This is a genomic window from Viridibacillus sp. KH_047 (assembly GCF_057838945.1).
The window spans coordinates 4,037,004-4,249,373 of sequence record NZ_CM174479.1; the positions used below are offsets into that span (position 1 = coordinate 4,037,004).

The 212,370-nt window shown below is 36.8% G+C and carries 211 protein-coding genes, 6 rRNA genes, 3 pseudogenes, 1 riboswitch and 2 other annotated features (1 of these 223 cut by a window edge); of the genes and pseudogenes, 38 read left to right on the top strand and 182 right to left on the bottom strand.

What is annotated here, in order from left to right; translation table 11 throughout:
* On the bottom strand, window positions 1–1,002 hold the start of the coding sequence (locus AC3IS5_RS19735) for a Na+/H+ antiporter subunit A (RefSeq protein WP_489425914.1). 1,404 nt of this gene lie to the left of the window's left edge; the window shows 1,002 of its 2,406 coding nt (coding positions 1–1,002); its start codon is at window positions 1,000–1,002; the stop codon falls past the left edge of the window.
* Window positions 1,003–1,782: 780 nt separating this feature from the next.
* Here AC3IS5_RS19735 and AC3IS5_RS19740 point away from each other — a divergent pair.
* Window positions 1,783–2,457, top strand: a complete 675-nt coding sequence (locus AC3IS5_RS19740) for a histidine kinase (RefSeq protein ID WP_489425915.1) — start codon at window positions 1,783–1,785, stop codon at window positions 2,455–2,457.
* A 63-nt stretch (window positions 2,458–2,520) separates the two neighbouring features.
* Here the strand turns inward: AC3IS5_RS19740 and AC3IS5_RS19745 are convergent, their stop codons facing one another.
* On the bottom strand, window positions 2,521–3,732 hold the full coding sequence (locus AC3IS5_RS19745) for an MFS transporter (RefSeq protein WP_489425916.1): 1,212 nt from the start codon (window positions 3,730–3,732) through the stop codon (window positions 2,521–2,523).
* A 148-nt stretch (window positions 3,733–3,880) separates the two neighbouring features.
* Here AC3IS5_RS19745 and AC3IS5_RS19750 point away from each other — a divergent pair, with 148 nt between their 5' ends.
* Entirely contained in the window at window positions 3,881–4,588 is a 708-nt protein-coding gene (locus AC3IS5_RS19750; protein WP_489425917.1) for a YetF domain-containing protein, read from the top strand.
* Between the two features lie 520 nt (window positions 4,589–5,108).
* Here the strand turns inward: AC3IS5_RS19750 and AC3IS5_RS19755 are convergent.
* Together AC3IS5_RS19755 and AC3IS5_RS19760 are read right to left on the bottom strand one after the other, a co-directional pair.
* A complete protein-coding gene (locus AC3IS5_RS19755; protein WP_489425918.1) occupies window positions 5,109–5,528 on the bottom strand; it encodes a protein-tyrosine phosphatase family protein in 420 nt (139 codons plus the stop codon).
* A gap of 2 nt (window positions 5,529–5,530) precedes the next feature.
* Complete coding sequence (locus AC3IS5_RS19760; protein WP_489425919.1) at window positions 5,531–6,487, bottom strand: carbohydrate kinase family protein; 957 nt, start codon at window positions 6,485–6,487, stop codon at window positions 5,531–5,533.
* Window positions 6,488–6,693: 206 nt separating this feature from the next.
* Between AC3IS5_RS19760 and AC3IS5_RS19765 the strand changes: the two genes are divergently transcribed.
* The 3 genes from AC3IS5_RS19765 to AC3IS5_RS19775 all read left to right on the top strand — a co-directional run bounded on the left by AC3IS5_RS19765 (window position 6,694) and on the right by AC3IS5_RS19775 (window position 9,233).
* Window positions 6,694–7,257, top strand: a complete 564-nt coding sequence (locus AC3IS5_RS19765) for a GNAT family N-acetyltransferase (RefSeq protein WP_489427946.1) — start codon at window positions 6,694–6,696, stop codon at window positions 7,255–7,257.
* A gap of 246 nt (window positions 7,258–7,503) precedes the next feature.
* Window positions 7,504–8,394, top strand: a complete 891-nt coding sequence (locus tag AC3IS5_RS19770) for an EamA family transporter (RefSeq protein WP_489425920.1) — start codon at window positions 7,504–7,506, stop codon at window positions 8,392–8,394.
* 80 nt (window positions 8,395–8,474) lie between these two features.
* Window positions 8,475–9,233 (top strand): FixH family protein, encoded by a 759-nt coding sequence (locus AC3IS5_RS19775; protein ID WP_489425921.1) that lies wholly within the window; start codon window positions 8,475–8,477, stop codon window positions 9,231–9,233.
* Window positions 9,234–9,298: 65 nt separating this feature from the next.
* Here AC3IS5_RS19775 and AC3IS5_RS19780 read toward each other — a convergent pair whose 3' ends face one another.
* Window positions 9,299–10,438: a sensor histidine kinase gene (locus AC3IS5_RS19780; protein ID WP_489425922.1), complete on the bottom strand. Its 1,140-nt coding sequence runs from the start codon at window positions 10,436–10,438 to the stop codon at window positions 9,299–9,301.
* 404 nt (window positions 10,439–10,842) lie between these two features.
* Between AC3IS5_RS19780 and AC3IS5_RS19785 the strand changes: the two genes are divergently transcribed.
* The 3 genes and pseudogenes from AC3IS5_RS19785 (at window position 10,843) to AC3IS5_RS19795 (ending at window position 12,915) form a co-directional block, all read left to right on the top strand.
* Window positions 10,843–11,151 carry an ArsR/SmtB family transcription factor gene (locus tag AC3IS5_RS19785; RefSeq protein WP_193738036.1) on the top strand — a complete coding sequence of 103 codons (309 nt, stop codon included), beginning with the start codon at window positions 10,843–10,845 and terminating at the stop codon, window positions 11,149–11,151.
* Between the two features lie 11 nt (window positions 11,152–11,162).
* The gene (locus AC3IS5_RS19790) at window positions 11,163–12,098 is read left to right on the top strand and encodes a cation diffusion facilitator family transporter (protein WP_489425923.1); all 936 of its coding nucleotides are present in this window, start codon (window positions 11,163–11,165) and stop codon (window positions 12,096–12,098) included.
* Between the two features lie 187 nt (window positions 12,099–12,285).
* A pseudogene (locus AC3IS5_RS19795) lies at window positions 12,286–12,915 on the top strand (nitrite reductase).
* 359 nt (window positions 12,916–13,274) lie between these two features.
* Here AC3IS5_RS19795 and AC3IS5_RS19800 read toward each other — a convergent pair.
* The 4 genes from AC3IS5_RS19800 to AC3IS5_RS19815 form a co-directional block, all read right to left on the bottom strand.
* Window positions 13,275–14,066, bottom strand: a complete 792-nt coding sequence (locus tag AC3IS5_RS19800) for a DUF8832 domain-containing protein (protein WP_489425924.1) — start codon at window positions 14,064–14,066, stop codon at window positions 13,275–13,277.
* Window positions 14,067–14,080: 14 nt separating this feature from the next.
* Window positions 14,081–16,501, bottom strand: coding sequence for a heavy metal translocating P-type ATPase (locus tag AC3IS5_RS19805; protein ID WP_489425925.1), 2,421 nt, complete (start codon window positions 16,499–16,501; stop codon window positions 14,081–14,083).
* Between the two features lie 101 nt (window positions 16,502–16,602).
* Window positions 16,603–16,809: a copper chaperone CopZ gene (copZ, locus tag AC3IS5_RS19810; RefSeq protein WP_489425926.1), complete on the bottom strand. Its 207-nt coding sequence runs from the start codon at window positions 16,807–16,809 to the stop codon at window positions 16,603–16,605.
* A gap of 435 nt (window positions 16,810–17,244) precedes the next feature.
* Window positions 17,245–17,550 (bottom strand): metal-sensing transcriptional repressor, encoded by a 306-nt coding sequence (locus AC3IS5_RS19815; protein ID WP_489425927.1) that lies wholly within the window; start codon window positions 17,548–17,550, stop codon window positions 17,245–17,247.
* 252 nt (window positions 17,551–17,802) lie between these two features.
* Here AC3IS5_RS19815 and pcp point away from each other — a divergent pair, with 252 nt between their 5' ends.
* Window positions 17,803–18,417: a pyroglutamyl-peptidase I gene (gene pcp / locus AC3IS5_RS19820; RefSeq protein WP_489425928.1), complete on the top strand. Its 615-nt coding sequence runs from the start codon at window positions 17,803–17,805 to the stop codon at window positions 18,415–18,417.
* A gap of 207 nt (window positions 18,418–18,624) precedes the next feature.
* On the opposite strand, the gene AC3IS5_RS19825 is transcribed toward pcp, so the two are convergent.
* The 9 genes from AC3IS5_RS19825 to AC3IS5_RS19865 all read right to left on the bottom strand — a co-directional run bounded on the left by AC3IS5_RS19825 (window position 18,625) and on the right by AC3IS5_RS19865 (window position 27,990).
* Window positions 18,625–19,263: a FusB/FusC family EF-G-binding protein gene (locus tag AC3IS5_RS19825; RefSeq protein ID WP_489425929.1), complete on the bottom strand. Its 639-nt coding sequence runs from the start codon at window positions 19,261–19,263 to the stop codon at window positions 18,625–18,627.
* A gap of 120 nt (window positions 19,264–19,383) precedes the next feature.
* Window positions 19,384–19,647 (bottom strand): CD3324 family protein, encoded by a 264-nt coding sequence (locus AC3IS5_RS19830; RefSeq protein WP_489425930.1) that lies wholly within the window; start codon window positions 19,645–19,647, stop codon window positions 19,384–19,386.
* Window positions 19,648–20,189: 542 nt separating this feature from the next.
* Entirely contained in the window at window positions 20,190–20,588 is a 399-nt protein-coding gene (locus AC3IS5_RS19835; protein WP_489425931.1) for a hypothetical protein, read from the bottom strand.
* Window positions 20,589–20,869: 281 nt separating this feature from the next.
* A complete protein-coding gene (locus AC3IS5_RS19840) occupies window positions 20,870–21,970 on the bottom strand; it encodes a DUF1648 domain-containing protein (RefSeq protein WP_489425932.1) in 1,101 nt (366 codons plus the stop codon).
* A gap of 15 nt (window positions 21,971–21,985) precedes the next feature.
* Window positions 21,986–22,363, bottom strand: coding sequence for a GntR family transcriptional regulator (locus AC3IS5_RS19845; protein WP_053418565.1), 378 nt, complete (start codon window positions 22,361–22,363; stop codon window positions 21,986–21,988).
* Between the two features lie 51 nt (window positions 22,364–22,414).
* Entirely contained in the window at window positions 22,415–22,990 is a 576-nt protein-coding gene (locus tag AC3IS5_RS19850) for a dienelactone hydrolase family protein (RefSeq protein ID WP_489425933.1), read from the bottom strand.
* A 154-nt stretch (window positions 22,991–23,144) separates the two neighbouring features.
* Window positions 23,145–23,260, bottom strand: a 5S ribosomal RNA gene (rrf, locus tag AC3IS5_RS19855).
* A gap of 63 nt (window positions 23,261–23,323) precedes the next feature.
* A 23S ribosomal RNA gene (locus AC3IS5_RS19860) occupies window positions 23,324–26,253 on the bottom strand.
* A 184-nt stretch (window positions 26,254–26,437) separates the two neighbouring features.
* Window positions 26,438–27,990: ribosomal RNA gene (locus AC3IS5_RS19865) — 16S ribosomal RNA — on the bottom strand.
* Together the 16S, 23S and 5S rRNA genes form the textbook arrangement of a ribosomal RNA operon.
* 2,310 nt (window positions 27,991–30,300) lie before the next feature.
* Between AC3IS5_RS19865 and AC3IS5_RS19870 the strand changes: the two are divergent.
* Both AC3IS5_RS19870 and AC3IS5_RS19875 read left to right on the top strand, forming a co-directional pair.
* A pseudogene (locus tag AC3IS5_RS19870) lies at window positions 30,301–30,444 on the top strand (IS1595 family transposase); the annotation flags it as partial.
* Window positions 30,445–30,451: 7 nt separating this feature from the next.
* Window positions 30,452–30,862: a DUF4304 domain-containing protein gene (locus tag AC3IS5_RS19875; protein WP_489425934.1), complete on the top strand. Its 411-nt coding sequence runs from the start codon at window positions 30,452–30,454 to the stop codon at window positions 30,860–30,862.
* 102 nt (window positions 30,863–30,964) lie between these two features.
* Here the strand turns inward: AC3IS5_RS19875 and rrf (AC3IS5_RS19880) are convergent.
* From rrf (AC3IS5_RS19880) to AC3IS5_RS19890, 3 genes are all read right to left on the bottom strand, one after another.
* Window positions 30,965–31,080: ribosomal RNA gene (rrf, locus tag AC3IS5_RS19880) — 5S ribosomal RNA — on the bottom strand.
* A 63-nt stretch (window positions 31,081–31,143) separates the two neighbouring features.
* A 23S ribosomal RNA gene (locus AC3IS5_RS19885) occupies window positions 31,144–34,073 on the bottom strand.
* Between the two features lie 184 nt (window positions 34,074–34,257).
* Window positions 34,258–35,810 (bottom strand): 16S ribosomal RNA (locus AC3IS5_RS19890).
* Window positions 35,811–36,074: 264 nt separating this feature from the next.
* Here AC3IS5_RS19890 and AC3IS5_RS19895 point away from each other — a divergent pair.
* Window positions 36,075–36,728 (top strand): hypothetical protein, encoded by a 654-nt coding sequence (locus AC3IS5_RS19895; RefSeq protein WP_489425935.1) that lies wholly within the window; start codon window positions 36,075–36,077, stop codon window positions 36,726–36,728.
* 147 nt (window positions 36,729–36,875) lie between these two features.
* Here the strand turns inward: AC3IS5_RS19895 and AC3IS5_RS19900 are convergent, their stop codons facing one another.
* Window positions 36,876–37,556: a KinB-signaling pathway activation protein gene (locus AC3IS5_RS19900; RefSeq protein WP_489425936.1), complete on the bottom strand. Its 681-nt coding sequence runs from the start codon at window positions 37,554–37,556 to the stop codon at window positions 36,876–36,878.
* A 150-nt stretch (window positions 37,557–37,706) separates the two neighbouring features.
* Here AC3IS5_RS19900 and gerD point away from each other — a divergent pair, with 150 nt between their 5' ends.
* Window positions 37,707–38,312, top strand: coding sequence for a spore germination lipoprotein GerD (gene gerD, locus AC3IS5_RS19905; RefSeq protein ID WP_489425937.1), 606 nt, complete (start codon window positions 37,707–37,709; stop codon window positions 38,310–38,312).
* A 58-nt stretch (window positions 38,313–38,370) separates the two neighbouring features.
* On the opposite strand, the gene AC3IS5_RS19910 is transcribed toward gerD, so the two are convergent.
* From AC3IS5_RS19910 to AC3IS5_RS20240, 67 genes are all read right to left on the bottom strand, one after another.
* Window positions 38,371–39,429, bottom strand: a complete 1,059-nt coding sequence (locus tag AC3IS5_RS19910) for an Mrp/NBP35 family ATP-binding protein (protein WP_053418559.1) — start codon at window positions 39,427–39,429, stop codon at window positions 38,371–38,373.
* Between the two features lie 79 nt (window positions 39,430–39,508).
* Complete coding sequence (locus AC3IS5_RS19915; RefSeq protein ID WP_390395078.1) at window positions 39,509–40,222, bottom strand: N-acetylmuramoyl-L-alanine amidase; 714 nt, start codon at window positions 40,220–40,222, stop codon at window positions 39,509–39,511.
* 158 nt (window positions 40,223–40,380) lie between these two features.
* The gene (gene rpsI, locus AC3IS5_RS19920) at window positions 40,381–40,773 is read right to left on the bottom strand and encodes a 30S ribosomal protein S9 (protein WP_038179136.1); all 393 of its coding nucleotides are present in this window, start codon (window positions 40,771–40,773) and stop codon (window positions 40,381–40,383) included.
* Window positions 40,774–40,794: 21 nt separating this feature from the next.
* A complete protein-coding gene (gene rplM / locus AC3IS5_RS19925; protein WP_053418557.1) occupies window positions 40,795–41,232 on the bottom strand; it encodes a 50S ribosomal protein L13 in 438 nt (145 codons plus the stop codon).
* Window positions 41,233–41,404: 172 nt separating this feature from the next.
* A complete protein-coding gene (truA, locus tag AC3IS5_RS19930; RefSeq protein ID WP_489425938.1) occupies window positions 41,405–42,154 on the bottom strand; it encodes a tRNA pseudouridine(38-40) synthase TruA in 750 nt (249 codons plus the stop codon).
* A 22-nt stretch (window positions 42,155–42,176) separates the two neighbouring features.
* Window positions 42,177–42,974, bottom strand: coding sequence for an energy-coupling factor transporter transmembrane component T family protein (locus AC3IS5_RS19935; RefSeq protein WP_489425939.1), 798 nt, complete (start codon window positions 42,972–42,974; stop codon window positions 42,177–42,179).
* Complete coding sequence (locus AC3IS5_RS19940) at window positions 42,971–43,843, bottom strand: energy-coupling factor ABC transporter ATP-binding protein (protein ID WP_489425940.1); 873 nt, start codon at window positions 43,841–43,843, stop codon at window positions 42,971–42,973. The genes AC3IS5_RS19935 and AC3IS5_RS19940 overlap by 4 nt, the downstream gene beginning before the upstream one ends.
* On the bottom strand, window positions 43,819–44,664 hold the full coding sequence (locus AC3IS5_RS19945; protein WP_489425941.1) for an energy-coupling factor ABC transporter ATP-binding protein: 846 nt from the start codon (window positions 44,662–44,664) through the stop codon (window positions 43,819–43,821). The genes AC3IS5_RS19940 and AC3IS5_RS19945 overlap by 25 nt, the downstream gene beginning before the upstream one ends.
* Window positions 44,665–45,084: 420 nt before the next feature.
* On the bottom strand, window positions 45,085–45,465 hold the full coding sequence (rplQ, locus tag AC3IS5_RS19950; RefSeq protein WP_038179125.1) for a 50S ribosomal protein L17: 381 nt from the start codon (window positions 45,463–45,465) through the stop codon (window positions 45,085–45,087).
* A gap of 54 nt (window positions 45,466–45,519) precedes the next feature.
* A complete protein-coding gene (locus AC3IS5_RS19955) occupies window positions 45,520–46,464 on the bottom strand; it encodes a DNA-directed RNA polymerase subunit alpha (protein WP_038179123.1) in 945 nt (314 codons plus the stop codon).
* A 140-nt stretch (window positions 46,465–46,604) separates the two neighbouring features.
* Window positions 46,605–46,994 carry a 30S ribosomal protein S11 gene (gene rpsK, locus AC3IS5_RS19960; protein WP_053418552.1) on the bottom strand — a complete coding sequence of 130 codons (390 nt, stop codon included), beginning with the start codon at window positions 46,992–46,994 and terminating at the stop codon, window positions 46,605–46,607.
* 25 nt (window positions 46,995–47,019) lie between these two features.
* Window positions 47,020–47,385, bottom strand: a complete 366-nt coding sequence (gene rpsM, locus AC3IS5_RS19965) for a 30S ribosomal protein S13 (RefSeq protein WP_038179120.1) — start codon at window positions 47,383–47,385, stop codon at window positions 47,020–47,022.
* A 23-nt stretch (window positions 47,386–47,408) separates the two neighbouring features.
* Window positions 47,409–47,522, bottom strand: a complete 114-nt coding sequence (gene rpmJ / locus AC3IS5_RS19970) for a 50S ribosomal protein L36 (protein WP_000868344.1) — start codon at window positions 47,520–47,522, stop codon at window positions 47,409–47,411.
* A 37-nt stretch (window positions 47,523–47,559) separates the two neighbouring features.
* On the bottom strand, window positions 47,560–47,778 hold the full coding sequence (gene infA / locus AC3IS5_RS19975) for a translation initiation factor IF-1 (protein WP_038179110.1): 219 nt from the start codon (window positions 47,776–47,778) through the stop codon (window positions 47,560–47,562).
* Window positions 47,779–48,235: 457 nt separating this feature from the next.
* The gene (locus tag AC3IS5_RS19980) at window positions 48,236–48,889 is read right to left on the bottom strand and encodes an adenylate kinase (protein WP_489425942.1); all 654 of its coding nucleotides are present in this window, start codon (window positions 48,887–48,889) and stop codon (window positions 48,236–48,238) included.
* A 66-nt stretch (window positions 48,890–48,955) separates the two neighbouring features.
* Window positions 48,956–50,242, bottom strand: coding sequence for a preprotein translocase subunit SecY (secY, locus tag AC3IS5_RS19985; protein ID WP_489425943.1), 1,287 nt, complete (start codon window positions 50,240–50,242; stop codon window positions 48,956–48,958).
* Window positions 50,242–50,682 (bottom strand): 50S ribosomal protein L15, encoded by a 441-nt coding sequence (gene rplO, locus AC3IS5_RS19990; RefSeq protein ID WP_489425944.1) that lies wholly within the window; start codon window positions 50,680–50,682, stop codon window positions 50,242–50,244. The genes secY and rplO overlap by 1 nt, the downstream gene beginning before the upstream one ends.
* Before the next feature lie 34 nt (window positions 50,683–50,716).
* Complete coding sequence (rpmD, locus tag AC3IS5_RS19995; protein WP_038179101.1) at window positions 50,717–50,899, bottom strand: 50S ribosomal protein L30; 183 nt, start codon at window positions 50,897–50,899, stop codon at window positions 50,717–50,719.
* Between the two features lie 13 nt (window positions 50,900–50,912).
* Complete coding sequence (gene rpsE / locus AC3IS5_RS20000) at window positions 50,913–51,413, bottom strand: 30S ribosomal protein S5 (RefSeq protein WP_038179099.1); 501 nt, start codon at window positions 51,411–51,413, stop codon at window positions 50,913–50,915.
* Window positions 51,414–51,434: 21 nt separating this feature from the next.
* A complete protein-coding gene (gene rplR / locus AC3IS5_RS20005) occupies window positions 51,435–51,794 on the bottom strand; it encodes a 50S ribosomal protein L18 (protein ID WP_038179097.1) in 360 nt (119 codons plus the stop codon).
* A 33-nt stretch (window positions 51,795–51,827) separates the two neighbouring features.
* Window positions 51,828–52,367, bottom strand: a complete 540-nt coding sequence (rplF, locus tag AC3IS5_RS20010) for a 50S ribosomal protein L6 (RefSeq protein ID WP_489425945.1) — start codon at window positions 52,365–52,367, stop codon at window positions 51,828–51,830.
* 31 nt (window positions 52,368–52,398) lie between these two features.
* Window positions 52,399–52,797, bottom strand: coding sequence for a 30S ribosomal protein S8 (rpsH, locus tag AC3IS5_RS20015; protein WP_038179093.1), 399 nt, complete (start codon window positions 52,795–52,797; stop codon window positions 52,399–52,401).
* Between the two features lie 29 nt (window positions 52,798–52,826).
* Window positions 52,827–53,012 carry a 30S ribosomal protein S14 gene (gene rpsN / locus AC3IS5_RS20020; protein WP_008406949.1) on the bottom strand — a complete coding sequence of 62 codons (186 nt, stop codon included), beginning with the start codon at window positions 53,010–53,012 and terminating at the stop codon, window positions 52,827–52,829.
* 21 nt (window positions 53,013–53,033) lie between these two features.
* Window positions 53,034–53,573 carry a 50S ribosomal protein L5 gene (gene rplE, locus AC3IS5_RS20025; protein WP_193738011.1) on the bottom strand — a complete coding sequence of 180 codons (540 nt, stop codon included), beginning with the start codon at window positions 53,571–53,573 and terminating at the stop codon, window positions 53,034–53,036.
* A 26-nt stretch (window positions 53,574–53,599) separates the two neighbouring features.
* Entirely contained in the window at window positions 53,600–53,911 is a 312-nt protein-coding gene (gene rplX, locus AC3IS5_RS20030; protein ID WP_038179088.1) for a 50S ribosomal protein L24, read from the bottom strand.
* Window positions 53,912–53,947: 36 nt separating this feature from the next.
* A complete protein-coding gene (rplN, locus tag AC3IS5_RS20035) occupies window positions 53,948–54,316 on the bottom strand; it encodes a 50S ribosomal protein L14 (RefSeq protein ID WP_489425946.1) in 369 nt (122 codons plus the stop codon).
* 42 nt (window positions 54,317–54,358) lie between these two features.
* A complete protein-coding gene (gene rpsQ / locus AC3IS5_RS20040; RefSeq protein ID WP_038179084.1) occupies window positions 54,359–54,622 on the bottom strand; it encodes a 30S ribosomal protein S17 in 264 nt (87 codons plus the stop codon).
* Between the two features lie 17 nt (window positions 54,623–54,639).
* Entirely contained in the window at window positions 54,640–54,840 is a 201-nt protein-coding gene (gene rpmC / locus AC3IS5_RS20045; RefSeq protein ID WP_038179082.1) for a 50S ribosomal protein L29, read from the bottom strand.
* On the bottom strand, window positions 54,830–55,264 hold the full coding sequence (rplP, locus tag AC3IS5_RS20050; RefSeq protein ID WP_038179080.1) for a 50S ribosomal protein L16: 435 nt from the start codon (window positions 55,262–55,264) through the stop codon (window positions 54,830–54,832). Before rplP ends, rpmC begins: the two co-directional genes overlap by 11 nt.
* Window position 55,265: 1 nt before the next feature.
* Window positions 55,266–55,922, bottom strand: a complete 657-nt coding sequence (gene rpsC, locus AC3IS5_RS20055) for a 30S ribosomal protein S3 (protein WP_038179079.1) — start codon at window positions 55,920–55,922, stop codon at window positions 55,266–55,268.
* A gap of 3 nt (window positions 55,923–55,925) precedes the next feature.
* On the bottom strand, window positions 55,926–56,270 hold the full coding sequence (gene rplV / locus AC3IS5_RS20060) for a 50S ribosomal protein L22 (RefSeq protein WP_038179077.1): 345 nt from the start codon (window positions 56,268–56,270) through the stop codon (window positions 55,926–55,928).
* A gap of 21 nt (window positions 56,271–56,291) precedes the next feature.
* Complete coding sequence (gene rpsS / locus AC3IS5_RS20065) at window positions 56,292–56,573, bottom strand: 30S ribosomal protein S19 (RefSeq protein ID WP_038179075.1); 282 nt, start codon at window positions 56,571–56,573, stop codon at window positions 56,292–56,294.
* Window positions 56,574–56,633: 60 nt separating this feature from the next.
* Window positions 56,634–57,464, bottom strand: a complete 831-nt coding sequence (gene rplB / locus AC3IS5_RS20070; protein ID WP_489425947.1) for a 50S ribosomal protein L2 — start codon at window positions 57,462–57,464, stop codon at window positions 56,634–56,636.
* A 41-nt stretch (window positions 57,465–57,505) separates the two neighbouring features.
* Window positions 57,506–57,787: a 50S ribosomal protein L23 gene (gene rplW / locus AC3IS5_RS20075; RefSeq protein ID WP_038179071.1), complete on the bottom strand. Its 282-nt coding sequence runs from the start codon at window positions 57,785–57,787 to the stop codon at window positions 57,506–57,508.
* Window positions 57,787–58,410, bottom strand: coding sequence for a 50S ribosomal protein L4 (rplD, locus tag AC3IS5_RS20080; protein ID WP_038179069.1), 624 nt, complete (start codon window positions 58,408–58,410; stop codon window positions 57,787–57,789). The genes rplW and rplD overlap by 1 nt, the downstream gene beginning before the upstream one ends.
* A gap of 26 nt (window positions 58,411–58,436) precedes the next feature.
* Window positions 58,437–59,066: a 50S ribosomal protein L3 gene (gene rplC, locus AC3IS5_RS20085; protein ID WP_489425948.1), complete on the bottom strand. Its 630-nt coding sequence runs from the start codon at window positions 59,064–59,066 to the stop codon at window positions 58,437–58,439.
* Between the two features lie 47 nt (window positions 59,067–59,113).
* Complete coding sequence (gene rpsJ, locus AC3IS5_RS20090; protein ID WP_004233624.1) at window positions 59,114–59,422, bottom strand: 30S ribosomal protein S10; 309 nt, start codon at window positions 59,420–59,422, stop codon at window positions 59,114–59,116.
* A gap of 315 nt (window positions 59,423–59,737) precedes the next feature.
* Window positions 59,738–61,054 (bottom strand): Na+/H+ antiporter family protein, encoded by a 1,317-nt coding sequence (locus AC3IS5_RS20095; RefSeq protein WP_489425949.1) that lies wholly within the window; start codon window positions 61,052–61,054, stop codon window positions 59,738–59,740.
* A gap of 125 nt (window positions 61,055–61,179) precedes the next feature.
* Window positions 61,180–63,168: an FtsX-like permease family protein gene (locus AC3IS5_RS20100; protein ID WP_489425950.1), complete on the bottom strand. Its 1,989-nt coding sequence runs from the start codon at window positions 63,166–63,168 to the stop codon at window positions 61,180–61,182.
* Window positions 63,158–63,919, bottom strand: coding sequence for an ABC transporter ATP-binding protein (locus tag AC3IS5_RS20105; protein WP_489425951.1), 762 nt, complete (start codon window positions 63,917–63,919; stop codon window positions 63,158–63,160). Before AC3IS5_RS20105 ends, AC3IS5_RS20100 begins: the two co-directional genes overlap by 11 nt.
* A gap of 99 nt (window positions 63,920–64,018) precedes the next feature.
* Entirely contained in the window at window positions 64,019–65,011 is a 993-nt protein-coding gene (locus tag AC3IS5_RS20110) for a sensor histidine kinase (RefSeq protein WP_489425952.1), read from the bottom strand.
* A gap of 38 nt (window positions 65,012–65,049) precedes the next feature.
* Window positions 65,050–65,733, bottom strand: a complete 684-nt coding sequence (locus AC3IS5_RS20115; protein WP_390395082.1) for a response regulator transcription factor — start codon at window positions 65,731–65,733, stop codon at window positions 65,050–65,052.
* Window positions 65,734–65,878: 145 nt separating this feature from the next.
* Window positions 65,879–67,066: an elongation factor Tu gene (gene tuf, locus AC3IS5_RS20120; RefSeq protein ID WP_038179057.1), complete on the bottom strand. Its 1,188-nt coding sequence runs from the start codon at window positions 67,064–67,066 to the stop codon at window positions 65,879–65,881.
* A gap of 136 nt (window positions 67,067–67,202) precedes the next feature.
* Window positions 67,203–69,281, bottom strand: coding sequence for an elongation factor G (fusA, locus tag AC3IS5_RS20125; RefSeq protein WP_489425953.1), 2,079 nt, complete (start codon window positions 69,279–69,281; stop codon window positions 67,203–67,205).
* A 42-nt stretch (window positions 69,282–69,323) separates the two neighbouring features.
* Window positions 69,324–69,794, bottom strand: a complete 471-nt coding sequence (gene rpsG, locus AC3IS5_RS20130) for a 30S ribosomal protein S7 (protein WP_038179053.1) — start codon at window positions 69,792–69,794, stop codon at window positions 69,324–69,326.
* A gap of 35 nt (window positions 69,795–69,829) precedes the next feature.
* Window positions 69,830–70,249, bottom strand: coding sequence for a 30S ribosomal protein S12 (rpsL, locus tag AC3IS5_RS20135; RefSeq protein ID WP_053418537.1), 420 nt, complete (start codon window positions 70,247–70,249; stop codon window positions 69,830–69,832).
* Between the two features lie 100 nt (window positions 70,250–70,349).
* Window positions 70,350–70,598: a ribosomal L7Ae/L30e/S12e/Gadd45 family protein gene (locus AC3IS5_RS20140; protein WP_340708220.1), complete on the bottom strand. Its 249-nt coding sequence runs from the start codon at window positions 70,596–70,598 to the stop codon at window positions 70,350–70,352.
* A 132-nt stretch (window positions 70,599–70,730) separates the two neighbouring features.
* Window positions 70,731–74,330: a DNA-directed RNA polymerase subunit beta' gene (rpoC, locus tag AC3IS5_RS20145; RefSeq protein ID WP_489425954.1), complete on the bottom strand. Its 3,600-nt coding sequence runs from the start codon at window positions 74,328–74,330 to the stop codon at window positions 70,731–70,733.
* A gap of 129 nt (window positions 74,331–74,459) precedes the next feature.
* Window positions 74,460–78,023, bottom strand: coding sequence for a DNA-directed RNA polymerase subunit beta (rpoB, locus tag AC3IS5_RS20150; protein ID WP_489425955.1), 3,564 nt, complete (start codon window positions 78,021–78,023; stop codon window positions 74,460–74,462).
* Between the two features lie 241 nt (window positions 78,024–78,264).
* Entirely contained in the window at window positions 78,265–78,864 is a 600-nt protein-coding gene (locus AC3IS5_RS20155; RefSeq protein WP_489425956.1) for a class I SAM-dependent methyltransferase, read from the bottom strand.
* Between the two features lie 77 nt (window positions 78,865–78,941).
* Complete coding sequence (gene rplL, locus AC3IS5_RS20160; RefSeq protein ID WP_053418532.1) at window positions 78,942–79,301, bottom strand: 50S ribosomal protein L7/L12; 360 nt, start codon at window positions 79,299–79,301, stop codon at window positions 78,942–78,944.
* Between the two features lie 74 nt (window positions 79,302–79,375).
* The gene (rplJ, locus tag AC3IS5_RS20165) at window positions 79,376–79,876 is read right to left on the bottom strand and encodes a 50S ribosomal protein L10 (protein ID WP_489425957.1); all 501 of its coding nucleotides are present in this window, start codon (window positions 79,874–79,876) and stop codon (window positions 79,376–79,378) included.
* A gap of 32 nt (window positions 79,877–79,908) precedes the next feature.
* Window positions 79,909–80,053: a sequence feature (ribosomal protein L10 leader region), on the bottom strand.
* A gap of 47 nt (window positions 80,054–80,100) precedes the next feature.
* On the bottom strand, window positions 80,101–80,802 hold the full coding sequence (gene rplA, locus AC3IS5_RS20170) for a 50S ribosomal protein L1 (RefSeq protein ID WP_053418531.1): 702 nt from the start codon (window positions 80,800–80,802) through the stop codon (window positions 80,101–80,103).
* A gap of 130 nt (window positions 80,803–80,932) precedes the next feature.
* Window positions 80,933–81,358 (bottom strand): 50S ribosomal protein L11, encoded by a 426-nt coding sequence (gene rplK / locus AC3IS5_RS20175; protein WP_053418530.1) that lies wholly within the window; start codon window positions 81,356–81,358, stop codon window positions 80,933–80,935.
* Between the two features lie 176 nt (window positions 81,359–81,534).
* Entirely contained in the window at window positions 81,535–82,068 is a 534-nt protein-coding gene (nusG, locus tag AC3IS5_RS20180) for a transcription termination/antitermination protein NusG (RefSeq protein WP_053418529.1), read from the bottom strand.
* A 103-nt stretch (window positions 82,069–82,171) separates the two neighbouring features.
* Complete coding sequence (gene secE, locus AC3IS5_RS20185) at window positions 82,172–82,357, bottom strand: preprotein translocase subunit SecE (protein WP_427734172.1); 186 nt, start codon at window positions 82,355–82,357, stop codon at window positions 82,172–82,174.
* A 44-nt stretch (window positions 82,358–82,401) separates the two neighbouring features.
* Window positions 82,402–82,641, bottom strand: a complete 240-nt coding sequence (rpmG, locus tag AC3IS5_RS20190; RefSeq protein WP_489425958.1) for a 50S ribosomal protein L33 — start codon at window positions 82,639–82,641, stop codon at window positions 82,402–82,404.
* The gene (gene sigH / locus AC3IS5_RS20195) at window positions 82,638–83,282 is read right to left on the bottom strand and encodes an RNA polymerase sporulation sigma factor SigH (RefSeq protein WP_427734174.1); all 645 of its coding nucleotides are present in this window, start codon (window positions 83,280–83,282) and stop codon (window positions 82,638–82,640) included. Before sigH ends, rpmG begins: the two co-directional genes overlap by 4 nt.
* A gap of 62 nt (window positions 83,283–83,344) precedes the next feature.
* Window positions 83,345–83,863, bottom strand: coding sequence for an NYN domain-containing protein (locus AC3IS5_RS20200; protein ID WP_489425959.1), 519 nt, complete (start codon window positions 83,861–83,863; stop codon window positions 83,345–83,347).
* Window positions 83,864–83,873: 10 nt separating this feature from the next.
* Window positions 83,874–84,623 (bottom strand): 23S rRNA (guanosine(2251)-2'-O)-methyltransferase RlmB, encoded by a 750-nt coding sequence (gene rlmB / locus AC3IS5_RS20205; protein WP_038179021.1) that lies wholly within the window; start codon window positions 84,621–84,623, stop codon window positions 83,874–83,876.
* Complete coding sequence (locus tag AC3IS5_RS20210) at window positions 84,601–85,041, bottom strand: Mini-ribonuclease 3 (protein WP_489425960.1); 441 nt, start codon at window positions 85,039–85,041, stop codon at window positions 84,601–84,603. Before AC3IS5_RS20210 ends, rlmB begins: the two co-directional genes overlap by 23 nt.
* A 5-nt stretch (window positions 85,042–85,046) precedes the next feature.
* A complete protein-coding gene (gene cysS, locus AC3IS5_RS20215) occupies window positions 85,047–86,447 on the bottom strand; it encodes a cysteine--tRNA ligase (RefSeq protein ID WP_489425961.1) in 1,401 nt (466 codons plus the stop codon).
* A gap of 6 nt (window positions 86,448–86,453) precedes the next feature.
* Window positions 86,454–87,101: a serine O-acetyltransferase gene (cysE, locus tag AC3IS5_RS20220; RefSeq protein ID WP_489425962.1), complete on the bottom strand. Its 648-nt coding sequence runs from the start codon at window positions 87,099–87,101 to the stop codon at window positions 86,454–86,456.
* Between the two features lie 51 nt (window positions 87,102–87,152).
* Window positions 87,153–87,374: a binding site (T-box leader), on the bottom strand.
* Between the two features lie 49 nt (window positions 87,375–87,423).
* Window positions 87,424–88,884, bottom strand: a complete 1,461-nt coding sequence (gene gltX / locus AC3IS5_RS20225) for a glutamate--tRNA ligase (protein ID WP_489425963.1) — start codon at window positions 88,882–88,884, stop codon at window positions 87,424–87,426.
* Window positions 88,885–88,960: 76 nt separating this feature from the next.
* Window positions 88,961–89,437 carry a 2-C-methyl-D-erythritol 2,4-cyclodiphosphate synthase gene (gene ispF / locus AC3IS5_RS20230; protein ID WP_489425964.1) on the bottom strand — a complete coding sequence of 159 codons (477 nt, stop codon included), beginning with the start codon at window positions 89,435–89,437 and terminating at the stop codon, window positions 88,961–88,963.
* A gap of 2 nt (window positions 89,438–89,439) precedes the next feature.
* Entirely contained in the window at window positions 89,440–90,129 is a 690-nt protein-coding gene (gene ispD / locus AC3IS5_RS20235) for a 2-C-methyl-D-erythritol 4-phosphate cytidylyltransferase (protein ID WP_489425965.1), read from the bottom strand.
* A 63-nt stretch (window positions 90,130–90,192) separates the two neighbouring features.
* The gene (locus AC3IS5_RS20240) at window positions 90,193–91,290 is read right to left on the bottom strand and encodes a PIN/TRAM domain-containing protein (protein WP_489425966.1); all 1,098 of its coding nucleotides are present in this window, start codon (window positions 91,288–91,290) and stop codon (window positions 90,193–90,195) included.
* A 310-nt stretch (window positions 91,291–91,600) separates the two neighbouring features.
* On the opposite strand from AC3IS5_RS20240, the gene AC3IS5_RS20245 reads away from it, so the two are divergent.
* Window positions 91,601–92,263, top strand: coding sequence for an acetate uptake transporter (locus AC3IS5_RS20245; RefSeq protein WP_489425967.1), 663 nt, complete (start codon window positions 91,601–91,603; stop codon window positions 92,261–92,263).
* 41 nt (window positions 92,264–92,304) lie between these two features.
* Here the strand turns inward: AC3IS5_RS20245 and radA are convergent, their stop codons facing one another.
* The 6 genes from radA to AC3IS5_RS20275 form a co-directional block, all read right to left on the bottom strand.
* On the bottom strand, window positions 92,305–93,681 hold the full coding sequence (gene radA / locus AC3IS5_RS20250) for a DNA repair protein RadA (RefSeq protein ID WP_489425968.1): 1,377 nt from the start codon (window positions 93,679–93,681) through the stop codon (window positions 92,305–92,307).
* 137 nt (window positions 93,682–93,818) lie between these two features.
* Window positions 93,819–96,257 (bottom strand): ATP-dependent Clp protease ATP-binding subunit, encoded by a 2,439-nt coding sequence (locus AC3IS5_RS20255; protein WP_227751961.1) that lies wholly within the window; start codon window positions 96,255–96,257, stop codon window positions 93,819–93,821.
* Complete coding sequence (gene mcsB, locus AC3IS5_RS20260; protein ID WP_489425969.1) at window positions 96,247–97,368, bottom strand: protein-arginine kinase McsB; 1,122 nt, start codon at window positions 97,366–97,368, stop codon at window positions 96,247–96,249. Before mcsB ends, AC3IS5_RS20255 begins: the two co-directional genes overlap by 11 nt.
* A complete protein-coding gene (locus AC3IS5_RS20265) occupies window positions 97,358–97,921 on the bottom strand; it encodes a nucleotide excision repair protein (protein ID WP_193737991.1) in 564 nt (187 codons plus the stop codon). The genes mcsB and AC3IS5_RS20265 overlap by 11 nt, the downstream gene beginning before the upstream one ends.
* Window positions 97,922–97,936: 15 nt before the next feature.
* Window positions 97,937–98,407 carry a CtsR family transcriptional regulator gene (locus tag AC3IS5_RS20270; RefSeq protein WP_489425970.1) on the bottom strand — a complete coding sequence of 157 codons (471 nt, stop codon included), beginning with the start codon at window positions 98,405–98,407 and terminating at the stop codon, window positions 97,937–97,939.
* Between the two features lie 345 nt (window positions 98,408–98,752).
* Window positions 98,753–99,058 (bottom strand): magnetosome magnetite crystal formation protein family, encoded by a 306-nt coding sequence (locus AC3IS5_RS20275; protein WP_489425971.1) that lies wholly within the window; start codon window positions 99,056–99,058, stop codon window positions 98,753–98,755.
* Between the two features lie 150 nt (window positions 99,059–99,208).
* Here AC3IS5_RS20275 and AC3IS5_RS20280 point away from each other — a divergent pair, with 150 nt between their 5' ends.
* Window positions 99,209–99,478: a hypothetical protein gene (locus AC3IS5_RS20280; RefSeq protein ID WP_489425972.1), complete on the top strand. Its 270-nt coding sequence runs from the start codon at window positions 99,209–99,211 to the stop codon at window positions 99,476–99,478.
* Window positions 99,479–99,620: 142 nt separating this feature from the next.
* Complete coding sequence (corA, locus tag AC3IS5_RS20285; RefSeq protein ID WP_489425973.1) at window positions 99,621–100,583, top strand: magnesium/cobalt transporter CorA; 963 nt, start codon at window positions 99,621–99,623, stop codon at window positions 100,581–100,583.
* Between the two features lie 40 nt (window positions 100,584–100,623).
* On the opposite strand, the gene AC3IS5_RS20290 is transcribed toward corA, so the two are convergent.
* On the bottom strand, window positions 100,624–100,827 hold the full coding sequence (locus tag AC3IS5_RS20290; protein WP_489425974.1) for a hypothetical protein: 204 nt from the start codon (window positions 100,825–100,827) through the stop codon (window positions 100,624–100,626).
* A 323-nt stretch (window positions 100,828–101,150) separates the two neighbouring features.
* Between AC3IS5_RS20290 and AC3IS5_RS20295 the strand changes: the two genes are divergently transcribed.
* Window positions 101,151–102,461: a protoglobin domain-containing protein gene (locus tag AC3IS5_RS20295; protein WP_489425975.1), complete on the top strand. Its 1,311-nt coding sequence runs from the start codon at window positions 101,151–101,153 to the stop codon at window positions 102,459–102,461.
* 168 nt (window positions 102,462–102,629) lie between these two features.
* Here the strand turns inward: AC3IS5_RS20295 and AC3IS5_RS20300 are convergent, their stop codons facing one another.
* From AC3IS5_RS20300 to AC3IS5_RS20325, 6 genes are all read right to left on the bottom strand, one after another.
* Window positions 102,630–103,628 (bottom strand): DUF2705 family protein, encoded by a 999-nt coding sequence (locus tag AC3IS5_RS20300; protein ID WP_489425976.1) that lies wholly within the window; start codon window positions 103,626–103,628, stop codon window positions 102,630–102,632.
* Window positions 103,606–104,529 (bottom strand): ABC transporter ATP-binding protein, encoded by a 924-nt coding sequence (locus AC3IS5_RS20305; RefSeq protein ID WP_489425977.1) that lies wholly within the window; start codon window positions 104,527–104,529, stop codon window positions 103,606–103,608. The genes AC3IS5_RS20300 and AC3IS5_RS20305 overlap by 23 nt, the downstream gene beginning before the upstream one ends.
* On the bottom strand, window positions 104,519–105,229 hold the full coding sequence (locus AC3IS5_RS20310; RefSeq protein WP_489425978.1) for an ABC transporter ATP-binding protein: 711 nt from the start codon (window positions 105,227–105,229) through the stop codon (window positions 104,519–104,521). The genes AC3IS5_RS20305 and AC3IS5_RS20310 overlap by 11 nt, the downstream gene beginning before the upstream one ends.
* 2 nt (window positions 105,230–105,231) lie before the next feature.
* Complete coding sequence (locus tag AC3IS5_RS20315) at window positions 105,232–105,597, bottom strand: GntR family transcriptional regulator (RefSeq protein WP_489425979.1); 366 nt, start codon at window positions 105,595–105,597, stop codon at window positions 105,232–105,234.
* On the bottom strand, window positions 105,594–106,373 hold the full coding sequence (locus AC3IS5_RS20320) for a hypothetical protein (protein WP_489425980.1): 780 nt from the start codon (window positions 106,371–106,373) through the stop codon (window positions 105,594–105,596). Before AC3IS5_RS20320 ends, AC3IS5_RS20315 begins: the two co-directional genes overlap by 4 nt.
* Window positions 106,374–106,519: 146 nt before the next feature.
* A complete protein-coding gene (locus AC3IS5_RS20325; RefSeq protein ID WP_489425981.1) occupies window positions 106,520–107,467 on the bottom strand; it encodes a hypothetical protein in 948 nt (315 codons plus the stop codon).
* Window positions 107,468–107,572: 105 nt separating this feature from the next.
* On the opposite strand from AC3IS5_RS20325, the gene AC3IS5_RS20330 reads away from it, so the two are divergent.
* Entirely contained in the window at window positions 107,573–108,184 is a 612-nt protein-coding gene (locus AC3IS5_RS20330; RefSeq protein WP_489425982.1) for a histidine phosphatase family protein, read from the top strand.
* Between the two features lie 48 nt (window positions 108,185–108,232).
* Here the strand turns inward: AC3IS5_RS20330 and AC3IS5_RS20335 are convergent, their stop codons facing one another.
* The 3 genes from AC3IS5_RS20335 to AC3IS5_RS20345 all read right to left on the bottom strand — a co-directional run bounded on the left by AC3IS5_RS20335 (window position 108,233) and on the right by AC3IS5_RS20345 (window position 111,433).
* Window positions 108,233–108,709: an acyl-CoA thioesterase gene (locus AC3IS5_RS20335; protein WP_489425983.1), complete on the bottom strand. Its 477-nt coding sequence runs from the start codon at window positions 108,707–108,709 to the stop codon at window positions 108,233–108,235.
* 237 nt (window positions 108,710–108,946) lie between these two features.
* On the bottom strand, window positions 108,947–110,374 hold the full coding sequence (locus tag AC3IS5_RS20340; RefSeq protein ID WP_489425984.1) for an aldehyde dehydrogenase family protein: 1,428 nt from the start codon (window positions 110,372–110,374) through the stop codon (window positions 108,947–108,949).
* A 75-nt stretch (window positions 110,375–110,449) separates the two neighbouring features.
* Complete coding sequence (locus AC3IS5_RS20345) at window positions 110,450–111,433, bottom strand: DUF4003 family protein (protein ID WP_489425985.1); 984 nt, start codon at window positions 111,431–111,433, stop codon at window positions 110,450–110,452.
* Between the two features lie 92 nt (window positions 111,434–111,525).
* On the opposite strand from AC3IS5_RS20345, the gene AC3IS5_RS20350 reads away from it, so the two are divergent.
* Entirely contained in the window at window positions 111,526–112,350 is an 825-nt protein-coding gene (locus tag AC3IS5_RS20350) for an AAC(3) family N-acetyltransferase (protein ID WP_489425986.1), read from the top strand.
* A 48-nt stretch (window positions 112,351–112,398) separates the two neighbouring features.
* On the opposite strand, the gene AC3IS5_RS20355 is transcribed toward AC3IS5_RS20350, so the two are convergent.
* The gene (locus tag AC3IS5_RS20355) at window positions 112,399–112,761 is read right to left on the bottom strand and encodes a DUF779 domain-containing protein (protein ID WP_390395045.1); all 363 of its coding nucleotides are present in this window, start codon (window positions 112,759–112,761) and stop codon (window positions 112,399–112,401) included.
* A gap of 18 nt (window positions 112,762–112,779) precedes the next feature.
* Window positions 112,780–114,300, bottom strand: a complete 1,521-nt coding sequence (adh, locus tag AC3IS5_RS20360; RefSeq protein ID WP_489425987.1) for an aldehyde dehydrogenase — start codon at window positions 114,298–114,300, stop codon at window positions 112,780–112,782.
* A gap of 214 nt (window positions 114,301–114,514) precedes the next feature.
* Between adh and rluF the strand changes: the two genes are divergently transcribed.
* Both rluF and AC3IS5_RS20370 read left to right on the top strand, forming a co-directional pair.
* Window positions 114,515–115,219 carry a 23S rRNA pseudouridine(2604) synthase RluF gene (rluF, locus tag AC3IS5_RS20365; RefSeq protein ID WP_489425988.1) on the top strand — a complete coding sequence of 235 codons (705 nt, stop codon included), beginning with the start codon at window positions 114,515–114,517 and terminating at the stop codon, window positions 115,217–115,219.
* Between the two features lie 37 nt (window positions 115,220–115,256).
* Window positions 115,257–115,976, top strand: coding sequence for a DUF6904 family protein (locus AC3IS5_RS20370; RefSeq protein ID WP_489425989.1), 720 nt, complete (start codon window positions 115,257–115,259; stop codon window positions 115,974–115,976).
* 129 nt (window positions 115,977–116,105) lie between these two features.
* Here the strand turns inward: AC3IS5_RS20370 and AC3IS5_RS20375 are convergent, their stop codons facing one another.
* The 7 genes from AC3IS5_RS20375 to AC3IS5_RS20405 all read right to left on the bottom strand — a co-directional run bounded on the left by AC3IS5_RS20375 (window position 116,106) and on the right by AC3IS5_RS20405 (window position 123,946).
* Entirely contained in the window at window positions 116,106–116,588 is a 483-nt protein-coding gene (locus AC3IS5_RS20375; RefSeq protein ID WP_489425990.1) for a hypothetical protein, read from the bottom strand.
* Window positions 116,589–116,786: 198 nt separating this feature from the next.
* Window positions 116,787–117,494, bottom strand: coding sequence for an ABC transporter ATP-binding protein (locus tag AC3IS5_RS20380; protein WP_368539312.1), 708 nt, complete (start codon window positions 117,492–117,494; stop codon window positions 116,787–116,789).
* Window position 117,495: 1 nt separating this feature from the next.
* Window positions 117,496–118,275 (bottom strand): ABC transporter ATP-binding protein, encoded by a 780-nt coding sequence (locus tag AC3IS5_RS20385; RefSeq protein ID WP_489425991.1) that lies wholly within the window; start codon window positions 118,273–118,275, stop codon window positions 117,496–117,498.
* The gene (locus AC3IS5_RS20390) at window positions 118,265–119,215 is read right to left on the bottom strand and encodes a branched-chain amino acid ABC transporter permease (protein ID WP_427734208.1); all 951 of its coding nucleotides are present in this window, start codon (window positions 119,213–119,215) and stop codon (window positions 118,265–118,267) included. The genes AC3IS5_RS20385 and AC3IS5_RS20390 overlap by 11 nt, the downstream gene beginning before the upstream one ends.
* 13 nt (window positions 119,216–119,228) lie before the next feature.
* On the bottom strand, window positions 119,229–120,104 hold the full coding sequence (locus tag AC3IS5_RS20395; protein WP_038178956.1) for a branched-chain amino acid ABC transporter permease: 876 nt from the start codon (window positions 120,102–120,104) through the stop codon (window positions 119,229–119,231).
* A gap of 85 nt (window positions 120,105–120,189) precedes the next feature.
* Window positions 120,190–121,401: an ABC transporter substrate-binding protein gene (locus AC3IS5_RS20400; RefSeq protein ID WP_489425992.1), complete on the bottom strand. Its 1,212-nt coding sequence runs from the start codon at window positions 121,399–121,401 to the stop codon at window positions 120,190–120,192.
* Between the two features lie 331 nt (window positions 121,402–121,732).
* Entirely contained in the window at window positions 121,733–123,946 is a 2,214-nt protein-coding gene (locus AC3IS5_RS20405) for an MMPL family transporter (RefSeq protein WP_489425993.1), read from the bottom strand.
* Window positions 123,947–124,064: 118 nt separating this feature from the next.
* On the opposite strand from AC3IS5_RS20405, the gene AC3IS5_RS20410 reads away from it, so the two are divergent.
* Window positions 124,065–124,685, top strand: a complete 621-nt coding sequence (locus AC3IS5_RS20410) for a TetR/AcrR family transcriptional regulator (RefSeq protein ID WP_489425994.1) — start codon at window positions 124,065–124,067, stop codon at window positions 124,683–124,685.
* Between the two features lie 6 nt (window positions 124,686–124,691).
* On the opposite strand, the gene AC3IS5_RS20415 is transcribed toward AC3IS5_RS20410, so the two are convergent.
* The 8 genes from AC3IS5_RS20415 to AC3IS5_RS20450 form a co-directional block, all read right to left on the bottom strand.
* Window positions 124,692–125,144 (bottom strand): hypothetical protein, encoded by a 453-nt coding sequence (locus tag AC3IS5_RS20415; RefSeq protein ID WP_489425995.1) that lies wholly within the window; start codon window positions 125,142–125,144, stop codon window positions 124,692–124,694.
* Window positions 125,145–125,310: 166 nt separating this feature from the next.
* Window positions 125,311–125,745 carry a MarR family winged helix-turn-helix transcriptional regulator gene (locus tag AC3IS5_RS20420; protein WP_489425996.1) on the bottom strand — a complete coding sequence of 145 codons (435 nt, stop codon included), beginning with the start codon at window positions 125,743–125,745 and terminating at the stop codon, window positions 125,311–125,313.
* A 27-nt stretch (window positions 125,746–125,772) separates the two neighbouring features.
* A complete protein-coding gene (locus AC3IS5_RS20425; protein ID WP_489425997.1) occupies window positions 125,773–126,528 on the bottom strand; it encodes an SDR family NAD(P)-dependent oxidoreductase in 756 nt (251 codons plus the stop codon).
* Window positions 126,529–126,667: 139 nt separating this feature from the next.
* Window positions 126,668–127,273: a class I SAM-dependent methyltransferase gene (locus AC3IS5_RS20430; protein WP_489425998.1), complete on the bottom strand. Its 606-nt coding sequence runs from the start codon at window positions 127,271–127,273 to the stop codon at window positions 126,668–126,670.
* A 752-nt stretch (window positions 127,274–128,025) separates the two neighbouring features.
* A complete protein-coding gene (locus AC3IS5_RS20435) occupies window positions 128,026–129,303 on the bottom strand; it encodes a cation:dicarboxylate symporter family transporter (RefSeq protein WP_489425999.1) in 1,278 nt (425 codons plus the stop codon).
* A gap of 154 nt (window positions 129,304–129,457) precedes the next feature.
* Window positions 129,458–130,354, bottom strand: a complete 897-nt coding sequence (locus AC3IS5_RS20440; protein WP_489427947.1) for a response regulator — start codon at window positions 130,352–130,354, stop codon at window positions 129,458–129,460.
* Between the two features lie 2 nt (window positions 130,355–130,356).
* Window positions 130,357–131,625: an ATP-binding protein gene (locus AC3IS5_RS20445; protein ID WP_489426000.1), complete on the bottom strand. Its 1,269-nt coding sequence runs from the start codon at window positions 131,623–131,625 to the stop codon at window positions 130,357–130,359.
* A gap of 528 nt (window positions 131,626–132,153) precedes the next feature.
* Window positions 132,154–133,206: an NAD(P)/FAD-dependent oxidoreductase gene (locus AC3IS5_RS20450; RefSeq protein ID WP_489426001.1), complete on the bottom strand. Its 1,053-nt coding sequence runs from the start codon at window positions 133,204–133,206 to the stop codon at window positions 132,154–132,156.
* Between the two features lie 268 nt (window positions 133,207–133,474).
* Here AC3IS5_RS20450 and AC3IS5_RS20455 point away from each other — a divergent pair.
* Window positions 133,475–133,816, top strand: a pseudogene (locus AC3IS5_RS20455) (iron chelate uptake ABC transporter family permease subunit); the annotation flags it as partial.
* 240 nt (window positions 133,817–134,056) lie between these two features.
* On the opposite strand, the gene AC3IS5_RS20460 reads toward AC3IS5_RS20455, so the two are convergent.
* Complete coding sequence (locus tag AC3IS5_RS20460; protein WP_489426002.1) at window positions 134,057–135,058, bottom strand: YeiH family protein; 1,002 nt, start codon at window positions 135,056–135,058, stop codon at window positions 134,057–134,059.
* Between the two features lie 111 nt (window positions 135,059–135,169).
* Here AC3IS5_RS20460 and AC3IS5_RS20465 point away from each other — a divergent pair, with 111 nt between their 5' ends.
* Window positions 135,170–136,060, top strand: coding sequence for a LysR family transcriptional regulator (locus AC3IS5_RS20465; protein WP_489426003.1), 891 nt, complete (start codon window positions 135,170–135,172; stop codon window positions 136,058–136,060).
* Between the two features lie 58 nt (window positions 136,061–136,118).
* Here the strand turns inward: AC3IS5_RS20465 and AC3IS5_RS20470 are convergent, their stop codons facing one another.
* The 5 genes from AC3IS5_RS20470 to AC3IS5_RS20490 all read right to left on the bottom strand — a co-directional run bounded on the left by AC3IS5_RS20470 (window position 136,119) and on the right by AC3IS5_RS20490 (window position 140,947).
* Window positions 136,119–136,856: an amino acid ABC transporter ATP-binding protein gene (locus AC3IS5_RS20470; protein ID WP_489426004.1), complete on the bottom strand. Its 738-nt coding sequence runs from the start codon at window positions 136,854–136,856 to the stop codon at window positions 136,119–136,121.
* Between the two features lie 23 nt (window positions 136,857–136,879).
* Window positions 136,880–137,623 (bottom strand): amino acid ABC transporter permease, encoded by a 744-nt coding sequence (locus tag AC3IS5_RS20475; protein ID WP_489426005.1) that lies wholly within the window; start codon window positions 137,621–137,623, stop codon window positions 136,880–136,882.
* Between the two features lie 63 nt (window positions 137,624–137,686).
* Window positions 137,687–138,541: a transporter substrate-binding domain-containing protein gene (locus tag AC3IS5_RS20480; RefSeq protein ID WP_489426006.1), complete on the bottom strand. Its 855-nt coding sequence runs from the start codon at window positions 138,539–138,541 to the stop codon at window positions 137,687–137,689.
* A gap of 134 nt (window positions 138,542–138,675) precedes the next feature.
* Window positions 138,676–138,857: riboswitch (Lysine riboswitch) on the bottom strand.
* Window positions 138,858–138,971: 114 nt separating this feature from the next.
* Window positions 138,972–140,420 (bottom strand): hypothetical protein, encoded by a 1,449-nt coding sequence (locus AC3IS5_RS20485; protein ID WP_489426007.1) that lies wholly within the window; start codon window positions 140,418–140,420, stop codon window positions 138,972–138,974.
* 335 nt (window positions 140,421–140,755) lie between these two features.
* The gene (locus AC3IS5_RS20490) at window positions 140,756–140,947 is read right to left on the bottom strand and encodes a hypothetical protein (RefSeq protein ID WP_038178903.1); all 192 of its coding nucleotides are present in this window, start codon (window positions 140,945–140,947) and stop codon (window positions 140,756–140,758) included.
* 523 nt (window positions 140,948–141,470) lie between these two features.
* Between AC3IS5_RS20490 and guaC the strand changes: the two genes are divergently transcribed.
* The gene (gene guaC / locus AC3IS5_RS20495) at window positions 141,471–142,454 is read left to right on the top strand and encodes a GMP reductase (RefSeq protein ID WP_053418465.1); all 984 of its coding nucleotides are present in this window, start codon (window positions 141,471–141,473) and stop codon (window positions 142,452–142,454) included.
* Between the two features lie 57 nt (window positions 142,455–142,511).
* On the opposite strand, the gene AC3IS5_RS20500 is transcribed toward guaC, so the two are convergent.
* The gene (locus tag AC3IS5_RS20500) at window positions 142,512–143,402 is read right to left on the bottom strand and encodes a LysR family transcriptional regulator (protein WP_489426008.1); all 891 of its coding nucleotides are present in this window, start codon (window positions 143,400–143,402) and stop codon (window positions 142,512–142,514) included.
* 126 nt (window positions 143,403–143,528) lie between these two features.
* Here AC3IS5_RS20500 and AC3IS5_RS20505 point away from each other — a divergent pair, with 126 nt between their 5' ends.
* A complete protein-coding gene (locus AC3IS5_RS20505) occupies window positions 143,529–144,719 on the top strand; it encodes a coenzyme F420-0:L-glutamate ligase (RefSeq protein ID WP_489426009.1) in 1,191 nt (396 codons plus the stop codon).
* A gap of 101 nt (window positions 144,720–144,820) precedes the next feature.
* On the opposite strand, the gene AC3IS5_RS20510 is transcribed toward AC3IS5_RS20505, so the two are convergent.
* The 5 genes from AC3IS5_RS20510 to AC3IS5_RS20530 form a co-directional block, all read right to left on the bottom strand.
* On the bottom strand, window positions 144,821–145,324 hold the full coding sequence (locus tag AC3IS5_RS20510) for a methylated-DNA--[protein]-cysteine S-methyltransferase (protein ID WP_489426010.1): 504 nt from the start codon (window positions 145,322–145,324) through the stop codon (window positions 144,821–144,823).
* Window positions 145,317–146,225: a DNA-3-methyladenine glycosylase family protein gene (locus AC3IS5_RS20515; RefSeq protein ID WP_489426011.1), complete on the bottom strand. Its 909-nt coding sequence runs from the start codon at window positions 146,223–146,225 to the stop codon at window positions 145,317–145,319. The genes AC3IS5_RS20510 and AC3IS5_RS20515 overlap by 8 nt, the downstream gene beginning before the upstream one ends.
* A 12-nt stretch (window positions 146,226–146,237) precedes the next feature.
* Window positions 146,238–146,765, bottom strand: a complete 528-nt coding sequence (locus AC3IS5_RS20520; protein ID WP_489427948.1) for a bifunctional transcriptional activator/DNA repair enzyme AdaA — start codon at window positions 146,763–146,765, stop codon at window positions 146,238–146,240.
* 54 nt (window positions 146,766–146,819) lie between these two features.
* Window positions 146,820–147,590 carry an isocitrate lyase/PEP mutase family protein gene (locus AC3IS5_RS20525; protein ID WP_489426012.1) on the bottom strand — a complete coding sequence of 257 codons (771 nt, stop codon included), beginning with the start codon at window positions 147,588–147,590 and terminating at the stop codon, window positions 146,820–146,822.
* Between the two features lie 215 nt (window positions 147,591–147,805).
* Window positions 147,806–148,687 carry a phosphotransferase gene (locus tag AC3IS5_RS20530; RefSeq protein WP_489426013.1) on the bottom strand — a complete coding sequence of 294 codons (882 nt, stop codon included), beginning with the start codon at window positions 148,685–148,687 and terminating at the stop codon, window positions 147,806–147,808.
* Between the two features lie 349 nt (window positions 148,688–149,036).
* Here AC3IS5_RS20530 and AC3IS5_RS20535 point away from each other — a divergent pair, with 349 nt between their 5' ends.
* Window positions 149,037–149,486, top strand: coding sequence for a MarR family winged helix-turn-helix transcriptional regulator (locus tag AC3IS5_RS20535; RefSeq protein WP_489426014.1), 450 nt, complete (start codon window positions 149,037–149,039; stop codon window positions 149,484–149,486).
* A complete protein-coding gene (locus AC3IS5_RS20540; protein WP_489426015.1) occupies window positions 149,483–151,117 on the top strand; it encodes an MDR family MFS transporter in 1,635 nt (544 codons plus the stop codon). Before AC3IS5_RS20535 ends, AC3IS5_RS20540 begins: the two co-directional genes overlap by 4 nt.
* A 471-nt stretch (window positions 151,118–151,588) precedes the next feature.
* On the opposite strand, the gene AC3IS5_RS20545 is transcribed toward AC3IS5_RS20540, so the two are convergent.
* From AC3IS5_RS20545 to AC3IS5_RS20575, 7 genes are all read right to left on the bottom strand, one after another.
* The gene (locus tag AC3IS5_RS20545; RefSeq protein WP_489426016.1) at window positions 151,589–152,668 is read right to left on the bottom strand and encodes a sensor histidine kinase; all 1,080 of its coding nucleotides are present in this window, start codon (window positions 152,666–152,668) and stop codon (window positions 151,589–151,591) included.
* Window positions 152,665–153,342, bottom strand: a complete 678-nt coding sequence (locus AC3IS5_RS20550; protein ID WP_053418579.1) for a response regulator transcription factor — start codon at window positions 153,340–153,342, stop codon at window positions 152,665–152,667. The genes AC3IS5_RS20545 and AC3IS5_RS20550 overlap by 4 nt, the downstream gene beginning before the upstream one ends.
* A gap of 20 nt (window positions 153,343–153,362) precedes the next feature.
* Window positions 153,363–155,111, bottom strand: coding sequence for an ABC transporter ATP-binding protein (locus AC3IS5_RS20555; RefSeq protein WP_489426017.1), 1,749 nt, complete (start codon window positions 155,109–155,111; stop codon window positions 153,363–153,365).
* A 406-nt stretch (window positions 155,112–155,517) separates the two neighbouring features.
* Window positions 155,518–156,018, bottom strand: a complete 501-nt coding sequence (locus AC3IS5_RS20560) for a HugZ family pyridoxamine 5'-phosphate oxidase (RefSeq protein WP_489426018.1) — start codon at window positions 156,016–156,018, stop codon at window positions 155,518–155,520.
* Window positions 156,019–156,032: 14 nt separating this feature from the next.
* Window positions 156,033–156,824: an ABC transporter ATP-binding protein gene (locus AC3IS5_RS20565; RefSeq protein WP_489426019.1), complete on the bottom strand. Its 792-nt coding sequence runs from the start codon at window positions 156,822–156,824 to the stop codon at window positions 156,033–156,035.
* Between the two features lies 1 nt (window position 156,825).
* Window positions 156,826–157,812 carry a FecCD family ABC transporter permease gene (locus AC3IS5_RS20570; RefSeq protein WP_489426020.1) on the bottom strand — a complete coding sequence of 329 codons (987 nt, stop codon included), beginning with the start codon at window positions 157,810–157,812 and terminating at the stop codon, window positions 156,826–156,828.
* Between the two features lie 27 nt (window positions 157,813–157,839).
* Window positions 157,840–158,829, bottom strand: coding sequence for an ABC transporter substrate-binding protein (locus AC3IS5_RS20575; RefSeq protein WP_489426021.1), 990 nt, complete (start codon window positions 158,827–158,829; stop codon window positions 157,840–157,842).
* A gap of 419 nt (window positions 158,830–159,248) precedes the next feature.
* On the opposite strand from AC3IS5_RS20575, the gene AC3IS5_RS20580 reads away from it, so the two are divergent.
* Window positions 159,249–159,563 carry a DUF2628 domain-containing protein gene (locus AC3IS5_RS20580; protein WP_489426022.1) on the top strand — a complete coding sequence of 105 codons (315 nt, stop codon included), beginning with the start codon at window positions 159,249–159,251 and terminating at the stop codon, window positions 159,561–159,563.
* An 838-nt stretch (window positions 159,564–160,401) separates the two neighbouring features.
* Here AC3IS5_RS20580 and AC3IS5_RS20585 read toward each other — a convergent pair.
* Window positions 160,402–161,850 (bottom strand): DEAD/DEAH box helicase, encoded by a 1,449-nt coding sequence (locus AC3IS5_RS20585; protein ID WP_489426023.1) that lies wholly within the window; start codon window positions 161,848–161,850, stop codon window positions 160,402–160,404.
* A gap of 250 nt (window positions 161,851–162,100) precedes the next feature.
* On the opposite strand from AC3IS5_RS20585, the gene psiE reads away from it, so the two are divergent.
* A complete protein-coding gene (psiE, locus tag AC3IS5_RS20590; RefSeq protein ID WP_489426024.1) occupies window positions 162,101–162,556 on the top strand; it encodes a phosphate-starvation-inducible protein PsiE in 456 nt (151 codons plus the stop codon).
* 627 nt (window positions 162,557–163,183) lie between these two features.
* The gene (locus AC3IS5_RS20595; RefSeq protein WP_489427949.1) at window positions 163,184–164,515 is read left to right on the top strand and encodes an arsenic transporter; all 1,332 of its coding nucleotides are present in this window, start codon (window positions 163,184–163,186) and stop codon (window positions 164,513–164,515) included.
* A 798-nt stretch (window positions 164,516–165,313) separates the two neighbouring features.
* Here AC3IS5_RS20595 and AC3IS5_RS20600 read toward each other — a convergent pair.
* The 3 genes from AC3IS5_RS20600 to AC3IS5_RS20610 all read right to left on the bottom strand — a co-directional run bounded on the left by AC3IS5_RS20600 (window position 165,314) and on the right by AC3IS5_RS20610 (window position 167,004).
* Entirely contained in the window at window positions 165,314–165,823 is a 510-nt protein-coding gene (locus AC3IS5_RS20600; protein WP_489426025.1) for a QueT transporter family protein, read from the bottom strand.
* Window positions 165,824–165,975: 152 nt separating this feature from the next.
* Window positions 165,976–166,731 (bottom strand): 3-oxoacyl-ACP reductase, encoded by a 756-nt coding sequence (locus AC3IS5_RS20605; RefSeq protein WP_489426026.1) that lies wholly within the window; start codon window positions 166,729–166,731, stop codon window positions 165,976–165,978.
* 51 nt (window positions 166,732–166,782) lie between these two features.
* The gene (locus tag AC3IS5_RS20610) at window positions 166,783–167,004 is read right to left on the bottom strand and encodes a DUF2829 domain-containing protein (RefSeq protein WP_489426027.1); all 222 of its coding nucleotides are present in this window, start codon (window positions 167,002–167,004) and stop codon (window positions 166,783–166,785) included.
* A 308-nt stretch (window positions 167,005–167,312) separates the two neighbouring features.
* Here AC3IS5_RS20610 and AC3IS5_RS20615 point away from each other — a divergent pair, with 308 nt between their 5' ends.
* From AC3IS5_RS20615 to AC3IS5_RS20625, 3 genes are all read left to right on the top strand, one after another.
* On the top strand, window positions 167,313–167,471 hold the full coding sequence (locus AC3IS5_RS20615; RefSeq protein ID WP_489426028.1) for a YfhD family protein: 159 nt from the start codon (window positions 167,313–167,315) through the stop codon (window positions 167,469–167,471).
* Between the two features lie 365 nt (window positions 167,472–167,836).
* Complete coding sequence (locus AC3IS5_RS20620) at window positions 167,837–168,769, top strand: L-lactate dehydrogenase (protein WP_489426029.1); 933 nt, start codon at window positions 167,837–167,839, stop codon at window positions 168,767–168,769.
* A gap of 43 nt (window positions 168,770–168,812) precedes the next feature.
* A complete protein-coding gene (locus AC3IS5_RS20625; protein ID WP_489426030.1) occupies window positions 168,813–170,387 on the top strand; it encodes an L-lactate permease in 1,575 nt (524 codons plus the stop codon).
* A 151-nt stretch (window positions 170,388–170,538) separates the two neighbouring features.
* Here the strand turns inward: AC3IS5_RS20625 and AC3IS5_RS20630 are convergent.
* Window positions 170,539–171,893, bottom strand: a protein-coding gene (locus AC3IS5_RS20630; protein ID WP_489426031.1) for an IS3 family transposase whose coding sequence is annotated in 2 segments (ribosomal slippage) — window positions 170,539–171,440 and window positions 171,440–171,893 — 1,356 coding nt in all. Because the reading frame shifts where the segments join, the coding sequence is not laid out codon by codon here.
* Between the two features lie 87 nt (window positions 171,894–171,980).
* Window positions 171,981–173,288: a sensor histidine kinase gene (locus AC3IS5_RS20635; RefSeq protein ID WP_489426032.1), complete on the bottom strand. Its 1,308-nt coding sequence runs from the start codon at window positions 173,286–173,288 to the stop codon at window positions 171,981–171,983.
* Window positions 173,289–173,950: 662 nt separating this feature from the next.
* Here AC3IS5_RS20635 and AC3IS5_RS20640 point away from each other — a divergent pair.
* On the top strand, window positions 173,951–174,484 hold the full coding sequence (locus tag AC3IS5_RS20640) for an ECF transporter S component (protein ID WP_489426033.1): 534 nt from the start codon (window positions 173,951–173,953) through the stop codon (window positions 174,482–174,484).
* Window positions 174,485–174,675: 191 nt separating this feature from the next.
* Here AC3IS5_RS20640 and AC3IS5_RS20645 read toward each other — a convergent pair whose 3' ends face one another.
* The 11 genes from AC3IS5_RS20645 to AC3IS5_RS20695 form a co-directional block, all read right to left on the bottom strand.
* A complete protein-coding gene (locus AC3IS5_RS20645) occupies window positions 174,676–176,178 on the bottom strand; it encodes a malate:quinone oxidoreductase (RefSeq protein ID WP_489426034.1) in 1,503 nt (500 codons plus the stop codon).
* A gap of 516 nt (window positions 176,179–176,694) precedes the next feature.
* On the bottom strand, window positions 176,695–177,168 hold the full coding sequence (locus tag AC3IS5_RS20650; RefSeq protein WP_489426035.1) for a GyrI-like domain-containing protein: 474 nt from the start codon (window positions 177,166–177,168) through the stop codon (window positions 176,695–176,697).
* Window positions 177,169–177,678: 510 nt separating this feature from the next.
* Window positions 177,679–178,158, bottom strand: coding sequence for a 23S rRNA (pseudouridine(1915)-N(3))-methyltransferase RlmH (gene rlmH / locus AC3IS5_RS20655; protein WP_489426036.1), 480 nt, complete (start codon window positions 178,156–178,158; stop codon window positions 177,679–177,681).
* A 90-nt stretch (window positions 178,159–178,248) separates the two neighbouring features.
* Window positions 178,249–178,413 (bottom strand): CxxH/CxxC protein, encoded by a 165-nt coding sequence (locus AC3IS5_RS20660; protein ID WP_489426037.1) that lies wholly within the window; start codon window positions 178,411–178,413, stop codon window positions 178,249–178,251.
* Window positions 178,414–178,580: 167 nt separating this feature from the next.
* Window positions 178,581–179,789 (bottom strand): S1C family serine protease, encoded by a 1,209-nt coding sequence (locus tag AC3IS5_RS20665; RefSeq protein WP_489426038.1) that lies wholly within the window; start codon window positions 179,787–179,789, stop codon window positions 178,581–178,583.
* Between the two features lie 177 nt (window positions 179,790–179,966).
* The gene (locus AC3IS5_RS20670; RefSeq protein ID WP_489426039.1) at window positions 179,967–180,755 is read right to left on the bottom strand and encodes an MBL fold metallo-hydrolase; all 789 of its coding nucleotides are present in this window, start codon (window positions 180,753–180,755) and stop codon (window positions 179,967–179,969) included.
* Between the two features lie 12 nt (window positions 180,756–180,767).
* Entirely contained in the window at window positions 180,768–181,604 is an 837-nt protein-coding gene (locus AC3IS5_RS20675) for a two-component system regulatory protein YycI (RefSeq protein WP_489426040.1), read from the bottom strand.
* The gene (locus AC3IS5_RS20680; protein ID WP_489426041.1) at window positions 181,591–182,955 is read right to left on the bottom strand and encodes a YycH family regulatory protein; all 1,365 of its coding nucleotides are present in this window, start codon (window positions 182,953–182,955) and stop codon (window positions 181,591–181,593) included. The genes AC3IS5_RS20675 and AC3IS5_RS20680 overlap by 14 nt, the downstream gene beginning before the upstream one ends.
* Complete coding sequence (walK, locus tag AC3IS5_RS20685) at window positions 182,946–184,769, bottom strand: cell wall metabolism sensor histidine kinase WalK (protein ID WP_489426042.1); 1,824 nt, start codon at window positions 184,767–184,769, stop codon at window positions 182,946–182,948. Before walK ends, AC3IS5_RS20680 begins: the two co-directional genes overlap by 10 nt.
* 5 nt (window positions 184,770–184,774) lie before the next feature.
* On the bottom strand, window positions 184,775–185,485 hold the full coding sequence (gene yycF, locus AC3IS5_RS20690) for a response regulator YycF (protein WP_193737909.1): 711 nt from the start codon (window positions 185,483–185,485) through the stop codon (window positions 184,775–184,777).
* 227 nt (window positions 185,486–185,712) lie between these two features.
* Window positions 185,713–187,179, bottom strand: a complete 1,467-nt coding sequence (locus tag AC3IS5_RS20695; protein WP_489426043.1) for a peptidoglycan DD-metalloendopeptidase family protein — start codon at window positions 187,177–187,179, stop codon at window positions 185,713–185,715.
* A 389-nt stretch (window positions 187,180–187,568) separates the two neighbouring features.
* Between AC3IS5_RS20695 and AC3IS5_RS20700 the strand changes: the two genes are divergently transcribed.
* Window positions 187,569–188,465, top strand: coding sequence for a YitT family protein (locus tag AC3IS5_RS20700; protein ID WP_489426044.1), 897 nt, complete (start codon window positions 187,569–187,571; stop codon window positions 188,463–188,465).
* A 42-nt stretch (window positions 188,466–188,507) separates the two neighbouring features.
* Here AC3IS5_RS20700 and AC3IS5_RS20705 read toward each other — a convergent pair whose 3' ends face one another.
* The 10 genes from AC3IS5_RS20705 to rpsF form a co-directional block, all read right to left on the bottom strand.
* Window positions 188,508–189,068 carry a hypothetical protein gene (locus tag AC3IS5_RS20705; RefSeq protein ID WP_193737907.1) on the bottom strand — a complete coding sequence of 187 codons (561 nt, stop codon included), beginning with the start codon at window positions 189,066–189,068 and terminating at the stop codon, window positions 188,508–188,510.
* Window positions 189,065–189,925, bottom strand: a complete 861-nt coding sequence (locus AC3IS5_RS20710; RefSeq protein ID WP_489426045.1) for a hypothetical protein — start codon at window positions 189,923–189,925, stop codon at window positions 189,065–189,067. The genes AC3IS5_RS20705 and AC3IS5_RS20710 overlap by 4 nt, the downstream gene beginning before the upstream one ends.
* A 103-nt stretch (window positions 189,926–190,028) precedes the next feature.
* The gene (locus AC3IS5_RS20715) at window positions 190,029–191,318 is read right to left on the bottom strand and encodes an adenylosuccinate synthase (RefSeq protein WP_489426047.1); all 1,290 of its coding nucleotides are present in this window, start codon (window positions 191,316–191,318) and stop codon (window positions 190,029–190,031) included.
* Between the two features lie 146 nt (window positions 191,319–191,464).
* Window positions 191,465–192,823: a replicative DNA helicase gene (gene dnaB / locus AC3IS5_RS20720; RefSeq protein ID WP_038178807.1), complete on the bottom strand. Its 1,359-nt coding sequence runs from the start codon at window positions 192,821–192,823 to the stop codon at window positions 191,465–191,467.
* A 12-nt stretch (window positions 192,824–192,835) separates the two neighbouring features.
* Window positions 192,836–193,285 (bottom strand): 50S ribosomal protein L9, encoded by a 450-nt coding sequence (gene rplI / locus AC3IS5_RS20725; RefSeq protein WP_489426049.1) that lies wholly within the window; start codon window positions 193,283–193,285, stop codon window positions 192,836–192,838.
* Window positions 193,282–195,258, bottom strand: coding sequence for a DHH family phosphoesterase (locus AC3IS5_RS20730; protein WP_489426050.1), 1,977 nt, complete (start codon window positions 195,256–195,258; stop codon window positions 193,282–193,284). The genes rplI and AC3IS5_RS20730 overlap by 4 nt, the downstream gene beginning before the upstream one ends.
* Before the next feature lie 13 nt (window positions 195,259–195,271).
* Window positions 195,272–196,213: a YybS family protein gene (locus AC3IS5_RS20735; RefSeq protein ID WP_489426051.1), complete on the bottom strand. Its 942-nt coding sequence runs from the start codon at window positions 196,211–196,213 to the stop codon at window positions 195,272–195,274.
* Between the two features lie 228 nt (window positions 196,214–196,441).
* Complete coding sequence (rpsR, locus tag AC3IS5_RS20740) at window positions 196,442–196,678, bottom strand: 30S ribosomal protein S18 (RefSeq protein ID WP_038178800.1); 237 nt, start codon at window positions 196,676–196,678, stop codon at window positions 196,442–196,444.
* A 55-nt stretch (window positions 196,679–196,733) separates the two neighbouring features.
* On the bottom strand, window positions 196,734–197,282 hold the full coding sequence (ssb, locus tag AC3IS5_RS20745) for a single-stranded DNA-binding protein (protein WP_489426052.1): 549 nt from the start codon (window positions 197,280–197,282) through the stop codon (window positions 196,734–196,736).
* Between the two features lie 42 nt (window positions 197,283–197,324).
* Window positions 197,325–197,615 (bottom strand): 30S ribosomal protein S6, encoded by a 291-nt coding sequence (rpsF, locus tag AC3IS5_RS20750; RefSeq protein WP_193737901.1) that lies wholly within the window; start codon window positions 197,613–197,615, stop codon window positions 197,325–197,327.
* 169 nt (window positions 197,616–197,784) lie between these two features.
* Here rpsF and AC3IS5_RS20755 point away from each other — a divergent pair, with 169 nt between their 5' ends.
* Entirely contained in the window at window positions 197,785–198,336 is a 552-nt protein-coding gene (locus AC3IS5_RS20755; protein ID WP_489426053.1) for a DUF3267 domain-containing protein, read from the top strand.
* Window positions 198,337–198,386: 50 nt separating this feature from the next.
* On the opposite strand, the gene ychF is transcribed toward AC3IS5_RS20755, so the two are convergent.
* From ychF to AC3IS5_RS20770, 3 genes are all read right to left on the bottom strand, one after another.
* Window positions 198,387–199,487 carry a redox-regulated ATPase YchF gene (gene ychF, locus AC3IS5_RS20760; RefSeq protein ID WP_489426054.1) on the bottom strand — a complete coding sequence of 367 codons (1,101 nt, stop codon included), beginning with the start codon at window positions 199,485–199,487 and terminating at the stop codon, window positions 198,387–198,389.
* Window positions 199,488–199,569: 82 nt separating this feature from the next.
* Complete coding sequence (locus AC3IS5_RS20765; protein ID WP_053418424.1) at window positions 199,570–199,785, bottom strand: DUF951 domain-containing protein; 216 nt, start codon at window positions 199,783–199,785, stop codon at window positions 199,570–199,572.
* Between the two features lie 2 nt (window positions 199,786–199,787).
* Entirely contained in the window at window positions 199,788–200,651 is an 864-nt protein-coding gene (locus AC3IS5_RS20770; protein WP_489427950.1) for a mechanosensitive ion channel family protein, read from the bottom strand.
* A gap of 101 nt (window positions 200,652–200,752) precedes the next feature.
* On the opposite strand from AC3IS5_RS20770, the gene yyaC reads away from it, so the two are divergent.
* Window positions 200,753–201,361: a spore protease YyaC gene (gene yyaC, locus AC3IS5_RS20775; RefSeq protein ID WP_489426055.1), complete on the top strand. Its 609-nt coding sequence runs from the start codon at window positions 200,753–200,755 to the stop codon at window positions 201,359–201,361.
* Here the strand turns inward: yyaC and AC3IS5_RS20780 are convergent.
* From AC3IS5_RS20780 to rpmH, 11 genes are all read right to left on the bottom strand, one after another.
* On the bottom strand, window positions 201,305–202,009 hold the full coding sequence (locus AC3IS5_RS20780) for a DUF554 domain-containing protein (protein ID WP_489426056.1): 705 nt from the start codon (window positions 202,007–202,009) through the stop codon (window positions 201,305–201,307). The genes yyaC and AC3IS5_RS20780 overlap by 57 nt on opposite strands.
* A gap of 11 nt (window positions 202,010–202,020) precedes the next feature.
* Window positions 202,021–202,860 (bottom strand): ParB/RepB/Spo0J family partition protein, encoded by an 840-nt coding sequence (locus tag AC3IS5_RS20785; RefSeq protein WP_193737897.1) that lies wholly within the window; start codon window positions 202,858–202,860, stop codon window positions 202,021–202,023.
* On the bottom strand, window positions 202,853–203,614 hold the full coding sequence (locus AC3IS5_RS20790) for a ParA family protein (protein ID WP_489426057.1): 762 nt from the start codon (window positions 203,612–203,614) through the stop codon (window positions 202,853–202,855). The genes AC3IS5_RS20785 and AC3IS5_RS20790 overlap by 8 nt, the downstream gene beginning before the upstream one ends.
* A 172-nt stretch (window positions 203,615–203,786) precedes the next feature.
* Entirely contained in the window at window positions 203,787–204,647 is an 861-nt protein-coding gene (gene noc, locus AC3IS5_RS20795; protein ID WP_053418420.1) for a nucleoid occlusion protein, read from the bottom strand.
* Window positions 204,648–204,841: 194 nt separating this feature from the next.
* A complete protein-coding gene (gene rsmG / locus AC3IS5_RS20800; protein ID WP_489426058.1) occupies window positions 204,842–205,558 on the bottom strand; it encodes a 16S rRNA (guanine(527)-N(7))-methyltransferase RsmG in 717 nt (238 codons plus the stop codon).
* A 42-nt stretch (window positions 205,559–205,600) separates the two neighbouring features.
* Window positions 205,601–207,499 (bottom strand): tRNA uridine-5-carboxymethylaminomethyl(34) synthesis enzyme MnmG, encoded by a 1,899-nt coding sequence (gene mnmG, locus AC3IS5_RS20805; protein WP_489426059.1) that lies wholly within the window; start codon window positions 207,497–207,499, stop codon window positions 205,601–205,603.
* A gap of 28 nt (window positions 207,500–207,527) precedes the next feature.
* Window positions 207,528–208,913: a tRNA uridine-5-carboxymethylaminomethyl(34) synthesis GTPase MnmE gene (gene mnmE, locus AC3IS5_RS20810; RefSeq protein WP_489426060.1), complete on the bottom strand. Its 1,386-nt coding sequence runs from the start codon at window positions 208,911–208,913 to the stop codon at window positions 207,528–207,530.
* A gap of 544 nt (window positions 208,914–209,457) precedes the next feature.
* Window positions 209,458–210,279 carry an RNA-binding cell elongation regulator Jag/EloR gene (jag, locus tag AC3IS5_RS20815; RefSeq protein ID WP_489426061.1) on the bottom strand — a complete coding sequence of 274 codons (822 nt, stop codon included), beginning with the start codon at window positions 210,277–210,279 and terminating at the stop codon, window positions 209,458–209,460.
* Window positions 210,276–211,043 carry a membrane protein insertase YidC gene (gene yidC, locus AC3IS5_RS20820; RefSeq protein WP_489426062.1) on the bottom strand — a complete coding sequence of 256 codons (768 nt, stop codon included), beginning with the start codon at window positions 211,041–211,043 and terminating at the stop codon, window positions 210,276–210,278. The genes jag and yidC overlap by 4 nt, the downstream gene beginning before the upstream one ends.
* Window positions 211,044–211,102: 59 nt before the next feature.
* Window positions 211,103–211,456: a ribonuclease P protein component gene (gene rnpA / locus AC3IS5_RS20825; protein ID WP_038178762.1), complete on the bottom strand. Its 354-nt coding sequence runs from the start codon at window positions 211,454–211,456 to the stop codon at window positions 211,103–211,105.
* 222 nt (window positions 211,457–211,678) lie between these two features.
* Window positions 211,679–211,813, bottom strand: coding sequence for a 50S ribosomal protein L34 (rpmH, locus tag AC3IS5_RS20830; RefSeq protein WP_036200974.1), 135 nt, complete (start codon window positions 211,811–211,813; stop codon window positions 211,679–211,681).
* Between the last annotated feature and the right edge of the window lie 557 nt (window positions 211,814–212,370).

A 212,370-nucleotide genomic window follows, 5' to 3' on the forward strand; every position in this document is an offset into this window, starting at 1 on the left:
TGTATAAATAATAGTAGAGTCTGAATAACCCAGCTTAAAGGCGACTGAACCCATACCAAACAAACTCATAATAAGTCCTAATTGACTGACTGTTGAAAATGCTAGTAATGCTTTCAAATCCGTTTGTTTCACCGCATTAAACGAACCCCAGAACATCGTCACAAGCCCAGCAACAGTCACAAGCCAAAACCAAATTGCATCTCCACCGAAAATAGGCGTTAACCGTGCTACTAAGTATATTCCAGCCTTCACCATCGTAGCTGAATGTAGATATGCACTAACGGGCGTTGGTGCTTCCATCGCATCTGGCAACCATATATGGAATGGGAACTGTGCAGACTTTGTAAATGCTCCAAACAATATTAATATCATTGCAGGAATAAACAGCTGATGATCCGTGAATTGACTTACATTACGTATGATTTCATGCACACTATATGAACCGGTCATCATATGCAACATAATAAAACCAACAAGCATCGAAACGCCGCCAGTAACCGTAATGAGCATCGCTTTTTGCGCACCAGCACGCGAAGCTTTACGATGATGCCAAAACGCAATTAGCAGGAATGAAGAAACACTTGTAAGCTCCCAAAAAGCGTACAACACCATCAAATTATCGGAAAATACGACGCCAAGCATAGCGCCCATAAAAAGGAGTAAATAGCAGTAAAAGTGTTGAAGGGATTCTTTAGCAGATAAATAGAAAATGGAATATAAAATAACTAAGCTACCTACACCAGTGATAAGAAGTCCAAAAATCATACTTAGACCATCTAAATATGTTGTAAAGTTTATATCTAAAGAAGGAATCCAGTTATACGTATGAGAATAAGTATGACCTTCCGCCACAAATGGGACTAATCGAACTAGCATTATAAAAATAATGACAGGTACAGCTAATACAAGCCAGCCTATATGTAGTTTTGTAAAACGCTTATATAGTATTGGAATAAGTATTGCCATCAAAAACGGTATTACAATTGCCAAATTTATTGTCAAAAGTCCAAACCTCCTTGTTGCAGTATTCTGAAATGATGTGAATTTAAATTTGAAATGGTTAACCGATGGCAAAAATACATACCATCATATCAAGAGGCCAGACTAGGGCTCTTATAGTGCTTTATTAATGAATTAATGCAGAATTAGAGGTAAAACAATACGTGGTATTACATCTATTTAATATCTATCAACGCAGATTATGGTGATAATATATTTAAAAGGATATAACGAGATTACCTGTAAATTATACAATATTTTCTCGGTCATTTCACTTTTATGCTACTCGAATCATAATAATAGACAACCTTAACACAATAAATAGTCATAAAATTGTTAATTTTTCTTCGTCAAATTAAAACAAAGTTGAATTTTAAATATTAATAAATCTGTATACTCACTTATCCAAGCGGTGGATCTTGTTTTATATTTTGCTAAACAAAAATCTTTACATATATGAGCACTTGACTATAAATGTGTGTACCATCATAATAAGTAGCCATACGGATACATACTAGGTATTCGTGATTTTTTTTGATGAAAAAGAGTCAACTCTAAAAGTGCTAAATAACCTAGTATTACTATATGAGTAAAGATACGTAGGATAAGTAATAAGACGATTATATTAAATATGCTGTTAAACAAAGATTTTCTGTATAAACTATTTGTGAAATCATTGCACTGACACAGTCTGGCATATATATACTTGCTTCAACTGATCATATAAAATTTAGACGCTTTCATATAAAGGAACAAAATACTAAACACGAGGTGTAAACTGCCGTGAAACATTTAAGAGGACGTATGGACGAGAGTATTTTAGTATGTGCATACTACGGAGCAAACGGAGAAAGATTGATTCGCAGAGGGCATAAAATGGCTAAGATGCTAGATTGTCCACTCTATATTCTAACGGTTGATCCGCAACCATTCGATAACTTCGATGCTGAGAAGGTTGAATATCTTAACAATTGGCAACAACTTTCAGAAGAGCTAGAGGTAGAGGAATTTATCATTCGCGACAACGAAAAAAAGCCAATACAAAATGTTATTGCAGAGGTTGCACACCAATACAACATTACACAAGTCGTTATCGGACAAACAGCACAAAGTCGCTGGGAAGAAATTACGAAAGGTTCGTTTATGAACTTGCTTCTTAAAACAATCTCATTTGTCGATCTACATGTTGTTTCTGTTGAACGTCACGTCCGTGATGAAGAAGATGCGATGTTCGAAAAAGGTGTTCGAGCATATTTACTAGAGCACGGTAACGATTTTAAGGTAAGTTTTACATGCTCAAAAAACATTTATTACGAGGGTATTTTCTTCAAAGAAATCGGTACTGATTTTGACAATGGTATCTTCAAATTTATGCATGATAACAAAATGCATGAAGTACATATTTCTGAAAATCATGTAACAGATTCAACCAAAATCCCAAGTAAATCTCGCCAATAATAAAAGCTGTCTAAATGGTTATTTAAATGACCCATTAGACAGCTTTTTCACTTTTAAATACCTTTAATTTTTTAAATTCCATTTACGATCTGTCGGTAATGCAAAAGCAACTAAAGCAAGTATTGGCAATACGGATATAACCACCATTGTTTTAAAAATCCCATAATGGTCCATCATAATACCAATAACTACTGCTCCGATCGCTCCCATTCCAAAAGCTAATCCAACCGTTAATCCTGCCATAGTGCCAATTTTACTTGGTACTAATTCTTGTGCGTAAACTACTGTCACAGAGAAACTTAGCATAATGAAAAATCCTATTAAAATAAGTAGCACAATAACACCCCACAATGGAACATAAGGCAATATTAAGGCAAGTGGCATCGGAACAAGCACCGATAATAAGATGATATTTTTACGCCCTAACTTGTCTGCCATCGGTCCCCCAAAGAATGTCCCAACTGCTCCTATTGCTAGGAATACAAAAATAATTAGCTGTCCTTTTTGTATTGTTAAACCATACTTATCCATCAAATGAAAGATATAAAAGCTTGTTATATTCGTCACATAAAAAGAACGAACAAATATAACCATCATTAATAAGCCAAGTGCTATTCCTATTTGCTTTTTCGTCATTTGTGGTAAAGAAGAAATAATCACTTTCTTCTTTTTAGATAAACGCTCTTCCTCTAACTGTTTTTTATACCATGCTGAAATTTTTGATAAAACTATAATACCTATAGCGGCAACAATTAGAAACCACGCTGCTCCTTTTTGACCAAATGGTACTAAAATAAAACCACTAATTAAAGGTGCTAGCGCTTGTCCTGAATTACCGCCAACTTGATATATAGACTGGGACAATCCACGTTTTGAACCTGCAGCCATAAAGGAAACACGTGAGCCTTCTGGGTGGAAAATAGCAGAACCAAATCCTAAAAATATTACTGAAACTAAGATCATCCAGTAATCTGCGGCAAAGGCTAAACCTGCCATACCAATAAATGAGCTAGTCATACCAAGTGGTAATGCATATGGTTTTTGCTTTTTATCGCTAAAATAACCAACAACCGGCTGTAAGACCGAAGCTACCATATTTAATGCGAATGCTATAAAACCAAGTTGAGTAAATGTTAAACCTCGCTCACTTTCTAATACAGGGAACATAGCTGGGATAACGGCTTGTAAAGTATCGTTGAATAAATGACAAAGCCCTATTGCAAACATTATCGGATACACTGGATTTCCTAATGAGTGCGTTTTATTTACTGTCATCTTCTTTCATTACACTTCCTTCTGTTTACGAAATAACCAATTTACTTATTATAACAATAATTACGCAAATGTTTTCATATTTATTGGGAATATCTATTGTTTTTAAAGGAAAGCTAACAGATATGAAGTGAAAAGGAGTTTGATTTACATGGACCATTTTTTTGAGATTAACTTTTGGGAAATGATGCTGAGAACAACCATATCATTTATAGTATTGCTCATATTGGCACGCTGGCTTGGGAAAAAGCAGCTAAGTCAGTTAACGTTTTTCCATTACATTACAGGCATTACAATTGGTTCGACAGCGGCAGAAATTGCTTCTCAAGAAGAAACACCTTTTATAGATGGCTTGATTTCTCTAGTATGGTGGACCGCTTTGACAATACTTATGAGTGTCCTCGCAATTAAGTTTCCAAAGGTAAGAGTAATTATCGATGATACACCTACAGTTATCATTAAACATGGCGAACTATCTGTACAAGCATTAAAATCCGCGAGGTTGCATATGGATGATGTCATGATGATGATGCGTGAACAATCCGTCTTCTCAATTCAGGATGTAGAATATGCTGTTTTAGAAACAAATGGACAACTGAGCATTTTGAAAAAAACACCTCAACAGAGTGCCACAAAACAAGATGTAAAAGCAGACGTCTCAACTCCTCCTCATATACCTATGGAAGTTATCGCTGATGGAAAAATTGTCTGGAGTACAATGGAGGAGCTAAATTTAACTGAAGATTGGTTAATACGTAAGCTTCGTAAAAAGGATATTGAAGATGTAAAAGATGTATTTTACGCCCAGGTCCAACCAAATGGCTCATTGTATATTACCGTGAGGGATAAGGATATTTAAAACCTTCTACATTGGTTGTTCTCCATTCTCCTAGTAGGAAGTTAATTTGAATTCTTTTAGTAATATTTCCAGAAATAAACCGATTCCTAGTGATTTTCAATATTATGTTAACAATTTTCAAAAAGAAGCGCTTTAATTCGACAGGCGCTTTTAATTACATATTTCATCTCTCCCATAGCAATAATGCTATAAGAGTATTTCAATTAATAATACCTTTATTTTAATTGGTCGTTCGATGTTGTAAATTAGCAAATACAATAGAAATTCCCTGGGAAATATACTTTTATTCCCTTTGATTAGAAATCACTGATTTGTTGTAATATATAAAATTAATCAATGGAAAATTTAAAATCACACTCTGATTCTTCGAGGTAATTTATTTTAACCAGAGCTAATAGTTACTTTGCAAAAAATTATTTATACATTGAAACTCTACCATTTTGGATGAATTCACTCAAAATAAAACGCCATTGAGATAAACTAAAAAATCCTTAATGCAAATGCACTAAGGATTTTTAAATCATTTGTTATATAGAGTTTGCAAAGCTTTTCTCATCGGCTCGCGGACATTTACCTTTTCGCGAATAGCCTTTGCTTTTTGTTCTGCTTCTTCGACAGTGGATGCTTGCCCTAGTTCAATTAGCGTACCGACTGCTATGGTACCTGCTCGACCACTACCGCCTCCACAATGGAAAAACACCTTTTTCCCATCACGATATGCTGATACTACTTTATCGACCGCATGCAAAATAGAGGCTTCAACCTGCTCCGCTTCATCTGCAATTGGGGCATGTACTCTATTATAAGTAACTTTTTCTGGTTCTTTCACACGTAAATCGATGACAACATCAATTTTTTCATTCGTAACAGCTTCTACTGCATCTGCTGCTCCTCCGAAGAAAATACGATCATCTAATAAAGCCTGATATTTTTTCTCCACTATTAAACACCTTCTTTAATAAGTGATTTTATCTCCTCGAAACGTGGCATTGCTGTAATCGCACCTGCTTTTGTTGCAGCCATTGCGCCTAATTGATTGGCAAAGAATACACAATTATAAGCATCTTCCATAGTTTTTGGTATACCATATAAATGTGCGTGTCGTAAAATACCTGCCATAAAGGCATCGCCAGCACCAGTTGAATCCACACATGTAATTGGGATTGACGGTACATGTTTCACTTCACCATTCAATACGACATACGTGCCTTGCGCACCAACCGTAATCATTATAAAAGGAATATTGTATTTTGCTAACGCTACAATCCCCTCTTCTAGTGTTGTGGTTTCTGTTAAGAAGAGCAGTTCTTCATCAGCCAACTTTAACATATCCACACTTTGTAAAAATGTATTTATAGTATCATAACAAACTTTTTGGCTTTCCCAACGTAAAGGACGAATATTGGCATCCATCGCAAGTAATGCATTATGTTTTTTAGCCAATGTTACTGCTGCACGAGTTGTTTCAAGTGCAGTCGGATGGAACATAGTATTTGAACAGATGTTAAATATAGAAGCACGTTTAAATGCTTCTTCTTGTAAATGCTCAGGCTCTACTTGTAAATCAGGTGTTTCATCAATATAATTCGTAAAAATGCGATCATTTCCTTCAGTTAGATGGACATGTACACCACTTACACGTTTTTCAGGGACAATTTTAGCATAATCCATGTTTACGCCCTCTTTGTCTAGCTCATTACGGACGAATTCAGATGTTTCATCATCCCCTGTTATAGTGATTAATGCAGAAGGCGCACCGATACGACTAATTCCTGCAGCTACATTTACAGTAGCACCACCTAAAAACTTAGTAAACGACGTGTTAGTCATATCATTGGCTATAAAATCTACAAACGCATCTCCATATACGAGAACGAATTCTTTTTTTGAGTCTAACATTCACAAACTCCTCCACAAAATATCTTACTTCTAGCGTACCATGAAATCACTCATTGAAAAAGTTTCTTTCCTTATTTTTCGACATTTTTCGTCAAATTAAGGAGAACCTCCCTTTCAACCTTTAATTCGTCATAGGCACAAACACTTATAATCGGAAATCACAGTCTCTCTTTGCTATACTTAATCTTGAAGGAGTTTGATAAAAAATTATGATTACTGTAAGAAATGCTGAACTAGCTGATGGCAAATTTGTTGTACCACTTATTATTGAAGCAATAGGAGACATCGCAAGTCGTATGACAGGTGAAACAGAACCTACAGCTATCGAAAGCGAATTAATTAAGTTATTTGAGCGTACAGATAACCGTCACTCATATCTCAATACATATGTTGCAGAACATAATGGTCAAGTAGTCGGTACTCTAGTAATTTATTCAGGTGATGAAGCACCGCAAATGGATGCCAACTTAGAAACATGGCTAAAAGAAAAAGGTGCAGAAACACCAAAAGTAGATAAAGAAGCTCATGAAGATGAATATTACGTCGACACAATTTGCATCAATACTGACTTCCGTGGTAAAGGAATCGGAACAATTCTTCTAGAATTCTCCGAACAACTAGCACGAGAAAAAGGTTATAAAAAAATATCATTAAATGTAGAGACTCAAAAAGAAAAAGCACGCCAACTATACGAACGTATGGGATACGTCATCACAGAACCATGGACAATCATAGACGAACCATTCCATCATATGGTTAAGTCACTTTAATGCTGAGGGTGCTCTTCCATCGAACAACAACCAAAAACTTCTATCCATTTTTGGTAAACAGCTTTATATAACAAATTTTATAATCCCTATAATTAATATAAAACATGAGTTTCATCAAAAGATGCTCATGTTTTTTTATGTAGAATGTAATACTACTTAGTAAACTTCCCTCTTCACAAATTCAAAAAAAATGTTATACTATCCTCTTGGTTGATTCTAATCTGGCCAATAATAGGAGTTGTTTATATGAATAAAAATTTATTTTACTCGCTATTAGTTGTACTTGCGGCTAGTAGTTACGGAATATTGTCCACTATTGTAAAGGTAGCTATGCAACACGGATTTGATTCAGCTGAGGCAATTACTAGCCAATATATTGTTGGATTTTCGCTAGCCTTGCTACTCTTTATAATTACACAACGTAAGTTACCTAGACTATCTAAAAAAAGTCTGATTATATTACTTTTAGCCGGGATTTTCACAGGTACGACAGGGATTGTTTACGGAAAATCTTTAGATTATTTACCTGCTTCTTTAGCGGTTGTTATGTTATTCCAGTTCACTTGGATTGGCATGCTGATCGATTGTTTATTACACCGTCGCCTACCAAAGCGTGAGGAAGTCATTTCTCTAATTTTCTTATTCGCTGGAACAATTTTGGCAGCTGGAATTTTAGATGTCGATTTAAGCGGTATTGCTTGGCAAGGTTGGGTATTTGGTTTTGCTGCTGCAGTTAGCTTCTCTATTTTCATCCAAATCAATTCAAGACCAACTGAAGAAGTTTCAACAATTGCACGGATGATGATTATGTCATTCTTTGCACTTGTTTTAGTATCTATTTTCTTATCACCTGAAATTGTTTGGAATGGACAATTATTTGGTGCTGGACTTTGGAAATTCGGCTTACTACTTGGGCTATTTGGTATAATTTTACCGATTTTATTATTCACAATCGCTGTCCCTAAAGTCGGTGGTGGTATGGCTTCTATTCTAAGTGCCATGGAACTACCTGTAGCAATTACCGTTTCGGTTGTTGTGCTACATGAATCTTTAACTTGGATACAAATTGTAGGGATTATTCTAGTATTAATCGGTATGACTTTACCTACTCTATTGACAAGAAACAAAGCAAATTAGACCAAACTTCACACTTATTTTGCAAACTCTCTCTTCTTATTTGATACAATCAATCGTATTGAATAGAAGGGAGCTTTTTTATGCGCAAAATTGCACTAACAGCATTAGCATTAATTTCAAGTGTTGCACTTGTGGCTTGTAATGATAATGAAGGAGAAAATACAGATAAAGCCGAAAAACAGGAGGTCAAGGCTGCTGTTCTTAAAGCCGATGTTACTATCCCTAAAACCGCTGAAGTCGGAGAAAAAGTTGAATTCCAAGTAAAAGTAACAGAAGATGGAAAAGTAATAACAAATGCTTCAGAAGTAACGTTTGAAGTGGCAAATGCTGCTACCCATTCAGATAAAATGTTAGAAACTAAAGTAAACAAAGATAATGTCTATGTAGCTGAAATGACAGTTAAAGAAGCTGGTAATTATGAAATTACAGCGCACGTAACAAATGGAGAGGGTCATGAAATGGTTGATGCAGATATGAAAGTTGCAGGAGAAGTCGCAAAAACTAAAGACAATGATCACGATTCAGAAGAAGCACATGAACATGCACATGGAGATACTACTGCTACATTCTCTCAAACAACTGCTAAAAAAGGTGAGAACACTAATTTTAGTGTCACTATTGAGCATGATGGTAAAGCACTGACAGATGCAAGAGTTCGTTTCCAAATTGTTAATAATGATACTGAAGAAGCTGGATGGTTAACACTAAAAGAAAAAGCAGACGGTACTTACGAAGTTAAAAATACTTTCAATGATGCAGGTACTTATAAAGTGACTCTTCATGTAGAAAAAGACAAAGAGCTTCATTTCCACGAAGAAAAAACATTTACAGTGAAATAAATAACAGAGCAAAGGCCCTTAAAGTTAATACCTTTAGGGGCCTTTGTATATTCAATAATATAATTTTAACTATGCTTTGAATTTCCCTTTTGGTACATGATCACATTTGGCAAAGTAACCTTTACCAGCGTACCATTTTGTTCAGAAATCTCTAGGTCACCATTTACAAACTCGACTCTTTCCTTCATACCATTTAAACCGTTACTCGATGGTTTCCTATTCATATTAGAAATACCTATACCATTATCTAATACAGTCAATTGGATGACGTCGGATTTTTGTATAATGGTAATTTTACATTCAGTCGCTTTGCTATGTCTTACAACGTTATTGACAGCCTCTTTCAAACACATACTTAATGTATTACCAGTAATTGCAGGAATATGATCGAATTCCGAATTACCTTCAATAATCATTTTAATATCTGCTGCTGTTAAAATTTTTTCTACATGTAGTAGTTCATCCTGTAATTTCACAGCCTTCATATTCGACACCATTTCCCGCACTTCTTTTAATGCAATGCTAGCTGTTTGACGAATATCGCGAAGCTCTTCTATTGCAGCATCTTGATCTTTTTTTACTAAACGAATAGCTAAATCACTCTTCAAACCAACCATTGAAAGCTTTTGCCCTAGAGTATCGTGTAAATCTCTAGCAATTCGTTGACGTTCTTCATAAACGCTTAGTTCTGAAATACGCTCATTGGCAGTTGCTAATTGTCCTTGTAATTTATCACGTTTGTTCGTGCTGTATATATAAAATGGGCCTAAAATTACACCAAATACAACGATAACGATAAAAGGAATCTCTTTAATAAATAGCTCGGTCTCGATAAAGAAACCACCTATAATTGAACCAACAGTCATAGCAATATGAAGCCCATACATAATATAAAACCCAACAGTATGGCGAATTCGCCCGATAAAGAAAGCAGTGAAGAAAGCAAAATAAATGTAACCAAAAAGAACTGTCATCACTGCATTAATGACCATCTCTAAGGAAATGCACACATATACTAAACCACTATTAGTACTATAAGAAAAGCGAAAACAAATGATATATACAATCAAAATAGCGACTGCAATAGATACAATTAATGTTGATGCTGTACGAAAAACGAAGTAAAGAGGGACGAAACAGAAAAGAATCCAAGTCGAAATACTAAGCAATGGATTTTTCGGAAAAATACTATACCAATTCGACATTCTGTCAATTCACCACTCTTTCTAAACTTTTATTATAACAAAATTTCCTTAAATCCAAACCGATAGCCATTTTGATTCTAGAAATCATAAAATATCACCTGATCAACCGCTAGCATGCTAAAGAAATAAACTCTTCAAAATAGCTAATTAAACATTAATTATTATATGACTTTTTTTGTGGAAAGGGCTTGAGCTTCATTGTGGAGAGAACATATTTACTTTGATATTTAGTTAAATATCTTCTGAATTTATAATATTGATGAATGATGGATTATTTTATTTAGACGCATTAAATTCATAAATTAATGCAAAATAATGAACACGTAGTTTACAAATCACATATACTATTGTAATATCAACACATGAACAGATGTTCATATGATAATGTTAGGGGGGGCAATTAATTGGAGCAAAGTGAACATCACTTTTTAAATGAATCGACGGTTGAAGATGTTGCAAGAACTTTCAAAGCACTAGCAGATCCTACAAGAGTGAAAATTTTATATTTACTATCCCAGGAAGAATGTTCAGTTGGACATATTGCAGATGTTCTGAATATGACTCAATCTGCTGTATCCCATCAACTATCCTTTCTGAAAAACTTACGTTTAGTGAAATCACGTCGTCAGGGTAAATCATTATTTTATAGCTATGATGACGAGCATGTTATTGAAGTACTCAAACAAGTAATTGACCACTCATTACATGATTAGGAGGAATTTATATGCATCATCACGGACACGATCACAGTCATGATCACGGGCATCACCACCACGGGCATGATCATGGTAGAGAGGGCAACAAAAAAGGGCTCATTATGGCCCTTACCATTACAGCAGGAATAATGATTTTAGAGTTTTTTGGAGGCTTAATTACAAATAGTTTAGCTTTACTCGCAGATTCTGGGCATATGTTAAGTGATACTGCTTCTTTAATTCTAAGCTTAGTGGCGATAGGATTTGCTGCTAAAGCCGCTTCTCCAAAGAGAACATTTGGTTACCACCGATTTGAGATTTTAGCAGCTTTTTTTAATGGCATCACTTTATTCTTAATTGCAGGTTTCATCATCTATGAAGCTTATGGAAGATTCTTTGAACCTCCAACTGTTGCTAGTGGTTCTATGATGTTAATCGCTCTAGTTGGATTATTAGCAAACCTCATTAGCGCATGGTCTTTAATGAGTAAAGGTGACGTAAAAGATAATGTCAATCTTCGAAGTGCTTATCTTCATGTTCTTGGGGATGCATTAGGTTCTGTAGGAGCTATTGTTGCTGGTCTTATCATGTATTTCTTCGACTGGTACATTGCAGATCCTATCATTAGCGTTGTTGTTGCATTATTAATCCTAAAAGGGGCATGGGGAATTATTAAGCATACCGTTCATATTTTAATGGAAGGAACACCTGCCGCAATTGATCAAAAAGAAGTTAAAAAAGCGTTAGAGAGTATAAATGGTGTTATTAATGTACACGATCTTCATATATGGACAATTACATCTGGATTAAATTCTTTAAGTTCTCATTTACTAATTAAAGATGAAGAGAATGAACAAGTGATTCTTCAAAAAGCCATTCATATAATCGAAAAAGAATTCCATATTGGACATACTACAATTCAAGTTGAAAAATCAATGCTTCAACACGAAAATATGAAAGTCTAGAAATGTAGAAGGTATTAAGAAATCGTTCAAAATGAATAAATTCTATTCTGTTTCCTAAGGGAAAATAATTTCGTGAACAATTATCCGCGGAATTATTTTATTTAAACTTATTATACCCTCCCGCGGTATGGTATTATATAAATGCATAATCCATATGATAAAAGATTAGAAGGTTGTGAAAATAGATATGACTCAAAACGACAACACTGTGAAATTAGCTGTTAACGGTGGGATTTCATATGGTGCTAAACTAAATGCCAAGCAGTTGGCTGTCATTGCTCAGTACATGAATGACGGGGATGAACTGGAATTGACAACTTTCCAGCAGCTTTACATCGATGTACTTGAAAGTAATGTGGAACTCGTAAAAGAGAAATTTCAAGAAGTTGGCCTGTCCTGCTACCCTGTAGGAAATTACGTCAAAAGCCTAAGAACTTGTAATTTCTGCAAAGGGTCAGAACAAGAAGGTATGCCAGTTGCCATTGAACTAAATAAACGTATTGCAGGAAAACCCGTTCCCTTTACGCTTCGCCCAGCCTATACAGGTTGCCCCATCGGCTGCGGTGAACCTTTAGTCAATGATATCGGCGTCATGAAAATCAAAAGTGGCTATGACTTATATATAGGAGGAAAAGCAAAAGGTTTTGATGCCCAAACAGGTACTTTACTAATGGAGTAACTTACTCCTGCACAACTGTATGAGGTTATAGAGAAAATCGTTGATATTTATGCTGAGAATGGTAAAAAGCGTGAACCGCTATTTAAATTCATTAAACGTTTTGGATTAGATAATCTTAAAGCGCAACTTGTTCATTAAATATAGGAAACTTAAAATTCGAGAGTAATATATAAGTAATACTGTAATTTCACTTGCCCACGCTTCATTTCACACTAAATGAAGCGCGGGCATTTTTTCTATTTAAGCTCTCTCAACTATATAGAAATTCTATACTCATTTTGCTTGATCCAATGATTTATGTTCTTTACTCTTCCTCCCTCAGAATCTTAAATATCTTTGAATATGAAAAGATTACCCTTTATATTTGGATGTAAAAAAGAACCTGCTTACTTTTGCAGCAGGTTCTCGATTTTTAGTTATTAATCATTTACATAAACATCAAAAGGGGTTTCTCATCAGTCGTTTTTCCGACTTAGAGATCCCCCCTTTTCAAACTCTTATTTTACTTCAATTACAAATGGATAAGCATTTACTTGTTCACCAAACTTAAATTCAGCCCACATTTTATATACACCTGGCTTAGTAAATTCTGTTTTAAAAACTGGTTGATTATCCGATACAGGATGTACATGAATAAAGTTCTCTGCGTTTTCATCTAAAATGACAACATGACCTAAAGCACCTAAATATGGTTCAGGTTTGGCACCTTTTAAATCGAAATCTAAAGTGATTTCCTTATTCAAATCAAATTCTGTAGTCTTAAGTTCCACTGATTGATTGTTAATCGTTTTTGTAAAGTTTTTATCTACAACAAGATGATTCCCGTTGTTCTTTTGATGTGTTTCACCAACGTGAAATTCAATTGGTTGCACTGAATACGGGAGCCCTTTTGGTTTGATATCTACGAATGCTTTATAAGAATAATCAGCTAAGTCAAACTTGTTTTGATAGATTCCTTTATTCGCTTCCTCGGGGTGAAAATGATGATATTCTTCTAAGTCTGAACTAACAACGATTAAATGCATTAGCTTCTCATGGGAAACTTCTAATTCTGGTGCATTATTGTTTTTGTCTTTTAATTCTACTGTTGTGATTCCATTAGCGTAAGCTACTTTAGGGATAACTTCACTCATGTCGCTTTCCTTATGATCTGTATGTTCATTTTCACTATTTTGATCTTCTGTTACTTCTGTTTTTGGATTCATATTGGCATATACACTGTAACCTATTATGATAATTCCTAAGTAGACAATTGCGGAAATAGCCCAAGTTGCCGTACTACGTTTCATCTATATTGCCTCCTCTAAGCTTTTAGCTTAATACGTTGTAGTCTTAAAGCATTTAGAACAACAGAAACAGAACTAAACGCCATTGCTGCTCCAGCTAACCACGGAGCTAGTAAACCGACTGCGGCTATTGGTACACCTAAGCTGTTATATGCAAGTGCCCAGAAAAGGTTTTGTTTAATATTCAAAATGGTCTTTTTACTCATGAAAATTGCGTCGGCAATACTGTTTAAATCGCCTCGAATTAGCGTAATATCTGCCGCTTCCATTGCTACATCCGTACCTGTACCAATTGCCATCCCAATATTAGCTGTCGCTAATGCTGGAGCATCATTGATACCATCGCCTACCATCGCAACAATTTTCCCAGCAGCTTGAAGTTTTTTTACTTCTTCTGCTTTTCCTTCTGGTAAAACTTCTGCAATGACATGCTTAATACCTACTTGAGCCGCAATTGTTTTGGCTGTTTGAGTGTTATCTCCTGTAATCATTACTACGTCTAACCCTAATTTGTGTAAGCGAGCAATAGCATCTTTTGATGTTTCTTTAATTGTATCGGCTACAGCTACTAGACCCGCATATTGACCATCGATAGCAACTAACATAGCAGTTTTACCTTGCTTCTCTAAATTCTCCATTTGTACTAATACATCTTGCACTTGAATGTTGTGTTTCGCCATTAGTTTACGTGTCCCAATCAATAATTGCTTACCATCCACTTTTGACTGAATACCGTAACCAGGGACTGCTTCAAATATTTCCGAAGAACCAAGTTCAATACCTTTTTCTTTAATCCCTAAAACAATTGCTTCTGCAAGTGGGTGTTCAGAGTTTTTCTCCGCTGTACCAACAAGCTTAAGGAAGTTTTCCTCATCTACACCTTTTGCTAACAAAACATCTGTTAATGATGGTTTACCGTTTGTAACAGTTCCTGTTTTATCAAGGATAATCGTATCTAAACGGTGTGTTGTTTCAAGATGTTCTCCACCCTTAAACAATATCCCAAATTCTGCTGCACGACCGGAACCAGCCATGATTGAAGTAGGTGTCGCTAAGCCAAGTGCACATGGGCAAGCAATAACTAATACTGCGATGAATTTTTCAAGCGCTTCTGCAAAATCTCCTGGACTCACCATGAAATACCAAACTAGGAACGTAATTATAGCTATACCTACTACAATCGGAACAAATATACCTGAAATCACATCAGCTAAACGTTGAATAGGTGCTTTTGAGCCTTGTGCCTCTTCAACTACTTTGATAATTTGCGCTAAAGCTGTATCTTTACCAACGTTGGTTGCTTTAATTTTCAAGAACCCATTTTTGTTAATCGTTGAACCAATAACTGTATCGCCCACTGTTTTATCTACAGGAATACTTTCTCCTGTTAACATAGCTTCATCAAGTGCTGATTGACCTTCCACAATATCACCGTCAACAGGTACTTTCTCACCCGGTTTAATGTAGACAATATCACCTTTTAATACTTCTTCAATAGGAATGATCATCTCTTTGCCATCACGGAAAACAGTTGCGTTTTTCGCTTGTAACCCCATTAATTTCTTAATAGCTTCAGATGAACGTCCTTTTGCTTTGGCTTCAAATAGCTTTCCTAAAATAATTAATGTTATTAGAACCGCACTTGTTTCATAATATAGTTCCACCATACGAGCATTTGAGCCAATTGACTTGATACTTAAATACAAACTATAGAAATAAGCAGCTGATGTCCCTAATGCCACAAGCACATCCATGTTTGCACTCTTATTTCTTAATGCCTTATAAGCACCAATATAAAATTGTTTACCAACTATAAATTGAACGGGTGTTGCTAGGGCGAATTGGACCCAAGGATTCATCAACATATCCGGCAACCAGATGAAATTTGTAAATTCGAAATGACTTACCATTGCCCATAACAAAGGAATGGACAAAATAAGCGAGAAAATAAATTTCCCTTGTTGTTTTTGAATCTCTTTTTGGCGATGGTCGATATGGTCACTTGTTTTTTCTTGTTTTTCTTCAAGGGAGTAACCCAGTTTCTTTATCGCCTCTTGCATTTCGGGGATATTCACTTGTTCTGGGTTATATTCCACATGAACAGATTCTAATGCAAAGTTAACCGTTGCTAGTTCAACTCCGTCAAATTTGTTTAAGCGTTTTTCAACTCTATTTGCGCAGGCTGAACATGTCATACCAGTGACATCAAAATCAACTTTTTCAATTACTACGTCATATCCTAACGCTTTAACTTTCTCCTTAAATTTTGTAGAGTCTGTTTTATCTGAATCATAGACAATTTGTGTTTTTTCGAGTGCAAAATTTACATTCGCCTCTTCAACACCTTCCATTTTGGACAAACCTTTTTCAATCCTATTTGCACAGGCTGAACATGTCATACCTGTTATTTGTAGAGTCGCTTTCTTTTGACTCATCATTTCTCACTCCTTACTTCACTGCAATCATAAATGCTTTGGTTTTAAAAGAAATCGTGCTGAGCCCAGCACGATTTCTTATTGGCACTTTTTCTTTACGTAGATTACTCTACATCATAGCCTTGCTCTTCAATTTCATCATTAATTTCCTTTAAGCTGATTACATTTGGATCTAATGTTATTTCTACTTTTGCTGTATCAAGATGTACTTTTACAGATTCAACTCCGTTTAACTTACCTACATTTCCTTCAATTGAATTAACGCAATGTCCACAAGACATTCCTTGTACGTTTAAAGTTACTTGTTGCATAAATAATTCCTCCTAATGTGTTTTCATATTCTTTATAAATGTACTATACCCACGTAGGGTAAAATAAAACCTTTGTTTATCTAACTATGCTACAAACTGTTCACCTTGTTTGTACCACCTTACTTATACCCTTTATGCTGTACTAATGGCTACATAAAAACTAGCTTTAATCCTACTGAATTAATTAAAGTGTTCTAAAGCGCGGTTCACTTTAAGTTTTTCTTATAATCATTTTTCTTCATCTATATTGAAAACTCGGCATTTCCGGCTAAATTTCTTAATTACTATAAGCCTCCATAACTCGGCCAGTTCTTTTATCTCTCCTTCCAAAACTTATATGAAGTTTAATTACTTCTCACAAACAATTTACCATACCCCCGTTAGGTATGTCAACGGCGAGTTTAAAAGCCAGCATAAATAGCTGACTATCACTCATTAGGATTTTGCAAATTGCTTAAAAACGTCCATTAACTCTTTAATCGCTTCTTCTCCTTCTCCATTCTTAATCGCATCCGATACGCAATGGCTCGTATGTTTTTCTAATAAATTCATATTCACTTTCTTCAAGGCTGCATTGATAGCGGATACTTGAATTAAGATGTCTACGCAGTAACGATCGTTTTCAACCATATTTTGAATACCGCGAACTTGTCCTTCAATTCGTTTTAATCGATTTAAAATATCATCTTTTTCCTTAGTTGATCGATGTGTGATTTTTACTTCTTCTATTGGGTTTGACATATTGTCACCTTCTTTTCTTACAAGGGTATTATTAATGATGAGTTTAACTTGATTGTACCATAATTATTTTCTTGCCTCTTGTTTTACAAAGATGGAGGAAATATACTTAATTCTATCTACTATTAAATATATTCTGAATATTACACCCTGCTTAACAGAGCATTTATAGAGATTTTACTTATATTTATTAAAGAAAACTGTTTGAATCTGCATAAATCTAGACAAATAAAAATTCAAGAAAGAGGTACATCTATGAAGAAAATACTCTTAACAGGTTTCGAACCTTTTTTACATTACAATGTGAATCCAACTATGAAAGTAGTAAATCAATTTAACAATGAGATAATCAATGACTTTGAAATCCATTCAGAAATATTAGTAGTTGATTTCAATCAATCCGCTACACAATTTAAAAAGTTAATTGAAGAAGTACAACCAGATATCATCATTTCACTTGGTTTAGCAGGTGGACGATTTAAAATTACACCTGAAAGAATTGCGATCAATACAAAAGATGGCGAACCTGATAATTCAGGTTATACCCCAATTGATGAAACAATCTATCCAGATGGAAATGACGCTTATTTTACTAATCTACCTATTCGCCAAATGGTAAATCAACTCTTAGAAAAAGGATATCCAGCGGAAATTTCCAACTCAGCAGGGACTTATCTATGTAATAACATCATGTATGAAGGTTTACAATATGCGCTTTCTAAGGATAGCAATATTCTTTCTGGATTTATCCATATTCCAGCTTCACATGAACTAGCTATTCAGCATGGCAAAATCCCAAGCTGGTCATTAGACGATTTAACAGAAAGTATTCGTATCTGTATCGAGGTAGCTACCGCTTCAAATAACTGATTGTTAGATTAGTTTTCTTTCAAACTCGCATAGACTTTTCAGAAATCATCACTTTCCTGGAATGTTCAGTTATTCTGAAAAAGAATTTGTATGATTTTCAGGATTAATAACTTCTTTTAAAAATAAATCTACACTTACTTATATCATCTTAAGTATATAAATAAAAAAGCAAATCATCTAAATTAGATGGTTTGCTTTAGCTAAAATTTAGTCATTAATCGTTGCAATGAAATCAGTTAGCCTTGTAAAATCTGTTAAATTTTCATTACATACCGCGCTATCTACGCAAATATAGTTTCCTCTTTTTACATAGGTGCCTACCGCTTTACCCTTTTTAGAGCTCATGAACATTCCAACTGATTGATGCTGGTTACAAATAGCACAAAATCCCTTTTTACTAGATTGGCTAAAGACGCCTCGGATACTTTTAATGTTGTTACCATTTCTATATACAATATATTTACGGTTAGTTCCTGAATCGAACCAACTTAAATAAGAAATTTCAGTCCAATCTATATTTTTCAAATCTGGGACTTTCAATTTTTTATCCTTTGGGAAGAGCTTTTTAAGTTCTTTTTCAGTTAGCTTCTCAAATGGAGTAACGTAAACTTTTATATTTTCAATAAATTTTTCAAGCTGATCCTTCGTTTGTATAGTTACGATTTGCTTCACTATGCTACTGCTATCTTCATCTAATCCAATGAGTTTCTCATTAATACTCTCCATAACTAGCGCCTGTAACGCCTGAAGGACATGCCCATCATTAGTGTTCGCATAGGCATTCGCTATTTTCTTAGCCTGCTTCTTGACGAACTGGTATTGCTCTACATTCATAAAGGGTTCCATTCGTATCACTTCCTTTGTATTCAACTTACTACAAATATTTCAGGTATACAATTGGGGATTATTTTTATAATTAAACTCTACATAAAAATAGCTGCTAGTTGTCATAGCAGCCATTACGACTTATTTTGTATAAATGATTTTTTTTATTGTTTCTACAGATAAATTATATTCCTCAGCTAAGTTTGTTAAAGATGATCCACTTCGGTATGCATCTCGTATCTGTACATTTCGTATAGAGAGCCGTTTACGCTCACCAGTATGAACTCCCCATTTGACCCTGTTTTTTTCTGGCTTGGGGATATAGAGTAAATCTCCTTGTACATACTGTTGAAGTTCAGCTAATAGTTTTTTCGGAATAATATCCTGTGCATTCACATATCTCATTGGAACTCGCTCCTCCACTATCATAATTGAAGTTTAGAGCAAAGCATTTCAATGAATAATATGACATGCAACGGCGATGATACTTTAATCACCCCATGCAAAGAATCGCCAAATTATTATTAAAAGGCTTTGCATGAGTTCTTGTAGTAGTTGGTAAATATTTTTCATATCCCACCCTAATCACATCCTTTTATAAATTGGACGATACGATAGATCAATATTGATTCACACAATATTTTACACCGTTAAGGGACAGTTTTGCAATTTCTTGTTTGTTTGATTTGACTGCTGACTGTTTACTTCACCTGTGAAATTCTCTATTAAAGAGATGATAAAATGTTTAATTAACTTGAGATAAAACTATTTCCCGGGAAATAATTTATGAAACTTAGGGCCTTAATACATACCATTATATGATTTTAATTATGTTATGTACCTTATATTAAATCGTATCGTAACATCTTTACTTATATAGGAGTATAAAAACGAAAAAAGCATCTTCAGCTTAACTTTCTGAGGATGCTTTTCGCATATATATTACTTCATTTTTTATCCTTAGTATCGATCATGAATGTTGTAATGATGAATAAGCCAAAGCTTACTAATAAAATTGTTCCGCCTACGATATAAAAGACTAATGCGAATGTTTCGTTCACGTTAAATGGTTTTAGTGCGTTTAACCACATACCGAGCGTTAAACCAATAGAGCCAATAATTGCAGTCCATCCATGAGCCATTACTAATTTAGCAGATTTCACTTTATACACGCGATAGAACATACCCCAAGAGAATACTGATAACCAACCTACTAATAAAATATGAACATGAATTGGACGGAATTGATAACTACCAGAACCCGCCATATGCGAACCTAATCCAGCTCCAATCAAACCAAAAATTGCTGCTATACGAATTAAGCGTAAACTCCATTTTGCCTCCATAATGTCATTCCCCCATAGAATTTTTTATTACTATGGTAGTAATATTACTTTGTCAATATGAACACCACATGAACAAATCGTTACAAATGAGGTATATGATTTTAAAAGTGGTGCTTTTATTCAATACGCATTACCCTAATATCGTCTTTAGACAGCTTTATAACCTGTTTGATAATGTTGGCCTAGTTTTTTTATTCGGGCTGTTTCAGCTCTATAAAAGCGTTTAAATAGATGTGTGTTTAACTCATCGTTATAGTTAAGTTAATCTACTCTTCTTCAATCTATGCAAATATAGAAATTAAAACAATTAATATAATTGGACCGAAAATACAAGTAATGGCAGTAGGCCGAGCCATATTTATCGTCCAACCAACACCAAATCGCTTCTCTACAAAGACCGATGGATCATTACGATTAAAATATATAAGACCACCTATCCAGTACTGGTCCTCGTCTACATCTGTAACACCAGAAGCCGAATAATTAGTCTTTTTATCTTCTCCTAAACTACTCAACTTCACTGCAAAAGCAATTACTCCAGTAATTGTGATAAAAATGAAACTAATGAACATGATAAGCATCACACTCTCACTTACTAGATCGCTATGAATTATTGTCAATTGTAAGAAACTAAAAAGAATTGTTATTAACATGGTCATTAAAAACATTAACCAACTCGAATACTTTCTCATCGCCAGTTGCTGTCGAATGGATTGCTGCGTTCTAGTCGCACTAATTTTAATGCCCGAACGACGTGTTAACTCAATAATACCTGCAAACATAATCTGCATCACTAATAAAATGAGTGGTAATGCAATTACTGAAAATCTATTTTTATCTGTAAAGGCATCCGGCTGACCGTTAGGCCCCCAATGCGTTGCAATTTTTTCAGGAAGTAGTGGATATTGCAGATAAGTGTAAATAATTAAGCCGCCTACTACAAAGATTGGTAGTAAAAAATAGAATATCGGCAACATTTCATCACGTGCCCGTACGGACCAGTCTGTTACCTTTACTTGTTTCAGGTCTGCTCCCCATTCCTCCACTTTTTTCAACTTCGTAATTTTATTATGCAATATAAAATACATTACCATACTTATACCGATCAATATAAATTGTAGGGTTATTCCCACAATAATGGTTAACTCATCATTCACGTTACTATTTAATTCCCACAAAACATAACCCGCCACTATAATGATCAGAGTACCTAAAAGTGTTAAAGTATATATCTTTTTAGATGCTTTCACAATAGGGTGATGGACTTGCTGATCTGGTACGGTTACACCAAAAACAATCGTCTCTTTAATCCAATATGGTACAAATGCTTGTAGTAAACCAATCGAAGCGAACATAACTAATGAAAAAATATATCCATCCATTTCCTATAGGCCCCTTTATGACAAGTTTTTTATTAGTTTTTGCACAAGTTGTTGTAAATCTTGTGCCCCTAATCCAACGACCAGCCCTTCTGCAACCACAGGTCGTAGCATTCTCTCAACTTGTTGTATTTGCGCATTTGTCACACCTAAATCATTTGGCCCTGTAACAACTGCACCAGACTTTGGGATAATGCGTATCATACCCTTCTTCTCTAATTCATGATAACTCTTATTAACCGTATGCATATTTACACCTAAATCAGCTGCCAATGCTCTAACCGATGGTAAGGACTCTCCAGACTTCAACTGTCCACTGGCAATACCTTCAATAATTTGCTGCGTTAGTTGCGTATATATTGGCACATCTGATTGTGGTTCAATTTGCAGAAACATACGTATCACTCCATTCTGTTCTACATTTATTATAACAAACAGTAGTAATACCTACAATTTAATCAATGTAAAAATTTCATTTGTCGATTTATCAGCCGTTAACTTATCAAAATTTTTATCAAAAGGGTTCATATAGCCATGACTTTTATTCACTAGGCGAGTATAAACTTGATTTTTTTGTTGTAATTGCTCAAGAATTATTTGAGGGTTGAAAGATTTTTCTTTTTCAGCAAAATAAACGACAGTAGGAACTTTAGGGCTAATATGTAAGTATTGGCGAATACGCGATCCATAAAAAGCGAAAACAGCTGATACTGACTTTTCACTACATAACCATGCCAACGTTGCACCAATACTGAATCCAACAATATAAATATCCTCATAAAGTTGTTTTTGTTCATTTATAATTTGCTCAACTATTAACTGAGCCTTTTCAAACCCTACTTCTATCATAAAGTATGTATATGCTTCCGCTTCTTCTGAATAACGAAAAGGTTTTCTATCAAGTAAATTAGGAACTATTACATCAAAGCCTGTATCATTAAAAATAGCTTTATAATACTCCATATGATTGTTAACCCCATAAATTTCATGGAGTAAAATAACTAATGGTTTTTTTATTGTCATAATAATTCACCAGTCTTTTTGAATATATTATATCAAAAATCACATCTAAACTAAAATATGGAAATTACTAATCTTATGCCTATACGACCGCTTAGAGACCTTATTTTTAGCAATAAAAAAAGCACAACTGATTAAATCAGCTGTGCTTTAATGTGCCTAGCAACGTCCTACTCTCACAGGGGGAAACCCCCAACTACCATCGGCGCTAAAGAGCTTAACTTCCGTGTTCGGCATGGGAACGGGTGTGACCTCTTTGCCATCGTCACTAGACTATATTAGAGAACTTGTTCTCTCAAAACTGGATAAATTACATTGAAGTTTGTTAAGTAAAATTTGGTTAAGTCCTCGATCTATTAGTATTCGTCAGCTCCGTATGTCGCCACACTTCCACCTCGAACCTATCTACCTCATCGTCTTTGAGGGATCTTACTTACTTGCGTAATGGGAAATCTCATCTTGAGGGGGGCTTCATGCTTAGATGCTTTCAGCACTTATCCCGTCCACACATAGCTACCCAGCGATGCCCTTGGCAGAACAACTGGTACACCAGCGGTGTGTCCATCCCGGTCCTCTCGTACTAAGGACAGCTCCTCTCAAATTTCCTACGCCCACGACGGATAGGGACCGAACTGTCTCACGACGTTCTGAACCCAGCTCGCGTACCGCTTTAATGGGCGAACAGCCCAACCCTTGGGACCGACTACAGCCCCAGGATGCGATGAGCCGACATCGAGGTGCCAAACCTCCCCGTCGATGTGGACTCTTGGGGGAGATAAGCCTGTTATCCCCGGGGTAGCTTTTATCCGTTGAGCGATGGCCCTTCCATGCGGAACCACCGGATCACTAAGCCCGTCTTTCGACCCTGCTCGACTTGTAGGTCTCGCAGTCAAGCTCCCTTATGCCTTTACACTCTACGAATGATTTCCAACCATTCTGAGGGAACCTTTGGGCGCCTCCGTTACTCTTTAGGAGGCGACCGCCCCAGTCAAACTGCCCGCCTGACACTGTCTCCTACCCCGCTAAGGGGCATGGGTTAGAAGTTCAATACATCTAGGGTAGTATCCCACCAACGCCTCCTCCGAAGCTGGCGCTCCGGAATCTCTGGCTCCTACCTATCCTGTACAAGATGTATCAAAATTCAATATCAGGCTACAGTAAAGCTCCACGGGGTCTTTCCGTCCTGTCGCGGGTAACCTGCATCTTCACAGGTACTATAATTTCACCGAGTCTCTCGTTGAGACAGTGCCCAGATCGTTACGCCTTTCGTGCGGGTCGGAACTTACCCGACAAGGAATTTCGCTACCTTAGGACCGTTATAGTTACGGCCGCCGTTTACTGGGGCTTCAATTCGCACCTTCGCTTGCGCTAAGCACTCCTCTTAACCTTCCAGCACCGGGCAGGCGTCAGCCCCTATACGTCACCTTACGGTTTTGCAGAGACCTGTGTTTTTGCTAAACAGTCGCCTGGGCCTATTCACTGCGGCTCTCTCGGGCTTTCACCCTACTAGAGCACCCCTTCTCCCGAAGTTACGGGGTCATTTTGCCGAGTTCCTTAACGAGAGTTCTCTCGCACACCTTAGGATTCTCTCCTCGACTACCTGTGTCGGTTTGCGGTACGGGCACCTTTTACCTCGCTAGAGGCTTTTCTTGGCAGTGTGAAATCAGGAACTCCGGACATACGTCCTCGTCATCACAGCTCAACGTTATAGAAATGGGATTTGCCTCATTTCACGCCTCACTGCTTGAACATGCATAACCAACAGCATGCTTACCCTATCCTACTGCGTCCCCCCATTGCTCAAATGGTAAATAGGTGGTACAGGAATATCAACCTGTTGTCCATCGCCTACGCCTATCGGCCTCGGCTTAGGTCCCGACTAACCCTGAGCGGACGAGCCTTCCTCAGGAAACCTTAGTCATTCGGTGGACGGGATTCTCACCCGTCTTTCGCTACTCATACCGGCATTCTCACTTCTAAGCGCTCCACCAGTCCTTCCGGTCTGACTTCACAGCACTTAGAACGCTCTCCTACCACGGACATCTAAGATGTCCATCCACAGCTTCGGTGAATTGTTTAGCCCCGATACATTTTCGGCGCAGCGTCACTCGACCAGTGAGCTATTACGCACTCTTTAAATGATGGCTGCTTCTGAGCCAACATCCTGGTTGTCTAAGCAACGTCACATCCTTTTCCACTTAACAATTACTTTGGGACCTTAGCTGGTGGTCTGGGCTGTTTCCCTTTTGACTACGGATCTTATCACTCGCAGTCTGACTCCCGTGCATAAATCACTGGCATTCGGAGTTTGTCTGAATTCGGTAATCCGGGATGGACCCCTAGTTCAAACAGTGCTCTACCTCCAGGATTCTCTATCACGAGGCTAGCCCTAAAGCTATTTCGGAGAGAACCAGCTATCTCCAGGTTCGATTGGAATTTCTCCGCTACCCACACCTCATCCCCGCACTTTTCAACGTACGTGGGTTCGGGCCTCCAGTAAGTGTTACCTTACCTTCACCCTGGACATGGGTAGATCACCTGGTTTCGGGTCTACAACCACATACTCATTCGCCCTATTCAGACTCGCTTTCGCTACGGCTCCGTCTTCTAAAACTTAACCTCGCATGTAATCGTAACTCGCCGGTTCATTCTACAAAAGGCACGCTATCACCCATTAACGGGCTCTAACTACTTGTAGGCACATGGTTTCAGGATCTATTTCACTCCCCTTCCGGGGTGCTTTTCACCTTTCCCTCACGGTACTGGTTCACTATCGGTCACTAGGTAGTATTTAGCCTTGGGAGATGGTCCTCCCAGATTCCGACGGAATTTCACGTGTTCCGCCGTACTCAGGATACACTCAAGAGAGAATGAACTTTCAACTACAGGGCTGTTACCTGCTCTGGCGGGCCTTTCCAGACCGCTTCATTTAACTCATTCCTTTGTAACTCCATATAGAGTGTCCTACAACCCCAAGAGGCAAGCCTCTTGGTTTGGGCTATTCCCGTTTCGCTCGCCGCTACTCAGGGAATCGATTTTTCTTTCTCTTCCTCCAGGTACTTAGATGTTTCAGTTCCCTGGGTCTGCCATCAAGACGCTATGTATTCACGTCAAGATACTGCTCCATTACGAACAGTGGGTTCCCCCATTCGGAAATCTCCGGATCAAAGCTCACTTACAGCTCCCCGAAGCATATCGGTGTTAGTGCCGTCCTTCTTCGGCTCCTAGTGCCAAGGCATCCGCCATGCGCCCTTAATAACTTAACCTAAAAGTTAGTTATTAAGCCTAAAAAACTTAATAATAAAAAATGTGTTACTTAATTTGCTTCAATGTCGTTTTATCCAGTTTTCAAAGAACAAGGTTTTGAAGATCATTTTACAATGAGCCTTCAAAACTGAACGCAAGACGTTAATCGACAGATCCAAGATCTGTTTCCGTAATTATCCTTAGAAAGGAGGTGATCCAGCCGCACCTTCCGATACGGCTACCTTGTTACGACTTCACCCCAATCATCTATCCCACCTTCGGCGGCTGGCTCCATAAAGGTTACCTCACCGACTTCGGGTGTTACAAACTCTCGTGGTGTGACGGGCGGTGTGTACAAGGCCCGGGAACGTATTCACCGTGGCATGCTGATCCACGATTACTAGCGATTCCGGCTTCATGTAGGCGAGTTGCAGCCTACAATCCGAACTGAGAACGATTTTATGAGATTAGCATACCCTCGCGAGTTAGCGACTCTTTGTATCGTCCATTGTAGCACGTGTGTAGCCCAGGTCATAAGGGGCATGATGATTTGACGTCATCCCCACCTTCCTCCGGTTTGTCACCGGCAGTCACCTTAGAGTGCCCAACTTAATGATGGCAACTAAGATCAAGGGTTGCGCTCGTTGCGGGACTTAACCCAACATCTCACGACACGAGCTGACGACAACCATGCACCACCTGTCACCAATGTCCCCGAAGGGAAAACTCTATCTCTAGAGCGGTCATTGGGATGTCAAGACCTGGTAAGGTTCTTCGCGTTGCTTCGAATTAAACCACATGCTCCACCGCTTGTGCGGGCCCCCGTCAATTCCTTTGAGTTTCAACCTTGCGGCCGTACTCCCCAGGCGGAGTGCTTAATGCGTTAGCTGCAGCACTAAGGGGCGGAAACCCCCTAACACTTAGCACTCATCGTTTACGGCGTGGACTACCAGGGTATCTAATCCTGTTTGCTCCCCACGCTTTCGCGCCTCAGTGTCAGTTACAGACCAGAAAGTCGCCTTCGCCACTGGTGTTCCTCCAAATCTCTACGCATTTCACCGCTACACTTGGAATTCCACTTTCCTCTTCTGCACTCAAGTCTCCCAGTTTCCAATGACCCTCCACGGTTGAGCCGTGGGCTTTCACATCAGACTTAAGAAACCACCTGCGCGCGCTTTACGCCCAATAAATCCGGACAACGCTTGCCACCTACGTATTACCGCGGCTGCTGGCACGTAGTTAGCCGTGGCTTTCTAATAAGGTACCGTCAAGGTACGTTCAGTTACTAACGTACTTGTTCTTCCCTTACAACAGAGTTTTACGATCCGAAAACCTTCATCACTCACGCGGCGTTGCTCCATCAGACTTTCGTCCATTGTGGAAGATTCCCTACTGCTGCCTCCCGTAGGAGTTTGGGCCGTGTCTCAGTCCCAATGTGGCCGATCACCCTCTCAGGTCGGCTATGCATCGTTGCCTTGGTAGGCCGTTACCCCACCAACTAGCTAATGCACCGCGGGCCCATCTAGTAGTGACAGCCGAAACCGCCTTTCAGCATTTTGCCATGTGACAAAATGGATTATTCGGTATTAGCCCCGGTTTCCCGGAGTTATCCCAATCTACTAGGTAGGTTGCCCACGTGTTACTCACCCGTCCGCCGCTAAATCAGAAGAAGCAAGCTTCTTCATCATTCGCTCGACTTGCATGTATTAGGCACGCCGCCAGCGTTCGTCCTGAGCCAGGATCAAACTCTCCATAAAAGTAGTTTGAAAGCTCATTAGCTTTGCTAGCGTATCATCCGAAGATGATATCTATTTTTTGTTTTGATCCACCAACAGAGTTGATGTTCAAAAACATTTATTGATTAACGTCTTGCATGTTCAGTTTTCAAGGTTCATTTTGTCGTGCTGTTTTGACGACTTTTAAATCTTAACATTTATATCTTCAACTGTCAACAACTTTTTTGAAAAAGTTTTAATCGAAAGTAAAGTTATTAAGTTTTGCTCAGTACGTCTTAGCGACAATTAATATAATACAACACATTAGATATAACTGTCAACACTTTATCACAAAAAAATATAAGGGAGATTTTTTTGTTTATAAAAACTGTTCGTAAAGAGGCGTACCTATGCAGTTAGAGCAACATTCTAGGTATTTATCTAGGGATGAACCCCTTATTGTATAAGGCTTAATCTTAATCCTATTACTTTATATTAATTTCTTTGTGCGTATAAGAGTGTATCGAATAGTATTAAAGAAAAATATTAAAGAGACTATAATACTTTATACATTCGATCATTCTTATTTAAAAGAGATTTTCATGAAATCACTTTTATCTTATTTTGAAAATGAACCCATTTTATTTAGAGGCACCAGAAAAAATTAAAGAACAATTACCCCTGTTCTATCAAATGCTTTTATTATTATCCGACCTGGAACAAATGAATTTAGATCATTTGTTAGACATCGTAGAAATAAGTAAGCTTTATTTCCTATACTCAGAAAGAATGAACCTAACATAGATGAAGAAAATCTTTCAACCGTGAAGGTACTTCTTTATTCTATAACATTAGCTCCTACACCCTTATTAAAAGAGGCTGTCAGAAATCTTCTCATTCAAAGATTATTGCTTAAGGACGTATGGTTAAATCTCGTTAGATGAAGCATTAGATAACAAATTGCACCGATGAGCGGCAGACATTTAAGACCTAGGTAACTAAATAAGCATTAGAACATGAACGTTCCAAATCAGATAATAACAACACAAAACATACTCCCTTATCTCACTCGTCTTAAAAGTTGAATGGACAGTTGCAATGGAGTACTAAATATCTCAATCATTATTTGAGTTGATTTAAATTGTTTTATGCTATAAAACAAAGGAAAGCAAAATAATAATTGTCTAATTTCAGTAAATAGTAACCTAAGATAAGCCCAATTTATCGGTTATAACCTAGAGTAGCGTTGTCTTGTATTAAAAATCAAAGAATTCAGAGTCGATTATGTAGGTATGGGGTTATTGCTCTAATTGATAAAAACAGAACCACTTATTAAATACATATAAAAAGAGTTCATTCGCTCTTATACATTTGAAATAGAAACTACCCACCTCTCATTACTTTAGAGAACTATATGAATATAAACAAAACTGAGTATATAAAGCTTGATAATTTTTATGTTGATAAGAGCAGACTAGTGTATTTTGACTTCAAAAAGTAAAAAAACCTCTATAACTACATTCGATTTCCCTAAAATCAAACTTTGGACAAAATTTTTTCTTTGAGTACTAATATCACTTTATTTGATATACAGCCCTTGAACAGACTATAAAATATGAGTCCATATCTCGAGGCAGTAGTTCATAAAGCGTCGTATCTCATATCTACTATTAATTAGGGACGATCTACTTCTATTGTAGATTGGGTGCCCGTTGTCATCATATACAAAAAGAATGACATGCCCACAGTCGAAAAAATGTAAAAGAATTCGTTAAGTCTTCTATAAAAGGGAAAGTAAAGTAATGACTTGGTATTTAAAGAGATATACTTATATGTTTCTAGGGCTTATGAATTTATAGAATACTTTTGTACGTGGTTTGATCAATCTAAAGAAAATGTCCCTGCTTTACTAAGGAAGCACTTTATGCATTTTAAAAAGATGCCGATATTCCCGAATTGACGAAAGTTACAAAAACATCTAAAAACCAGAAATTCGAAGTTTTAATTTCTTCAATATCCATATTCAATTGTTTTTTCAAAAGGCATCAATAACCGTAGGAGCATGCTTTAACGAAATACGTTCGCCTTTAAAAGCTACGCCCAATTCCGATTGAAAATTGTAATATCCAATGCATACAAAGTGTGTGATAAATTACCGATATGTTTTAATGAATTACTGAACGCTTTACTCAACCCACCATCTATCGAATGTATGTTCTTGTATCGATTATACTAAGATTTCAAATATCAACATTTAGCTTTAACAGAGCTTATTGTTAAATTTCACTTTAATGGTTCAAAGTTAAATGTTCAGATGATTAAAAATAGCAATAATAGATGTTGTTTCTAAGGAGAGCTTACAAAACCTATGCAAAGGAAAAGGGAATTGAGCATTACAGAATCAAATCAAACGATGACAAGCACGTTATTAAAGATTTGTATCACTTCCATAATGTAAATGGTCTTCACTCTCGTTTGGATAGATCGAAGGGAGTTTTACAATGTGAATGACAGAAAAATGATGGATATGGCTTTAAAGAATATCGTAATACCAACATTGAGAGAACAAGGATTCAAGGGTTCATTCCCGCATTTTAGAAGAGGCAACGAAAACAATATAGATTTGATTACGTTTCAATTCAACAAATGGGGAGGTTCATTTGTTGTTGAATTAGCATCTTGCCCGAAAGATGGAACAACATTGTCGTGGGGTGAGAAAATCCCACCTAATAAAGTTAATGCTCATCATATAAATGAGCGTTTTAGGTTAGGAGCAAAGTCTTTAGAAGAGGATGGGATATGGTTTAATTATGAAAAAGCCAATTCCGAAGAAGACTATTCCAAAGTTGCTGTAAGTGTACTAAATCAACTTAAAACATCTGATACATATTGTATTTCTTCTCTTTTAAGATAGTTTTTATTTTAGGAAGTTCCTTAGAAACAGGAACTTCCTCATTTTCCATCAATTTATCAACAAAAAAAAACACAACTGATTAAATCAGCTGTGCTTTAATGTGCCTAGCAACGTCCTACTCTCACAGGGGGAAACCCCCAACTACCATCGGCGCTAAAGAGCTTAACTTCCGTGTTCGGCATGGGAACGGGTGTGACCTCTTTGCCATCGTCACTAGACTATATTAGAGAACTTGTTCTCTCAAAACTGGATAAATTACATTGAAGTTTGTTAAGTAAAATTTGGTTAAGTCCTCGATCTATTAGTATTCGTCAGCTCCGTATGTCGCCACACTTCCACCTCGAACCTATCTACCTCATCGTCTTTGAGGGATCTTACTTACTTGCGTAATGGGAAATCTCATCTTGAGGGGGGCTTCATGCTTAGATGCTTTCAGCACTTATCCCGTCCACACATAGCTACCCAGCGATGCCCTTGGCAGAACAACTGGTACACCAGCGGTGTGTCCATCCCGGTCCTCTCGTACTAAGGACAGCTCCTCTCAAATTTCCTACGCCCACGACGGATAGGGACCGAACTGTCTCACGACGTTCTGAACCCAGCTCGCGTACCGCTTTAATGGGCGAACAGCCCAACCCTTGGGACCGACTACAGCCCCAGGATGCGATGAGCCGACATCGAGGTGCCAAACCTCCCCGTCGATGTGGACTCTTGGGGGAGATAAGCCTGTTATCCCCGGGGTAGCTTTTATCCGTTGAGCGATGGCCCTTCCATGCGGAACCACCGGATCACTAAGCCCGTCTTTCGACCCTGCTCGACTTGTAGGTCTCGCAGTCAAGCTCCCTTATGCCTTTACACTCTACGAATGATTTCCAACCATTCTGAGGGAACCTTTGGGCGCCTCCGTTACTCTTTAGGAGGCGACCGCCCCAGTCAAACTGCCCGCCTGACACTGTCTCCTACCCCGCTAAGGGGCATGGGTTAGAAGTTCAATACATCTAGGGTAGTATCCCACCAACGCCTCCTCCGAAGCTGGCGCTCCGGAATCTCTGGCTCCTACCTATCCTGTACAAGATGTATCAAAATTCAATATCAGGCTACAGTAAAGCTCCACGGGGTCTTTCCGTCCTGTCGCGGGTAACCTGCATCTTCACAGGTACTATAATTTCACCGAGTCTCTCGTTGAGACAGTGCCCAGATCGTTACGCCTTTCGTGCGGGTCGGAACTTACCCGACAAGGAATTTCGCTACCTTAGGACCGTTATAGTTACGGCCGCCGTTTACTGGGGCTTCAATTCGCACCTTCGCTTGCGCTAAGCACTCCTCTTAACCTTCCAGCACCGGGCAGGCGTCAGCCCCTATACGTCACCTTACGGTTTTGCAGAGACCTGTGTTTTTGCTAAACAGTCGCCTGGGCCTATTCACTGCGGCTCTCTCGGGCTTTCACCCTACTAGAGCACCCCTTCTCCCGAAGTTACGGGGTCATTTTGCCGAGTTCCTTAACGAGAGTTCTCTCGCACACCTTAGGATTCTCTCCTCGACTACCTGTGTCGGTTTGCGGTACGGGCACCTTTTACCTCGCTAGAGGCTTTTCTTGGCAGTGTGAAATCAGGAACTCCGGACATACGTCCTCGTCATCACAGCTCAACGTTATAGAAATGGGATTTGCCTCATTTCACGCCTCACTGCTTGAACATGCATAACCAACAGCATGCTTACCCTATCCTACTGCGTCCCCCCATTGCTCAAATGGTAAATAGGTGGTACAGGAATATCAACCTGTTGTCCATCGCCTACGCCTATCGGCCTCGGCTTAGGTCCCGACTAACCCTGAGCGGACGAGCCTTCCTCAGGAAACCTTAGTCATTCGGTGGACGGGATTCTCACCCGTCTTTCGCTACTCATACCGGCATTCTCACTTCTAAGCGCTCCACCAGTCCTTCCGGTCTGACTTCACAGCACTTAGAACGCTCTCCTACCACGGACATCTAAGATGTCCATCCACAGCTTCGGTGAATTGTTTAGCCCCGATACATTTTCGGCGCAGCGTCACTCGACCAGTGAGCTATTACGCACTCTTTAAATGATGGCTGCTTCTGAGCCAACATCCTGGTTGTCTAAGCAACGTCACATCCTTTTCCACTTAACAATTACTTTGGGACCTTAGCTGGTGGTCTGGGCTGTTTCCCTTTTGACTACGGATCTTATCACTCGCAGTCTGACTCCCGTGCATAAATCACTGGCATTCGGAGTTTGTCTGAATTCGGTAATCCGGGATGGACCCCTAGTTCAAACAGTGCTCTACCTCCAGGATTCTCTATCACGAGGCTAGCCCTAAAGCTATTTCGGAGAGAACCAGCTATCTCCAGGTTCGATTGGAATTTCTCCGCTACCCACACCTCATCCCCGCACTTTTCAACGTACGTGGGTTCGGGCCTCCAGTAAGTGTTACCTTACCTTCACCCTGGACATGGGTAGATCACCTGGTTTCGGGTCTACAACCACATACTCATTCGCCCTATTCAGACTCGCTTTCGCTACGGCTCCGTCTTCTAAAACTTAACCTCGCATGTAATCGTAACTCGCCGGTTCATTCTACAAAAGGCACGCTATCACCCATTAACGGGCTCTAACTACTTGTAGGCACATGGTTTCAGGATCTATTTCACTCCCCTTCCGGGGTGCTTTTCACCTTTCCCTCACGGTACTGGTTCACTATCGGTCACTAGGTAGTATTTAGCCTTGGGAGATGGTCCTCCCAGATTCCGACGGAATTTCACGTGTTCCGCCGTACTCAGGATACACTCAAGAGAGAATGAACTTTCAACTACAGGGCTGTTACCTGCTCTGGCGGGCCTTTCCAGACCGCTTCATTTAACTCATTCCTTTGTAACTCCATATAGAGTGTCCTACAACCCCAAGAGGCAAGCCTCTTGGTTTGGGCTATTCCCGTTTCGCTCGCCGCTACTCAGGGAATCGATTTTTCTTTCTCTTCCTCCAGGTACTTAGATGTTTCAGTTCCCTGGGTCTGCCATCAAGACGCTATGTATTCACGTCAAGATACTGCTCCATTACGAACAGTGGGTTCCCCCATTCGGAAATCTCCGGATCAAAGCTCACTTACAGCTCCCCGAAGCATATCGGTGTTAGTGCCGTCCTTCTTCGGCTCCTAGTGCCAAGGCATCCGCCATGCGCCCTTAATAACTTAACCTAAAAGTTAGTTATTAAGCCTAAAAAACTTAATAATAAAAAATGTGTTACTTAATTTGCTTCAATGTCGTTTTATCCAGTTTTCAAAGAACAAGGTTTTGAAGATCATTTTACAATGAGCCTTCAAAACTGAACGCAAGACGTTAATCGACAGATCCAAGATCTGTTTCCGTAATTATCCTTAGAAAGGAGGTGATCCAGCCGCACCTTCCGATACGGCTACCTTGTTACGACTTCACCCCAATCATCTATCCCACCTTCGGCGGCTGGCTCCATAAAGGTTACCTCACCGACTTCGGGTGTTACAAACTCTCGTGGTGTGACGGGCGGTGTGTACAAGGCCCGGGAACGTATTCACCGTGGCATGCTGATCCACGATTACTAGCGATTCCGGCTTCATGTAGGCGAGTTGCAGCCTACAATCCGAACTGAGAACGATTTTATGAGATTAGCATACCCTCGCGAGTTAGCGACTCTTTGTATCGTCCATTGTAGCACGTGTGTAGCCCAGGTCATAAGGGGCATGATGATTTGACGTCATCCCCACCTTCCTCCGGTTTGTCACCGGCAGTCACCTTAGAGTGCCCAACTTAATGATGGCAACTAAGATCAAGGGTTGCGCTCGTTGCGGGACTTAACCCAACATCTCACGACACGAGCTGACGACAACCATGCACCACCTGTCACCAATGTCCCCGAAGGGAAAACTCTATCTCTAGAGCGGTCATTGGGATGTCAAGACCTGGTAAGGTTCTTCGCGTTGCTTCGAATTAAACCACATGCTCCACCGCTTGTGCGGGCCCCCGTCAATTCCTTTGAGTTTCAACCTTGCGGCCGTACTCCCCAGGCGGAGTGCTTAATGCGTTAGCTGCAGCACTAAGGGGCGGAAACCCCCTAACACTTAGCACTCATCGTTTACGGCGTGGACTACCAGGGTATCTAATCCTGTTTGCTCCCCACGCTTTCGCGCCTCAGTGTCAGTTACAGACCAGAAAGTCGCCTTCGCCACTGGTGTTCCTCCAAATCTCTACGCATTTCACCGCTACACTTGGAATTCCACTTTCCTCTTCTGCACTCAAGTCTCCCAGTTTCCAATGACCCTCCACGGTTGAGCCGTGGGCTTTCACATCAGACTTAAGAAACCACCTGCGCGCGCTTTACGCCCAATAAATCCGGACAACGCTTGCCACCTACGTATTACCGCGGCTGCTGGCACGTAGTTAGCCGTGGCTTTCTAATAAGGTACCGTCAAGGTACGTTCAGTTACTAACGTACTTGTTCTTCCCTTACAACAGAGTTTTACGATCCGAAAACCTTCATCACTCACGCGGCGTTGCTCCATCAGACTTTCGTCCATTGTGGAAGATTCCCTACTGCTGCCTCCCGTAGGAGTTTGGGCCGTGTCTCAGTCCCAATGTGGCCGATCACCCTCTCAGGTCGGCTATGCATCGTTGCCTTGGTAGGCCGTTACCCCACCAACTAGCTAATGCACCGCGGGCCCATCTAGTAGTGACAGCCGAAACCGCCTTTCAGCATTTTGCCATGTGACAAAATGGATTATTCGGTATTAGCCCCGGTTTCCCGGAGTTATCCCAATCTACTAGGTAGGTTGCCCACGTGTTACTCACCCGTCCGCCGCTAAATCAGAAGAAGCAAGCTTCTTCATCATTCGCTCGACTTGCATGTATTAGGCACGCCGCCAGCGTTCGTCCTGAGCCAGGATCAAACTCTCCATAAAAGTAGTTTGAAAGCTCATTAGCTTTGCTAGCGTATCATCCGAAGATGATATCTATTTTTTTGTTTTGATCCACCAACAGAGTTGATGTTCAAAAACATTTATTGATTAACGTCTTGCATGTTCAGTTTTCAAGGTTCATTATGTCGTTTTGTTTTGACGACTTACATATCTTATCATCCTTTTTGCATTATTGTCAACACATTATCATAAAAAAGTAATAGGGGATTTTTTTAGTGTTAATAAAAAATGAGCGGGAGCGTTGATATGATGCGGAAAACTATCATTTTTAGTAGTTTTATTTTGGTTGTTTTTTTATTATTTATACCTACGAAAGAGAAACTTTTAGAAGTTTTTAATGTAACAGATAGTCCAGAGGTTATCGCAAAAGGTACTTATGGTCAAACGTTAACAATTGATGTTTCATTCGGGGATCAGGAACTGGAGCAATGGGTAAAGGCTTTGTCTCCCCCTTATCCTCTATTACTATTAGATAAGGATTGGATTAATCGTTCCCCTGCGATTTTACAATTAATTAAAGAGAAAAGGATTCCTACTGGATTATTAGGAAAAGAGAGCACATATTATGAAAATAACCTACTGGCCTTGGAGGAAGAAATCGCTATTTATGAAAAGCATTTTGGCGTAAAGCCATTATGGTTTAGAACAAAGGACCAACTATTCCCTAGTGATATGCGTCAACATTTATGGCAAGAACAAATTAATATGCTCGGATCTTCTAAAGTATGGACGAACGATAAACTACCTATACTTGTAAAAGGAGATATTATTACTGCTCCTATGCATCAAAAGGAACGTATAAGTTTTAAAAAAATTGATGAATTGCGCGCTAAATATGAATTCTCTACTTTAGAAAAGACGATCTTTGGCTACGAAATAAAGGATAAGAAGTTCCCTTAAGCGAGTTTTTACTCCGAAGAGAGATAACACTTTCTATTATCCACTAATATAAAGTATGTTATATGCGTCTCATGATTATGAGTTGAATATTAATGTTTTTCTACAAAAAAAGTGATGTCCATCTATATAAGGACATCACTTTACTTATTACTTTACTTTAGATGCTTCGGCTAATCGGCGTGCTTTACGACGTTCTTCCAATTTTAATCGATCTTCATCTGATTTTGCATTATACTTCGGCAGAATTAGTAATTGGAAAGCATTAACCGCTAAAAGAGGGAATAGTAATAACGTTACGTATTCATCTCCACCGTCAGTACGTACCCATAACGCGATTAACCATTCTAGAGTGGTTACAACAATCATGAAAAATAAGGCTGGAACGAGAACATGTTTCTTTGTTAGCCTTGTCTTTTGAATAGCTGTTGCAATTGATCCTGCCAATAAGACAAGCAATAAAACTATATACAATAACCAATCTTGAGCAGTATGAGCATATGGTTTGAAGCGGAACAATACTAAATCAACTAAAGTAACAACTATAATTAGCATTTGTACCCAATTCCATAATGTTAAAGAACGGAAAATGTTTACTCCAATTTGATGTACAGTTAAATATGCAAAGAATCCCATTTGTGCAATAACACTCATTGTAAAACCTAAAATAATAAACCAAATAATTCCTGAAAAGAACTCTGCCCATTCTCCATTTGAAAAATGCACAGCATAAAAATCGTTCCATCTAATGAATAAACTAAAAACTCCTGTAATGGAACCACCGATCAACATTGCATTTAAGAAAAATTTAAACCAATTTCGTATCGTCACGACTAAAAGTCCTCCGTTTATAAAAACAATTTCTTGTTTCATTCTAACAACGAATCCGCAAAAAATCTATTTCTCCTGCAAATCAATACATATTACTTCGTTAATTGTGAACAATAATTGAAAGCAATATGAAGAAAGTGAGGGATTAGAATGGCCAAAAGGATCGTCTTTTCATTTTGCTTCATCGTTTTCTTGGCAGGTTGTTCTGCAAGCACACAAAGTACTCAGTCTTATGATGAAGTAAAGAAGATAATGCTCGATGCACTGCAATCTGAAGATGGCAAAAAAGCAATACGACAGCTTCTAGAAGATAACAGCTTTCGGGATTTAGTTATATTGGAAAATGAAGAGGTAAAAAAAGCAATTGAGGAAACATTGCTATCGAAAAAAGCTGAAGAATATTGGAAGAAACAGTTTGAAGATCCAAAATTCCGTGAAACATTTGCTAAAAGTATGAAGAAGGAACAAGAAGGCGTTATGAAGGACTTAATTAAAGACGCTTCATTCCAAAAAGATCTTGAACAATTTTTTGGTCAGCCCGATATGCAAAAACAGCTTGAGAAGATTTTGAAATCAGCCAATTCAAAAGAAAATTTGGAAAAAATTATTGCAGAAACAATTGAAAGCCCACTTCTACAAGAAAAATGGCTAAAACTTATTCAATCTGCTGGTGAATCAGCTGGTGGTGGAGAGAAATCTAAGGGCGGTAAAAGTGGCAATGAATCCAGTGGAGATAAAAAGAAACAAGAGGGATAATATTCGGCATACAAAAGAAGAAGCGGGTGCCTTTAAAAGGTGCCCGCTTCTTTTTTGATTATTTTTCTAACTTTCCAATTACGTTACGTGCGATATCAAGATAAATTTGGCCTGTAGAGTGATTTTTCGCATAAACAGATGGTGCGAAATCAACGTCATTCCAGTCAGGTTGACCTAATGGAATCTGACCAAGTAATTCTGTACGAAGCTCTTCAGCCAATTTCGGGCCGCCGCCTTCACCGAAGACAAATTCACGTTCGCCTGACACTTTCGATTGGAACCAAGACATATTCTCAATAACACCAAGGATGTTATGATTTGTTTTAATCGCCATTGCTCCTGCACGAGCTGCTACGAATGCAGCAGTTGGATGAGGTGTTGTCACAACGATTTCATTTGATTCAGGTAGCATTTGGTGAATATCGAGTGCAATATCTCCTGTACCTGGAGGTAAGTCCAAAAGTAAGTAGTCAAGCTCGCCCCATTCTACATCACGGAAGAATTGGTCCAACACTTTTCCAAGCATTGGTCCACGCCATACTACCGGAGCGTTATCTTCAACAAAGAAGCCCATAGAAATCATTTTCACACCTAAACGATCAACCGGAATAATACGATTTTCTTCTACCACTGGCATTGTTTGTACACCCATCATATCAGGCACACTGAAGCCATAGATATCAGCATCAATTAGGCCAACTTTTTTACCAAGACGCGCAAGCGCTACAGCAAGGTTAACTGATACTGTTGATTTACCTACACCGCCTTTACCTGAAGCAATTGAAATGAATTTTACATTATTAAGTGGAGATAATACATCTTGTGCTTCTGCTCTTGTAGCTGTACCACGGAATTGCTCTAAAGTCTCTTGCGGAAGCTCTTCAAAACGAATACCTACCGTTTCCACTCCAGCGTTTTTAAGTGCATCTACAACTTGCATTTGTAATTGCATTTGCTCTGGAGTGCCAGTTTTAGCAATTGCCACTTTCACACTTACATGGTTTTTTTCTTCTTTTATTGAGACATTCGTAATACCGTTTGTTTCTGCTAATGTTTTATGTAAAAAAGGATCTTTTAGTTCTCCGACTAATTCACGGACTTGTTGCTCATTAATCACAATAGACACTCCTCTAGTAAATATCTTTTTTCGAATTTTAGTATATCATAAAGGGTATGAATTAGGTTTACGAGTTGCATTATTCAATATTAATCTCAAAATATTGCTCAATCCCCTGGACAATTGCATCTGCCATTTGATCTTGGTATTTCGGTGAAGTAAGTAATTTCTGTTCTTCTGGATTACTGATAAAGCCTGTCTCTATTAGTGCAGAAGGCATCGTAGCTTTTTTCAATAAATACACTTGCTTTATAGACAGTGCTTCTCTTTTAGTATTCTTCAAATTCTCTCGTATAGAAGACTGAATTTCTTTTGCCAAAAACTCACCGCCAGGATGTCCATTTGCATGGTAGAATACCTGAGCACCTCTCCACTTTGTTTCTGGAATTGCGTTGGCATGAATAGTTATAAAGAGATCTGGTTTTTGTTTAGCTACAAGTCGTTCTCTCAAGAAAATATCTTCTTTTTTACGTTCTCGTAATGTATTGTAAGTTTGATCAGAGGCATGTTCAGCAATAACATCACCACTTTTAGTACGTGTCATAAATACAGTCGCACCTTTTTTCTTCAGCCTCTTCTCTACCTTTTGTGCAATGGCAAGAGTGATATCTCTTTCAATAATATCCCCTTTAGACGCACCGCCATCTATCCCACCATGTCCAGCATCTACTACTATTTTCACTCCGCCTAGTGTTTCTGCAATGAAAAATCCACGATCTGATGCTTTTACTCCATATACAACAAATAGTATACAGCAAAGTAAAATTGTCCCTAAAATAAGCCACCGCTTCAAATAACGACACCGCCCTTTTGCATTAATATATGCCCTATGCTTGGACGATATGTCGTAATGATAAGCTAATATAAAATCATTTATATAATACCTAGTATTTTAGAACAAAAAAACCGCCCCATAAAAATGGGACGGTTTGAATTCGCATAAACGAATGATTAACGTTTTGAGAATTGAGGTGCACGACGAGCGCCGCGAAGACCTGGCTTCTTACGTTCTTTCATACGTGGGTCACGAGTAAGTAGACCTGCTGATTTAAGTGCTGGACGGAAATCAGGATCAACTGTTAGTAATGCACGTGCAATACCGTGACGGATTGCGCCAGCTTGACCTGTGTATCCACCACCATTCACGTTAACGTGAATGTCGTAGCTTCCAACTGTTTCAGTTGCTACTAATGGTTGTTTAATAATTTCGCGTAAAGCTGCGAATGGGACGTAGTTTTCAACGTCGCGATTGTTAATAACGATATTTCCTTCGCCTGGTACTAAACGTACGCGAGCTACAGAACTTTTACGACGACCTGTGCCGATATATTGAACTTGTGCCAAGGGTATTTCCTCCTCTAATGATTATCCGCGAAGCTCATATGCTTCTGGTTTTTGTGCTGCGTGTGGGTGTTCTGCTCCAGCGTATACGTGAAGTTTAGTGAACATTTGACGACCTAAAGAGTTTTTAGGAAGCATCCCTTTGATAGCTAATTCTAGCATTTGTTTTGGATATTTTTCTTTCATTTCACCTGCAGTACGAGTTTTTAAACCACCTGCAAATTGAGTGTGACGGTAATAAATTTTATCTTGTAATTTGTTACCTGTTAATTCGATTTTACCAGCGTTGATAAGGATTACGTGATCCCCAGTGTCAACGTTTGGTGTGAAAATTGCTTTATGTTTACCGCGTAAGATAGCAGCTACTTCAGAAGCTAAACGACCAAGAGTTTTGCCTTCTGCATCAACTACTAACCATTTACGCTCTACTTCGTGACCTTTAGCCATGAATGTTGTACGCATGTTAGTATCCTCCTACTAATTGTTTCTATTTTCTGTTCCAATTGTTTTCTTTATCCACAACACTATAAGATTCGGGGCTTATCGAGTGGGGTAATGAAAATACCATATGTCATAATATAACGAATAACAACTTTTGTCAAGTGCTTAACCAAAAACACCTGGAGATGTTGCTTCAGTCGTTATAGAACACAGATTCTAAGTACAATCCGTGTGGTGGCGCGGTTTTACCGGCATTTCCTCGATTCATTGAAGCAATAATTGAGGCTAGTTCATCAGCTTGGCGTTTACCAATTCCGACTTCCCATAAAGTACCTGCAATAATTCGCACCATATTATACAAAAAGCCGTTTCCTTCAATTGTCATATGCAATTCTTCACCATGCCATTCAAAGTCTAACTTTGCAACAGTACGCACTTTATCTTTCACACTTGTATTGGCTGCACAAAAGCATGAAAAATCATGTGTCCCTAGAATATACTGTGCTGCTTCTTGCATAGCCATAACATTTGGCTTCACACCATTGGTAGGTGTCGCATAAAAACGTCTAAAAGGGCTCTGTACGGCTTCACACGACCAGATATAGCGATATCGCTTTCCATGGACGCTAAACCTCGCGTGAAAGTCATCAGACACCTCTTCTATTTGAACAATTCGGATGTCTCTCGGTAATTGGACGTTTAATGCTTGTGCATAACGATCAAGAGGAATGGACAGTGTCGTATCAAAATGGATTACTTGGCCGGTTGCATGCACCTTAGCATCTGTTCTCCCACTTGCTGTCACCTGGACAATCTCATTTTTATGCATGACGGTAAGTACTTTCTGAAGCTCTTCTTGCACTGTACGCTTCTCAGGTTGCACTTGGTAACCTGAGAAATTCGTTCCATCATATGTGATTGTAGCTTTCATTCTTCTTTTCATCGTTATGCAATCTCCTCATTCATTAACTACGAAGGGTTATTAATAATGCTGTCATGGCTAAAAGTAACAGGATCGCTAATGTATCCTTACTATCCCACTTCAGCTGGCGGTAGCGTGTACGTCCTTCTCCGCCACGATAACCACGCACTTCCATTGCTGTTGCCAAATCCTCTGCACGCTTAAATGCGCTAACGAAGAGTGGTACTAGCAATGGTACAACGGCTTTAACACGTTCTTTTATTGGTCCTGTACTAAGATCCGACCCCCGCGCCATTTGTGCCTTCATAATCTTATCCGTCTCATCCATTAGTGTAGGGATGAAGCGAAGTGATATTGACATCATTAGTGCTAACTCATGAACAGGTAATTTTAATTTTTTGAATGGATTCAACAGAACTTCTAATCCATCTGTAATTGAAATCGGTGAAGTTGTTAGCGTCAAAATGGATGTCATAAATACTAATACTAAAAATCTAATAGAAATGAAAATACCTTGCTTCAAACCCTCTTCATATATACTGATGAACTTCCAATGATAAAGCAGTTCACCTTCCTTCGTAAAGAAAATATGAAGTAAGAATGTAAATGCCATTAATATAATAACCGGCTTCAAGCCATTTATTAAAAAGTATAATTTAATACGCGAAACAAAAATAACAAGTAATGTAAACACAAACAGCGCTGCATACGTCACAGGATTGTTCGCTAAAAATACGATAATGATAAATGCGAATACAAATAATAGTTTCGAGCGAGGATCTAATTTATGCACGAAGGAATCCCCTGGCATAAAGCGGCCAAAAATCATTTTCTCCATCATTGACCCGCACGCTCCTCTCGAACAGCTTCCGCAATTGCTGACGCGAGCTCTTCTTCCGTTAGACAAAGCGTTGGTAACTTGCGACCGACCTTCTCTTCAAATTCTCTCTGGAAACGTACAATACGTGGGGGCTCTAATCGATACTTCGCCAATTGCTCAGCATTACCAAAGATTTCTTCTGGATTTCCTGTTAGTACACATTTACCTTCATGCATAATTGCAATTCGGTCTGCATAACGTGCCGCATCTTCCATACTATGTGTCACAAGGATTGTCGTTAAATTTCTTTCCTTGTGAAGCTGTAGGAATAAATCCATAATTTCTTTACGGCCTCGAGGATCAAGTCCTGCTGTTGGCTCATCAAGGACAATTACTTCTGGTTCCATAGCGAGTACCCCTGCAATAGCAACTCGTCGCATTTGACCACCCGATAAATCAAATGGTGATTTATCAAGTACCGTAAGAGGTAAACCTACGAGCTCTATTAAGTGCTGCGCACGTTTTGTCGCTTCGTCTTCAGAGATACCAAAGTTCATGGGACCAAAAATAATATCTTTTAAAACCGTTTCTTCAAATAACTGGTGTTCGGGAAATTGAAATACAATCCCTACTTTTTGACGAACCGGTTTTAAATCCTTCGCCTTTTTACCAGCTGTAATAGTCTTGTCCCCTATTTGTATAGTACCTCCAGTAGGTTTTAAAAGGGCATTTAGATGCTGTAATATAGTAGACTTCCCTGAACCCGTATGACCAATAATTGCTTGATAGCTACCTGAAGGAATAGCCAATTCAACATCAAATAACGCTCTCTTTTCAAAAGGCGTTCCTTGTGCATAAGCATAACTTACTTTTTGAAGTTGGATGTCCATAAGTCATTCACCAGCTCTTCTTCTGTCATGTGCTCACCTAGAAGCTTAACACCATTTTGTTTTAAAAGCTTTGTTAGCTTCATAGCAAATGGTAGATCTAATCCAAGCTCTACTAATTGGTCGCCTAAAGCGAAAATTTCAGATGGTGTTCCTTCAGCAAATTTCTTGCCACCATTCATAAATAACATACGATCAGCTAAAATAGCTTCTTCTAAATCATGCGTAATTGATAGGACCGTTAAACCTGTCTCTTCACGTAATGCTTGTACAGTAGCAAGTACTTCAGCACGACCTTGAGGATCAAGCATTGATGTCGCTTCATCCAAAATCAGTAATCTCGGTTTTAGTGCAAGTGCACCTGCAATGGCCACACGTTGCTTTTGACCACCTGATAGATGCTGTGGCTCATGGTTTAAAAACTGATCCATCTTTACCTGTCTCAGTGCTTCATGTACACGTTTAACCATTTCTTCATATGGTATACCGTTGTTTTCAAGTGCGAACGCAACATCATCCTGTACAGTCGCTCCAACAAACTGATTATCAGGATTTTGGAATACCATACCCATTTGAGATCTTATATCCCAAAGATTTTCTTCCGTTAATGACTGATTCAAAACCTTAATTGTTCCTTCTTGTGGGAACAATAAGCCGTTCATAAGGCGCGCGATTGTAGATTTGCCAGATCCGTTATGGCCAACAATCGCAATCCATTCGCCTTCATGTACAGAAAATGACACGTCTTCAACCGCGTTCTTAATATCCGGTTCATCCGGAGAATATGAAAATGTTATGTGATCCAGTGATAAGATTTCATCCATATGCTCAAACTCCTCTCGCTCAACTTCGCTCTGCTGTTCTCTCTAACTTACACTGTTTTATGTATGAATACTAGCTGAAAAGATTCTACATTAGAAAAATACGACTTTTGCTTATAACGGCGAAAGTCGATTCTCTTCATTACTAATATTTAGTGGACATGAGCAAGGGCTCTTCCAAATTAAATAAAAAAGCGCGCACCCCATTCAGAGAAATGCGCTTTGTTTCGTATCTCCGTTCTTAAAGTTGCTCAGACTTTAAGAGTGAATGAGGTGCGTAGAGCTAAACGAGACGGCACTTAAGTCCGCTCATCATAACACTCTGCTTTTAAATTTGTCGTATAAATCAAAATTCTAATTTTTAAAAAAAGAGGGTGCAGTTCAAATAGCTATGAACCAAACACCCTCCTCCGCATCGTATGATTAAACTAGTTCAATCACAACTACAGGCGCACCGTCACCGCGGCGAGGTCCCATTTTCATAATGCGTGTATAACCGCCTTGGCGTTCAGCGTAGCGTGGTGCTACATCATCGAACAATTTTTGCAAAGCGTAAACTGTTGATTCATTGCCTTCAGCGTCAGTTGTAGTAGCTAATTCACGACGAATAAATGTAGCTGCTTGACGACGAGCATGCAAGTCTCCGCGTTTGCCTAAAGTAATCATTTTCTCAACAACCGAACGTAATTCTTTAGCACGAGTTTCTGTTGTTTCAATGCGCTCGTTGATGATTAAATCAGTAGCTAAATCGCGTAACATCGCTTTACGTTGAGAACTTGTACGTCCAAGTTTTCTGTAACCCATGGATGTTTCCCTCCTTTGTTCAATAACTGATCAGTCTTTTATATAAAAGTTCGCTTAGTCTTCTTCGCGTAACCCTAAACCAAGCTCTTCTAACTTCGCTTTTACTTCTTCTAATGATTTACGTCCTAGGTTACGAACTTTCATCATGTCGTCCTCAGACTTGTTAGCAAGTTCAAGGACAGTGTTGATACCTGCTCGTTTTAAACAGTTGTAAGAACGCACAGAAAGATCAAGCTCTTCGATAGTCATCTCTAAGACTTTTTCTTTTTGGTCTTCTTCTTTTTCAACCATGATTTCAGCAGTTTGTGCCTCGTCTGTTAAACCAACGAAGATATTTAAGTGCTCGGTTAATATTTTTGCTCCGAGCGAAATCGCCTCTTTAGGACCGATGCTACCATCTGTCCATACATCTAGAGAAAGTTTATCGAAATCAGACGATTGTCCAACACGAGTATTTTCTACTTGGAAGTTGACGCGTGAAACTGGAGTGTAAATAGAGTCGATCGGGATCACGCCAATTGGAAGATCCTCGCGTTTGTTTTGATCAGCAGGAGTGTAACCACGTCCACGTTGCGCATACATACGCATACGAAGATGACCATTTTTAGCAATAGTTGCAATATATAGATCTGGGTTTAACACTTCAACGTCACTGTCATGCGTAATATCCGCAGCAGTTACTACTCCGTCACCTTTGAAATCTATTTCGATGACTTTTTCTTCATCAGAATAGATTTTTAGAGCTAGCTTTTTAATGTTCAAAATAATTGATGCAACATCTTCTACAACGCCCTCAATAGTAGAGAATTCGTGTAGTACGCCGTCAATTTGGATTGAAGTAACAGCAGCTCCTGGTAAAGAAGACAGAAGGATACGACGTAAAGAATTTCCCAAAGTGTTTCCATATCCACGTTCAAGTGGTTCTACAACAAACTTGCCGTATTTGGCATCATCGCTGATCTCAACGGTTTCAATCTTTGGTTTTTCAATTTCGATCATTCAAATTTACCCTCCTTCAAAACATCGAATGTATGATTTTTATTTCCTACATAAAATCGAATGTCTAATCAATCATGTGTCTGCACAATTCAGTTTGTACAAGAAATGAGATTCTCAATCAATAGATTGAGATTCATCAATTATACACGACGACGTTTTGGTGGGCGACAACCGTTATGTGGAACTGGAGTTACATCTTTAATTGCTGTAACGTCTAAACCTGCAGCTTGAAGCGCACGAATAGCAGCTTCACGACCTGCACCAGGACCCTTAACAGTTACTTCTAAAGTTTTTAAACCATGCTCGATTGATGTTTTAGCAGCAGTTTCAGCAGCCATTTGTGCAGCAAAAGGAGTTGATTTACGAGAACCACGGAATCCTAAAGCACCTGCACTTGACCAAGAAACAGCGTTACCTTGCATGTCAGTGATGGTTACAATTGTATTATTAAATGTAGAACGGATGTGAGCAATACCAGATTCGATATTCTTTTTCACACGACGTTTACGAGATTGTTGTTTACGTGCCATGTTAAGAAGAAACCTCCTTTACCGATTATTTTTTCTTGTTCGCTACAGTTTTACGAGGACCTTTACGCGTACGCGCATTGTTCTTCGTATTTTGACCGCGAACAGGTAAACCGCGACGGTGACGGATACCACGGAAAGATCCGATTTCCATCAAACGTTTGATGTTTAAAGAGATCTCACGACGAAGATCACCTTCTAGTTTGTATGTGTCTAATTGTTCACGGATTTTGTTAAGTTCGTCTTCAGTAAGATCGCGAACTCGAGTACTTTCAGAAACACCTGCTCCAGCAAGAACTTGCTTAGCAGTAGTGTTACCTACTCCGTAAATGTAAGTTAATGAAATTACAACGCGTTTGTCGCGAGGAATGTCAACACCAGCAATACGTGCCATATACGTTGTGCACCTCCTTCAAATTAACCTTGTTTTTGTTTGTGTTTAGGATTTTCACAGATTACCATTACTTTACCGCGTCGGCGAATAACTTTACATTTTTCGCAGATCGGTTTCACAGATGGTCTCACTTTCATCTAACCTAACCTCCTTAGTGGTCCGGAGTGCAAAAGATTATTTAAAACGGTATGTGATACGACCGCGAGTTAAGTCATATGGAGATAACTCAATAGTTACTTTATCTCCAGGCAAGATGCGAATAAAGTGCATACGAATTTTGCCTGATACATGAGCAAGAACTGTATGACCATTTTCTAATTCTACCTTAAACATCGCGTTTGGCAAAGTCTCAACAACTGTGCCTTCGATTTCAATTACATCGTCTTTCGCCATCGACCCTGTCTCCCTTCTATATGCAATTCAGGTTCCCATCTTCAAATCAAACGGAATTTGCTTCAAGTTTTTTTCTTTCATGAAAGAAACGACTCGTCTCAACATATGTTTGGATTGTATGAGAGATGTTCGAAAGACGCTCATCAGGTTTCGCTTCTTACAACCCATGGATTTGACTTTCCGTTTGAACCTTGTTTCCCTCATGTCAACATGACCATCCGGAATTGCCTTGGATAAGATCCTTCCATACCCGTTTACACAGATGCTTCCACGAAACCCATTATACCCTTTCAGAACTAGGATTGCATCAAGGACAAAGGGTATCCCGTATACCGATACATCTAATTCATCAGTGCATAGACCGGGCACAATATGCTTTTGCAGCTCTCGAAAATACATTTCCGTTGCTACCGCATACTCCCCGCGGAGGCAGTTATCTGCACCCGGGATTCGGGTATTAGTTGCGGCTGCCCTGTAATAGAGCATCTACGTCAGCAAAAACATCTGAGATATCTTGCTGTCCGTTGATATTTGTTAACACGTTTTTAGCTTGATAAAAATCAAGTAAAGGTTGTGTTTGTTTGATATTTACTTCCAGGCGATTAGAAACCGTTTCTGGATTATCGTCAGCTCTTTGATAAAGTTCTCCTCCGTCTTTATCACAAATGCCTTCCTCTTTAGAAGGATTAAACAATAAGTGATAAGCAGAGCCACATACTTTACAGATACGACGACCTGTTAAACGTTTAATCAACTCTTCTTGTTCTACTTGAATATTTACTACATATTCTATTCTCTTACCAAGATCAGATAAAATATTATCTAACGCATCAGCTTGTTCAATAGTACGTGGAAAACCATCTAGTAGGAAGCCTTGATCACAATCAGGTTGGCTTAAGCGTTCGCGAACGATTCCAATCGTCACTTCATCAGGTACAAGAGCACCTTTATCAATAAACGATTTCGCTAAAAGACCTAATTCCGTACTACCTTTAATAGCTGCACGGAACATATCGCCTGTAGAAATATGAGGGATTGCGTACTTCTCAACAATTTTATCTGCTTGAGTGCCTTTACCAGCACCAGGCAAACCCATCAAAACGATATTCATACGGAGAGAGCCCCCTCAAGTTATTGTGAAGGTTTAAGGAACGAAAATCGTCCCTAAAAACCAACATTATTTCATGAAACCTTTGTAGTGGCGTTTCACAAGTTGTGATTCTAATTGTTTCATCGTTTCCAGTGCAACACCGACAACGATTAGTAGACTAGTACCGCCAATTTGAGCCGATGCTGGAAGCTTCGCAACATTAATGAAAATGATTGGAAGAATCGCAACAAGCGACAAGAAGATCGCACCTACAAACGTTAAGCGATATAAAACAGTTGTTAGATAATCTTGAGTGCTTTTACCTGGACGAATGCCCGGAATATAGGCACCTTGCTTTTTCAAATTATCCGCAACTTTTTCAGGATTCACTTGAACGAACGCATAGAAATATGCAAACGCTACAATTAACGCTACATAAATGATCATCCCAACTGGTTGAGAATAATCAAACGTTCTTTCAATGAACTGAGTTGCTTTATTATCTCCAAAGAAAGTCGCAATTGTTCTAGGCGTTACGATAAACGCAACAGCAAAGATAACTGGGATAACCCCAGCAGCATTTACTTTCAATGGTAAATGAGATTGTTGTGCACCTCTTTGAGCACCAGCACGTTTTGCATATTGAATAGGAATTTTACGCAACGCTTGTTGAACGTAAATAACACCTACAACAATTACAAGAGCGGCCAATACAATAAGAGCCATTACGATAATACGGATGAACAATTGCTCTCCCGCATTTTCGAATTGTGAAGCATAAATTTGATTCACAGTGTTTGGCAATGCAGCTACGATACCTGCGAAGATGATAATGGAAATACCATTTCCTACACCTTTTTCAGTAATTTGCTCACCTAACCAAAGTAAAAATGCAGTACCAGCAGTTAACACAATCGCAATTGTTAAGTACGTCATAACACCCTCATCTTTAATCAATGAACCGCCGTACATACGGTTAAAACCGTAAGACATTGCGATTGATTGAATAAATGCAAGGATAATTGCGAAGTAACGTGTAAATTGAGCGATTTTACGTCGACCAACTTCACCTTGTTTTGACCACTCGGTGAACTTTTGGACAACATCCATTTGCAATAGCTGAACTATGATTGAAGCCGTAATGTAAGGCATTATACCCATAGCAAAAATCGAGAAGTTTGACAAAGCTCCCCCACCAAATGTATTTAAGAAACCAACTAAACTATATTGATCAGTGGCTTTTAATACATTGGCGTCGACGTTTGGTACCGGTATAAACGTTCCAAGACGGAATACGACCAACATCAAAAGAGTGAAAATGATTTTATTTCTAATATCTCTCACGCGCATAAAGTTAGAGATTGTTTGAAACATTAAATCACCTCGATTTGTCCGCCGGCATTCTCGATTGCTTCTTTAGCAGAAGCTGAGAATTTATGAGCTTTAACAGTAAGCTTTTTCTCAACAGTTCCATTACCTAGAACTTTGATTCCAGCTTTCTCGTTGCTCACAACACCAGTTTCAATTAATAAAGCTGGTGTTACTTCTGTGCCGTCTTCAAAACGATTTAAAGCGTCAAGGTTTACGATAGCGTATTCTTTACGATTAATGTTCGTAAATCCACGTTTAGGTAAACGACGGAACAATGGGTTTTGACCGCCTTCAAATCCTGGACGAACGCCGCCGCCAGAACGAGAATTTTGACCTTTATGCCCTCTACCAGAAGTTTTACCGTTACCAGAACCGATACCACGACCTACGCGGTTACGTTCTTTACGTGAACCTAAAGCAGGTTCTAACTCATGAAGTTTCATATGGGTGGCACCTCCTTGTTATTGATTTTTCGAATTAAATCTCTGTAACAGTAACTAAGTGTGCTACTTTAGTGATCGCACCGCGAACAGCCACATTGTCTGGATGTTCAACAGTATGATTTACTTTACGTAAGCCAAGCGCTTCGATTGTTTTACGTTGAGCAGGTTTAGTACCGATTAAACTTTTAGTAAGGGTAATTTGTAGTTTAGTTGACATATTATTTCCCCCCTTAACCTAATAGTTCTTCTACTGATTTACCGCGAAGTTTTGCAACTTCTTCAGCATGTTTAAGTTCAGATAAACCTCTAACAGTAGCGCGAACCATGTTAATTGGCGTATTTGAACCAAGTGATTTTGAAAGAATATCAGTGATACCAGCAAGCTCTAATACAGCACGAACTGGACCACCAGCGATAACTCCAGTACCCGGAGCAGCAGGTTTAATCATGATGTTACCTGCACCGAAGCGACCCATGATTAAGTGTGGTGTTGTACCACCAACACGTGGAACTTCGATCAAGTTTTTCTTCGCATCTTCTACTGCTTTGCGAATTGCATCAGGTACTTCCTGAGCTTTACCTGTACCGAAACCAACATGGCCATTACGGTCTCCAACCACTACTAGTGCAGTGAAGCGGAAACGACGTCCACCTTTAACAACTTTAGCAACGCGGTTGATCGTAACAACGCGTTCTTCAAGTTCTAGTTTGTTTGCGTCAATGCGACTCATGAAATGTGTACCTCCTTCTTATTAAAATTCTAAACCATTTGCACGTGCAGCTTCAGCTAAAGCTTTAACACGTCCATGATATAAGTAACCACCACGGTCAAATACAACAGCTTTGATGTTTTTTTCCGCAGCGCCTTTAGCGATAGTTTCACCGATTTTTGTAGCAGCTTCTAAGTTACCAGCAGTTCCTTCAAACTCTTTATCCATAGTTGAAGCACTTACTAGTGTTAGGCCTTTAGAATCATCGATAATTTGCGCGTAAATGTGTTTGTTTGAACGGAATACGTTTAAACGTGGACATTCAGCAGTACCAGTAATTTTAGAACGCACGCGCGCATGACGTTTTTTACGAACTTGATTCTTATCTTGTTTCGTAATCACAGAGGTCACTCCTTTCTAATGCTTTAAGCAGCATTATTTACCTGTTTTACCTTCTTTACGACGAACGAATTCGCCTTCATAACGAATCCCTTTACCTTTATAAGGCTCTGGTGGACGTACTTGACGGATGTTAGAAGCAAGTGCTCCAACACGTTCTTTGTTAATCCCTTTAACGATAACTTTAGTGTTTGAAGGAACTTCTACAGTTACTCCTTCTTCAGGTGTGAACTCAACTGGATGTGAGTAACCTACGTTCAATACAAGTTTAGTTCCTTGTAATTGAGCACGGTAACCTACACCAACTAATTCAAGTGCACGTTCAAATCCTTCAGAAACACCAGTGATCATGTTTGCTAAAAGAGCACGAGTTGTACCATGGTTAGTACGGTGGTCTTTTGACTCAGAAGGACGAGATACTGTAATCACGTTACCTTCTTGTTCAATTTTCATATCTTTGTTAAAAGAGCGAACAAGTTCACCTTTTGGTCCTTTAACAGTTACTGTGTTGTCAGCAGCGACAGTTACAGTTACAGTAGCCGGTACCTCGATTGGTTTTTTACCTACGCGAGACATTTATGTTGCACCTCCATTCTTTTGTTGCTAATTACCAAACGTAAGCTAAGATTTCTCCGCCAACTTGTTTAGCGCGAGCTTCTTTATCAGTTAATAAACCGTTTGAAGTTGAAACTAAAGCGATTCCTAGTCCGTTCAACACTTTAGGTACTTCGTTAGTTTTCGCATAAACGCGTAAACCTGGTTTAGAAATACGTTTTAATCCTGTAATAACACGTTCGTTTTCTTGGCCATATTTTAAGAAGATACGGATGATACCTTGTTTGTCATCTTCTACATACTCAACGTCACGTACAAAACCTTCACGCTTAAGAATTTCAGCGATCTCTTTTTTGATATTAGAAGCCGGAACCTCTAATTTCTCGTGACGGACCATGTTAGCATTACGAATGCGTGTAAGCATATCTGCAATCGGATCTGTCATTGTCATTACATTTACCTCCTTCCCAAATTAGGGGATTACCAGCTGGCTTTTTTCACGCCAGGAATTTGTCCCTTATATGCAAGTTCTCGGAAACAAATACGGCAAAGTTTAAATTTGCGGTATACAGAGTGTGGACGCCCACAGCGTTCACAACGAGTGTATTCTTGCACTTTAAACTTTTGCGTGCGTTGTTGTTTAACGATCATTGATTTTTTAGCCACGTTTTCGCCCTCCTTGTTTTATTACTTTTGGAACGGCATACCGAATTGAGTTAGTAACTCGCGAGCTTCTTCATCAGAGTTCGCAGTAGTTACGATAACGATATCCATACCGCGTACTTTAGAAACTTTATCGTAGTCGATTTCTGGGAAGATTAATTGCTCTTTAATACCAAGAGTATAGTTACCGCGACCGTCAAATGCTTTTTTAGAAACACCACGGAAGTCACGTACACGTGGAAGAGAAACAGCGATTAGTTTATCCAAGAATTCATACATACGCTCACCGCGTAATGTAACTTTCGCACCGATTGGCATTCCTTCACGAAGACGGAAACCTGCGATAGATTTTTTAGCTTTAGTTACAACAGGTTTTTGACCTGCGATTAATGCTAATTCTTCAACAGCTGAGTCAAGTACTTTAGAGTTTTGAACTGCGTCACCAACACCCATGTTAATAACGATCTTGTCAACTTTAGGAACTTGCATAACTGATGTATATTCAAACTTGCTCATAAGAGCAGGTGAAACTTCGTTTACAAATTTTTCTTTTAGGCGGCTCATGTGTTTGTACCTCCCTTCTCTATTACTTATTTATCGATTACTGCACCTGATTTTTTTGCTACACGAACTTTTTTGCCATCTTCGATTTTATAACCTACGCGAGTCGGCTCGCCAGATTTTGGATCGATTAGCATTACGTTCGAAACGTGAATTGCTGCCTCTTGGCTGACAATTCCACCTTGTGGGTTAACTTGGTTAGGTTTCACGTGTTTTTTGACGATGTTTACACCTTCAACTAGTACACGATCATTTTTAGGGAAAGCAGCAAGAATCACACCTGTTTTGCCTTTTTCTTTACCTGAAATAACCTTTACCTTGTCGCCTTTTTTAACATGCATTCTGTCGCACCTCCTTGATTGGCACTTTCATGAAAATTAAAGAACTTCCGGAGCTAAAGATACGATTTTCATGAAACTGTTATCACGTAATTCACGTGCTACAGGACCGAAAATACGAGTTCCGCGTGGTGATTTGTCATCTTTGATGATTACACATGCGTTCTCATCGAATTTGATGTAAGTACCGTCTTTACGACGAACGCCGCTTCTCGTACGAACGATTACAGCTTTAACTACTTCACCCTTCTTGACAACGCCACCTGGTGTTGCTTTCTTGACAGTACATACGATTACATCACCGATGTTCGCAGTCTTACGTCCAGAACCTCCAAGTACTTTGATAGTTAATACTTCTTTCGCACCTGAGTTGTCAGCAACTTTTAAACGGGTTTCTTGTTGGATCACTTAGGTTACCTCCCTTCGGACGTTGTTAGTTCCGAAATTTAATTAGATAATAACCGCTTTTTCTACTACTTCAACCAAACGGAAACGTTTAGTAGCTGATAGCGGACGAGTTTCCATAATGCGGACGATATCTCCAACTTTTGCTTCGTTGTTTTCATCATGCGCCTTGAATTTCTTAGAGTATTTTACACGTTTGCCATAAAGCTTATGCTTTTTGTGAGTTTCAATTAAAACTGAGATAGTTTTATCCATTTTATCTGAAACTACGCGGCCAGTGTAAACTTTGCGTTGATTACGCTCAGTCATGCTGCAAACCTCCTTTATCAGTTATTTGCACTGATTTCTCTTTCACGAATCACAGTTTTCATACGCGCAATTGCTTTGCGTACTTCGCGGATGCGAGCTGTGTTTTCTAATTGACCAGTCGCCAATTGGAAGCGAAGGTTAAAAAGCTCTTCTTTCAGTGATTTTACTTTAGTTTCGATTTCTGCTGTTGTAAGTTCACGGATTTCATTAGCTTTCATTAGATTCACCACCAATTTCTTCACGTTTAACAATCTTACATTTCACAGGAAGCTTATGAGATGCTAAACGAAGTGCTTCACGAGAGATTTCCTCAGAAACGCCTCCGATTTCGAACATAATTTTTCCTGGTTTAACTACTGCTACCCATCCTTCAGGAGCACCTTTACCTGAACCCATACGCACTTCTAGAGGCTTTTTCGTATATGGTTTATGTGGGAAGATTTTAATCCAAACTTTACCGCCACGTTTCATGTAACGAGTCATCGCGATACGTGCAGCTTCGATTTGACGGTTAGTGATCCAGCTAGCTTCAGTTGCTTGTAAACCGAATTCGCCGAATGCAATTTCTTTACCGCCTTTCGCTTCTCCACGCATTTTTCCGCGGTGTACACGACGGTATTTTACGCGTTTTGGCAATAACATATTATTTGCCTCCTTCCTCAGAGTTCTTCTTCACTGGAAGGACTTCACCGCGGTAGATCCATACTTTAACACCTAATTTACCATAAGTAGTGTCAGCTTCTGCATGAGCATAATCAATGTCAGCACGAAGAGTATGAAGCGGAACAGTTCCTTCACTATAATGTTCAGCACGCGCGATATCAGCGCCGCCTAGACGACCAGATACTTGAGTTTTAATCCCTTTAGCGCCTGCACGCATTGTGCGTTGAATAGTTTGTTTTTGTGCACGACGGAATGATACACGGTTTTCTAATTGGCGAGCAATGTTTTCTGCTACCAATTTAGCGTCAAGATCCGCACGTTTGATTTCAACAATATTGATGTGAACGCGTTTACCAGTGATTTTGCCAAGGTTTTTACGAAGTGATTCCACTTCAGTACCGCCCTTACCAATTACCATACCTGGTTTCGCAGTGTGAATTGTAATATTAACACGGTTTGCAGCGCGTTCGATTTCTACTTTAGAAACTGAAGCTTCTTTTAAGCTTGTTTCAATGTATTTACGTACTTTAATGTCTTCATGAAGTAAAGTAGCGTACTCTTTTTCAGCGTACCATCTAGATTCCCAATCACGAATGACACCAACACGTAATCCTATTGGATGTACTTTTTGACCCACGTATTATCCCTCCTTCTTCTCAGATACCACTAGAGTAATGTGGCTTGTACGTTTGTTAATTGCGCTTGCACGTCCTTGTGCGCGTGGACGGAAACGTTTTAACGTTGGACCTTCATCAACGAATACTTCTGAAATAACTAAGTTATTTACATCTAAATCGTAGTTATGTTCAGCATTTGCAACTGCAGATTTTAGTACTTTTTCAACTACAGGAGACGCTGCTCTTGGAGTGTGACGTAAAATTGCAACCGCTTCGCCAATTTGCTTGCCTCGGATTAAATCAACCACTAAGCGGACTTTACGAGGAGCAATGCGAACTGTGCGAGCAATAGCTTTAGCTTCTTGCATCAGGATTTACCTCCCCTCATATTAGCGTACTGATGTTTTCTTATCATCTGCACCATGACCTTTATATGTGCGTGTTGGTGCGAACTCACCTAGTTTATGACCTACCATATCTTCAGTCACGTATACAGGAACATGTTTACGTCCATCATATACAGCGATAGTTAATCCGATAAAGTTCGGGAAGATTGTAGAACGGCGAGACCAAGTCTTGATAACTTGTTTTTTCTCAGAAGCCTCTTGCGCTTCCACTTTTTTCATTAAGTGGTCATCGACAAAAGGTCCCTTTTTCAAGCTGCGACCCATAATGTTGCCTCCCTCCGTGATCCCACTACGGTTCTATCAACGAACCGCAGTCTAATCACTTTATTTTTTACGACGACGAATGATAAGTTTGTCGGATTTGTTTTTCTTGTTACGAGTTTTATAACCAAGAGCTGGTTTACCCCATGGTGTCATTGGTGATTTACGTCCGATTGGAGAACGTCCTTCACCACCACCGTGTGGGTGATCGTTCGGGTTCATTACAGATCCACGTACAGTTGGGCGTTTGCCTAACCAACGAGTACGACCTGCTTTACCGATGTTGATTAATTCGTGTTGTTCGTTACCAACTTGACCGATTGTAGCACGGCAAGTAGCAAGGATCATGCGAACTTCACCAGATTGAAGACGAACTATTACGTATTTACCCTCTTTACCAAGGATTTGAGCTGATGTACCAGCAGAACGTACTAATTGTCCACCTTTACCAGGTTTCATTTCGATGTTATGGATTGTAGTACCCATTGGGATATTTTCAAGTGGTAATGCGTTACCTACTTTAATATCAACATCTGCACCTGATACAATTGTCATTCCTACAACTAGACCTTTAGGTGCTAGGATGTAGCGTTTTTCACCATCTACATAATTAATTAATGCAATGTTTGCAGAACGGTTTGGATCATATTCGATAGTAGCAACGCGTCCTGGAATGCCATCTTTCAAACGTTTGAAATCGATGACACGGTATTGGCGTTTATGGCCACCACCATTATGACGAACAGTGATTTTACCTTGGTTATTACGACCAGCTTTGCGTTTAGTCGGTTCTAACAATGATTTCTCAGGCTTGTTAGTTGTGATTTCAGCAAAGTCAGATGACGTCATGTTACGACGACCATTTGAGGTAGGCTTATACTTTTTAATCGCCATTTGAGTTCCCTCCTTCTTTATTGTTCAATAATGAACGAAAATTACATTTCGAATAATTCGATTTCGTTGCCAGCAACTAATTTAACGATTGCTTTACGGCGTTTGTTTGTGTAACCACCGAATTTACCAACGCGCTTGTATTTACCTTTGTAGTTCATGATGTTTACTTTCTCAACTTTAACACCAAAGATAGATTCAACAGCGTCTTTAACTTCAGTTTTGTTGGCACGAGTGTCAACTTCAAATGTATATTTGTTTTCTGCCATTAGTTCTGAAGAACGCTCAGTAATGACAGGACGTTTTAAAATATCACGTGCTTCCATTAACCAAGCACCTCCTCAACTTTTTCTACAGCAGCTTTAGTGAAAACTACTTTTTCGTGACCTAAAAGATCAAGAACGTTAATACCAGCAGCTGGTACAACAGTAACGCCTTGGATGTTACGAGCAGATAATGCTACGTTTTCATCTAAATTAGCAGTTACGAATAATGCTTTAGATTCGATTGAAAGATCTTTAAGAACTTTTACGAAATCTTTAGTTTTTGGTGCGTCTAGTTTAAGAGCATCTAGTACTAAGAAATTAGTTTCTAATACTTTAGCAGATAGAGCTGATTTAAGAGCTAAACGACGTACTTTTTTCGGTAGTTTGTAGCTATAGCTACGAGGTACTGGACCGAATACTACACCACCGCCACGCCATTGTGGAGAGCGAATAGAACCTTGACGAGCACGTCCTGTTCCTTTTTGCTTCCATGGTTTACGACCACCGCCAGCAACTTCAGAACGGTTTTTTACTTTATGGTTACCTTGACGTAATGAAGCGCGTTGAGCGATTACTGCGTCGAATAACACGTTTTGGTTTGGTTCGATTCCGAAGATTGCATCGTTTAATTCGATTTCACCAACAGAAGAACCCGTTTGACTAAGCAAAGATACTTTTGTCATTCCTGTTTCCTCCTTTCTTCGGTAAGTTAGTTAGCTTTAATAGCAGCTTTTACTGTTACTAATGCTTTACGAGAACCAGGAACATTACCTTTAATAAGTAGTAAGTTGCGTTCAACGTCAACTTTTACAATTTCCAAGTTTTGGATCGTAACAACTCCGCCACCCATTTGACCAGGTAATTTCTTTTGTTTGAATACGCGGTTCGGAGCAACTGGACCCATTGAACCAGGACGACGGTGGTAACGAGAACCGTGGGACATAGGACCACGAGATTGTCCGTGGCGTTTAATAACACCTTGGAAACCTTTACCCTTAGTAACACCTGTTACATCTACTACATCGCCTTCTGCGAAAATTTCAACTTTGACTTCTTGACCAACCTCGTACTCAGCTAAGTTTACATCGCGGATTTCGCGGATGAAGCGCTTAGGAGCAGTGCTTGCTTTAGCTACGTGTCCTTTTTCAGGTTTGTTAGAAAGCTTTTCGCGCTTATCTTCGAAACCGATTTGGATTGCTTCGTAACCGTCTGTATCAACTGTTTTCTTTTGAAGAACTACGTTTGGAGTAGCTTCAACAACAGTTACAGGGATTAAATCACCGTTCTCAGCAAAAACTTGCGTCATACCGATTTTTCTACCTAAGATTCCTTTGGTCATTTGTCACACCTCCTGTGATTATTGTTTTTCTATTTTCATTTTTACCATTAAAGTTTGATTTCAATATCAACGCCAGATGGTAAATCAAGTTTCATTAACGCGTCAACAGTTTGTGGTGTTGGGTTAACGATATCGATCAGACGTTTATGAGTACGCATCTCGAATTGCTCACGAGAATCTTTGTACTTATGCACGGCACGCAGAATTGTGTACACCGATTTTTCAGTTGGAAGTGGAATCGGACCTGATACACTTGCACCTGAACGTTTAGCAGTTTCCACAATTTTCTCAGCAGATTGATCAAGAATTCTATGATCATATGCTTTCAAACGGATACGGATCTTTTGTTTTGCCATTATTTTCCCTCCTTTTCGCCTATTTCCTAGACATTCTCCACGGAAATTTCTCCGTCACACGCGCCATGGCAATGCGGCCGGGTGTGTCGGCAACCTCCCGCTTCATCGCAGTCGAAGACCAACATTTGATATTATACACATAAAAAAAAGAATAAGCAAGTGTTTTTGCTAAACTCTTTTCAATGTTATGTTTATTCTATGTTATCTTCATCTTTTGCTCTTCAGCAGATTCCAAGTATATAAAAAATTTTGCTATATTGCAAACCATATGTAATAAAAAAAGGATGCAATTCAATTCGAATTGCATCCTCACTATTATAAGAAGAATACACAAGCAATCCAGCCAAAGATAATGAGTGGAATATTTATGAAGATAAAAGTCGGAACACATGTATCCCAAATATGATCGTGCTGTCCGTCAACGTTCAATCCAGCTGTTGGTCCTAGAGTTGTATCAGAAGCTGGTGATCCAGCATCTCCAAGAGCACCCGCTGTCCCAATCAAACACATGATTGCTAATGGGCTTAACCCTAATTCTACAGACAAAGGAACAAATAGTGTTGCAATGATCGGAATTGTCGCAAAGGATGAACCAATTCCCATCGTTATGATAAAACCAACGATTAGCATAACAAATACAGCTAAGCTAGTATTTCCTTCGAATATACTCAATGAACTGCTGATTAGGCTATCTATATCTCCTGTTGCATTTATAACAGCAGCAAAGCCATTTGCTGTAATCATAACAAAGCCGATAAATGACATCATGCGCATTCCATCTATTAAAACTTCATCCGCTTCTCTCCATTTCAATGCTCCAGTAACATACATAACGGTAATACCTGCAAATGCACCAACTATCATAGAATCAGTTGCAATCTGTGTATAGAGCGCTGCAATTAATGCAATGATAGTTGAAATAATTACTCTGTTACTAACGCTTAGTTCTATAGAAGAAGTTTCAACTCCTTCTTCTTCGTAGCGTCGAGGTTTACGATAAAAGAATAAAGCGACAACTAAACCAATAAGCATCCCTAACACAGGAATGGCCATTGCTATCGGAACATCATTTACGGATACATCCATACCAGCCTTGGTTACTTGTGTTGCTATTATCTCTTGGAAAATTGAACCGAATCCTGAAGGCACAAAACTATATGTGCCTACTAAACCAACTGCAATAATTGTGGAGATGATACGACGATCTACTTCAAGCATATTTAGGATTTTCAAAATTGGCGGAATCAATAATGGAATAAATGCTATATGAATCGGAATCAAGTTTTGAGAGAATACAGCCATCGCAAAAATTAAAAAGAAGATTAAAGCCTTTACTAATCCTCGTTTATTATTTTCCCCGTTTTTATTTAAAATTTTTAGAATCGATGCAATCATTAGTTCAGGTATTCCTGTTTTTGAAATGGCGATTGCAAAACCACCTAATAATCCATAACTCAAAGCTATTGTTGCTCCTGCTCCTAACCCTTCTGTAAATGTTTCTACCGTTTTAGAAACTCCCATACCACTTGTTAGGCCCCCTGCAAACGCACCTAATACAAGTGAAAGAACAACATTTATACGTAACAAACTTAATATTAACATGACAGCTATTGCTATAATTACTGCATTCATATTTTACACTTCGCTTTCATACTCTAGCTCTCTAGTTCGATAAAGTAATTATAAGTAGATTAATTATTAATGTCAATAAAAAAAACCCACGTAAAGTAATACTCTACGTAGGTTTTCTTCTGTAATTATAAACTTTCATTTACAACTTTGCGGTAATACGTAACGGACAACAATGCAAATACCGAATAAAGTAATGCGTAAATACTCATTGTCAGGATTAATGGTGTTGTTAGCTCTGTACCAAATAGCATCCAGCCTGATTTAACAGCAAAATAACTGTGTAATAACCCGATCAGAAGTGGTACACCAAAGTTAAAGGTTTGTTTCATATATATCCCCCCCATAATCTCTGACTTGGTAAAGCCGATTTTACGAAGAACCGTATAAGACTCTCTTTCATCTTCTGCATCGGACATTTGCTTAAAGTATAAAACACTGCCCGTTGCCAGTAAAAATGCTAGACCGAGGAATGCGGTAATGAAAATGACATTACCCCATAAATCTAACGCACCCTTTCTTTGGCCCTCTTGAGTAGATGCAAAAAATTGTTTTTCTTTCCCCTTTGTATCCTTTGTGGTGAATTTCCCACCATTGGTTGTCTTTATATATATTTCTTGAACTTTCTCCAAATCTTTTTCTTTAAATGTATACCCCTCTTGCTCATACCAGATGGAGTTCTTCTGAATTTTCGCATTTGTCGCTAACTTATTGAAATATCGGTCTGTAACAACGATAGCTGCACTGCCATAAGAAAGTTGACTTGTAATAATTCCTCTTTTTTTAAGTCCGATCATTTTTAGTTTCGATTTACCTTTTGTTGTATGCACAGTCATAGACTTACCAACTTCTAGAGGCATTAATTCTGCAAGCATACCGCTATACCCTACTAGATAGGCTTCTCCCTCTTTTAAACTAGCTTCAGGGTAGATTTTCTTCATATCGCTTAACTTTGTCACGATAGAATCAAGCCGTATATTTTCTTTAATATCATTAGATACTGGATTTTTCATCAAGCTTGAAATATCAATATCTACATTCAACAAAGAAAACTCATATTTTTTAAAGTTTATATTTTCTTTTTGAAGTTGTTCTTCAAACGTTTTACTTTGTTCATTTAATGTAATGACGTCAAAAGGGACTGCTTGCTTTGCACTCGCACCCGCTGAATAGTACGCAATATAAGATAATGACATAATAGCTAAAGCAACCGCAGTCATTACTGTAATAAGTGTTAAAGACTTCGCATTTCCCTTCATACGATGCATAATAGGTGTTAATGCCAATACATCAGTTAATGATAAATATCCTTTCTTCCTTTTACGAATTATATTCATAATTAAAGATACTGAAAAACGGAAAACAAAGAAGGTACCTATAATAGTTGAAGCTAATATTGTAATCATCTTTATTACTAACTGATTAATAGTAGCAGAATCAAAAACAAATAAATGTGTTGATTTATAATATCCAAAGATAATTAATACTAGGCCTACTAGACCTAATAACATTTGAAAGAATCCAAAACGTTTCACACGCGTATCACCTTTTTTACTTGCAGAAAACAAATCAAGTAACGTTGCACGACGAGTCACGAAAATAGTTTGAATAGTTATTACTACTAATAAAATAAAAAAAACAACAAGTGTTTGAAAAAGTGCCTGTGAAGAAAATGCAATTTCTACAAGAGCTTCTTTAGCAATTAGTTTCAATAGAATCATCGCAAATATCCTTGATGTTAAAAAACCAATACTTACCCCTACAGCTGTTGCACCTGTCCACAATAGTATATTTTCAATCGCTAATAGACGTACAACTGTGCTCTTCGACATTCCTATCAATTGATATAAACCGATTTCTTTACTTCTGCGCTTCATAAAAAGATGGTTAGCGTAAATCACAAAAAACGTCACAATGAATACTAACATCACTGAAGCAGCTTTAAATCCTGCTGTACCTGTAGAACTTTCTTTTGTCATTTCTAAAATACTTGGGTTAAATTGCAAAGTCACAAATGAAAAGTACAATGTCACACTAAAAATTAGAGCAAAAAAGTATAAATAATAATGTGTAATATTCTTTTTCATACTTCGGAGTACGAGTTGACTAATCGTCATAACCGTCACCGCCTAAAACACCTTGCGTATTCATTATTTCTTGGAAGAACATTTTACGGGTTTTTTCACCTTTATAAAGTTCTGTATAGAGTTGACCGTCTTTCAGGAATAATACTCGGCTACAAAAACTTGCTGCTACTGGATCATGGGTAACCATCATAATTGTCACCCTTTGCTTCTCATTAATAGTAGCTAAGTTTTCTAGAAGAGCTGTAGCTGATTTTGAATCTAGCGCCCCTGTTGGCTCATCCCCAAATACGATCGATGGATTTGAAATAAGTGCACGTGCTGCAGATGTCCTTTGTTTTTGCCCACCCGATATTTCATTCGGATATTTATTAGCTAATTCACGTATATCTAATAAATCTGTTAGTGTGTTGAAACGACTTTCAGCCTCAGATTTTGATACTTTACTAATAGATAGAGGTAGTAATATATTCTCTTTCACAGTTAATGTATCTAATAAGTTATAGTCTTGAAATATAAAACCTAACTGTTCCCGGCGAAACTTCGATAGTTCTTTCTCTTTCATCTTCCTTAAATCATTTCCACCAATTTCTATGACACCTTCAGTCGCATTGTCAATCGAACATAGAACATTTAACAAAGTCGTCTTTCCAGAACCTGATGGACCCATGATACCAACAAATTCTCCTTCATTAACCTCTATATCAATACCTTTCAAGACTTCTTGAGCAGTTAATTTACGTCCATATACTTTTTTAACTTTACGTGCTTTTAAAATAGCCATTATAATTCCTCCCTCTCGCTTATATATCCATTCTATATAATTTCAAAAAAAGAATCGTTTGATTAACATGACAAACAAAAAGAGTAGGTGACATTTTCGTCATCTACTCATGATTTTAACGAATTCATTTTTCAAAGGAAAACGTAAGGAAAAGACTGTTCCTACATCCTCTTCAGACTGCACAAATATTTGGATACCTAATTTTGATGCTGCATTTTTGGCCAAATATAACCCCATTCCAGTTGAAGCAGTTTGATGCCGACCAATCTTACCCGTAAAAGACTTATTAAAAATGCGTGGCAAGTCAGCTTGGCTAATCCCTATACCCGAGTCTTTAATATATAGATATACATGACCAACTGAATCCTTTGATGAGTAAACCTGTATATCTGAATTATCATTACTATATTTGACTGCATTGGAAAGTAATTGACGAATAATAAAGGATGTCCATTTTTGATCAGTTAGTACTTCAGCATCAAGATTCTCAATATCAAAGCCAATACCCTTCTCAATACACCATGTTTGCAAATTCTTAATCTCTCTCAGTATTGTTTGCCTAATAGATATTATCTCTATCCTGTTGTCATTCTCTATTGAAGAAAGTCTAATATGATGTAATTCCTGATCAAGTAGCAAATGGATTCTTAACCATTCTATTTCAAGGCGCTTCTTTAAAGTAGTGTCCTCCAGTGAGTCAATCATAAGCTTCATCGCAGTTAAAGGCGTCTTCACTTCATGAATCCATCCTATTGCTCTGTCTTGATCTTCCGAAAACTCAACATGTACATTGTTTATTTGTTCCTGTCTTTTTACTTCCACATTTTCAATTACATTAAAAAATACCGTTTCAAAACTCGATAATTTTTCTGAAGGAGCAGGTAGAACATTCTCTATATCTAAATCATTCCCCAGGAAATGCTTCAGTCTACGAATTAATTTGGTCTCTTTTATATATCGCCATATTAAAAAAAGAATAAATAAAACTGTATTAGTTAAATTAAGATAAACTGCCGATACATTGGATAATCCTACGTCTAAAAAAAGAACTAAATTTAACCACAGCTGAACGGCTATAAAAAAAGAATCCACGACCTTCTTTCCTTAAGAAATATTAAAAGCATTACAAGTTAGACCTCCTTAGTAATAGCCATATAACCCAATCCTTTTTTTGTAAGAATAACTTCTTCCAATCCAATTTCTTCAAGCTTCAAGCGTAAACGATTCATATTCACTGATAACGTATTATCATTAACAAAGCGTTCATCATCCCATAGCTTTCTCATTAATTCATCACGAGATACAATCTGATTTAAATGTTCTATTAAAATTCTTAAAATAAACAATTCATTTTTAGTTAATTCCACTAAACAGTCTTCTTTAGTAATAGTACCTCTTGAATAATCAATGGTAGCCCCATTCCATAATGCAGTATGTAGTCTTTCTTGTTTATAATCGTATGTTCTCCGTACAATGGCTTGTACTTTAGCCAATAGTACATCCATATTAAAAGGTTTTTGTATAAAATCATCTGCGCCCATTTGCATAGCCATTACTTGATCCATAGGATGATCTCGTGAAGACAAAAAGATAATCGGCACTTTTGAAATATGACGTATTTCGCGACACCAGTGGAAACCATCAAATGCAGGCAATTGAATATCAATAATAACTAGTTGCGGAGTTTCATTATGAAAACATTCCATCACTTTTTGAAAATCCGCAGGTTTAGTAACTTCCATAGACCACTGACTGAATCGTTCTCGAATAATTTCAAAGATAGCTTGGTCATCTTCGATAATAAAAACTTTCATCATGCATTCACCCTCTCATACTATATTGTACAAGAAATAGAGTAAATAAAAAAAGCTTTCTCCAGTAAAAGGGAAAACTTTAATAATTTTATAAATAAAAAACCATCTCGTCGTCACGAGATGGTTTTAAAAAAAGTAATAGAAATTACTTAGTGATTGAAGCTACAACGCCAGCGCCTACAGTACGTCCACCCTCACGGATAGAGAACTTAGTACCTTCTTCAAGAGCGATAGGAGAGATCAAAGAAACAGTCATTTCGATGTTATCTCCAGGCATAACCATTTCTACGCCTTCAGGAAGATTACAAACACCAGTTACGTCAGTTGTACGGAAGTAGAACTGAGGACGGTAGTTTGAGAAGAATGGAGTATGACGTCCGCCCTCTTCTTTAGAAAGAACATAAACTTCAGCTTTGAAGTCTGTGTGTGGAGTGATTGAACCTGGTTTAGCAAGTACTTGTCCACGTTGGATATCTTCACGAGCTACACCACGAAGAAGAGCACCAATGTTGTCTCCAGCTTCAGCGTAGTCTAATAATTTACGGAACATTTCAACACCAGTTACAGTTGTTTGTTTAGCTTCTTCAGCAATACCAACGATGTCTACAACGTCGCCGACTTTAACTTGACCACGTTCAACACGGCCAGTTGCAACTGTACCACGACCAGTGATAGAGAATACATCCTCTACTGGCATCATGAATGGTTTGTCAGTTTGACGTTCTGGAGTTGGGATATAAGAATCAACAGCGTCCATTAATTCAACGATTTTTTCTTCCCATTCTGCTTCGCCTTCAAGAGCTTTAAGAGCAGAACCTTTAATTACAGGAAGGTCATCGCCTGGGAAATCATATTCAGATAATAGGTCACGAACTTCCATTTCTACTAATTCAAGTAGTTCTTCGTCGTCAACCATATCACATTTGTTCATGAATACTACTAGGTATGGAACACCTACTTGACGAGATAAAAGGATGTGTTCACGAGTTTGTGGCATTGGACCATCAGCAGCAGATACTACTAAGATACCGCCATCCATTTGAGCAGCACCAGTGATCATGTTTTTAACATAATCGGCGTGTCCTGGGCAGTCTACGTGAGCGTAGTGACGAGTATCAGTTTCGTATTCTACGTGAGAAGTATTAATTGTGATACCACGTTCTTTTTCTTCTGGAGCGTTGTCGATATCAGCGTATGACTTAGCTTCTCCACCCATTTTTTTAGATAGAACTGTAGCGATTGCAGCAGTTAAAGTTGTTTTACCATGGTCAACGTGTCCGATTGTACCAATGTTAGCATGCGTTTTAGAACGGTCAAATTTTTCTTTAGCCATTAGAAAATGCCTCCTCAATAATGTTTATAATTTTAGTTTTATAGTCATATATTTCAGAGAATAGGGCCCTATCCTCTTCCATATATAGTATACAAGTTATTTATACTTTAATTAGAGTGAAAATTCAACTTAGAAATTATTCACCTTTATTTTTTTTGATGATTTCAGCAGCAATTGATTTTGGCACTTCTTCATAATGATCAAATGTCATAGAGAATACACCGCGACCTTGTGTACCAGAACGTAAAGTTGTAGCATATCCGAACATTTCAGATAGTGGCACCATTGCACGTACTACTTGAGAGTTACCGCGAGCATCCATACCCTCAACGCGTCCGCGACGAGCAGTAATGTTACCCATGATATCACCAAGATACTCTTCTGGAATTACAACTTCAACTTTCATCATTGGTTCTAAGATAACAGCGTCACATTGTTTCGAAGCTTCTTTAAGAGCCATAGATGCAGCAATTTTGAACGCCATCTCATTCGAGTCAACGTCATGGTAAGAACCGAATACTAATTTCGCTTTAATGTCGATTAGTGGGTATCCAGCAACTACACCGCGGTCAAGAGAGTCACGAAGACCCGCTTCTACTGCAGGAATGTATTCACGAGGTACTACACCACCAACGATAGCGTTTTCGAATTCAAAGCCTTTACCTTCTTCATTTGGAGAGAACTCAATCGTAACGTCTCCGTATTGTCCACGACCACCAGATTGGCGAGTGAATTTACCTTGAACTTTTGCAGAGCTACGGAATGTTTCACGGTAAGATACCATTGGAGCACCTACGTTAGCTTCTACTTTGAATTCACGGCGCATACGGTCAACTAAGATATCAAGGTGAAGCTCACCCATACCAGAGATGATTGTTTGACCAGTTTCAGTGTCAGTGTGAGCACGGAAAGTTGGATCTTCTTCTTGTAGTTTTTGTAAAGCTTGACCCATTTTATCTTGGTCTGCTTTAGATTTTGGTTCTACAGAAAGTGAGATTACTGGCTCAGGGAATTCCATTGATTCAAGAATAACTAGGTTTTTCTCGTCACATAGAGTATCACCAGTAGTAGTATCTTTAAGACCTACTGCTGCTGCGATGTCCCCAGCATACACTTTAGAGATTTCTTCACGAGAGTTAGCGTGCATTTGTAGGATACGACCTACGCGTTCACGTTTACCTTTAGAAGAGTTTTGTACGTATGAACCTGAATCTAATGTTCCAGAGTACACACGGAAGAAAGTTAATTTACCTACGAATGGGTCAGTCATAACTTTGAATGCAAGAGCTGAGAATGGCTCTTCATCAGAAGGATGACGTTCTAATTCCACGTCACCATCAATATCTGTACCTTTGATTGCTGGTACATCTAATGGAGATGGTAAGTAATCGATAACTGCATTTAACATAGGGCGTACGCCTTTGTGTTTGAATGCTGTACCACAGATTACTGGGTAAAATTCTACTGCGATCGTAGCACGACGGATAGCCGCTTTAAGTTCAGCAACAGTAATTTCTTCGCCTTCTAAATATTTTTCCATGATTTCTTCATCAACACTTGCAACAGCATCGATTAATTTTTCACGGTATTCTTCAGCTAGTTCGCGGTGTTCTTCAGGAATTTCTCCTTCAGTTACTGCTGTACCTTTTTCGTCGCCGTAGAAAGTAGCTTTCATTTCAACTAAGTCGATGATTGCAGAGAACTCATCTTCAGCGCCGATTGGTAATTGAACAGGGTGAGCGTTTGCTTGTAGACGCTCATGAAGAGTTCCTACAGAATATAAGAAATCTGCTCCTGTTTTATCCATTTTGTTAATGAATACAATACGTGGAACACCGTATGTTGTAGCTTGACGCCATACAGTTTCAGTTTGAGGCTCAACACCAGATTGAGCATCAAGTACTGTTACAGCACCGTCAAGTACGCGTAAAGAACGTTCTACTTCTACAGTGAAGTCTACGTGTCCAGGAGTATCGATGATATTTACACGGTGGCCTTCCCATTGGGCTGTTGTCGCAGCAGAAGTGATTGTAATACCACGTTCTTGCTCTTGCTCCATCCAGTCCATTTGAGAAGCACCTTCATGAGTTTCACCGATTTTGTGAATCTTACCAGTGTAATAAAGGATACGCTCAGTTGTTGTTGTTTTACCAGCATCAATGTGAGCCATGATCCCAATATTACGAGTATTCTCAAGTGAGAATTCGCGTTTCATAGGAAATTTCTCCTTCCATATTGGGGTTAAGCCGATTTTATATTACCAACGATAGTGAGCAAATGCTTTATTTGCTTCTGCCATTTTATGCATATCTTCACGTTTTTTAACTGACGCACCAGTGTTGTTAGAAGCATCTAGAATTTCATTAGCTAGACGTTCCTCCATAGTTTTTTCGCCACGAAGACGAGAGTAGTTTACTAGGTAACGAAGACCAAGAGTTGTACGACGTTCTGGACGTACTTCTACTGGTACTTGATAGTTAGTACCACCTACACGGCGAGCACGAACTTCAAGAACTGGCATTACATTGTTTAATGCAGCTTCAAATACTTCGATTGGATTATTACCAGAACGTTCTTTAACTAATTCGAACGCACCGTATAAAATCTTTTGAGAAGTACCTCTTTTACCATCTACCATCATTTTATTGATTAAACGAGTTACTAGTTTTGAATTATAAATTGGATCTGGTAACACGTCACGTTTGGAAACAGGACCTTTACGAGGCATGTGTTTTCCTCCTTTCGATTAGAGCTTAATTTTAATTATTTTTTTTCTTTTGGTTTTTTAGCACCATATAGAGAACGAGATTGCATACGGCCAGATACTGCAGCAGTATCAAGCGCACCACGAACGATGTGATAACGTACACCTGGTAAGTCTTTTACACGACCTCCACGGATAAGTACAACACTGTGTTCTTGTAAGTTGTGGCCTTCACCAGGAATATAAGCGTTAACCTCGATTTGGTTTGTTAAACGTACACGAGCGTATTTACGTAACGCTGAGTTAGGTTTTTTAGGTGTCATTGTACCAACACGTGTACATACACCGCGTTTTTGTGGTGAGTTAACATCAGTTAAAGCTTTTTGGAAGCTGTTATAACTTTTGTTTAACGCTGGTGAGTTTGATTTCTTGCTTTTGGATTGGCGAGGCTTACGTAATAATTGGTTAATTGTAGGCATCGGTTTTTCCTCCCTTCATATCTTCAGTTTAAATCCACACATCCAGGTGGTTCATTTTTAGGTAAAAAACAAAGTCTTTGTGTATCATACACAAAAACCATCATTCAGTAATTGCAACAACTGCAGCACCTACTTGAATTCCGCAGGCTCTACCAAGTTCTTTTTTCGAGTCTACAAATACAATGGGAATACCATTTTTTTGTGCTAAGTGCACCGCATGCGTGGTAATTCGATCATCTGCATTTAGAGCAACGAAAATTTCAGTAACATGACCAGTACACATTGCTTTTACTGCTTGCTTAGTACCGATGATTGTTTTTTTAGCCTTTTTGACTTTTTCATAAGACATTTACATATCCTCCGAAATGATAGACAATCAACTATCAACCTAAAATATATTATCACTCAATGTATTTATTGTCAATTAAAATCATAAAAATTCCGAGAAGAAGGGAAAACCACTTCCTCCCGGATCATTTTATTATTCAGCTAAAGCTGGTTCAGCATCTTCAATTTCGCTGTCCTCAATTTTGATTTGGCGATATCGTTGCATACCTGTACCAGCAGGAACAAGTTTACCTAAGATTACATTTTCTTTTAGTCCTAGTAGTTCATCACGCTTACCTTTAATAGCTGCATCTGTTAACACACGAGTTGTTTCTTGGAATGATGCTGCAGATAAGAATGATTCAGTTTCAAGAGATGCTTTAGTGATACCAAGGATAAGAGGACGACAAGTTGCTGGAAGTTTCCCATTTAACAACGCCTCTGCATTGGCTTCAGAGAATTGGTGAATATCAAGTAGCGAACCAGGAAGTACATCTGTTTCACCAGCTTCAATTACACGCACTTTACGAAGCATTTGGCGAACCATTACTTCGATATGTTTGTCTCCAATTTCTACACCTTGCATACGATATACTTTTTGAACTTCTTTCAATAAGTATTCTTGAACTGTTGCTACATCAGTTACTTTAATCAATTCTTTTGGATCGATAGAACCTTCAGTAAGCGTTTGTCCGTGGTGAACTTGATCGTTAACTTGTACTATAATACGACCATTGTACGGAGCCAAATATTTACGAGTTTCTACTGTACCTTGAATTGTAATTTCTTTTTGACCTTCGCGAATCTCGTCAATGTCAACTACAGTACCTGCGATTTCCGTAATAACCGCTTGACCTTTAGGGTTACGCGCTTCGAAAATCTCTTGGATACGTGGAAGACCTTGTGTAATATCGCTACTTGCTACCCCACCTGTATGGAAGGTACGCATTGTTAACTGTGTACCTGGCTCACCAATAGATTGAGCTGCGATAATACCAACTGCTTCGCCGACTTCAACTTTATCACCAGTCGCTAAGTTCATGCCGTAACATTTTTTACATACACCATGTTTAGTGTTACATGTAAATGCTGAGCGGATTGTTACTTCTTCAATTCCTGCTTCAATTACTTTACGAGCTAGCTCTGGTGTTACTAATGCATTTCTCTCAACCATAACTTCATTTGTTTCTGGATGACGAATTGTTTTCTTAACATAACGGCCAAGAATACGTTCTTCAAGAGCTTCGATTACTTCTGTACCCTCTTTTAATGAACCTATTGTTAAACCACGGTCAGTACCACAGTCATCTTCGCGGACAATAACATCTTGTGCTACGTCAACTAGACGGCGAGTAAGGTAACCTGAATCGGCCGTTTTAAGTGCTGTATCGGTAAGACCTTTACGAGCACCATGTGTAGAGATGAAGTATTCCAATACTGTTAAACCTTCACGGAATGAAGACTTGATTGGAAGTTCGATAATACGACCAGCTGGATTGGCCATAAGACCACGCATACCAGCAAGTTGAGTAAAGTTAGATGCGTTACCACGGGCACCAGAGTCACTCATCATGAAGATAGGGTTAAAGCTATCTAATGACTTCATAAGTTTCTCTTGGATTACGTCTTTCGCTGCACTCCAATAAGAGATTACACGATCGTAACGTTCTTCTTCTGTAATTAAACCACGACGGAACTGTTTCAATACTTTATCAACTTTTTCTTGAGCCTCTTCAAGAATCTCTTGTTTGTCAGGTAGTACTAGGATATCTGAGATACCGATTGTAATACCAGCTTTAGTTGCATATTTGAACCCAAGATCTTTAAGACGGTCAAGCATTTTAGAAGTTTCAGTAATGTGGAAGTTAGCAAATACTTCAGCAATAACTTTACCTAAATAGCTCTTCGTAAATGGCTTAACTGGATCAACTTCTGATAAATATTTCTTAATATCTGTATTTGTAGGAACAAAATATTTAGCTGGTGTTTCAACTTGTAAGTTAGTAATTGATGGTTCATTAATGTACGGGAATGATTCCGGTAAAATTTCATTAAATATTACCTTACCAACTGAAGTTAATAACAACTTGCTATTTTGTTCTTCTGTAAATGTTTGGTTATTCAAAGATGAAGCTTTAATAGCGATACGTGTATGCAAGTGGACTTCATTGTTTTCATAAGCAACCATTAATTCCTCAGGACCATAGAATACAGCGCCTTCGCCTCGAGCATCTTTACGTTCAAGAGTTAGGTAGTAGTTACCTAGTACCATATCTTGAGATGGTGTAACAACAGGTTTACCATCTTTAGGGTTCAAGATATTTTGAGCTGCAAGCATTAATAAACGTGCTTCTGCTTGTGCTTCTGCTGATAAAGGAACGTGAACCGCCATTTGGTCACCATCAAAGTCAGCGTTATACGCTGTACATACTAATGGGTGAAGACGGATTGCTTTCCCTTCAACTAAAGTCGGTTCGAAAGCTTGAATACCAAGTCTGTGAAGAGTCGGTGCACGGTTAAGTAATACTGGGTGTTCTTTGATAATGTCTTCTAAAACATCCCATACTTCATAGTGCATACGTTCAATTTTACGTTTTGCCGATTTAATGTTGTGCGCAAGACCGCGTTCAACAAGTTCTTTCATAACGAAAGGCTTAAACAATTCGATTGCCATTTCTTTCGGTAGACCACATTGATACATTTTCAAGCTAGGTCCTACAACGATTACAGAACGACCTGAATAGTCAACACGTTTACCAAGTAAGTTTTGACGGAAACGACCTTGTTTACCTTTTAACATATGAGAAAGGGATTTTAATGGACGGTTACCTGGACCAGTTACTGGACGGCCACGACGACCATTATCGATTAAAGCATCTACTGCTTCTTGAAGCATACGTTTTTCGTTTTGAACGATAATACCAGGTGCTCCAAGATCAAGAAGACGTTTTAAACGGTTGTTACGGTTAATAACTCGACGGTATAAATCATTCAAGTCACTTGTTGCAAAACGCCCACCATCTAATTGCACCATTGGACGAAGCTCTGGCGGAATAACAGGTAGTACGTCTAAAATCATCCAATCTGGACGGTTACCAGAATGACGGAATGATTCAACAACTTCTAAACGTTTAATTGCACGAGTACGGCGTTGACCTTGTGCAGTTTTAAGTTCTTCTTTTAAAGATTCAGTTTCTTTATCAAGATCGATTTCTTGTAAAAGACGTTTAATTGCTTCAGCGCCCATTGCAGCTTGGAATGTAGTGCCGTATTTTTCACGATACGCGCGATATTCTTTTTCTGAAAGCAATTGTTTTTTCTCAAGTGCAGTATCGCCAGGCTCTACTACAACATAAGAAGCGAAGTAGATTACTTCTTCTAATGCACGTGGAGACATATCTAAAATAAGCCCCATACGGCTTGGAATTCCTTTGAAATACCAAATGTGTGAGACTGGAGCAGCTAATTCAATATGACCCATGCGCTCACGACGTACTTTTGCACGTGTTACTTCAACTCCACAACGATCACAAACTACACCTTTATAGCGTACACGTTTGTACTTACCGCAGTGACATTCCCAGTCCTTTGTAGGTCCGAAAATTCGTTCACAGAACAAACCATCTTTTTCTGGTTTGAGTGTACGATAGTTAATAGTTTCTGGTTTTTTTACTTCTCCATAAGACCATGAGCGGATTTTATCAGGTGAAGCTAAACCAATTTTCATATACTCAAAATTATTAACGTCTATCAAGGAGCCTACCTCCCTTTAGTATGAAGTCTTTTCGACTTTATTCTTAGCTCGACGATTGATTTAATGATAATTGGAAAGCTGGACAAGCCCTAATGACCTGCCCGCCATTCAATTATTTGTTATTTATAATTATTCAACAGATCCTACTGGTGCTTCTTCATCAGCGCTCGGTAAGATATTAAGCGCGTCTGCTGGTTGAAGATCTTCATCTTCATCCATGTCACGAAGCTCAATTTCTTCGTCGTCAATTGATAGCATTTTCACATCTAAACCTAAACTTTGAAGTTCTTTAATTAATACTTTAAATGATTCAGGTACGCCTGGTTCTGGAACACTTTCACCTTTAACAATTGCTTCGTATGTTTTCACACGACCTACAACGTCATCGGATTTAACTGTCAAGATTTCTTGAAGAGTATAAGCAGCGCCATAAGCCTCAAGAGCCCAAACTTCCATCTCACCGAAACGTTGTCCACCGAATTGAGCTTTACCACCCAATGGTTGTTGCGTTACTAATGAGTATGGTCCTGTTGAACGTGCATGAAGTTTATCATCAACCATGTGAGCAAGTTTGATCATGTACATGACACCAACAGATACTCGGTTATCAAAAGGTTCACCTGAACGTCCATCATAAAGAATTGTTTTACCATCACGGTTCATACCCGCTTCTTCCATTGTTTCCCAAACATCTTCTTCATTGGCACCATCAAATACTGGTGTTGCCATGTGAACGCCTAAGTAGCGAGCTGCCATACCTAAATGTAGCTCTAATACTTGACCGATGTTCATACGTGATGGTACACCAAGTGGGTTTAACATGATATCAATTGGTGTGCCGTCTGGAAGGAATGGCATGTCTTCTTCTGGAAGAATACGAGAAATTACACCCTTGTTACCGTGACGTCCGGCCATTTTATCCCCTACGCGAATTTTACGTTTTTGAACGATATATGCGCGTACAAGTTGGTTAACGCCTGGAGGTAATTCGTCGCCATCTTCACGATTGAAAACTTTAACATCAAGAACAATACCGCCTGCACCATGAGGAACACGTAGTGATGTATCACGTACTTCACGTGCTTTTTCACCGAAGATTGCATGTAATAAGCGTTCTTCAGCTGTCAATTCAGTTACACCTTTAGGAGTTACTTTACCTACAAGGATATCTCCGTCATGAACTTCAGCACCAATACGGATAATTCCACGTTCGTCAAGATTGCGTAATGCTTCTTCACCAACATTCGGAATATCACGAGTGATTTCTTCAGGTCCTAATTTAGTATCACGAGCTTCTGATTCATATTCTTCAATATGAACAGATGTATATACGTCATCTTTAACAAGACGTTCACTCATGATTACGGCATCTTCATAGTTATAACCGTTCCAAGTCATGAAGCCAACTACAACGTTACGACCAAGTGCTAGCTCGCCACATTCCATTGAAGGACCATCAGCAAGAATATCACGTGGGTTTACGCGGTCGCCAACTTTAACAATTGGACGTTGGTTATAACTTGTACCTTGGTTAGAACGAATGAATTTCTGTAATTTATATTTAGTTAAGTCGCCTTTTACTTCTTTGCCGTCGATTTCTTCAATACGACGAATGTGAATAGAGCGAGCTTCAACATGTTCAACAATACCTGGGTATTTTGCAACTACTGCAGCACCAGAATCACGTGCATCTACGTGTTCCATACCAGTACCAACAAATGGCGCTTCTGGATTTAATAATGGAACAGCTTGACGTTGCATGTTCGCTCCCATTAGAGCACGGTTAGAGTCATCGTTTTCTAAGAAAGGAATACATGCTGTCGCAGCAGAAACAACTTGTTTTGGTGATACGTCCATGTAGTCAACGTTTTCACGTTTGAAGATAGTGTTATCACCACGGAAACGACCTACAACTTCTTCTTTAGCAAATGAACCATCTGGATTTAAGATTGAATTCGCTTGTGCTACTACGTAGTTGTCTTCTTCGTCTGCAGTTAAATAATCGATATGACCAGTAACTCGACTTGTTTCAGGATCAACGCGACGGTAAGGTGTTTCGATGAAGCCAAATTTATTCACTTTCGCGAAACTTGAAAGTGAGTTTATTAAACCAATGTTCGGACCCTCAGGAGTCTCAATTGGACACATACGACCATAGTGTGAGTAATGAACGTCACGTACTTCAAAACCAGCACGTTCACGAGTTAAACCACCAGGTCCTAAAGCTGATAGACGACGTTTGTGCGTTAATTCAGCTAACGGGTTTGTTTGGTCCATGAATTGAGATAATTGAGAACTACCAAAGAATTCCTTGATAGAAGCAATTACAGGACGAATATTGATTAATTGTTGTGGAACAATAGATTGTGTATCGTTAATCGACATACGTTCACGTACAACACGTTCCATACGAGATAAACCGATACGGAATTGATTTTGTAATAATTCACCTACAGAGCGTAAGCGACGATTACCTAAATGATCGATATCATCTGTGTTACCAACACCATACAGTAAGTTAAAGAAGTAAGATACAGATGCAATAACGTCAGCAGGAGTGATATTTTTCACTTCTTCTTCTACGTAAGCATTACTGATTACTTTAATTTCTTTTTGCGCTTCATCATTAGGTGCAAAGATTTTAATTTCTTGAATTAAAACGTCGCCTTCTAAAACGCCTGCAACTTTAGACATTGTTTGGAAGCCAATGCCTTTTTCTAGATGTGGAATTAAGCGATCTAGTACACGACGATCGATTAAAGTTCCAGCTTCAACTAAAATTTCACCTGTTTCAGGATCAACTAGTGTCTCTGCCACTGTTTGATTGAATAGACGATTTTTAATATCAAGCTTTTTGTTCATTTTATAACGACCAACATTAGCTAAATCATAGCGTTTTGGGTCAAAGAAACGTGAGTACAAGAGGTTTTTAGCGCTTTCTACTGTAGGTGGTTCACCTGGGCGTAGACGTTCATAAATTTCCAACAACGCTTTCTCTGTACTTTCAGTGTTATCTTTTTCTAAAGTATTACGTAAATATTCGTTATCACCAATAAGCTCGATGATTTCTTGGTCTGAAGCAAAACCTAAAGCACGTAAAAGTACTGTTACAGGTAATTTACGTGTGCGGTCGATACGAACATAGACAACATCTTTTGCATCTGTTTCGTACTCTAACCATGCTCCACGGTTAGGAATCACTGTTGCGCCGAAGCCTTTTTTACCGTTTTTATCTGTTTTATCGTGATAGTATACACTTGGTGATCTAACTAATTGTGAAACGATAACGCGTTCTGCGCCGTTGATAACGAAAGTGCCAGTTTCAGTCATAAGTGGGAAGTCACCCATAAATACTTCTTGTTCTTTCACTTCGTCTGTTTCTTTGTTGTGTAAACGTACTTTTACACGTAATGGTGCAGCGTAAGTAACATCGCGTTCTTTACATTCATCGACATCATATTTCGGTTCTCCGAGACTATAGTCGACGAATTCAAGTGAAAGATTCCCTGTAAAGTCTTCAATCGGTGAAATATCGCGGAACATTTCACGTAAACCTTCTTCAAGAAACCACTCGTTAGATGCGGTTTGAATCTCAATTAGATTCGGAAGTTCCAGCACCTCATTAATACGCGCAAAGCTTCTACGCTGGCGGTGTTGTCCGTACTGAACTAGTTGACCTGTCAACTCATTCACCCCTCAATAAAGCGATAATAGGTCTTTGCGAAATCATACAAATGGTGTATGATATCGAAAGACAAAAAGAAAACGAGTTCGTTAAAGAGCTCATTTTCGATTAACCAAACATAACTTTGAAAAGTCTACCCATAATGATATAGTTTTTATACAAAAGGACAGACCTATTCAAATTAATATTTTTGCATTTTATTATAATATCACAGCTAATTTGTCAAGTCAATCTATAAACTTTAACAGATTATTTTTTGGCCTTGATAATCCAATAGCCTTTTTTCTTCTCTATGACTGTTACTTCAGTGAACTTCTCTTCTAAATGCGCAATAGTCGATGGTGCACCTTGCTTCTTCTGAATAACTATCCACAACTCACCGTTATCCACAAGTTTTTCAAAAGCTTGATCATAAAAACGGAAGATTGTATCTTTTCCCGCTCGGATCGGAGGATTTGTCATAACGGCAGCGACTTGTTCTTCTTGAACAGCAGAAAGTCCATCACTCTCAAAAATCTGCACATTTTGTACCCCGTTCACCTCAGCGTTTTTCTTCGCTAATGAAACCGCACGTTCGTTAACATCCATCATATGAATGACTCGTTCAGGATAATTTTTTGCAATAGACAAGCCAATTGGGCCATAGCCACAACCCACATCTAAAATACACCCTTCAACATCAGGCAATTCAAAACTATCAATTAACACACGGGAGCCAAAATCTACTTCGCTTTTACTAAAAACCCCTGCATCTGTTTCAAATACAAAAGAAAATCCTCGAAGAGTGAATTTCCATTTACTCGGATTACTTCCGACTTGAGGTTTTTTCGAATAATAATGTTCTGACAAGAAAATGCCCTCCATCACGTAAAATGAAGAAAAAGCTCGTCAGAATTGACGAGCTTTTTTCAAATAGAAAGTAGAAATTATTTAACTTCTACGCTAGCGCCAACTTCTTCAAGTTTAGCTTTGATTTCTTCAGCGTCAGCTGCAGAAACGCCTTCTTTAATAGCTTTAGGAGCGTTATCTACTACTTCTTTAGCTTCTTTTAAGCCAAGACCAGTGATTTCACGTACCACTTTGATTACTTTAATTTTTGATTCGCCTGCAGAAGCAAGAACTACATCAAATTCAGTTTTTTCTTCTACTGCAGCAGCAGCACCACCAGCAGCAGCTACAGGAGCAGCAGCAGTAACACCGAATTCGTCTTCGATTGCTTTTACTAAATCGTTTAATTCAAGAACTGTCATAGCTTTGATAGCTTCTAAGATTTGTTCATTGTTCATTATAATTTCCTCCTATACGGAATATTAGTTTTGTTTTGGCATATTATGCCGAGAAGATTAAGCTACGCTTAAAATTAAGCGCCTTGCTCTTCTTTTTGTTCTGCAACAGCTTTTGTTGCAAGAGCGAAATTGCGTACTGGTGCTTGAAGCACAGATAATAGCATAGAAAGTAGACCTTCGCGTGATGGAAGTTCTGCCAATGCTTTAACATCTTCAGCAGATGCAAATGTACCTTCGATAAGACCAGCTTTAATTTCAAGTTGTTCGTTAGCTTTCGCAAAGTTGTTAATGATTTTAGCAGGAGCAATTACATCTTCAGTTGAGAATGCGATTGCGTTTGGACCTGTAAGGAATTCATTAAGTTCTTCTTGTTCAACTTCTACAGTAGCACGGCGTACTAAAGTATTTTTGTATACTTTAAATTCGACACCAGCTTCGCGTAATTGTTTACGTAGTTCTGTTACTTGAGCAACAGAAAGGCCACGATAGTCAACAACTACTACGGATGCAGCGCTTTTGAACTTGTCAGCGATTTCTTGAACGACAGCTTGTTTAGCTTCAACTGCTTTGTTCATCTTGACACCTCCTATAAGAATGGGTCATTTATACCAACAAAAGAAAAGCCTCCTGTCTATGTAGACAAAGAGGCGGAAAGTCATCATCTTAAATAAGAGTCTGAGTTCCTTTGTCCTCGGTAGGTTAATTAAGCAATTACTTGCCCCTACGGTCTACGGTACAAATGGATGATTCACAACGTTGTACATCATATCAAAATATGATGACGTTTGTCAATCAAAAATTATTTCGCAGCAACTGAAGTAGAAGCATCAACTTTGATTGATGGTCCCATTGTAGTTGTTACGTGTACTGATTTCATGTAAGTACCTTTAGCTGCAGCAGGCTTAGCTTTAATAATTACATCAACTAGAGTTGATAAGTTTTCAGCTAATTTATCAGCTTCGAATGAAGCTTTACCGATTGGAGCGTGAACGATACCAGCTTTATCAGCACGGTATTCAACTTTACCAGCTTTGATTTCAGCGATTGCTTTAGCAACGTCGAAAGTAACTGTTCCAGTTTTAGGGTTTGGCATTAAGCCTTTTGGTCCTAATACGCGACCTAATTTACCAACTTCACCCATCATGTCAGGAGTTGCAACGATTACATCGAAGTCAAACCATCCTTGTTGGATTTTAGCGATATATTCAGCATCACCAGCGAAGTCTGCACCAGCTGCTTCAGCTTCTTTAAGTTTTTCGCCTTTAGCGAAAACTAATACGCGTTGAGTTTTACCAGTTCCGTTTGGAAGTACTACTGCTCCACGGATTTGTTGGTCATTTTTACGTGTATCAATATTTAAGTTAAATGCTACTTCAACAGTTGCGTCAAAGTTAACAGTGCTTGTTTTTTTAGCCAACTCAACTGCTTCTTGTACAGAATACACTTGAGTACGGTCTACTAATTTAGCTGCATCTTGCAGTTTTTTACCTTTTTTAGCCATTATAAATTTCCTCCTTGATTGTGGTTGTAGCGGAATAAACCTCCCACGAATAAAGGCTGCGAGTTTCAAATATGACTATTAGAAACGTTCGCAACCCTCAAAAAAACAATACTTCTATCAAGTAATGGGATTAGTCTTCGATAACAATACCCATGCTACGCGCAGTACCTTCAACCATTAACATAGCTGCTTCAACTGTTGCAGCGTTAAGGTCTGGCATTTTAGTTTCAGCGATTTCGCGAACTTTATCGCGTTTCACTGTAGCTACTTTTTTACGGTTAGGTTCACCTGATCCTGATTGGATACCAGCTGCTACTTTAAGTAAAACTGCTGCCGGCGGAGTTTTTGTAACGAAAGTGAATGAACGATCTTCGAATACAGAAATCTCTACTGGAATGATTAAACCTGCTTGGTCCGCAGTACGAGCGTTGAATTCTTTACAGAATCCCATGATGTTAACACCTGCTTGACCTAATGCAGGACCTACCGGTGGCGCTGGGTTTGCTTTACCAGCTGGAATCTGAAGTTTTACAACTTTAATAACTTTTTTAGCCACGAGACACACCTCCTTAAGTCCGTGATGTGGTAATTGGGTTGCCCCTCCCACTCAATATCTGTCTGTCGGCTTATTCCGATAACATTAAAAATAAAAATGCCAGTCTATAATAAAATGACAGTCTGACCTTTGAAATGATATCACTTTTAACATTCTAAGGCAAGTATAATTGTCAATTATACTTTTAACACTTGATCGTAGTCTAATTCCATTTTAGTTTCGCGACCGAACATATCAATAGTTACCTTAACTTTTCCTTTATCAGCAACAATCTCTTCGACCTTACCTTGGAAATGAGCAAACGGTCCTTCTAACACTTCAACTAAATCGCCAATAGCGAAATCGATTTCAAGTGATTTTTCTTGCATACCCATTTGTTTAAGGATGAATTCGACTTCTTCAGGTAATAATGGTGTAGGTTTTACCCCACCGCCTGATGAACCGATAAATCCAGTAACACCTGGTGTATTACGCACTACATACCATGCATCATCTGTCATGATTAACTCCACTAGTACATAACCAGGGAATGTTTTACGCATATATTCTTTTTTGCGGCCATCTTTAACTTCCGTCTCTTGTTGTTCAGGAATGATGACGCGGAAAATTTTATCTTGCATACCCATTGTTTCAACACGTTTTTCTAGGTTTGCTTTAACTTTATTTTCATAACCAGAGTAAGTATGAACTACATACCAATTTTTTTCCATAATAGATAGGACTACTCGTCCTTCCCTCCTTCGCTAAAGGCAAATGAAAAAACCCGTTACAGATCATTCACGGGCCATTTCAAAAATATTAACATTAATTCAATTATAAATCCAAATACATGCGGAATAATTTAGAAATCCCTAAGTCTACTAACATGAAAAATGCAGCCATGAAAAGTAAAGTTGAAATAACAACAATTGTGTATTTCGTAAGTTCTTTACGCTTAGGCCAGCTTGTTTTTTGCATTTCCGACATAACGCCGCGGAAAAAGCTACTAATCTTACCCATCTAACTAACCCCCGAATAAAATCATATATACAAAGCGAATCGTATTATCTAGTTTGTTTATGTAATGTATGTTCATTACAGTGAGAACAATATTTTTTCAGTTCCATCCTTGCAGTTGTACTGTCTTTCGATGCAGGAAGTGAATAGTTTCTTGAACCACACTTTTCACAGCTAAGCACGACTTTTTTTGCCATTTTATCACCTTTTCGGCATTTGTCCTTATAAAGACTATCACCTATCACAAATACTGTCAACTTGCCTACAGCTAGCATTCTTGCAATCATTCAATATCTAAATGACGTTCTAATTTCCGTTTTACGCGTTGTAAAGCATTGTCAATCGACTTCACATGCCTGTTCAATTCAGCGGAAATCTCGTGATAAGATTGTCCATCTAGATAGAGTGCCAACACCTGACGTTCGAGATCACTTAATATTTCGCCAATTTTTTCTTCCATGTAGCTAAATTCTTCACGATGAATGATAAGCTCCTCTGGATCGTCGACAACCGAACCCGTTAACACATCCATTAACGTGCGCTGGGATTCTTCATCAAAAATTGGTTTGTCCAATGAGATGTATGAATTAAGTGGAATATGCTTTTGTCTAGTTGCAGTTTTTATTGCAGTGATGATTTGACGTGTAATACAAAGTTCCGCAAAAGCTTTGAAAGAAGATAACTTATCTCCTTTAAAATCGCGAATAGCCTTATAAAGTCCAATCATACCTTCTTGCACAATATCCTCTTTATCAGCACCAATGAGAAAATACGACTTCACTTTCATACGAACGAATGATTTATACTTCGTAATGAGGAAGTCTAACGCTTCACTATCACCACTATGGACCATTCCCACTAGCTCTTCGTCGGTAAATTGCTCATATTGTTGTTGCTGCTTCAAGTGTAAATGATCGCTAATAATCAATAGTATCACTCCAATTGCGCTAGCATTGTTAAAAACAGTATAACGGAATTGGAAAATATCAGTCAATCATTCATTTTATTTCCTCTCCGCCATAACTCAAACTTTGCAGCAATATCATCTCTTAATTGTATCTTAGAACTGGGCCTTTGCACTTGAATATCCCTTACTGTTTGCGTGATTTTAGATTGCGTAGATTGCATTTCAATTTCTAATTCTCTAGCAGACTTTCTTAATGCCCCATGTCCGAAAACGACATTTTGCTCTGTCATATCAGATGTCGCTACATAAATACGGACTCTTTTACTAATTAAAGAAGCAGTAAGCTTTTCAATTCTTTCATCCGCAGTTTCTCTAGCTCTTGTATAAATCACTTCTACGTCATGCTGCACATTTTTTGTTTCAATCCCTGGCACGAGATACGCGTCAAAGATAACAATGACGCGCCAGCCAGAATACGCCTTATACTCTGCCATCATTTCTACCAGTCGGTCTCTCGCATCTATTAGCCTTTGCTCTTTTAATCTTCTGAGTTCTTCCCAAGCACCAATAATGTTATAACCATCAACCAACAGTATATTCATGGCATTCACCTTAAACTTCTTGGCGTTTACGCAATACTTCGTACATCAATAAAGCAGCTGCTACAGATGCATTTAGCGATGTAACATGACCCACCATTGGTAAATTATATAGGAAATCACATTTTTCTGTTAATAAACGACTCATACCTTTCCCTTCACTACCGATAATGACTGCTAGTGGCAAAGTTGCATCCATTTTACGATAGTCTGCTGAGCCTTTTGCGTCTGTTCCCGCGATCCAAACACCACGTTTTTTTAACTCATCTACCGTTTGCGATAGATTATTAACACGAACAGTTGGAATATGTTCGATCGCGCCTGTAGACGCTTTCGCTACAACAGCCGTTAAGCCCACTGCACGACGTCTCGGAATGATAATACCATGGGCACCCACTGCATCTGCAGTTCTCATAATAGAACCTAAATTATGTGGATCTTCTAATTCATCTAAAATAAGGAAAAACGGATCTTCTCCACGGCTTTCTGCCAATTTAAATAAGTCATCTAATTCAGCATATTTATAAGCCGCAACAGATGCCACAATCCCTTGGTGATTAGCATCTGTTAACTGATCTAATTTTTTCTTCGGAACGAATTGTACGATAATTCCCTGTTCTTTCGCTAATGCAAGTAGCTCCGTTAAGCTACCATGCTGAACACCTTCTGCAATCCAAATTTTATTCATTTCTCTTGCTGCACGAAGCGCCTCTAATACCGGGTTTTTCCCGGCAATCATCTCATTTGACTGTTCTTCCGTCATCTTTTGACACTCCTTTTGATTCTTCAATAATATCAATTGTATATTGGATTATTTCATTTACACGGTCCATTTGACCTGTTAAATATAAGCTGCCAATTACAGCTTCATACGCTGAGCTATAGCGGTATGTTTGAACATCAGTATTCTTTGGTACAGATCCTGACTTTGCGTTACGACCGCGTTTTAGGACCGCCATTTCTTCTTCAGAAAAAAACTCTTCATCCATCATTCGGTGAATAACACTTGACTGAGCCTTTGCAGAAACATAATGCGTTGCCTCTTTATGAAGAATATTCGGTTTGACGCGTCCAGAGCGTAATAGATGCTCACGTACTGCTATTTCCAGTACAGCATCTCCCATATACGCCAACGCCAATGCATTTAACTGTTTGACATCTTGGTTACGAAGCTCTCCCACTACCATTAACCTCGTTTCCATCTAATGCCTTGGCGTGTATCCTCTAAAATAATATTCATCTCTTTTAGTTGATCACGAATTTCGTCAGCACGTTTAAAATCACGATCTTTACGGGCTTGAATACGTTCTTCAATAAGCGCATCGATCTCTTCATCCAGTAACTCTTCTGCTATAACTAATTCAATTCCGAGCACATCAGCTAACGCACTTAAAGTATCGGCAAATTTCGTTAATACTTCTTCATTCGTATTTTGTTCAAGTAAATATTTATTGGCAGTTGCTGATAACTCAAATAGCGCCGCAATTGCATTTGCAGTGTTAAAATCATCATCCATAGCAAGTTCAAACTGTTCTTTTACTTCAGCAATATTTGCTAACCACTCGTCTTTTTCTTCTCCCAAATTAGCTGTTGCAGTTAGTCGATGTTGCAAGTTGTTGAAAGAAGTACGGATACGTTCTAATCCTGCAGCTGCAGCTTCTACTAAGTCTTGCGCAAAGTTAATTGGGTTGCGATAGTGTACTGATAGTATAAAGAATCTTAAAACTTGAGGGTCAATTTGCTTGCGAATATCATTTACAAGAATGAAGTTGCCAAGTGACTTAGACATCTTTTCGTTGTCGATATTAATATAGCCATTATGCATCCAGTAACGTGCAAATTGCTTGCCTGTATATGCCTCAGATTGAGCTATTTCATTTTCATGATGTGGGAATGTTAAATCTTGCCCACCTGCGTGGATATCAATAGTATCACCAAAATGCTCATGTACCATTACAGAACACTCAATATGCCAACCTGGTCTACCTTGACCCCATGGACTTTCCCAGAAGATTTCACCTGGTTTAGCGGCCTTCCAAAGAGCAAAGTCCAAAGCATCCTCTTTTTTGTCACCAGTTTCGATGCGGGCACCAACTTTCAAATCATCTACAGACTGATGAGAAAGTTTTCCATAACCTTCAAATTTACGCGGACGATAATAAACGTCCCCTTGAGATTCGTAGGCATAACCTTTTTCAATTAGTACAGCGATAAACTCAATAATTTGATCCATATGCTCCGTAACACGTGGATGTGAATCTGCTTTTTGGCAACCTAATGCTGTAATATCCTCAAAATAAGCTTGAATAAAGCGATTTGTTAAATCTGATACATCTTCACCAAGTTCATTTGCCGCTTTAATAATTTTATCGTCTACATCTGTGAAATTTGATACATACGTAACATCAAAGCCTTTATAAGTTAAGTAACGACGCACTGTATCATATACAATTACAGGACGAGAATTCCCGATATGAATGTAGTTATAAACAGTAGGACCACATACATACATTTTCACTTTTCCTTCTTCAAGTGGTACGAAATCCTCTTTTTGTCGAGTTAATGAGTTAAAAATTTGAACACCCATTGTAATTTACATCTCCTTTTCACTTAGTACAATCTGTTTTTGAAGTTCTTCTATCTTCCGTTCTAACGTAGAACAACGATCCTCTACTGGATCTGGAATATTTTGATGATCTAGTTTTTGTTTATTCTCTACTTTGATACCGTCTTGAATAACGATTTTCCCTGGAATGCCAACGACTGTAGCATTGGGAGGTACAGCTTTTAACACAACAGAACCTGCACCAATTTTGCTATTTGCACCAATCGTTATAGAACCAAGCACCTTAGCACCTGTTGCAACAAGTACATTATCTTCCAGTGTTGGGTGACGTTTCCCCTTCTCTTTTCCTGTACCACCAAGTGTGACCCCTTGATATAAGGTAACGTCATTGCCAATCTCACATGTCTCTCCAATAACAACGCCCATTCCATGGTCAATAAAGAAACGTCGACCGATTTTTGCGCCTGGATGAATTTCAATCCCCGTGAAGAATCTACTTACCTGAGAGATAAAACGTGCCATAAAGTAAAATTCCCTCTTGTAAAAAGCATGTGCAATGCGGTGTCCCCAAACCGCATGCAAACCAGAATAAGTTAGCACAACTTCCAAGGTGCTTCGTGCAGCAGGATCATTTTCAAAAATCGTCGCAACATCTTCCCTTATAGTTTTGAACATATATTCAAAGCTCCCCTCTTTTTTCAAAATAAAAACGCCTCTGCCCTATAGGACAGAGACGCTGGATATGCGCGGTTCCACTCTGGTTGGAAGTATTAAAAAACACTTCCCGCTTAAAGTCTATAACGGTGACTTACCGACTAAGCCTACTTAACGTTCAACTCAGTGCTCAGAGGTGCATTTCTGTATTACATTGGCTCAGACCACTTTCAGCCGGTGATGGTCCTCTCTACAGAGCTTGCTCTACATACTTCTCCTCTTCAACGCTTTTTTATCGATAGTAGCTTCATTTTACAATGTAGCTGAAAAAAAGCAAACTAAATTACTTGATAAATTGTTCGACACGTTTAATGATTGTTTCTTTACCTAGTAATGCAATTGAGTTTGGAAGTTCTGGACCATGCATTTCACCTGTTGTAGCAACACGGATCGGCATGAATAGGTTTTTACCTTTGTGGCCAGTTTCCTTTTGCACTGCTTTAATAGCTGCTTTAATAGCTGCTGGTTCAAATTCCTCTAAAGCTTCTAATTGCACTTTGAATGAAGCCATTACTTCTGGAACTTGTTCACCAGCTAATATTTCTTTTTCTTCTTCATTGTATGCAAGTTCATCCGTAAAGAACAATTGAGTTAACTCAACAATTTCAGCACCGAAGCTCATTTGTTCATGATAGAGACCGATTAAATCAGATGCCCAAGCTTGTTGCTCTTCTGTTAACTCAGTTGGCAATAGACCTGCTTTTTGTAAATGAGGTAATGCCAGTTCTACTACTTTTTCATGAGATAATTTTTTAATATATTGGTTGTTCATCCACGTTAATTTTTGTTTATCAAACATAGATGGAGATTTTGAAAGACGTTTTTCATCAAATAGACGGATGAACTCTTCTTTAGAGAAGATTTCTTCTTCGCCTTCTGGTGACCAACCTAATAAACCGAAGAAATTGAACATTGCTTCTGGTAAATAACCAAGATCACGATATTGCGAAACAAATTGGATAATAGATTCATCACGTTTTGATAATTTTTTATGATTTTCATTAACAATTAAAGTCATATGGCCGTAGCTTGGAGCTTCCCAACCAAACGCATTAAAAATCATTAATTGTTTTGGTGTATTTGATAAATGCTCTTCACCGCGGAATACATGTGTCATTTCCATGAAGTGATCATCTAGTACAACTGCATAGTTATATGTTGGAATTCCATTTGCTTTGACTAGTACCCAATCACCAACATCTTTAGATTCGAATGATACCTCACCACGAACTAAATCATCAAATTTGTATGTAACGCCTTCAGGAACGCGCATACGGATTGTGAACGCTTCACCAGCAGCTTCTTTTGCTGCAACTTCTTCGGCAGATAAATGACGGCATTTCCCATTGTACATTGGAGCAGCTACACCATTTGACTTTTGTACTTCGCGATCAGCCTCTAATTCTTCTGAAGTACAGAAACATTTATAAGCCATACCTTTTTCGATTAATTGATGCGCATGGTCACGATAGATATCTAAACGCTCCATTTGACGATACGGTGCATAAGGTCCACCGATATCAACTGATTCATCATACTCCAAACCTAACCATTTTAAGTTATCTAATTGAGAAGCTTCGCCACCCTCGATATTACGCTCAATATCTGTATCTTCAATACGAACGATGAAATCTCCGTTATGGTGTCTTGCGTATAAGTAGTTAAATAAAGCTGTACGTGCGCCACCAATGTGTAAATGTCCTGTTGGGCTTGGTGCATAACGAACACGAACTTTTTTAGTCATGATATAATCCTCCTAGTTTTCCTGCAAAAATTCACTTCGTTCATTTTACCACTGCAAGTTTAAAATTTAAAGGAAGTCATTTTTTTATTAGTAAAATGGTCGCCATTGAAGCAATTCCTTCTTCGCGACCTGTAAATCCTAGTTTTTCAGTTGTTGTTGCTTTGACATTTACTTGATCAGGTTCTGCATTTAAGAGTTCCGCAATTCGATTACGCATAGGTTCAATATATGGTGCCATTTTAGGGCGTTGTGCCATAATTGTGCAATCTACATTACCTAGTACATATCCTTTGTCTTCAACGATTTTCCAAATGTATTCTAATAACTTTGCTGAGTCAGCATCTTTAAATGCAGGATCTGTGTCTGGGAAATGACGACCGATATCCCCTTCACCGATTGCGCCCAAAGCAGCGTCCGTTATTGTGTGTAATAAAACGTCAGCATCCGAATGACCTACTAAACCTTTTTCGTGAGGAATTGTAATACCTCCGATAATTAATGGTCGGCCTTCTTCAAATGCATGTACATCAAACCCTTGTCCTACTCGAAACATAGTTATCCTCCTATACGTTGGCTTAAAATCGCCTCTCCAAATACTAAATCTTCTTTTGTTGTTATTTTAACATTGTCGTAGCTACTCTCAACAATATGTACGACTTGTCCTAAACGTTCGACTAACATAGCCTCATCGGTTCCTAAAAATTGATCCTTCTCGGCTGCATGTTCTGCTTCTTGTAAAATTGTAAACTGAAATGCTTGAGGTGTTTGAATCATCCATAAGTTAGAACGATCTACCGTCTCGACTATGACACCATTTTCAACTTTTTTCATCGTATCCTTTGTACGCACACCAGCGATTACCGCACCCTTCTCTTCTGCAGCCTCTACTAGCTTATGAATAACCGGAATTGTGATAAATGGTCTAGCAGCATCATGAACGAGTACAATTTCACCATCTACTACTTTTTTTACACAAGAATACACACTATCTTGGCGTTCTGCCCCACCATCCGGTAGCGCTTTAACTTTTTTAATATTATATTTTACAAGGAGCGATTGGATATATTCTCGTTCTTCAGGCTTTACCGCTAACCAAATCCCCTTACATGCAGAGTCTTTTTCAAAGACCTCAAGTGTGTGGATTAATATTGGCTTTTCACGTAGTTCTAAGAACAATTTGTTATGTCCCGCACCCATACGCTTACCGCTACCGGCTGCAGGTAAAATAACATCATATTGCTTCAAAATTTTCACGTCCTACTCATGGAAAAGGACAAGGCAAATTGCCCTGTCTCTTTTTGTTTTCTATTATGCTACTTTACCGCCACTTTTTGGTTTTGCAAAAATCATACGACCAGCAGAAGTTTGTAAAACACTCGTCACAACGACTACAATTGCTTGCCCAATATAGGATTTTCCTTCCTCAACGACAATCATTGTACCATCATCTAAATAAGCAACACCTTGATTGTGTTCCTTACCATCCTTGATTACAACTACATGCATTTCTTCACCTGGAATAACAACAGGCTTCACAGCATTGGCTAAATCATTAATATTTAGGACCGCAACATTATGGAGATCACATACTTTATTTAAATTAAAGTCGTTGGTTAAAATTTGCCCACTCATTTTTTTAGCTAAACGAACTAATTTTAAATCCACTTCTTGAATATCGTCAAAATCCACTTCTGTAATTAAAATATCCGTTGCTCGTTCATCCTGTAAAGTTCTCAAAATATCAAGACCTCGACGACCGCGGGTACGTTTCAGTGTATCTGATGAATCTGCAATATGTTGTAATTCTGTTAATACAAACTGTGGAACGACTAATGTACCTTCTATAAAACCAGTTCCCGAAATATCAGCAATACGCCCATCAATAATAACACTCGTATCTAGTAGTTTATAAGCAGTTGCTGGTGTTTCTGAAGCCACTTCATCAGAACTTTTCTTTTTAGCTAAATTACTTGCTCTTGCTGCCGAAAATACATGAAGTAATTCATCACGTTTTTTAAAACCTACCTGGAATCCTAAATACCCAAGAACAATGGATAATATCGGTAAGACCGGCGTAATGAGCGGCAGTTGTATACTATCAATCGAAAACCCAACAAAATACGCCACAATTAATCCTACAATCAAACCTAATGTGCCAAATAACAAATCACCAACTGGAGCTTTCAATAACTTGTCTTCCATCCAACGAATAAAACGGACACATGAATCGGAAAATAAAAATGAAAATCCAAATAAAACGAATGCGCCAATTGCAACTGACACATATGGATTATTTAGCCATGGGTTTGAGGATAAATGAATGAATTCGTATAATGGCGGTAAAAATAATAAACCCAACGTACCTCCGATAAATAAGAAAGCAACTTGAATAACTATTTTCAACAAAATGAACACCTCCCTTATAGTTTTAATTATACATAGTTTGCCTTTTATTTGCTCGGCAAACCCCTTGGACAATTCAAATCAATTAAATTGCGCATTTTTTCTACTTTCCACTTTCAATCCTCTACAAAAAACAGCTTTTTACGCAAAAAACTTAATTTATAAATTAAACAAAATATGCTCTTTACAACAGAAATCCCTCTTGTTAATGACCATCCTTTAGTCAAATGTGACATCGTCATGTCACATTTCTTGAAATCGGTTACAATCTTCATATTCGAGAAAATTCACAACGCAAAACAGGAGGATTGTTATGAACCAAACAAAAGATATTAAAATAACAACTGCAGATCCATCAGGCATCGGGCTTTTTGGACTGGCCATCGTTACACTCGTAGCCTCATCTCAAAAATTAGGGTGGACTGAAGGTGTAGGGCTAGTCATTCCCTGGGCAATATTCTTAGGCGGTATCGCACAATTTTATGCCTCTATACTAGATTCTAAGCATAATAATACATTCGGTACTACCGCTTTCGGAGCTTATGGACTTTTTTGGATGGCAGTGGCTACATCTTGGTTCGTTCAATCTGGAACCTTTGGATTAACGTTACAAGAAAGTGCTGATGTACATCAATTAGGGTTCGTATACATAGGGTACCTTGTTTTTACAATATTTATGACCATTGGTGCATTAGAAACAAATAAAGTACTATTTTTCATTTTCTTCTTAATCAATTTTTTATTCGTTGGCTTATCACTAAGTTCACTTGGCATCATGGAACACGGCATGCACCTTCTAGCGGCTTATTCTGAGTTTGGCATTGCAATCCTATCTTTATACGGTGCTGGTGCAAATGTTTTGAATAAACATTTTGGTTTTGAATTTTTACCTTTAGGTAAACCATTCGGGATTATTACTAAACCAGTAGTAAAAGAAAAAACCGCTCACTTACAAACAAATAACCAATCATTTTAGAAAAAGCGACAACCTTTTGGTTGTCGCTTTCATTCACTACATCATAAATCACGGAAGCAAAGTTTCAACGCCTCGTTTACCGTCTCTACCCCAACTATTTCAATACCTGCTGGATAATCCCAACCTCCTATGTTAGAGGCCGGAACAATCGCACGTTTAAAGCCTAGCTTTGCAGCCTCTTGTACACGCTGCTCCACACGTGATACACGACGCACTTCACCTGTTAAACCTACTTCACCTATAATACAGTCTCCTGCACTCACAGCACGGTCCTGATAACTCGAAACAATACTTGTTAAGACTGCTAAATCTATTGCCGGTTCATCTAATTTTACGCCACCTGCGACTTTAATATACGCATCTTGGGCTTGTAGTAACATACCCATACGTTTTTCAAGTACTGCCATCAACAACGACACACGATTCTGATCAATGCCTGTAGCCATACGTTTCGGATAGTTAAAGCTCGAAGGCGTCACTAAAGCTTGGATCTCAACTAGTATTGGGCGTGTCCCTTCCATTGAGGCGACGACGCTAGAACCCGCAGCCCCTTGCGAACGTTCTTGCAAGAACAATTCAGAAGGATTTAATACTTCTTTTAAACCACCCTGTAACATTTCAAAAATGGCAATTTCATTCGTTGACCCAAAGCGGTTTTTTTGACTACGTAATATTCTATACGTATGATGACGCTCTCCTTCAAAATAAAGAACCGTATCTACCATATGTTCTAAAATACGCGGACCTGCTATTTGCCCTTCTTTTGTTACATGCCCAACAAGGAAAATAGCAATATTTTTTGTTTTAGCAATACGCATTAACTCAGCAGTACATTCGCGTACTTGTGATACACTACCTGGTGCAGAAGTTACCTCTGGATGATGCACGGTTTGAATGGAGTCAACAATGACAAACTTTGGTTGAACTTCTTCTATTGTTTGATTTAAAAACTCTAAATTCGTTTCAGAGTAAATATATAACTCAGCAGACTTCACACCCAGTCGCTCTGCACGTAATTTTGTTTGACGAATAGATTCCTCACCAGAAATATAGAGTACCCTATGACCTTTATTAGAGAGCAACGCCGAAACTTGCAAAAGTAGTGTGGATTTACCGATTCCAGGATCGCCACCAATTAAAACTAGAGAACCTGGCACTACACCTCCACCAAGTACGCGATTCAATTCATTTAGTTCTGTTTCAACTCTAGGCGCATCTTCTGTCTCAATCGAAATAATTGGCATAGCCTTTTGAGAAGTACTTGATGAGTGCTGGAACGCTCCTCTAGGCCCTTTAGAAATGACTTCTACTTCTTCCACCATCTTATTCCATTCACCGCACCCAGGACATCTCCCCATCCATTTAGGTGATTCATAGCCACAAGAATTACATAAAAATTTCGTTTTCTTTTTAACCATATTTCCTCCCACTAATACTTCTATTGTTCTCTCTATTATAAAACAAGGCACTCCAAACATGTTGTTCGGAATGCCCTGCTTTCTCAGACCTTTGATGAATTAAGTAGCGAACTACACAACTTCATCGCTAGAATGAATTATTTTGTTACAAACTCTTTAATATTAACAACAAATTCATCGTTTTCAACATCGAAAATAACACGCTGACCTGTTAGCACTGTGCCTTTTAAAATCTCCTCAGATAAACGGTCTTCCACATGTTTTTGTATTGCTCGACGTAAAGGACGAGCACCATACTGTGGATCATAGCCTTCTTTAGCGATTTTATCTAAAGCTGCGTCCGTTAACTCTAGTTCGATATGTTGTTCTTGCAAACGTTTTGTCAATTGTTTTGCCATCAGTGCAACAATTTTCGTTAGTTCTTCTTTTTGCAATGCATGGAAGACAATCATTTCATCAATACGGTTTAAGAACTCAGGACGGAATGCTTTTTTCAATTCTGACATTGTAACACTCTTATTATCTTTGTGTATGTCTTTTGCATTAGCTGAGCTAAAACCGAGTGATTTTCTATATTGCAGTTCTGAAGCACCTACGTTTGATGTCATGATAACAACTGTATTTCTAAAGTCTACTACGCGCCCTTTAGAATCTGTTAAACGACCATCTTCTAATACTTGTAATAGAATATTGAAGACATCTGGATGTGCTTTTTCAATTTCATCAAGTAAAATAACTGAATATGGTTTACGACGGACTTTTTCCGTCAACTGACCGCCCTCTTCAAACCCTACATACCCTGGAGGTGAGCCGACAAGTCTTGAAGTCGAATGTTTTTCCATGTACTCAGACATATCAACTCGGATCATAGAATCCTCATCACCAAACATTACTTCTGCTAACGCACGAGCAAGTTCCGTTTTACCTACACCAGTTGGTCCAAGGAAAATAAATGAACCGATTGGACGCTTCGGATCTTTTAACCCTGCACGCGCACGGCGGATTGCTCTAGAGATTGCTTCAACTGCCTCAGTTTGACCAACAAGACGTTTGTGCAGCTCTTCTTCAAGGTTAAGTAATTTAGCAGATTCCTCTTGTGCTAACTTCGATACCGGTATCCCCGTCCACACCGAAACAACTTCAGCCACGTCATTAACAGTTACTTTTGATTCCTCTTTACCTTGCTTTTCTTTCCAGGTTTTCTTTGTAGATTCTAATTCTTCTTTTAATTTTTGTTCAGTATCGCGAAGCGAAGCCGCTTTTTCAAATTCCTGACTTTGAACAGATGCGTTTTTCTCTGATCGAATCGCTTCTAGTCTTTGCTCAAGTTCTTTTAAGTTTGGAGGAGTTGTATAAGAACGTAACCTTACTTTTGATCCCGCTTCATCAATTAAATCAATAGCCTTATCTGGTAAGAAACGATCCGAAATATAGCGATCTGACATTTTCGCAGCCGCATCAATGGCTTCATCCGTAATTTTCACACGGTGATGCGCTTCGTAGCGGTCACGTAAGCCTTTAATAATTAGGATGGCTTCCTCAACAGTTGGTTCATCGACTTGAATTGGTTGGAAACGACGCTCTAATGCAGCATCCTTTTCGATGTATTTACGATATTCATCCAATGTTGTAGCACCGATACATTGTAATTCTCCACGTGCTAGCGATGGCTTCAAGATGTTCGATGCATCAATAGCACCTTCTGCTCCACCTGCGCCAATTAATGTGTGTAGTTCATCTATAAAGAGAATAACGTTACCTGCTTGGCGAATTTCATCCATCACTTTTTTCAAGCGATCCTCAAATTCACCACGGTATTTTGTACCCGCTACTACTGTTCCCATATCAAGTGTCATAACACGTTTATCACGTAAAATTTCCGGTACTTCATTGTTTACGATTTGTTGAGCTAAACCTTCCGCAATTGCCGTTTTACCGACACCTGGTTCCCCGATTAAAACTGGGTTGTTTTTAGTACGACGAGATAGTACTTCAATAACTCGTGTAATTTCCTTACTACGGCCAATCACCGGATCTAAGCTACCGTCTCTTGCAACTTGAGTCAAATCACGTGCCAAGCTATCTAAAGTTGGTGTACTTGCAGCTTGTGTAGCACTGTTTGCATTTTGTGCATGATCGTGACTACCTAACAGCTGCAACACCTGTTGACGCGCTTTATTTAAACTAACTCCTGCATTGTTTAAAACACGAGCTGCTACGCCTTCTCCTTCACGAATAAGGGCTAATAATAAGTGCTCTGTACCGATATACGAGTGACCTAGTTTCCGTGATTCATCGACAGATAGTTCGATTACTTTTTTTGCACGAGGTGTGTAATGTACGATTGGACCAACGTCTTTTGTACCTACACCCACTAACTCCTCAATACCTTCTTCTATCATTTCAGAGCTAATATCAATTGCTTCAAGTGCTTTAGCTGCTATACCGCCACCTTCACGAATTAAGCCAAGTAAAATGTGCTCTGTACCGATTGATTCATGTTTCATACGAATAGCTTCTTCTTGTGCCAGTTGAAGCACCTTTTGTGCGCGTTGAGTAAATCGATTAAACATCATAAGAATCCTCTCCCTCTTCGTCAGAATGACCTTTTTTTAATTCTCTATTGCATTGCAATCGTTCTCGCAACAAACTTGCTCGATACACATCTCGTTCATTTGGTTGAAGTGTAGTACCTGCATGTTGTTGTAAAAAGCCCGGCTGCATATAAAGCATACATTCGTTCAATACAGCAATAGGTATATTCTGGATTATACCCAAATATATACCCAATCGAACGTTAGATAAACAATTTGCTGCTTCCTCGCTCGTTAAAATTCTGGCATATAGTAAAGTTCCCAATGAACGATTGAGACGATCACCTAAAGCAATTGATGCATGTTCTATTAATGCTGTACGTGCTTCTGTCTCTTTTTGAATAATTTGTTCAGTTACACTTTGTAAGTCTAATAAAATATCCTTTTCTGATTTACCAAGTGTGATCTGATTGGAGATTTGATAATAATTGCCTACCGATTCCGTCCCCTCACCATACATTCCTCTCACAACCATACCAAGTCGTGGCATCGTACTTATGAGAGAACCAATTTGGTTTGTCATAGTTAATGCAGGTAAATGCATCATAATAGACGCTCTCAAACCTGTACCTGTATTTGTAGGGCAACTTGTTAAATAACCAAATGTATCATCAAAAGCATACGGTAAATGATGCTCTAATAGACGATCAATTTGATCCGCACTTTCATAAGCTTTTTCTAGTTGCAGCCCTGGCTGTAAACATTGAATACGAATATGATCCTCTTCATTAATCATTACACTAATCGATTCATCTTTTGACAGTAAAACCGATCCAACTCTCTCTTTCTCTGCAAGCTGAGGACTGATTAAATGCTTTTCTACTAATACTTTACGCTGTAATGCAGGCATGTCATGCAAAGAAAAATAAGAGAACTGAAAATGTTGTTCTTCCTCATCATCTGCATCAATCAATACATTCGAAACAGCTTTATCAATTTGCATTGCCTCTTCATCAGAAAAAGCCCTTGGAAAACGGAAATCTGTTAAGTTACGCGCTAATCTGATGCGAGTACTCATGACGATATCACCATATTGTCCTTCTTCTTGCATCCAATTAGTCGTTGGATTGTGTAAAAAGTGCTCAATGTTCATCTTGAGACTCACCTCCTACTTGCAACTTTTTTTCAAGAGCACGGACATTATCCCGCATAGTCGCTGCATCTTCAAACCGCTCTTCCTCTATGGCCACTTTCATGTCCAAACGAATTGCCTCGATTTGTCTTTTTAATTGATAAAGCTCATTAATAGAACCTGGCACTTTTCCAACGTGTTCTACGGCTCCATTATGCAAACGTTTTAAGACTTGAGGTAGCTGCTCTTTAAAAGTTTCATAACAACCAGGGCAATTAAATTTTCCCTCGTTCAAAAATTGATGGTATGTCATGCCGCATTCAGGGCAATTCTCCTGTTCCTGCGTTTTCTGCTCATTTACATTTGGTGCTGCAACTGACCAACTCGGTGTACCAAACCAATTTGAAAAAAGTTTATGCATTGAAATTGGATCAGCATTAAAGTCGAGGTTCAAATGGAAAGAATCAAGTTGTTTATTGCACACTTCACAGAAATGCCTTGTCGTTTTTTTGCCATTCTTCATTTGTGTAACCGTGATAGTAGCCGGTCTTTGTTTACAGTTTTCACAAATCATACCCTCGCACCTCTTTTACAATTGCTTGTCATATTTTATAGTCAGTAGCATTGCTTGTAGGATACGCGCGCGAAGCTCATCACGTACCGGTAAATTTATTCGTAACACAGAACGATCAAGAGCTGCTAACATCATTTTAGCTTCTCTTTTCGTAATTACCCCTTCGTCAATTAAACGGAAAATTAAATCATTCGTCATAGTTTGTGAAGCACCTTCGTTCACTTGCTCAATCACTTGGTCAATTAAATCTGACTTTGAACTTGCTTTGACACGTAAAATTCGTATATATCCTCCACCGCCTCGTTTACTTTCAACCAAATAGCCACGCTCGGCGGTAAATCGAGTATTTATCACATAATTAATCTGGGAGGGTACGCATTGAAATTTATCAGCAATTTCACTCCGTTTAATCTCAATATGTCCTTTCCCACTTAATTCGATAACCTCTTTCAAATAACCTTCTATTATGTCAGAGATATTACGCATTTCAAATTCCACCTCGCTTGCATCACTGACTTTGACTATCTTTGACTATATTTGACTACATTATACACAGCCTAATAAAAAACACGCAATTGAAATGCTCATTGAATTGTGAAAGGTGTCCGTTTAGCCTCAAGGAGCCCCCATACCTCGGAGTCTTGCTGGGACTGGATAAGCCGAAGCATTACTAAAAACACTCGTTTTAAGGAAGACACCATAAGTCTTAGACATCCCATCGTAACAGTTGCACGAAAAGCATTCTACTGTCTCAAGATACCCGTTTCACCTATCTAATATTCGGCCCAAACAAAAAACCGCGACAGCAATTGCCATCGCGGTTTTTTCGTATTAATACCATTTCCCAACAATCGGGTAATTCCAATCTGTATCATTAAGAGCCTTCACAATACCTATTACTGGAACGACAACGCCTATAATCAAAAAGACTACTAAGAATGGAAGTCCAATTAATAAAAAACTAAAGATCCCTGATACAATAACTAATACCCACATAACAAATTGGAACAATAGCGCTTGGATGGACAAACGCTTAATTTGTTTATCATCAATAAATATATAAAATAGGATTGGCACTAAACACGGAGCAAAAAAGGCACTTGCATGAAGTATCACTTTTAATCCTTTTGATTCCATTTAGAGCAACTCACTTTCATAAATTAATATACTTCTTATTCTATTTATACGATTCATAAATTCATTAGTTTCATATCCTCATCAAAAGAGGAACATTCTTTATTTCAATTCGTCCTCTGAAGTAACATAAGAAAGGGAGGAGTTTTTCCTTTGAAAAAAGCATTATTATTCATCGGTAGCATCGCACTATGCTTAATCATTTTCATTGCAATGCCTTATTGTTTATTGAAAAATTCATTTTCAAATGATTGCGAATCTAAAACTTCCTCATGCTCTAAAACCATTGAGCATAAAATAAAAATCATCAATTCAATAAGTGAGTCTGATGTCCTGTATCAAGATCAGAATACTATTGAAGACTCAACCGATAAAAGTCATAGAGATAAATTTATATCAAGCCTTTTCCTAAGTGATAACTAAATACCATAAAATATAAAAGAGGGCTGCTATGCATAAGCGCCCTCTTTATTATTTATCTTATGTTTCATTCAACGTCTTCCCGTGACAATACGATACCGTTTATGAGAGGATAGTTATACACTAGTTGAAATGAGGACGATCTATGATTCGAACCCTTGGCATTACTAATAATCAAGAACTAAAAATGGATTTTCCGCTAGAAGAAATACGAAATAATTCTTTTGAATGGTATTGGGTTGATTTTGATGAACCTACTGTGGAAGAAGAACTACTGCTAGACACATTCTTTCACTTTCATCCACTAGCTATTGAAGACTGTTTATTGCGATTACAACGACCAAAACTTGATTATTATGACGACTACCAATTTTTAGTTGCACATAAGTTAAACGGAGAGACCTTTGAAGCCGAAGAGGTTAATATGTTCGTTTCCGAAAAATTTGTTGTGACTTTTCATAAATCGCCAGTTCCTGAATTTGATATTGTCCGTTCGCGAATAAATGATCAACCACAGTATTGGAAAAGTGGTGCTATTTTCGTCACTTATCAAGCAATAGATAAAATCGTAGATAGCTATTTCCCAATGGTCTACAACATTGAAGACCATTTAAATACGATTGAGGACGAGCTAAATTATCAAAGCAACACAAAATCTATGCGCTATGTATTTGATTTGCGTAGTGATTTACTTCATATACGTCGTACCATTTTACCGATGCGTGACCTTTTATATCGTATTTTAAACTCCGAACGCTTTACATTGATCAAATCCGAACGTGCTTACTTTGCCGACATTCATGACCATTTGATAAAGCTCACAGAAATGGTTGAATCAAACCGTGAACTTACCGCTGATATGCGGGATAGTCATATGTCTATGAATGCCAGTCGCATGAACGGTATTATGATGATCTTGACCATTATCTCATCTATTTTCATTCCGCTAACCTTCATAGCAGGTGTTTACGGTATGAACTTTGAAAATATGCCTGAATTACATTGGTATTACAGCTACTTTATCGTTTTAGCTATTATGCTTCTTATTGCCGTATCCATGTTAGTTTGGTTTAAATACAAAGGTTGGTTCGACTTATTCAAACCATAAAAAAACGCAGGCTCCCCACAATTTGAGGAGAGTCTGCGTTTTACTTTAATTCATCATCTTTAGCATCTTTTAAACCAAATAACACAAAAGAAATGGCACCTGAAAATAATGCTGCACCTACAGCAATCATTATACGTGAGCTCAAAGGAACGTCTGTATAATCCTTATTCAATAACATCAATGCCGATACCACTACAACTGCCATAATTGGCAACGCAAATTTCATTCCTCGCTTACGATCCATTGACCAATACATCCTTTTCTTCGAGACATTTCTTTTATTGTAGCATGGACACCCTACAAGAACACGGTGAAATAATATGTGACATCGATTGTTCACTTCTCTTTATTAGTTTTAACAGAGCTTTTTCAATACGCAGTGCCATCAAATCCTCAATGCATTACTTTATACCTTCAACATTAACTTCAAAATTCCCTATTTATTAATTAATTATTACTAATTTCTCAATAAAAAGAAATCTATGTTATGTCTATAGATACATTAAAAATGGTAGAATAGAATCATCATAAACTAAACTTCGCTTATAGTAGAATGGAGAAATTGACGTGTCAATTTGGACAATGAGAAGAACTAGAAAAGAAAATGAGCCCTATTTTCAAACAGAACACTATATGAATCAAGTTACTTTAAACGTGACTAGACATCCTGATATACAAAAACAATTTCAATTATTAGATCTAACTAAGCAAGATTTAGCCATTTTAAAACAACTACAACCATTAACTCAGGATCTCATCAACGAAATGGTCGAAAAATTTTATGAAGCTATTAGCCAATCTGGCGCTTTAATGGGTATTATTCAAAAGCATTCTGAAATCAACAAATTAAAAGTAACATTAACACGTCACATAACTGAAATGTTTGAGTGTAATATTAATGATAATTACATTGCACAACGCAAGATTATCGCACAAGTACACGTTCGCATAGGCTTACAATCAAAGTGGTATATTAATTCATTCCAATCTTTAACTACCTCTTTCATTCATTTTGTTAATAATCTAGAACTAAGTGCGAAGGAATCGACTTTAGCAATTAGTGCATTTTCAAAATTAATAAATCTCGAACAACAACTAGTCATTGAGGCATATGAAAATGAACAAGACCGTATCAGGGAGAAAATAGACGAAAAGCAACAAAAGGTTGTTATCTCAGTTCAAAGCACGGCACAAGAGCTTAGTGCTATTAGCCAAGAAACAACGGCTTCACTGCAATCTTTAGCTAGCCAATCAGATGACATTGCTCAATCAACTCAACAAGGTTTAATGTTCGTAACTTCTACTCAGGAAAAATCTGATAGTGGCAGAGAGCTATTAGATGCTCAAACAAAATTGATGAACAAAATGTCTTCAAGCGTCACTTTATTAGATGAAACAATGAATAGACTACGTATTTCTTCTAATGAAATCACACAAATTGTTCGTCTAGTAACAGACATTGCAGATCAAACTAATTTGCTTGCATTAAATGCGTCGATTGAGGCAGCTCGTGCTGGTGAACATGGTAAAGGCTTCGCTGTTGTAGCTGATGAAGTACGTAAATTAGCTGAGGAAACGAAGAGCGCTGTTCGAAATGTATCACTTCTTATTAAAGACACCGAAAATAACATTGAGAATATGTCCATTTCCGTTAAGGATGTCGATGTCCAAATCTCTAAAGGCGTTGATATGCAAAATACCCTTTCTCAATCATTCAACATTATCGCAGAGGCGGTTGCAGGTATAAAGGAAAAAAATGAAAATACAACAAAAGACATTACTAGTATTTCTCATTTGCTTGAGGATTTGAGCCAAGGAGCTGCTCAAGTATCTGCATCTTCTGACCATCTAATTGAAATTACGAGCCAATTAAATTAAGAAAAACAGGCTGTTCGCTATGAAATTCATAGTGAACAGCCTGTTTTATATTATTGATAAAATCTCTTTATTCCATAAAAACCACCAAATATAAAGAGAACTCCAACTAAAATGATTGCTATAATTCACATCATTTCTGATATCATTTATCCATCTAACTAGACTCTATTACGCTGTAACATCTCGTTTGGTAAAAACAATATAACTAATCGCCATGAAAATTATTACGTAAACAGATAACACGGTTAGGGCGAGTGTCATTGTTGTACCTTCAACTATCACATAACCATTTACAAACTGCATTAAATCCGTATAAGTGAAGAATAAATATTTCACAATTTCATATTTGCTTAAGAAAACAACAATCGTACTTCCCATAAACCATAAGAACATTGAAATACCAATTGCTAATGCATTAGAACGGAAAACAGATCCAATCATAAATGCAAATGTTGCAGTTACGAAAATATTAACTGACGAAATCAAATATAAATACAATGAGCGTAGCCAAATTGACTGTTCTACCACTTCACTGCCATTCCATTTTAAGTAACTTTCACCACTTGTATCAAATAATATAAAACCAATAATGGTAGAGGTAATCCATGTGACTGCTGCCATTACTATCCCAAATAATAATACTGTCGCGAACTTAGATGTAAGTATTTTCCATCGCTTTACCGGTCTCGTTAATAACATTTTAATTGTACCTTCCGAAAACTCAATTGCCACAATTCCGGCTGCAATAACGACAACAAACATAGTAACTAACGACAACATACCACTAGAGCCTAACACAAAACTTTCCGTACTCATGTTATTTTCAGGTGCAATATCATTCTTCAAGCGATATTCTGAAATACTGTTTTGCTCGATTAGATCTTCTTTTTCATCTTTAGATAGACTATCTTCTTTTAGCATTTTGTCATTCTCAGCAATAACAACCTTTTCCTGTTCTTGCCAAGTCAATTTTGGTGCATCTTTCCCATCAGCATTCTCTATTTTCACAGATCCATTAGTTGAACCCTCTTCAGAACCATACTTACTGGATATCCATTTATTTAACCCAGCCATACCAATTACTATGACTATGAGCATGATTAACATAATCCAAGTGGCTTTTTTACGCCATAATTTCATCCACTCATTTTGAATTAGCTTCAGCAATTTGGCCACCTCCTGTCATTTCTAAGAATTGATCTTCTAATGTTTTATGATAAGGATTTACTGTATAAATATTTATGTCGCTTGCAACAAGTGACTGCACTATTGCTGGAATTTGTGTTTTCTCTGCCTGTATGAGCCATCCCTTTTCATGCTGTTCAAAAACAACACCCGCATCAGCAAAGACTGTCGTGATATTAGCATTTTGTTCTGTTTCAATATAATAATGTGACTGCTCATCATCTTTCATTTCACGCATATCAATTAACTTACCATTTTGGATAACTGCAATTCTGTCACACATTAATTCTATTTCAGAGAGTAAGTGACTTGATACAAAAACAGCGACACCTTCCTCTTCCGCAATTTTACGTAAGTAGTTACGGAATTCTCGAATACCTGCTGGATCCAATCCATTCGTAGGTTCATCTAATATTAAAAACTTCGGCTTATTTAGCAAAGCCTGTGCTAAACCTAAACGTTGACGCATCCCTAAAGAGTACGTCGATACCTTTTCACGAATACGATTTTCTAAACCTACTTGACGAATAACTTCATTAATTCTCTCTTTTGTTACGTTTTTATTCATACGCGCAAAATGTTCCAAGTTTTTATAGCCCGATAAGTATTTATACATCTCAGGGTTTTCTACGATTACACCTACTTTGCTAATCGCTTCCTCAAAATGACTTTGGACCGACTGCCCATCGATGAAAACCTCACCGCTCGTCGGCTTCATAAGCCCTACCATCATACGGATTGTTGTTGTTTTCCCTGCACCATTTGGTCCTAAAAAGCCCGTAATTTGACCGGGATACAAAGCTAAATTTAAATCATGGATAATCTTCTTACCTTTAATTGTTTTTGATAAATTCTTCAGTTCAACAATTGGTTTATTGTCCAACTTTGTCACCTTCCTTCAATAAATTTTTCAACCATGTAATCGTATCTTGGTTGTATATTTCACGGATGTTTTCAATTTCTTCCTGACCTACAATTCTTCCTTTTTGAAGAACGATAATACTATCCAACAAAGGCTCGACTTCCCTAATTTCATGTGTAGAAAGAAAAATTGTTTGTGTTTCTGAATCTGTAAATTGAATTAGCCCTTTAATCAAATTCTCGCGTACAAGTGGGTCAAAACCAGAGAATGGTTCATCCATTAAATAATAAGATGCACCTCGCCCTAGTGTAGCTGCCATCTTCACACGACCACGACTACCCTTTGACATATTCTTTAGTTTTACATCTAATGGAATGTTCAAAAATTGCGCCACAATACAAGCTTTGTCATAATGGAAATCTACAAATTGCGTGTCGTAATAACGGAAAAGTTCTTCTCCCGTAAAGTATGGGTAAAATAAATCCAAGTCAGGTAAGTAAGCGATGTACTCAGCACTTCCTCGATTTGCCCTTCTACCATCTAGCTGTACTCTTCCACTCGTAGGATGTAATAAACCAGCAATAATTTTTAGCAGTGTAGATTTACCACTACCATTTTCTCCAGCTAATCCAATAATTTTCCCTTTTGGAATGGTAAAAGAAACATCGGATAATACAGTTTTTTCGCCATATTTTTTTGAGATTTTATCAACTGCAATCATACTTACTCACCTCGTTCCTTTGATTGCAGTACCTCTATCATTTCTCTTTGAGTAAAACCTAATGACTCCATGTTGTGAATGAAGCTTTCAACTAATCCTAGCTTCATCTTTTCGCGTAGTTCAGCTAGTCGCTCACGGTTTTCCGTTACGAATGTACCTTGACCACGCTTCGTTTCCGTAATATCCATTTGCTCCAACTCCTTGTATACACGCTGCATTGTATTCGCATTAACCCCGGCTTCAACAGCATATTCCCGAACTGATGGAAGACGATCTCCCGATTTTAAGCTTCCACGAATAATATCACCGCATATACGATCTACAAGCTGTTGATAAATTGGTTTATCCTTCAAAAAATCTAAACTCATCGTTGTTCAACTCCTCGGTCGAACCACTTTAACGCTATAACGTAGAAGAGAATTGTTACGATGGCATAAAATAGGACAGTACCTAAATAAAGATTTTGAATTTCTAGTGCGCCTGGGATACCAGTAATCTTTGGTACCACTTTCTCAACTTCAGTCGATTTGATTTCAATCGTATTAAGCCACTTTTTCATCCATGCTAGCTCTAACATTTTTGACCAAAGTGAAGAGGCCATAATTCCAACAATCACGGTAATAAACCCAGTAAATTTTCCTGTGTAATATCTCATTTTCATATGGAAAATCCATAACAATAACACGACAACAAACATAAACAACGAGTTTGGCACGAGTAGAAGTAGAAGTTGCATCCCAAGTAAAATTAGCTCTCCTAATTCAGCTATATGGCTAGTGACTAGCAAAGTAATACCCAATACACCCAATACAGTAAACACAACAATTTCAAAAAGGATACTAAAAGCAATTTTAGAGCTTAAAATTTGCCCCGTCGTAGCAGGTGTATGTAACCACACATCTATTCTTTTAGCATCTTGATTTAGACTGATACAGAATTGGATCAATACGATAAAACTCTGTAAGAGCACCCATATACCTGTCAACACAAGTGCGATTTCCACATACATCCCATCCCAGTCGAACATTTTCGTTAGTCCTACTGGTATCAGAAAAATTGTTACCACAGTTGCCAATATAACTCCCCATATCCAAGAACGATATAATAACCACTCTCTTTGAAATAGGCCTTTCCATTTTTTCATAAGTATCCCTCGCATGTTCCAGTGTACTAGTTACATAGTACACCTAAAAAAGGAAAATGCAAGTGTTATTGTATTTTAATTACATAAAACCTTGTCAAAATGTTATTCATTTAAACGCTCCATACCTTGCTATGACTAAGTTTAATTCACCCTAAAATAGCATCAATTTCTTTTTGAATTTGCGTTTCTTTCTCCTCTGTCATTTCGAAACGTTTACAAAGTTCATCACAAGTAGCAATCACTTGATTCAATGTTTGTTCTACATGCTTTTGTGATGATTTAATACGCGAATGCAATGACCATTCAGAGAAGATATCATCAAACATATAATCCGCAAATGTTATAAATGAGCCTCTTTCGACTTGTAAATTTCCAGCTTGAATTTCCCTCACATCTAATAATTCTGTTTGAAAATTTTGAAGTGCGACCTGTGCTTTATGTATAGCATTTTCGGTATCATCTAATTCACCGTGTTTTAAAGCAGTCGCAATAAAACCACCTCCTAAAAACGTATCCCATGTAGAGTAGCCTTCAGCATTATCTAATCGTTTTAGTGCAAATTGTAGTGATCTCTTCGCTACGTCCCCAGCTTTCATTGCTTCTTTAATTTCCCAACTTAAAGTCGTTAGTAACGTTCTTTCTTCATACAAGTCTCCCAATAGACGACACTCTGGTAAATTATTTTTGAAAATAAAATCTTCCTTTTCCTTAATAATCGCATACCATCTGTCGTCAATATTTTGCCATCTAGGATTATTAAGTTCTGTCTGTATCTCTGCTAAATCAACTTGTAAAATCTCTTTCATCTTCTCAGCCTCACGCCATTTTGCTTCGGCTGCTGCCATTTCCGACAATTCCTTTAAACGAATTTCATCCTGCTTGCCTGTCCAAGTTCTAAACATATTTAAAAACGAAAATCGATCTAGTTTATCGACATCCTTTGTCTCTTTCTGTAACTTTCTATAATATCTTTCTGAACGTCTACCTATCTCTTCAAGCTGTTCTTGAAGCGTAATTTGACGACGCAAAACTTTATCTCTCTTATCCATTTCAAGCTTTAATTCTGCTTGTCGACCATCTATTTGTTGCAACATTTACCTGACCTCCCATAATTACCTTTTATTAACATACGAAAAAGTTAATGAAATGGTTTCATTTATTTTGATAAACTAAAAGAATAATTGTGAGAGGGTGATCTTTTGGTTACTTTATATATAACAAGACATGGACAAACAGAGTGGAATGTAGCAAAGAGGATGCAAGGTTGGTCTGACTCTCCTTTAACAGAAAAAGGACATCAAGATGCTAAGAAATTAGCTCATAGATTAAAGAATATTCCTTTATCAGCAGCCTATATTAGTCCAAGCGGACGCGCTGTACAAACTGCAGAAATTCTTTTAAAGGGACGCGAAGTGACAACCATTTTAGACGAAGATTTGCGAGAGATTAATGCGGGAGAATGGCAAGGGATGACTTTAAGTAATATTGAGTCCACATTCCCCGACCAGTACGTTGCTTATTATGAGCAACCTGAGCAGTTCAAACCTACATCTGGGGAAAGTTTCCACGATGTTGAAAAGCGAGTTCTTTCAGTTTTAAATCGAATAATTGAAGCAGATCCAGAAGGAAATGTCTTAATCGTTACACATAGTGTTGTGAAAAAATTACTTATTAATTATTTTAAAGGGAATCCATTAAATTCTCTTTGGGATCCTCCTTTTATTCACGGTACGAGCTTAACCGTTGTTGAAATAGATAATGATGGAAAAGCAACCTTTAAAATAGTTGGAGACACTTCACATTTTGAATAAAAAAACCGTCCTTCATACATGGTTTCATGCATGAAGGACGGTTTATTATCAGTGTGGCATTAAACGCTTCGCTTTACGATGCTCGCGACGTGCAGGACCAGTATCGAATAATCGTTTTTCCGCTTCTGTTTCTGGGAACACTCCGGGCACAGGAATAGGTTTACCATTTTCATCAACTGCAACCATTGTTACAAATGATTCCGTAGTTAATTTTTGTTCTCCTGTTAATAGATCACGAGAAATTACACGTACATACACTTCCATAGAAGATCGGCCAGTAGAAGTCACTATACTTTCTAGTTCTAAAACATCACCTACATGAGCGGGTGATACGAAATCAACTGAATCAATAGAAGCGGTCACAACAGCACTTTTTGCATGCTTCATTGATGTAATTGCAGCAATTTCGTCAATATAAGCTAAAACTTTCCCACCAAAAATAGAATTCATATGATTTGTATCTGGGGGCAAGACTAATCTCGATTGTATAGTACGAGACTGTTTCATTGGAATTGCTTCTGTCATTTTCAAAACACGCTCCTAGATCATTTTGTTTTCTCACGCTAATGTTATTTTAAAGTTAATGCGTTTATTTTTCTACAATTGAGATTAAAATAATATTTAAAATCATTAATGACCGTTTACTAACTTAAAATATCCTAAGGAAAACTTTCTTAATAAACTAATGATCCTTTGTAGATTTCATTTCATAGCTTCTCCAGATAAAGCCATTCGTATTCTACAAAGGATCATTATGTTATTTTAAAGAACAGTATTTACCGTAATAAATTTCAATTCTGTCATTCCTTCAACTGCAAATTTAACTCCTTCACGACCATACCCACTCATTTTCACGCCACCATATGGCATATTATCTGTACGGAATGTGGGAATATCGTTAATAATTACAGATCCTGCTTCTAATTCCTCGGCTGCACGCATAGCATCGTCTAGCTTATTTGTGAAAATACCTGCATTCAAACCAAGGTCAGATGCATTTAATAACTCGATCGCTTTGTCGAATGTTTCATATGGAACAATCGACACAATAGGTGCAAATACTTCTTGACAAACTACTTTCATATCTGTTTCGACATTCGTCATGACGGTTGGTGTCAACATACGTTCAGTGAATGTTCCGCCAGTTGCAACGATTGCCCCTTGAGTTTTTGCTTCTTCTATCCACTCTGTAATTCTTGTTACTTCTTTCGGATTAATCATTGCGCTGACATCCGTCGATTTATCAAACGGATCTCCCACTTTTAATTTTTTTGTTTCTGCCACAAACGTCTTTGTAAATTCATCGTAAATCGATTCATGAACAAAAATGCGTTGTAATGAAATACAAACTTGCCCTGCAAAACCGAATGCACCGTTCACACAGCGTCCTACAATTTTTTCAATCGGTGCACTTGGCTCTATGATTAGCCCCGCATTTGAACCAAGTTCGAGTGTGATTTTACGTAAGCCAACCTGTTCTTTGATTTTCAATCCAACAGCTCCACTGCCAGTAAAAGTTACTTTTTTTACTGCTGAATTTGTAACAAGCTCCTCACTAAGCTCACTGCCGCTACCTGTAACAATTTGAAGCACACCGTCTGGTAAACCCGCTTCTTTAAAAATTTCTGCCATCACAATACTGCTTAATGGCGTTTGAGATGCCGGCTTTAAGACAACCGCATTTCCTACAGCAAAAGCTGGTCCTAATTTATGTGCTACCAAATTAAATGGAAAGTTAAAAGGCGTAATAGCAGCGACCACACCAAGTGGTACGCGCTTCGTCCAACCGATTCGATTCGTTACCCCTGGTGCTGCATCCATCGGTACCGTTACACCATGTAGTTGTTTTGCTTCCTCTGCAGCAAATTGATACGTTGCAATAGTACGATCCAACTCACCTAAGCTAGCTGTAATCGGTTTTCCCGCCTCTAATGTCAAAATTTCTGCTAATTCCTCACGACGTCTACGCATAATTTCAACAACACGATATAAAATTTCTGCTCTTTCGTATGCCGTTGTTTTTTTATAAGATTGAAAAGCATTATGTGCGCCCTCAATAGCCCGTTTCACATCTGCTGGTGTTGCCTTTGCCACTTTAGCAATTACTTCGCCACTATAAGGAGATTGTAGTTCATAGCTTTCTACTGTATCTTCCCATTTACCATCTATCCAAAGTTTCTTATATTCCATTTTAAGTCCTCCTATATGTAGTTCACTATGCCTTCCATATTATCACTATTTTTTTGACCCGGTGCAGGTGGGCGGTTAATTACCACCATTGCTATTTGCTGCAGTAGATGCACTAACAATTACAGCGGTTGAAATCATTGCAGCTTGCTGGGCCTGTAAAATAGATTCTATGGATGTGAGTACTGTCATTGTCGTTCCAGTTTGTGTTTCGATTAAATGTTTTGTTTCAAGTTGAACCGCAATAGGTAAAATCATCTCTTTATAACCCCATTTAAAGAGCTTCATCTGTTCAAGGTCATAATAGACATCAACAATTTGCTGTAGGAGTTCATCTTTCGCACCGATAGCTCCCAACAAACCGATTATCATATAATGCGATTTCTTTACTTTAATACCCGCTTTTTTTAAATAATCACGTACATATAACACATTTTCTACAAGTTGGAAGTTATATCTAGCGTTTGTAATGGTCATAATTTGTGACGTCCATTGTAATTCATTACTACTATAAAAATGATTCCCCTTTAAATCCTTAAAATAATCATTCATTGTCGTAGCGCGTTCTTGTATATCACCTTCTTGTTTACTTAGTAGCACAGCAAATGGAATATCTTCATGTGATGTAAGAAACGGATGATGCTTTCGAATTGCATCATAAAGCTCTTTCCCCCTTATTACTTGCTCCTCTTCTGGTATAACATCACCATTTATAAAAAGAGCGGCTAAATAGGAATACATCGACCGCTTAAATCCTACTTGCTTCAAGGCCTCTTCACGTGCTATTAATTGCCCAACTGCTGTACTTGGCATCTCATCTGTACTATCTAAGAAAGCAACCATACTATGACGAATATGGGATCTTAAGGGTGATAATAATTTTGTCTGTGCTTTAATTTCATCTGATATTTCTAAGAATCGTTTTGCATCAAAAGTACGCCCAGTTGTAACATAATAGCTAGCTATAGAAATTAAAAAGCGTTTATCTACACCCCAACTCACGGCATTTTTCAATCTTTCATATGTATCTTGTATATCCCGCTTCACTTTCAGCACTTCCATATTATCCATCTCCTTTTTTAATTTTTACGTACCGCTTAATGATCGGTTTCATTTTGATATAATGTAAATAATTTACGAGTGAGGTGAGTAGCATGACAGAATTTGATGTCATACAACAAACGAATATCTTTCAATCAAAAGGCACGTTAAAAGTACAACTCCAAGAACTTGGAATACATGCGGGTGATTCTATAATTGTTCACTCTTCCCTTAGCAAAATGGGTTGGATTACAGGTGCTGAACAGGCCGTAATTGAGGCTTTGATGGAGAGCATAACTGATAAAGGCACAATCGTTATGCCCTCCCAATCTGCTACCAATTCTGAACCATCATATTGGGCTCTACCACCTGTACCAGAGCCCTGGCATCAAGCAATTCGTGATTCAATGCCAGCTTATAATCCGTATCTATCTCCTTTACGCGGTATGGGGAAAATAGCCGAATGCTTTCTAAGGCACCCCTCAACAGTTCGTAGCATGCATCCAGCACATTCATTTATGGCCTGGGGGTCAAATGCAAAAGAATGGATGAGTTCGCATCCAATTGAAAGCTCATTTGGACTTGCATCACCTCTTGGTAAAATGCTTCAACACAATATGAAGATTTTATTGATTGGTGTTGATTATGATTCTTGTACAGCACTTCATTTATCAGAGTACCTTGCAGATGTACAAAACACATCTCCTCAAGGGGCGGCTATGTTGATTGAAGGTAAGCGCCAATGGGTTACCTTTGATATGCTCAATGTAGATTCAGACCGCTTCCTTGAGATTGGTAACTCATTTGAAAAGGCGCATTCTGAACATGTACATTATGGGAAATTAGGACAAGCCATCACTAAAGTTATTGCAATGAAACCACTTATTGAATACGGTACAATTTGGCTAAATGATCATGCTAAAACTCCTGAAGAATAAGAAAAAGAAAAGGGTCTCTAGCATGAAGTAGCTAGAGACCCTTTTCTTTTATAAAAGCTTTTTCACTTCTGTATATTCTTCTTCAGTAAACGCTCGCGAACGTGTTAAAAAACGTTTACCTTCAACACCTTCAAGGGAAAACATGCCTCCACGCCCATTCACAACATCAATAATAAGCTGAGTATGCTTCCAATAATCATATTGGCTTTCGTGCATATAGAAAGGAACTTCTCCTATTGAACCAAGAAGTACATCGACATCTCCTAGGATCAAATCTCCCTCTGCATAGCACATCGGTGAGGAACCATCACAGCATCCACCTGATTGGTGGAACATGATAGGTCCATGTTTACTTTTAAGCAAGTCGATTAACGCTAACGCCTCATCTGTTGCGATAACACGTACTACCATGTTCCGAACACACCTTTCTTAGAAGAATCCTTGTGCGCCTTCAGCGTAACTAACTAGTAAGTTTTTAGTTTGTTGGTAATGATCTAGCATCATTTTGTGATTTTCACGGCCAATACCAGATAATTTATACCCACCAAATGCAGCATGTGCTGGGTATTGGTGATATGTGTTTGTCCAAACACGACCTGCTTGGATTCCACGACCCATGCGGTAAGCCGTATTCATATCACGGGACCAAACACCTGCACCTAGTCCATATAGAGTATCATTTGCAATTTCAAGCGCCTCTGCTTTGTCTTTGAAAGTTGTCACTGAAAGCACCGGTCCAAAAATTTCTTCTTGGAAAATGCGCATTTTGTTATTTCCTTTAAAGACAGTTGGTTTTACGTAATAACCAGTTGCAAGTTCACCATCAAGTTCGTTTTGACCGCCACCGATTAAGCACTCTGCACCTTCTTGCTTACCAATATCAATGTATGAAAGGATTTTCTCAAGTTGCTCTTGAGAAGCTTGAGCGCCCATCATGACATCGGTATCAAGAGGATTACCAATCTTAATCTCAGCAACACGTTTTAATGCTTTTTCTATGAATCTATCATAAATAGACTCTTGGATTAAAGCGCGTGAAGGACATGTACATACTTCACCTTGGTTTAGGGCAAACATAACAAAACCTTCAACCGCTTTATCTAAAAATGCATCATCTTGATCCATAACATCTTCAAAGAAAATATTTGGTGATTTACCACCAAGCTCAAGAGTAACAGGAATTAAATTTTGTGTTGCATATTGCATAATTAAACGACCAGTAGTCGTTTCACCAGTAAAAGCAATTTTACCAATTCGTGTACTTGTAGCAAGTGGTTTACCTGCTTCTAAACCAAATCCATTAACAACATTTAATACGCCTGCTGGTAATAGATCTTGGATTAATTCTAATAATACAAGGATTGATGTTGGTGTTTGCTCAGCTGGTTTTAAAACGATACAGTTTCCTGCCGCTAATGCTGGAGCCATTTTCCAAACACCCATTAATATAGGGAAATTCCAAGGGATAATTTGTCCAACAACGCCGATTGGCTCATGGAAATGATATGCTACTGTATCATTATCAATTTGACTAATTGAACCTTCTTGAGCTCGGATAGCACCAGCGAAATATCTGAAATGATCAATCGCCAATGGTAAATCCGCATTTAATGTTTCACGTACAGCTTTACCATTATCCCAACTCTCAGCTACCGCTAAAAGTTCCAGGTTTTCTTCTATACGATCAGCGATTTTATTTAAAATACGCGCACGTTCAGTAACAGAAGTAGTCCCCCAACTATCTTTTGCTGCATGTGCCGCGTCTAATGCAAGTTCAATATCTTCAGAAGTTGAGCGTGCTACTTTTGTAAACACTTGCCCTGTTACTGGTGATACGTTCTCAAAATATTGACCATTTACTGGTGCTACCCATTCGCCTCCAATAAAGTTTTCATATTGCTCTTTAAAGTTGACTAAAGCACCTTCAGTATTAGGATTAGCATAAATCATTATTTATCTCCCCTTTTGCAATAATTTAAAACCGCCCACATAGAATACGCTTACATTTACATTTTTTGAATATATATTCTATCATTCAAGTGGTTGTCTACAATAACTATATTCCCTTATATTAGAATAAATTACAACCTAGAGAGCTCAATTTTTCTGAAAAGAATTTATGCTATCATGTATAATTATATTACTCAAAAAAAGGTGGAAGATTATGCGTATAAATAAGTATTTAAGCGAAGCAGGAATCGTTTCAAGACGTGGAGCTGACAAATGGATAGCAGAGGGTAAAGTAACGATTAATGGTGAACCGGCAACTTTAGGGAGCCAAGTAGAAGACGGAGATAAAGTCTGTGTAGACGGCAAACCAGTCGGTAAACAAAATCAATTTGTATACATTAAATTAAACAAACCAGTTGGTATAACAAGTACAACAGAAAAACATATTAAAGGAAATATCGTAGACTTCGTCAACCATCCACTACGAATTTTCCATATAGGTCGATTAGATAAAGATTCAGAAGGACTTATATTATTAACAAATGATGGCGATATTGTAAATGAGATATTACGCTCTGAAAACAAACATGAAAAAGAATATATTGTTAAAGTGGATCAACCTATCACTACTCACTTCTTAAAGAGAATGGCTGAAGGCGTAGATATTTTAGATACTACTACGTTACCTTGTAAAGTTGAAAAATTATCTAGCAACACTTTTAAAATCATTTTAACCCAAGGCTTAAACCGCCAAATCCGTAGAATGTGTTCATCTTTAGGCTATGCCGTAACAAGCTTACAGCGCATTCGTATTATGAATATTGAACTCGATAGCCTACGTGTCGGTGAATGGCGTGACCTAACTGAAAAAGAAAGCTCAGAGCTATTTCGTTTACTGAATTATAAACCTAAAAATTAATTTAATGAAAATGATAGATATTTGGGAGGGCTAGACAATGATTTCAATCAAGAGTACAGAAAATTTGACTGGTGCCCGCATTAGTGGCGACTTTTGGGACTTCGAAGAGCTTGTCTATGCACTGCACCACATCACGACTCTTGACGATCTACAATCCTCCTATGAAGGCGTTTGCATTAGGATTTTAGGTGTCTGCTACGATATAAGGCTTGCTGCTCAAGGTAAGTATAATATCGAGTTCGTCAAAAATGGTATGCACAAAGACATTATAAAATCACAGAATGTCATTATTCCCGAACAAAATGTATATCTATCAGTTGAAGTATTGTGGCCTGAGTTACTTTTCACAACAATCGCTCTAAATGAATTAGACCGATTACAACAAGAACATAACAATGGTCATGCGTGGAATCTACATATGGCTACCATTCGGAAATTCCAAGCCAATGTAATCGACTGTCTGAAAAATTCAATGAATACCAGTGATTTCAAACTTTTCATGAATATGCTTCAAGTTCATCAAACATCTATAGCAGAATATGCTGTTCAATATATAGATCTCTTAAACCTGAAATTCATCGAGATGACACCAGAAGAAAGACAATCAAATTTATTAAATTTTGCTTATAAAATTGCATTTGAAGACACTGAATACCTCGTATTAAAGAAACAATTACTAGAAACAGCCAGCATTACCAAAAGCCCCATTCATAAAATGAAGCTACCCTTAAAATACCCTAAAGAAATTAAATGGTAATTCAACATATGGAAGGCGCAAATTGCACAGGCAATAATGTATTATCGTAACGATTCATTTTCCAGCGCTGGGCATTTAGCTTGTTTAGAAAGTACGTAAGGCTACTAAATTCACTAGTAGCCTTATTTATTAGCTTATTTTATTTAACGCTTTGGAGATGGAATAGAAATAATGATCGAGCGCTTTCAACTCCGTATCACACAAATCATCCATTCTATAGGATAAATAAAGTTTTTTCAGATTTTTTAATACTCTTAAAAAATCTAAAGCTAAAACTTTTGGAGTTGTTTTAGCTAAAGTATTTTCACCCTTTGAAGGATGAACGGTAATATTCACATCATGATTTTTGATTTTGAAAGCTAACTTATTATCAGATGTCTTCCCGAAATCAGAATAGCTGGATTGCTTCTGTTGCAATAGTAAATTTAGAATTCCTTCGCACATACTTTCTATTAACATAAAATGGTGCATCGTTTCAAATTCACACTTACCATTATCACCATAAGCAAACGTGAGAATAGCATTAAATTCAAATAGATTCGACCAGTGCACTTCTCCATCATGGATATCTATAAATGATTCGTCACTATCCAATATGGTTATCTTAATCATTAGTATTCACTCCAGACTTAATAGCTATTTATCACATTATGATTTATAGATTTCACTAAGGTATATCCCCGCTATAAGACCTTAGTAATTTATTTTTTTTCATTACATAAAACACCTTCGATTAGGTGTACGTATTGTTTACATACTCGCTCCGAAGGTGTTTCTATTTTTTTATAAATTAATGTTGAGACATATCTTTTACAAACCACCTAGATATGCTGCTTTAACTTGTTCAGTTTCCTTCAGTTCTTTTGCTGTTCCGGATAACACTACTCTCCCAGTCTCAATAACGTAAGCGCGATCCGCAACAGATAATGCCATATGTGCATTTTGTTCCACAAGTAATATTGTAGTACCTTCTTTATTTATTTCCTTTACAATACTAAAAATCGTTTTTACCATAAGAGGTGCAAGCCCCATAGATGGCTCATCAAGCAATAATAACTTTGGTTTTGCCATAATTGCACGACCCATTGCGAGCATTTGTTGCTCACCGCCAGATAAAGTACCTGACTGTTGCTTTCGACGTTCTAGTAAACGAGGGAATAGCTCAAAAACTCGTTGTAAGTCCTTTGCTATACCACCTTTATCTTTACGTAAATAGGCACCTAACTCCAAATTTTCTTCAACTGTCATATTTGCAAATACACGACGCCCCTCAGGCACATGTGAAATACCCGCTTTAACAATAGATTGTGCTTGCTTCCCTGCAATAGAGGAACCTAAATACTCAATTGTTCCCTGCTTAGGTTTTAACAAACCAGATAATGTTTTTAATAGCGTACTTTTACCTGCGCCATTGGCACCAATTAATGTTACTATCTCACCTTCATTTACCTCTAAGGAGACGCCTTTTAATGCTTGAATATTACCGTAAAATACATTGATGTCATTCACTTTAAGCATATTATTCTGTAACCTCCTCACCAAGGTAAGCTTCTATAACCTTTGGATTGTTGCGAATTTCTTCAGGGGTACCATCCGCTATTAATTGACCGTGATCCAATACATAGATTCTTTCACAAATACCCATTACCAATCCCATATCATGCTCAATTAGTAAGATAGTCAAATCGAATTTCTTTCGGATTAATGCTATTAATTCCATCAAGTCCTTCGTTTCTTGTGGATTCATACCTGCTGCAGGTTCATCAAGAAGCAGTAGTTTTGGACCTGCCGCTAGTGCACGTGCAATTTCAAGTCGACGTTGCATTCCATACGGTAAGTTTTTTGCTAATTCGTCTTTGTATTTATCTAGACCAAATATTTTCAAGAATTCAATCGATACCTCTTCCATTTTGGCTTCTCCAGAAAAGAAGCTTGGTAAACGAAATACTGAACTGAATATGGAGTGCTTCGCTAACGAATGATTTGCTACTTTAACATTATCTAATACAGATAATTCTTTAAAGAGACGAATATTTTGGAATGTACGACTGACACCACTTTTTGTTACTTGGTGTGGAGACATATTATTTGTCCGTTTGCCATCAAATAAAATTTCACCTTCAGTAGGTTTATACACACCTGTTAGCATATTGAAGCTCGTCGTTTTACCTGCACCATTTGGACCAATTAAACCAATTAATTCGCCTTGAAATAGCTCTAGATTCAATCCTTGCACTGCCTTTAATCCACCAAATTGAATACCGACATTTTCTACTTTCAGAAGAAGGTTATTGGTCATCTAGATTACCTCCTTTAGAACGCTTACCCAATTTAAAATAGTCTGTAATTTCTTTTGTCCCCATCAAACCTGATGGACGATAAAGCATTACGATAATTAATACTAAACTATAAATAATCATACGTGTTTCCGGGAACTCTGTTAGATACATTGAGACAACTGTCAAAAGTATCGCTGCAATAATTGCACCTGACAAACTCCCTAATCCACCTAATACAACATAAATTAAAATATCAAAAGATTTTAAAAAGCCGAATTGAGAAGGTTGAATGATATAGAAGTTATGTGAGAACAAACCACCTGCAAGACCCGCAAAGAATGAACCTAACGCAAAGGCAACAACTTTATAATAGGTTGTGTTAATCCCCATAGCATCTGCTGCAATCTCGTCTTCACGTACAGCTATGCAAGCACGGCCATGCCTAGACTTTGTAAAGTTTGCAATAATGATGACTGTAATGAAAACACCAAAGAATGCATAAGTCCAAGTAGTCATTTGTGTAATCTGCATACCTGCTGCGCCACCAACATAATCCGTATTCAGGAAAATAATTCGAATGATTTCAGCAAAACCCAGCGTAGCAATTGCTAAATAATCACCTTTCAATCGTAAAGATGGAATACCAACAACTAATCCTGCAAGTGCCGCTACAACTGCCCCAATAAATAATGCAACTGGGAATGGTAGGTCAAAATGCATTGTACAAATTGCCGAAATGTAAGCACCTACTGCTAAAAATCCCGCATGACCAATCGAGAATTGTCCCGTAATCCCTATGACTAGATGCAAACTTACAGCCAAAATGATATTAATGGCAATCGTGATCAATAAATTCGAGTAATACATATCCAATTGGTTACTTGTAATCATGAATTGAACAATAGCGTAAACAATAAGAGCAATGATTGCATATAGCCAAAATACTTTAGACTTTTTCATAAGTACCACTCACCTACACTTTCTCACGGGTGTTTTTACCAAAGATACCCGACGGTCTAAAGATTAAAATTAAGATTAAAATGACAAATGCCGCAGCATCTCGCCATAAAGAGAAACCTAGAGCACTAACAATTGACTCTACAACGCCTAGTACCATACCACCAGCCATTGCACCCGGGATAATACCAATTCCCCCAAGCACTGCTGCTACGAAAGCTTTAACCCCTGGAATAACCCCCATTAATGGGTCAATCTTTGTATAATATACACCGAAAATTACTCCTGCTGCTCCAGCTAAAGCTGATCCAATAGCAAAGGTCGCAGAGATTGTATTATCTACATTGATACCCATTAAGCGAGCCGCCTCTACATCATGTGATACTGCACGCATCGCCTTACCAATTTTCGTTTTATGTACAATAAACTGTAGAATAATCATTAAACTTAATGAGACTGACAAAATCATAATTGACTGAGCACTAATCTGTGCTCCCAAAAAATTGAATGTACTTTTTGATAAGACATCTGGATACGCCTCTGGTTGAGCTCCGCGGAAATAAATTACACTGTATTCGATCAATAATGACACACCGATTGCTGTGATTAACGCAGCTATTCTCGTAGCATTCCGAAGCCTTTTATACGCAATGCGCTCAATAAGTACCCCAAAAATCGCACAGACTACCATCGCTAAAAGCAATGCTGGGAAGAAACCTAAGCCCCATCCTGATATTGCATAAAACCCGATAAATGCACCGATCATAAATACATCACCGTGTGCAAAGTTAATTAGCTTGATAATACCGTAAACCATCGTATAACCTAATGCGATAAGTGCATAAATACTACCGAGTGAAATACCGTTTACTAGTTGTTGCACCCATTCCATAAAATCTCACTCCTTTTAAACCCGCATCGGGTAAGTTAAAACGCGAAAAGGGAGGTCAGTGCCTCCCCTTTCTGTTAGAAAATCATTAAGGATTAACTTTAGAGTTGAACACTTGTTTACCGTCTTTAAATTCAAGAACTGTTGCTGTTTTCACTGGATGGTGATTTTCATCAACTGAGAATGTACCTGTTACTAATGGCAGATCTTTTGTAGCTGCTAAAGCTTTTTGAACTGCTTCGCCATCTGTCGATCCCGCACGTTCTATAGCATCTTTTAACCAATACACAGTGTCATAACCAAGAGCGTTAAACGCATCTGGTGCTTTATCTTTATTTGCTGCTTTAAATGATGATACGAATTTTTGGATCTTTTCATCTGGATCTTCAGAAGAATAATGGTTAGTAAAGAATGTATTATTTAATGCATCTTTACCAGCTAACTCAACCATTTTTGGTGAATCCCAACCATCGCCACCCATAAGAGGCACATCAATACCTGCTTCACGAGCTTGTTTTACAATCAAACCAACTTCTTCATAGTAACCAGGAATATAAATGAATTCTGGTTTTTTAGATTTTAAACGAGTCAATATAGATTTGAAATCTGTATCTTTTGCGATATATGCTTCTTCAGCTACTACTTTACCGCCATTAGCTTCAACTGTTTCTTTAAATGATTTAGCTAAGCCTTTTGCATAGTCACTAGAACTATCAGCATAAATTGCTACGTTCTTAAGCTTTAAAGTGTTTGTTGCAAAATTTGCTGCAATTTTCCCTTGGAATGGGTCAATGAAGCACGTACGGAATGCATAATCATTAACAGATCCATCTTCGTTTACTGTTACAGTTGTAGATGTAGCAGATGGCCCAATAATTGGCATTTTATTCTTATTTGCAATTTGCACTGCAGCTACTGTATTACCTGATGTTGCGGAACCAATTTGTGCCACTACCTTTTCTTGAGTTGCTAATTTAATTGCTGCTGATGTTGCTTCAGCTGCATCTGATTTGTTATCAATTTTTACGGTTTTAATTTGTTTACCATCAATACCGCCTGCTTTGTTGATCTCATCAATTGCTAATTCAGCCCCTGCTGCAACACCTGAACCGTAAGATGCTACGCCACCTGATAGCTCTAAGTTCATACCGATTTTAATAACGTCACTGTCTTTACCACCGCTACTACTACCGCCACTAGCTGCATCATCTTTTGCACCACAACCTGCTAAAGCACCTATGATTAATGAAGAAGCTAGGAATACTGAAGTAAATCTTTTTAGTTTGTTTTTTGATATCATATGAATCCCCCTTTAAGTATAATACTATATTTTTAGATATTTCTGATAATTATAAACAATTAGATTACTATACGCAATACAGTAAAATAACTTTTAATCTATCATCAGTTTTTTACACATTTAGAAGTACATTCAATATATTAAAACATTCTCTCGATTACGTCTAGATTATTTTTTCAGTTTATTTTAAATATTCTTATATATTATGTTGGTATCATTGATTTATACTATTTATATACTATTATCCTTTTTAAATAGTATATTTATGTCATTTCAAACTAATAAAGAAACCTCGAGAAATATAAAATCCCTCGAGGTTTCTTTATTAAAATTAGCTATTTTCTTTTTTTGATAATTTTCCTGGCCAAAATGCGAAGCGTCCAGAAACAGTTGTTAATGCTGGTACTAATAATGGACGAACGATAAATGTATCTAACAAAATACCGATTGCAGTCACAACTCCAAATTGTACAAGCACCTGAATTGGCAATGTTGCTAATACAGCAAAGGTTCCTGCTAAAATTAGTCCTGCCGAGGTAATGACACTACTCGTATGCACAACACCGTCGGCCACTGCATCGTTATGGCTATGAGTTCGTCGTTTCTTCCATATCTCTGATACCATGAAAATATTATAATCTTCACCTAATGCAACTAAGAATACGAACGAATACAGTGGAATGGATCCTTGAATTGCTTCTGCTCCAAAACCATAATGCAACACCAGCCACCCTGCACCTAACGCACCCAAAAATGAAAGAACAACAGTACCTAATAGATAAACAGTTGCTGTAATTGAGCGCAAATACACTAATAATAGTAACGCTATGATAGCAATCATTGTTGGCATAATAACTGATTCGTCTCGGGCAATTGTTGTTTTTGTATCATATTGAGTGGCAGTTTCCCCACCAATCCAAAAACTATTTGTGGCATTCTCTATATCAGCTTCTTTTAATAACGAATTAACTTTCTTCTTTAAATCAGGAACATGCTCTAATGATTCGGCAGAATAAGGATTATCAGATAGCGTTAATTCATACAACTGAATATCTTTATTATTACTACCTTGACGTACTTCATTTACGCCGTCTATATAATCTAATTCAGCAAGATTTTTTTGTAAATTTATATCCTTACCTTTTGTATCAACAATTACCTTCACAGGAGCGAGGTCTCCAGGAGAAAAATTGTCTGAAATAAGCTTAAATCCTTCTCGTGATTCCATCTCTTCTGGGAATGAAGAAAGAATATCGAAAGTAAACTGTATTCTTGGCACGAAAGCCGCTAAGCCTCCAAGTAAAATTACAGTTGCCGTAATAACAAGCCAAGGCTTATGCGTTACTAAATGCCCCACTTTACGGCTAAATTTATGCTGTGGCTTCGGTTCTTTATAAGCTTTATTTTTTTTCTTAGCTTTAGCTTTTTCCATATCTACGGTACGTGGTACAAACGGATAAAATACTACACGTCCAAATAAAACTAGCATTGCTGGTAATAACGTTAGTGCTGCAATTCCCATAACTAATATTGCAAAACTAAATGGTACTGCGAATCTTTGGAAAGAACCATAATGTGCGAGTCCAAGCGTGCCTAGACCAATAACAACGGTCAAAGCACTCATTGCAATAGCGCCGCCTGAATCTCTAATAGCAAGTTTCATCGCTTTGTACTTATCTTCTACATCTAGTAATATTTCACGATATTTTGATATTAAAAATAAACAATAATCTGTTCCTGCTCCAAAGAGTAGAACGGTCATAATTGATACTGCCTGGGCATCTTTACTAATCCATCCTTGCTCTGCAAAGAAACCTAATGAAGGACTAATAATCCCGTAAGCAAATCCAACGATAATAAGTGGAATTATTGCTAGTAGAGGTGATCTGTATAACAAAATAAGTAGGACTAAAACAAGTAATACTGTTGCAATCATTAGTTTAATATCTGCTGAAGAGAACAAACTAACTGCATCAATTTGAATTCCAACTGGTCCTGATAGACGTAGTTGCAACTCATCGCTACCTAATTTTGCAGTGAATGGATCTTTCCCTAATTCTTCTTTTACAAGTTTTTTAAATTCATCTGTGCTTTTTTCAAGATCATCTGTAATAGCAGCTTTATCAAAGAAAATAGGCGTTACAATTGTTGTACCATTTTCAGATGCACTTGCAGCTAAAGCTTGAGGTGGTAACTTACCCAATGGAGGTAATACTGTTTGTTGCTCTAATGGGTTATCAGCTAATTTCTTATATACATTTTGAATAGTTGAATAATCCTCTTTCGATAATTTCCCATCTCTATGCCATACAACTAATAATGGATTACCCGAGTCATCAGAAAACTCCTGATCGATTAACTTAGCAGCTTGTTGAGACATTGCATCAGCTGGAACATTTTCAGCTGAATCATTATCAATACTGTTTACTTGGGGCCACATGAATGATAAAACCGTTACGAGCAATACCCACGTTATAAGTGCAATCCAACGTGACTTCTTCCCTCCAACTAATTCACCCCAAGCTTCTAATGGATGTTTTTTCATGATTTACCACCTTCCTAATACATTTGTTTTTATTATATATACTGGTTAGTTAATTTTTCAAGAGGTTTCACCTAATATGTTATAATATATGTAAAATAACCAAGTAGGAGGAGTTCAAGTGAGGCAGAAATCACGTAGCCTTGGGAGACCTCGTCAAAATGAAACGACAAAACCAACAAAAACAATTATTTTAGATACAGCAACAAAACTATTTATACAAAATGGCTATAAAATCGTATCAATGGATGATGTTGCTAAAGCATGTAATATTACGAAAGCGTCTGTTTACTATTACTACCCTACGAAAGCGGATTTGTTTACAGATGCCATGGTGCATATGATGCAACGAATCGCTTTGCGTATTTCGCAAATCTTAACAACAGATGCTCCCTTAAAAACTAGATTATATCAGCTTGTTAAAATTCAACTATCCGCAACAATTGATGTAGATATGGGAAGCTTTATGCGCGATGCCAAAATGCATTTATCCGAACTACAACTGCAAATGATGAAGGAATCTGAAGAGCAAATGTACGAAGCAGTGGAGAAAGTATTAATAGAAGCTATGAACAAGGGAGAAATTCCAAAGTTCGACTCTAAATTCGCCACACACTCCTTCATGTCTTTATTAAATGTAGGAAATTATCGAGATGCACAATCGCAGTCCATATTCCCTTCTATTGATGAGGCGGCAACGCAAATTGTTGATTTTTATCTTAGAGGTTTAGGTGTTCAATAAAGACACCTAAATCTTTTTATTTTTGAACAATATAAAATAAAGACTAGCTAATACTATACCAAATAAAAGGTGACCAACTATCCACACAACTAAAGCCTCAACTGAGGTAAGGGCAGGCGTTTTATTTGAAAGTACTGTCGTTGGAAAATACACTATAGCGATTAATACCGATACTAAAACCACTACAATTAATTGATGTCTCTTTATATATTTTTTAAAGTAAATTATGTATGTCATAACAGCCGATAACCCAACTGCAATAAGTAGATGCAATAGAAATTCCACAGTTTCTGGATAATGATACTTTCCCAAGATGGGAATAAAATCAATATTCAACAACAATGTGTACACTCTTATATTGAAAGTGACTTCAACATATTTAAAGAGGAAGCCTAGGAAAAGACCTGCGATAGTACCTGCAATAATATTCTTTATAACGAAATCCTTTTTTCTCACCACACTCACCCTTCCCTAATTGTTACTGGACTACAAATGGGGGTATTACTATGAAAAAAATAATCGTTTGGTTCAGAAAAGATTTAAGAATCCACAATCATGTCACACCTGCATTACAAGCTTATAATCTCATAAAAAAAGCTTAGTCCCATAGGAACTAAGCTTTTTATTATAACTCTTCTTTTGCTACATTTTTCAACAATTTCTTTTGGATGGCCAAATATTGATCGACCTCTTCCTCACTTAATACGCTGAAAAGTTCCATTGCTAAATCATGTCCCTTTGACTGGGCATCAATTAACACTTTACTTCCCATTTCTGTAATAGCTAATAAAACATGACGACGGTCATTAGCATTATATTGACGTTCTGCAAAGCCATTTTTCACTAGCTTAGTTGCAATATTCGTCATAGCACCTGGCGTATAACCGAGCTTATCTGCTAAAACAGTCTGTTTTTGTGCCCCGTTCATTTTTAACTCACTCAGAGCTAATATAGGTGATATACCTATATTATGTGGAAACATTTGTGAAAATCGAATGATGTTAGCATTGTTAACTAATTCAACTGCATGTATAAGTTTAAAAATATTCGTGTCTCTCAATTTGTCCTCCCCTGATTGCAGAAAAACTTATCTAAGCATTATTGATCCACCATCAGCCATAATTGTTTGACCAGTAATATATTGAGAATCCTCAGAAGCTAAGAATACTGCTACGCGACCGATATCATTTTCAACATCACCAAAACGTCCCAAAGGAATTTTGTTTTTAACTGCTTCATAATATTCTGGTTGTGCTTTTGCCCAAGCTTCTACACCTTGAGAATTTGCAAGCGGTCCAATTATGTTAACGTTGATACCAAAGCGTCCCCATTCGTTAGCAGCTACACGTGTAATACCACGAATTGCTTCTTTTGCTGCAGCATATACACCTTGCGTTTCATGTCCAGCTAAACCAGCACCTGAAGCAAAGTTAATAATATTACCTTTTGTCTCCTTCAAGTATGGAAGTGCAGCTTGCATTAAATAGAATGTTGCGTAGAAACCAGTACCAAATGATAGATCAAGATCTGCTTGAGTTGTTTCCTCAATAGATACTTGTTTTGATGCATGAGCATTGTTTACTAAGACATCAATTTTACCATATTTTTCAGCTACTGTCTTCACGATATTGCCTAAATTATCACGATCCATAAGGTTAGCTTGGATAAATGATGATTTTGGAGAAATTGCTTGTAATTCTTTAGCCATTGCTTCTCCAGCTTCTTCGTTTAAGTCAACGATTGCAACGATTGCGCCTTCTTTAACCATTGCCTTTGCCATACCGCCACCGATACCGCCAGCTCCGCCAGTAATAATTACTACTTTTTCATCTAATTTTCCCATTAATCACAACTCCTTTTATTCATGAGTATAGTTTAACACTAAAATATTTATTAGTGAAATGAAAGTTCTTCTTTTAAAAGCCTATTGATTCATAAAAGTTATTCTACATAGTTTTATAGCAACTTTTCGTGGATATAAATTATATATATTTAAATACTAATATTCGCTCATTTATATTACGAATGGAAACTTCTTCGAGAAATATCTCATTCTCTAATTCAAAATTAGTCTCATATTGTAAAAATTGTACATACTCTATTGATGGATAATATAAAATAAGGCTAATTTGGCGAGGTTCCAATTCTACTGAGCGTAATATATTGTTTACTACTTTACGGAATATTTGAACTGAGAATGGATTAAAAAAGAAAAACACATTATCCTTTTTCTGAACTAAATAATCTTGTGCTAACACACATTGAAAATCAATAGCATTATTTTTCACACTGTGTTTCCTCATATATTGAACTTTATTCGTTAAAGCATTTTCATAGAAAGTTGAATTCATTTCAACCCCAACAACATTTGTATGAAAGCGGTGATGCACATAAAAAGGGACACGTCCTTTACCACATCCGATATCCACCACACAATCCGTACTTTCAAGACTATATTTATCAAAAAGCTGGTTTAGTGCGGCGTATGGCGTAGGCTCATAACGGTGGTAATGCGTCAATGTTGGATAGCCATACTGATTGCCTGTAGTCTCAATATGTAAAAGCTGATCAAATTGTAGTTCATTCATATTTTAAGCACCTACTCTTTAATATTAAATATTTTAAAATTAAAACTTTTGATTATCTAATAATTTTCACTTATAATGGTCTCACAATTTAATAATAATTTAACGGCAGGGAATATGTGAATAAAACGACTTGTTTAGCAAAATGAGCTCCCATCATTACTAGTAGTGGTCTTGTAATTGATAAGACACTCGTTTTATGCTAAAGAAACCGTTCGATCAATGAGGAATCGTACATTACAAACGAACTTGAATAGTGGAATTTAACTTCCTAAGGCAACGTCTTCGTGATTCACATCGTGCAGATTTGAATCTGAAACCTTTCTAAATTTGTTCGAGAAGTTAAAAATGAACTCTAGGGTCTAGCAACGGAGGCTAAATTCTTTTAATCATTTACTAACTCACTCTTCTCAATCCGTTTTTATTAAAGGCTTAAATGAGCAGTGAACTTTGGATTTTGAAATCTGAAGGATAAGCTCCACTCATTTAAATGTTACAACGACAAAATACCTTTCTTTTAAGCTAGCTGCTCGACACAGTTAGCTTCTTTTTTTATTCTTTGAGTTATATTTGGTTAACTTCAGTTAATTGCATCTGAAACAATACTAGATGTCTTAAACAACTACCTCGAATTTAAATAGACATTGGAGCATAAAAAACTCCACTAACATCACTGTTAGTGGAGTTCTTATTTTTTATTAAAGGTATGTCCTACATATACGAAGTGAATGAAAATAATTCTTCCACCAAGCTATTTATCGTACTGAATCTTCTGGTGTGTCAAAGTAGGCTGCCGCTTTATCATAATCGAAGCGACCTTCCCATTTAGACATAACGATTGTAGCTAGAGAGTTACCAACTACATTTACAACTGTACGAGCCATATCAAGAATACGGTCGATACCAGCAATAAATGCTAAACCTTCTGGTGGTATACCTACAGTACCAAGAGTCGCTAATAATACAACAAAAGATACACCTGGTACGCCTGCAATACCTTTAGAAGTAACCATTAATACAAGTACTAATGTAATTTGATCCATAATAGTTAAATTAACATTATACATTTGAGCAATGAAAATTGCCGCAATCGCTTGGTATAGCGTAGAACCATCTAAGTTAAATGAATATCCCGTAGGTATTACAAAAGATACGACATCCTTCGGGCTACCGAATTTTTCCATTTTTTGCATCACTTTTGGTAATACGGTTTCAGAGCTTGAAGTAGAGTATGCTAAAATCAGCTCATCTTTTAATACTCTAAGCAAACGGAAAATATTGATACCAACAAGCTTAGCAATTGAACCTAATATCACGATAATAAAGAATATCATGGATGCATAAACTAAAATCGCCAATTTACCTAAAGGTATTAAGGACTCTAAACCGAATTTTGAAACGGTTATCCCGATTAATGCGAATACACCAAAAGGAGCAAATTTCATAACTGTGTTTGTTACCCAGAACATAGCGTCTGCTGTTCCTTGGAAGAAAGCAAGAACTGGTTTCCCTCTCTCACCAATAGAAGCTACACCAAGCCCAAATAATACAGAGAAGAAGATTATAGCTAACATATTCGTATTAGCCATAGCATCAATGATATTCGTTGGAACAATATTAATAATTGTATCAGCGAAACCATGACTTTGTACTTCTTCAGTTGTATGAAGATATTGAGAAATATCACCTTTAGTGATAGCACTCATATCCACACCAACACCAGGTTGGAATATATTTGCAACCAATAAACCAACAACAATTGCAATTGTTGTTACAACTTCAAAGTAAATAAGCGTTTTTACACCTAATTTACCAAGTTGTTTCATGTCACCTGTTCCAGCAACACCTAAAATTAATGTAGATACAATAATCGGTACAACGATCATTTTGATCATATTCAAGAATATCGTACCAATTGGTTGTAAATAAGTTTCAACCTTTGGATTACCGTAGAAGATTGCACCTACTGTAACACCTAAAACAAGTCCGATCAATATTTGAACAGCTAAACTTATCTTAAATTTTTTCTTCATCAATAAGTCACCCCTTTGTTCTGTTTTACTTTTTACAGAAAAAGCCTTATTCACATTTTATTAACGACTTATCAAATCCGACAGAATCCGACATTTATTTAATTAAAAAATTTTGAAATAAGAAATTTTATTGTTTTTCCGCTAACTATTTTACCTATTTAGGTGGATGATGATACTTCTCTAAAGACTCTACATATAACACTTGTAAGAACTTCTTCACATTCACTTTTATCTTCCTAGTCATCTTAGAATCCTCTTGAATCGAACGCATACATGTTCGAATTTCTGAGAACTCAAAGTAGCGCGGAGCATAATATTCAAACTCAGGATTTGTATAATCGACAACACCCAAAGTTGCTAAATTATTCATTGCGGCCAATATCGTTCTACGTATTCGTTGCTCAATGGCCTTACTTTCTTTCATTATCTCAACACCGTTAGTCTTTGTTTCAGATGCAAGTTCCTCATACAAATCCTTTAAAGCTGGCAATTGCATGGAAGATTCACTACGATTAATCAGCAATTCCATGATGCTTAGAATGTCGTCACTTCCTACTTCTCCCACAATGCCCATATCATTTAAAATGGATAAAACTACATCTCTTATAGTTCGATGTGTTTCTTCTTTCGTGGTCTCTTCAAAGTTTACTAATGACTCACGAATCGTGAGCAGCGATCGTTTTAGTAAAAAGCGCTCTGCTGTTTTTTTTAGGACACTTTGCACTTCCACGCGATTGATGGGTTTATGGATAAAGAACTCCACGTCTTTTTCGTATGCTTGCCCCACCATTTCCTTATTCACGACTTGTGAAATCATCACAAAATGACCTTTAAATCCTTGTTTTCTCAATTGTTCTATTGTTTCAATACCATCTAAAATCGGCATTAATAAATCGATTAATACAAGATCAGGATGACTTGACAAAATAAGTGGCAATGCACTTTCTCCACTATCAGCCTCCCCAATTACTACCCCCAAATCACCTTCAATAATTATTTGCTTCAGCATTCGGCGGCTAGCTGCATCATCGTCTACTATAAAATAACGCAGGATTATTCAACTCTCTTTCGAATATTCTTCGTTGGTATTTCGATCCAAAAAATTAAGCCACTCTCAAAATTTCTAACAGAAATATCCCCTTCAAGCATTTGTACAATTTCGCGCACGTGAGATAAACCAATCCCAGTTGCTGCAACACCTTGCTTATTGTATTTAGTGGTAAATCCTGGTTCGAAAATAAAACCTAAATCCTCTTTAAATATACCCTTGCCAGAATCACTTACTTTAAAGCATGTCTTCTTTTCTATATCAAATACCTCAATTGAAATCTCACCAACATCATCTATTGCCTCAACCGCATTTGCTACAAGATTATTGAGCATAGCTAATAACGGAATTTGTTGATTCGTTTCAAAATCAGTGGATACTTTCACATGAAAAACAATTTGTTTACCTAATAACTCACTATATTTCGTATTGGCTGTTGTAACGAAATCAAGTAAATTCGATAAAAAATATACATCATTTGTTTTTTGAAGCGTGATGTTCGATAAACCCGAGAATATACGCTGAGCATCTTTCTTTACTTCATGAATTTCCTGGGCAATATGCAAAGCCTTCACACTTAGCTCTCTTTGCTCAATGTCCTTTAATTTACGATATAGATCATAGCTAGAAGCTGTAATTTTCTCTATATGATTCATTGATTTTTGCAAATATAACGTCTCTACATATAAACCTGAGTCAACCGTTAGCTTTTCCTCTAAGCGTTTATGCTGCTCGGAAATAACGACCGAACTATATAAACCTACGACAAAAAAGCTTCTTAATAAAGCAACTGCACTTAATAGTCCTAGATCATATAAATCAATACTCGTTTCTGCTATTAAGAAAGAGCGAATAATATGCTCCGCACTATTCCCTATAATTTCAAGTAGTGTGGCATATATACCTAAGCGCAATGGTTTATCTTGATACTTTTCAACACCAAATATTCGAAAACCACTAGAAAAAATAAAATAATAAATAAAGGCTGGAGCATTTTGCTTTAAGCTTTCAGCAAAATCAAATAAATTAAATGCTACATCATTCATAATTCGGAATAAAACTACAGTTAACCCCGTAACAATCCCAGCCCTTATAATCGCATAAGGCGGTCGAATTAATATAAGTAAAAGGAACATAATGCTTCCAAGACCAAATCGAAAATTCTCTCCATTGAAAGGTGCCACTTTTATCTCACTGCTAATAGCTGTCAAAATAGCGATGAGAATTATCCATATCAGCTCGGACTTCTTCCATTTAGTACTTAAATTGTTCATTAGAACTCTCCTAAGATAAATTACCAATAAAATGAATTTGCTTAAAAATCTTTATTTTATGAAAACGTAATCACTAGGCCATTTTACCATTGTTCTATTTACAAGGAAAAACATTTACTTAATGCTCTTCTTATATTAAGAAAATAATCTTTGAGTTAAACAGAAAATGCGGTCAATCTAAGGGATATGAGGACTTAAGTTGTTTGTTACTAAACTGGTTAAATTCTTAATATTTTTCTCCACAGATATTAAATCCAAACTCCAAGGGGATGAGTAGAAAAAGTTAAGTACTAAATCTCAATTTAGAGAAAGATGGCTGCTTATGCAGTTAGATTGGTCACTTATGGTTAAGGAAATACCTTCATATAAAAAGCATTGTTTCTTCATATTAATTTAAACTTTTGATTAGCTTCCTTTTATAAAAAATAAAAACCCGATTAAGCAGTCAGCAGATGCACTGGCTTTATCGGGTTTCATTTTTTCTACTCTATATAATTGGTTGGCTAGTAGTAATGATATCAACATACTTTAACATTCCATCATTTTTGCAATTAACTTCCGATTACGTTTTTTAAACAACTCGTTATGTGAAGAAACCATTCCAACACCATTTGCTTCAGGTTCGATATACTTCTTCGCCTTATTCACCGCATTTGCTGCATCTTGGAATGCGCCAGCAATTAAATTCACTTTACCTTCATATTTCACAATATCACCTGCAGCATATAGACCTGATACTGATGACTCTCCAGAAGAGTTGCTTTCAATATAAAAGTTATCCGCGATATCAATTTCAACTTCGCTATTTTGAAGTAAAGACGCATCTTGTTCAAAACCATGATTAATAATAACTTCATCTACTTCTAAATACTCTACTTCATCACTTTGATGATTTGTTAATTCTACTTTTTTAATTATTTCTCGATTATCATTAGCAATAAATTTTGTAATAGATGTGTTAAAGAAGGATGTAACTGTGCTTTCTAATAAATGATTCACTTGTGATTCATGTCCATTTAGTTGATCTTTTCGATATGTTAAATACACCTTTTTTGCTATTGGCTCTAATTCATTTGCCCAGTCAATCGCTGAATTACCACCGCCAGAAATGATGACTGTTTTATCTTTGAAGCGTTGAATGGATTTTACTGTGTAATTCAAGTTTGATACTTCAAATTTCTCCGCACCTTCAAGTTGAATTTTCGTTGGGTTCAAAATACCACTTCCAACTGCAACTATTATGGTTTTGGAGTAATGCTTGTTTCCTGAAGCTGTTGTTAATTCAAAAAGATTCCCATCATTTTTTTCAATGGATTCTACTTTTTCATTTAATACGACAGTTGGATTAAACGTTAATCCTTGTTCAACTAATTGCTCAATCAATTGCTCTCCAGGAAGCGGCTTATGCCCACCTACATCCCATATCATTTTTTCTGGATAAACATGTAGTTTCCCACCTAAACAAGGTTGATATTCAATGATCTTCGTTTTCATTTCACGTAATCCACTATAAAAAGTTGAATATAATCCTGCTGGTCCTCCACCAATGACCGTCACATCGTATAACTCTTCTAGCTCCATATATTAACACTCCTAATTAGTATTAAATAATTTATTTATTTATTTATTTATTTATTTATGTATCTATCTATTGTGAGCATTTCAAAAAATTAATTGACTTTAAGTATCATTGACCTTATATTAAGCACGTGCAATGACATTGAAAGTCATTCTCAATTATAAACTATTAATTTTATTTTGCAAACGGAGGTTAGTCATATCATGGTTCGCCTATATACAGATGACTTAAGCATTGGTTATGGTGACCGTTTAATTCAAAGAATTGAGATGGGGAAATGATTGGGCATTTGTTTGGGCAATTTTGCCTTGGCTTTCACTTGAGAAAGAAAGAATTGTCTTACTGTTAACTGCTGTAGCTTTAACTGCTTCTGCGGTTTCAGTGACCGGCGGTATTGTCTTCATTGGTCTTTTGTCCCCTCATATTGCAAAAGCTTTAGTAGGACCAAGAAATCAATTATTTATACCCCTAGCTATTTTAACAGGTGGTTGGCTATTACTACTTGCCGATACTATAGGTCGTAATATTATAGGCTTCAGTAGCATTCCAGCAGGTATAATCGTATCTCTAATTGGGGCACCGTACTTCATTTACCTGTTATTTAAAAAATAGACTTAAACCTCTCATTTAAGAGCACTTAAAACTGTAGACAAACTCGAAGAATTTCGAATTTGCCTACAGTCTTTTTCTTTTATAATAAATATGGATGAATACTACCTTTGATTTCCCCTACGTGCGGACGCTTTCTGCGGGCTGTGCCCTCCGCTCCAATCAACTAAATACATAAATATTACAGTCTACATATGACTCACCACTACCAATTTCCCAACTGAAAGCAGTAATGGCAGGGCATTAAAGCAAAATGAGTATTAGGATCAACGCGAAAATAATTTGGAATAGACCAATACCACCTGCATATGCAGATAATTTCCATCCATGCTGTGTTAAATCTTTTATATTAACGCTCATACCAATGCCTGCAAGCGCCGTTATTTCCAAATAGTTACCAAAAACTTTGGTCGGATGTGTAATTGATGCTGGAAATAAAACAATACTATTGATTACACACAATAATAAAAACCCTGCTACATACCAAGGAACAATTGAACGTATGTTGAATTTTCTTTTAGTGGCCTCTTGAGCTTCTTGATTTGCCATCTTTATGCGTTTTAGAACAAACACGACTAATGCTAAGAAAATGATTCTGCTGATCTTAAAAATTTCTGCCTGATCTTTCACTGCTTCGCCAACTATGCTCCCACTGGCAACTACTTGCCCTACGGATTGTAACGTCCCACCAATCAGAGCTGAAGATGGCAGTACATTATTATGAAAAACTGTACTTGTGATTACAGGTAAAAGAATCATCATTACTGTACCTAGTAAATTAACAATTGTTATAGATACAGCCATATCTGATGTTTTTGCATTAATTGCTGGTGCTGTTGAAGCAATTGCTGAAGACCCACAAACGGCATTACCACTCGACATCAATAAACGAAAGTCCTCACCAAAACTTAATTTTTTTCCCAACCAAATGACAAAGGCAATTGTCCCAGCCATTTGAATAAGAATAAAAGAGATACCTGTTAGCCCAATATTAAATAAAGAATTAAATGTCAACGTTGCTCCCAATAAAATAATTGAATAGTATAGTAGGTTACTTTCTGAAAACTTTATTCCTGGTCTTAACCTCGAGTTAGACCCAAACTTTAAATTACCGACCAAAATACCAATTAAAATAGCAAATAACCCACTGCCTAAACTCGGAAAGAAACGACCAAATACCATTCCAATAAAAGCGATAATAATACAAATAATCAATCCAGGTAGAACATTTATTATTTTCCTCATTTTTTAACCTCATTTATTTTGTTTGTACGTAAACTTTACCGGAGAACTAATAATCAGTAAAATACAGATAAGTAATTATGACTATTAGTATTTCTAATAAGGAGGAATTTAATGTATTACGATGCTTTAAAGACATTCGTTGCTTTAGCGGATATAAAAAATTTCACGAAAACAGCTGAATACCTCCACATTTCTCAACCTAGCGTTAGTTTACACATAAAAAATTTAGAAACTGAATTTAATACACAGTTGTTTTTACGCTCACCTAAATCGCTGAAAATTACCCCTTCTGGTGAAATTCTCTATGACCGCGCTAAACAAATGTTAGCCATTTATGATCAGACCAAATCGGATATTCTAACACTTCAAAATGAAATTAATGGAAAACTGCTGATTGGCGCAAGCTTTACCATTGGCGAATACGTACTACCTTCATTACTCGTTACTTTACAGCAAAAATACCCTGAACTTGACCTGGAAGTAATAATAGGAAATACCGATGAAGTTGTCGAAGCTGTTCAATTGCTGAAGGTAGATATAGGCTTGATTGAAGGTCAAACAACCAATAAAGAATTAATTGTAGAACCATTTATGGAAGACGAGTTAATGTTAGTCGCATCTCCTTCGCATGTACTTGCCCAAAAAGAAAGCATAACGATTCAAGATTTACATAATCACACATGGCTAACTCGCGAAGAAGGATCAGGTACTCGTAATTACTTACTTCATGTACTAGAATCTAATAGTATTAATATTAAATCGCTCATCTCCATTAGCAGCAATCAAGGATTAAAAGAATTTATGACGCAAGGAATTGATGGTCTTACACTACTATCAAAGAGTGTTATTGAACATGAATTAAAAAGAGGAACACTCGCTGTTATCCAATTAGAAGACCGTATATTTAAACGGAGTTTTTCCTATGTATATTCACCTATTATGGGGAGTAAAAAGAATACCTCCATGTTCATAAAAGAAATCAACAATAAGTGGCATATATAAAAAGCCGGTTCTTACATCAAACGAATGATGTGGAGAACGGCTTTCTTATTCAATACCCCTATTGTTTAAACGTACGTTTTAGAAATGCCTTTGTACGCTCATTTTGTGGATGGTTAAAGATTTGCTCTGGTGAACCTTCTTCCACTATGACCCCTTTATCCATGAAAACAACACGATCTGAAACTTCTCGTGCAAATTCCATTTCATGTGTCACGATTAGCATCGTAAGACCTGTACCTGCTAATTCCTTCATAACCTTTAGAACTTCTCCAACCATTTCTGGGTCAAGTGCAGAAGTTGGTTCATCAAAAAGTAAAACATCTGGTTCCATAGACAGCGCTCTAGCAATAGCAACACGTTGTTTTTGACCACCTGATAATTGGTGTGGCTTTGCATTGACATAACGATCCAAACCTACAACCTTCAAGTACTTCATAGCAACATTCTCAGCATCATTTTTAGAACGTTTTAAAACCTTTGTTTGACCGACAATACAATTTGTTAATACATTAAGGTTATTAAACAAATTGAATGATTGGAATACCATACCAAGTTTTGTTCGATAATTATTAATATTATGGTTGTTATCTAGAATATTTTCACCTTGATAAATAATCTGTCCTCCACTTGGTATTTCTAATAAGTTAATACAACGTAGAAGCGTAGATTTCCCTGATCCTGAAGATCCGATGACACAGACAACTTCCCCTTTGTTTACAGAGAAATCAATGTCTTTAAGAACTTCATTAGTGCCAAAGGATTTGCTTAAATGTTGTATCTCGATTACATTTTTCATAAGTCTATCTCCTTTGCACACAATCATGCTTTTCCACCTTCTACTTGAGCTAAATCATCAAGCATTTGATAGTTTTGTGGACCATCTAATCGTTTTTCAATGTAACGTAAAATACGTGTAATCGTAATCGTCATGATTAAATATAATACACACGCTACGAAGAACGATTCGAAGTAACGGAAGTTGTTTCCTGCAATCGATTTTGTTTGGAAATATAATTCAGTTACACTAATGACATTCAATACAGATGAATCCTTAATATTAATAACAAATTGGTTACCTGTTGCAGGTAAAATGTTGCGCGCAACTTGTGGTAGCACTACATGAATCATGGTTTGCCAATGACTCATACCAATCGCTTGTGCCGCTTCAAATTGACCTTTATCAACAGCTGTTATACCACCACGTACAATTTCAGCCATATACGCGCCGGTGTTAATAGAAATAACTAAAACTGCTGCAAATGTACGATTCATATCTATATCAAATGCTTGAGCAGAACCATAAAAGATTACCATTGCTTGTACAATCATTGGCGTTCCTCGGAAAAATTCCACATAGATTGCTAAAATTACATTAATAAACTTCAGGAATAATCTCTTTATACCTCGCTCTGGCTTTGGTATCGTATTTATTACACCAATTAATAATCCGATAATAGCACCAAAAATTGTACCAAAAACAGCAACTAATAATGTCATCCATGCCCCGCGAAGGAACATTTCCCAGTTTTCAGTCACTATGCTTATAATCCAATCAATACTCATTATGTTCCTCCTTCAAAAGCAATAATACCGACTGTTTTATATGCAGCCGGTATCCGACATACATTATTTTGCAGCTGGTTGATTTTTAATCGCTGAATTCATGATTTCCGTACGTTCTTCTTCGGAGATACCTTTTAAAATTTCATTTATTTTATCTTTTAATTTGCTCCCTTTTTGAATACCAACAGCAACTGCTGTATCTTCTTCCGATGCCTTAAAACTATCTGTAAATTCAACCATTACAAATTTGTCATTTGCAGTAGAAGAACTGATACCTTCTGGACGTTCAGATAAATAACCGTCAATAACACCTGATTCTAAAGCTACACGCATTGAAGGGAAATTATCCATTGCCGTTTGTTTTTTAACACCTTTAATTTGGTCTAATACTGCATATTGCGTTGTATTCAACTGAGCAGTAATTTTCGCACCACTAAAATCTTGAATAGATGTAGCTTTTTCATATTTGCTGCCTTTTTTAACGACCATTACAAATTCAGATTTGTAGTAGTTATCCGAGAAATCAATTGTCTTTTTACGTTTTGCAGTTGGCGACATACCTGCCATAATTGCATCAATTTTGCCAGAAGTTAATGATGGTACTAGACCATCCCACTCTGTTTTTACAATCACTAATTCTTTACCTAATGCATCTGCCACACGTTTGGCAATTTCAACATCATAACCGCCAGCATATTCAGAGTTACCGTCAATTTTCACACCGCCTTTTGAATCGTCTTTTTGTGTCCAGTTAAACGGAGGGTATCCCGCTTCCATCCCCACTTTGAATATTTCCTTTTTTGTTTCCCCTTTAGTAGATTCACCTGATCCTGAATCCGTTTCCTTTCCCCCACAACCTGCTAATAGTAAAATTGATAATAGCATCATGCTTGAAAGAAATAACCATGTTTTTTTCATAATATGTTTCCCCCTTAGTCAATATCCATATTCTCCTTAAAAATACTAAAAAAGGCTAATATACGTATAAAAAATGCGGCCTAAGATGAACTTAGGTCGCTTTGTATATTAGCCCAAACACCCTACTTTACCCTAAAAGAGATAGCACAACTCAATAAACTGGGAGGTTTATTGAGACAGTCCTGCAGCTATTAACTACAGACCCAGCAAGTAATAACGAGTATTTTACAAACTTCGGCGACATCTCCTTCTCCATAGCTTCATAGTTTCTCAAGCTCCACTATAGACTAATAGATATCGCGCCTCTACCTCAACTATTGGAAAGTGAGGTTGTATTCAATTATCATTGTTCACAGTCTACAGTACCAAACTTTCACTGTCAACGAAAATTTAGTTGAATATTCAGAATACTTATCCTTACAACTAATTTTCAGCCTCTAACAATATCTGATTCAGTGTACGTAACTTCACCTGTTGCAGCATTAATCTTATCAATTACACCATTTTCAGAAGGGGTGTTAATAGAGTAATTTAAGCTATAAATTTTCATTTCATCATCTTCATCTATCTCTTCAAAACGTGAAAGTTTCATCTGCAAACTCTGTTTATATATAGCATCCCCTTCTTCCAATGTAATCATTGGTGTAGTATTAATACCTCGAATAGCCTCCATATTTATTGCGCTATACAGACATGAACGAATTATTCCTGTATGCATACCTACCTCAATTAGGACGGAGTATTTGTCTAATTTGTATTCACGGAAAAATGGGATAAAAGTAAACATAGTCGTTGGCTCATCTTCATGTTCGTCTGCATGCTCGTCTGCATCATATTCATCCACATTGAAGAAATCCTCATCTGTATCATCATCAAATTCTTCTGTATCATCATTCGAAACAGATTGTTCTTCTAGCATATATTTATGGTGTATATCACCAGCAATAATCTCTAAAAATTGCATTGCATTGTCTTTCAATTGCTCAAAAGGTAACTCAGTCTTTGCTTCTGTATCCCATTCCACATTAGATTCATAGTTAGCACCCGCATCATCAAAATGTAGCACTTCGATTACAACTTCCGCATCTTCACCTTTTTCATCTAACTCTTCCGCATCATACCAATATAAATTACCCTCTTCTTCACGTAATAAATATTGATCAGTTACACCTAATAACTTTGGCAATGACTTTGTCACTTGAACAGGTGTAATAGCAAATTGTTCAAGCTGTGATTCACTGAACAACTGACTTGCTTTTTGAACTTCCCCATCAACAGTAACACCTATATAATCTCGAATTGGTTGATAAACTAATTCAAATTCCCCTTGCTCTTCATTTTCTTCGATTCCTAATTCCACTAATGTTTCTTTACATAAAATTTCTCTTGCTTCATTTTCTGTTACTTCTACTTTTGGATATGTAAGTTGATAATACTCTTGGAATATAGTAGCCGCTGTAATAGTACCGTATGAATTGATCTCTATAACTGCACCAGAATTAGGTAAAGGGAGTTTTAGTTTTTTATCTATAGCTTCATAAACTACTAAATATTCACCTTCGCCAATCTCAGAGAAATTACTAAATTGTACTACTTCACGGCCGAAATCCTTCACAAAGGACTCTGTAATATGTAAAATTTCATCCATCCCAAGTTCTTCTAGACTTTCTAACTCTACATCGCAATTTTCTACTAATTTATCAAAATCAATATTGATGTTTGTCAGCTCTTTATCGTCCGTTACTTCAATATAACCGTAATTGACATCATTTCGTGCATCCAGTACTTCAATACTATCTTCCATTGTTTCATCTTCATTGATCACAATGGAAGGTTGTCCAATTAAATATTTCTTTAATTTCATTTCTATCTCTATCATACGATGCTCCCTTTCAAGAAATGTATTATTGTTACTATAATATTAACTTCTTAAACAGTGAATTACTATCAAATAGAACATAATATAAAAAAATAAACTACAAATAACGTCATATTTCTAATTTAACAGAAAAAAAAACAAAAAAAAGAAAAAAGACCCGTATTTCGCAAGCCTTTTTTCCTGTCATTATCCAATTAAAACTAAATTAACCCTTAAATATATTCTGTATAAGAGAACTCTCCAATAAGTAGATATTCCTACAAAAATTATATTAAATTTATCTTTTTAGTCTTTTATTACGTTATTGATACTCAAATATATATCAAAAAATGTTCTTAGTATTTTGGGTCATCTAACGCTTGATAGTCTTGTTGATATTTACCGCCATCAGCAACTTCTGCATGATATAAAGCTTTCAAGGCATAGTTTTTTTCAAGATCCAAAGACTTTTTCAATTCTTTAAATTTTGTATGCAATTCTTTGTTTTCATTAATTAATTGTTGCATTTGTGATTTAATGTATTTCAAAGATTTTCATCTCCTTTCAGATGGTTAATCTATTTATTCAGTATACCACTAATCGTAATGCTTTTTAATGTCCATAATTTGCTTAAATTAAAAGCGATAAATATGACATCCGAAGAAAAGAAATAATTATAAGTTGAATTTGGTGAAATTATTTCAAAGTAACTATCAGTGTTGGAACACAGATTATACTACTAAAAAGCTTTTAATAAATATGAATATAAACAGCGATTTACAAACTACTCTCTAAAACTTCAATGTATATTTCATCAAGATTTCCTAATGCTACTCTTAATAAAAATCATCGTTTGAAATTAAAGGATTCTCTCCCTTAAGAATCCCTAACATCAAACACTGTTTTTTAACTTCCCTACAAAATTTTTTTATGAGTATTTCTTGAATTTCTACAGAAAAAAATGAAAACGCTTATTATTTTTTGACATAAGACCAAAAATGATGTAAATTACTAAAAGGCGAACGTTTTATTTACTTAAATAATTATTATTCGGTTTTAGGAGTGTGTTTTATGGAAAATGTATTTGATTACGAAGATATTCAATTGGTTCCAGCAAAATGTATAGTAAATAGTAGATCTGAATGTGACACATCAGTTACTTTAGGTGAACATACATTTAAATTACCGGTAGTACCTGCAAATATGCAAACAATTATTGACGAAAAAGTAGCCATTCAATTAGCTGAAGATGGATATTTCTATATAATGCATCGTTTTGAACCACAAAAACGTGCAGATTTCACTAAAGATATGCAAGCCCGTGGATTAATCGCTTCAATTAGCGTAGGTGTAAAAGAAGAAGAGTATGCATTCATCGAAGAATTAGCAGCAGATAAGATAATTCCTGAATTCATCACAATCGATATTGCACACGGTCATTCAAATGCTGTAATCAATATGATTCAACATATTAAAAAACACTTACCTACTAGCTTTGTAATTGCTGGTAATGTTGGTACACCAGAAGCCGTAAGAGAATTAGAAAATGCCGGCGCTGATGCTACTAAAGTGGGTATTGGACCAGGTAAAGTATGTATTACAAAAATTAAAACTGGTTTTGGTACAGGCGGCTGGCAATTAGCGGCTCTACGCTGGTGTGCAAAAGCTGCTACTAAACCGATTATTGCAGACGGAGGTATCCGTACTAATGGTGATATCGCTAAATCTGTACGCTTCGGTGCTTCAATGGTCATGATCGGTTCATTATTTGCTGGACACGAAGAATCTCCAGGTAAGACTATCGAAAAAGACGGTAAACTTCTTAAAGAATACTTTGGTTCAGCTTCTGAATTCCAAAAAGGTGAGAAGAAAAACGTAGAAGGTAAAAAACTGTATGTTGAACATAAGGGGTCTCTAAAAGATACCCTTACTGAAATGCAACAAGACCTTCAATCATCTATCTCTTATGCTGGCGGCAAAAAACTTGACGCTATCCGTACAGTAGATTATGTTGTCGTTAAAAACTCTATCTTTAATGGTGATAAAACGTACTAAGAACTTGAAACACATTAAAAACCGCCAAAAATATTTTGGCGGTTTTTTTTCATTTATCTATATTTGATTACTTTCTACAATTTCAACAAATTTTGTTGAAGCTGGCGATAGAGGCACACTTTTTAAAAAGCATACGCCTATACTCCTTTTTGGGATATCTTCCATTAAAGGCACTTCATATAATATTCCTTTATTTAAATACTCTTTGGAAAATTCTTTTGTTACACACGCTATTCCCAAATTTATTTTTGCAAACTCTAATAATAAATCATGTGAACCTAGTTCAAATTCCGGGGAAATCTTAACACCCTTTGTCATCAGATAATCATCTACATATTTCCTCGAGACAGATTGTCGCTCAAGTAATATTAGTGGCAGATCTACTATTGAAGCAAAGCTAAGTGGCTCCGTTATGGTCTTCATGTATTGTTCTCCACAAACGAATATATCTTGAACATCAATACAAGGTTTAAGCTCTAATGTTGGATCATCAATAGGGAAATTACAGAAGGCAATATCAACCTCTCCCGACTTTAATACTGCACAAAGCTCCATTGTCGTACCATTCATTATTTTAAATTTAATATTTGGGTACTGATTATGAAAAGCTTCTAAATAAGGAAGTAAAAAATACCTCGAAATTGTATCACCCACACCTATTTTCAATTCACCAGTAGTTAAATCTTTAAATTCTAAAAGCTTCTCTTCTCCAACATGAAGTAAGTTTATAGCTGAATTTGCATATTCGAATAACAAGCTACCTTCATACGTTAAAGAGACCCCTTTAGGCGTTCTATTAAAAAGGCGGATATCTAGTTCTTTTTCTAATTGTTTAATAGCCTGACTAACAGCTGGTTGTGTCATATACAGATCATTTGCGGCTTTTGAAAAGCTTGAGCTTTTCCCCACTTTACAAAACACTTTATATAAATCTAATTTACTTACCATATAATATCACCTTATACCTATCATTTGATATATTAATTTTACTTATACCACTATTTTGAGGTATATTACAAGTTGTGAGTTTTAAAAAAATGATAGTAAACAATATAGCAATGAGGAGCGATTATTTTGGAAAGAGTAGTTGGAACAGTTGTAAGAGGTCTTCGTGGCCCAATCATCAATCAAGGCGATAGCATTGAAGATATCGTTGTAGAAAGTGTATTAAAAGCATCAGAAGTTGAAGGCTTTAATATTCAAGATAAAGATATCGTAACAGTAACAGAATCAATCGTTGCCCGCGCTCAAGGTAACTACGCTACAATCGATCACATCGCAAAAGATGTTAGTGCAAAATTCGGAGATGACACTGTAGGCGTTATTTTCCCTATTTTAAGCCGTAACCGCTTTGCCATCTGTCTTCGTGGTATTGCAAAAGGCGTTAAAAAAGTTGTTTTAATGCTTAGCTACCCATCAGATGAAGTAGGTAACCACTTAGTTGACCTTGATACACTTGATGAAAAAGGTGTTAACCCATGGACAGACGTTTTAACTGAAAAACAATTCCGCGAATTATTTGGACATAACAAACACACTTTCACTGGAGTTGACTATATCGATTACTACAAATCATTAGTCGAAGAATACGGTGTTGAATGTGAAGTAATCTTCTCGAACAATCCAAAAACAATCTTAGAATATACTAAGAGCGTATTAACTTGTGATATCCATACAAGATTTAGAACAAAGAGAATTTTAGAAGCTAACGGTGGAGAAAAAATCTACAGCCTAGATAACATCCTAGCTGAGTCAATTGATGGTAGTGGCTTCAATGAAAGTTACGGTCTACTAGGATCAAATAAATCAACAGAAAACAGCGTGAAGCTTTTCCCACGTAATTGCCAACCTGTTGTAGATAAAATTCAAGAAATGCTGAAAGAAAAAACAGGCAAAAATGTTGAAGTTATGATTTATGGTGATGGCGCATTCAAAGATCCAGTAGGGAAAATTTGGGAGCTTGCTGATCCAGTTGTATCACCTGCTTACACAGCTGGTCTTAATGGCACACCGAATGAAATCAAATTAAAATATCTTGCTGATAATAACTTTGCTGATTTAAGAGGAGAAGAACTTCAAAAAGCTATCTCTGAATACATTGATAATAAAGGTACTGACCTTGTAGGCGCTATGGAAGCACAAGGTACTACACCTCGCCAACTAACTGACCTAATCGGTTCTTTATCTGATTTAACATCAGGCAGTGGTGACAAAGGTACTCCAATGATCTTTATCCAAGGTTACTTTGATAACTATACTAAATAAGATATAAATATGATGAGTGGGACTGTAAGAACCTTAATCAGTACTCTTATCAAAGAAGGGAGAATAGGCAATTGTCTATTCTCCCTTTTTATTTTATCGATCTATATTCCATAACCTGTAGTAATTCCTTTACTACTAGTTTTTTCATGCTGAAGTAGCCATTCCTTTCTCCACAAGCCCCCTGCATAACCTGTTAATTTTCCGTTTGATCCAATAATTCGGTGACAAGGTATAACAATACTTAATTTATTTTTTCCATTAGCATTTCCTACTGCTCTAATTGCTTTTTCATTTTCAATTGAAACGGCAATATCTTTATACGACACCGTTTTTCCATATGGAATACTTGTTAAGGCGTTCCACACAATTTTTTGAAAGTCTGTGCCTTCATATTTAATAGGAAAAGTAAATTCACGACGGTCACCTTTAAAGTATTCATCAAGTTGATCGTAGCAATTTTCTAAAACAATTGGCATTTTATCTTGTTTATTATTTACGGCTCTGTCCTGTTCAGAAAACATAATAGAGCTAATTGCTTCATCTGTACCCGTTATTTCTATCACTCCAATTGGAGATTCATAATCTAATTTATATAACTTACTCATATAAAGACCTCCATAGATAAAAGGTTGCGTATGCTTGCAGTCCTCCCCAATTTGCTGATAACTCTTTGATTTCCTCTATTGTCGGCTTACGTCCAAGGTCTAAATGGATTTTTAATGCGTTATGGAGACCGACATCCGTTATTGGAAAGGCAGATGGCTGATGTAAGCATTTCATCATCACATAGTCAGCCGACCAAGCTCCTATTCCTCTAATCTTCGTTAACGACTTTTGAATTTGTTGATAATCCTGATGCCCAATTAACAATTCCTTTGTTAATTCACCATTTACCATGATCTTAGCGACGCCAATAACATATTCAGCCTTCCCAACTGAAAATTGCAGTTCCCTTAACTCATCCACACTTATAGTTGCGATCCTTTCAAATGTCGGGAATAGCCAAAAAGTATCTCCTTTAAAGGTAAGACTTTCACCAAAAGTTTCAACAAAGCGCTTCTTTAATATGAAAGCAAATGTTAAATTTATTTGCTGTCCAATAATTGCCCAAGATAGTGCTTCAAATAAATCTGGAATACACATTATCCTTAAGCCGTAATATTTCTGGACAAAACTCTGTAATACCTTGTCCTGCTTTGCTGCATCATAAAATAAACGAAGATCTGCATCCAAATCAAACCATTCCCATATATACGATGCCACTTCTTCACGAATTCCTTTGGAGGGTGGAGTGATTGGAAAATCAACTAGAATAATATTTCGATTGCATCCAATTCTACACAATATTAACTCTTGTTTTATTTTTAATAGTTTATATAAATATCCATCTCTTATTTGATGCAATACTTCTTGTTTAGATCTACTTAAGAACAATAAACACTCTTCGAAATTGAATTCTTCAGGCGGATAAATTTCTATATATGATTGGTGATCAATCCAATTCATTTCCACAACTCCTTATCCTTCAAGGGTACGATATTCACTAGGGGAATAATTTGTCAAACGGCGAAATGACTTGTAAAAATTAGAAGGGCTTTGGAATCCCACTTCATAGCAAATCTCGAGATTCGTATGATTAGTATTTTTAAGAAGATGCATAGCCTTATCGATTCGAATTTTTTCTAAACAAGTACGCGGAGTTTCCAAAGTTTCCTGTTTAAATAGGCGACCAAGATGATATGGGCTTATGCCAACATAATCAGCAATATCCTGTAATGTTACATTTTGTTTATAGTGATTGATCAAATAGCTAATTACATTTCTTACAAGTCCGATATGTGGGGAATGCTCAACTTCAGGCTGACATCTCTTACAAGCACGGAACCCAGATTGTTCAACTTCAATTATGTCATAGTAAAATTCTACATTTATTTTCTTGGGCTTCCTTGATTTACATGAAGGACGGCAATAGATTTTTGTTGTTTTTACTGCTGTAAAAAATAGCCCATCGTATGTTCGATCACATGCAATAATCTTTTCCCACATTTCTTCAAAAGAGAGATTAATATTTTTCACCTTTAATTTCTCCGTTCTTTTAGTTTAATCTTCATATAAAAGTGAAGTATCCTTTAACTCGAGCATTTGTGTCGCATTTTTTTCCAAAAAGGCAATTACTTTATCCGATAAAGCATTTCCAAAGCTAAACCGTTTCACACCTATATCCTTCAGCTTATTACAATCGGTTAAATCAGGTAAAGATAGAATATTAAGTGGGGCGCTTATATGAAAAGCGATCTCTTTAATTTCATCCTCTTTAGTTAAACCTGGGACAAATATTCCGCTAGCCCCACTTTCTGCGTAGGCCTGTGTTCGATTAATCGTTTCCAAAAGTGGATTTTCCATTTGTAAATAAGTATCCGTTCTAGCATTGATATAAAAATCTTTAAAACCATTTTGATTTAGAGCTGTTCTAATTTTCGTTAAAAGATTACAGTGATCCTTTATCTCTCTTAACCCTTGTTGTTTTTTTATTGAATCCTCAATATTGATTCCTGCGACACCAATATCTGCTGTTCTTAATACATGATTAACAATTGTATCAATATCTTCACTATATCCTGCTTCAATGTCCGCTGAAACAGGTATTTTAACATTATCTGTAATTGTCTTAATGATTTCTAAATGCTTCTCAAAATCAATTAGTTCACCGTCCGCAAATCCAAGTGAGTTGGCAATCCCCCAACTGGTCGTGCCAATTGCTTTGAATCCAGCTTTCTCAAGAATTAAGGCCGATAGAAGATCCCAAGCATTCCCCAGAAACAACGGTTCCGTCGACGAATGAAGTTCATTGAATTCCTGAATTGTTGTCATTTTATTTCCTCCTAACGTGTATTGAATCTCATTTTAACAAGGCATACACAGTCAATTCGTCCTCATTCTTGCTCTTATGGTCTAGAAACCAAAAAAAAGGAGAAATCATTGAAAACTTCTCCTTTTACGTTATAGAACAAATAATATTCAAATAATCTCTTTAAATATGTAATAGGTATCTTTTCACGGACTACCTAATTATCTTAAGCTGATAATTAAAATAACGTCTTATGTCCCATCCAACCTTCTATATCCACACTACCTTGAACCTCTAATAATCTGTATAGATATCGATACGGCATTCTACATTTTGTTAAGTTGGGAATTTCCATTATCCTTTCATAACCCTTTTTAAAATCTTGGACTGATTTTACATCTAGCACATATTCTAATGCGATAAAATCTAATTCTCTAGGAGCTATAACATATGCTTCAGTATCGACAAGACCAGTGATTTCTCTACCGTCTGATAAAAACTGTGTTGGATCCATATCAACTAGCACAAACGTAGAATATTCAGGTACAGGTAATCCATTGATTATATTAATTATTTCAGGGAGCATATTTTTTATTTTTTCATCTTTAAAGTGAAATCTAGAAACTAATTCAATTATAGTATCCATTAAATGTTGATTAAATTCTTTCAAACTTACTTGAAAGCTTCTTGATGGATTACCAACAAAATTTTCTTTATGCCGATGAATTTTAGCCAAACCTTCTCCAAAACTTTGCAAAACTGAAGATGGCTGATCAATAAATGACCTCACTATTTGTCCTTTTAGTTTTTCTACAACAACAAATTCTTTTGTTAGAATCCTCCCTTTATCTATTACTCTTGGTATTGGTATTGAAGTAAGTTTACTCAATGTATTATTTACGTGTTCTAATTCATAAACTTGCCTTGGGTCAATTCCAAATAACTTTTTGCATCCCCACCAAAATTCATTATTAGGATCTTCCTTCATTTTAGATGAACGCACAACTACTTCTTGATTATTTGTTTTTACCAACCATACATCACTAGCATGGTCTTCATAACCAGGGCTTAATTCCAGCGTCTCTTTAATTGGCTCTTTAAATAAAAATTGTAAATCCATAAAATCTTCCTACTTTCAGAATGCATACTTTACAATATATTTTTCCATAACCGCTTTAAGTTCTCCTTTATAATTTTTTTCTAAAAAATTATAAGATAAATAAAAACCCTATTTTATAAATATTTTATAAACACATAAAATATTACCTAAAAAAGAACTTTATTACCATATAAAAGACTTATATAGATGTGCAATTTGTGCGATTTAAAATATTGAAAAAATTAGGGGGCTGCATTGACAAAAATAGGTAATAAAGTGTAAGCTTGTAAGGTATTATAGGGGGTAAACAATTTAAATGGTAAATCATTATTATCATTCTTTTCTGATGAAAAATTAGGGAGATGCAATCATGTCTAATTTAAATAATCTAACCGAATTTGAAGAACTTTACGTGAAATTTCAGCGACAAGTATCAGTTGAATGGAATAAACGTTTAGATCGGCTTGTTTCTGGGTCACAAGCGGCAATATTACGAAGTCTAGAAGAAAAAGGACCACAAAATGCATCTACATTGGCAAAACATTTGCGTATAACACCAGGTGCAGTTACCAGCCTATCGGATAAATTGATTACCAATGGTTACGCACAAAGAAAAAGAGATAGTAATGATCGTAGAGTCGTACTTTTAGAAATTACTGAACAGGGGCGTGAAATATTACAACAATTTAAAGTAGAAATTAAAAGTGTCGTACAACAATTTTTCTCTGGTTTACCCGACGATGATATCAACCATTTAATACGTATATATCAGCATGTGTTAATGAATATTGCTACAAAGAAAGAGGCGAAAAGTGAATGACACACCTAACCAATAAAAAGAAGATTACCATTATGATAGCTATTCTTACCTCATTGTTTTTTGCTGCTATAAATCAAACAATCATCGGCATTGCGATGCCACGTATTATTGCTAAACTTGGAGGTATGGACTATTATTCATGGGCCATTACCATTTATCTGCTTACTTCAACAGTTTCATCAATTTTAGTTGGTAAACTTTCTGATATTTACGGTAGAAGACCATTTCTTCTGTTAGGAATTGGCGTATTTATGATTGGTGCAATTTTATCTGGATTTGCAACAAATATTTTTCAACTAATTTCCTTCCGTGCTATTCAAGGTGCTGGAGCTGGTATTATTATGTCTACCGTTTTCACTGCCGTTGGAGATTTATATGAACCGCGAGAGCGTGCTAAATGGTCTGGTGTAATGAGTGCAGTTTTTGGAATATCCAGTGTAGCAGGGCCTTTACTAGGCGGTTATATTGTTGATCATCTTGATTGGCATTGGGTATTTTGGATTTTCTTACCCCTCGGTGTTATTGCTTTTATTTTAATACTCATCAATTTCCCTAAAGGTACGAAAAGAACTGGAGAATCGGTGGATTATTGGGGGTCGTTCTTCCTTACATCAACCATTGTTCCATTACTTCTTGCCGTATCATTGGCAGGCGACGGCCCTAACAAATATGCATGGGGATCATGGCAAATCATTGGGCTATTTACGATTACCCTTGTTGCTTTAGTATTCTTCATCTGGATTCAAACAAGAGTGAAAAGCCCGGTATTACCACTTGGTTTATTTAAAAACAGTATCTTTACTGTTTCCAACTTAGTTACTTTCTTTTTAAATGCAGGGATGATGGGAGCAATCATCTATGTACCATTCTTTGTACAGGGCGTAAAGGGAATCTCACCTACCCTTGCAGGTTATGTAGCAATGCCTATGTCCATCGCTATGTTACTGGCTTCGGCTCTTTCAGGTAGTCTCATGACTAAAACTGGGAAGTATAAAAAAAGAGGGATTCTAGGGTTAATCGTGATGACAATTGGCATCATGTTGATGTATTTCATGACACCTGATACACCTATATATGTCCTAATTGCATATTTACTTATACTAGGTTTTGGACTCGGATTAGCAATGCCTGTATTTACTATAACAGTACAAAATGCAGTCGCCCCTCAACAAATCGGTGTAGCCACAGCAACATCTCAACTATTCCGTAATCTTGGAGGAACTATTGGTATTGCTGTAATGGGAAGCATCATGAGTACCAGCATTGCAAATAAGATGACTGAGCTATCAGGAATAAAAGGTAAAAGTACAATACCTGTAACAACAGATTCTGCATTAGCAGAAGAACTTGCTCTTTTTAATAACCCACAGAACCTATTAGATCAACCTAAAATAGAGGCAACTTTAAAAAGCTTACCTCCAGAATCACAAGCAATATTTACGAAAATACTTGGTACAGTCCAAGAAGCTCTGAGTTATGCCATCACAACTACCTTTTTAGTAGGGGCTATTATGGCTGCTGTGGCTGTTATTATTGCCTTATTTTTAAAAGAAATCCCTTTGCGTTCAGGTAAAAACATGGCACCAAAAGAGAAAAGTAACAAATCTAAAGTTACTTCTTCAGAGAAATAACTACGTAAATTTATTATGAAATAAAAGGGGGGTAATCAACCCCCTTTTATTTTTGGATACGTGTTACAGTTGGTGGACGCCATTGGCCATTTAGTGCACTCCTTTGCGAAGTATACATTCGATTCCTCCTACATAAATTATTGTTATAAAACGCTTTGACATACATACTTCAATTAAGGCCTTGAAAGGGGGATAAGTGAGTATTGAAGTCAAATGATAACAACAAATACTCTTTTCAAACTCATGTTATAAAGAAAGGTATTAGCTATGGCACATGCTTATCTATGATTATTTCATATACTGCGTATCATTCCATAGGGTGGGCTGTTATACATGGATGTTTTAGCTGGTTTTACGTTATCTATTACTTAATCAAATATTCTCCTAGTCTATTTTAGAAAATAGAAAAGACCTCTAGCAAACTCTAGAAGTCTTTCTTTAGTATTAATCAATGATTGTTTAATATCTGCCTTATGGCTTTTTATGAACGGGTTCATCTTGCTCTAAAGGTAACGTCACAAAAAATGTAGTTTGTTCACCCAGTTGGCTTTGCACCGAGATGCCACCATTATGCATGTCTATAATTTTTTGTACGATAGAAAGTCCTAAGCCGCTGCCCCCGTTTGATACTGCTCTCGATTTATCGGCTTTAAAGAAACGTTCAAATATATGTTTTTGGTCTTCTTCTGTCATTCCTATCCCAGTATCAGTAATAGAAATAGTGACCGCATCATTTTGTTTGAATAAACGAATATAAATCGTTCCTCCATTTGGAGTGAATTTTATACTATTACTAATTAAATTCATCCACACTTGATTCATCAAATCTTCATCGGCACAGATTGTAACATTTTCCAAATCGATTTCCATTTCAATATTTTTAGATATCCATCTCGGTTCACAGGATAAAACCACATTACGCAATTGTTTATCTAATCGAAATTGTTTTGGTTCAAATGGATGATGTTGTGATTCTAATGAAGTTAATTTCAGTAAATTATCACTGATTTTCGATAATCGATGGCTTTCCATCTCAATAATTTCTAAATAATGCTGCCTTTTTTCATCAGTCAAATTAATGTTTTTCAAAGCTTTTGCAAATCCATTAATCGATGTTAATGGAGATTGAATTTCATGAGAAACGTTGGATATAAACTCTTGACGCATCTTTTCCATTTCTCCTAATTCAATTGCCATATGATTTATTCCGCTAATGAGTTGTCCAAAATGATCTTCGTCATCATCTGATTTTAAGTCTAATTTGACGCTAAAATCCCCTTTCGCAATTCGTCCTATAGCATCAACCACCGTATCCCAATAACTACGCTGCCTTCTAAATCCAAATAAAAAGAGAATAGCAGCAGTACATGCAAAAAGGATAAATACACCTATTACAGTATAAAATTGTTGCCAAAAACCTTGGGGATACTTGCCAAGCCAATCATATATCAGTGAGGTCACGTGATAAGAAATAAATGCAAAGAGCGAATTAGTTAAAAGAAAAAGTATAAACATACTCAATACTTTTAACGAAATTATCCATTTCTTCATGCCCCTAATTCCAATCGATAACCAAGCCCCCGGATCGTCCGTATTGTGAATTCACTTTTGTCTTCAGGGAATCGCTCTCGAAGTCTTTTAATATGAACATCTACCGTACGATCATCACCTTCATAGTCATATCCCCATATTTCCTCTATTAACTGTTCACGTGAGAATGTCTTCCCAGGGTAACTAGCTAATGTAAATAATAATTCAAATTCTTTTAATCGAAGCGTAATATTTTCTCCTCTATACATTAGTTCATAGGTTTCTCGATTCATCTTTACATTACCGACTTCTACAGTTTGGGATGCAGAAATACGGTAACGCTTTAGAATCGATTTAACACGAACGATTAACTCTGCTGGCTCAAATGGTTTTACAAGATAATCATCTGTACCTAGATTAAATCCTTTTACTTTTTGAGCCGTTTCTCCTTTTGCAGTCAACATAAGAATAGGCAAATCGTTATTTAGCTTTCGTATTTCTCGACATAATTCCCATCCATCCATATTCGGCATCATTATATCCATAATGACCATATCAACTTTTTCAGATTCTAGCTTGGACAGTGCATCAACACCGTCCACCGCTTCAAGTATACTTAGCCCTTCATTTTGTAAAAACACACTTACTAATTCTCTAATATGTTCATCATCATCCACAACTAACAATCTTGTCATGACAACAAATCCTTTCATATTTACTCTTGAATACGTAATTGTTGTTTCGCAAATTCTTTGTACATCTCATGCGATTGAAATAACGCATTATGCGTCCCGCTTCCCGTAATATGCCCCTTCTCAATAAATATAATATTGTCGGCATCGACAACGGTAGAAAGACGGTGAGCAATAACAAGTGTTGTTCGGCCATTCATCAAATTGTCTAATGCTTTTTGAACATAAATTTCTGAATTACTATCGAGACTAGAAGTTGCTTCATCAAGCATTAAAATTTGAGGGTCACGTAATAGTGCTCTAGCAATGGCAATTCGCTGGCGCTGTCCGCCCGAAAGCTTGATTCCTCGTTCTCCCACTTCAGTGTCGAACTTATCCGGAAGTTCTTGAATAAATTGATCGGCATACGCCATTTTTACGACTTTTTCAAGTTCTTTATCTGTAACCTCTTTTTCTATTCCATAACAAATATTATCACGTATTGTTCCAGATATAAGTGCACTTTCCTGAGCAACATACCCAATTTTACGTCTCCAAGAATGTAAGGAAAATGTATCAATAGGTGTATCTCCTAATGTTATTCTTCCTTTTGTAGGTTGATAATACCTTTCTAAGAGAGAAAATGTAGTAGTCTTTCCCCCTCCACTCGGACCAACAATAGCCGTTACTTTACCAGGTTCAATTGTAAAATTAATATCAGATAAAATCTCTTCTTTTCCATATGCAAAGTCCACATGATTCACATGAATAGGCTCGGTCACTAGATCTAACTCTTTGCCTTCATAGATATCTTCCTCATCGTGTTCAAGTACTGCACTAATTCGTTCAGTTGCTCCCATTGCTTTTTGTAATTGCGTAAAGAACATCGTTAATTGAGTCATCGGTATAATAATTTGAATTAAATATAAAATAAAAGCAACCATATCGCCAGCTGTTAATGCACCGGTCGAAACACGTACGCCTCCGTACCCAATAACTGCAACTAACACAATCATAAGGATGAAAGAAATCAATGGTGAAATAAGTGCGTGTATTTTAGCTTCTTTTAAACCAAAATTAAAAAGATTTGTAATACCTCTTTTTCCACGATCATATTCTATGTTCTCTGCATTCGAAGCTTTTACTAAACGAGACTCTGGCAATACTTGATTTAACAATGCAGTAAATTTTGCCGTTTCATCTTGCATTCCTTTTGAAATTACATACATTTTCTTACCTAACAACATTAATATCACCATTGCAACTGGAACAGCAACAAGCATTACTAAAGTCATTTTCCAATCTAAGAATAGCAAAATCGTAACAGAACCGATAATCGCAATAATCCCAGATAAACAGTTAGCAAGATGTTCTGTAATGAGCTCCTTCACAACAGCAGTATCATTTGTAACACGGCTCAGTGTCTCTCCAGTATCATTCTTATCATAATAAGGGATTGGTAGGTGCAGGAGTTTTTTCCACAATCGGTCTCTCAATTTTGCTACTACATGATGACCAACTCGGTTTAACAAATAAATCGAGAGCCCGCTCGCTATTGCTTGGGCAATAAAAGCAATTACTAATAAAATTATTTGCCAATAGTTAAGTGAATCTAGCGAAAAACCATCCACTAATTTTTTTGTAAATAACGGTACGACAAAGCCTACCCCTGTCGTCGCAAAACTCATACAAAGTGCAATAATTAACAAAAGTTTAGGCGGTTCAGTTTGTTTTATTAACTGCACAAACTGTCGCCAACCCTTTAATTTATTTTCTTTTATATCTTCTTTCATCGTTCATTTTCCTCCTTATATATTCCCATACAACATTTAGTAAACTTATAATAATTACTTTAACATTTCTTTGTGAACTCACTATGAAGTGAACGTAGACAGAGAGTATTTGTGAAGTTGATCTTCTTATTAATTTTACTATATATAGAATATCTTAGTGTGTAAGCGAAGATTAATATAATTGAGGAATTGCAAGAGAGATTTAAGAGCTGCGAAATTAAAGTACCCTCTATCTTTATAAGTAGATTTAAATACGAAAAAGAGAAGGAATATCATCACCGGCGGGTGATATTTCTTCTCCTCATATTAATCGGATTCAATTTTCCTGCTATATTAATATCTGCCTTTAAATCGAGGTTTATTTTATCATTTACCGTAGTGGAAAATCACTTCATTAAGATAAAGCTTATTTATCCTTTTTATCTACCACAACATGCTCAAATTTTTCCCCTGATAAATTAATATCAAAAGCTTGACCAAAGCCAACTACATAGCGACCTTCTTTTGGTGTAAGTTCAAATAAAGATAGATCTAATCCTCGTAAAACTCCCATCATTGGTGCACCGTGATTCTTTTCAAACTTAGCAAAAATTTCTTCATGACCATCATTTCCTACATTTTCTGCAACACATTGGAACCGAGCTCGCTCACGCGCAAATAAGTTTGGAGAATCTTGTTCATCTGTAATCATCATAATACTTATTAAATTATTATCTTCAATAAATTTATAATGGTCCGTAATGATGCTTATGTAAATATAAATCTTCCCATCATGCTGAACATACGGCGCATAACTAGTAAATGGGTTACCTTCGTTATCTAAGCTACTAATGACAACTGTCTTACATTTATCGATAAACTGTAAATATTGTTCCTTCTTTTTAATTATATCAATTTGTTTTACCATTTGTCTTCCTCCTATTATTGAGCACTTACTTTAGAGATTCCTAATAAGTTTATACGTGGTTTTCCATGCTGAAAATGTGAATCAATTTCACATTCCACTCCGTAAACGTTACGAATCATTTCTTGAGTCATTACTTCTTCTGGCGTTCCGTATTTTACGACTATTCCCTTGGAAATAACGCATATTTTATCGCTATAAATACTCGCCTGATTTAAATCATGTAGTACCATTACAACCGTCATGCCTAATTCACGATTAACAGTATGAACTAGTTCTAACAATTGAAGTTGATGAGCTATATCTAAGTAAGTTGTAGGTTCATCAAGCATCAAAATTTTCGGTCTCTGCGCTAAGGACATGGCAATCCAAGCCCTCTGCGCTTCTCCACCTGAAAGCGAGGCTACTAATCGATCTTTCAAAGGTGTTAATCCTGTTTTTTCAATGGCCCATTCAACTATACTTAAATCCTCATCACTCGTACGTTCATACCATTTCTTATGAGGTATACGTCCATATTTCACTAGGTCTTCAACTGTAAGATCTGCAGGTGGTTCATTTGATTGAAATAACACACTCATCATTTGTGAAATTGATTTTGTACCTAATGACTGCAGGTCTCTACCATCTAAAAAAACTTTTTCCTTTTGCACTGGAATCAATCTAGACATCGCTTTTAAAGCTGTAGATTTCCCTGAACCATTCGGACCTATAATCGAAACGATTTCGCCTTTTTCTACGTTTATCTCAAAATTATCTAATATTTTTTTCTGATCATAGCTAATATCTAATGATTGAGCTTTTAGCATCTTAAATGTCACCCGCTCTCATTAAATATAAAAAGTAAGGTCCGCCTACCATTGCCATGACGATACCTGCTGGAATATCTAAAGGTGAAAATAGGGACCGTCCAATTGTATCTGCCACTAGCAGTACAACAGCCCCTAATACCATACTCATAGGCATTAGAAGACGATAATTTGAACCGACTATTAGCCTCGACATATGTGGCACAATAAGTCCTACAAAACCTAATAACCCTACAATTGATACTGAAATAGCTGCTAAATATACGGCCACTAAGGACAAGATAATTCGGATTCTGTTTGTATTTTCCCCTAAGTTTACGGCCACATTTTCGCCTAAGCTCAAAATGTTAGCTGAACGAATACAAAATAATACGGCTATCCACCCAACAATGGAATATGGGAAAAGAATACTTACATCTCCCATTCCTTTTGCTGATAAACTACCATTCATCCATTGTAAAGCAGAAGGAAGACGGTCACTATAAAGAATCGATAATAGCCCCGTTATTCCTCCGAATACTGCATTCACCGCTACTCCTGATAAAATAATTCGAACAGGCGAAATACCATTCTTCTTCCATGCTAATGCATAAACGAGTGTAACGGCTATCAATCCGCCTACTACTGCTGCAAGAGGAATCCATTTACCGAATTCAGGGAATAACAATAAGATAAATAATACTGTAACTGCAGCACCACTTGATACCCCTGTTAAACCTGGATCTGCAAGAGGATTTCTCATTACGGCTTGTAGCAATGCACCAGATACAGCTAAATTTATGCCCACTATAGCAGCAATAAGGACTCTAGGTATTCGTAAATCCCAGACGATTGTTTCTGACAATGATTCACCAGAACCGAATATTGTTCTTATCGTTTCCATAGGTGACAGTTGCACACTTCCAATACCGATCGACAAAATCATAAAAATGATTAGTAGAACAGCTGTTATACCTATGCTAAATTTTCTCTTCGGTTTCACTTTCATTACGTCCAACCCTCATCCTAAGTCATATTACTTATATAAAATTTCGTTTAATTGCTCTAATCCTGTTGTTGCTTTTTCAATTGAAGCATAACCGAATACTTCATAGTCAAGGGCTTGAACACGATCTTCTTTAAAAGCTTGTAACTTCTCCCAAGCGCCATTCTTCTTCACTTCTGCTTTAAACTGTTCTAATGCTGCTGTTGGATCACCGTGTGAAACAAGAAGGATTGCGTCTGGATTTGAAGCAACTACATCTTCCATATTCATCGGTACATATGCTTCCGTTGATTTTAACGCTTCATTAACTATATTCGTAGCGCCTAACTTCTTCACTAAACTACCAACATATGTTTTTTCACTCATTAACATGAATGACTCCCCAGAACCAAATAACACCATTACTTTAGATGAGTCTTTACCCTTCACCTCTTCTAATACTGCTGTTTCTTTCTCTTCTAATTGTGAAAGATATGTTTTTGCTGCATCTTCCTTATGTAAAACTATCCCCATTACTTCAAATGAAATTTTTAGATCCTCATAAGAATCTGTTGGAATATATGCAGTTGCTACTTTACTATTTTTTATCTTCTTTTCTAAACTATCTTTAATCGATTCTGGTCCAATTAAGATGTCAGGTTTAAGGCTTACAATTTTCTCTACATCTGGCTCGATAGTAGAACCAATTTGCTCAATTTTGTCGAATCCCTCAGGTAACTTAAATGTTGAAGTTGGAATTCCAACTGGTTTTACATCTAAAATATTCATCATTTCTAAAATAGAAACTGACGTTGTAACAATTGATGTAGGTTGTTCTGCTGGAAAATGTTTTAATAATTTTTCCACAGCTTCTGTATGTTCACTAGAAACCTTTTCATCGCTTTGAGATTTCGTAGCATCATTCTCTTGATTAGTTACAACTTTTTCTTTAGTTGTTTCTGGTTCTGCCTTATCCTCTCCGCATCCGCCCAAAACAAGTAATGCCGATAAGAATGCCGCACCATATAAACCTTTTTTCATTATAAAAAATCCCCCGTTCGATTTTAATTGAAAATAATTATCATTATCATCTAGAAATATATCAGACAATGTAAATGTTTACAACTACTTTTCCAAATAATATTGAAAGAATATTCTAAATAAAAAAAAGAAAGACACTATTAAACTATTTAGAATCCAAGGAAATTAATTAAAAACCGCACTCTATACTTAGAGTGCGGTTTCAAGAAAATCTATGTTAAATTTTCTATCAAAAATAAATCTTAAACTATATTTTTATAAAATCACCATAATACAAAAAAAAAATATCTGAACATAAATTATAGTACAATAATAACAGGAGTAATAATTGAATATATCTATGTCATTATTAATAATTTTCTGATTTTATATTTTTTATTCAACTCAACTCTAATAATAATCAGGATAGGTGATATCATATGAAAGTAACACTAAAGAATGCATCTGGATTAACAAAAGAGGTTAAAATCGGATTTAGTTGGACTACCTTTTTCTTTGGATTTTTCCCTGCGCTATTCCGAGGAGATTTGAAATGGGCCGTAATAATGTTCATCGTAGCAGCTGTTCTTGGTTCATTCACACTAGGAATCGGCGCTTGGGTTAGTGGAATTGTATTTGCCTTTATGTATAATAAAATATACATTAAAGAACTAGTTGAAAAAGGTTACCAACCTGCGAATGAAGACGCTAAAGCTAAATTGGTACAAAGCCAAATCTTATCACCAACAGTTTAATCAATAAGATTCCAAAACTATAGTATTTGTTTTTGAAACGAACTAAAAAGCAAACAACCTTACTCGATAGAAGTAAGGTTGTTTTTATTTTTTAAAAATTTCAAGTATATATTATCAATAGCTTCTTCCTTATATTTTATATTTTATGTTTTATGTTTTATCTTTTATTTCCCCCTAAGATTTCAACGGAGTTCTAACTTATTGATAATTAATTAGTGAAATTATACAAATCAAGAAAACTTGTAGCGTATATACTCATTACAGTCTCATCAGTATCCACAATATACATTTTTGTAGGTGAGGATTTACTAAGAGTATAGGCTTGAATGGTATCTGGAACTATTCCGCTAAACTAGCCTCTTGTATAATAACTACTTAGAAAAGAATTTCTCACCGTTTTAATCTCGAAGTCCTTCTGTTGAAGGGCATGCCAACCCTTTTGATTTGCATAGGCCTTATAAGCTAAATAAGCTCTTGATCTGAAGAGTTATTTTTCCTTAAACAAAGGAAAAAACCGACGGAATTTATCGTTTTGGGAAATGCCATATCCTAATGTATTCCAGAAATATAGCCTACTTCTTTGAAATTCTCACAAATATACTCAAAACACTTTTGCCTTGCTTGAGCAATGCCTATGTTTTCTCCATCTCCTAAAATTACGTTAGGGATTTTGTACTGAGTAAGCTTTTCCTCTAAAGTAGATTTACTAAAATTCCCTTGGTTATAGATAACAAGTTCAAAGAAAAACCCGCACCTGCTTATGGTACGGATTTTTCTAATGTATCTAATATTTAATTACTGCTAATTTCATTACTATTAAATATAAGAAGTTGGAATTTTACTTCTTATCGGCTTCATATACCTTCAATAGCTTTCCTTTAATAGTCGTATTCTTCATGTTTTTCAACACAATTGGACCTTTATCATTCAATATTTCAACATAAGAAAATGCATCTAAAATTGTGATTATGCCTATATCCTCTACTGTAACACCATCGATTTTTGCAATTGTCCCAACAAAATCTACTGCTCTCAGTTTCTTTTTCTTACCACCATTAAAATATAATTTCATGATTTGTTTGTTTAATTTTTCGCTTTTCGCCTTTTTCAACATTGGCTCAATCTTCATTTTTGCTTCAAAATCAGATTTCTTATTTAAAACTTCTTCTTTTGATGGAACTTCCATGTGTGGAATTTTAAAACCAATATATTCTTCAATTTCACTTAAAAACTTATCTTCAAATGGTGTCACTAAAGTGATGGCTTTTCCTTTTTGACCTGCTCGGCCAGTTCTTCCTGTACGATGGACATAACTTTCTTTCTCTAATGGAAGATCGTAGTTAATGACGTGTGTAATATTATCAATATCAATTCCTCTAGCAGCTACATCTGTCGCTATTAAATAACGGAAATCGCCTCTTTTAAAATCATTCATCACTTCAAGGCGAATATCTTGTACCATGCCGCCGTGAATTTTATCACAGCTATAGCCTAAATCCGCTAATTGTTCGCACAAAGTATCCACTCGATCTTTTGTTCGGCAAAAAATAATACAGCTATCTGGATTTTCTACAATTGTTACATCTTTCAGGATAGAAAGTTTATTATTTTCCTCTACTACGACTAGGGCATGGTCAATTTTATCTGTTGTAAGTCCAGTAGCCTTAATCTCAATATCAGTAGGTTTTTTCATATAGTTAAGAGCTATATTTTTAACAGCCTCTGGCAAAGTAGCAGAAAATAACATCGTCACTCTTTTTCGCGGTAATTCTTTAATAATAGCCTCCACTTGTTCAATGAATCCCATATTCAACATTTCATCTGCTTCATCAATAACAAGATAGCGAATCTGATCTAAAGCAAGAGTACCTTTTTCAATATGATCCATGACACGACCTGGAGTACCAACAACTACATGCGTTTTTTGCTTTAATTCTGTCTTTTGGATGGCAAAAGGTTGTTTACCATAAACAGCAGTTGCTTTAATTCGTTTAAATCTACCTAAATTGGTGAAATCCTCTTTTACTTGAACAGCCAGTTCTCTAGTCGGTGTTAAAATTAATGCTTGCGGTTTATTTTCTTTCCAATCAACTAATTCACATATTGGAATCCCGTAAGAAGCCGTCTTACCACTACCAGTTTGGGATTTCACGACAAGGTCTTTATTTTCCAAGACTAGTGGTATAACTTTGCTTTGAACCTCTGTTGGATTTTTGTATTCTAAGCTATTCAGCGCATTTACGATTTCATTACTTAATTTATAATCTTTAAAACTTTTTCCACTCATAACTAAGCCTCATTTTTAAATTATTTACTATTAATATTTCCGAAAAGATGATTATCTTATACAAACTTCAATTATACTCGAAAATTCACTTGCACATTCATTTCTGCCACTAATAATTTAACCAATAGGATTTTAATGATGTACTCAAAGTGATTTCTCATCAATTAAAGACTGTTCTCATAGACTGTAATGACATTATTATTTCTCCATACTAACTTTTAAAAAAATTAAAATAGAATAGGAGAATCGAATGAATAAAAACAAAGTGAAATTGTCTTTGATAATAAAGAAAATACCAGTATTTTTACAGCTATTTCTAAATTCTTGTCTAGTTATTTTAGCGCTCATTTTATCATTCTTACTTGTGAAAGAGATAGTCGTGTTCTTGGAGATTTTAATGACTCGTGGTAGTAGTGACTATAAGCTATTCCTCGAAAATATCCTTATCTTCTTTTTGTACTTCGAATTTATCACGATGATTGTGAAGTACTTCAAAGAAGATTACCATTTCCCGCTTAGATATTTTATATATATCGGCATTACTGCAATGATCCGCCTTATTATCGTTGAGCATGATCACCCAACCGATACATTAATTTATTCACTCATAATTTTAATTCTGATTATAGGTTATTTCATTATCAATATTACGCCACTAGAAAGACCTATCCATTTATGGTTCTTTAACAAGAAAGAAAAAAACTAGTTATCCCTTAGAAGTTTAAATTATTTTAATAGAATTATATTGGAATTTCACTATTTGGAAGAAAGTAGTTATACAAGAGATTTGATTAAAGACAAGGGGACCTCCCTCATATCCCCAAAAGAAAAGCAAGCCTAGGAACTTTTCCCTTGGCTTGCTTTTCTTTCGTGTACCCACAAAACACATTTCTCTAAAGGTTTTTTGATTTCTGTTTTAAATTGCTAAACAGTTTCTAGTATGTACACCGCTTGTCTATATGCTCAATCTAAATTAGAAAAGTGTATCATCTATTACTTTGAATACAAAAAAGGTTTGTACAACATAACCAACAGAAAAAAATACAACCTAACTCTATTTGGCGGCTTAGTCTTTTTTCATCTTACTTACATATTTTCTTTAAAAATTTGGGCTTTATTAGGGATTTTATCGATGATTTTAAGCGGAATTTTCAAAAAATAGGTACAAAGCCAAAGCAAGTCTTATTTAATATACATATAAATACAGAGCAGTATAACTAAAAAATAAATAGTGGGGTGATAAATGAAAATTCAATCTAAACATTATATGTATTCAATTCATAACAATATTTATAAAACCTAGCTAGAAAGAAGGTAGAAAAATATGCAACCAATGGCTTGGGTGACCATTTTAACTTTCTTGGTTACTCTTGTATTTATTCTTTGGCGACCTAAAGGAATTAATGAAGCCATACCTGCTACAATCGGTGCTATTATTGTATTACTAAGTGGAAGCGTCTCGCTTACTGAGCTTGGCATTATTACAGAAACCATAAGTGGTGCAGCCATAACTATTATGGCTACTATTGTTATGGCAATAGTTTTAGAAAGCTTTGGGTTCTTTAACTGGGTCGCAGAAAAACTGGCTGAAAAAGCAAAAGGATCAGGTATTCGATTATTCTGGTATGTCAATCTTTTGTGTTTTCTCATGACACTATTTTTCAATAACGACGGTAGTATTTTAATCACAACCCCGATTTTGGTCATGTTACTCAACAATATGGGATTAAAAAATCATCAAAAAATCCCGTATTTACTATCTGGGGGCTTAATCGCAACCGCCTCAAGTGCTCCTATTGGAGTAAGTAACATTGTAAATCTAATTGCTCTGAAAATCGTTCATATGAGTTTGTATGCGCATACAGCGATGATGTTTGTTCCAGCAACTCTAGGTTTACTATTATTAGTTGGGCTTCTGTTCCTACGATTTAAAAAAGACTTACCAAAAATCGTGCCTACTAAAGTAACTGGACTGTCGCTACCTTCTTACCATCCTCTCAAACAAAATTCTATCTATTCTTCGGAGAAGGATCGTTCAAAGTTTATGCGAAACATCCTACTATTTGTATTTGCAGTCCGTATCAGTCTCTTTGTCGCTTCATTCTTCTCAATTCCAGTCTCTGTCATGGCTGTTATTGGATCACTTGTACTTCTAGGTTGGAGATGGGCATATTTAAAAGTACCCCCAACTGATATGCTGAAAAAAACACCATGGTATATTATTATTTTCGCATTTAGTATGTACATCATTATTTATGGCTTAAATAACATTGGTTTAACAGACTGGTTAATCGGCTTTATGCGTCCTATGGTTTCTGGAAGTCTACTCCATACCAGTGTGTTAATGGGTGTATTACTATCTGTACTCTCCAACATCTTTAATAACCACCCAGCCCTTATGGTTGGAACGCTCACTTTAACGAGTATGAATTTAGATCTACTTTCCTTAAAAGTTGCCTACCTAGCGAATGTAATCGGAAGTGACATTGGATCTTTACTTCTTCCAATGGGGACGTTGGCAACGTTAATGTGGATGCACATTGTAAGACGCGGAAAAGTAAAAATCACATGGTGGCAATATATAAAAGTCACTATTGTCGTTATACCACCAACAGTAATATTTACATTAGTAATTTTATATTACTGGGTTACTTGGCTCTTTTAATAAGTGGCAAATTAGAAAAGAAGTTTGTTTTTAGCTTATTTAATATTAATGACAAAGGTTATTTGGATTTATAGACTAGCAAAACAATATTTCCAAATCATTATTTTGAACTCGAAGCTGGATGCATAACCTTCTTTTAGGTCTGCCAGATATGATTAATATATGATTGAGATTATATTTTGTTCAAGGTAGAGATACTTTTAGAAGTTGTAAATTCACATACTATTTTTTCTTGTTTAATCATGAATCTTTAATCACGTATCAAGAAATCAACTTCAATAAAATGCACCTAAATCAACATCTTTATTTTTCTACTTAAGCTAATCAACTAGATTGGTTTAAGTAGAAACTTTAACAATCTAAATAACATAAACCTATTGATACATAATAAAATTCCCATAAAAATGACATGCGTTATGGAAATAAAGTTTTCTTTCAATATTCCTTTTATACTAACAGTCAACTAAAAAAACCGTACCTACATGTAGTACGGCTCCTAGTTTTATAGCAAAATAATTATATAATTTCCCAAGCAATAATCATTATTTTTAATGTTAATCCGCTTAACTGCAACAATTAGCCCAACTTATGAGTAGTATGTAAACCTACTCTATAATCAATTAATTTTCATGCCAAGATAATTGCATCTTACGTTTCCTACAAATCGTTAACCCTGGTGAAATTGGTATCGTCATCAGTTAATATGATTCCGTATCCTTAGATAACTCCTCAAAATGTTTAACAATTCAGCTCTATACGCATAAAAAAACACACTCGCTAATGCGAATGTGTTTTTTATCATTTTGATAAATCAATTCTTTTATTTAATAAGTAAATAGTAATACCTCCAACAATCATAGACAATAACTCACCAATTCCTACTGTAAACCAAGTCGGCCAAAAAGGAAGGTCATAAAGAATCGTTAATTGTCCTGCAACTGTAAACATTGATATAGCAAAAATCAATGCGGTAATTACCATCTTCAAAACATGATTTGTTATTTTTTTAGTTATTGCACGACAAAGAATTAATACAAGAAAGGTAGAAATACCACCGATTGGTACATCTAGTACCCAAGTTGGTGACATAAAATTTGCAAGTATTACTCCTACTGTTACTGCCACAACATAGCGCTTGTTATACAATGCTAGATAGTTAAACATCTCGGACAAACGTAATTGCACTGCTCCAAAACTAATGACTGACATTAAAACAGTCACTGCCACATATACGGCTGCTACAAGTGAAGTCTTTGTAAGCTCACTTACAGAAATACGTGGTGAATCCTTTGAAATAGATGTATTCAATTTTAATTCTCCTTTGTAAAATAGCACATTCGCTATTCTAGTAATAACTACGACCAAAGGAAGAGAGCCTATCGCCCTATCTGAAGTGCCGTAGTGCAAGCTATATTTGCTTACTTGCGTATTATATCAGAAGAATTTAACATTGAACAAGGCTATCTCGCAATCCATCCACCATCAATCGGTACAACAGCCCCATGAATATAATCAGATGCTTGACTAGCCAAATAAAGTGTTAAATTTGCCACTTCATTTGGTTGAGCCCAACGTCCCGCTGGTGTTTCTTTTGCTACCCATTTTGCTATTTCACCATCTCCTTCAAAATCAGCTTTATTCATTGGTGTTTGAATTGCACCAGGTGCAATCGCATTTGCACGAATTCCTTCACGACAATAATCTTGATCTAACTGCTTTGTATAACCAACAATTGCATGTTTAGAGGCTGTATAAGCTGCACCACCACCACCTGCCACAAGCCCTGCAATTGATGCCATATTAACGATTACTCCTGATTTTCGCATTAACATTTGAGGTAAAATTGCATTCGTTACAAAATAAGTACCCTTTACATTCGTGTTCATAATATGATCCCAAAGAGCCTCATCTGTATCGAGTGTTTTCGCAAATCCATCTAAAACTCCAGCGGTATTCAATAAAATATCTATTTGCTTGAATCTAGCCACAGCTTCTTCAAACGCTTCCACTACATCTGACTTAATGCAAACACTACCTATTGAGTAAGCAAAGCGTGCACCATATTTTTGATTAATGCTTATTAACCCCTGCTCATCTAAATCAAAACCAAATACATTCGCCCCATTCTCTAAAAAAGCCATTGCCTGAGCCTGTCCAATGCCCGATGAAGCACCTGTTACAAATACTGTTTTTCCTGTGTACTCTTCAAATTTCAAAACTTCACTCCTCATAACAAAAAGCCCATGATTTCTCATGAGCTTTTCCTATTAATCGACGATTATCCAATCTTCCGCTAACAAATCACATACTGTTGGTGTGAACATTGTATAGCCCTCACCTTGTACATTAATTAAAAAGTATGGGTTTAAATTCTCGCCATCATGTTCGCTTTGACCAACAAGCTTAACATACAATTCGGCACCGCCCCAACCTTCACGAATCACTTTCTCGCCAGTTTTTAAACGTGGTAATACCTCTTCAAAAGTCAATTATTCTCATCCTTTATATCAGTAATATCATGCGTTCTTTACCGGGAAAAGTATACTGGATTGAGAAATTTTTTACAACTAAAGTTTGTATTGTAAGGTTTGTCACAGTATTTGATGAATTTCTTATTTACCATGCACTTTAAGGTTACTAACGAAAATATTTTTTAATACATATCAAAGAGATTATTTATAAAGTGCATTAAATACAAAGATGCAGGAAATAATTTCCTTACTGTTGATTTTTTTGTGATAAAAAAATGTTTCAATGCCATATTAAGAATAATTCAAAATGAAAGGAGCGATTTGGTATGGGAAGAGACAATAAGCAAGGTAAAAGTCAAAACAAAGGGACATTACCTCAAACACCTAAAAATCAAAAAATAGCGCCAGACAAAGTTAATGAGGAGTTCTCTCAAGAGCTAGCTGAACTTGATACATTAGTCACCAAAAGCAAAAGAAAAAAATAGGTATTTTCGATCAAATTATTTCTCTTCAAATAGAATTTGAAGTAAGTTATAATATTTCTGGATGAATTGATGAGTTATTTGGAGAAGGCAATAGAACAACTATCCATTTAAGAAGTTCATTAAAAAATCTGAAATGGATATTACAATATCGAAAAAAGAATTCCCCATACAATAATCAAATCATCCCATTGGATTAATATCCAATGGGATTTTTTTAGGGATTAGCTGCAATGAAATACTTCTTTAAATATCTCAAGGTATATTACAAATAAACAGTGCCAAACTACGCTTATTCATTTATAAAATTCTTTTAAACGAATGATAAGCATAGTAAAAATATAAAAATTGAATTGGAGGAATGTAAGATGCATTTAACAAAAGGAGATAAAGTTGTATTAGTTGGGACAGGTGCAGTGGGGTCTAGTTATGCATATGCGTTGATCAATCAAGGGATATGTGAAGAACTTGTACTTGTTGATATAAACGAAGCTAAAACAAAAGCCGATGCAATGGATTTAAATCATGGACTTGTTTACGCTCCAATACCTCAAAAAATTAAATATGGGAATTACAGTGATTGTAAAGATGCCGCAATCGTTGTTATTTGTGCAGGAGCAGCACAAAAGCCTGGTGAAACACGCCTTGACCTTGTAAGTAAAAACCTTGCTATTTTTAAATCCATTGTAGGAAGCATTATGGATTCTGGATTCAATGGCATATTCTTAGTCGCTTCCAACCCAGTAGATATTTTAGCTTATGCAACTTGGAAATACTCTGGTCTACCGAAAGAAAGAGTTATTGGTTCAGGTACAATTTTAGACTCTGCTCGATTCCGTTTTTTATTGGGTGAAGAATTTGGCGTAGCACCAACAAGTATTCATGCTTATATCATTGGTGAGCACGGCGATTCAGAACTTCCAGTTTGGAGTACTGCTAATATCTCAGGGAAGCTAATAGCATCTGATTTAACTGATCAAAGAAAAGATGAAATTTTTGTCCAAGTTCGCGACGCAGCTTATGAAATTATTGAGTCAAAAGGAGCTACTTATTATGGAATTGCAATGGGACTAGCTCGAATAACAAAAGCCATTTTACGAAATGAAGAGGTAGTATTACCAGTTGGCTCATTGTTAGAAGGAGAATATGGTCACAGCGATGTATATGTTGGTGTTCCTACAATCATTAATCGTGGGGGGAGAAAGAGTATCGTAGAACTTTCTTTAAACCCTGAGGAAAAGGAAAAATTGGCGAATTCCGTAAAAACATTGAAAGAAGTCCAATCTCCATTTTGGAAGTAATTCCGAAATGGAGTAGGAATTTCTAACAAAGGAGCCATGGACCATGCTAGTAGAAACTTACAATCCTTTTAATCAACTACTTATTTCCTCAATGGTTGCTGCGATTCCAATTATTGTTTTTATTTTGTGTTTGACCGTATTTAAAATGAAAGGTATTTATGCAGCATTATTAAATTTAGTCATTACCTTTTTTATAGCAATGATGGTGTTTAAATTACCTTTTAGCGAATCAGTTGGGAGTGTCATTCAAGGTACCATTCAAGGAATATGGCCTATTGGTTATATTATTGTTATGGCGGTTTGGTTATATAAAATCTCAGTTGACTCGGGGAAATTTGATGTATTACGCGCAAGTATTGCCGGTATTTCACAAGATCAGCGACTGCAGCTACTGCTAATTGGCTTTTGTTTTAATGCATTCCTTGAAGGAGCAGCTGGTTTTGGTGTTCCAATTGCAATCTGTGCGGTACTATTGGTTTCGTTAGGATTTAAACCTCTACAAGCCGCTATGCTCTGTCTTATAGCAAATGGTGCTTCTGGAGCGTTTGGTGCAATTGGTATACCTGTCGCAATTACTGGTACATTAAATTTAGAAGGTAATGTAACTGCCATGGATGTTTCCACGATGACAGCATTAACCTTACCTATTATTAATTTTACAATTCCCTTCTTACTTATCTTCTTAATTGATGGGTTAAAGGGGATTAAAGAAACATTACCAGCTATTCTCGTTGTATCTACAACCTATACGGTGACACAAGCTATTATCACCATTACCATAGGTCCTGAACTAGCTGATATTATCCCTCCGTTACTTGCGATGGGGATTTTGGCTTTATTCTCAAAAAAATGGAGACCAAAGAATATCTTCTTACTTAACAATAAAGAGGTTAAAATCGAAAAACATACAACTGGTGATGTGATTAAGGCTTGGTCCCCGTTTTATTTATTAAGTTTATTTATCTTAATATGGAGTATTCCACCTTTTAAAGCTTTGTTTGCGGAAGGTGGAGCACTAGCCTTTACTAAAGTAACATTTGGCATACCTGGATCTACATTAAGTTCAAGCATAGAATTAATAAGTGCAACAGGTACAGCAATATTACTAGCAGCATTAACAACTATATTCACAACAAAGGCTATTGGTTTCGGTCATGGATTTAAGCTTTTAAGAAGAACAATTTCAGAATTTTGGATTCCGATTGTGATGATTTGTGCCATTCTTGGAATCGCTAAGCTAATGACTTATGCAGGATTAACAAGTGCATTAGGAGAAGCCGTAGCAACTACAGGAAATTTCTTCCCATTTTTATCCCCAATACTAGGATGGATTGGGGTATTTATGACCGGATCGGTTGTTAATAACAATACCTTATTTGCACCAATTCAAGCTACAGCAGGTAACATTATTGGCGTAGATTCTGCTTTGTTAGTATCCGCAAATACAGCCGGAGGGGTAATGGCAAAATTAATTTCCCCACAATCTATCGCAATCGCAACTGCGGCTGTTGGTCAAACTGGCAAGGAGTCCGAATTAACGAAAATGACTTTAAAATACAGCGTTGCACTACTCGCATTTGTTTGTATTTGGACGTTTATATTATCCATTTTTTATTAAAATCAGTTGAGGCTTTCATCATTACAGGTGAAAGCCTTTTTTTCTTTTCCACGGATGTGCTCAGAGGAACCCCTGTAGAGAAGTAGTAAGATTAAAAAAACTCCCTACAACTAATTGAAGTGACCCCTAAAAGTTAGACACGGTTATTTCATTAGGCAGCTTGAGTAAAATGAGTTCGGTATTGTACCGGACTCATTTTTAATTTTGCCTTCATCCGTTTCGTATTGTAATAATCAATATATTTTTCTAATTCTTTTTTGAAATGCTCGACACTTTCAAATTCCTTTAGGTAAAGGAATTCTGATTTTAAAATCCCAAAGAAATTCTCCATCACCGAGTTATCGTAACAGTTTCCTTTACGTGACATGCTTTGCACAATACCTCTTGATTGAAGGGCATGACGATATTGCTTCATTTGATAATGCCACCCTTGATCTGAATGCATCAGTAGCTGATGGTCCTCAGCTAGACGTTCTAATGCCTTTTCTAACATCTCTGAAACAAGTGAGTACGTTGGTCTAAAGCCAATTGTATAGGTAATGATTTCGCGATTAAATAAATCTAAAACAGGCGATAAATAAAGCTTTTCACCAAATAATTTAAACTCTGTAATATCTGTTACCCATTTCTCATTAGGTGCCTCCGATGTAAAGTTTCGATCTAAAATATTTGGCGCAATTTTACCGACTGTACCTTTATATGATTTGTATTTTTTCATGCGTACAATACATTTTAAACCTAGCTCTTTCATAATACGTTGAACCTTCTTATGATTCACTTTTTGCCCACGATTCGCTAGTTCATCACGTATACGACGGTAGCCATAACGACCTTCGTGTTCTTCATAAATCGCTTTGATCTCGGTTTTTAGATCGGCATCTGGATCTGGTAAATCAATTTTCTTTGCGATGTCATAAAATGTACTTCTTGGAATGTCCACCAATGCCACAAGTGCCTTCACTGAATATTTATGCCTTAATTCACAAATGACTTTTACTTTGTCTTTCGTGGTGATTTTTCCTTGTTTTGAACTAAGGCGTTCAACTTTTTTAAGTACTCGTTTTCCATTTCTAACTGTTTAATACGTGCTTGAAGTGCTTCGGTAGAGCCTTCTACCGAAGCTTGTTTTGGTTGTTTGTTTAATTCTTTTTTCATGGATGGACGCCCCTTTTTCTTTGACTGAAGAGCATCAAATCCTTGTGTTTCGAATTGTTTTTTCCAAACTCTTATCGTTGAATGCGTCGCTATATTAAAGATAGCCGCTGTTTCGTGTAAGGACTTACCGTGTTCAGTCATATAATTAAGTACGTCTAGTTTAAACTGTGCGGTGTAATTTGTATATTGTTTTACAAAAGCTTCTGGACCATTATATTCGTGTTGTTTCACCCAGGTTAATAAAGTCCGATGGGTTACGCCTATATCTTCTCCGATTGTTCTTAAACTTTCATTCCTAGATAAATATCTTTGAACAGCTTCTAATTTCATTTCTTTTCTAAATTTAGCCATACAAAAACTGCACCTCCAATTGTTAGATTGTGTCTAACAATTGGGGTGCAGTTCATAATAGTAGGAAGTTAACATTTACACTCTGATTTACTTTAGTGGGATTTCCACAATAGCAGTCGTCTCTAATTCATTTTTTGAATTAATTGCGATTTCCCCATTATATTTATTCACTGTTTCCTTCACAATAAATAACCCTTGCCCTCTAATTTTTCCGCGTTCTGCTTTTTTTGTTGAATACCCTTGTTTAAAGATTTGTTCATTCTCGATAATCTTCGGTCCTGTATTCGTTATCTCAAATATATATTGCACATCATCTGTTTTACAGCTAATCAGTATTTTACGTTGTGGCTCAGGTAATTCTACTGTTGCATCAATAGCATTATCAATTAAATTCGATAATATTTTGATTAAATCTGTTGTTTTTATTTTATCGAATGAATCTTGAGAAATCGTAAAATCCATATTAATATTATAATTTTGTGCAGCGAGTTTCTTTGTTTGCAATAATATAGAAAGACCAGGATGATCTATATTTAATTTTAAAGATTCAATTGCTTGAACTTCTTTAGACAGAGATGATAAATATTGTTGCGCCTGATCAGATTCTCCTAATTGCAGAAGTCCGTGTAAAACTTGAATATGGTTAGTGAAATCATGCCTTAAAGAGGATATAGAAGTAATTAATGTTCTAATTTCCGCTTGGTACGTATCTTCCGTATACCCTACTTCTTTAGCCACTTCTTTTTGATACCATCTTTGCATTAATAAAAAGGAGCCTATTACGACGAATATAAATATACCATTATAGAAAAAGAGGAGGATATTATTTTTCAGTACTTTCCCTTTAATATCATTCAGGGTATTAGCACTAATATCGATCCCTATATATCCGAGAACCTTACCAGATTCATCCATTATAGGTGCTCCAACAGAAACGTAGAAACCTAAATCGGCATCTTCAATTACCCTTGTTACATATGTTTCTCCTTCATAGGCTCTTTTAACCTGTTCTTTAGGTACTGTACAAAAAGCTCCTATAGAATAGTTATCTTCTAATGCATTGGGTAGCCCGCTTATCATCACTTTCGATACTTGAGGATTATCAACCTCCAATGTATACACATATAATGCACCCAATTTTTCTCTTGCATCAACTAAGTAGTCTGTTATTTCCCAATAATATTCGTTTTTCATAGGATTATTCAAAAATTTCTTATATGTATCTATATCTATCTTTGACGCTATGGATTTTGCTGCTCCAAGACTTTGATTTGCGATTGATTCTTCAACCGTCTTTTTCATCTTCATATAAGAAGTAAAGACATTTAAACTTGTAAATAATACTAATAAGGCGGTCGATAACACAATAATGAGTTTTATTTTACGATTTTTCATAAACACAGGTACTTCCTCTTCTTTTTAAATTGAAAGATAAATAATCATATTAATGATCCGAATTTCAATTAAACTATTCAATTACACATGAAACGAAATCAAGAACTACCCTTCCAACAATAGCACTAAATCTAAATTATAGTAAATATCAAAATCTCATATTTGTTTAATCAGATTTTCTTAAAGACATTATTTTTATATACTACTTTGGAAAATTAACAAAATCAATTTTTTATTGAATAGACTAAGTTAATTTATCATAAACAATCAAAATTCCGTATGTTACTGCATGTTCATTGAAATCCTCATGAGATATCTAAGTGCAATTTATACTTGGAAGGATTTGAAAAACCACAGCATCATATATCCCATTTCATGATTCAACATTTAATTTTTACGATTTTTCTATAAACTGACACCTAAGTTTTAGGATAAATTGGCACTTTTAAAAACATCAATCCTTTGCTAAGGTTATCAGTAATTGATGAAATTGATTTTAGGGAAAGGAAGCTCTCTGTTTATGTACTAGTAGAAATAACGATCTATAGTGAAGTTACAATCTAATTAATCTGAATTTTCAGTCGTTTTTTTATTAAAGAAAATGGAAAACTTAAGCTATACGCCCGATACCTATAAAGAAAAGATAAGGAAGGTTAATGACTATGCAAAAAACAACAAGTTATTCAAATGCACGTACTTTTAATTTAATTTTAACATCGATGTTAATTGCACTTGTATTCGTTGCCACGCTCTTGTTAAATATCAAACTACCTATTACGGCAAATGGCGGCTTAGTTCACCTTGGAACAGCTATGCTCTTTATTGTATCCATCTTATTTGGGCCTAAAAAAGGCGCCATCGCTGGTGCCGTTGGGATGGGGTTATTTGATTTAATCTCAGGTTGGACATTGTGGGCACCGTTCACCATTTTAACGCGCGGCTTACAAGGCTATATAGTTGGGAAAATCGCCTGGTCAAATGGTCGTAACGGACGTAGTATGGGTTACAATCTCTTCGCTACTATCATTTCAGTTCCTTTTATGATAGCTGGATATTACATTTGTGAAGGGGTTATATTTAGTAGTTGGATTGTACCAATGGCTTCTATTCCCGGAAACATTGTTCAAAATGTTGTAGGTATCTGTGCGGCCATTCCTGTTTGTGCTGCACTGAAAAAACTTCCATTTTTTAAATAGTTATTAGAAGGATATACACCAACACAGATAGTATCATATAAACATTATTTTTTATTAAGCTCCAAACTAAAATGCACTCATTTACTTACGGTTAACTGTAAATTTTGAAAAAAAACCTTTGATCAATCTAAAGATTGATCAAAGGTTTTATGTTTTATTTCATTTAGTATCTTTATTTCCATATCCAAGAATTAATTATTATCCTGCAAGTCCTCGCTTAATCCAAGTGCGTGTGCTGTTGAGTTATGAATTTCTTGGAAAAGATCCGGATTATTCGCTAGTGATACGCCATAAGATGGAATCATTTCTTTTATTTTCGGTTCCCACTCTTTTATTTGTTGCGGGAAGCATTTATTTAATACCTCAAGCATGACGTGAACAGCAGTAGAAGCACCCGGAGAAGCACCTAGTAATGCAGCAATTGAACCATCGGCAGCGCTTACAACTTCAGTACCAAATTGAAGCGTTCCTTTACCACCTGCTTCAGTATCTTTAATAACTTGTACACGTTGGCCAGCAACTACAATATCCCAATCCTCGGTCTTAGCGTTCGGGATAAACTCACGTAACTCTTCCATACGCTGTTCTTTCGATAACATAAGTTGTTGGATCAGATATTTTGTCAATCCCATCTCTTTAACTCCTGCAGCCAATAATGTAGTAATATTATGTGGTTTTACAGAAGCAATTAAATCCAGATTTGAACCTGTTTTTAAGAACTTAGGTGAGAACCCAGCAAACGGTCCAAATAGCAACGATTTTTTGTTATCAATATATCGTGTATCAAGATGCGGAACAGACATTGGTGGAGCACCAACTTTAGCTTTTCCGTATACTTTTGCATGATGTTGCTCAGCAACTTCTTGGTTTTTACATACCAAGAATAATCCGCTGATCGGGAATCCACCAATGTGTTTACCCTCAGGAATACCTGTTTTTTGCAGTAACTCTAGACTTCCTCCGCCAGCTCCAAGGAAGACGAATTTCGCCTTATGATATTGCATTTTACAACCATCGATATCATGTACTTTTAATTCCCATGAACCATCTTTAGTTCGCTTAATGCCTTCGACACTATGTTTGTAATTGATATCGACATTTTGAGTTTTTAAGTTATCGAATATCATACGCGTTAAAGCACCAAAATTGACATCGGTCCCAGTGTCCATTTTTGTTGCCGCAATTGCTTCATTCGCTGGACGGTCTTGCATAATAAGTGGAATCCATTTTTTCAATGTTTCCGGATCATCAGAAAATTCCATGCCTTGGAACAATGGATTCTTTGTCATTGTTTCGTGACGTTTCTTTAAAAACTCTACATTTTTTTCACCTTGTACCATACTCATATGAGGCAATGGCATGATAAAGTCTTGAGGATTACTAATAAGATTATTTTTTACAAGATAAGACCAAAATTGTCTTGAAAGTTGAAATTGTTCATTAACGTTTATCGCTTTGCTAATATCAATAGAGCCATCCGATTTTTCGGAAGTGTAGTTAAGTTCGCACAGTGCAGCGTGCCCTGTTCCCGCATTATTCCATTCGTTAGAGCTTTCCTCTCCCGCGTCTGCGAGCTTCTCAAATACTTTGATTTCCCATTCTGGTGCTAATTCTTTCAGTAACGATCCCAAAGTCGCACTCATGACTCCGGCACCAATTAAGATAACGTCTGTTTTATTCTGACTGTTGCTCATATTAACCTTCCTTATCTCCTAAAATTTTCAAAAAAAAGATGTAGGCGCTCATGCTTAGGCGTCATAGCAAGACAAGGCACAACCTAGGAAGACACCTTATCTATATTAATCATTATTCTATTCTAGTCTATCAAAGTTATGAAACAATTAAAACACGAACTACTATTTGATAGTTATATGCTATTTAAAAGCCAGTAAAAAGTCCTTAACTCAGCATCTTGCAAAAATTAAAGTTTTACTATGCCTCTACCAGTGACCATGACCCTTATTAATTGCACTGTACTTGTATATGTAGATACGAAAAATATCCCCCTTCCTTTATAGATATCCAGAATAAAGTCATATTCTAGAGTTCTGAAATTTCCACAGGTTTAGTTTTTTAATGAACTTAAAACAATACATTGAATCTATTATATAATATCCTAAAAAGTTATGTATCCGTTTTCATTACATTTTAAAAAACCTCTAGGATATTTTCATCCTAGAGGCCCGTACTTTGTGCATGATATATTATTATTAATTTGATTCAACAGGTATTTGTATTTCAGTTAACCATTCATTTTCACTTTCTTTGTTCCAAATTCCATCTATATATGATTCTCTTGGATTATCTATTACTTTATAATCGTTTGCTTTTATCCATTCAAAAACATATGAATACGTTTCTCCTAGGCTCGAATATGGACCTTTGTGCAATATACAAACTGCATTTTCTACTGCATTTATTTTTTTAAACTTTAAGATATCAGTATCTGACTTTATGTCTACTATTGCTTCACATATTTCTACATCAATATCGCATTCTTTATATTCTCCATCATGATAAATATTAAAACAATAGCTTGGTATTTCACATATACAACCTAATCTTTTCATTTCCTTAGCCATTATATTTGGACATAAATGAAACAGCTCGTTGTAATTTTTTATAACCTTCCTCATTGAGGCTACTTTAACTTCTGGTAATGATTTTATAATTATATTTTTCATATTATCTTCCCCTTCGTTTGTTTAACTGAATTGATGAGATTTCTCATAGGTGAATTGGCAATTGTTTCTGTGAGATAAACAAAGCTCACATTCTTAGGTACACCATCTATTTCAATAGACATTGGATGTGTGGAAAAAACACCCGCATAGCTTTTCCCATAGTAATACGTAGCTAGTGTTCCATCCTCCTGTTGCTCAATGGAAAACGGCTGCTTTGAACAATGAAGAAAAAGGACTGTCCAATAAGCTCTTAAATGGAAATAGGTATAGAAAAGTTTTTTGAATACTTTTTAGTAAATCACTATTTTTAGTTGGTGATGGATTGTAGTGGAAGACGGCGACTCCAGCGGGAATAGCATGAGCTGAAGGCCCCGCAGGAGCGAAGCGACGAGGAGACTGAAGCCATGCCCGCGGAACGCGTCCGTCTGAAACGGAAATCAATGCATGGAAAAAGGAGACCATCTCTCAGTCACTAAATGACTTAGGAGACAGCCCCTTCTAAAACCGCACTTACTTATGGTACGGTTCACCCTTCATAATCCTAAAACTTCTATATATCTGCTCCACCAACACTAATTTCATCAACTGATGAGGTAATGTCATTTTACCGAATGATTGTTTTTCGTTTGCACGCTTCAAAACGTCGTCATGTAATCCAAGTGAGCCACCGATGACGAAAGCAATTTTACTTTTACCATATGTCATAAGTGATTCAATGTCTTTGGACATTTCTTCGGACGTTTTCATTTTTCCGTTGATGGCAAGAGCTATGACGTGAGTGTCAGGTGAAATTTTAGCTAAAATGCGTTCGCCTTCTTTTTTCTTAACAATTTCCATTTCGGCTTTGCTTAATTGTTCGGGTGCTTTTTCGTCTGGGACTTCAATGAGATCGATTTTTGCATAGGCGCCAAGACGCTTGACGTACTCCTCAATCCCCATCTTTAAGTACTTTTCTTTTAATTTCCCAACGGTAATAATCGCTATATTCACAAGTTATCCACCTTCAAATTTAATTTACAAACACGTTATCCACAGAAGTTATACACATATCCACAGGTCAAATCAATATCTTGTGTACGCTCATTCGTTCGCCACAACATATGTTGCTGACTCTTCACAATAAGCACAACTTGTGGATAACTTTTCTTCCTCTGTAGCCATTTCAAATAATGGAACCTCTTTTTGTTCTGCCACGAACATGTCTAAAGCGTGTCCTATATGCGTTTCACAGCTGTATATTTTCAAAATATTTCATCCTTTCAATTTTCAAAATCCCCGTAAACTTATGCACAATTCGGTCAATGTTATCCACAGTCTATTGTAGCAAAGGAAAAGCGAGTAGGAAAGTCGTGGTTTCACGTTTCCTACTCGCCTGTTGATACGTTAGTATTTAAATTCCATTATCCACAAGATTAACTTGTTGGACTATTCGTTAAAGTTAGTACTTTTTCAATTATTTCCCCACCTCTGTATGCTTTAACTTTCATTTTATCGCCGACCTTTTTTTCATTATATAAATGTTTTCGAAGTTCAATTGTATTGTCTACTTTTTGACCATCAATTTCGACAATGACGTCATATTGTTCTAAACCTGCTTTTTCTGCTGATGAATTTTTAACAACGCTACTAATAACAGCACCTTCAGTTATTTCCGCTGGTAATTTTAATGTACGAGTTTGGTGGAATGCAGGAACATTTGTTAAATCAATTAATGATACACCCATAGATGGTCGTTCTACCTTACCCGATTTTTGCAGCTCATTAATTACTGGTATTGCAGAGTTAATCGGAATAGCAAAACCTAAACCTTCAACTGTCGACTCAGCAATTTTCATTGAATTGATACCTATCACATCACCTGCAAGATTTACAAGAGCTCCACCACTGTTCCCAGGGTTAATAGCTGCATCTGTTTGTAATACCTCTGCTTGCCAGTCTGGCACAGCATCACCATTTAAATCAACTGGTACTGTACGATCCTTACCAGAAACGACACCTGTTGTAACAGATCCCGAAAAATTAAGACCTAATGGATTACCAATTGCAATAACTGTCTCTCCTTGTTTTAAAACCTCAGAGTTACCAAATGTAGCAACTGTATTTACTTTTTTACTTGAAATTGAGATGACCGCTAAATCTGTCCAAACGTCATTACCTATTAGTTTTGCTTCCGTTTTTGAACCATCTGCTAATGTCACTTCTAATTGTTTTGCACCTTCAACTACGTGATTATTTGTTACGATATACGCTGTGTCGCCTTCTTTTTTATAAATAACGCCCGATCCACTGCCAGCTTCTTGGGTAGTTGGTTCAGCTTGGCTCCAAAAATCTTGTGTTGATTCTTGGATATTTGTAATACCGACCACCGCTCCAGCAACTTTTTCAACTGCTCCTGTAACATCTGTTGTTACCTCAGTTGTCACTTGCTTTGTTGTATTATTGCCTGTACCAATTGCTCCTGAACTATTTGGCAAACGATCTACCATCGAAGGCATCAATAGCCAAACAAGCAAAGCACCGATAATAACACCAATTAGTCCACTAAAGAAATAACCCGCTCTGCCACTTCGCTTTTTAGAACGACTTCTATCTTCTCCGTTAATGTTATCGTAATATCCCATACGTATCATCCCTCCGTTGTTTATCTGATAGTTATACTATATCTGTCGAAGATTAAAATCAGATGAAAATGGATTAAAAATCAGTTCAAAATTCTTTACGTTATTTTTCATCTTCGTAACATATATTTCCCTACAAATGCATAAAAAAACCTCCCTTTTTAAGAGAGGTTAAAATTATTATACTGTTACAATTTTAGTAGGTTCGTCTGCATCAGTATCTAATAAAGTAACAAATTCACCTGGCATGATTCCACATGATTGCAACGTTTGAGATACACTCATACGAGCCAGATCTTTCATATTATTATCTTTACTCAAATGGGAAAGATAAATACGTGTTGGTTTTTGTTCTACAACTTCACTCATAGCAACAGCAGCATCTTCGTTTGATACGTGTCCAACATCACTTAGTATACGGCGTTTTGTAGACCAAGGATAACTCCCCATTTGTAGCATACTTACATCATGATTACTTTCAAAAACAAAGGAATCAGCACCTTTAATAATTCCTTTCATCCGATCACTGACATAACCTGTGTCCGTAATAACTACAAGTTTACGACCATTTTCATGAAAAGTATAAAACATAGGATCTGCGGCATCATGGGAAACAGCAAATGATTCGACATCTAATGATCCGAACGATTTCACTGTTTCCATATCAAATTGGAAGCGTTGTTCTAATGGAATATTACCCACTTTGTCATCCATTGCAGCCCATGTTTTAGCGTTGGCGTAAACTGGAACATGATATTTACGTGCTAAAACACCCACGCCTCTTATGTGATCAATATGTTCATGCGTTACAAAAATACCGCTTAGTTTTTTTATATCGCGATCAACTTTTGCAAAAAGCTGCTCCATTTTCTTGCCTGTAAGGCCCGCATCTACAATAAATGCATGGTCATCATTTTCTACATAAATAGCATTACCCGTACTGCCACTTGCTAATACACTGAACTGCATAGTAAAGACTCCTTATTCACTTTCTAATTCTTTATCTCTATCTAATTCTTTATCATTTTCTATTGCTTGAATATCGATAACTTGGCCATCTACCGCATTAACGAAATAATCTGCTTCGTCACCCTCCGCAAACTCAACACGGATATGCCATGTTGGCGCAAGAACTTGAGTTTCTATTAAAGGAGCAAATGTATAGTAGCCAAGCTGTGGTTTATTAATTTTCGAATCCTGCTTTAACAATCCTTTTTCATATAGTACTTTGATTGCTTCACTAGCAGTAAAACCCTTGCTTTTCTCACCAAATGCCTCTAGTGATTCAAACATTGTTTGTTCATAACCTGTCACTGCTAAGTCTTTATTCCACTGCAATGTTACCCTCGCATTTTCATTAAAATAGATTATGCGATTGTCAATTTGTTGGAAAAAGGTTGCCTCTCTCTTTTCTTCATCTATACGCCAAAGTTTATACGTTTCTCCCGCATACACATACTTTTGCATAAATTCTGCAAAACTCGTGGCATCTTGAATGTTTCTGAGTGCTATTGGTTTTTCGAATTTTAAAGTCCTTATAGAACCATTTGTGATGTCATAATGCTGGTTACCAATTTTCTTGAAGTCGGTAGGTTTAAAGTGCTTGATTTGACCAGATATATACGAAATTTTTTCACTTTTAACAGGTAAGCCTTTAACCGTAATGTTCTCATCCTCTAAGCGCTCTTCTAACGATGCTTCTCCAACTTTTTCAACATCTTGGTCCTCATTATATCGACTGACATAAAGTGAATAAAGGAAAACGTTTAGTAATGAAAATACAATGATGAAAATTGTTTTCGTTTTACTCCAATCCAATTTGGCCACCTCCCGCAATAACAGGTGATAAATGTTCCCACTTACCATTAATACTATAGAACCACATTGGCTCCAATGTGAATAAATTTGGATTAGCATTTTTCGTTAAGTAAAAACCTGACCGAACTTCCTCAATATCTTCATAATTAATATCTTTTCTACCCTTTAGTTTTTCTATTACCTCTGGTCCGGATATTAACTTACCATCATTCCTTACTAAAGGAATAGGAACCGGTTGGTAGTATGGACGATAATACTTCGAGATGCGATCGTTGCCCCAATCCCAATAAGTCGAAATTTCCGTTAAAGTAACTGATCGGTCACTAAAGACTGGCTGATCTTCTAAATACATTTGATAAGTAACTTTTTGATTACCGTAATCTACTTCGTTATAACGGAAAACACCTGTCCATCCACTATGCTCATTTATAAAATTAAATGTATTCAAAATAAGATCAGACTCTAACGCCTTTTCTTTGTTGTCTACAATAGATGTATTAACGTAATTGAGTGTTTTCTTTGTAACATCAATAGTCATTAGTGATTTGTCATCTGTGTACTTTTCTGTACTAGTCGCTTCATCTGGACTACGTTTTACAATATTAGGATCAGGGAAAAGCGCATTTTTATAACGAATAATAGGATCTGATTCAACTATATAAGTGTATTTAGGCATGTTAATAGCCTTGGCTGGCAAATAGAAGCTCTTCGCTCCCTCACGTTCAATCTCAAGATAATTTGGAAAGCTTCTTGCCACTGTTGCTACATTATTTTCGAAGTATTTTCCGCTTTGGACTGTTATTTTAGCTTTATACAGTTTATTGTTTTTTGAATTAGCAAAAAAAACAATAAACTCATTATTAGACATGCTACTATTGCTTAACTTATTCCAATCAATAATCATGTAATTGAATGAAGCTTCAGTTATTTTTTTATTCTGTGTGGGTAATAGGTTTTGAAGGAATACAGGGAAAGGTATTTCTCCTGTATAAAACAAAGTCATGCGATTATTCACACCTATTAGTTCATTGAGCTTTTTATCGTCTAAATTATTACTTACAAGTGTCAAATCTGAAAGTTCCCATTTTTTCATTTCACTTAAAATAGGATCCATCTTAGCATTTTCATTTGTACCTTTCCACTTTCCATTCATATGAAAAAGCATTCGATAGGGCTTAATGATATCTGAAATTTGACGTTGCTTTCCAATTGAACTATCTAAAACTTTCGGGGGTTCAACTGTTTCATAGTTTGGTTTGTAAGTCCAAATAGAAAATGTAAGTGTAATACTCAAAAAGACAAGGATGAATAGAGCGATAGACTTTATTTGCTCAACATACTTCAATCCCATTCACCTACCTCATCTAATTCGTATGGCAATGTGAAGAAGATCGTTGTACCATGCCCTTCCTCACTTTCTGCCCAAATTTTACCACCATGCGCATGAATCATTTCCCTAGAAATTGCTAACCCTAAACCAGTGCCCCCCATAGAGCGGGCTCTAGCACGGTCTACACGATAAAAACGGTCAAAGATACGTTCAACATTTTCTTTCGGTATCCCCATACCATCATCGGAAATCATGACTTTTAAAATTCCATCTTGTGCCGTTACTCCAAAGCGAATATTGCCACCATCTGGTGAGTATTTTAATGCATTCGAAATAATATTATCAATGACTTGTGTAATTTTATCAGTATCTAGTTCTACATAGCATGGTGTATCTGAGATGTGTCGTTGGAATTCTACGTTTTTTGATTTTGACATTTCAAAACGGTCAATAATACGGTCAAAAAATTTATTAAAATCTACAATATCTGCATTTAACTCATATTCTCTACTATCCATACGTGATAGTTGTAATAGGTCATTTACAAGGCGAATCATTCGCTCTGTTTCTGTTTGTGTAACATTTAAAAAAGTAGGCGCTATATTTTCATCTCGCCATGCGCCATCCGCTAATGCTTCTAAGTAGCTACGCATTGTTGTTAATGGTGTACGAAGTTCATGCGAAACGTTAGATACAAATTCACGGCGCTCCATCTCAATCTTCTCTTGTTCAGTAATATCGTGCAGAACTGTAATTAAACCATTTACAAAACCAGTTTCTTTTTGAATAACGGAGAAATTTGCCCGCCAAATATAAGGTCGTTCTGGTGAACTAAAATCTAGATTCACAGCATCTTTCATATGGATTAAATCTTCAAAAGAATACTCTTCTTCTAATCCTAAAACAGAAATAAGTGGGCGCCCCATTAGTTCATCGTCTTCACTATTTAAAAGCTGCTGTGCAGGTGTATTGATAAGTATAATACGACCTTTTCGATCGGTCGCTATTACACCATCTGTCATATTAGCTAAAACGGATGCAAGCTTTCTTCGTTCACCCTCTGTGGTGGATTGCGCTTCCTGGAGCCTATTTGTTAAATGATTAAAAGCTATTGCAAGTTGGCCTATTTCATCATTGCCATAAACGCGTACTTTGCGTGAATAATTCCCTTTAGCCATTGCTTGAGCTTGTTTTCTCATATCTGATATTGGTTTCGTAATTGTTTTTGCGATGAAAATACCAAGAATAACTGTAATGGCTAAAGCAAGTGCTGTACCCCCAGCCAAAATACGATTGATCTCATTCATCTGTCCAAAAACACTTTCAATATTCGATTTTAAATAGACAGTTCCAATGACCTTACCATTAGAAGTAATAGGCGTCGCTACTAACCATACACGTGTTTTGGTTTGATCATCTAATGCGATTTTTTCCGAACGAGTTGGAGTAGCTATTGATTGGCGCACTACTTTTTCCGTCGCGCGCTGTCCAACGATGGACTGATTGCTTGCATCAGATGTAGCTAAAATGCGATAGCGTGCATCGATAACTCGAATTTCATTTATATCACTAGAGGATATTCCGCCTAATACCGTTTTCAAACTTTGCTCTATCGAAGGATCAGCTTCAGTTCTTTCTTTTAAAAGCTCCTCTTTAACACTAAATGTCACTAGTTTTAAACGGTCATCAACAGATGTTTGAAAGTTTTCCTTTAACTTTTGTTCCAATTCGCGTACGAAATAGAATCCTATAATTTGCATAGCTATTACAATTAATAACACGTAAATTAGTACTAGCTTTACGTGAACGGATTTGAAAAAACGGACTTTCTGCATGTCCTTTACTCCTGTTCAGGATTTCTTAAATAATATCCTACGCCACGGCGTGTAACAATCCATGCTGGATGACTTGGGTTGTCTTCAATCTTCTCACGTAAGCGGCGGATTGTTACATCCACAGTACGAACATCTCCAAAGTAGTCATAGCCCCATACCGTTTGCAATAAATGCTCACGCGTCATAACTTGACCGATATGTTTTGCTAGATAATGTAGTAATTCAAATTCACGATGTGTAAGTTCAATTGCTTCATCGCGTTTTAATACTAAATACGCTTCTGGTTGAATGACAAGCGAGCCAACTACGATATCACTTGAAGTTTCTTCTTGCTCTTCTGTTGCTATAGTTGATTGGTGGCGTCGCATATTCGCTTTTACACGGGCGATTAATTCTCGAGTACTAAATGGTTTTGTCACATAATCATCTGCACCTAATTCTAAACCTAATACTTTATCAATTTCGGAATCTTTTGCTGTTAACATAATAATAGGTATATCATATTTCTTTCGTACTTCACGGCATACTTCTATACCATCTCTTTTAGGTAACATGATATCTAGAAGCATTAAATCTGGTTTGATTTCTTCCACTTTCTCAAGTGCCTCATCACCATCATAGGCACAAATAACTTTGTAGCCCTCTTTTATTAAATTAAATTGTAGTATATCTGCAATCGGTTTTTCATCATCTACAACTAAAATTGTCTTGTCCACATTTATACTTCCCTTCATATATGAATTGGATTTATGTTGTCAATTAACGTTAGTTTTTCGTATGTTCCATATCTTTAACTCTATCATGCTTTAGCCTTCTGTGCATCTTTTGGAATTCAAGGCACATTGAAGTTTCCCGGGGAATAATTTTATTCTTAACCCATTTTACAAAGAACTCTATGTAAAAAAAACAGTCCACTTGCATAACGGACTGTATCGTTCTATTTTTATTTTAATACATTTAACGGGTTTAGTAATTTTCCATTTTTAGACACCTCAAAATGTAAGTGTACTCCTGTTGAATTACCTGTTGTACCCATTATCCCTAATTTTGACCCTTGCGCTACAACTTGTCCCACTTCCACATCAATCGATGCCAAGTGCCCATAAACTGTTTGAAAACCGTTATTATGGTCAATAGTTACTTTATTGCCGTAAGATCCATCCACACCTGCAAATGTGACTTCACCGTTATCAGCTGCTTTAATCGTAAATCCATCCGGTCTAGCAATATCGAGTCCTCGATGTAATTCGCCCCAACGATAGCCCATTTCACTTGAAATGTAACCACCTTCTGCTGGCCATTCAAAGCTTCCGCTCCCACGTGAAGGTACTTCCTTTGTTCCCTTCACGATTACACGTGTTTCTGCTTCCTTCATAACAGATTGCGTCGTTACTTTTTCTAAAGCAGGCTCACCATCTATTTCAGTAATTATATGCCTTACTAGTTTTTTACCGTCCGCGCCTTTTTGTTTTACTTCTTTCTCGCCAGTCAGCATTTTTTTATCTTTTTTTATAATTGTTTTATGCTCTATTCTCTCAGACTTTATCGATTCTTTTGTTAGTTCGATATTAATCCAAGGCTCCAACTCTGCTACTTTAATGGTATTTCCGATTGTTAGAGATTTTTCATCCGTTAAATCTTCATTTAGTTCCAAAAGCTTAGAAGTTGAAAGTTTATATTTAGCTGCAATACTACTAAGAGTATCGCCTTTTTTAATGGTATAAGGTTTCTCTTGAAGCTTGCCTTTTGTTAATAATTTAACAGCTTCCTTTGTAGTTAATACATTAGCTGGATCTGTATACTCAGTCATACCAGCTACAGATTGTTTTATAGAAATATCCACAATACGTGTTTCGTTTTTCTTTAATGGTGGTAAAGTTTTATGATTATTTTCCATAGCATCCAACGACTTAAGCTCTTCGGCTGAAACATACTGTAATTTAAGCTGGCGAATTGTTTCATCATATGCATCGATATCTTTGACATAGGTAGCCACTTTACCATCGATAAGTAATGCAAATGCTGAAGCTTTAATTTTTAAAGCATCGTCTAGCTTTTTTAAAGTATCTTCGTCATTTGTATCCTCCTGGAAAACTTGCTCTGATATAACGGATAAATCTGGCGTTGCATCAAGAGACAGACCATCGTATTTTGTGCTAACCTTTTTCACTTTGTCTTCAATATGTTGATCAATCAACTTTTTATTGGATACTGCTCCAATATATTGATTCTTAATGTATATATGATAAATTTTATGCAATTGATTGTCGTTCTGAGCATTTGCATAACCATTATTCAATCCTACTAATGATACGAGGAATATTGCGATAGTTGCTACTTTCATTGCTGTTAGTTTGCAGATTCGTTTAAAAAATATAGAGTTCTCACTACTATTCCGTTTCAAACGCATGGTAAGCTCCTTTCGTTTTTTTGATATAAATCAATTATTATTTACAAGAGTTATGTCGAAATCAAGCCTCTCTAATTTAACATATTCCAATTTCCAATTGAACATATTACACTTGATGTCACTAAAATGTATAATAAACTCCATTTATTTTGAATTTATTACAAATTAAGGTTTGAATTAGGTAATTTTTATTTATTATAGACATTTTTTGTAAACATTATTCACCATACTACTCTCTATATATACAAAAATCTCATTTCATTTTTGTGTTAATTGTTACAATATAACTCTTTTCACTTTTGCATTTTTGAAAATTCCGTTAAAATTAAGTTAGAATTATTAGATTTTTGGAGAATGGGGAGATTAGTTTGAGTGACTCAAACAGGAGTATGGAAGACATTTTAGCCGAAGCAAAAAAGATCAATGATAGGAATAGGAAAACGTCTAAAGCTCGTTTACTAAAACGCATTATTATGGTGATGACCGGTGCTATTATTATGGCAATTGGCCTGGAACAATTTCTTGTACCAAACAATATTTTAGATGGTGGAATTGTTGGTATATCTATTATTGTTTCCCACCTTAGTGGTCTACCACTAGGATTATTTATTTTCCTCTTGAACATACCCTTCTTTTTCCTCGGTTATAAGCAAATAGGGAAAACCTTTGCCTTATCAACCGCGTTAGGAATTACTACTCTATCTATAGCAACGGTTCTATTACACCCAATTGAACCTTTCACAAACGATTTACTATTATCTACAGTATTTGGCGGAATCGTTCTTGGAACTGGGGTCGGTATCGTTATCCGCTACGGTGGCTCTCTTGATGGGACCGAAATTATGGCCATTCTATTTAACAGAAATTCTCCGTTTTCTGTCGGCGAAATCATTATGTTCTTCAATCTAATCATTTTCGCTATAGCCGGTTTTATTTTCACATGGGAACAAGCAATGTATTCGGTTCTAGCCTATTTCATTGCTTACAAAACCATCGATGTAGTTATTCAAGGACTTGATGAATCGAAATCCGTCTATATTATCAGCGATGAATATGAAGAAATCGGGCGTGCTATTATGGATCGTCTAGGCCGTGGTGTAACGTATTTAATCGGAGAAGGCGCTTATACTGGTGACAGGAAAAAAGTGATTTTCACAGTTATCACTCGACTAGAAGAATCTAAACTAACAACAATTGTAGAAGAACTCGACGATCATGCATTCCTGGCAATTGGCAATATCGCCGAAGTTCGTGGTGGACGCTTTAAGAAGAAAGATATTCACTAAATGTAAAAGGCCAATTCTCTTTAGAGAATTAGCCTTTTTTATTTATACTAAATTATCAATCGCTATGCTCTTTACCGTTCTTTTTTGCATTTTCCGTAAATAAATGATAAAAACAATGTTAATAATGAGAGTTAATGCTGACATAATAAATAAGAAAGTGACTTGTAACATCCCTAATGTATTTATTATTAAAGTCATCGTAAACAGCGATAGCAAATGTATTGAAAGATACCAAATCCCTATCTTATTAGTTATTTTACTCAATTTCACAGCAGCTAAAGAGGTAAAAACTGACTGAATAACAACGAAGAGGAAATATACTTGAATAACTTGTAACAATGCATATCCTAAATCGTAGTATTCACCCCAGGTATAAGATGCCCTCACTTGATCTTGTAGGAAAAAATGTGGCAGTGAATACACAGCCAGTAATATTGCTAATAGTTGAGCTCTCATCGTTTCTTTTCCTTCAGCAGCTATTTTTGCAATACCGCTAGAAATTAAAATGTAACCTATAAAATTAGGCATTATATCTACAACTATATATATATTAATTAGAAGAAAGAGATATCCAATAAATAAATGCTTAAAGCCTTCACTCATTTATGCTCCTCCTTTGCATCATACACAAGCTGATTTACTTGTCGTTGTGTTAATGAGGGCTCACTTCTAAAATGAAATACATAACCCATCTCTTTGTTCTTTTTATTTGTAGCAGGCATTAAAATATCTGCATCTATATATTCATCAGGTTGAACTTTGCTTTTCCTCTTATATTGGATTGTTAATCTCTCTTTGGCTTTAACATCCATGGGCCAGGATTGATCCTCTATCGGAGTCATAGCGCCCTCCCCGCTTTTTCCAACGTTCACCTTATATAAAGAGGCAATCTCTTGTGGTAGTTCTAGTTTCTTCATATGCGCATCCTCAAGCAATTGTACATCTTCGGTTACATTACCCATATTGTCAACAGATCTCGAACTAAAATCTGTTTTAATGGACCTTGGTTCATTATGTATTTCGAAATGTTCGATATTTGCATTTAAACTACGATGTTCCGAAAAATCCATCAATATTTTATTGGCATTAATTTTTGTACTTTTTAAATATGCTAGTTGCTCTTCATCAATATTAAAATCTACTTTTTTTAAATAATGATGTATGTATTCTGTATAATAACTCCCTTGTGATGATACATAATTACCCATTTCTTCAAAATAACTATCATTACCTAAAGGATATAATGTTTCTTGCCCTAATCGTAAGCTCATTGCTTCCATATTTTCTCCTTTATTAGTTAAATAAAAGATCGAAAATGTTCTCTCATAGTCACCTATAATATTTATGTATGAAGAAAGTATAATTGGATCCTTCAATTGCTTTGATTGATAATATAGTGTATTTCCTAACCAACTAATTAAAATGATACTTATTGCTCCCCAAAACCATTTCGCCTTCAAATAACCCCTCCTTTAATACAATATAGTTAATATTATACAGTGTAATACCATAAAAAAAGCGGAGAAAATTTCCTCCGCTTTTTGTCTATTTATTAATTTATGCTTATTCTCCCCAAACGTCTACAAGGACATTTGTTTGATCGCGGTCTGGACCTACTGAGAATGTAGCAATTTGAATGCCAGCTAGTTCACTAACGCGCTCAACATAGCGACGAGCGTTCACTGGTAATTCTTCTAGCGTTCTGCAGCCTGTAACGTCTTCAGACCAACCTGGAAGTTCTTCATATACTGGTTCACATTGTTCAATAATGTGAAGGTTAGCAGGATATTCAGTAAGTATTTGACCATTGTATTTATAAGCTGTACATATTTTAACTGTTTCTAGACCTGATAATACATCGATTGAGTTTAACGATAAATCTGTAATACCACTTACTCGACGTGAGTGACGTACTACTACGCTATCAAACCAACCAACACGACGTGGGCGACCTGTAGTTGTACCATATTCGCGACCTACTTCGCGGATTTGATGGCCTACTTCATCAAATAATTCAGTTGGGAATGGTCCATCACCAACGCGAGATGTATAAGCTTTACAAACGCCTATAACGCGCATATCTCTAGATGGTCCAACCCCTGCACCAATTGCCACTCCTCCAGCTACTGGGTTTGAAGAAGTTACAAATGGGTATGTTCCTTGATCGACATCAAGCATAACACCTTGTGCGCCTTCAAATAATACGCGACCACCTTCATCAAGAACATCATTTAAAATTTTTGAAGTGTCTGTTACATATTTAGCGATTTCTTGACCATAACCATAGTATTCCTCAAAGATATCTTCAAAATTTAACCCTTCTGTTTCATAAAACTTCTCAAAAAGGCGATTTTTAAGAGCTAAGTTTTCACGTAATTTTTGCTCAAATACTTCACGGTCCAATAAGTCCGCCATACGGATTCCGATACGTGCTACTTTATCTTGATAGCAAGGTCCGATGCCTTTAGCAGTTGTCCCAATTTTGTTGTCTCCACGGCTTTCTTCATCTACGATATCTTGTTTAATATGATAAGGAAGAATAATGTGTGCACGGTTAGAGATACGAAGATTTTCAGTGCTTACGCCTCTCTCTTGTAAGTATTTCAATTCCGTTACGATGGATTTAGGATTTACAACTAAACCATTACCGATAACTGAAATCTTATCTTGATAGAAAATACCTGATGGAATTAAGTGTAATTTGTACGTCTCACCATCAAATTTTATTGTATGGCCAGCATTGTCTCCGCCCGCATAACGAGCTATTGCTTCTGCTTTTTTTGATAGGAAGTCGGTGATTTTACCTTTACCTTCATCTCCCCATTGAGTTCCCACTACTACTACTGATGTCATTACCAGCACCTCCGTCAGACGCTTTCAAGCATCCTGAATCAAACACGATAATTGTATCAACTGAAAAGGCAATAGTCAATTAAAAATAAACAAAAACACGAACGTACTATGATGTATAGTAATTTAACGTTCGTGTTTCATATACTCTAGTATCCTCCAGCTGGCTCATGCTGTGACCAATCGACACTAACAAATTTGTTATGTTCTTTCACGAACGCAAGTTTAACCGTATCTGTTGGACCATTACGTTGCTTGGCTACAATAATTTCAATCGTATTAGCATCTTCCGTTTCTTTATCGTAGTAATCTTCACGATATAGGAAAGAAACGATATCGGCATCTTGCTCAATACTTCCGGATTCACGTAAATCACTCATCATTGGTCGTTTATCTTGACGTTGTTCAACGCCACGCGACAACTGAGATAAAGCAATAACAGGTACTTCTAATTCACGTGCTAATGCCTTGAGAGATCTTGAGATTTCGGATACTTCTTGTTGACGGTTTTCGCGTCCACTACCACTGCCTTGAATAAGCTGCAAATAGTCAATTAAAATCATGCCAAGTCCATGTTCTTGTTTTAAACGGCGACACTTTGCTCGTATTTCATTAATACGTACACCTGGTGTGTCATCAATGAAAATGCCAGCCTTCGATAAACTGCCCATTGCCATTGTTAGTTTGCGCCAATCTTCAACATTTAACGCACCAGTTCGTAATACTTGTGCATCAATGTTACCTTCTGCACATATCATACGCATAACGAGCTGTTCTGCACCCATTTCAAGTGAGAAGATAGCAACATTTTCAGATGTCTTTGTTCCTACGTTTTGTGCAACATTCAAAGCAAATGCTGTTTTCCCAACTGAAGGTCGCGCTGCTACAATGATTAAATCTCCACGTTGGAACCCCGCTGTTAGACGGTCCAAATCACGGAATCCAGTAGGAATACCTGTAACGTCACCTTTTCGGTGTTGTAACTGCTCAATGTTTTCATATGTTTGGACAAGTACATCCTTCACAGGCTTAAAGTCGCCTGCGTTTTTGCGGCTTGCTACTTCCATCATTTTACGTTCAGCTTCTGCTAAAAGTGCATCCACTTCATCTTCACGTGTATAACCGTCTTCTACAATTTTCGTTGCTACTCTAATTAAGCGGCGTAGTAAAGCCTTCTCTGAAACGATTTGTGCATAATAAGCGACATTGGCTGCTGTTGGTACAGCATTAGCAAGTTCCGTTAAATAAGAAATGCCTCCTATGTCTTCTAGCTCATTATGATTGGAAAGTTCCTCTGTCACTGTAACGACGTCTATTGCTTTACCTTGATCGCTTAGACGCAACATCGTCGAGAAGATTTTAACATGCGCAGATCTATAGAAATCATCTTCAAGAAGAATTTCTGAAGCCGTTATGAGTGATTGTGGTTCAAGAAAAATGGCTCCTATGACAGATTGTTCAGCTTCAAGATTATGAGGCGGAACGCGTTCCAATAACGGATCGTTCATATATGTCTCTCCTTACGCTTCTTCTGTAACATGTACTTTCAGCTTAGCTGTCACTTCATGATGTAGCTTCACTGGCACGTTTGTAAATCCTAGTGCACGAATCGCGTCTGCTAATTCCATTTTACGTTTATCAATTTTGATACCATGTTGTTTATTTAAACCATCTGCAATTTGTTTTGTAGTTACCGCACCAAATAAACGGCCACCTTCACCTGATTTTGCTTTTAGTATAACCGTTAACTCTTCAATTTTTGCTTTTAAATCTTTTGCAGCAGCTAATTCAGCAGCAGCCTCTTTTTCAGCTTTTTTCTTTTGCCCATCTAATTGGCTAATTGCTGCTTGGTTTGCCTCAACAGCTAGATTATTTTTTAATAAGAAGTTATGTGCATAACCATCAGCTACGTTTTTGATTTCACCTTTTTTGCCTTTACCTTTAACGTCTTTTAAGAATACTACTTTCATGATTCCGAACTCCCTTCTAATACAACCTCTATTGCTTCTTTTAACATGTTAATAGCTCCATCAATTGTTGCTACTTCTAATTGGCATGCAGCATTCGTTAAATGTCCACCACCGCCAAGCTCTTCCATTACAAGCTGGACGTTAATCTCTCCTAGTGAACGCGCACTAATACCAATGACTCCATCATGACGATGAGCAACTACAAATGATGCAGAAATATCTTTCATTGTTAATAATATATCTGCTGTTTGTGCAAGTAAAACCGAGTTATAAATCTTATCATTATCCCCACGTGCTATTGCTAGCCCTTGATGTACAAACTCCGCTGTTTGAACTATTTTAGAACGTTCAATATACGTATTGATATCTTCCTTCAATATACGTTGTACTAAGATTGTATCTGCTCCGTTTGTACGTAAATACGATGCTGCTTCAAACGTACGCGCTCCAGTACGTAAAGTAAAACTTTTTGTATCGACAATAATGCCTGCTAGAAGAGCTGTTGCCTCTAACATTGTTATTTTATCATTTTTTGGCTGATACTCTAATAATTCTGTTACAAGCTCCGCTGTCGATGACGCATAAGGTTCCATATAAACAAGCATCGGATTTTTTACAAACTCTTCTCCACGTCGATGGTGGTCAATTACGACGACTTTTTCAGCCTTATTTATTAATTTCTCTTCAATAGTCATCGATGGCTTATGTGTATCAACAACGACTAATAATGACTTATCGGTAATTTTTGATAATGCTTCTTCTGGAGTAATAAATCGATCATAAAGGTCTGACTTTTCTTTGACCACATTCATTAAGCGGACAATGCTATTATCAATTTGATCAAAATCCATTACGACATAACCATCAATTTTATTCATCTGAGCCATTTTACGGACTCCAATGGCTGCTCCTATGGCATCCATATCGGGCATTTTATGGCCCATTACGAAGACTTGATCACTATCCTGGATTAAATCACGTAGTGCATGAGAAATAACGCGTGCACGTACTCTAGTACGCTTTTCAACCGGATTTGTTTTACCACCATAAAATTTCACTTTACCATTAGGTTGCTTGATAGCAACCTGGTCACCACCGCGCCCTAAAACAAGGTCTAAACTAGATTGCGCTAGTTCACCAAGTTCTATAAGGGATTGTGAACCAGTACCAACACCAATACTTAATGTCAAAGATAAACTTTGTTTTGCGGTAGTTTCACGAATATCATCTAAGATAGAGAATTTCTTCTTCTCAATTTCTTGTAAAATGGATTCATTTAATATCGCTATAAAACGATCCGTCGAAATGCGTTTTATGAAAATACCGTATTGTGTGCCCCAATTATTAATAAGTGATGTAATAAGTGAATTTGTCTGGCTACGATTTTGATCGTCCATACCCTGTGTAATTTCATCATAGTTATCAACAAAGAGCACAGCTATTACAGAACGATCTTCATAGTATAGCGTTTCAATTTCTACTTGCTCTGTTATATCAAAGAAATATAATAACCTTTCTTCGGGTTTATAAAATGCTCGATACTTACGATCCCTAAGTGTGATATTCATCTCATGCTTTTCATCATGTTTAATTAATGTATAGAGATCCTCTGAAAGCGTAAAAATCTCCTCTCCCATTAATGTATCTACATCTAAAATACCTAGCATATATGGATTCGACCATTCAATCATATATTGAGTATCAATTAAAATGATACCAATAGGCATTTCAAGCAAGGCCTCTTCCCCTACTTTTTTCATACGATATGAGAGAGTTTCAATGTGCTTTTCTGTTTCTTCATAGGTTGTTTTTTCCGTTTTCCAAGTCGTTATTAAAGCCAATACCACTACAAGACCATAAGCAATACCAATGAACGGATTCCACATTATACATACAATAACGCTTGCTACACTAAGAAGAGACAGAATTAAAAGAGGATATCGAATTGGTCTTTTTCTGAACAAAGTACCCATAGAATTCAGCTCCTTATTTTCTCGGCATTCTCGTCACAAGCGCACGAATATTAAATCCTAAATCCACAATACCAAGTAGCGTAACAAACGAGTATAAAGGTAACGCTAAAATAGTACTTATTATTGCAATCCATTTAGGCCATTCTTGCTCATGTACATAGTAGTGAATAAACGAAATCCCTTGTAACAGTAGTAATGTGCTAAGTATAAATGACAGATTCAAAAAAGCCATTTCAGCAAAAGAGCCACTTTCAGGTTTTATAAATAATGTCACTATTAAAACTACCATATAGTACCATAAGACCGATCTAGGTAATTGAAGGTCTTTAAATGGTGCAAATTTTGGAACAGTTATTCCAAAACGTTTTAATAGCGGTAAATTAACTGTAATGATAATAAAAGTGATCATGAATACAGACATCGTAATCATAGTCGGCATTACCATAGTTATTAAATCAAACACCTGCTCTAACTGTTCAGCAGTCAGCGCTTTTACACCCGGCATAGCCTTAGCTAATTCATTTGATCTTTCATAGCTTTCTCTGGCGATCTTCAACATAATCTTCAAACTATCTACATTGAATAACTTAACCGAGATAACATACATAATCGCCATAGATAGTAATACACTAATTCCTGTAGTCATAAATAAATAAACTTTGCTTTTTTTCATACGAAGTGTATCGCCAATTAAAAATCCTGCAAGACAGAAAATAATAGCAAGTGGCAGAGACATTATACCTGTAACGAGTATAGAGACTCCTATACTAACAACAGCTACTATCATTGAAGCTTTGCGATCATACATTGCACTATACCAAGCAATTGGAAAAGAAATAAACCAAATTGTTACCAAAGATAATATAGGAATATATGAAGTAATCGCTAATAGGGCTGTAAATATTACGGCCATCATCGCCCCTTGTGTTAGTTGTTGCGTTTTATTTTTAGGCATCTATAACCTTCCTTTTTCCAAAAGACAATCTTTTATTTCATCTTATTATTGTACCATGTTTCATGTTCATGAACAAAAATGCGCTAGGCGATACTTTTGTGGATTATGGGGTGGTCAATGGAGATATTTTATGCAGTACGTTTAACGACTATATAAGATAGATTAAGTCGATGAAGGTATTATTTTTATATAAAAAAAAAGACCGGTTACCCGGTCTTTAGAAAGTTATTATCTTTCTTCTGTGCTGAATGGAAGTAAGCCCATAATACGAGAAACTTTAATTGAAGCTGTAAGTTTACGTTGGTATTTTGCGCTAGTACCAGTTACACGGCGTGGAAGAATTTTTCCGCGCTCAGAGATGAATTTTTTCAACAAATCTACATCTTTATAGTCGATGTGTTTGATGTTGTTAGAAGTGAAATAGCAAACTTTACGGCGTTTGCGGCCTCCTCTACGTGGTGCCATAGTATTGTCGCCTCCTTAAGTATATTGGTATATATTGCGTGCAATGGATTTTTACTTAGAATGGTAAGTCATCTTCAGAAACTTCGATTGGACCACCATTGTTGTTAGCAAATGGATCTTCATCTACACGCGTATAGTTTTGCTGACTAGGTGATTGATTCTGTTGATAAGATGGTTGTTGCTGATAGCTGTTTTGTTGTGGAGCTTGGCCGTACGATTGTTCACCACCATATGATGGTTGTCCACCGTACTGTTGCTGTCCTTGCGGACGATCTCCTGCAGCACCGCGCGGCTCTAAGAACTGCACGCTATCTGCAACAACTTCAGTTGTGTAAACACGTTTACCATCTTGTCCTTCATAACTACCTGTTTGGATACGGCCTTCTATGCCCGCTAGGCTTCCTTTTTTCAAGAAATTAGCAGTATTTTCAGCTTGTTTACGCCAAACAACACAGTTAATAAAGTCCGCTTGTTTTTCACCTTGTTGGTTAGCAAATGTTCTATTTACAGCAATTGTAAAGCGAGCAACAGCTGCGCCACTCGGTGTATAGCGAAGTTCCGGATCTTTTGTTAGTCTTCCAACTAATACGACTCGGTTAATCATCAGAATACAACCTCCTTTATCTGCGATTTTTATAAATTAAGATTATTTTTCTTCTTCGCGAACTGCAATGTGGCGAATAATGTCTTCGCTAATGTTAGCAAGACGAGTGTATTCGTTAATAGCTTTAGCGTCAGCGTTGATTTTCACGATTTGGTAGAAACCTTCACGGAAATCATTGATTTCGTAAGCTAAGCGGCGTTTGCCCCACTCTTTTGATTCGATGACTTCAGCGCCGTTTGAAGTTAAGATATCGTTGAAGCGTTCTACAAGAGCTTTCTTCGCATCTTCTTCAATGTTTGGGCGAATGATGTACATTAATTCGTACTTTTTCATCTATAAGCACCTCCTTATGGACTTTGGCCCGACTAGTTGCAGTGGGCAAGGAGCAAGTAAATTTATTACTCACATCAGTGAATTGTAGCACATTAATTTGAATATAGCAACCTTCATCCCTATACATTCCCAAGTCATTTCCATTATACTTTGGATAGAGGTGATAAATTTGATAGAACATGAAGAACCTTCAATTATCGAGCTAGATTTAAAGAAAATAGCTTGGCAAAACATTGTTATGACTTTTAGCTTAATGATCGGACTTATTCTTCTAAATAGTTGGATCCATAAAGTATTTGAACTAAACTTCTCACTTTTAAGTATTTTATTATTTATCGTATATTATATTATTTTAATTGTGTTACATGAAATTTTTCATTTAATTGGTTTTATGATTTTTGGTAAAGTACCTTTTCGCTCGTTGGATTACGGTGTAAATTTGAAGATGGGTGTCGCCTATGCAACAACGAGAGAGCCTATTTGTAATAAGGCAATGAAAAAAGCGCTTCTACTACCATTTTGGACAACCGGTGCTATTCCGGCTGCTTTTGGTCTCTATTTTAATAGTACGATGCTTGTTGTATTAGGAGCTTGGTTAATTGCTGGTGCTGTTGGCGATTTTGCTATGTATTTCGCACTTCGTAAATATCCAAATTCATATTGGGTAAAAGATGATCCTGATTTCCCTAGATTATATTTGTACAAAAAGAAAACATATTAAAATAAAAAAGACAGTGCCGGATGCAACCAGCACTGTCTTTTATTTACATATTATACGTTGAAGCGGAATAGCATAACATCGCCATCTTGTACGATGTATTCTTTACCTTCTTGACGTACTTTACCTGCTTCTTTGGCTGCAGTCATTGAGCCAAATGCCATTAAATCTTCATAAGCAACTGTTTCTGCACGGATAAATCCACGTTCAAAGTCAGAGTGGATAACACCAGCACATTGTGGTGCTTTCATCCCTTTGCGGAATGTCCATGCACGTACTTCTTGTACACCTGCTGTGAAGTAAGTTGCTAGTCCAAGTAGATTGTAGGCTGCACGAATTAATTGGTCTAAACCAGATTCTTCGATACCTAGCTCTTCAAGGAACATTGCTTTTTCTTCATCATCAAGTTCTGCAATTTCTTCTTCGATTTTCGCACAAATAACAATTACTTCTGCGCCTTCAGCTTTTGCATATTCGCGTACTTTTTGTACGTATTCATTGTCATCAGCATTCGCTACTTCATCTTCAGAAACGTTTGCTACGTATAACATAGGTTTCACAGTCAGTAAGTGGAACCCTTTAACGATTTTAAATTCTTCTTCAGTAAAGTCAATTGAGCGACCAGGTTTTTCAGCTTCAAAAGCTTCTTTTAAGCGAGTCAAGATTGGTGCTTCTACCATTGCATCTTTATCTTTTTGTTTTGCTAATTTTTCAACACGAGATAGGCGTTTTTCAACTGCTTCTAAATCTGCGAGAATTAACTCAAGGTTAATAACTTCGATATCTTCGATTGGATCTACTTTACCTGATACATGTGTGATATTATCGTCAGCGAAACAACGAACTACTTGTGTAATTGCATCTACTTCACGAATGTGTGCCAAGAACTTGTTACCAAGACCTTCACCTTTACTAGCGCCTTTTACGATTCCAGCAATATCAGTAAATTCAAAAGCTGTTGGTACAGTTTTTTTCGGTTCTACTAATTCTGTTAATTTTTGTAGACGATTATCTGGTACTTCAACGATTCCTACGTTTGGATCAATCGTACAGAATGGGTAGTTTGCAGATTCTGCTCCTGCTTTTGTAATTGCATTAAACAATGTTGATTTACCTACGTTCGGTAAACCGACGATGCCAGCTGTTAAAGCCATTCTTTTCACAACCTTTCAATTTTTCATAAACACTATTATATTTACACGACTTGTTAATTATAGAGACTCATCTAATAAAAGTCTAATTTTGCTCTTCTGTTACTGGATTAGCAGGAATTAATATTTTCTTTAACTTTTTTTCAAACTCTCTTCGTGGAATCATAACGCTATGCTGACAACCTTCACATTTAATACGAATATCTGCACCCATACGGATAATTTTCCACTCGTTTGTTCCACAAGGATGTTGTTTTTTCATTTCTACAACGTCGCCTAGCTCAAACTTTTTTGCTTCCATCATCATTCTCCTTCTTCGTTAAATGTTTGATTATTATCTCTTTCATAAACCATCATTTTTGGATAAGGAATTTCGATACGATTTCGATCAAAAATTTCTTTTACATCACGACGAACCATACGTGATATTGCAAAATGTTGCATTGGTAATGTCTCCACTGAAATACGAAGGGAAACTTCTGCACCTACGACATTTTGTACACCTAATAATGTAGGTGGCGCAGTTATTTCTTCATGTTTTTTTGGTAGTTCTTTAAGATATTCTTCTATCAAGCGCTCTGCTTTTGCAATATCTGAACTATAAGCAACACTTACATCGATAATAGCAATTGAGTTATTTATTGAATAGTTTACAACATCAGTGATTGATCCATTTGGAATAATATTAATCTCTCCTGCAGCGCCTTTAATTTTAGTTGTACGTAACCCAATTTCGAGTACAGTACCCTCTACTGAAGTGATTTTAATATAGTCACCAACACCAAACTGATCTTCAAATATAATGAAAAATCCAGTGATGACATCTTTCACTAAGCTTTGTGCACCAAACCCGACTGCTAAACCTACGATTCCGGCACCTGCTAAAAGCCCTTTAACATCTATATTTACAGCTGATAATATCGCTAAAATCGCCGAAAAATATACTACATATGAAACAATACTTTGCACCAGTTTCAAAATAGTTCGATATCGTCTTTCAGATGCGGGTTGTAATGGGGCTGGCGCTTTCATACGGATTTCAAAGCCTTTACGAATAGCCAATTTAGCTACACGTACAACAACCATTGATAATATCGTGATTGCTGTAATTTTTATTGTTGCACGACCAATACCTATCCACATTTCTTCACTAGTCAAAGCTGCCATAAAGTTGTTATACAATTTTTCAAATTTCAATTTTGACGCTCCTCTTGCATAAAAAATTCTCGTAATGCGTATAATGCTGAAAAAAGAAAGAGAGATTCTGGATGCTTATAACTTCGAATCAACCATTTTCACATGTTCTTCATTATAAAGAATCAGGTGCCATTTGGAGGTTGAGCTCTTTCCTTTTAGAGCATATACCATTTCATCACGAAAATCTTGTATTTTGCTGTATTGGAACCGATCGCTCTACTGGAGACTCACTCGGACCATTAGCCGGCAGCTTTTTAAATCAGTATGTTTCATTTCCTTATGAAATTATAGGAACCTTAGAAAAACCCCTTCATGCACTGAATCTAACAGATACAGTTGATAATTTATCTACCCATGAAATAAAGCCGTTTGTAGTTGCTATTGATGCTTGTCTTGGTTCACAGCAGCGCATTGGGGAAATTATCGTTCATGAGGGACCTTTACTGCCTGGCAAAGCTGTGAAGAAGGAGCTCCCCCCTATTGGCGATATGTCTATAAAAGGCATAGTCAACATTGGAGGATTTATGGAGCATGCAGTTTTACAAAACACTCGTCTACATGTAACTTACGAAATGAGCCAACAAATTTCACGCGCTCTATTTTTGGCTTGGAGTCGTTATTCTTTAAAAAAGGTACATGAACATAACCACGATGGCCACAACGAGTATTCCCGGAAGTAAGTTGGCCACGCGGATTTTTGTTAAGCCTACTAAATTAAGACCTATTGCGAGAATCATAACTCCACCCGTTGCGGTCATTTCTTGAATGAACATTTCTAGTGCAGCATCAGGTATGAATCGACTAATTTGTCCTGCAAAAACAGCAATAATACCTTGATACAAAAATACAGGAACTGCAGATAACATAACTCCTATCCCTAGTGTTGAAGCTAAAATTACTGCTGTAAAACCATCAATAATACCTTTTGTTATTAAAATAGAATGATCATTTCGTAGGCCGCTATCCAACGCACCTATAATAGCCATGGAACCGATAACAAAGATAAGAGTAGCATTAACAAATCCTTGTGAAACATTTCCATATTTAGCCTTGTTTCCTAATTTCTTTTCTAGAAACTGACCTAGACGGTTTAATAGCTTATCTAGATCAATCCATTCACCTAGTATCGCACCAAACACAAGGCTAACAATGACGATGATAAAATTCTCGCTTTGCATGCCCATTTGAATGCCCAATACTGCAACTGCCAGGCCTATAATACTCAGCACTGTCTCTTTTGTATTATCGGGTATCCACTGTAACAATCTGCCAATTAATGTGCCAATTACAATTAACAATGCGTTTATTGCTGTACCTAATAGAACCAAGTGAAATCCTCTCAATCTTCGAGTAATTCTAATATACGTTCTAAATCATCAGCAGAGAAAAATTCAATTTCAATTTTCCCTTTGTTTTTTGATTCCTTAATTGTCACGTTCGTACCAAAATAATCACGTAACTGTGATTCTTTTTCGGCAATAAAAATATCTTTTTTCACTTTCTTCTTTGTTTCACGTGAAACATTGTCATTCATAGATTGTACTAATGCCTCTAACTGGCGAACGTTCAAATGCTGGGTTAGCACTTTTTCAGTTACTTGTGATATTAATTTTCTTCTTTTCAAACCTAGCAATGCACGACCATGGCCCATTGTGATTTTACCTTCTGATAAAAGAATACGTACATCTTCCGGTAATGCTAACAGTCGGACATGGTTCGCAATATGTGGACGACTTTTCCCTAAACGGGCTGCTAACTGTTCCTGCGTTAAGTTTAAGTTATCCATTAGATTTGTATAAGCCTCTGCCTCTTCAATTGGGGTTAAATCTTCACGCTGTAAATTCTCAAGAATTGCTAACTCCATCATCTGCTGATCGTCCATCTCTCGGACAACAACTGGAATTTCTGTTAACCCCGCAAGTTTAGAAGCCCTGAATCTTCTTTCACCAACAACAATTTCATAAAAGTTAACTCGTTTACGGGCAATAATTGGTTGCAAAACTCCATGTTCTTTAATGGATATTGCCAATTCCTCGATTGCGGATTCATCAAAAATTCTCCGAGGTTGATATGGATTTGCCCGTAACTCTGTTAATGCCAAATGCTCTATTGTTTCATTACTAGATAAAGATTCACCTGGGAATAATGCGTTAATTCCCTTTCCTAGACCTTTAGCCATTTTTAATCACTTCCCTTGCAAGCTCTAAATATCCCTCTGCCCCACGCGATTTCGCATCATATACAATAATCGGTTCCCCATGACTTGGCGCTTCACTTAAACGGACATTCCGTGGGATTACTGTTTTAAACACTTTATCTTGGAAATACTTTTTCACTTCTTCAATTACTTGAAGACCTAAATTGGTACGTGCATCGAGCATCGTCAATAAAACACCTTCAATTGTTAACTGATGATTTAAATGCTTCTGCACTAACCGTACAGTTGATAATAACTGACTTAATCCTTCTAAAGCGTAATATTCACATTGTACAGGAATTAGAATCGAATCAGATGCTGTTAATGAATTAATTGTTAATAAACCAAGAGATGGTGGACAGTCAATTACGATGTAATCATATTCATTTTTTATATCTTCAATCGCATGTTTTAACCGTACTTCTCTTGAAATTGTTGATACTAGTTCTATTTCAGCCCCTGCTAACGCAATTGTAGCAGGTACTATATATAAATTTTTTACTTTTGTTTCTCGTATGACATCTTTAATTGGTTCGTCATCAATTAGCACATCATAAATACATTTATGTACTTCACCTTTGTTAACCCCCACTCCACTCGTTGCATTTCCTTGAGGGTCTGTATCAATCATTAATACTTTTTTACCTAAATGGGCGAGGCAAGCGCTAAGATTAACTGATGTTGTAGTTTTTCCTACGCCGCCTTTCTGGTTAGCGATTGCAATTGTTTTACCCACATGTGCACCTGCTTTCCAAAATCAATTTTATAAAAATAGGCAATATTAAATCAATTTGAATACCTAATTTTCATTCTATCAAAAAAATGTACAATAGGCTCTTATTATAAAAGAAAAATATATAAAAAAACTCTTGTCCAAAATTCTAGACAAGAGTATAAAATAGATGAAATTATGATTTCTTTTTCGGTATCTTCACAGTGATTTGATAAAACTCATCATGTTCTTCTTCTTCGGCTTCTACATTAATACCTGTTTTTGTGACCATCGTAAGTGATTGTCTAATTGTATTTAATGCGATACGAATGTCTTTACTAATTGCTTTACGGGTTGGCTTGTTTTTCTTTGGCTTTTCAGCAGGATTTAGAATTTCATCAATTCTTTGCTCCAATTGTCGTACATTATAATCATTGTCGATTATTTCTTGTAACAATGCTAATTGCAATTCCTTGTCTTTAACAGGTACCAAAGCGCGTGCGTGACGTTCTGAAATCTCCCTTTTTAAAATAGCCATTTGGATTTCTTCAGGTAGCTTTAATAAGCGGATTTTATTGGCTATTGTTGACTGACCTTTACCAAGCCTTTGGGCAAGTGCTTCTTGTGTTAAACCATGAAGTTCTAATAATTTTAGGTAAGCCTGCGCTTCCTCAATTGATGTAAGTTCTTCACGTTGTAAGTTTTCTATTAATGCCACTGAAGCTGTTTCTTTGTCATTCATTTCACGCACAATCGCGGGCACTTCTGTCCACTCTAGCATTTTCATCGCGCGATAACGACGCTCACCGGCAATTATTTCGTAATGACCTTCTTCCATTTTTCGAACGACGATTGGTTGAATTACACCGTGTGTACGGATTGTTCGTGCAAGCTCTTCAATCTTCGAATCATCGAAAATTGTACGTGGCTGATAACGATTCGGCTGGATCTCATCAATAAGGAGTTTGACAACCGATTCCGCACTTTCTACCTCATTTTTCGAGTCGTGTTCTACTTTCTCACCACTTCCAAAAAAACGTGAAAAAGTACTTTTCATCCCTTGGCACCACCTTTAACGATATTTCCAAGCATTCTCCATCTAATATCATAAGTAAAAGCCCGTTAGAAGGTGGAGAGAACTATTTATATTTTGACTATCATTGTGCAATAAGTAAAACTTCTACATATCATTATAGTTATTTTCGATTAAAAACGTAAGAACCCTTTTATGTTTCACGTGGAACGAAACAATTATTGAATTGGTGATTTGTTTGGTACACCTGGTTTACGTGGATATTTCTTCGGTGTATTTTTTGTTTTATTAAAAATAAAAATAGAACGTTCACTATCTTCGATTGGTAATAAGAATGAATAGCTATCTACTAATTTAGCACCTAGTACTGTTAATGCTTTTTTTGCATCCTTCATCTCTTCATCACCACTTGCTGCTTTCATCGCAACAAAATGGCCGTTTGTTTTCACAAGCGGTATACATAACTCAGAAAGTACTGATAATCTAGCGACTGCACGAGCTGTCACAAGATCAAATTGTTCTCTATATTTCGGATTTTGACCAAAATCCTCTGCACGTGAATGAACAAATTCCACATGATCTAAATGTAACTGTTCACTTAAATGTGTTAAAAATTGAATACGTTTATTTAATGAATCTACAATTGTCACCTTTAAATGTGGGAAACAGATTTTAATTGGAATACTCGGAAAACCAGCACCTGCTCCTACATCACATATAGATTGCACTTTATCGAAATCCATATAAAAAGCAGCACTAATAGAGTCGTAGAAATGCTTTAAATAAACAGATGGCTGGTCAGTAATTGCAGTTAAGTTCATTTTCTCATTCCATTCGACTAATAGTTCAAAATAAGTATGAAATTGTTTTAACTGTCCCTCTGATAACTCAATTCCTTGTTCTTTTAAAGCCTGCACAAACTGTTCTTCGTTCATGATTTTCCCCTTCCATGTAGTGCCACTGTTGGTTTTGTCATATTATTCGTTGCTTGCTAATTTCGCTATTCTACCTTGTTCAATATACACTAGTAAAATTGAAATGTCAGCAGGGTTTACACCTGAAATACGTGATGCCTGTGCAACAGATAGTGGTCTTACTTGTTTTAATTTTTGTTTTGCTTCAGTTGCAATTCCTGAAATTGCTTCATAATCAATGTTCTCTGGAATTTTTTTGTTTTCCATTTTTTTAAGCTTATCTACTTGTTGAAGTGCTTTTTCAATATAGCCTTCATATTTTACCTGAATTTCAATTTGCTCTTTTTCCTCTGTTGATAACTCGACAGGTGACTCAGTTAATGTTGATAATAATTCATATGTCATTTCTGGTCGTTTTAATAGATCAGCTGCACGGATACCATCTTTTAATTCACTACTACCTAAATCACGTAATAAGCCTTGTGTTTTAGCATCTGGTTTTAAAATTGTATCACGAAGACGTTTAATTTCATTGTCTACTTTTTGACGTTTTCTATCAAATTTATCATAACGTTCTTGAGAAATTAATCCTGCTTCATAAGCTCGTTCAGATAAACGCATATCCGCATTGTCATGACGTAGTAATAATCGGTATTCTGCACGAGATGTTAATAGGCGGTATGGTTCGTTTGTTCCTTTTGTTACAAGGTCATCTATTAACACACCTATATATGCATCTGCACGTCCTAGAATCATCTCTTCTTTACCAAGTGCTTTAGCAGCAGCATTAATTCCTGCCATTAGCCCTTGGCCAGCAGCCTCTTCATAACCTGAAGTACCGTTAATTTGACCAGCTGTATACAAGTTTGCAATGCGTTTAGTTTCTAGTGTTGGCCATAATTGAGTTGGTACAATTGCATCGTATTCGATGGCGTAACCTGCTCTCATCATTTCTGCCTTTTCTAGACCTGGCACCGATTCCAACAGTTTACGTTGTACATGTTCTGGCAAACTTGTTGATAACCCTTGAACATACACTTCATGCGTATTACGGCCTTCTGGTTCTAAGAATAATTGGTGACGAGGCTTATCACTAAAACGAACAACCTTATCTTCAATCGATGGACAATAACGTGGACCTGTACCTTTAATCATTCCTGAATACATTGGAGATAAATGAAGATTATCATTAATGATTTCATGTGTTTCTTCACTTGTATATGTCAGCCAACATGGTAGTTGATCTGTAATATATTCAGTCGTTTCATAACTAAACGCACGAGGCTCTGTATCACCAGGCTGAATTTCAGTTTTACTGTAATCAATTGTTTTGCTGTTAACACGTGGTGGTGTACCTGTTTTAAAGCGTACTAACTCAAATCCAAGTTCCTTAAGATTATCAGCTAATTTAATAGATGGCTGTTGGTTATTTGGCCCACTTGAATACTTCAAGTCACCAATAATGATTTCACCGCGTAGGAATGTTCCCGTTGTAACAATAACTGTTTTTGCATGATAAACAGCACCAACTTGCGTAACAATACCTTTTACTTCACCATCTTCAACTATTAATTCATCTACCATTGCTTGGTGAATTGTAAGGTTTTCTTCGTCTTCTAGTAATTTTTTCATTTCTTGTTGGTAAAGTACTTTATCTGCTTGTGCGCGTAGTGCGCGTACTGCTGGACCTTTACCTGTATTTAACATACGCATTTGGATATGTGTTTTATCGATAATTTTACTCATCGCACCGCCTAATGCGTCAATTTCGCGTACGACAATCCCTTTAGCCGGGCCACCTACTGATGGATTACATGGCATAAAGGCGATCATATCGAGATTGATTGTTAACATAAGTGTTTTTGCACCCATTCTTGATGCAGCATATGCAGCTTCTACGCCTGCATGACCTGCTCCAATTACAATCACATCGAACGTGCCTGCTTCAAATTTTGTTGGCATGCTCGTTACTTCCTTTCTATATTTAAGTTTATTTCCCTAAACAGAATTGTGAAAATAGCTGATTGATTAGGCTTTCTTGCACGGTATCTCCAATAATTTCACCAAGAAGTTCCCATGTTCTAGTAACATCGATTTGAATCATATCGACAGGCACACCTGCATGAGCTGCTTCAATAGCATCCTTGATCGTTGAATGTGCTTGGTGTAATAAAGCGATATGGCGTGCATTTGATACATATGTCATATCTCCAGCTTCTAATGATCCTTCAAAGAATAATGCCGCAATTGCTTCCTCAAGCTCTGTGACACCTTCTTCTTTAAGTAAAGATGTTGTCACCACTTTGCGTTCGCCAGCTAATGCTTGCACACGAGCTAAATCGATTTGTTGTGACAAATCTGTTTTATTAACAACGACTATATAGTCCATATTTTGAATCGTTTCGAAAAGACGCTCATCTTCCTCAGTAAGTTCATCTCCATAGTTCACAACAAGCAGAATTAAATCTGCTTCTTTCAATACCTGTCTAGAGCGTTCAACACCTATGCGCTCAACGATATCCTCGGTCTCACGAATACCTGCAGTATCTACCAAACGTAATGGAACACCTCTTACATTTACGTACTCTTCTATAATATCACGCGTTGTACCAGCAACGTCTGTAACGATTGCTTTATTTTCTTGTACAAGGCTATTTAAAAGTGACGATTTGCCGACATTCGGACGACCTAGTATAACAGTTGAAAGGCCCTCACGCAAAATTTTACCCTGAGAAGATGTTTGTAAAAGTTTCTCGATTTCTTTCATTACCCAATTAGACTTTTCGAGCATAAGCGGAATTGTCATCTCTTCTACATCGTCATATTCTGGATAATCTATGTTCACTTCTACTTGCGCTAGAGTTTCTAATAGTGCTTGTCTAAGTTCACCGATTAATCTTGATAATTTCCCGTCCATTTGACCAAGCGCTACATTCATCGCACGGTCTGTTTTTGCACGAATCAAATCCATTACAGCCTCTGCTTGGGATAAATCGATTCGGCCATTTAAGAATGCTCTCTTTGTAAATTCACCAGGCTCAGCTAATCGCGCACCATTCTTCAATACTAATTGCAGTACTCGATTCACTGAAACAATTCCACCATGACAGTTAATTTCAACTACATCTTCACGTGTAAATGTTTTTGGCCCTTTCATCATCGATAGCATAACTTCCTCTACTACCTCACCCGATTCAGGATCCTTTAAATGTCCATAATGGATAGTATGTGACGGCTGTGTGGATAACTTTTTCCGATTCGGTGCATGAAACACACGATCTGCAATGGCAACAGCATCATCCCCACTCAAACGGACAATGGCAATTGCCCCTTCACCCATTGGCGTTGAGATAGCCGCAATTGTATCGAACTCCATAGATAATACCTCCTAAAAAATTAAAAATTATCCACATGTGGATAACCTAAAAACGAACTAACTCTCTAACATACAATAATAGCATAAAAGCTCGAAAAGTAGAATTGTGGACAACTTTTTTAAATACAGAGGCGCCTCATTTAATCCCGGCAGGCACTGGCATCTTCGAATCGAAAGTATCTTTTCAACTTTCGCCCGAGAAGGTGTAAGTGACCTTGAGGGATTGGCCGCTGAAACTGGATATCTTACATAAAATATTGAAGCGGTACGTCTAATCCAGACAAGCATTGGAATTTACGAATTAAAATCTATTAAGACTTTGTTCCGGGAAAGGAAATTGATATCGAGGAGTTAATTACTGAAGCTAGATATTTCACCTAAATGTGGACTCCCTACCCCACATCCTGAGGACTCTCAATAATTTTTCTTCTGTTTAAATTCAATATTTCACAAATAACTAGATTTCACCAACTAAATTTATCCAGCAAAACAATCAAAAGCCCATCTCATTTAGAATGAGATGGGCTTTTGCAGAATATTTCATTTATCGAATTGGTTCAATAACTAAATAGCGTTTGGTATCCGATCCAACGGAATACGTCTCGATATCAATTCGATTAGCAAGAATATGATGGATAATTTTTCGCTCATTCGAGGGCATTGGCTCTAACTCAATCGTTTTCCCTGTATAAACGGCCTTATCTGCCATACGATTAGCTAGCTGCTCCAATGATTCTTGGCGACGCTTGCGATAATTTTCTACGTCTAATTTTACTAAGACGAATCGTTTTGCGTATTGATGCACAACTAATTGTGTCAATTCTTGAAGGGAGTTTAGCGTTTGGCCACGTTTACCTATTAGTAATGCCGCCTTCTTGCTCTCTAAATTAATATTAATAATTTTACCCTTTTCTTCAACACCGATAGTTAAGTCATTGATATCTAACTGCTTTGCTATTTCTGTTAAATAAGTGACTGCATGCTCAATAGCAACTGTGTTATCGTTACGTTTCTCATCTATTAATTCATTTTCCACAACTTCCAAAGTTGGTGGTTCTTGTAAGTTTTCAGTTGTTGATTCTTGTGTTTTTTCTACTTCACTTTTCGAAACAAGCGCTACTGATTCTGACTCTATTTCACTTAGTTCTGCCATTGCCTGTTGCACAGATTGTTGCTCTTGATCGGATTTCTCAAGTTGTTTTTCAGTTACACGTACTTTTGCTTTACGTGAACCAAAACCTAAAAAACCCTTTTTACCTTCTTGAAGTATTTCAATATCTACTTGCTCTCGGGTAAGGTCAAGCTCTTTTAACGCTATAGAGATCGCTTCTTCTACGGTTGCTCCCATTTGCGTAATCTGTTTCACTTTTTGGCCCCTCCTGTTTTTGCAGGTTTAGTTGTTTTGTTCCAAGGCTTATACATAACAAGATTTTGTATGAATGTAATAATATTACCAATTACCCAGTAAAGCGATAAAGCGGCAGGTAAATAACTACCTAATCCAATAATCATAAATGGCATGATGTACATCATAATTCGCATTTGAGGATTATCCATCGCTGGGCCAGTACGTAGAACAATAAACTGCATGATACCTGCTAGAACAGCGAGTACAATACTCGATTCTGCTAATGGGAACATGAAAAAGTCGCCCAAGTTAATTTCTGGTGTCGAGTTCATACGACTAATTGCGTGATAGAAACCAACTAGAATTGGCATTTGAATCAGCACTGGTAAACATCCAGCTGCTGGATTAGCACCAGATTCACTCATTAATTTCATCATTTCTTCTTGATATTTTTTCTGCGTTACTGCATCTTTAGAGCTGTATTTCTCTTTTAACTTCGCCAATTTAGGCTGTAATTCTTGCATTTTCTTCGCACTTTTTGTTTGTTTAATCATTAACGGCAAAATAGCTAAGCGAATAATAATCGTTACGCAAACTATCCCCCAACCATACGTACCCAGTAATCCTTTAAATAGTGTTATGAAAGCTACGAATGGCCAAACGATATATTTGCTCCAAAAGCCCTCAGTGTCACTATAAATTGGTTGGTTATATTCTGTACACCCAGTTAATAATAATGTTATTGAAGTAAGTGCGAGAATGATCCAAAGTTTTTTCTTCAATCTTCATCCCCCTAAAATAACTTTCATTTTCTATCAGCTATTTTATCATGCACATTCTATTACTCTCTACTACTTCTTTTTAAAACCTTCGCAATTTTTAAAACATGCTGTAAACTCTTTTTCGTTTCATGAAAATCTATAGTGGCCGCCGGATGTCTGGCGATGATCACGTATTCCATATCATTTCTCAAATCATCTTGTAATTCGAAGAAACTTTGACGGATATAACGTTTGATTTGATTTCTAGTGACTGCCTTACCTATTTTCTTATTAATGGATAGCCCAATGCGAAATTCTTCTTGTCCCTCTTTTGGTAAACAATAGACAACAAATTGACGATTCGCAAATGACTTGCCTTTACGAAATACTTTTTGAAAATCTTCATTCTTTTTAATTCTGCGTCGTTTTTTCATCTTTGCACCTGCTCATTCATTGTTCTTTCTTCTCTATAATGAAGGTTCCAATTACACTGATCGTTGATTCCCTCCAAAACGATAAATTTTTACGATCTACCTCTTAAAGCAATGCAAAAGGAGTTGACCATAATTGTTTGGCCGTTTTGGAGAAAAACCAACAATGCTAAACACTAATTTCTCCATAAAGAAAAAAAAGACCACTGATGTTGGTCAGTGGACTTATGCTGATAATACTTTTCTTCCTTTACGACGACGTGCAGCAAGTACTCTACGACCATTTTTAGAACTCATACGTGCGCGGAAGCCATGTACTTTACTATGTTTACGTTTTTTCGGTTGGTATGTGCGTTTCATTTATATGACACCTCCTGGAAAGTCTATTATAAAAAATACTACAGACAGTCTTGCATATTATATATAAATTCCGGTCATTCTGTCAATGCTTATTTAGAAAATACATTTTACCGCGATCAAGTTAGTGGAGTTTTTTTCTCTAGTTAGTTATCCACAATCTACTATCTCATCCTCAAAAACTAGTGTGGACACTTTTTTACTCTCTTAAAATTATCCACAAGACTTATAGACAAGTTCTACACAAATCCACCCATTGTGGATAAGTTAGCTGTGCATATTTATGCAATTTGTGGATAACTTCGAAAACAGCTTGAATTACATGGTTTTTTTTGATAAGATTATTGTGTTTTACTCTGTAAATAAATTTGTGTATGCAAAATGTTATCCACAATTGTTAATAATATGTGGATAGCTTTATCCACTAGCTAAGAATAACATTTATCCACAACTTGTTTTTATTGTGAGTATCTATCGTGTATAGTTCATTTATAAACATATTTTAACCGCATTTATAACCAAATATTCAATAGAGATATTTATGTAAAGGAGAAAGAAGC

Bases quoted from the DNA above. Each gene is read 5' to 3' on its own strand.
- AC3IS5_RS19745 (WP_489425916.1), bottom strand. From the start codon at position 3,732: ATGACAGTAAATAAAACGCACTCATTAGGAAATCCAGTGTATCCGATA.
- AC3IS5_RS19750 (WP_489425917.1), top strand. From the start codon at position 3,881: ATGGACCATTTTTTTGAGATTAACTTTTGGGAAATGATGCTGAGAACA.
- AC3IS5_RS19760 (WP_489425919.1), bottom strand. From the start codon at position 6,487: ATGTTAGACTCAAAAAAAGAATTCGTTCTCGTATATGGAGATGCGTTT.
- AC3IS5_RS19770 (WP_489425920.1), top strand. From the start codon at position 7,504: ATGAATAAAAATTTATTTTACTCGCTATTAGTTGTACTTGCGGCTAGT.
- AC3IS5_RS19775 (WP_489425921.1), top strand. From the start codon at position 8,475: ATGCGCAAAATTGCACTAACAGCATTAGCATTAATTTCAAGTGTTGCA.
- AC3IS5_RS19780 (WP_489425922.1), bottom strand. From the start codon at position 10,438: ATGTCGAATTGGTATAGTATTTTTCCGAAAAATCCATTGCTTAGTATT.
- AC3IS5_RS19790 (WP_489425923.1), top strand. From the start codon at position 11,163: ATGCATCATCACGGACACGATCACAGTCATGATCACGGGCATCACCAC.
- AC3IS5_RS19800 (WP_489425924.1), bottom strand. From the start codon at position 14,066: ATGAAACGTAGTACGGCAACTTGGGCTATTTCCGCAATTGTCTACTTA.
- AC3IS5_RS19805 (WP_489425925.1), bottom strand. From the start codon at position 16,501: ATGATGAGTCAAAAGAAAGCGACTCTACAAATAACAGGTATGACATGT.
- copZ (WP_489425926.1), bottom strand. From the start codon at position 16,809: ATGCAACAAGTAACTTTAAACGTACAAGGAATGTCTTGTGGACATTGC.
- AC3IS5_RS19815 (WP_489425927.1), bottom strand. From the start codon at position 17,550: ATGTCAAACCCAATAGAAGAAGTAAAAATCACACATCGATCAACTAAG.
- pcp (WP_489425928.1), top strand. From the start codon at position 17,803: ATGAAGAAAATACTCTTAACAGGTTTCGAACCTTTTTTACATTACAAT.
- AC3IS5_RS19825 (WP_489425929.1), bottom strand. From the start codon at position 19,263: ATGGAACCCTTTATGAATGTAGAGCAATACCAGTTCGTCAAGAAGCAG.
- AC3IS5_RS19830 (WP_489425930.1), bottom strand. From the start codon at position 19,647: ATGAGATATGTGAATGCACAGGATATTATTCCGAAAAAACTATTAGCT.
- AC3IS5_RS19835 (WP_489425931.1), bottom strand. From the start codon at position 20,588: ATGGAGGCAAAATGGAGTTTACGCTTAATTCGTATAGCAGCAATTTTT.
- AC3IS5_RS19840 (WP_489425932.1), bottom strand. From the start codon at position 21,970: ATGGATGGATATATTTTTTCATTAGTTATGTTCGCTTCGATTGGTTTA.
- AC3IS5_RS19845 (WP_053418565.1), bottom strand. From the start codon at position 22,363: ATGTTTCTGCAAATTGAACCACAATCAGATGTGCCAATATATACGCAA.
- AC3IS5_RS19850 (WP_489425933.1), bottom strand. From the start codon at position 22,990: ATGACAATAAAAAAACCATTAGTTATTTTACTCCATGAAATTTATGGG.
- AC3IS5_RS19895 (WP_489425935.1), top strand. From the start codon at position 36,075: ATGATGCGGAAAACTATCATTTTTAGTAGTTTTATTTTGGTTGTTTTT.
- gerD (WP_489425937.1), top strand. From the start codon at position 37,707: ATGGCCAAAAGGATCGTCTTTTCATTTTGCTTCATCGTTTTCTTGGCA.
- rplM (WP_053418557.1), bottom strand. From the start codon at position 41,232: ATGCGTACAACATTCATGGCTAAAGGTCACGAAGTAGAGCGTAAATGG.
- truA (WP_489425938.1), bottom strand. From the start codon at position 42,154: ATGAAAAGAAGAATGAAAGCTACAATCACATATGATGGAACGAATTTC.
- AC3IS5_RS19935 (WP_489425939.1), bottom strand. From the start codon at position 42,974: ATGATGGAGAAAATGATTTTTGGCCGCTTTATGCCAGGGGATTCCTTC.
- AC3IS5_RS19940 (WP_489425940.1), bottom strand. From the start codon at position 43,843: ATGGACATCCAACTTCAAAAAGTAAGTTATGCTTATGCACAAGGAACG.
- AC3IS5_RS19945 (WP_489425941.1), bottom strand. From the start codon at position 44,664: ATGGATGAAATCTTATCACTGGATCACATAACATTTTCATATTCTCCG.
- rplQ (WP_038179125.1), bottom strand. From the start codon at position 45,465: ATGGGTTACAGAAAACTTGGACGTACAAGTTCTCAACGTAAAGCGATG.
- AC3IS5_RS19955 (WP_038179123.1), bottom strand. From the start codon at position 46,464: ATGATCGAAATTGAAAAACCAAAGATTGAAACCGTTGAGATCAGCGAT.
- rpsK (WP_053418552.1), bottom strand. From the start codon at position 46,994: ATGGCACGTAAACAACAATCTCGTAAACGTCGTGTGAAAAAGAATATC.
- rpsM (WP_038179120.1), bottom strand. From the start codon at position 47,385: ATGGCACGTATTGCTGGTGTTGACATTCCTCGCGACAAACGCGTTGTA.
- rpmJ (WP_000868344.1), bottom strand. From the start codon at position 47,522: ATGAAAGTGAGACCATCTGTGAAACCGATCTGCGAAAAATGTAAAGTT.
- infA (WP_038179110.1), bottom strand. From the start codon at position 47,778: ATGGCGAAAGACGATGTAATTGAAATCGAAGGCACAGTTGTTGAGACT.
- AC3IS5_RS19980 (WP_489425942.1), bottom strand. From the start codon at position 48,889: ATGAATATCGTTTTGATGGGTTTGCCTGGTGCTGGTAAAGGCACTCAA.
- secY (WP_489425943.1), bottom strand. From the start codon at position 50,242: ATGTTTCAAACAATCTCTAACTTTATGCGCGTGAGAGATATTAGAAAT.
- rplO (WP_489425944.1), bottom strand. From the start codon at position 50,682: ATGAAACTTCATGAGTTAGAACCTGCTTTAGGTTCACGTAAAGAACGT.
- rpmD (WP_038179101.1), bottom strand. From the start codon at position 50,899: ATGTCAACTAAACTACAAATTACCCTTACTAAAAGTTTAATCGGTACT.
- rpsE (WP_038179099.1), bottom strand. From the start codon at position 51,413: ATGAGTCGCATTGACGCAAACAAACTAGAACTTGAAGAACGCGTTGTT.
- rplF (WP_489425945.1), bottom strand. From the start codon at position 52,367: ATGTCTCGCGTAGGTAAAAAACCAATCGAGGTACCGGCTACTGTAACT.
- rpsH (WP_038179093.1), bottom strand. From the start codon at position 52,797: ATGACAATGACAGATCCGATTGCAGATATGCTTACACGCATTCGTAAT.
- rplE (WP_193738011.1), bottom strand. From the start codon at position 53,573: ATGAGCCGCCTAAAAGAAAAATTTGTAAACGAAGTTTCACCTGCTCTT.
- rplX (WP_038179088.1), bottom strand. From the start codon at position 53,911: ATGCATGTTAAAAAAGGCGACAAGGTAAAGGTTATTTCAGGTAAAGAA.
- rpsQ (WP_038179084.1), bottom strand. From the start codon at position 54,622: ATGACTGAGCGTAATCAACGCAAAGTTTACACTGGCCGCGTAGTTTCA.
- rpmC (WP_038179082.1), bottom strand. From the start codon at position 54,840: ATGAAAGCTAATGAAATCCGTGAACTTACAACAGCAGAAATCGAAACT.
- rplP (WP_038179080.1), bottom strand. From the start codon at position 55,264: ATGTTATTGCCAAAACGCGTAAAATACCGTCGTGTACACCGCGGAAAA.
- rplV (WP_038179077.1), bottom strand. From the start codon at position 56,270: ATGCAAGAAGCTAAAGCTATTGCTCGCACAGTTCGCATTGCTCCTCGT.
- rpsS (WP_038179075.1), bottom strand. From the start codon at position 56,573: ATGGGTCGCAGCTTGAAAAAGGGACCTTTTGTCGATGACCACTTAATG.
- rplB (WP_489425947.1), bottom strand. From the start codon at position 57,464: ATGGCGATTAAAAAGTATAAGCCTACCTCAAATGGTCGTCGTAACATG.
- rplW (WP_038179071.1), bottom strand. From the start codon at position 57,787: ATGGAAGCACGTGATATTTTAAAACGTCCTGTCATTACTGAGCGTTCT.
- rplD (WP_038179069.1), bottom strand. From the start codon at position 58,410: ATGACAAAAGTATCTTTGCTTAGTCAAACGGGTTCTTCTGTTGGTGAA.
- rplC (WP_489425948.1), bottom strand. From the start codon at position 59,066: ATGACCAAAGGAATCTTAGGTAGAAAAATCGGTATGACGCAAGTTTTT.
- rpsJ (WP_004233624.1), bottom strand. From the start codon at position 59,422: ATGGCAAAACAAAAGATCCGTATCCGTTTGAAAGCATATGATCATAGA.
- AC3IS5_RS20095 (WP_489425949.1), bottom strand. From the start codon at position 61,054: ATGAATGCAGTAATTATAGCAATAGCTGTCATGTTAATATTAAGTTTG.
- AC3IS5_RS20100 (WP_489425950.1), bottom strand. From the start codon at position 63,168: ATGACGATTAGTCAACTCGTACTCCGAAGTATGAAAAAGAATATTACA.
- AC3IS5_RS20105 (WP_489425951.1), bottom strand. From the start codon at position 63,919: ATGGCTATTTTAAAAGCACGTAAAGTTAAAAAAGTATATGGACGTAAA.
- AC3IS5_RS20115 (WP_390395082.1), bottom strand. From the start codon at position 65,733: ATGAAAGTTTTTATTATCGAAGATGACCAAGCTATCTTTGAAATTATT.
- tuf (WP_038179057.1), bottom strand. From the start codon at position 67,066: ATGGCTAAAGAAAAATTTGACCGTTCTAAAACGCATGCTAACATTGGT.
- fusA (WP_489425953.1), bottom strand. From the start codon at position 69,281: ATGAAACGCGAATTCTCACTTGAGAATACTCGTAATATTGGGATCATG.
- rpsG (WP_038179053.1), bottom strand. From the start codon at position 69,794: ATGCCTCGTAAAGGTCCTGTTTCCAAACGTGACGTGTTACCAGATCCA.
- rpsL (WP_053418537.1), bottom strand. From the start codon at position 70,249: ATGCCTACAATTAACCAATTATTACGTAAGCCTCGCCAATCCAAAAGC.
- AC3IS5_RS20140 (WP_340708220.1), bottom strand. From the start codon at position 70,598: ATGTCTTATGAAAAAGTCAAAAAGGCTAAAAAAACAATCATCGGTACT.
- rplL (WP_053418532.1), bottom strand. From the start codon at position 79,301: ATGAACAATGAACAAATCTTAGAAGCTATCAAAGCTATGACAGTTCTT.
- rplJ (WP_489425957.1), bottom strand. From the start codon at position 79,876: ATGAACAAAGCAGTTGAAGCTAAACAAGCTGTCGTTCAAGAAATCGCT.
- rplA (WP_053418531.1), bottom strand. From the start codon at position 80,802: ATGGCTAAAAAAGGTAAAAAACTGCAAGATGCAGCTAAATTAGTAGAC.
- nusG (WP_053418529.1), bottom strand. From the start codon at position 82,068: ATGGAAAAAAATTGGTATGTAGTTCATACTTACTCTGGTTATGAAAAT.
- secE (WP_427734172.1), bottom strand. From the start codon at position 82,357: ATGGGTAAGATTAGTAGCTTTTTCCGCGGCGTTATGTCGGAAATGCAA.
- rpmG (WP_489425958.1), bottom strand. From the start codon at position 82,641: ATGATTGCAAGAATGCTAGCTGTAGGCAAGTTGACAGTATTTGTGATA.
- AC3IS5_RS20200 (WP_489425959.1), bottom strand. From the start codon at position 83,863: ATGAATATACTGTTGGTTGATGGTTATAACATTATTGGTGCTTGGGAA.
- rlmB (WP_038179021.1), bottom strand. From the start codon at position 84,623: ATGACGGAAGAACAGTCAAATGAGATGATTGCCGGGAAAAACCCGGTA.
- cysS (WP_489425961.1), bottom strand. From the start codon at position 86,447: ATGGGTGTTCAAATTTTTAACTCATTAACTCGACAAAAAGAGGATTTC.
- cysE (WP_489425962.1), bottom strand. From the start codon at position 87,101: ATGTTCAAAACTATAAGGGAAGATGTTGCGACGATTTTTGAAAATGAT.
- gltX (WP_489425963.1), bottom strand. From the start codon at position 88,884: ATGACTAAAAAAGTTCGTGTTCGTTATGCACCAAGCCCAACAGGACAT.
- ispF (WP_489425964.1), bottom strand. From the start codon at position 89,437: ATGTTTCGAGTAGGACAAGGGTTTGATGTACATGCATTTGAAGAAGGC.
- AC3IS5_RS20245 (WP_489425967.1), top strand. From the start codon at position 91,601: ATGAACCAAACAAAAGATATTAAAATAACAACTGCAGATCCATCAGGC.
- radA (WP_489425968.1), bottom strand. From the start codon at position 93,681: ATGGTTAAAAAGAAAACGAAATTTTTATGTAATTCTTGTGGCTATGAA.
- AC3IS5_RS20255 (WP_227751961.1), bottom strand. From the start codon at position 96,257: ATGATGTTTAATCGATTTACTCAACGCGCACAAAAGGTGCTTCAACTG.
- mcsB (WP_489425969.1), bottom strand. From the start codon at position 97,368: ATGAACATTGAGCACTTTTTACACAATCCAACGACTAATTGGATGCAA.
- AC3IS5_RS20265 (WP_193737991.1), bottom strand. From the start codon at position 97,921: ATGATTTGTGAAAACTGTAAACAAAGACCGGCTACTATCACGGTTACA.
- AC3IS5_RS20270 (WP_489425970.1), bottom strand. From the start codon at position 98,407: ATGCGTAATATCTCTGACATAATAGAAGGTTATTTGAAAGAGGTTATC.
- AC3IS5_RS20275 (WP_489425971.1), bottom strand. From the start codon at position 99,058: ATGGAATCAAAAGGATTAAAAGTGATACTTCATGCAAGTGCCTTTTTT.
- corA (WP_489425973.1), top strand. From the start codon at position 99,621: ATGATTCGAACCCTTGGCATTACTAATAATCAAGAACTAAAAATGGAT.
- AC3IS5_RS20290 (WP_489425974.1), bottom strand. From the start codon at position 100,827: ATGGATCGTAAGCGAGGAATGAAATTTGCGTTGCCAATTATGGCAGTT.
- AC3IS5_RS20310 (WP_489425978.1), bottom strand. From the start codon at position 105,229: ATGATTGCAGTTGATAAAATCTCAAAAAAATATGGCGAAAAAACTGTA.
- AC3IS5_RS20315 (WP_489425979.1), bottom strand. From the start codon at position 105,597: ATGAGTTTAGATTTTTTGAAGGATAAACCAATTTATCAACAGCTTGTA.
- AC3IS5_RS20320 (WP_489425980.1), bottom strand. From the start codon at position 106,373: ATGAAAAAATGGAAAGGCCTATTTCAAAGAGAGTGGTTATTATATCGT.
- AC3IS5_RS20325 (WP_489425981.1), bottom strand. From the start codon at position 107,467: ATGTTGCAACAAATAGATGGTCGACAAGCAGAATTAAAGCTTGAAATG.
- AC3IS5_RS20335 (WP_489425983.1), bottom strand. From the start codon at position 108,709: ATGACAGAAGCAATTCCAATGAAACAGTCTCGTACTATACAATCGAGA.
- AC3IS5_RS20340 (WP_489425984.1), bottom strand. From the start codon at position 110,374: ATGGAATATAAGAAACTTTGGATAGATGGTAAATGGGAAGATACAGTA.
- AC3IS5_RS20345 (WP_489425985.1), bottom strand. From the start codon at position 111,433: ATGGAAGTGCTGAAAGTGAAGCGGGATATACAAGATACATATGAAAGA.
- AC3IS5_RS20350 (WP_489425986.1), top strand. From the start codon at position 111,526: ATGACAGAATTTGATGTCATACAACAAACGAATATCTTTCAATCAAAA.
- AC3IS5_RS20355 (WP_390395045.1), bottom strand. From the start codon at position 112,761: ATGGTAGTACGTGTTATCGCAACAGATGAGGCGTTAGCGTTAATCGAC.
- adh (WP_489425987.1), bottom strand. From the start codon at position 114,300: ATGATTTATGCTAATCCTAATACTGAAGGTGCTTTAGTCAACTTTAAA.
- rluF (WP_489425988.1), top strand. From the start codon at position 114,515: ATGCGTATAAATAAGTATTTAAGCGAAGCAGGAATCGTTTCAAGACGT.
- AC3IS5_RS20370 (WP_489425989.1), top strand. From the start codon at position 115,257: ATGATTTCAATCAAGAGTACAGAAAATTTGACTGGTGCCCGCATTAGT.
- AC3IS5_RS20375 (WP_489425990.1), bottom strand. From the start codon at position 116,588: ATGATTAAGATAACCATATTGGATAGTGACGAATCATTTATAGATATC.
- AC3IS5_RS20380 (WP_368539312.1), bottom strand. From the start codon at position 117,494: ATGCTTAAAGTGAATGACATCAATGTATTTTACGGTAATATTCAAGCA.
- AC3IS5_RS20385 (WP_489425991.1), bottom strand. From the start codon at position 118,275: ATGACCAATAACCTTCTTCTGAAAGTAGAAAATGTCGGTATTCAATTT.
- AC3IS5_RS20390 (WP_427734208.1), bottom strand. From the start codon at position 119,215: ATGAAAAAGTCTAAAGTATTTTGGCTATATGCAATCATTGCTCTTATT.
- AC3IS5_RS20395 (WP_038178956.1), bottom strand. From the start codon at position 120,104: ATGGAATGGGTGCAACAACTAGTAAACGGTATTTCACTCGGTAGTATT.
- AC3IS5_RS20400 (WP_489425992.1), bottom strand. From the start codon at position 121,401: ATGATATCAAAAAACAAACTAAAAAGATTTACTTCAGTATTCCTAGCT.
- AC3IS5_RS20405 (WP_489425993.1), bottom strand. From the start codon at position 123,946: ATGAAAAAACATCCATTAGAAGCTTGGGGTGAATTAGTTGGAGGGAAG.
- AC3IS5_RS20425 (WP_489425997.1), bottom strand. From the start codon at position 126,528: ATGGGAAAATTAGATGAAAAAGTAGTAATTATTACTGGCGGAGCTGGC.
- AC3IS5_RS20430 (WP_489425998.1), bottom strand. From the start codon at position 127,273: ATGAATGAACTACAATTTGATCAGCTTTTACATATTGAGACTACAGGC.
- AC3IS5_RS20435 (WP_489425999.1), bottom strand. From the start codon at position 129,303: ATGAAGAAAAAATTTAAGATAAGTTTAGCTGTTCAAATATTGATCGGA.
- AC3IS5_RS20445 (WP_489426000.1), bottom strand. From the start codon at position 131,625: ATGAACAATTTAAGTACTAAATGGAAGAAGTCCGAGCTGATATGGATA.
- AC3IS5_RS20450 (WP_489426001.1), bottom strand. From the start codon at position 133,206: ATGGAGCTAGAAGAGTTATACGATGTGACGGTCATTGGTGGAGGACCA.
- AC3IS5_RS20460 (WP_489426002.1), bottom strand. From the start codon at position 135,058: ATGAGGAAAATAATAAATGTTCTACCTGGATTGATTATTTGTATTATT.
- AC3IS5_RS20465 (WP_489426003.1), top strand. From the start codon at position 135,170: ATGTATTACGATGCTTTAAAGACATTCGTTGCTTTAGCGGATATAAAA.
- AC3IS5_RS20470 (WP_489426004.1), bottom strand. From the start codon at position 136,856: ATGAAAAATGTAATCGAGATACAACATTTAAGCAAATCCTTTGGCACT.
- AC3IS5_RS20475 (WP_489426005.1), bottom strand. From the start codon at position 137,623: ATGAGTATTGATTGGATTATAAGCATAGTGACTGAAAACTGGGAAATG.
- AC3IS5_RS20480 (WP_489426006.1), bottom strand. From the start codon at position 138,541: ATGAAAAAAACATGGTTATTTCTTTCAAGCATGATGCTATTATCAATT.
- AC3IS5_RS20485 (WP_489426007.1), bottom strand. From the start codon at position 140,420: ATGATAGAGATAGAAATGAAATTAAAGAAATATTTAATTGGACAACCT.
- guaC (WP_053418465.1), top strand. From the start codon at position 141,471: ATGGAAAATGTATTTGATTACGAAGATATTCAATTGGTTCCAGCAAAA.
- AC3IS5_RS20500 (WP_489426008.1), bottom strand. From the start codon at position 143,402: ATGGTAAGTAAATTAGATTTATATAAAGTGTTTTGTAAAGTGGGGAAA.
- AC3IS5_RS20510 (WP_489426010.1), bottom strand. From the start codon at position 145,324: ATGAGTAAGTTATATAAATTAGATTATGAATCTCCAATTGGAGTGATA.
- AC3IS5_RS20515 (WP_489426011.1), bottom strand. From the start codon at position 146,225: ATGAATTGGATTGATCACCAATCATATATAGAAATTTATCCGCCTGAA.
- AC3IS5_RS20520 (WP_489427948.1), bottom strand. From the start codon at position 146,765: ATGTGGGAAAAGATTATTGCATGTGATCGAACATACGATGGGCTATTT.
- AC3IS5_RS20525 (WP_489426012.1), bottom strand. From the start codon at position 147,590: ATGACAACAATTCAGGAATTCAATGAACTTCATTCGTCGACGGAACCG.
- AC3IS5_RS20530 (WP_489426013.1), bottom strand. From the start codon at position 148,687: ATGGATTTACAATTTTTATTTAAAGAGCCAATTAAAGAGACGCTGGAA.
- AC3IS5_RS20535 (WP_489426014.1), top strand. From the start codon at position 149,037: ATGTCTAATTTAAATAATCTAACCGAATTTGAAGAACTTTACGTGAAA.
- AC3IS5_RS20540 (WP_489426015.1), top strand. From the start codon at position 149,483: ATGACACACCTAACCAATAAAAAGAAGATTACCATTATGATAGCTATT.
- AC3IS5_RS20545 (WP_489426016.1), bottom strand. From the start codon at position 152,668: ATGAAGAAATGGATAATTTCGTTAAAAGTATTGAGTATGTTTATACTT.
- AC3IS5_RS20550 (WP_053418579.1), bottom strand. From the start codon at position 153,342: ATGACAAGATTGTTAGTTGTGGATGATGATGAACATATTAGAGAATTA.
- AC3IS5_RS20555 (WP_489426017.1), bottom strand. From the start codon at position 155,111: ATGAAAGAAGATATAAAAGAAAATAAATTAAAGGGTTGGCGACAGTTT.
- AC3IS5_RS20560 (WP_489426018.1), bottom strand. From the start codon at position 156,018: ATGGTAAAACAAATTGATATAATTAAAAAGAAGGAACAATATTTACAG.
- AC3IS5_RS20565 (WP_489426019.1), bottom strand. From the start codon at position 156,824: ATGCTAAAAGCTCAATCATTAGATATTAGCTATGATCAGAAAAAAATA.
- AC3IS5_RS20570 (WP_489426020.1), bottom strand. From the start codon at position 157,812: ATGAAAGTGAAACCGAAGAGAAAATTTAGCATAGGTATAACAGCTGTT.
- AC3IS5_RS20575 (WP_489426021.1), bottom strand. From the start codon at position 158,829: ATGAAAAAAGGTTTATATGGTGCGGCATTCTTATCGGCATTACTTGTT.
- AC3IS5_RS20580 (WP_489426022.1), top strand. From the start codon at position 159,249: ATGAAAGTAACACTAAAGAATGCATCTGGATTAACAAAAGAGGTTAAA.
- AC3IS5_RS20585 (WP_489426023.1), bottom strand. From the start codon at position 161,850: ATGAGTGGAAAAAGTTTTAAAGATTATAAATTAAGTAATGAAATCGTA.
- psiE (WP_489426024.1), top strand. From the start codon at position 162,101: ATGAATAAAAACAAAGTGAAATTGTCTTTGATAATAAAGAAAATACCA.
- AC3IS5_RS20595 (WP_489427949.1), top strand. From the start codon at position 163,184: ATGGCTTGGGTGACCATTTTAACTTTCTTGGTTACTCTTGTATTTATT.
- AC3IS5_RS20615 (WP_489426028.1), top strand. From the start codon at position 167,313: ATGGGAAGAGACAATAAGCAAGGTAAAAGTCAAAACAAAGGGACATTA.
- AC3IS5_RS20620 (WP_489426029.1), top strand. From the start codon at position 167,837: ATGCATTTAACAAAAGGAGATAAAGTTGTATTAGTTGGGACAGGTGCA.
- AC3IS5_RS20625 (WP_489426030.1), top strand. From the start codon at position 168,813: ATGCTAGTAGAAACTTACAATCCTTTTAATCAACTACTTATTTCCTCA.
- AC3IS5_RS20635 (WP_489426032.1), bottom strand. From the start codon at position 173,288: ATGAAAAATCGTAAAATAAAACTCATTATTGTGTTATCGACCGCCTTA.
- AC3IS5_RS20640 (WP_489426033.1), top strand. From the start codon at position 173,951: ATGCAAAAAACAACAAGTTATTCAAATGCACGTACTTTTAATTTAATT.
- AC3IS5_RS20645 (WP_489426034.1), bottom strand. From the start codon at position 176,178: ATGAGCAACAGTCAGAATAAAACAGACGTTATCTTAATTGGTGCCGGA.
- AC3IS5_RS20650 (WP_489426035.1), bottom strand. From the start codon at position 177,168: ATGAAAAATATAATTATAAAATCATTACCAGAAGTTAAAGTAGCCTCA.
- AC3IS5_RS20665 (WP_489426038.1), bottom strand. From the start codon at position 179,789: ATGGGATATTACGATAACATTAACGGAGAAGATAGAAGTCGTTCTAAA.
- AC3IS5_RS20670 (WP_489426039.1), bottom strand. From the start codon at position 180,755: ATGCAGTTCAGTGTATTAGCAAGTGGCAGTACGGGTAATGCTATTTAT.
- AC3IS5_RS20680 (WP_489426041.1), bottom strand. From the start codon at position 182,955: ATGGGATTGAAGTATGTTGAGCAAATAAAGTCTATCGCTCTATTCATC.
- walK (WP_489426042.1), bottom strand. From the start codon at position 184,769: ATGCAGAAAGTCCGTTTTTTCAAATCCGTTCACGTAAAGCTAGTACTA.
- AC3IS5_RS20695 (WP_489426043.1), bottom strand. From the start codon at position 187,179: ATGCGTTTGAAACGGAATAGTAGTGAGAACTCTATATTTTTTAAACGA.
- AC3IS5_RS20700 (WP_489426044.1), top strand. From the start codon at position 187,569: ATGGAAGACATTTTAGCCGAAGCAAAAAAGATCAATGATAGGAATAGG.
- AC3IS5_RS20705 (WP_193737907.1), bottom strand. From the start codon at position 189,068: ATGAGTGAAGGCTTTAAGCATTTATTTATTGGATATCTCTTTCTTCTA.
- AC3IS5_RS20715 (WP_489426047.1), bottom strand. From the start codon at position 191,318: ATGACATCAGTAGTAGTAGTGGGAACTCAATGGGGAGATGAAGGTAAA.
- dnaB (WP_038178807.1), bottom strand. From the start codon at position 192,823: ATGAACGATCCGTTATTGGAACGCGTTCCGCCTCATAATCTTGAAGCT.
- rplI (WP_489426049.1), bottom strand. From the start codon at position 193,285: ATGAAAGTAGTATTCTTAAAAGACGTTAAAGGTAAAGGCAAAAAAGGT.
- AC3IS5_RS20730 (WP_489426050.1), bottom strand. From the start codon at position 195,258: ATGGGTACTTTGTTCAGAAAAAGACCAATTCGATATCCTCTTTTAATT.
- AC3IS5_RS20735 (WP_489426051.1), bottom strand. From the start codon at position 196,213: ATGCCTAAAAATAAAACGCAACAACTAACACAAGGGGCGATGATGGCC.
- rpsR (WP_038178800.1), bottom strand. From the start codon at position 196,678: ATGGCACCACGTAGAGGAGGCCGCAAACGCCGTAAAGTTTGCTATTTC.
- ssb (WP_489426052.1), bottom strand. From the start codon at position 197,282: ATGATTAACCGAGTCGTATTAGTTGGAAGACTAACAAAAGATCCGGAA.
- rpsF (WP_193737901.1), bottom strand. From the start codon at position 197,615: ATGAAAAAGTACGAATTAATGTACATCATTCGCCCAAACATTGAAGAA.
- ychF (WP_489426054.1), bottom strand. From the start codon at position 199,487: ATGGCTTTAACAGCTGGCATCGTCGGTTTACCGAACGTAGGTAAATCA.
- AC3IS5_RS20765 (WP_053418424.1), bottom strand. From the start codon at position 199,785: ATGGAAGCAAAAAAGTTTGAGCTAGGCGACGTTGTAGAAATGAAAAAA.
- AC3IS5_RS20770 (WP_489427950.1), bottom strand. From the start codon at position 200,651: ATGGCAGCTTTGACTAGTGAAGAAATGTGGATAGGTATTGGTCGTGCA.
- yyaC (WP_489426055.1), top strand. From the start codon at position 200,753: ATGCTTATAACTTCGAATCAACCATTTTCACATGTTCTTCATTATAAA.
- AC3IS5_RS20785 (WP_193737897.1), bottom strand. From the start codon at position 202,860: ATGGCTAAAGGTCTAGGAAAGGGAATTAACGCATTATTCCCAGGTGAA.
- noc (WP_053418420.1), bottom strand. From the start codon at position 204,647: ATGAAAAGTACTTTTTCACGTTTTTTTGGAAGTGGTGAGAAAGTAGAA.
- rsmG (WP_489426058.1), bottom strand. From the start codon at position 205,558: ATGAACGAAGAACAGTTTGTGCAGGCTTTAAAAGAACAAGGAATTGAG.
- mnmG (WP_489426059.1), bottom strand. From the start codon at position 207,499: ATGCCAACAAAATTTGAAGCAGGCACGTTCGATGTGATTGTAATTGGA.
- mnmE (WP_489426060.1), bottom strand. From the start codon at position 208,913: ATGGAGTTCGATACAATTGCGGCTATCTCAACGCCAATGGGTGAAGGG.
- rnpA (WP_038178762.1), bottom strand. From the start codon at position 211,456: ATGAAAAAACGACGCAGAATTAAAAAGAATGAAGATTTTCAAAAAGTA.
- rpmH (WP_036200974.1), bottom strand. From the start codon at position 211,813: ATGAAACGCACATACCAACCGAAAAAACGTAAACATAGTAAAGTACAT.